Raw genomic sequence first — 229,560 nt, forward strand, 5'->3', positions numbered from 1 at the left:
CGTCAAGCTGGTCGGGCTCGACGGGCCTTCGATCGACCCGCAGACCTCCAAGGTGATGGACGCGCACAAGGCGGTGCTGAAGCATGACATGCGCGTGCTCGAAGGGCTGGTGCTCGATGACGTGCCCGAAGGCCGCTACGAACTGATCGCGCTGCCGCTGCCGATCGTCGGCGGCGATGCCTCGCCGGTGCGGGCGATCCTGAGAGAACTGACGTGATAGATCGCGCCCGCGAGCTCGACGCCGCCGATCCGCTGGCGAATTATCGCGAGCGCTTCATCCTGCCCGATGGCGTGGTCTATCTCGACGGCAATTCGCTCGGGTGCCTGCCTGCGGCGACCCCGCCCGCGATGGCGCGCGTTGTCGAGCAGGAATGGGGCGAGGGGCTTATCCGGTCCTGGAACGATGCCGACTGGTTCGAAATGGGTGCCCGCGTCGGCGGGAAAATTGCGCCGCTGATCGGCGCGCAGCCGCACGAGGTTATCGCCACCGACACGGTCAGCGTGAACCTGTTCAAGCTGATCTCCGCCGCGCTTCAGATGCGCCCTGGACGCAAGGTCATCCTCTCCGAACCGGGCAACTTTCCGACCGATATCTACATGATCGATGGGCTCGAGCGGCAGGGTCTCGCCACGCAGCGTCTCGCCCCGCGCGACCGGCTGCTCGACGCGCTCGACGAGGACGTCGCGCTGCTGATGCTCACCCACGCGCATTACAAGACCGGAGAATTGTTCGACATGGCGGCGCTGACCAGCGCCGCGCATGAAGCCGGTGCGCTGGTCCTGTGGGACCTGTCGCACAGCACCGGTGCGCTGCCTGTCGATCTCGACGCCGTGGGTGCCGATTTCGCCACCGGTTGCGGCTACAAATATCTGTGCGGCGGCCCCGGCGCGCCGGCCTTCGCCTTCGTCGCCGAGCGCCATCTCGCCGATCTCAGCCAACCGCTCACTGGCTGGTTCGGCCACGCCCGCCCGTTCGCCTTCGCCGACGCCTACGAACCGGCTCCCGGCATCGAGCAGCTGCAATGCGGTACCTCGCCGATCCTCGGCCTGACCGCGCTGGAGGTGGGGGTCGAACTGATCGCCGAGATCGGGGTCGCGCGGCTCCATGCGAAGTCGCAGGCGCTGTCGGAATTCTTCCTCGATTGCGTGGATGCGCATGGGCTCGAGCTCGACCTCGTCAGCCCGCCCGACAGCGCCCGGCGCGGCAGCCAGCTGTCGTTCCGCCACCGCGAAGCCTACGCCATCTGCCAGGCGCTGATCGCGCGCGGGGTGATCGGCGATTTCCGCGACCCCGACATCCTGCGGCTCGGCTTTGCGCCCGCTTACCTGCGGTTCGAGGACATGGCCGAGGCCGCGCGGCATCTGGCGGAAGTGCTGGAAGGCGAGGAGTGGCAGCGCGATGAGTTCAACCAGCGGGCGACGGTGACTTAGCGATGACCAGCTTGGATGCGATCAGGAATGCTTGCGAGGCCTTTCTCGCTCAAATTCAGGGTCAGAAGGAAGACCGGATGGAGCATCTGCGAGAACTGGCCAAGTCTTTCGACAAGCTCACCGCAACGTATTTCGAAGTTGATGATGTCGAGCCGGACTCGGAAGATTCGCTCGCTCCCCCGATCGACTACGTTGTCCTTTACAAGCGGGCAGCCAATGCATTCCCCGAGCTTGGTTGTTATCCCGCCATCGATGTCGGGGGCACCCTTGGCGAAGAGGAAGCTCTTGTCGCTGATGCAATTGACGATCTGGCCGATATCGCGAGGGACCTATCCGAGGTCCTGTGGCACATTGAGAAGTCGTCAGAGGCAGATGCGATCTGGGAGTTCCGGTTTGGATACCAAAGTCACTGGGGCGCACATCTGCATCGGCTTCGCCATTATCTGCATTCCAGCAGAATTGCTGCTTGGTAGCACCTCAAGCCTCCAGCTCGACATCCCAGTACAGCCAGTCGCGCCACGTTTCGTGCAGGTAGTTGGGCGGGAACAGCTTGCCGTGCTGCTGCAATTGCCAGCTGGTCGGGCGGATCGGCTTCATCTGCACCGGCATGTGCGCCTGTTTCGGCGTGCGCCCGCCCTTCTTCATGTTGCACGGGGCGCAGGCGGTGATGATGTTTTCCCACGTCGTCTTCCCGCCCAGCCGGCGCGGCAGGACGTGGTCGAAAGTGAGATGCTCGCCGTTGCCGCAATACTGGCACTGGAAGTGATCGCGCAGGAACACGTTGAAGCGGGTGAAAGCCGGAAACTCGCTTTGCCTTACGTATTGCCTGAGTGCGATCACGCTCGGGATCTTCATGTCGAGGCTCGGGGAATGCACCTCGCGCTCGTAGCTGGCGACGATGTCCACCCGGTCGAGAAACACCGCCTTGATCGCGGTCTGCCACGGCCACAGGCTGAGCGGGTAATAGGACAGCGGCGTATAGTCGGCGTTGAGCACCAGCGCCGGACAGGCCGAAAGGCTGCGCGTCGGGTCTTCCTCCGCGCTGCGGAATTGGGCAGCCTTTTCGATCAGTTCGGTCTTGAACACCGCGAGCGTTCCTCCCTGATTGACTGCAACATGGCGTGGCACAAATCAGAGTCAAACCCGTGACACGCTGGCTATCCACAGGGACAGCCTGTCGATTGCCTGTGGATAGCGTGTCGAGAATTGCTGTGCCATGGATAGTGTGTGCAGACCGTCACCCGCTTCGCCCCGAGCCCCAATGGCCACCTGCACATGGGCCATGCCTACGCCGCCATCGTCGCGCACGATCTGGCGAGGGCGGCGGACGGGCGATTTCTGCTGCGGATCGAGGATATCGACGGGCCGCGTTCGCGTCCGGAACTCGCGGATGAATTCCGCCGCGATCTCGAATGGCTCGGGCTCGAATGGCACGAGGTGCCCGCGCAATCGACCCGGCTCGAAAGCTACGCGGCGGCGGCGGATCGCCTGCTCGAGGCGGGTTTGCTCTATCGCTGCACCTGCACGCGCAAGCAGATCGCCGCGCTGGAGCCACGCGCGAGGCCCGATGGCATCGCCTATCCCGGCTCGTGCAAGGACAAGGTGCATTCTTCCGGCGAACCCGCGGCGTTGCGGCTCGATGTCGATGCAGCCGTGGCGCAGGTCGGCGAGATCGTCTGGACCGACGCCCGGGCGGGCAGCGTGATCGCCGATCCGCGCGACTTCGGTGACGTGGTGATCGTCCGCAAGGATCTGCCCGCAAGCTATCACCTCGCGGTCACGCTCGACGATGCGGCGGACGGGGTAACGCTGGTGACGCGCGGGGAGGATCTGTTCACCTCCACCCACGTCCACCGGGTGCTGCAGGAACTGCTCGAACTGCCGGTGCCGCATTGGCACCATCACGGCCTGCTGCTCGACAAGGGCGGGGAAAAGCTCGCCAAGCGGCGCGGCTCGCCCCCGCTTTCCGCCCGGCGCGAGGCCGGTGAAGACGGACTGATGCTTGCCGAGCAATTGCGGTTGCAGGATTTGCCGCTTGGAACTTAGGCGCCGCGCGTCCATTTAGTGCGTATGGAATATATTCTCGTCCCCGCGCTCGTCATTCTCTGCATCATGGTTGTGGTCTCGCTGGTGCGAGGGATCATCGCATTCCTCAGGACCACCAAGGTCGATCTCGAAACCGGCAAGGGCGAAACCGCGACCGACATGCAGTTGCTGCAAAACAAGGCGATGTTCGCGCGCATCAAGTATCAGGCGCTGGCGATCGTCGTGGTGGCGATCATCCTCGCCGTCTCGCGCTAGACGAGCCGCCGATCCCGGCGCATAGGCGCTGTCATGGTCAAGCTCACCAAGATCTACACCCGCACCGGCGACGACGGCACGACCGGACTGGTCGACGGTTCGCGCTGTCCCAAGCATTCCGCGCGGATCGCCGCGATCGGCGCGGTCGATGAAGCCAACAGCGCGATCGGGCTGGCAGTCTGCGCCATCGATGGGGCCATCGACGGGGAGGCGCATCGCGCGCTGCTGACCCGCATCCAGAACGACCTGTTCGATCTCGGGGCGGACCTCGCCACCCCCAGCGACGGCGGCGATTTCGCGCCGTCCGAGATGGTGCTGCGGATCGTGCCCGCCCAGCCGCAATGGATCGAGGCGCAGATCGACGCGCTCAACGAGCGGCTGGACCCGCTCACCAGCTTCGTCCTGCCGGGCGGCAGCGAGGCGGCGGCGCGCGTCCATGTGGCCCGCGCCACGACCCGTGCAGCCGAGCGCGCGATGACTGCACTGGCGGGCGAGACCCCGACCAATCCGGCGGCGCTCGCCTATATCAACCGGCTTTCCGACCTGCTGTTCGTGCTCGCCCGGGTGCTCAACGACAATGGCTCCGCCGACGTGAAGTGGATCCCGGGAGCGAATCGCTAGCCAATCCTGCGGCCCACGGCTAACAGGCCGCTTGCTGCACTTGCGAAGGGATTGCTGCCATGCGGAATATTGCTGTCATCGGGGCCGGGCAGATGGGCACCGGCATCGCCCAGACCGTGGCGCAACACGGAATGCAGGTGATGCTCTCCGATATCGACCTCGCCGCTGCCGAGGCGGGCAAGGCCAAGGTCGAAGCGGCGCTGGTCAAGCTCGCCGGCCGCGGCAAGATCGAGGCCGGCGAAGCCGAACAGCTGCTCGCCCGCATCACTCCGGTCGCCGACTACGCGCCGATGGAATCCGCCGATCTCATCATCGAAGCCGCGACCGAGCGCGAGGAGATCAAGAACGCGATCTTCGACGCCGCCGGAAAGGTCCTCGCGCCGACTGCGATCATGGCGTCGAACACCAGCTCGATCCCGATCACCCGCATGGCCAACCATTCGCCCGATCCGGCGCGGTTCATCGGGCTGCACTTTTTCAACCCGGTCCCGGTGATGGGCCTGATCGAAGTGATCCCCGGCCTTGCCACGGCGCAGGTCACCACCGACCGCGTGACAGCCTTCGCCAAGGGGCTGGGCAAGGAAGTGGTGCTGAGCCAGGACGAGCCCGGCTTCGTCGTCAACCGGATCCTGCTGCCGATGATCAACGAGGCGGTGTTCGTGCTCGGCCAGTCGACCGCCGGGATCGAGGATATCGACAAGGGTTGCCGGCTCGGTCTCAACCACCCGATGGGGCCGCTGCAGCTCGCCGATTTCGTCGGGCTCGATACCTGCCTCGACATCATCAACGTGCTCTACCGGACCACCCGCGACAGCAAGTATCGCCCCGCCCCGCTGCTGGTGAAGTATGTCGAGGCCGGCTGGCTCGGCCGCAAGACCGGGCGCGGGTTCTACGATTATTCGGGCGAGGCGCCCGTTCCGACGCGCTAAATCGGAACCTGGTGCAGGGTCATCCCGTTGGTTTTGCAAAGGAGCATTTGCATGACCGATACTAGGAACCCCGTCAGCCAGGAGCAGCGCCAGGCCGGGCTCGCCCCCGAAACCCACAATGACGAGCAGGACGATCACCGCGCGCAGGCGCAGGAGGTCGCCCAGCAGGCGCAGGACGGGTCGCATGGCAAACCCGGTGGAACCGAAAGCCGCAAGCCCGCGTCACCCGGCGTCGATGGCGTTGCCGGAAACGAGACGGACCTGATCGATCAGATGCGCGATATGGAAAAGTCCGGACGGATCGACAATGGCGCGTTCGAAGGCGAACCCAACCACGACGACGATACGAGCAAGTACAAGGACGGCTGACCGCACGCCCTGCAGCGCTTCGCAGGCAGGCCTACTTCACCTCGTCGACCGGACCGCCGCCCGGCGACAGGCCCTCGGGCACCGCCGGCTGGCTGGTCGCGCGCCCGACCTTGTCCGACCGGTCGCGCGCTTGCCGCGCTGCCGGTTCGCCCCGATCCTTGGACGCGGATCGTTCGTCCTGCGCCCCGGCATCGTCGTTCTTGCGGGAATCGTCCTCGTCGACGAGGTCCGAGCTTTGGGCCGGGTCGGGATCGAATCCCTCGGCATTATCGATCAGCTCTTCGTCGGATACCCAGTCGGCAATGTCCGGCTGCGGCGGGAGCGCCTGCGATTGCTGGGTGCGCTCGACGACGCGCACCGGCGTTGCCGCTCCTTCCGCCCCGTCGACATCGACGCCGCTGAGCGAATTGTCGGTACCCATCAGCACGGCCGCCCCGGCCAGCGTGATCCCGGCAAATGCGAGCGCAACTTTGCTGTTTTCGAACAAGATTCTCGACATGCGGGCGACGATAGCCCGATTTGGGTTAACGTTTGGTGGAATTGAGCCCGCGCTTGAGGTCGTAGAGCAGGTCGAGCGCCTCGCGCGGGGAAAGGGCGTCTAGATCGGTTTCGCGCAGCCGCTCGGCCAGCGTGTCTTCCGGTGTGGCTTCGGGCACGGGGGAGGCGGCGGCGAACAGCGGAAGATCGCCCAGTCCCGCTGCAATCCCGCCGGTTTCGGAGCGCGATTTCTCCAGCTTCGCGAGCACTTGCCGCGCGCGCTCGACGACCGGCGCCGGGACCCCGGCGAGCTTGGCCACGGCGAGACCATAGCTGCGATCGGCAGGCCCCTCGGCAAGCTCGTGCAGCAGCACCAGATCGCCTTTCCATTCGCGCGCGCGGACGTGGTGGAGCGAGAGCGCCTCGCAACTTTCGGCGAGCCGGGCGAGCTCGTGATAGTGGGTCGCGAACAGGCACAGGCAGGCGATGCGCGAATGCACCGCCTCGACCACAGCCCAGGCCAGCGCCAGCCCGTCATAGGTTGAGGTTCCGCGCCCAACCTCGTCGAGGATCACGAAGCTCCGTTCGGTCGCCTGCGTCAGGATCGCGGCGGTCTCGATCATCTCGACCATGAAGGTCGACCGGCCGCGAGCAAGGTTGTCGGATGCGCCGACGCGGCTGAACAGCCGATCGACCATGCCGATTTGCGCCGACCCGGCGGGAACGTAGCATCCCGCCTGCGCCATCAGGACGATCAGCGCATTCTGGCGCAGGAAGGTCGATTTGCCGCCCATATTGGGGCCGCCGATCAGCCACAGCCGGTCGCGGTCTGACAGGCTGCAATCATTCGCAACGAACCTCTCGCCGGTCTTCGACAAGGCCGCCTCGACGACCGGGTGACGCCCCGCCGCGATGGCGATGCCCGGTTCGTCCTCGATCTGCGGGCGACACCAGTCGCCTTCGCTGGCGCGCTCGGCATTGCCCGCCGCAACGTCGATCCGCGCCAGCGCGGCGGCGGTGGCGGCGATCCGTTCCCGTGCAGCCGTGACTTCCCCGACCAATTCCTCGAAATGCGCGTCCTCGGCGGCGAGCGCGCGTCCGCCCGCTTCGGAAATCCGCGAGGCCTCTTCGTGCAGCGCCAGCGAGTTGAAGCGCACCGCGCCTTTCATCGTCTGGCGATGGGTGAAGCCGCTATCGGCCTCCATGAACCTGTCGGCATGGCGGCTGGGCACCTCGATGAAATAGCCGAGCACGCCGTTATGCTTGATCTTGAGGCTCGCGACCCCGGTTTCCTCGCGATAGCGGGCCTCCATCCGCGCGATGGCGCGGCGGGCATTGCCGGAGATTTCGCGCAATTCGTCGAGCCCGGCATCGTAGCCTTCCGCGATGAACCCGCCATTGGCGCGTTCGGTCGGCGGCGAGGGGACGAGCGCGCGATCAAGCAGGTCGGTGAGCGCGCCGTGGCCGCTGAGCTGCGGAAGAAGCGTATCGAGTAAGACCGGGCGGTCGGCCTCGGCCCTGAGCCAGTCGTGCAGCCGCCGCGCTTCGTTCAGCCCGTCGCGAATCTGTCCGAGATCGCGCGGGCTGCCGCGTCCGGCAACGATCCGTCCGAGCGCCCGGCCAATATCGGGCAGAGCGCGCAGGACGTCGCGCAGCTGCGCCCGTTCGATCGGCCGGTCGCGCCAGAACTGCACCAGCGCCAGACGATCCTCGATCTGTGCGCGGTCGAGCAGCGGGGCGGAGAGGTCTTCAGCCAGTAGCCGCGATCCAGCTCCCGTGGCGCAGCGATCAAGCGTGGCAACCAGACTTCCCGCGCGTCCACCCTGCTGACTCTCGAGGATCTCGAGACTTGCCCGCGTGGCTTCGTCCATCGCCATGCCGGCCTTGGCCGCACGCAGGACCGGGGGCAGCAGCAGCGGCAGGGTGCCGCGCCCGACATAGTCGAGATACCCGATCAGCCCCCCCGCCGCCGCCAGCATCGCGCGCGAAAAGTCGCCGAAGCCGTCGAGCGTGGCGACCCGATGCACCCGCCTGAGCTGCGCCTCGCCTGCATCGCTGGTGAAATCGGAGCGGTTGTGAAATGTCGTATCGTCCGGCCCGAAGTCCCACTCTTCTGGCACCACCACTTCGGTCGCGCCCAGTCGGGCCAGCTCTGCGCCCAGCATCTCCGGTGCGCATTCCTCCAGCACCATCGCCCCGGTCGAAATGTCGCAGCTGGCAATCCCGATCGTCCCGCGCACGCCCGCCAGTGCCGCGAGCATGTTGGCCCGGCGCGGTTCGAGCAGCGCTTCCTCGGTCAGTGTGCCCGCCGTCACGAACCGAACGATATCGCGCTGCACCAGCGCCTTGGACGAGGGCTTGCCCTCGCGTTTCGCGCGCGCCTTCGCTTCCTCGGGCGTCTCGACCTGTTCGGCGATCGCCACCCGCTGACCGGCCTTTATCAGCCGTGCAAGGTAGCCTTCCGCCGAATGCACCGGAACCCCGCACATCGGTATCGGGTCGCCGCCGTGTTCGCCCCGGCTGGTCAGCGCGATGTCGAGAATGTCGGATGCCACCCTGGCGTCGTCGAAGAACAGCTCGAAGAAATCGCCCATCCGGTAGAACAGCAGCGACCCCTCGGCCTCGCGCTTGAGCGCGAGGTATTGTTCCATCATCGGGGTTACTTTGGCGGCCATCCGACTGGCCTAACCGGGGCCTCGCCGATTCGGAACGGTTCCGGCGGCGCTTTCCCCTATCGCTTGTGCCGCGACCGGGCTAAGCGCATCGCAATCCATCCGGCGAGACTTGTTCAGAGGGGCTTATGGCCGACGACCGCACACCGTCTTTCACCACGCGCGAGGCGCTGTTCTACCACGAGACGATCCGTCCGGGTAAGCTGGAGGTGGTCGCGACCAAGCCGATGACCTCGCAGCGCGATCTCAGCCTGGCCTATTCGCCGGGCGTCGCCGCGCCGGTCGAAGCGATTGCCGCCGATCCCTCGCTCGCCGCGCGCTACACCGCGCGCTCGAACATGGTGGCGGTGATTTCCAACGGCACCGCGATCCTCGGCCTCGGCAATCTCGGCGCGCTGGCATCCAAGCCGGTGATGGAGGGCAAGGCGGTGTTGTTCAAGCGCTTCGCCGATGTCGATTCGATCGATATCGAGCTCGATACCGAGGACCCCGAAGCGTTCATCAATGCCGTGGCGCTGATGGAGCCGAGCTTTGGCGGCATCAATCTTGAAGACATCAAGGCGCCCGAATGCTTCATCATCGAGCAGGCGCTTCGCGAGCGGATGAAAATCCCGGTGATGCACGATGACCAGCACGGCACCGCGATCATCGCCGCCGCCGGTCTCATCAATGCCTGCCACCTGACCGGCCGCGAGCTCAAGGATTGCAAGATGGTGGTGAACGGCGCGGGTGCCTCGGCGCTGGCCTGCACCGCGCTGATCAAGGCGATGGGGATCCGCCACGAAAACGTGATCGTGTGCGACCGTTCCGGCCCGATCTATCCGGGGCGCGACGATGTCGACCAGTGGAAGAGCGCGCACGCCGTGCCGACCGAGGCGCGCAGCCTCGAAGAGGCGCTGGTCGGCGCGGATATTTTCCTCGGCCTGTCGGCGGCCGGGGCGCTCAAGCCCGAATGGGTGAAGAAGATGGCCGACAAGCCGATCATCTTCGCCATGGCCAACCCGGTGCCGGAAATCATGCCCGATGAAGCCAAGGCGGTGCGCCCCGATGCGATTATCGCCACCGGGCGCAGCGATTTTCCCAACCAGGTCAACAACGTGCTCGGCTTCCCCTTCATCTTCCGCGGCGCGCTCGACGTGCAGGCGACCACGATCAACGAAGAGATGAAGATCGCCGCCGCACAGGCGATTGCCGCGCTGGCGCGCCAGAGCGTGCCGGAAGAAGTGGCCAGCGCTTATGGCCGCAACCACAAGTTCGGCACCGACTACATCATCCCCGCCCCGTTCGATCCGCGCCTGATCGAGGTCGTGTCCTCGGCGGTGGCGAAGGCGGCGATGGATTCGGGCGTGGCGCAGGCGCAGATCGAGGATTTCGACCAGTACCGCCACGCGCTCAAATCGCGGCTCAACCCCACCACATCGGTGCTGACCGGGGTTTACGAGGACGCGCGCAACAACCCGCGCCGGATGGTGTTCGCCGAGGCGGAGGAAGAGGTGGTGCTGCGCGCCGCGATCCAGTTCCGCGATTTCGGTTACGGCACCCCGATCCTGGTCGGGCGGACCAAGGCGGTGGTCGACAAGCTGCACCAGCTTTCGGTCAGCGACCCCGGCAGTTTCGAGATTCAGAACTCGGCCGACAGCGAGCACGTGCCCGCGATGGTCGATTATCTCTACAAGCGTTTGCAGCGGCGCGGCTATACCGAGCGCGACGTGCGCCGGATGGTCAATCAGGAGCGCAACGTCTTCGCCGCGCTGCTGGTCGCGCTGGGGCATGGGGACGGGATGATTTCGGGCCTGACGCGGACCTTCGCGCAGACCGCGAAGGAGATCAACCGCGTGCTCGATCCCAAGCCGGGCGCGCTGCCGTTCGGCATCCACATGATGATCGGCAAGAACCACACGACCTTCCTCGCCGACACCACGATCAACGAACGCCCGAGCGCCGAGGAACTCGCGCATATCGCCAGGGAAACCGCTGCGGTCGCGCGCCGCATGGGCCACGAACCGCGCGTCGCGTTCCTCAGCTATTCGACCTTCGGCAACCCGTCGGGCCAGTGGCTCGCGAATATCCGCGAGGCGGTGCACATCCTCGACCGCGAGGACCCAGGTTTCGAATACGAAGGCGAAATGGCGCCCGACGCGGCGCTCAATCCCAAGGTGATGGAGCTCTACCCCTTCAGCCGGTTGTCCGCGCCCGCCAACGTGCTGGTGATGCCCGGCCTGCAATCGGCCAACCTTTCGGCCAAGATCCTGCGCGAGCTCGGCGGAAACGCGACGATCGGTCCGATGCTGATCGGGATGGAGAAGCCGGTGCAGATCGTGCCGATGACGGCGATCGCGCCCGACGTGCTGACGCTGGCAGTGCTGGCGAGCGCGGGGGTGGTGGGTTAACCCACCAGCTCCTCAATCGGGACATAGTCGAGGTCGTACCCGAAATACCTCGGGCTGAAGACGGCCAAGCCTGCGTCGGTGCGCCATAGCGGGTCGGAGCGAAAGCCCAGCACCGCCACCGCCTGTCCGTTCTCGTAACCGGGGTTCACGATCCCGTCGGCGCTTTCGAGGTCGATGATGCTGATGAGATCGGGGCAGGTCGCCACCAACGCGCCGTCGCGGCGTGCGACGAGGTGCTCGTTCTTGACGTCGGTTGCGAAGCTCTGCCCCGCGAAGTCGCCGGTGCCTTTAAGCCTGACTGTGCCTTGCAGAAATCCGTCCTCGTCACGCCATTCGGTGCTCGCAACCGTGCCGGTGAACAGCAGGTAGCCGTCGCCAACGGCGCGGGCGGCTTCGATCGGGTCGCCGCCCGCCGCTTTCGCCTCGCGCACCGCTGCGCCGATATTGCGAGCAAGGGTCAGGCTGCCGGTCACCAGCGTGCCGTCCTGTTTCGCCTGCGCGCCGGTGATCGGGCTGTCCGCGACGCCGCAGGCACGGCTGACCACCGCGACGCTGCGCAAGATATCCTCGGCGCGAGTGGGGTCGCCGAGCGTTTCGATGATCATCTCGTCGCCGAACGGAGTGGCCGCGCCGATCGGGGTGAGCGGTAGCCCTGCGACCTTGACCGAGTGCTGGTTGATCTCCGGCACGGCTCGTCCAACCGTATCGGCATCGAGCGCGGGCACGCCCAGCCGCGCAGCGATCGACAGCCCTTCGGCGAGGCTGAGCGGTCCGATCTCGCCGAGGATCACGCCGGCGAATTTCTGATCGAGGTGCCGTTCGAGCGCCTCGAACGCGGCCTGCACCGGCTCCTCGACCTTGTTTGCGATCGCGTCGAGCCGCGCCTGCATCTCTGCGCTGGTCTCGGCGAGACTGGCGAGGCCATAGGGGCAGGCGACGCGGTCAGTATCGGCGAGCGCCGACACGGGCAGGGCGGTGACGATCAGTCCCGCGGCAAGGTCCTTTGCGACCAGTTCGCGGGCTGCTTCGAGGCTGCCCCCGCCGCCGGTGCCGAGATACGAACTCCCGACCAGCGCATCCTCCAGCGCTTCGGCGTCCAGTACGGTTGCGTCGGGATTGGCCGCCCGTTCGCCGCCAACCTCGCCCGGCGCGATCTCGCGGCACGCCGCCAGCGCGCCTGCCGCCACCACCAGTCCGCCCATGAATTGCCGCCGTGAAGTCATTCGCGTTTCCCCCGTCAAGGCAGGGATCGTGGCCGAGCGTATCGGCAATTGCAATTCTGCCGGCGCACAGCTGCTTGCAGCAACGCCCCTGCCGCGTGCGGCCTGGGCCGGAATCAATCGTCGAGCGCAATCTCGGTCGAAAACTTGATGCGCGAATAGACGACGTACGACGTGCACCGCCGGACGGCCGGATCGGCGAGAATGTTGTCCTCCAGCCAGACTTCGTAGTGGCTCATGTCCGGCGCGCGCACATGCAGGATCATGTCCACCTCGCCCGTCACGCGGTAACATTGCGAGACGGCGGGATCGTTCAGGAACCTCTTCTTCAGAGCGTCGTAGCGGCTCGAATGCTCTTCGTTCATCGACACCGAGACGATGATTTCGATCCCGGCATAGCGATGATTGAGCAAGGCGACCTCGCGGTCGATCACGCCTGCGGTGCGCAGGCGTTTGATCCGTCGGCGCACGCTCGATTCGGAGCTGCCGACGACTTCGGCAATCGCAGCCAAGGGCTGGCCCGCATCATTTTGCAGCACGGTGAGAATTCGCCGATCGAGCGAATCGAGCTGCATTTGGCGCTTATTGTTCATTTTGTGCGCTCATATGGCGTTTTGCGTTCAATGGAAGGGCATCTTTGCGCACCTGCGCAAAGCGGCCTTTGCTATCCAGCAGAAATGACAGAGAAAATTCGCATCCCCACCATCGCACTCGTCGGCATCATCGCCAGCCTGGGGACCGCCACGCCGACCCTGTCGCAGGAGTACGATCCGGTGGTTACCCCTGCACCCGGCGATCGTGATGTGACAGCCGAGATCGTGCGGCACGACAACGGTCGTCTGGCCAAGCGCGCGTTCCGGAAGGATGGCGAGGTCAACGGCCTGTTTCAGGAATGGAACGAGGACGGGACCCTCAAACTGATCGCCGAATGGAAGGACGGCAAGGGCGAGGGAGTGTGGATCTATTTCCACCCCAACGGCATCGTCAGCGAACGGTCCTACGTTACCCAAGACAGATGGCATGGGCCGAGCGAAGGCTGGCACGAGAACGGGCAAAAGGCGTTCGAGGGCATCTTCGAAATGGGGGTGAGGCAATCGCCCTTCCGCTACTGGGACGAACAGGGGCGCGCCTACGGCCCAGCGGCGCAGCTGCAGACCCGGAGCCGCTCGCCTCAGGCGATCCTCGACGGTTTCTTTCCCGATGGGTTCAACGCCTGGGACGTGACGTTCAGCATCGACCTGCAGACCATGTTCGTCGGCACCGGCGATGACGACGGCAAGAACCGCCGGATCCTGATGCGGCGGTGGCAGGGCGGGGAATGGTCCGCGCTCGAACCGGCCCCCTTTGCCGATCTCTCGGCTGCGGAAGGCACGCCGATCTCCAGCCATGACGGCGAATATGTGTATTTCAGCAGCGATCGCCATAAGGTCGCAGAGCCGGACAACCAGCGGCGCGATCTGTACCGGGTGTCGCGCCGTTCGGGATGGGGCGAGGTCGAGCGGATCACGGCAACGCCCGCCTACGGCGAAGTGGCGCTCACCACTGCCGAGGGGGGACTGGGCGTGATGTGGACCGATCGCAGGCTCGATGGCGAAGCGCGGATCGGACTGTATGAAGTCGCAATCGGCCCCGAGCCGGAAAGTTTCCGGATCGTTCGCAACATCAACGATCTCCACACCGGGGACAGCTCGGGCGAGGCCTATCCGGCATTGTCGCCCGATGGCAGTTATCTGCTGTTTTCGAATTACGATCTGGCCGGCGAGGGCAGCAGGGAAGATCTCTACATCGTCATGCGCGAGGGTGACGGCTGGGCGTCTCCAAAGCTGCTGGCCGCGCCGTTCTCTTCCTCGGATAACGACAGTGCCGTGCAGGTGCTGGCTGACGGGTCGCTGATTTTCAGCCAGTCGGGCGCCAGGGGAACGCGCTTCTATTCGGTTGCGATCGAGGCCCTGTTGCCTGCCGCGAAATAGAAATCACCGCCGCCGGAAGCGGAAGTACCACACTTCGTGGCCGAACACTTCGCGCGCCTTCGTTTCGTAGCGCGTTTCGCACCACCCGCTCGGGCGGTTCTGCCAGCTTGACGGCCCTTCGACGACCCATTCGAAGACGTCGGTGAAGCGCTGCATCACCATCAGCGCGTGGCGCAGATAGACCGGGTGATCGGTGCCGAACCGAAACTCGCCGCCGGGCTTCAGCTTGTCGGCGAACATCTGCACCGGGCCATCGTTCATCATCCGGCGCTTGGCGTGCTTGTTCTTGGGCCACGGATCGGGGTGAAGCAAATAGAGCATCGTCAGCGCGCCGTCGGGCACGCGCGCAAGCACTTCCAGCGCATCGCCATTGTGCAGCCGGATGTTGGCGAGCCGTTGCTCCTCAATATGGGTCAGCGCCTGCGCCACGCCGTTGAGGAACGGCTCGGCGCCGATGAAGCCGTGATTGGGCAGCAGGTCGGCGCGATAGGCGAGGTGTTCCCCGCCGCCGAAGCCGATTTCGAAATGCAGCGGGCAATCCTCGCCGAACAGTGCTTGCGCGGTCACCGGGCCCTCGGCGGGCACCGCGATCTGCGGCAGGAGGTTGTCGACCAGCGCCTGCTGCCGCGCGCGCAGCGGCTTGCCCACCGATCGGCCATAAAGCCGGCTGAGCGTCGTGGGATCGCCTTCCTTGAATGCAGTCATGGCCGGGCGGGTAATCGGGCAGCGCGCGGGTGTCCAGTTCAGGCTTCGACCAGCAACACATGCGCGCGCATCGGTGCGAGCAGCGAGCCGTCTTCCTGCCGCCACTGCGTCGTCGCGCTGTCCATCTTTTCGATCAGACGCTCGATCACGGCGTCGCTGGCCGGATCGTCGAAGTCCATGATCGGCTGGAGCGTGCCATCGGAGGCGGGGCGACCGAGAAAGGCGAGATCGAACAGCACGAATGTGCGCGGATCGGGCAGGTGAGAGAGCCTGCTTTCGGCTTCGAGCGCAATAACGCGGAAGCCTGCTTCCTCGGCCAGCCGGGCGATCGTGCGGCGGTCACCGAAGGCGAACGGGCCGAACGGGACGAGGTCGTCACCCAAATCCTTTGCGATGATCCGTTCGAATGCGCCAAACACCGCATTGCCGTCTTCGGCGCGGCACCACGTGGAGAACGCCGCGCGCGTCCCCGGCTTCAGAACGCGGCGGACTTCGCGCAGGGCGGCAGGCTTGTCGGGAAAGAATTGCAGCCCCTGCTGGCAGATTGCGGCGTCGAAATGGTGGTCGTCGAACGGCAGTTCGCTCGCGCTCGCAACCGAATAGCGCACTGTTTCTCCTGCAGCCGGATCGAGCGCTTCGGATTTGGCGATCATCGGCGCGGCGACGTCGATCGCTTCGATTGCCGCAACGCCGGGCAGGTCGGCGGCGAGGCGGCTTACCAGGCCGGTGCCGCAAGCGAGATCGAGCAGGCGACCTACAGGGCGAAGCGTGTCGAGCAAGGCGCGCGCCCACGGCGTGAAGGCGGGCTCGAGATAGGCATGGTAAAGGTCGGGCGGGGTCCGACCGGCGAGGAAATCTGGCACAAGCGGCATGGCGTGGCTCCTCCGGGCGAGGCGCGCAGCATCTCACCAAGCGAGCCCGTCGTCCAGTCGCGGAGCCTCGGTACCGGGCGACAACGAAAAACGCCCGAAGCGCGAGGCTCCGGGCGTTCTTTCACGGAAGACTGAATTCGTGAAGAATTACGCGGCTTCGGCCTCGTCCTGCGGATCGCGCAAGTCGCTCGGGGCGGTGCCTGTCCAGAGGGAGGGCGGGGGTTGAGCCGCGGGTCGCATTGCGGCTAGGCGGCGGCGCGATGGAACAGTTGCAGACATTTTTCGCCCAGCAGGTGCCGTGGGTACAATCGCTGATCGGCCTGGCGTTGCTCGCGATCGCGGCGCTGGCGATCAATTTCCTGCTCAAGCGCGTGATCCTGCGCGCCGCCGCGCCCTATCTCGATACGCAGACGCTGACCTCGGACAAGGCCGCCGCGTGGCTAGCCACGGTCATCCCGCTGGTGATCGTTTCGCGCGGCATTCACTATGTCCCGAACCTCTATCCGGAAGTGGCGATCGTTATCACCAATGTCGCGCGGGCGCTGATCGTGTTCTCGATCGCGATGGCGATCGCCAAGGGGCTGACCTATCTCAACGAGCTCTACGAGCGCCAGCCGCGGTCGAGGAACCGCCCGATCAAGGGCTTCGTCCAGGTGGTGAAGATCCTTGTCCTGTGCGGCGCGGCAATCGTCATGATCTCTGTCCTGATCGATGAATCCCCGCTGCTGCTGCTGTCGGGCCTCGGCGCGATCACGGCGGTGCTGTTGCTGGTGTTCAAGGACACGATCCTGTCGCTGGTCGCGAGCGTGCAGCTGACCACGCAGGACATGCTGCGGGTCGGCGACTGGATCGAGATGCCCGGCATGAGCGCCGATGGCGACGTGATCGACATCTCGCTGCACACGGTGAAGGTGCAGAATTTCGACAAGACCATCACCACGATCCCGACGCACCGGCTGGTGTCCGATTCCTACCGCAATTGGCGCGGGATGCGCGAGGCGGGCGGACGCCGGATCAAGCGCTCGATCCATATCGACCAGAATGCGATCCGGTTCCTGAGCGACGACGAGGTGGCCGATCTCGCGAAGTTCCGCATCCTCGAGCCGTATCTCGCTGCCAAGCGCGCCGGGATCGCCGATTGGAATGCCAGCGAACTCGAAGGGGAAACGAGCCCGGTGAACGCGCGGCGGCTGACCAACATCGGGACGTTTCGCGCCTACGTGATCGCCTATCTCCAGTGGCACAAGCGCATCGGCGATGGCTTCACGTTGCTGGTGCGCCAGCTCGCGCCAGGGGCGCAGGGGCTCCCGATCGAGATTTATTGTTTTGCCGACACCACGACCTGGAGCGAATACGAGGCGATCCAGGCCGATATCTTCGATCACCTGCTGGCGATCCTGCCGGAATTCGATCTCAGGCTGTTCCAGGAGCCGAGCGGTCGGGATCTCTCGCAAATCGGCGCGCACGTAGCGGCATCAGGCGAACAATGCCCAGATCGCCAGTGAGGTCGCGATCCCGACCCCCATGTTCATCGGCACCCCGATCTTGACGAAATCGACGAAGCGATAGTTCGCCGCGCCGTAGACCAGCGTGTTGGTCTGATAGCCGATCGGGGTGGCGAAGCTGGCGCTGGCACCGAACATGACCGCAACGATGAGCGGGCGCGGATCGATCCCGGCGCTCTCGGCCAGGCCGATCGCCAGCGGCGTCACGATGACGGCGATCGCGTTGTTGGTCACCGCTTCGGTCAGGATGCTGGTCAGGCTGTAGACCAGCAGGATCAGCACGAGCGGGGAGCTGGAGCCGAGCATCGGCGCGAGCGCGGACACGACCAGTTCGACGGTGCCCGCGTTTTCCAGCCCCTTGCCGAAAGCCAGCATCCCGAAAATCAGCACCAGCGTGTTCGCATCGAGGCTGGCCCAGGCATCGTGCGGTTCGATGCACCGGGTGAGCAGCACCGCGGCGACTCCGCATATGGCGACCGCTTCGATGGGAAACCCGAAGATGGCGGCCCCGGCAACGACTCCGGCGAGAGTGGCGATGGCCACCGGAGCCTTGTGCCGGCGGTAGGAGCGCGCCTTGGTCGCGCCGACATGGGTGAGCTGCATGTTGCCCTGCAGCGCCTGAGCCGCGTCGGACCCGGCGGCGATCAGCAGGCGATCACCGGCACGCACGCGCACTTGGGCAAGCGAAGGCCCGGCGAGATGGCGCGGGCGTGACAGGCCGAGCACGCGGACCCGCAGGCGCGACAGCAGCTGGATTTCCGCCAGCCGCTGGCCCACCACCGGATGCGTCGCGCAGACCACCGCCTCGACCATTCGCAGATCGCTCGGCCGTGCGTCGCGCGCCGTCGAGACGCCGCCGCCGACTCCCACCAGCCCGGTGCGGAAATCGGGGGCTTCGGCGAGCGAGGCGATCTCGTCGGGGCTGGCGCTGACGATCAGGTGATCCTCCGCCGCCAGCACGTGATCTCCCAGCTGCCTGCGCTGCATGACAGAACCGCGCTTCACCGCCAGGATGCGCACACCGGGACGCCGCCAGAGCCCCGTTTCCGAGAGCTTCCTGCCGACATTGCGGCTCCTCGCGGTCAGGATCAGGTGCGTGAGGTAGACGTCGCTTTCGCTCTGTTCGTCCTCGGCGCGCGGGCCGCGATCGGGCAGCAGGATCGGGCCGAGGACTGCCAGGATCGCCAGCCCGGCGAGCAGGGCAATCATGCCGACAGCGGTAATCTCGAAAATGCCGAACGGCGCCTGTCCCGCCTCCTGCGCGACCCCGTCTACCAGCAGGTTGGTCGAAGTCCCGATCAGGGTCAGCGTACCGCCGAGGATCGTCAGGTAGGACAGCGGGATCAGCAGCCGGGTTGCGGCGACGTTGAGGGCCCGGGCGAGCTTGCGCACGACCGGGATCATCACGATCACCACCGGCGTGTTGTTCATGAACGCGGACGCGGCCACGGTCCCCAGCCCGATTTCCGCCGTCGCCAGCCGCGGCGCGCGGGTGGTTCGCCGCACGATCCATCCCGTCACCTCCTCCAGCGCGCCGGTTCGCATCAGCGCGCCCGAAAGAATGAACATCGCGGCGATGGTTACGGGTGCGGAATTCGCGAACGTGCCGAGCAGGTCGCCGGGCGACAGGAAACCGAGCGGAAGCATGGCCGCACCGGCGACCACGGCCACCACCACCGGCGGATGGCGTTCGCGCACGAAGGCGACGAACACCGCTATCAGCAGCGCGAGGCCGATCGGGGCCGAGTATTCGTGGAGAATCGACATCGTGCGCAGCCGGCCTTCGACAAGGAGAGACCGGAGTTTGCAGAAGCCGCGGGCAACGCCAAGAAAAAACGCCCGGAGCGCGAGGCCCCGGGCGTTCTTTCACGGAAGACTGAATTCGTGAAGAATTACGCGGCTTCGGCCTCGTCCTGCGGATCGCGCAACACATAGCCGCGGCCCCAGACGGTTTCGATGTAATTTTCGCCGCCGCAGGCATGGCTGAGCTTCTTGCGCAGCTTGCAGATGAAGACGTCGATGATCTTGAGTTCCGGCTCGTCCATCCCGCCATACAGGTGGTTGAGGAACATTTCCTTGGTCAGCGTGGTGCCCTTGCGCAGCGAAAGCAGCTCGAGCATCGCGTATTCCTTGCCGGTGAGGTGGACGCGGGCATTGTCGACTTCGACGGTCTTGGCATCGAGGTTCACGGCAAGCTTGCCGGTGCGGATGATCGACTGGCTGTGGCCCTTCGAACGGCGCACCACGGCATGGATGCGGGCGACCAGCTCTTCGCGGTGGAACGGCTTGGTCACGTAATCGTCGGCCCCGAAGCCGAACGAGCGGATCTTGGAGTCCATTTCGGCGATGCCGGAAAGGATCAGGACCGGCGTCTGCACCTTGGCGACGCGCAGTTTCTTGAGCACGTCGTAGCCGTGCATGTCCGGCAGGTTCAGGTCGAGCAGGATGATGTCGTAATCATACAGCTTGCCCAGATCGAGGCCTTCCTCGCCGAGATCGGTCGAGTAGACATTGAACCCTTCGGTCGTGAGCATGAGCTCGATGGCTTTCGCCGTTGTCGGCTCATCCTCAATCAACAGCACTCGCATCGCTGGTCCCCTATTTGCCCCAGGCCTGTGCAGTAACGCCTCGCTAAGAGGTGTTGCGCGTCATTAACCACACAACATCTGAACGGAAAAGGTTAACGGGCCGTAAACGGCTTCGCGGAAATCTTTACGAGTCTTTTATGCCACAGGTGATGTCCCGTGTGACTGCAGAACCTCACAAGCGATTATCCCGCAGCTGCATCGCGATTCAGGATACCATTTCTGCCAGCAACCTTGCCTCGACCGGACATGGCCCCTCGTCTTTCGTGTCGGGCCAATCTTCCAATGCTCTTCGATTGCAGGTCGCTTGAAAGCCGCAGGGACGGCAGGTGCGGTCGTCCCGTTTATTCGTCCGCGGTTGCGATATGGCGGAAGCGAGCGAATTCTCGCCCGGCCAATCCGACAGGCGCAGTCGCTCGCCGAATTCAAATCCGATTCTGCCGTCGGGCTGCACGATGATCCGCGTTGGAACCGTGTGCGTCGCCGTCTCACCATTCCGAAAACGCTCTGCTGCGGCCCTTGCCCGATCCAGCGGGATTACCGGGATATTCTGCCCGGTTGTCGCCCGATGGCCGTCCAGCAAGAGCAGCGCCTCGACCGTCTCTTCCGGACTCAGGATCAGGTTTCCGACCGGGGCGGCGCTTTCAGACGCGAAGACGGGTATGATCCGCAGCCAGTCGACACCTATCCCGGCGACAAGGTCGTGAGCGGCTGCCAAGTGATCGCGGTTTTCGCGCGTTAGCACCAGAATCACGCCCACTTTGGCGCCGCGCGCAACGAGCTGCGCCAAGTTCTGGACCGTCGCCGCCTCGGTAGCCTTTCCGCCGGCTGTGGGCCGCGTGCCAGGAACGACGTCCATCGACACGCTGAATTCGAACCCCGACGACACGAAGATGTCGAGCGTTTCGTTCCAAGCGAAAAGGTTGGTCTGCACCGCGTTGCGTGCGCCGCCCGCTCCTATCGCTTCACCCAGCACGTCGCGCTGTAGGGCCAAAACGTTCAGAACGTAATCGGGTGGCAGCAAGGTCGGTTCGCCGCCATGCCAGATGATCCGGTCAAACTCGTCAGGGTTCGCATCCACGCGGAGGTCGCGGATCGCTTCGAACACTTCGCGCCAGACCGGCAGACCCATGCGCGCTGTGTCGGCCAGCCGGTCCCACTCATAACAATAGCGGCAGCGCAGATTGCAGAGAGTTGAAACCTTGACCTGCCAAACACGTTTCGAACGTGGGGGCATTCTCACGGTGCGAAATCGTCTCCCAGGTCGAATTTGTCTTCCTTGCACAGATAGTCGCTGCGTTCGAGCGGCCCGGCGGCTGAGGACGGCATCGGATCGAGGCGGAACAACCCTTGTCCATCGACAAAGCCGAGTCGGCCGCCTCCAAGCTTCAATATCGCGTGGCTGGGCCGGTTCTGAGCGGTAACAGCCTTTGTTTTCTGATCGAGGCCAAGTCGCCAACTTGGATCCGACTTGCGCGAGGCGACAATGCCGCCGCGCTCACTCTTGATCACATACCCCGTGGATTCCGCCGTCTTCGACACACCGACAATCTTGCCGCCCCTGGTATCGATATGGCCGAAGGGCTCGAGCCGGTGAGTGCCGTCCTCAATCGCTCTCTTGCGGTATGCTTGCACACTTGAGGTTGCCGTATCCTCGGCAACCACAACGTCACCGGAAACTGCGGTGCGATACTTTAATCCGCCGTGCCGGGTCTTCATATTCGATCCTCCGGACTCGCTGCATCGCAGGAACGTACAGGATGGAGCGGGCAAACACTACCCTAGCCAAATTCTCGGAATCCGCCGGTCCGCACTGGTCCGGCGGTGTGAGCGTCAAATCCCTGCGAGCTTCTTCGCGCGCCGCCTTTGCGCGCTCGATCCTATCCCGATCGCCTCGCGATATTTCGCGACCGTGCGGCGGGCGAGGTCGAAGCCTTCTTCCTTGAGCAGGTCGACGAGCTTCTGGTCGGACAGCACCTTCTTGGGGTCCTCGGCGTCGGTAAGCGCCTTGATGCGGGCCTTGATCGCCTCCGACGAAGCGCCTTCGCCATCGCTTGATCCGACGCCGCTGGAAAAGAAATACTTCAGTTCGAACGTACCCCGATCGCAGTGCAGGTACTTGTTGCTGGTCACCCGGCTGACGGTGCTTTCGTGCATCTCGATCTTTTCCGCGACCTCGCGCAGGGTCAGCGGCCGCAGTTCGGATACGCCGCGGCGGAAGAAGCCGTCCTGCTGCTTCACGATTTCGGCGGCGGTCTTGAGGATCGTTTTCTGTCGCTGGTCGAGCGCGCGGATCAGCCAGTGCGCATCGGCGAGCTTTTCCTTGAGCCAGCCTTGCGTTGCCTTGTCGGGGGAGCCGTCCGATAGCTCGACGAAATAGCTGCGATTGACCACCAGCCGCGGCAGGGACTCTTCGTTGAGCGTAATGTCCCACCCGCCTGCATCGCCAGCGCGCAGCAGCACGTCGGGGATGATCGCGCTGCTTTCGCCCCCTGCAAAGGCAAGTCCGGGCTTGGGATCGTAGCCGCGCAATTCGCGCAACATGTCGGCAAAGTCCTCGTCATCGACATGGCACATGCGCTTGAGCCGCGCGACCTCGCCCTGCGCCAGCAGATCGAGATTGCCGATCAGCGCCTGCATGCAGGGATCGTAGCGGTCCGCCTCGCGCGCCTGGATCGCGAGGCATTCGGCCAGGTCGCGCGCGCCGACGCCGGTGGGGTCGAGCATCTGCACCACCGTCAACGCGTCTTCGACGAGGTCCATGTCGACCCCCAGGTCGTGCGCGATCTCGCGCAGGTCGGTGCGCAGATACCCGGCCTCGTCGAGCAGGCCGACGATGTGGCGCGCGACGAACGCCTCCTGTGCGTTGACGGCGATCGCGCCGACCTGGGCGTCGAGATGTTCGGTCAGGGTGGTTTCGGCGGCGCGCGCGGCACCGGGATCGGGATAATCGTCCGCGCCCGTTCCGCCCACTGCCGCCGCGCCCCACTCGGCGCTTTCTCGGCCTGCCTGCCGTCCGTCGCCGGTGTCGCGGTCACCGTCGAGCGCGGACACGTCGATATCGAGCGGGGCGTCGCTTTCCCCCGCGCCCTGCGCCATCAGCTGGTCGGACGTCAGGTCTTCGCGCGGGCTATCGTCCGCGCCGCCGCTGTCGGGGGCGTCCTCGCTTCCGGTCGCGCCGGTATCGAGCAGCGGGTTCGCTTCGAGCGCTTCGCCGATGAACGTCTCGATTTCGAGGTTCGATGCCGCCAGCAGCTTGATCGCCTGCTGCAACTGCGGCGTCATCACCAAGCTTTGCGATTGGCGAAGGTCCAGTCTGGGTCCGAGCGCCATGAGCGATTCCTAGAGCGTGAAGCCCTCGCCCAGATAGAGGCGCTTGACGTTCTCGTCGGCGACGAGATCCTGCGGCGTGCCCGCGAACAGCACCTGCCCGCCATAGATGATGCAGGCGCGATCGACGATGTCGAGCGTTTCGCGGACATTGTGATCGGTGATCAGCACCCCGATCCCGCGTTCCTTCAGATCCTTCACCAGATCGCGAATGTCGCTGATCGACAGCGGATCGATCCCGGCAAACGGTTCGTCGAGCAGCATGATCGAAGGCTTGGCCGCGAGCGCGCGGGCGATTTCGCAGCGTCGCCGCTCGCCACCCGACAGCGCCATCGCCGGGCTTTCGCGCAGCCGTGTCAGCCCGAATTCGCCCAGCAGCCGCTCGAGCTCCGCCGCGCGGGTATCGGCATCGGGCTCGACCATTTCGAGCACGCAATTGATGTTCTGTTCGACGGTCATCCCGCGAAAGATGCTGGTTTCCTGCGGCAAATAGCCGAGGCCCAGGATCGCGCGGCGATACATCGGCAGCCTGGTCACGTCTTCGCCATCCATCAGGATGCGGCCCGAATCCGGGCGGACGAGGCCCATGATCGAATAGAAGCAGGTGGTCTTGCCCGCGCCGTTGGGGCCGAGCAGGCCCAGCACTTCGCCCTTGGCGACGCTGATCGAAATGTCGGTCAGAACCGCGCGCTTGTCGTAACTCTTGGCGATCGAAACGACTTCCAGCCCGCCCTGGGGCAGCGGCACGGCGGCATCGGCCCCGGCAGTTTCGGCGGCATTCTCGATGGCTTGGTGTTCGGTCATCGCCCCAGCTTTAGCAGCCCAGAATGAACAGGAAAGGGCGGGAATGCCCGATTTGGCAGGTTTTTTGCTTGTGCCGCTCGACGGAGCCGCCACCGTGCTCGACCAGCGGCCTGCGGAGGGCTCGCGAGACCCTGCCCCGATATGGTTAGAGCGCTTGCCACACCCCCGACTCTTTGAAATACTCGTGTGCGAGAGAAAAATCCGTTGGGGAGCGGTGCATGAACGACATATCACATCAGCACGAGGACGCCGAAAAGCGCGGACGCGACTGGCGCAAGTCGATGAGCGATCACGTCGCCCATGCCCTGCTGGTCTACACCGCGCTGCTGATTTTCGTCACCGTCAAGGCGCTCGAAGGCGGGTCGTCCTCGATCCTGCCCTATGTCGCGCTGGTCGTTCTGGTTGCCGGAATCATCCCGGCCTGCCGCTGGTTCGAAAAGCGCTGGACCGTGCTCGACGACGATCAGGCGGGCGACCCGTCCTACGCCGCCGCCTTCCGCCGCGACGCGATCGGATTGTGGCTGCTGGCGATCGGCCTGCCGTTCCTGCTGACCGCGATCTTCAAGGCGTTCTTCGCCTTCACATGAGGGACGGTTCCCCTTGCGCGGGAACAACTGGGACTTTCCACCGCTTGATCAAGGTGTTCCGCCCGTACCGGGCCTTGCAGCGGGAGTGTTCGTGAAATCCAGTCGACCGGTTCGGCGTCTGTGGGTGATGATCGCCTCGCTCGTGGCGGCGGTTTCGCTCGTGGCCCCCGCGTACGCCATCCTGCCCACCGATCCCGCGCCCGCTGCCGAGGAACCGGCACCGGTACAGGCTCCGATCGAACAGGCACCCGACGATGGCGACGATCCGCGCATTCAGGAGCGGCTCGAAGGGATATACGCCGAACTGCCCGCTTTCTCGGACGTGCGCGTCACGGTGCGCGAGGGGGTGGTCGCGCTGGAGGGCACGGTCGGCGATACCGAGGCGATTGCGCGGGCAGAGAACATCGCGGCGCGGGTTGCGGGCGTCGTCACGGTCGAAAACCGACTCGAACGCGACCTTTCGGTCGAAGGCAACCTGTCGGTGTTCGGGCAGCTCTCCGACATGTTCGACGGTTTCGTCAACGCGCTGCCGTTGTTTGCAGTTGCCGCGCTGACCGCACTGGCGTTCGGCGTGACCGGATACGTGATCGCCGGGCTGGGCTTCCTGTGGGACAGGATCGCGCCCAATGCCTTTCTCGCGGACCTGATCCGCAGTGCGATCCGCTTCGTGTTCGTGATCGGCGGGCTGGTGATCGCGCTCGATATGCTCGGCGCCGGGGCATTGCTGGGCGCGGTGCTCGGCGGCGCGGGTGTTGTCGGGATCGCGCTCGGTTTCGCGATGCGCGACACGATCGAGAACTATGTCGCCTCGCTGATGCTGAGCCTGCGCCAGCCGTTTCGGCCCAACGATCACGTGCTGATCGACGATCTCGAAGGGCGGGTGATCCGGCTGACCAGCCGCGCCACGATCCTGATGACGCTCGACGGCAACCACCTGCGCATTCCCAACGCGCAGGTCTTCAAGGCGGTGATCCTCAACTACACCCGCAATCCGCAGCGCCGGTTCGAATTCGAGCTGGGCGTGGACGCCGACGACGATCCGCGCGCGGCGATGAAGCTCGGTTACGAGACGCTCGCGGCGCTACCGTTCGTGCTGGACGATCCCGAGCCTGCCGCGCGGATCAGGAATGTTGGCGACTCCAACATCGTTATCCTGTTTCTCGCCTGGGTCGATCAGCGCGAAGCCGACTGGGAAAAATCGCGCAGCGCGGCGATCGCGGCGGTCAAGGATGCGCTGGAGGAGGCCGGGTTCGCGCTGCCCGAGCCGATCTACCGTCTGCGCTTCGACGGGAGGACCGATCCGCTGCCGATCGGGCGGATGGCGACAGCGACCGAGGCGCAGCAGAAGAAAGAGCGGCGTGCGCCAGCGCCCGCGCCAACCACGCACGAGGACGTTCGCCCGGAAAGCGAGATTGCCGACATGGTCGAGCAGGAACGCCGCAGCGATGGCGAGCAGGCCAAGGACCTGCTCGATACGAAGCGTCCGGTGGAATGATAGTGCTCGTCATTGCGAGCCGAAGGCGAAGCAATCCAGCGTCTGACGTCTCGACCGGGTGATCCGTTCGAACATGGATTGCCGCGTCGCCCTTGCGGGCTCCCCGCAATGACGAAGCTTATGCCTTCGCCCGCTCGATCGCCTCGATCACGATCTGCCGCGCTTCGGCGCGATCGCCCCATTTGCCGACCCGCACCCACTTCTCCTTCTCGAGATCCTTGTAATGGGTGAAGAAGTGCTCGATCTGCTGCAACACGATCGAGGGCAGGTCCTGCCGCTCGCCGACATCGGCGTAATACGGGAAAGTCGTATCGACCGGCACGCAAATCAGCTTTTCGTCCCCGCCATGCTCGTCCTCGAGGTTGAGCACTCCGATCGGGCGGGCATTGACGACGCAGCCCGCGATGAACGGCGAGCGCGCGATCACCAGCGCATCGAGCGGATCGCCATCGGGTGACAGCGTGTGCGGGACGAAGCCGTAATTCGCCGGATAGCGCATCGGCGTGTGCAGGATGCGGTCGACGAACAGCGCGCCGCTTTCCTTGTCGAATTCGTATTTGACCGGCTCGCCCCCGGTCGGAACCTCGATGATGACGTTGAGGTCGTCGGGCGGATTCTTGCCGGTGGGAATCTTGTCGATACGCATGGTCGGGCTTCCTGTCGTTCTTCTCGGCCCCTCTCCCAAGGACTTCGGGAAGCGCCGATAGCCCGCTCTCGATATTGCGGCAACCTGGACTCTCGCCTAATCGCGCCCCTGATGAGCAAGAACACGCCCAAAGCCATTCGCGGCACCCAGGACATTTTCGGCGCCGATGCCGAGGCGTTCGCTTTCGTGGTCGAAACCTTCGAGCGGGTGCGCAAGCTCTACCGCTTCCGCCGCGCCGAAATGCCGGTTTTCGAAAAGACCGAGGTGTTCAGCCGCGCGATCGGCGAGACGACCGACGTGGTCTCGAAGGAAATGTACTCGTTCGAGGATCGCGGCGGGGACTCGCTCACCTTGCGCCCCGAATTCACCGCCGGGATCGCGCGCGCCTATCTCACCAACGGCTGGCAGCAGCACGCGCCGCTCAAGCTGGCGACGCACGGCCCGCTGTTCCGCTACGAGCGCCCGCAAAAGGGGCGCTATCGCCAGTTTCACCAGATCGACGCCGAGATCATCGGCGCAGCGGAACCGCAGGCCGATGTCGAATTGCTGGCGATGGCAGACCAGTTGCTGAAGGAGCTGGGGATCGAGGGTGTGACCCTGCATCTCAACACACTCGGCGATGCCGACAGCCGCGAACAATGGCGCGCGGCTTTGGTAGAGTATTTCGGCAAGGTGCGCGGCGAACTGAGCGAGGATTCGCAGGAGCGGCTGAAGAAGAACCCGCTGCGGATTCTGGATTCGAAGGATCGCCGCGATCAGCAATTCCTCGCCGACGCCCCGAAGATCGACGACTTCCTGACCGACGAAGCGAAGGGCTTTTTCGAGACGGTGACGAGCGGCCTGGATGCGGCGGGCGTGACATGGAAGCGCGCCGAAAGCCTCGTGCGCGGCCTCGACTATTACCGCCACACCGCGTTCGAATTCATCCCCGACGAGGGCACGGCAGCGGCGGACGCCTTGGGCGCGCAGAGCACGGTGCTGGGCGGTGGGCGTTACGACGGCCTGATGGAATCGCTGGGCGGCGCGCCGACGCCGGCGGTCGGCTGGGCTGCGGGGATCGAGCGGCTGGCTATGTTGGTGGGGGAGAAGGCAGAACCCCGGCTCGAAGCGATCGTGCTCGTCGAGGATGATAGGGGATTGACCGCGGCGATTGAATTGCTTGGACAGCTGCGTGCCGGAGGCGTGGTCGCCGAAATAATGGCGTCGGGTTCACCAAAGAAGCGTTACGACAAGGCGGTTAAACAGCAGCCGCGAGCAATCCTTCGCGTAGGAGCGAGTGGCTATGACACATTTTCAGGCGATCTCAGTCCGGGACTGAAAGAGGTGCTCACACGACGCCTCTAGCATGTTCGTCGCCCCGTGCTTGACACGGGGCAGGGCTTCTCTTTTCGCCGCGCAAAAAAGAAAGCCATGGCCCGCATCGAGTGCGGGCCGACGAAAGGTGTTGGAGTCACCCCGGGAAGCGAAGCTGTGCAAAGCACACTTGTTCCGGGGTCGTGCTTCCCTTCCAGCATCCCGCTTGTCATGAAGGAGCCCGATCCCGGAACAAGTCCGGGATGACCTGTTGCATCGAGTGCGGGCCGACGAATTGCGCCAGGAGTTTCCTACACCGCGCAACTTTCGCTATGTCCGCCTCATGGACGCGAATAGGAGGTACGAAACGGGTTGGAAAAGTGTCAACTTCGCAATTCGCCCTCAATCCCGCTTCAATTCAAACGGATAAGCCTCGAAATCCAGCCTGACACTGTGTCAAGTGTGTCAACTTCCAACCGAAAGCCGCAATGCAAATCCCCGCCACCCGCCTCGACCAGATCGCCAACCGCTTCGCCGAGCTCGAAGCGCGCATGGCGTCGGGCACGCTTGAGGGCGAGGAATTCGTGCAGGCGAGCCGCGACTATGCCGAGCTCGAGCCGGTCGCGAAGATCGCCTCCGAAGTGAAGGCGATGCGCGAGGAGATCGCAGGGCTCGAAGAGATGCTCGCCGATCCCGAAATGAAGGCCATGGCGGAGGATGAGCTGGCGAGCATCCGCGAGGCCCTGCCCGAAAAGGAACGCCAGCTTGCCATCGCGCTGCTCCCGCGCGACGCCGCCGATGCCAAGCCCGCCATGCTCGAAATCCGCGCCGGGACCGGCGGCGACGAGGCCGCGCTGTTCGCGGGCGATCTCTACCGCATGTACGAGCGCTTCGCCGCAGAGCAGGGCTGGACGGTCGAGCCGGTCAGCATGAGCGCGTCCGAAGTCGGCGGCTTCAAGGAAGTGGTCGCCAACGTCACCGGCGCGGGCGTGTTCGCCAAACTCAAGTTCGAAAGCGGGGTCCACCGCGTGCAGCGCGTGCCCGTCACCGAAAGCGGCGGGCGCATCCACACCTCGGCGGCAACCGTGGCGGTGCTGCCCGAACCCGACGATGTGGACGTGAATATCGATCCCGGCGACCTCAAGATCGACACCTACCGCGCGTCTGGCGCAGGCGGTCAGCACGTCAACACCACCGACTCCGCAATCCGCATCACGCACGAGCCGAGCGGGATCGTCGTCACCTGTCAGGACGGGCGCAGCCAGCACAAGAACCGCGAAAAGGCGATGCAGGTGCTGCGCGCGCGTCTCTACGAACAACAGCGCGACGCGGCGCAAGGCGCCGAGGCCGAAGCGCGCAAGGCGATGGTCGGCAGTGGCGACCGTTCGGAACGCATCCGCACCTACAATTTCCCGCAGGGCCGCGTGACCGATCACCGCATCGGGCTGACGCTGCACAAGCTGGAGGAAGTGCTCGCCGGACCGGGGCTGGGCGAACTGGTTGACGCGCTGATCGCCGAGGACGAGGGCAAGCGGCTGGCGGCGCTGGCGGAGTGACTGTTACCGAAGCGATCCGCGCCGCGAGCGAGCGCCTGTCCGCCACCAGCGATACTGCGCGGCTCGATGCCGAACTGCTGATGGCGCATGCGCTCGGGGTGAGTCGTTCGGACATGCTGCTGCACGGCGCAAAGGAAGAGCTCGCCGCCCCCGACCGCTTCGAGCAATTGCTCGTCCGGCGGCTCGCGCATGAACCGATTGCCTACATCCTCGGGCAGCAGGAATTCTATGGCCGCTCCTTCCGGGTAACCCCGAGGTCCTGATTCCGCGCGCGGACAGCGAGACGCTGATCGACGCAGCGCTCGAAGCGAAGCCTTCCGGCGGGCGGGTCGTCGATCTCGGCACCGGATCGGGGGCCTTGTTCGTGACCGCCCTGCTCGAACTCCCCAGCGCGCACGGCATCGCCGTGGATGCGTCGCACGGCGCATTGCAGGTCGCGCAGGACAACGCGCAGCGGCACGGACTGGGCCGAATGCAAGCGCGGCACGCCCTGTGCGACTGGCGCGGCGACGGCTGGGGCGCCGGGCTTGGCACCTTCGACCTGGTCCTGTGCAACCCGCCCTATGTCGAGGAGGACGCAGAGCTCGATCCGGATGTCCGCAATTACGAACCGGCAACAGCGCTGTTCGCCGGAAAGGACGGGCTTGACGATTATCGCACCCTCATCCCGCAAATGCGCAAGCTCATGAACGATTCGGCCGTCGCGATCTTCGAAACCGGTGCCTCGCAGGCTGATTCCGTTCGGGAAATCGCTGAACAGGCCGGTTTCTCGGTCGAAATCCGCAACGATCTTGCAAATCGGCCACGTTGCGCGATCCTTCGGTGACGAAAATGCCGCAGGGGCTTGGCAAATCGCCAAGTCGTCGCTACCTCCGAATCACGCCTTCCGACCAGCGCAGCAAGCCGGTCGCAGGGACAAGCTCCGACTTTCCGCTGGAAACGACCGAATGGGTCACGGCCCCGGTCAGCATATCGCGGGATGCGCCCGCGAACTCCGGCGCAAGCGACGAGGGGTATATTGGCCGCAGGTGCGAAAGGCGATTTCGCCCGCCAGGTCGTTGATGAGGATGGAATTCCTTGAATAACAATCGCAACAATCGTCGCCGCGGTCGCGGCAATCGCAACCAGAGCGGCGGCGGCAACAACCAGAACCGGATCGATAGCCGGGCGCGCGGAAACGCGCCGCAGCTGCTGGACAAGTACAAGAAGCTCGCGCAGGACGCGCAGCACAACGGCGACCGCGTGCAGATGGAATACTATCTGCAGTTCGCCGATCATTATTTCCGCGTGATCGCCGACAACAAGGCGCGCCAGGACGAGGCCCGCGCCAAGCGATCCGATGATCGCGATCAGCCGGGCGACGACAGCGACGATGGAGACGATGGCGACCGGGGTCGCCGGGGCGGGCGCCGCCCGCGCCAGCGCCGTGACGAGGCCGCGCATGCCGAAGGCGAAGCGGGTGTCGAGGGTGATCCGATCGACGCCAAGGGCGGCGATGGTGCCGAGCCCAAGCGCCGCGCACGCAAGCCGAAGGCCGAGGGGCGCGAGGCCGCACCCCGCAAGCCGCGCAAGCCCCGCAACGGCCGCGCCAGCGACGACGATGGCGAGATCGATTCCTCGGTCCTCCCGCCTGCGATCGGGTCCGACGAATCGTCGGGTGACAAGGGCGGCGACAATCTCGAAGCGGTCGGCTGACCGAACGCTCCGGAGCGCATCGGACGGTTAGCCGGATGGGTTCGGTGCGCGCCCGGTTCGACACTATTTTTGCGACATTCGCAGCGCGGCCGGGTCTTGGTGCGGTGCTGCTCGGTGCGGTGGCGGCGTGCGGCTATCCGCCGCTCCACGCGTGGTGGATCGCACTTCCGGCGCTGGCGCTGTTCGTCGCGCAATTGCACCGCGCCCCGACCTGGCGCGCGGCGGCGTGGCAGGGCTGGCTGTTCGGCTGGGCGCATCTGACGCTGGCGAACAACTGGATCGCGACCGCGTTCACCCATCAGGCGAAAATGCCCGAGTTCCTGGGCTGGCTCGCGGTGCCGCTGCTGTGCGTATATCTCGCAGTCTATCCGGCGCTGGCGGCGCTGGCCGCGCATCTGCTGGTTCGCAGATCGGGACCGCTTGCATTTGGAGCGGTATTGGCCGGAGCGTGGATCGTCACCGAATGGCTGCGCAGCTGGGTGTTTACCGGATATCCGTGGCCGCCGCTTGGGCTGATGCTGCTGGGCGGATGGAGCCGTCCGGGTGCAGCAATCATCCTGCCTTGGATCGGTACCTATGCGCTTTCCGGTTCCGCGATCCTGATAGCCATTTCCATCATTGCGGTCGTCTCTTCCTCGCGATGGCGGGCGACGAGTGCATGGGTCTTGGCGGCGTTTACGGTCGCAATGGTGGTTCCCGGTCCGCGCGCCGACGAAACCCGCGTTGGCCTGCGCTACGCCCTGATCCAGCCGCTGCTCAAGCAATCCGAGATCAACGATCCCGCGAAATTCGAAGAGCAGTTCGCGCGGATTACCGACCTGACTCTGCCCGGTCGCGACGAATCCCGGCTGGTGCTGTGGCCCGAAAGCGCGATCCCTGACTATCTCGAGCCCGGCTATCCGCAGCGCTACTACACAACGATGACAGCCGCGGGCGACCCCGAATTCGCGCGGCGACGGATCGGCAGCGTGATCGGCACGGATGCAACGCTGCTGGCGGGAGTGGTCAATCTCGATATCGGGCCGCGCGAAGACGGCACGACCGGCGCGGTCAGTGCGCGCAATTCGGTGCTGGCGCTCGATGGCGAGGGCGCAATCACCGCGCATTATGCCAAGGCGCATCTGGTGCCTTACGGCGAATATCTGCCGATGCGCCCGCTGCTCGAGCCGATCGGGTTGTCGCGGCTCGTGGCCGGATCGATCGATTACGAACCCGGCCCCGGTCCGCGTACGCTCGACCTGAGCGAACACGGCAAGGCGGGCATCCAGATCTGCTACGAAATCGTCTTCTCCGGGCAAGTCGTGGACCGCGACAACCGGCCCGACTACATCTTCAACCCGTCCAACGATGGCTGGTTCGGATGGTGGGGACCGCCGCAGCATCTGGCACAGGCGCGCATGCGCGCGATCGAGGAGGGGTTGCCGGTGCTGCGTTCGACCACCACCGGGATCAGCGCGGTGATCGACGCCAATGGCGTGATCCGCGGACACATTGCCACTGGCGAGGCCGGGCGGCTCGACGGCTTCATCCCCGCACCCAAACCGCCCACGCTGTTCGCGCGTGTTGGCAACGCCCTGCCGCTCGCCTGGGCCGCTCTGTTGGTGATTGCCGGGCTAGGCCTGCCAAGACTGCTTGCGCTGCGCCGCGCCCGCAGCTAGGGCTGCGATCAAGACATAAAGGTTTCCTTATATCCCTTGGAAACCATTTCATCGCCATAGCCACCGAGGGGTCCCGATGCGCAGCGAATACCTGTTTACGTCCGAAAGCGTTTCCGAAGGCCATCCGGACAAGGTTTCCGACCAGATCTCCGACGCGATCGTCGACCTGATGCTGTCGAAGGATCCCGAATCCCGCGTCGCCTGCGAAACCATGACCACGACCCAGCGCGTGATCCTCTCCGGCGAAATCCGCTGTGCACCGATGTACGATGAGGGCAACGAAGATTGGGCCGTGAACGGCGGTTGGGCCCCCGGCGCGAAGGAAGAGATCGAGCAGGCGGTGCGCTCGACCGTGCGCGACATCGGATACGAGCAGGACGGCTTCCACTGGAAGACGCTGACCTTCGAAAACCATCTGCACGGCCAGTCGGCGCATATCGCACAGGGCGTCGATGCCGGCGCGGAAGGCTCGGACAAGGACGAGGGCGCGGGCGACCAGGGAATCATGTTCGGCTTCGCCTGCGACGAGACGCCCGACCTGATGCCCGCGACGCTCGATTACAGCCACAAGATTCTCGAAAAACTCGCCGAAGATCGCCATTCGGGCGCGGCCCCGTTCCTGGAGCCGGACGCCAAGAGCCAGGTCACGTTGCGTTACCGCGACGGCAAGCCGGTCGCCTGCACCGCCATCGTCGTCAGCACCCAGCATGCCGAGGGATACGACAAGGGCACGAAGGAAGCCGAGCTCCACAATTACGTGAAGGGCGTCGTCACCGACATCCTGCCCGATGGCTTCGTCACCAACGAGACCGCGTGGCACATCAACCCGACCGGCAGCTTCGTGATCGGCGGACCCGACGGCGATGCCGGTCTGACCGGCCGCAAGATCATCGTCGACACCTATGGCGGCGCGTCCCCGCACGGTGGCGGGGCGTTCAGCGGCAAGGACCCGACCAAGGTCGATCGCAGCGCGGCCTACATCACCCGCTACCTCGCCAAGAATGTCGTTGCCGCCGGCATCGCCAAGCGCTGCACGATCCAGATCGCCTATGCGATCGGCGTGTCCGAACCGCTGTCGCTGTATGTCGACACTCACGGTACCAGTACGGTCGACGATGCCGCGATCGAGGACGCCATCGGTTCGATCGACAAGCTCGGCGGCCTGACCCCGCGCGCGATCCGCACGCATCTCGGCCTCAACAAGCCGATCTATCGCAAGAGCGCAGCCTATGGCCATTTCGGCCGCACGGCAGATGGCGACTTCTTCCCGTGGGAACGCACGGATTTGGTCGAAGACTTGAAGGCAGCGCTGTCCTGACTTGCTAGGGGCGTCGCCGATGACGACGCCAGCACCTTCATCCGCAGGCCGGATCGCCGAGCTCGACGCGCTGCGCGGGCTTGCGGTGATCGGGATCGTGTGGATGAACGTGTATGTCTTCGCGCTGCCGGCACAGGCCTATTACAACCCGGTCGCATACGGCGGGGAATCCTCGCTCGATCGGCTGGTCTGGGCGGCGAGCTTCGTGTTCGTGGAGGACAAGTTCCGCACGCTGTTCGCGATGATGTTCGGTGCCGGGTGCATCATCCTGCTGGAAAAAGGCGGCGGCCGTCCGTGGCGCGCGCATTTCGCCCGGATGGCGGTGCTGTTCGCGATCGGCCTCGTCCACGCGACGCTGTTGGCGAGCAACGACATCCTGCGCGCCTACGCCATCGCTGGCTGCGCGCTGCCGTTCCTGGCGCAGCTCCCTGTGCGCGCGCTGGTCGCGGTCGCAGTCGGGCTGGTCGCAGTGCATGTCGGCGGGGGCATCGTGGTGTTCGGGAGCGGGTTTTACGACTGGGCACAGGGCCGCAGCTGGACCGAGATGGCGCTGCTGATCGAGCGGGATTTCGGCTCCGACGCACGCGCGATCGGATTTGCGCTGGAGCAGGGCCGCGAAAGCTTCGCCGAACGGGTCTCGCGGCGGCTCGACGGCATGCCCTCGCAGCTTGCGACCATCGTCGGTTCGGTCCCGATCAACCTGGCCGCGATGGCGCTCGGGATGGCGCTGTGGAAAGACCGGATGCTGGCGGGCGAGTGGCGGACCTTCCGGTTGCAGCGTCTCGCGGCGGTCTGCGCGGTGCTGTCGATCCCGCCGCTGCTGTGGCTCGCGCAGTGGACGGCGCAAGAGGGATTTCCCGGTCCGCTGGTCGGGCCGGTGGCGCTGGGTTTCTCGGCCCCGTTCGACACGGCGCTCGGGCTTGCCTACGCCGCACTGGCGATGGCGCTGTTCGACGCGCGCGGCGCGGTCACGCGCCGGTTGGCGGCGGTCGGGCGGCTGTCGCTGACCAACTACCTGATGACGAGCGCGATGCTCGGCGCGATTTTCGCAAGCTGGGGACTGGGGCTGTTCGCGCAGGTGAGCCGCGCCCAAGCCTTTGCACTCGGCTTCGTGCCGATCGCGACCATGCTGCTGTGGTCGCCGCTGTGGGTCGCGCGGCTGGGGCAGGGTCCGTTCGAGCGGTTGTGGCGCGGTTCGGCCAGGCTGCTGGGCTAGCCGTCTTCCCCCAGCAGCGGGGAGGGTCGGTCGAGCGCCAGCTCGGCGTCCGAAAACACGAACGGGCTGCGCACCCCCGGCATGCCGCCAAGCTCGACCCGGAGCCCACGCGCGAGCACTTGCGGATCGGCGAACACCTCGTCGAGCCGGTTGATCGGCCCGGCGGGAACGCCATGCCGGTGGCAGGCGTCGAGCAGGTCGGCCTTGCTCCAACAGGCGGTGGTCGCGGCGATATCCGCGTCGAGCGCGGCGGCGTTTTCGGTGCGTCCGCCATTGGTGGCAAAGCGCGGGTCCTGCGCGAGATCGTCGCGGTCCAGCATCGCGACCATTTTCGCGAACAACCGGTCGTTCGCCGGGGCAAGGATCACGTGCCCGTCGTTGGTCGGATACACGCCGTAGGGAGCGACCTGCGCGTGCGCGTTGCCCATGCGCGGCGGGTTCTCGCCGGTCGTGAACAGGTAGGTTGCCTGGTTGGCAAGCAGCGCGATCGAGCAATCGAGCAGGCTCATGTCGACCTGCTGGCCTGTGCCGGTGCGTTCGCGCTTGAGCAGCGCGGCCTGAATGCCGCTCGCGGCCCACACGCCGGTCGACAGGTCGGAGATCGAGACCCCCATCTTGACCGGCACGCCCTCGGGCTCTCCGGTGAGCGACATGAAGCCGCTCATCCCTGGATGACGAAATCGTATCCCGCTTCGTGCGCCCGCGGCCCGGTCTGTCCGAAGCCGGTGATCGAGCAATAGACGAGGCGCGGGGCGTCCGGCGCGAGCGAGGTGTAATCGAGTCCGAATTTCGCCAGCCCGCCGGTCTTGAAATTCTCGATCACCACGTCCGCGTCGAGACACAGTGCTCGGACCCGCGCGAGATCATCGGCATCGTGAAAGTCTGCGACGATCGCGCGTTTTCCGCGGTTGCAGGCGTGGTAATAGGCCGCCTCGCGGTGGACCGTGCCGTCGGCGGCGGTGCGCTCGACCCAGGGCGGCCCCCACAGGCGCGTTCCGTCGCCTTCCGGGCTTTCGACCTTGATCACATCCGCGCCAAGGTCGGCGAGGATCTGCCCGGCGAAAGGCCCGGCCAGCACCCGCGCGAGCTCGACGACTTTCAGTCCGGCAAGCGGCGCGTTGGGGTTGCGGGGCTTCTCGAGCCACATGGATCAGGCGGTTTCCAGTGCCACTTCATATTTCGCGGTGGTGCTGGCCGCGATCTCTTCTTCGGTCACGCCGGGAGCCAGCTCGATCAGCCGGAACGGGCTGTCATGATCGACCCGGTGGAACACGCCGAGATTGGTGATGATCATGTCGACCACATTGGTGCCGGTCAGCGGCAGGGTGCATGTCGGTATGAACTTGGGATCGCCCGCCTTGCTGGTGTGATCCATCACCACGATGATCTTCTTGACCCCGGCCACCAGATCCATCGCGCCGCCCATCCCCTTGATCATCTTGCCGGGGATCATCCAGTTGGCGATGTCGCCGTTTTCCGCGACTTCCATCGCGCCCAGCACGGTCAGGTCGATGTGCCCGCCGCGGATCATCGCGAAGCTCGTCGCGCTGTCGAAATAGGCCGAATGCGGCAGCTCGCTGATGGTCTGCTTGCCGGCGTTGATGAGGTCGGGGTCGACCTCGTCGTCATACGGAAACGGCCCGATACCGAGCATTCCGTTCTCGCTTTGCAGCGTCACCTGCATCCCTGCGGGAATGTGGTTGGCGACCAGCGTGGGGATGCCGATACCGAGATTGACGTAATAGCCGTCTTTCAGCTCGCGCGCGGCGCGGGCGGCCATCTGGTCGCGGCTCCAACCGGGTGCTTCCTGTGTCATCGGGTGATCTGCCTTTGTTCGGAGGGGGTTTCGGAAATGGGGTCGTTGGCAACGATAGCGGGCGGGATCAGGAACCAGCCTTGCCCGATCAGCAGCTCAAGCGCGAGCGCCGCTTCGGGATTGACGAGGTATTCGAACAGTTCGTCGAAATCCTCGCGCGTGTCTCCAGCGATAGCGATGATGCAGCTGGATTTCGCAAGGTCGGCGCGGCGGGTCTGTTTGCGGTCGCCGGGATAGCGCATCAGCAGCAGCTCGTCCCGGCTTTCGGGGTCGAGACCGGTCTGCTTCAGCGCCAGCCGGATATCGCCCGCCATTCCCGCCGAATGCCCGGAAATCCACACGATCCCGACATTGGCGCCGCGCAATTGATCCAGCCCCTGCGCCAGCACGCGCGACGCCCGGCCTTCCGAATCGAGTGCGAACAGGTCTCCCGCGGGATCGAGATCGATCAAGACTGTCGGAAGGTTGGCCCGGCACGGCGCGCGCGTCTCGCGCAGGCTCGACGGATCGGCGAGCACCGCCGATTGCGGCAATTCGCTTTGCAGCCCGAGCTGCGCCTGCTCCTGCGAATAGCGGATCAGTTCCGAATAGGCGTCGGCCTCGATCAGGGCGTCCGGAGTGACGGGTGAGGTCTGCACGATCACTTCGGGCACGGGAGCCGCCGCGATGCGCGAAAGCTCCGCCTGCGCCGCAGTGGCGACCTGCTGTCGCTGCACGGCGCGTTCCTGGTCGCCGGGTGTCCGGCCATCGGTGGCGGTACGCGCGACGGCCGCGCCCGCGACGACGGGAATCACCGCCGCCACGCAGCCCTGCAGCATGATCGGCGCGCACAGCAATGCAATGAGGTGGGGTGTGCGCACGAACCTATCTCTCCGGGCCGGTGCTTTCGCGGAGCAGAGATTGCGGCGCCTGCGTGCGTCGCGAGGCACGGGTCATGCGGCCTCCCGTTCGCGGGTGGTGCGGAATTCGATCTGCTTGTCGTAGGGCGCGCCAACGACCATGCGCTGCACGAACACGCCGGGCAGGTGGATCGAATCCGGGTCGAGTGCGCCCGCGGGCACGAGCTCCTCGATCTCGACGATGCAAATCTTGCCGCACGTGGCGGCGGGCTGGTTGAAGTTGCGCGCGGTCTTGCGGAACACGAGGTTGCCGGTCTCGTCGGCCTTCCATGCCTTGACGATCGACAGATCGGCGAAGATTCCGCGTTCGAGTATGTAGGTCTCGCCGTCGAAATCCTTGTGCTCTTTGCCTTCAGCAACCTGCGTGCCGACGCCGGTCTTGGTGTAGAAGCCGGGGATTCCCGCTCCGCCTGCGCGCATCCGCTCGGCCAGTGTGCCCTGCGGGCAGAATTCGACCTCGAGTTCGCCTGCGAGGAACTGGCGTTCGAACTCCTTGTTCTCGCCGACATAGGACGAGATCATCTTCTTCACCTGCCGGGTGCGGAGCAGCTTGCCGATCCCTTCGTTGTCGATCCCGGCATTGTTGCTGGCGAAGGTCAGGCCGGTGACGCCGCTGTCGCGGATCGCATCGAGCAGCCGTTCGGGGATACCGCACAGGCCAAAGCCTCCGGCAGCGATCAGCATGTCGTTGTGTAGCACACCATCGAGTGCGGCGGCGGCATTGGGGTAAAGCTTGTTCATCGGAATATCCTGATGGATTTGTCTTTGAGCCGTGCAGGCGCGGCCTGGCGACCGCCTGATTACTGACTTGCGAGCGGCCTGTCACCCGGTGCGACGAGAACGACCGGACCATGCCTTAATGCTGCGATGCAGTATGTTTGGGCAGCGCACAATGCTCATATATTGGGCTGATGCATCGAAAATGGGCAGGTATTTTGCACGAATTGCTACAAATGCGTCATATAACTCCATAGGTGTTGCGCAATTTGCATCTTGAAATGCGCCTTTCGCACTTGCACAATATTGCTGCGCTCCGCATAAACCTTCGTGCCTTACAGGCATCCTCTCCCAAACTTTCATAGCCCGGCCTTGTGCCGGGCTTTTTTCTGCCTTGTGGCCCACCGTGCGGACGGTGGTGCCAAGTGGTTTGCAATCGCCACATCGGCTCCTTAGCTAGCGTGGGTCGCAGTTCCGCGACCCCCAGCTCGAAGGACTCCATTTGATGGCCGATGCCGAAACTGCCACCCCAAGCAGAACCGCGCGATTGCAGGTTGCGCCGGCGCGGCAGGAGGAATCGGGACAGGGTATCGCGCGCATGCCGCGCTCGGCGTTCCAGCAACTCGGCATAACCGAAGGCGACATCGTCCAGATCACCGGCAAGCGCATGACCGCCGCGATCGCGATGGCTGCGTATCAGGAAGACGATACGCTCGATGTCGTGCGGCTCGACGGGCTCCAACGCGGCAATGCGGAAGCGGGTTCGGGTGAGCATGTCGAGATCTTGGCGGTCGAATCGCGCCCCGCGACACGGGTCGTGTTCGCCCCGCGCAGCGCGAAATGCGGCTGCAGGGTCCGACCCAGGCGCTCAAGCGCAACTTTTTCCGCAAGCCGCTGGTCGCGGGCGATCTCGTCGCCACCACCGGTCAGCAGCCGGTGCAGAACATGCCTTCCGATGTGCGCCAATTGCTGCGCGCGCCCGCTTATGCGCTGACGCAGATTCGCCTGTCGGTCCATTCGACCAGCCCCAAGGGCATCGTCCATATCGACGAGAATACCGAGGTCGAACTGCGCACCGAATTCGAAGAACCGCGCGATGCCCGCGCCGTCGTAAACTACGATGACGTCGGCGGGATGGAGGAGACCATCCAGCAACTGCGCGAGATGGTCGAGCTGCCGCTGCGGTATCCGGAGCTGTTCACCCGCCTCGGCGTTGATCCGCCCAAGGGCGTGCTGCTCCACGGCCCGCCCGGCACCGGCAAGACGCGGCTGGCGCAGGCGGTGGCCAACGAAAGCGATGCCGAATTCTTCACCATCAACGGCCCCGAAATTATGGGTTCGGGCTATGGCGAGAGCGAAAAGCGGCTGCGCGAGGTCTTCGAGGAAGCGACCCGCGCCGCGCCCGCGATCGTCTTCATCGACGAAATCGACTCGATCGCACCCAAGCGCACGCAGGTCCACGGCGAAGCGGAAAAGCGGCTGGTTGCGCAACTCCTGACACTGATGGACGGGCTGGAGGCGCGCAGCAACCTGGTGGTGATCGCCGCGACCAACCGGCCCGACGCGATCGATGAGGCGCTGCGCCGCCCCGGTCGGTTCGACCGCGAAATCGTGATCGGGGTGCCCGATCAGGGCGGCCGCCGCGAAATCCTCGCGATCCATACGCGCGGCATGCCGTTGGAAGAGGAAGTCAAGCTCGACGAGTTGGCGCGCATCACCCATGGCTTTGTCGGTGCGGACATCGCCGCGCTTGCCCGCGAAGCGGCGATCGACGCCGTGCGGAGGATCATGCCGCGGCTCGACCTCGATGAACGCACCATTCCGCAAGACGTGCTCGAGGACCTGTGCGTCACCCGCGACGATTTTCTCTCGGCACTCAAGCGCATCCAGCCGTCCGCAATGCGCGAAGTCATGGTGCAGATGCCCAATGTCTCGTGGGATGATATCGGCGGGGTCGGCGACGCGATCGACAAGCTGAGAGAGGGAATCGAGCTCCCGCTCAAGAATCCCGAAGCATTCCGGCGGCTGGGCATTCGCCCGGCCAAGGGCTTCCTGCTGTATGGACCGCCCGGCACCGGCAAGACCCTGCTGGCCAAGGCTGTCGCCAAGGAGGCAGAGGCGAATTTCATCTCGATGAAAAGCTCGGACCTGCTGTCCAAATGGTACGGCGAGAGCGAACAGCAGATCGCCCGCATGTTCCAGCGCGCCCGCGCGGTCGCGCCGTGCGTCGTGTTCATCGACGAGATCGACAGCCTCGTGCCCGCGCGCGGTTCGGGCCAGGGCGAGCCGCAGGTCACGGGCCGCGTGGTCAACACGATCCTGGCCGAGATGGACGGACTGGAAGAGCTGCAATCGGTGGTCGTGATCGGCGCGACCAACCGTCCGACGCTGGTCGATCCCGCACTTCTGCGTCCGGGCAGGTTCGATGAGCTGGTCTATGTCGGCACGCCCGACACCGCCGGCCGCGAACATATCCTCAAGATCCACACATCGGCCATGCCGCTGGCGGACGATGTCGACCTGGCGGCTGTCGCGAAGAAGACCGAACGCTTTACCGGCGCAGACCTCGAGGACGTGGTGCGCCGGGCGGGCCTCGGGGCGCTGCGCCGAGTCGGCGGAGAGGTGTCCGAGGTTGCGATGGAGGACTTCCAGGAGGCGCTCAAGGACAGCCGCGCGACGGTGACCACGAAGATGGAGGCCGAGTACAAGAAGATGCGCGGCGAGCTCAAGAAACGCGCGGCCGAGGTCAATCCGATCGGGTTCTTCTCACCCGACACGCTCGAGCCGGTTCGCGACAAGAAGCACGGACCGCCCGAGAAGGGGTGACGCCCTGATCTAGTGCGCCGCATCCCAGCTTGCGCCGGTGCCGATATCGACCGCCAGCGGCACATCGATGGTGACGGCGGGGAGTGCGGCTTCGGCCATCACCCGTTCGATCACCGGCGAGGCGGCGGCGACATCGCCTTCGGGCAGCTCGAACACCAGTTCGTCGTGCACCTGCAACAGCATCCGCACGTCGGAAAGTCCCGCATCGCGCAGCGCGGGCAGCATCCGCACCATCGCGCGCTTGATGATGTCCGCGCTGGTCCCCTGGATCGGCGCGTTGATCGCCGCGCGTTCGGAGCCCTGCCGCTCGGCCTGATTGGAGGATTTGATGCGCGGGAACCACGTCTTGCGACCGAACAACGTCTCCGAATAGCCGCGCTGCCGCACCGTCTCGAGCGTTTCGTGGATATAGCGCTGGATGCCGGGGAAACGCTGGAAATAGGTGTCGATCATGTCCTGCGCGTCGTCCGGCTCGACCTCCAGCCGACCCGCAAGCCCCCAGCGCGATATGCCGTATAGGATCGCGAAGTTGATCGTCTTGGCCTGCGCGCGGGTGTCGCGGGTGACTTCGCCGAACATCTCCTTCGCGGTGCGTGCGTGGATGTCCTCGCCGTTGGCGAACGCCTCCTTGAGCGTATCGACATCGGCCATGTGCGCGGCCAGCCGCAGCTCGATCTGCGAATAGTCGGCGGCGAGCAGGACGTTGCCCGGTTCGGCGACGAAGGCTTCGCGAATCTGCCGCCCGATCGCGGTGCGGATCGGAATGTTCTGCAGGTTGGGATCGGTTGAGGACAGGCGCCCGGTCTGCGCTCCGACCAGGCTGTAGCTGGTGTGGACGCGGCCCGTGTCGGGATTGATCTGCTGCTGAAGCGCGTCGGTATAGGTCGATTTGAGCTTTGACAGGTGCCGCCATTCGAGCACCTTGTCGGCAATCGGCTTGGCGGCTTCATCCTTCGCCAGGTTTTCGAGCACCGACTGGTCCGTCGAATATTGCCCGCTCTTGCCCTTCTTGCCGCCTTTGAAGCCCATCTTGTCGAACAGGATATCGCCCAGCTGCTTGGGCGAGCCGACCGCGAATTCCTGACCGGCGATTTCGTGGATCTCGCCTTCGAGCCGGCCGGTCTCGTTGGCGAATTCTTCCGACAGTTTCGCCAGCCGCGCACGATCGATCTTGATTCCCTCGCGCTCCATCTGCGCGACCACCGGGATCAGCGGACGGTCGACGCGTTCGTAGATGCGGGTGCCGCCTTCCTCGGCGAGGCGGGGTTTGAGGAAGCGGTAGAGTCGCCATGTGACGTCGGCGTCTTCAGCGGCATATTCGGTCGCGCGGGCGAGCGGGACTTCACCGAAAGGGATCGCCTTCTTGCCCGTCCCGCACACATCCTTGAACGCGAGCGGAGTGTGGCCGAGATGGCGTTCGGACAATTCGTCCATCCCGTGCCCGCCGCCCATGCCTTCGCCCCGACCGGCGTCGAGATCGAAGCTGATCACCATCGTGTCTTCGATCGGTGAGACCTGGATATCGTAACGCGCGAGCACGTTGAGATCGTATTTGCCGTTCTGGAAAATCTTGGTGACCGCATCGTCCTCTAACATCGGCTTGAGCGCCGCTATGGCGCCGTCGAGTGGCACCTGCTCGGGCTTTTCGTCGAACATGTCGGTCCCGCCATGCGCCAGCGGGATGTAGCATGCGTCGTTAGGGCCGAGCGCGAGGCTGACCCCGACCAGATCGGCCTGCATCGCATCGAGCGAGGAGGTTTCGGTATCGACCGCGACCAGCCGCGCGGTCGTGGCGCGGTCGACCCAGTGTTCCAGCCGCTCGAGTGTCTGGACCGTTTCGTAGGCGGTGCGATCGAGTGTCGGCATTTCCGGAAGCGGCTGGTGATTGCCCTCGGCAGTGCCCGCGTCGCCCGGCTTGTCCGCCTGATCGGGATGGAGGTTGTTGGCGCGCTCGGGGCTGCCGGCGCCCGCGCCCAACCGTTTGAGCAGAGAAGTGAAGCCGTGGGTTTCGAGGAATGCGGCGAGCGGTTCCGGCGGGACGCCGTCCAGCCTGAAATCTTCCAGCGGCTCGGGGAGGTCGCAATCCTCCTTGAGCGTGACCAGCACGCGCGACATTTCGGCATCCGCGCGCCCTTCGATCAGGCGTTCCTTGAGCTTCGATGTCTTCATCTCGGGCGCGTAGTCGAGCGCTGCGGTGAGCGAGCCGTGTTCCGAAATCAGCTTGCTCGCGGTCTTCGGACCGATCCCGTAAATTCCCGGAATATTGTCGACGCTGTCGCCCATCAGCGCGAGAACGTCGCCCACCAGTTCGGGCGCGACGCCGAATTTCTCCTCCACCTCCGGGATGTAGATGCGGGCGCTCTTCATCGTGTCGAGCATGTCGATGCGTGCGCCGTCTACTTCCCCGACAAGCTGCATCAGGTCCTTGTCCGAGGAGACGATGGTGACATTCCACCCCTGCCGCTGCGCCTCGCGGGCATAGGATGCGATCAGGTCGTCGGCCTCCAGCCCCGCTTCCTCGATGCAGGGCAGGCTGAAAGCGCGGGTCGCATCGCGGATCAGCGGAAATTGCGGTCGCAGATCTTCGGGCGGCTCGGGCCGGTTGGCCTTGTATTCGGGATAGATGTCGTTGCGAAAGCTCTTCGAATCCTTATCGAGAATTACCGCCAGATGGGTCGGATCCTCGGCATCGGTGAGGTCGGTCGCGAGCTTCCACAGCATCGTGGTGTAGCCATAGACCGCACCCACCGGCGTCCCCTCGGGATTGGTCAGCGGGGGGAGGCGATGATACGCGCGGAAGATATAGGACGACCCGTCGACCAGGTAGAGATGCTTTTGTTCGGACATGGCCGGGTGCTAGCAGCACCGCACGGCTCGCGTAAGCCGAAACGAGGCCGGATTCGCGATGGCGGCTGCTCCGCTGGGGACACTTTCTACGAACTTTCTACGGTGGAAAAAGGCAAGAAAAAGGCAAAAATATGGCCATTTCGCCTCATTTCGCTTGCATTGCCTTATTCTGGCCCTTATTTGGGGCGGCAGAGTCGGGGGTCAGAAACTCGGCTTCGGCGCCTCCCCGATCAGGGGACGCGCGTAACCCACTCGCTGTTTAAGGAATTGATATTATGCGTAAGATCGTTCTCGCCGCCGCCATCGCCACCTCGGCTCTGGGCCTCGCTGCTTGCGAACAGACCGCCGACGAAGCCGGCGAAACCGTCGACGCCATGGCTGCCGACGCCGAAGCCAATGCTGACGCTGCCGGCGCTGCCGTCGAAGGCGCTGCGGACGCCACCGGTGAAGCCGTCGAAGGCGCTGCTGACGCGACTGCCGAAGCTGCCGACAACGCTGCGACCGAAGCCGAAGCCGCGATGACCGGCCAGACCGAAGAGGCAGCCGCCAACGACTAAGTCGGGCGCTGCTGTCGCTCCTGCAAACCGGGAGCGACGGTCAACGAAAAGAGGGCGGTGCCGTGAGGCGCCGCCCTTTTTTCTTGTGGCAATTTAAATCGAAAAGGATCAGCCGCCGGTGCGCTGCCCGTTGGTCCACACTCGGCGATTGCGGGCCTTGGCGGCAAACCCATCGTAGAGCGCACGTGCGATTGCGGCGATCCGCTCCTCGCGCGCGCTGCGCGACCCCTGTCCGGTCACGTAGATCGCCACTGCGATCGCGCGGCCATCGGGGGATTCGATGATGCCGATATCGCTCGAAGTGTTGTTGAGCGAACCGGTCTTGTGGCTGACCCGGGCGGCGCTCGGCATGTTGGCCACGATCCGGCGCTTGCCGGTCACCGTGCGGCTCATCGCGCCGAGCAGGACGCGGCGGCTCTGGTCCGAAAGGAAGTCGCCGCGATAAAGGCCTTGCAGCAGCCGCACCATCGCTTTGGGCGTGGCGGAATCGCGCGGGTCGATCCAGCTTGCCGGATCGTACTCGCCATCATCGCGCACCAGCGTGGCGATGTCGCGGTCGATCGAAAAGTCGTTGATACCCTGCCGCCGCATCCACGCATTGACCTTGTCCGGACCGCCGACTGCCGCGAGCAGCGCATCGGTGGCCGGGTTGCTGGAGCGGGTAATCATGATCTCGATCAGGTCGATCGCCTGCATGTACTTGCCTTCGCGCACCGGTGCGGCGGCGGACGAATACTTGGCCGATCGGACCGGGATCAGCAGCGGAAATTCGCTGGTCAGCGAATAGCGGCCCTGTTCGACCATTTCGAGATAGGTCGCGGCCACCGCGATCTTGCTGGTCGAAGCCATCGGGAACAGCTGGTCACCCAGCACCATGATCATCTCGCCGCTCGACAGATCCATCGCAGCGACGCCGATCCGGCCCTGATTGCCATCGGCGAGCTCGGCGATGCGTTGCTCGAACCCGCTTTCGTAGACCGCTTCGTAGGTCTGCGGGTTGCGCAGCTCGGTTCCGAGTGCGCTGTCGAAGCTGGCTTCGAGGTCGTTCGTCTGCGCAACGGCAGGAGCGGCAGCGAGCGCAAGGCCGGAGAGAACAGCGAAACAGGTAGAAAACCGAAGAAGTGCCATCGACAAAAAATACTCCGTCAGGGTTACTGGCGACTTAACGGCACCATTGTACCGGTCGGCGATTCGCTGCGGCAAGCGCTCGATTCGGCGCGTGCGATGAACGGTGCGTCGCGCGCGACCGGATTCGCGAATCGTGGCCCGGTCCGCTGGCTCCGAGCAATCTTCTATCTCAAAACGACGAACGGCTGCGCGATCCTGTTGCAAACGTGCAAGGATGGTGCGGGGTTATGAAATCGGTCTTGACTGCGCGACCCGGCGCTGCACTTTGGCAGTCAATTCACCACAAACAGGACCCCCATGACCCCCACATCTTCCCCGCTGCGCGGTTCGCGCGCGCTCTTCACCGCCATGCTGCTCGGCAGTTCGACCTTCGCTTTCGCCCAGTCGGCGCCGCAGATCATCCAGCCCGGCGCGCCAGGACAGGACAGCCGCGTGCTGACCGCCGACGAAGCGACCCAGCTTGCCAGCGCCAAATACACCGATGCCGACGTCAGGTTCATGCAGCACATGATCGTGCACCACCAGCAGGCGCTCGACATGGCGCAGCTGGTCAAGGATCGCACCAACACCGAGGAAATCGTCGCCATCGCGGGCCGGATCGAAGCCAGCCAGGAGGACGAAATGGCCTTCATGCGCGAGTGGCTGAGCGCGCGCGGCGAACCGGTCGAAATGCCCGGAATGGCCGAACACGCGGTGCACCTGCACCACATGATGGCGGGCATGGCCTCGCCCGAACAGTTGGCGGCGCTGGCGGCGGCGCAGGGAACCGAATTCGACCGCCAGTTCCTGACCCTGATGATCGCCCATCACGAAGGCGCGGTCGACATGGTCGAGAAACTGCTGGAGCAGCCGGGCAGCGCGGCCGACCCGGTGCTGTTCCGCTTCGTCGGCGACGTCGAGAACGACCAGAAGGCCGAGATCGACAAGATGGACCTGGTGCTCGCCGGGCTGTCGCCCGATCCGCGCGCCACGCTTGCCGCGGGGTTCGACGGTGCTGGCGAGGCGATCCTCAACCTGCGCAAGGTGGTGAGCCTGTCCAAGCCCGCCGGGTTTTTCGATCCCGAAAACCCGGCCGACCTGCGTCCGGCGGTGCCGCCGCGTGAGGATGACGAGAGCGACGAGGAGACAAGCGAAACCGCCGCGGCGGCCGAAAATGCCTCAGCCGCCGTCACCGAGGCAGCAGACCCGGATGCCGAAGACCCGACCGAGCGCGACGGGAATGGCGAAAGCCTCACCCAATTTGCCGAGCGCACCCCGCTGCTCGACTTTGCGAACACCGACATGGCGTTCTTCAACGACATCATGATCGCGGGCAATTATCACGGCTTCAACATCTACAGGCTCGGCGCGGACGGTGTGCCCAGCCTGATGAGTTCGGTCGTATGCCCCGGTGGGCAGGGCGACGTATCGGTGGTCGGCGATCTGCTGGTGATGAGCGTCGAGCAGACGCGCGGCCGGATCGATTGCGGGTTGCAGGGTGTCGAGGCCGACGTCAGCACTGAACGCTTCCGTGGCCTTCGCATCTTCGACATCTCCGATCTGACCCGTCCGCGCCAGGTCGGCGGGGTGCAGACCTGCCGGGGGAGCCACACGCACTCGATCGTGAGCGCCGACGACGAGCGGATCATCGTCTACAATTCCGGCACCTCGCGCATCCGCGAACAGGAAGAGCTCGCCCGCTGCGTCGACAATCCGTCCGACACCCGCACCGCGCTGTTCAGCATCGATGTGATCGAAATTCCCGTCGCGGACCCGGCCAAGGCGCGGATCGTGAAAAGTCCGCGGGTCTTCGCCGATTACGAGACCGGCGAGATCGCGGGGCTTTGGACCGGCGGCGACAGCGGCGATGGAACGCAGCGCACCGCACCGACCGACCAGTGCCACGACATCACCGTGTTCCCGTCGAAGAACCTCGCCGCCGGCGCATGCTCGGGCAACGGCATCCTGTTCGACATCACCGACCCGCTCAATCCCAAACGGATCGACGCGGTGTTCGACAAGGGTTTCGCCTACTGGCACTCGGCCACGTTCAACAATGACGGAACCAAGGTGATCTTCACCGACGAGTGGGGCGGGGGCGGGCGACCGCGTTGCCGCGCGTCGGACCCGATGACCTGGGGCGCCAACGCGATCTACGACATCGTCGAGGGCAAGCTCGAATTCCAGGCGCATTACAAGATGCCCGGGCCGCAGAGCGACAAGGAGAATTGCGTCGCGCATAACGGCTCGATCATTCCGGTGCCGGGCCGCGACCTGTTCGTGCAGTCGTGGTACCAGGGCGGGATCAGCGTGATGGATTTCACCGACAGCGCGAACCCGAAAGAGATCGCCTATTTCGATCGCGGCGCGATCAGCGAAGACCAGCTGGTGGTCGGCGGCTACTGGTCGTCCTACTGGTACAACGGCCGGATCTACGCGACCGAGATCACGCGCGGGATCGACGTGTTCGCGCTGGAACCGAGCGATCACCTGACCCCCGCCGAGATCGCTGCGGCGGAGGCGGCTTCGTATGCGGATACGCGTTTCAATCCGCAGACGCAGACCCAGGTGACGTGGGACGCAGCGGCAATCGAAGCTGTCGAGGCGAGCCGCAAGGGCGGCTGAACCCGTCAGGCGACCGGCGGGACTGGCGACGTCCGGTCCCGTCGCCGGTGCTGCGCGCGCGCTGTGTGCGACAGGGCAGCATGCAGATCGCCCAGACCGAAATTGCGAACCCGCTCCAGCAGGTCCGCCCCGGCGGCGTCGTGCTTCGCGCGCGCATCGCTGGCGAAGGTCTGGCCCGGTGCTTTTGCATGGCGCTCCGCCACATCGGCCAGGCGCCGCGCCTCCTCCTGCGTCGGTTCGATGCCGCACTCCGGCAGGAAGGTATCGCAAACGGCAGCAGGTAGGTCCGCATAGTCGCACAGTTGTACGCCGTGCCGCTCGGCCGCATCGAGCCCGCGGCGCGCGATTTCGGTAATCACCATCGCTGCGAAATCGGTCGGATCGACCGAGGATGAATCGGGCAGACCGTAGGTTTCGAGCGGCAGCACCCCCTTGGCCGCATGCATGCCCGGTACGCGTCCCAGGGAAACCAGCACTTCGACCGGGTCGCGGAACAGGAACACCGCCCGGGCCAGCGGGAACAGCGCGATCACCCGGTCGAGCGAAAGGGTGTGCCAGGCATCGAGCTTGATCGCACGCAGGCGCGCGCGCTCGCCAACATCGGGGGCCAGCGCCGCTGCCATGCCGCGGACGATCCGGGCATCGACTTCGCCGGCCAGATAGAGGCGCAGCGCCTGATCGAACGGGGGCGGCTCGGACAGCACGGTGACCCTGTCGAGCGCCGCGAGCATCTGTGCGACCAGTGTCGATCCGCAGCGCGACATGTGGAAGACCAGCAGGTCCGGCTGGTCGGTTTCAGCGAACTTTGCCACGGCCTCGACCGGGGTCGCGCAGCGCAGCAGCCGGTTGAGCGGATGGGCCCGCGCACGCATCGCGTCGTCTTCGAAGAACGGGCTGGCGAGCGGCTGGAACAGGAAGTGCACCCACTCGACATGCCAGCCATCGTGCTCTTCAAACAGCCGCAGCGGGAGCCATCCGCGCGGCGGAGCGTCGATCGAGCGCCATTCCCGCGAGCCGGTGCCGGGCATCGTCCGACCGGACAGGACCTGCAGCCAGGCCGCTTCGGTCGCGCCGAGTTGCGCCAGTTCGCGCGCCAGCGATGCCGGGTCGGTGATCGCCACCAGACTGCGCATTAGCGCGGTATCGCCGATGATCCTTTCGATCGCTGTCGCGACCCCGCTTGCGCTCACCGCAGCCGGTCCGGGCAAACCGCCGTCGCATGACGGCGACCGGGCGAACCGATCATGACGCGGCGATGATCCTCTCGATTTCGTCGCTGGTCTGACCGGTCAGGGTCTTGTCCAGCTCGCCGACGAGCCGGCTCTTGAGTTCGGAGTGGTAGTGCTGGCGCATCTCGCCCAGCGTCTTCGGGTCGGCGATGACGAGCACGTCGTGGAGGTCGTTCGCGATCGCCTTGGCATTCAGCCATTCGGCCGCAGCGGCTGCATGGCCGAGTTCTTTCAGATCGGTCCGGCCGTGGCGCTGGCCGATATCGTCCTGGTGCTTCACGCCAGCGCTGAAGTTGGTGACGTCGAGCTGCGGGCTGTTTTCCTTGCGCAGCCTGGGCTCGAGCGGCGGGCCCTCGTTGCGGAACAGCAGAAAGGTTTTGCCATCGACCACGGCGACGTGGGAATTCTTCGGTAGTCTCATGGAACGTGTCTCCTCCTTCAGCCCAACGCGCGAAGGGGCGGATTGTTGCATTCCGGCCATAGAAAAAGCCCCGCCGGATCGCTCCGACGGGGCCTTTTGCATGCTTTCGCAATGTGGCGGACCTAGAAGCCCATGCCGCCGCCCATGCCGCCCATGTCGGGCATGGCCGGAGCGGACGACTTGTCTTCCGGAGCGTCGACAATCGCCGCTTCGGTGGTGATCAGCAGACCGGCAACCGAAGCCGCATCCTGCAGCGCGGTGCGCACGACCTTGGTCGGGTCGATCACGCCGGCCTTGGCGAGGTCTTCGTAGACGTCGGTCGCGGCGTTGAAGCCCATGCTTTCGTCCTTGCCGTCGATCAGCTTGCCCGCGACGACCGCGCCGTCGAAGCCCGCGTTCTCGGCGATCTGACGCACCGGAGCCTGCAGCGCGCGGCGCACGATGTCGATGCCGCGGGTCTGGTCGTCGTTGGCCCCTTCGAGCCCTTCAAGCGCCTTGGTGGCGTAGAGCAGAGCGGTACCGCCGCCCGGGACGATGCCTTCCTCGACCGCTGCGCGGGTCGCGTGCAGCGCATCGTCGACGCGGTCCTTGCGCTCCTTCACCTCGACTTCGGTTGCACCGCCGACCTTGATCACGGCGACGCCGCCAGCGAGCTTGGCGAGACGCTCCTGCAGCTTCTCGCGGTCGTAATCGCTGGTGGTGTTTTCCATCTGGGTGCGGATCTCACCGACGCGCGCCTTGATGTCGTCGGCCGAGCCGGCGCCATCGACGATGGTGGTGTTGTCCTTGTCGATGGTGACGCGCTTGGCTTCGCCGAGCATGCCGAGCGTGACGTTCTCGAGCTTGATGCCGAGATCTTCGCTGACCATTTCACCCTTGGTGAGGATCGCGATGTCCTGCAGCATCGCCTTGCGACGATCGCCGAAGCCAGGGGCCTTGACGGCCGCGACCTTGAGGCCGCCCCGCAGCTTGTTGACCACGAGGGTCGCGAGCGCTTCGCCTTCGATATCCTCGGCGATGATCAGCAGCGGACGACCGCTCTGCACAGCCGCTTCGAGGATCGGCAGCATCGACTGCAGGTTCGACAGCTTCTTTTCGTGGATCAGGATGTACGGGTTGTCGAGTTCGACCGTCATCTTGTCCGGGTTGGTGATGAAGTAGGGCGAGAGATAGCCACGGTCGAATTGCATGCCTTCGACCACGTCGAGCTCGAATTCGAGGCCCTTGGCTTCCTCGACGGTGATGACGCCTTCCTTGCCGACCTTTTCCATCGCCTCGGCGATCTTCTCGCCGACTTCCTTGTCGCCGTTGGCCGAGATGATGCCGACCTGGGCGATCTCTTCCGATCCGGCGACTTCCTTCGAACGGCCCTTGAGGTTCTCGACCACCTTATCGACCGCGAGGTCGATGCCGCGCTTGAGGTCCATCGGGTTCATGCCTGCGGCGACCGACTTCATGCCTTCGCGCACGATCGACTGGCCGAGTACGGTGGCGGTGGTGGTGCCGTCACCCGCGATGTCGTTGGTCTTCGATGCCACTTCCTTGAGCATCTGTGCGCCCATGTTCTCGAACTTGTCCTTGAGCTCGATTTCCTTGGCGACGGTGACGCCGTCCTTGGTGATGCGCGGTGCGCCGAAGCTCTTGTCGATGACGACGTTGCGGCCTTTCGGGCCGAGCGTCACCTTGACGGCGTTTGCGAGCGTGTCGACGCCCCTGAGGATGCCTTCACGCGCGTCGCGCGAGAATTTCACGTCCTTGGCAGCCATTGGATTTTCCTTTCAAATCTGTGTGATCCCCCGCGCCGAAAACCGGTTTGTGAGCGGGGGCCTTGTCCTGAATGAGAAGTCGTTCCCGCCTGCGCGGAAACGCGCGACCCGGTGATCAGGCGATCACTCCCATGATGTCGCTTTCCTTCATGATCAGCAGGTCTTCGCCGTCGATCTTGACTTCGGTGCCCGACCACTTGCCGAACAGCACGCGGTCGCCGGCCTTGACGTCGAGCGGGATGCGGTCGCCATCGTCGTCGCGCGTGCCTTCACCCACGGCGACGATCTCGCCTTCGCTGGGCTTTTCCTGAGCGCTGTCGGGAATGATGATGCCGCCAGCGGTTTTCTGGTCGGCTTCGATGCGACGGACCACGACGCGGTCGTGCAGAGGACGAAATGCCATATTGTATGACCTTTCTACTTTGGTTGATGTGTCTCTTGGCACTCTCCCCTCGAGAGTGCCAGCGAGGGGCATGTGGTTTCGGGAACCGGATGAGTCAAGCGACCGCCAGCTAAATTTTTTCAGGCCGGCGGAGATTGCGGCTTCGTTCAACAGGTCTATTGGAACCTCCGGGGTCGTTTCCCATTTGATGGGTAAGCCCTCGTCATAAAATTGCGCGGTACAGGAATTTTCCAAATGAAGATCGGCACTGATATTTCAGCCCTCAACATGACCGAAACGGCGCTGGTGTGGCTGCGCCTGAACTTCATGGACATCATCGGCGGTTTCGCGGTCCTCTTCATCGGGCTGTTCCTCGCCAGCGTGATTTCACGGGCCGTTTCGCGCGCGCTCAATTCGGGAGATCGCTTCGAACCGACCGTGGCGCGGTTTCTGTCGAACGTAGTGAAATATGCGCTGTGGGTGGTGGTGCTGGTCACCGTGCTCACCCAGTTCGGGGTCGAAACCACCAGTATCCTCGCGGCGCTGAGCGGCGTTGCGCTGGCGATCGGCCTGGCGCTGCAGGGAACGCTCAGCAATGTTGCGGCGGGCGTGATGATCCTGCTGCAAAAGCCGTTCAGGGTCGGCGAAGCGATCAATGTCGGCAACATCACCGCGACGGTCCAGAATATCGGCCTGTTCACCACCGAGCTCAAGCAGTTCGACGGGCTGTTCGTGATGATCCCCAACGCCGAATTGTGGAACAAGCCGATCGTCAATTTCCATCGCCATCCGACCCGCCGGTTCGAACTGGTGGTCGGCATCGCCTACAGCGACAGCATGGAGGAGGCGCGCACCCAATTGCTCGGCCTCGCGCACGCCGATGAGCGGGTGCTCAAGGATCCCGAGCCGGTTGCTTTCGTCAACACGCTGGGAGACAGCTCGGTCGGGATCGGCCTTCGGGTGTGGTGCAGCATCGACGATTACATCGGCCTGACCTGGGACCTGACCGAAGCGGCGAAAGCCAGGTTCGACGAGGTCGGGCTTACGATCCCGTTCCCGCAGCGCGAAGTGCTTACCCGACAGGCGGCGTAACGCGTGCGCCGACCGGGCGCAGCGTCAGGCCCAGCCGCTCGCGCGCCATCCAGCGGCGCGTCAGCAGCACGGCCGCCGAAGCGAGCCCGGTCGCCAGGCCGATCCATACGCCGGTCCCTTCGAGCCCGGTAAAGAAACCGAGGCCGATCGCGAGGCCAAAACCGGGCACCCAGTAGCTGAAGATCGCGATCCACATCGGCACGCGCGTATCCTGCAATCCGCGCAGCGCGCCCGCGGCAACCGCCTGCACCCCGTCGACCAGCTGGAACATCGCCGCAAGCACGAGGTATTGCAGCGCGAAGCCGACCAGCGCGGCATTCTGGGGGTCGCTCACATCGACATAGATGCGCAATAGCAATTCCGGCGCGAGCACCATCGCCGATGCGGTCATGGACATGAACCCCGCGCCGAGCGCGAGCGCGACCCAGCCCGCGCGCTGGATCCCCACCGGGTCGCGCGCACCGTAATAATAGCCGACCCTGATGGTGACCGCCTGCCCGACTCCGAACGGCACCTGAAACGCCAGCGCCGCGAGCTGCAGCGCGACGATGTGCCCGGCCAGTTCGGACGCACCGAACCGCCCCATCAGGAATGCCGCCGCGCCGAAGATTCCCGCCTCTGCCGTCACTGTCAGCGCGATCGGGGCGCCGATCCGCACGATCAGCCAGAAGCGCTGCCAGTCGGGCCGCCAGAAGCGGTAGAAGATGCGGAATCGCGCCAGTGCCGGATCGGCAAGGATCGCCGCGACATAGGCCGCGAGGGTGAACAGCGCGGTGATGATCGTCGCCACCGCAGCGCCGGTCAGGCCCAGCGCGGGCGCGCCGAGATTGCCGAAGATGAAAGCATAGTTGGCGAGCGCGTTTACCCCGATCCCGAGCCCGGTGATCGCGGTCGCGAAGATCGGTCGGCCGAGCGCGGACACATAGTTGCGCAGCACCGCCGCGAGCACCATCGGCACCATCGAGTAGACGATCACCAGATTGTACTCGTTCGCCAGCGCGATGATCGACGGCTGCTGTCCCGTCATCCGCATCACCGGGTCGAGCAGCAGGCACACGCCCATGCCCGCGATGCCGCTGATCACCGCGAGCCACAAGGCCATGCGGGTCGCACGGCGAACCGGCCGGAGCGAGGGCGATCGGGCACCGATCGCTTCGGCGATGAGCGGCGCGACCGCACCGGTCAGCCCGGTCAGTGCCCACAAGACCAACCCGAACAGCGAAACCGCCAGCGCCGATGCCGCGAGCGGTTCTTCGCCCAGCCGCGCGATGAACATCACGTCGATCGCGTAGGTCAGCATCTGCAGCAGGTTGGCGAGCGCCAGCGGCCAGGCGAGCCCGAGGGTCGCGCGGGTTTCCTCGCCCCAGCCCGGCGTATCGTGATCGTGCGTGTCGCGCATAAAGCCGGCCCGGATACGCGCGCGGCCGAGTCGGGCAAAGCGAAAACGCCGCGCACAATACAAAAGGGCGGCGCCATCGCTGGCACCGCCCTTCGTCTGATCGGTCGGAACCGATCGAAGCGTAAGCGAAAGGCTTACTTGAGTTCGACGGTCCCGCCGGCTGCTTCGATCTTGCCCTTGATCTCTTCGGCTTCGGCCTTGTTGACGCCTTCCTTGAGCGGCTTGGGCGCGCCTTCGACGAGACCCTTGGCTTCGGTGAGGCCCAGGCCGGTGATGGCGCGGACTTCCTTGATGACCTGGATCTTCTTGCCGCCGTCGCCGGTGAGGATGACGTCGAATTCGTCCTTCTCTTCAGCCGGTGCGCCGGCGTCGCCGCCGCCAGCCGGACCAGCAACTGCAACTGCAGCAGCAGCCGAAACGCCCCACTCTTCTTCGAGGGCCTTGGCCAGTTCGGCCGCCTCGAGGACGGTCAGCTTCGACAGTTCTTCAACAAGCTTGGCAATATCAGCCATGATGTATCACTCCAAAATGTTCGGGGCGGCCTTTCGAGGTCACACCCCAGATATGTTTCGTCTCTTCGCGAGAAACGTCTCTTACGCAGCTTCGCTGGCGCCATAGGCACCGAACACGCGGGCCAGCTTGGCAGCCGGGGCGTTGACGACCTGGGCAACCTTGGTTGCCGGGGCGTTGACGAGACCCACGATCTTGCCGCGCAGTTCGTCGAGGCTGGGCATCGAGGCAAGTGACCTCACGCCAGCTTCGTCGAGCACCTGCGTGCCCATCGATCCACCGACGATTTCCAGCTTGTCGTTCGACTTGGCGAAATCGACAGCGGCCTTGGCAGCCGCGACCGGGTCGGAAGACCAGGCCAGCGCGGTCGGGCCGTTGAGGAATTCCTCGAGCCCGACGTAATCGGTATCTTTCAGGGCGAGCTTGGCGAGACGGTTCTTCGCAACCTTGTAGGATGCACCAGCATCGCGCATCTTCGTGCGCAGATCGGTGGACTGATCCACCGTCAGGCCGAGGTTGCGGGTCACGACGACCACGCCAACCTCTTTGAAGACGTCGTTGAGCTGGGCAACCGCTTCGGCTTTTTGCGAACGATCCATGCCTTACTCCTTCACTATGGCCGCGTGACATATGCCGCACGACCGGCTCACATTTTGCCCTGCCGCTAACCGACAAGGCAAAGTCCAACGATGGGGAAGGAGGGTGAGCTACAACGGCTCGAATGCGACGCCCTTACATGGGGCCGCGAAAATCTCTTTTCCCCGCCTAGGCTGCAAATTAAGAGCGGCCAATTCCGCTCAGCAACTGTCTCGGACGGATGACTGATTTCCAATTGGGTTTCTCAGTCGAGCGCGCGCTTAGCGGATTTGCTGCAGGAGTCAACTTCGGCGTCATCTGCCCCGAGTATCCGGACCGGGGCCAATTCTCATTGACCCAGTCTCAACAACCCATGCCTCAAGGCGATTGTGACCGCTTCAATCTTGTTGTGCGCGCCCAGTTTTGCGTAGACCCGCCTCATGTAGGTGTCGACAGTGGCATTCGACAGTCCGACGATGGTGGCAATATCCGCGACCGACTTTGCGGATGCCGCCCATCGCAACACCTCAAGCTCTCTGGGCGAGAGATCCACTTGACGCATGAATCTGTCGCGAACGATGGTGCAAATCCGCACATGAGCGATTTGTCCAATTCCCATAAGGGTTTGCAGCAGTTGCTCGTCGCTCGCTTCGATGCGCCGCCCAATATCAAAAGTCGAATAGCTCTCTCGGCCGTTAGGTCCGAACAGGGGAACGGAAAAGCCATCGAGCATACCTAGCTCGCCCGCCAGCTTCACGAATTGCCTTTGCTTTTCGTTGAGTTCGGTATCGGCCAGAATTCTTCTCCACGTTCTCGGCCTTCCGGACTGCATGACTGCGTCTGGTATTGGATCATGTTTGCGAAACGCCGGGTCGTCGTACAACTTGATGAGCTCTTCGCTGAAGCCGTAGTAGAAGATCCGGGTCTCTGGGTGGACCTGGGAGTAGAACGCGGGAGACATGTGGTAACTTGCCCTTATGACACCGAGATTTTGCACCTCGCTAACCCAGCGCTCTCCGATCTCTTCAAGCACATTCAGGTTCTCGATATCCCTGATGAATGCAAACACCGTTCAACCCCCGATGCTCAGTCTACCGTCGAAATCCCTTGCCCTTCTGGCTGGCGATCCTTCCCACTACGTACATTTGCGTAAAGGATCTAAGGGGCAGAGTGTAGCGTAGTTCCGTGTCTGGAAATCGGCCAAATTTGACCTGATTTTATTGTGATCAAGAAGCAGACGCAATTGCGATCTGCCTAACAGGGATCGCAAATCAATGCACAGACTCACTTACGAAGATCTGTTGTTTCTTCGACAAGGAATCGATTCGCTACTCGCCGAGCATGGAGGCGACGATGACGCTCAGTCCGAAGGAGGCGAGGATGGTGAACCAATAGATAGATCGCCAACCTTTCCCAGCGTCCGGACTATAAAGTCGACGATTCGGCGTCGGAAGCTTCGCAGCAAGTTCTTCGATGAGAAACTGTTCTTTGATCCTTGCTGGGAAATGCTGCTCGATCTCGCGCTTGTTGAGGCGGAGGGTAGGCGTGTTGCGATTACATCACTCTGTATCGCTTCGGGGGTCCCTCAAGTCACAGCCCTGCGACACCTCAACATTCTTGCAGAGGCTGGGTTAGTTGAACGGCAGCCGGATCCTATCGACAAGCGCAGAGTGTTCGTTGCACTTACTCCGAATGCCTCGAAAGCATTGGCGCAGTACTTCCAGATGGCGAATCAACCCCTTCCTCTTGCCGCCTGATGTAGAAGTGGCGAGCCAACTGGGGCTTTAGTCCCTGCAGGCTCAGCCACTTCTCTCTATTGCTCTATTTCAGCGGTCAGACCGTTTCATAGCTTAACAAGTCCCCCGGCTGGCACTCGAGTTCGCGGCAGATCGCGGCGAGGGTGGAGAAGCGGATCGCCTTGGCCTTGCCGGTCTTGAGGATCGAAAGGTTGGCGAGGGTGAGGCCAACCCGCTCGGCGAGTTCGGTCAGCGTCATGCGGCGTTCGTGCAGCAGGTCATCGAGTTTGACCATGATCGTGGCTCCTTCGTCGTCGGCTGGCATCACACGGTCCCTTCGAGGTCTTCGCGCAGGGCGGTTCCGTGGCGAAATACGCGGGCGAGCACGAACAGGGTGAGGACAAGGACGATACCGCCCACATCGAATCCGGCATCGATCGTTCCGGGTTGCTCCCCCGCCAGCTTGGCTATGTAGAGGCCAAGGCCGGCGACCGGCAGGGCGATCAGATTCAGCGCCAGCATCAGCCACGCCATTCGTGTCAGGCGATCTGCGTTCTCTGGCACGAAGGGATCGCCTTCACCCACGCTCTGAACGATTCGAAGCATGTTCCTGAAGAACATGAAAGCCAGATAGAGCAGCCCGGCAACTCCGGTCAGCAACAGTGCGATGAGCCAGTATGCGTACCGGGGCAGCTCCGCAGCCTCGATATTGGCCCCCAGGTCCGCGCCGAAGATCAGAGTGGCAGGTATTCCCAGCACGACAAAGAAACCTGCGAATGCGAGGATGCCGAGCATGAAGTAGATGACTCCTTTTGCCGCAAGCAGCAGCGGGTCGTTGGGTGTGTCTTGCATTTTGGACGCTCCCTATGCGTTGGATCGGGATCAGGCGACGATCGGTGCGAAGGCATGCGCCGGGGGAACGGCGACGATCGCGCCGATCGAAGCGAAAGCGAGAAGCACGGCCGCGCAGGCCGCCAGCGAGTGGTTGAGAAATCTGGACATATCGAACTCCTATATACGCCTTATTGAAAAACAATAAGGACGGTCTAAGAGCGATTCGATTTATTGTCAATCAATAATATTGAAAAACGATATAGGCGTTATCGTTTGGCACTATTCCGCCGCGCCGTGCTCCAGCGCTTCGCACCAGCATTCCAGCACGTTCTGGCGGTACCAGCCGCCAATCCTGAACCGATCGCCGGGCTTTGTTTCGCAGGGTTCGCTTGCGATCGTGTTGATCCACCAGTGGTGGGCGTGATTGGCCGCAGGGGCATTTTCGTATCGAATGCCCTCGCCGAACGTGAATTCGATCCACTGCGCCATCCCGCTGACCCGCCCGCCGGTGCTCCGGATTTCCAGTTCGTTCATCCCGCTCATGGCGAGCGGCGATGTCATGTCGAAATCGAACGCGAACAGGGTCGCCGGGTCACTGGCAAGCTTCAGGTTCGGATCGCGCGACGGAACCGCTTCGAGGTTCTGGAAATGCGGGGAGAAGAGCGAAACGTCGAACCCCTCGATCGTATCGGGCGCACCGACCAGTGCCGGGAACTGCGCCAGCGCCACCTTGATGCTTGCCCGGTTGGGAAGGAATGTTGCGTCCGGCGTGGCCAGGCAACGCCGCGCGTGGGCCAGCGATCGCAGGACATCCTCGTACAGAAGGTCGGTCGAAAACAGTTCGGAGACGATCAGGTCGGCCCCGCCATCGAGGTCCGTCTCCCGGTCAAGCTTGGTGGAATGCCGATCGAACACGGTGATCCTGTCCGCCAGGCCATTGGCCGCGATCACCGATTTCGCGCGATCGGCCAGCATCCGGTTTGCCTCGCAGGCGATCACCCGCTTCGCGCCGGCCCGCGCGGCCATCATCGCAAGCAGCCCTGAACCCGTACCGATATCGAGGACGGTCTTGCCGGGGGCGTGGATCTGCAGGGCCCGGTGGTAAGCGGAGTTGCGGTCGGCATCGTGCAGCATCTCCAGATGGAAGCCCGGCACCTTGTGCTGCAATATCCGCGCGCCAAGAGCCCGCCAGAGCGGTGCGCCCTCGTTGTGAGCCAGGACCCGATCCACCAGCGCAATCGCCATGCCGCCTGCCTTGCTCGCGGCAAGCGCCTCGCCCATTTCCAGGAAATCGTTCGGATTGTTGAGCGGATCGCGCCGCTGCACTTTGGGGGACTTGCCATTGTTCACCCGTTCAACCGAATGACCGGACGATTGCAAGGTCTATCGCCCGCCGCGCTCGCCAGTCACGGCCTCCGAAAGGTCTTTCGATCGGGTGGGTCCAAGGTGATTGACTCGGGTGAAACGCATTCCTACATGGCTGTCACACGCCAGCTACGAGACAGGCCGATTCATGCGCGGGGATCGGTTCCAGAATAGAAGCGGCGCTCGCCATATTCGCGACGGATTGTGAAGCTGCACCCCGGCAGCCCGGAAGGGTTGCGTCGAGGCGTGCGGCTCTTTTGCGTCGTTTATGGCCCCGTTTCGCGCAACACAGGCGATCACTTTCGGCGAGCGGGACCACTTCCCGCGAGCTCACAATGAAGAGGCAACATCCCCTCATGGCAACCAAGGCGAAGGCTCCGAAGGCATCGGGCAACGTCCGCAGCCGCAAGGCACAGGGCACCGCGAAGAAGCGCATCCGCAAGATTTTCGGCGACATCCACGAAGTCGTGCAGATGCCGAACCTGATCGAGGTGCAGCGCGAGAGCTACGAACAGTTCCTGCGCTCGAACAAGGAGATCGATTACGTCTCCGGTCTCGAAAAGACCCTGCGCAGCGTCTTCCCGATCCGCGACTTCGCCGGCACCGCCGAGCTCGACTTCGTCCACTACGAGCTCGAAGAACCGAAATACGACACCACCGAGTGTCGCCAGCGCGGCATTACCTATGCCGCCCCGATGAAGGTCACGCTGCGCCTGATCGTGTTCGAAGTCGATCAGGAAACCGAAACCCGTTCGGTCCTCGATATCAAGGAGCAGGACGTCTACATGGGCGACATGCCGCTCATGACCGAGAACGGCACCTTCATCATCAACGGCACCGAGCGCGTGATCGTGTCGCAGATGCACCGTTCGCCGGGTGTGCTGTTCGACCATGACCGTGGCAAGACCCACTCTTCGGGCAAGCTGCTGTTCGCCGCGCGGGTGATCCCCTATCGCGGTTCGTGGCTCGATTTTGAATTCGACGCCAAGGACATCGTCAATGTCCGGATCGACCGCAAGCGCAAGCTGCCGGTCACCGCGCTGCTTTACGCGCTGGGCCTAGACAGCGAGGAAATCCTGCATTTCTTCTACGACACGGTCGTGTGGGAGCGCGCCAAGGACGGCTGGAAGATTCCGTTCACGCCCGAAGCATGGCGTGGCATGAAGCCGGCCTTCGCGCTGGTCGATGCCAAGACCGGCGAAGAGGTTTTCCCGGCAGGCCAGAAGATCAGCCCGCGCGCCGCCAACAAGGCCGCCAAGGACGGCCTGACCGATCTGCTGCTGCCGACCGAAGAGATCGTCAGCCGCTACGCCTCGCGCGACATGATCGACGAAAGCACCGGTCGCATCTACATCGAAGCCGGTGACGAGATCACGCTCGAGCATATCGAAACCTTCGACAATGCCGGGATCGACACTCTCGAACTGCTCGATATCGACGAGATCAACACCGGCCCGTGGATTCGCAACACGCTTAAGGTCGACAAGGCCGAGAACCGCGACGAGGGCCTCGAAGCCATCTACAAGGTGATGCGTCCGGGCGAACCGCCGACCAAGGAAACTGCCGAGGCGCTGTTCGAAGGCCTGTTCTTCGACGGCGAGCGTTACGACCTGTCGGCCGTCGGCCGCGTCAAGCTCAACATGCGGCTCGGCCTCGATGCCGAAGACACCGTGACCACCCTGCGCAAGGAAGACATTCTCGCCGTGGTCAAGGAGCTGGTCGGCCTCAAGGACGGCAAGGGCGAAGTCGACGACATCGACAACCTCGGCAATCGCCGTGTGCGATCGGTCGGCGAGCTGCTCGAAAACCAGTACCGTGTCGGCCTGCTGCGCATGGAGCGTGCAGTCAAAGAACGCATGTCTTCGGTTGACGTATCGACCGTCATGCCGAACGACCTGATCAATGCGAAACCGGCTGTGGCCGCGGTGCGTGAATTCTTCGGCTCTTCGCAGCTGTCGCAGTTCATGGACCAGACCAACCCGCTGTCGGAAGTCACCCACAAGCGCCGCGTTTCGGCGCTTGGTCCGGGCGGCCTTACCCGTGAGCGCGCGGGCTTCGAAGTCCGCGACGTCCACCCGACGCACTACGGTCGCATCTGCCCGATCGAAACGCCCGAAGGTCCGAATATCGGCCTGATCAACTCGCTGGCCTCGTTCAGCCGGGTCAACAAGTACGGCTTCATCGAAACCCCGTACCGCAAGGTCGAGGACAACAAGGTCACCGGCGACGTGATCTACCTGTCCGCGATGGAAGAGCAGAAGCACACCGTTGCGCAGGCATCGGCCGAGCTGAACGCCGACGGCACGTTCGTCGAAGAGCTGATCTCGGCGCGCCAGGCGGGTGACAACCTGATGGCGCCGAACGACCAGATCACACTGATGGACGTGTCGCCGAAACAGCTCGTTTCGGTCGCAGCCTCGCTGATCCCGTTCCTTGAGAACGATGACGCCAACCGCGCGCTGATGGGCTCGAACATGCAGCGCCAGGCGGTGCCGCTGGTCAAGGCCGAGGCACCGTGGGTCGGCACCGGCATGGAAGAGACCGTGGCGCGCGACAGCGGCGCGGCGATTGCGGCCAAGCGCGGCGGCATCGTCGACCAGGTCGACGCCACCCGCATCGTGATCCGTGCAATCGGCGATGTCGAACCCGGCCGTTCGGGCGTCGACATCTACACCCTTCAGAAGTTCCAGCGTTCGAACCAGAACACCTGCATCAACCAGCGCCCGCTGGTGAAGGTGGGCGATGTGATCGAAGCCGGTGACATTATTGCCGACGGTCCCTCGACCGATCTCGGCGAGCTGGCGCTGGGCAAGAACAGCCTCGTCGCGTTCATGCCGTGGAACGGCTACAACTACGAGGACTCGATCCTGATCTCCGAACGCATCGTGAAGGACGACGTGTTCACCTCGATCCACATCGAGGAATTCGAGGTCATGGCCCGCGACACCAAGCTCGGGCCGGAAGACATCACCCGCGACATTCCCAACGTCGGCGAGGAAGCCCTGCGCAACCTCGACGAAGCGGGGATCGTCTATATCGGCGCCGAAGTGCACCCGGGCGATATCCTGGTCGGCAAGATCACGCCGAAGGGCGAAAGCCCGATGACGCCGGAAGAAAAGCTGCTCCGCGCGATCTTCGGCGAGAAAGCCAGCGACGTGCGCGACACCTCGCTGCGTCTGCCGCCGGGCGTGGCCGGGACGATCGTCGAGGTCCGGGTGTTCAACCGCCACGGGATCGAGATCGACGACCGTACGCGGGCGATCCAGAACGAGGAAATCGAGCGCCTGCGCAAGGACGCGGCGGATGAACGCAACATCCTCAACCGGGCGACCTACAACCGCCTCAAGGACATGCTGATGGGCCAGACCGCCTCGGCTGCTCCGAAGGGGGTCAAGAAGGGTACCAAGATCGACGACGAGCTGCTCGAAGGCGTGGAGCGCCACGAGTGGTTCAAGTTCGCGGTCGCCGACGACAACCGTCAGGCGCAGATCGAAGCGATCAAGGCGCAGTATGACGAAGCCGTCGCCGGGATCGACGCCAAGTTCGAGGACCGCAAGGAAAAGCTCGAACGCGGCGACGAGCTCGCTCCGGGCGTGCTCAAGATGGTCAAGGTGTTCGTCGCGGTGAAGCGCAAGCTGCAGCCGGGCGACAAGATGGCCGGGCGTCACGGCAACAAGGGCGTGATTTCGCGGATTCTGCCGGTCGAGGACATGCCGTTCCTCGAAGACGGGACCCCGGTCGATATCGTGCTCAACCCGCTGGGCGTGCCTTCGCGCATGAATGTTGGCCAGATCTTCGAGACGCATCTCGGCTTTGCCGCGCGCGGGCTCGGGATGGAGATCGCCGACAAGCTCGAAGAGTGGAAGGCGGCCAACCCGGGCGCAGCCGAGGACTACAGCAAGACCAAGCCGCCGGCTGCCGTCGTGGAGCGCCTGAAAGACGTCTACGGCGAGCAGTATCACGAGGACATCGACAGCCGTTCGACCGGCGAGATCGTGGAGCTGGCGACGAATATCAGCGCGGGCGTGCCGATGGGCACGCCGGTGTTCGATGGCGCGCGCGAACCCGACGTCACCGACATGCTGATCAAGGCGGGGATCGATTCCTCGGGCCAGTCGGTGCTCTATGACGGGCGCACCGGCGAGGCGTTCGACCGCAAGGTGACCGTGGGCATCATCTACATGCTCAAGCTGCACCACCTGGTCGACGACAAGATCCACGCCCGTTCGATCGGTCCGTACTCGCTCGTCACCCAGCAGCCGCTAGGCGGCAAGGCGCAGTTCGGCGGTCAGCGCTTCGGCGAGATGGAGGTTTGGGCCCTGCAGGCCTACGGCGCAGCCTACACCCTGCAGGAGATGCTCACCGTCAAGTCGGACGACGTGGTCGGCCGGACCAAGGTCTACGAAGCGATCGTCAAGGGCGACGACACCTTCGAAGCGGGCATTCCGGAGAGCTTCAACGTGCTCGTCAAGGAAATGCGCTCGCTGGGCCTCAACGTCGAACTCAAGTCGCTCAGCGACGGCGAGGAAGACGAGGACGACCAGTGGCCGGAGGCAGCGGAGTAATCGCATGACGGAACGGTATCAGGGCATCGGCAAGGCCAGGAAGATCGCGATTGCGGCGGCAATCATCGGCTTTCCGTTTCTGGCACTCTTCGCTGCCGCTTCCCTGATCGACCCTTCCGTCGGCTGATCAACCGCTTCGTCGCAGAGATTTACCCCTAGAGGGAATGTGAAAATGAACGAACTGACCAAATTCACCAACCAGCTGGCCAAGCCGGAAACCTTCGACCAGATCCAGATCGGGATCGCCTCGCCAGAGCGCATCCGCAGCTGGTCGTTCGGCGAGATCAAGAAGCCGGAAACAATCAACTACCGCACGTTCAAGCCCGAGCGTGACGGCCTGTTCTGCGCGCGCATCTTCGGTCCGGTGAAGGACTACGAATGCCTGTGCGGCAAGTACAAGCGCATGAAATACAAGGGCGTCGTCTGCGAAAAGTGCGGCGTCGAAGTGACCGTCACCAAGGTGCGCCGCGAGCGCATGGGCCACATCGAACTGGCCGCGCCGGTCGCGCACATCTGGTTCCTGAAGTCGCTGCCCTCGCGCATCGGCCTGCTGCTCGACATTCAGTTGAAGCAGCTTGAGCGCATCCTCTATTTCGAGAGCTACGTGGTGATCGAGCCGGGCCTGACCCCGCTCGAGAAATTCCAGCTGCTGACCGAGGACGAGCTGCTCGAAGCGCAGGACGAGTATGGCGAAGACGCGTTCTCGGCCGATATCGGTGCCGAGGCGGTCAAGGTCATGCTGATGGACCTCGACCTCGAACAGGAAAAGGAAGACCTGCTCGAAGAGCTCGCGACCACCAAGTCCGCGCTCAAGCCGAAGAAGATCATCAAGCGCCTCAAGGTCGTCGAAAGCTTCATCGATTCGGGCAACCGCCCGGAATGGATGATCCTCGAAGTGATTCCGGTGATCCCGCCCGAACTGCGCCCGCTGGTGCCGCTCGACGGCGGGCGGTTCGCGACGTCCGATCTCAACGATCTCTATCGCCGCGTGATCAACCGCAACAATCGCCTGAAGCGCCTGATCGAGCTGCGCGCGCCGGACATCATCGTCCGCAACGAAAAGCGCATGCTGCAGGAAGCTGTCGACGCACTGTTCGACAACGGCCGTCGTGGCCGCGTCATCACCGGCGCGAACAAGCGTCCGCTCAAGTCGCTGTCCGACATGCTCAAGGGCAAGCAGGGCCGCTTCCGCCAGAACCTTCTGGGCAAGCGCGTCGACTATTCGGGCCGTTCGGTCATCGTGACCGGCCCCGAACTCAAGCTGCACCAGTGCGGCTTGCCCAAGAAGATGGCGCTCGAACTGTTCAAGCCGTTCATCTACGCCCGCCTCGATGCCAAGGGTCTGTCGATGACCCTCAAGCAGGCGAAAAAGTGGGTCGAGAAAGAGCGCAAGGAAGTCTGGGACATCCTCGACGAAGTGATCCGCGAGCACCCGGTTCTGCTGAACCGTGCGCCGACGCTGCACCGTCTCGGCATCCAGGCGTTCGAGCCGGTTCTGATCGAAGGTAAGGCGATCCAGCTGCACCCGCTGGTCTGTTCGGCCTTCAACGCCGACTTCGACGGCGACCAGATGGCGGTCCACGTGCCGCTGTCGCTGGAAGCGCAGCTCGAAGCGCGCGTGCTGATGATGTCGACCAACAACATCCTCTCGCCCGCCAACGGCAAGCCGATCATCGTGCCGTCGCAGGACATGGTCCTGGGCTCTACTACCTCTCGATGGAACGGCAGGAGAAGACGCCCGAATTCCTCGACAACGAGGACGGCACCAAGGTCGAGAGACTGCCGCGCTTTGCCGATATGGCCGAAGTGCACCAGGCGCTCGAAACCAAGGCCGTGACGCTCCACACCAAGATCATCGCCCGCGTCCCGCAGGCCGATGAAGACGGCAACGTGGTGATGACGCGGTTCGAGACCACTCCGGGGCGCATGCTGATCGGCGAATGCCTACCGAAGAGCCACAAGGTGCCGTTCGACATCGTCAACCGGCTGCTCACCAAGCGCGAAATCGGCGACGTGATCGATCAGGTCTATCGCCACACCGGCCAGAAGGACACGGTGCTGTTCGCCGACGCAATCATGGTGCTGGGCTTCCGCTACGCGTTCAAGGCCGGGATCAGCTTCGGCAAGGATGACATGATCATCCCCGACGCGAAGGAGAAGCTGGTCGAGGAGACCAAGGACCTGGTGGCCGGATACGAGCAGCAATACCAGGACGGGCTCATCACCCAGCAGGAAAAGTACAACAAGGTGATCGACGCCTGGAGCCGCTGCGGCGACCAGGTCGCCGACGCGATGATGGAAGAGATCAAGGCGCGCCCGATCGACAAGGACGGGCGCGAAGCCGAGATCAACTCGATCTACATGATGAGCCATTCGGGTGCGCGTGGTTCGCCCGCGCAGATGAAGCAGCTCGCCGGCATGCGCGGCCTGATGGCCAAGCCTTCGGGCGAGATCATCGAGACCCCGATCATCTCGAACTTCAAGGAAGGCCTGACCGTCCTTGAATACTTCAACTCGACCCACGGCGCTCGCAAGGGCCTGGCCGACACCGCGCTCAAGACGGCGAACTCGGGCTACCTGACCCGCCGCCTGGTCGACGTGTCGCAGGACTGCGTGATCGTCGAGGAAGACTGCAAGACCGAGAACGCGCTGGAAATGCGTGCGATCGTGCAGGGCGGCTCGGTGATCGCCTCGCTGGGCGAGCGAATCCTCGGCCGCACCGTCGCCGAGGATGTCATCAACGCCGCGACCGACGAAGTGATCGTCAAGGCGGGAACGCTGATCGACGAACCGATGGTGAAGGAAATCGAGGAAGCCGAAGTGCAATCGGCCAAGATCCGTTCGCCGCTGGTCTGCGAAGCCGAACAGGGCGTCTGCGGCACTTGCTATGGTCGCGATCTTGCACGCGGAACGCCCGTCAATATCGGCGAAGCGGTCGGCGTGATCGCGGCGCAGTCGATCGGCGAACCCGGAACCCAGCTGACGATGCGGACCTTCCACATCGGCGGCGCGGCGCAGCTCAACGAGACCTCGCATCTTGAATCGATTTCGGACGGCAAGATCGAATACCGCGACATGCCGACCATCACCGACAAGAAGGGCCGCATTCTCTCGCTCGCTCGCAACGGCGAGATTGCCGTGATCGATGCCGAAGGGCGCGAGCGCGAAATGCACAAGGTGCCTTACGGTACGGTGCTGATGTTCAAGGACGGCGCCAAGGTGAAGGAAGGCGACCGGCTGGCGGAGTGGGATCCGTTCAGTCTGCCGATCATCACCGAGCAATCGGGCGTAGTGAAGTATCAGGACCTGATCGAAGGGACCACGCTCGAAGAGCAGACCGACGATGCGACGGGTATCGCCCAGCGTGTCGTGACCGAAAACCGGGCAACCGGTCGCAAGAAGAAGGAAGAACTGCGTCCGCGCATGACCCTGCTCGGCGAAGGTCAGACCGACGACGGCGAAACCGAGGCGCAGCGTTACATGCTCGCTCCGGGCACGACCCTGTCGGTCGAGGATGGCCAGACGGTCGAAGCGGGCGACATCCTCGCCCGTGCCTCGCGCGAGGCCGCCAAGACCCGCGACATCACCGGCGGTCTGCCGCGTGTGGCCGAGCTGTTCGAGGCGCGTTTGCCGAAGGACAATTCGATCATCGCCAAGATTTCGGGCAAGATCGAATTCGTCCGCGAATACAAGGCCAAGCGCAAGATCGCGATCGTTCCCGAGGAAGGTGATCCGGTGGAATACCTGATCCCCAAGACCAAGGTGATCGACGTGCAGGAAGGCGACTTCGTGAAGAAGGGCGACACCCTGATTTCCGGTTCGCCCAACCCGCACGACATCCTCGAGGTGCTGGGCGTCGAGGCGCTGGCCGAATATCTCGTCAACGAGATCCAGGAAGTCTATCGCTTGCAGGGCGTGAAGATCAACGACAAGCACATCGAGGTGATTGTTCGCCAGATGCTGCAAAAGGTCGAGATCACCGATGGCGGCGACACCACTCTGCTGCCGGGCGAGCAGGTCGACTACGCCGAAATGCTCGAGATCAACGGTAAGCTCGGCAAGGGCAAGAAGCCGGCCGAAGGCACGCCGATCCTGCTCGGGATCACCAAGGCGTCGCTGCAGACCCGCAGCTTCATCTCGGCCGCCTCATTCCAGGAGACCACCCGCGTGCTGACGCAGGCGGCGGTCGAAGGGAAGCAGGACACGCTGATCGGTCTCAAGGAGAACGTGATCGTGGGCCGCCTGATCCCGGCGGGTACGGGTGCAGGCATGAACCGCATGCGCGTCACCGCGTCGAGCCGCGACGCGGCGCTCAAGGCAGCGTGGAAGAAGCAGCAGGAAGCGCTCGCCGCGGCCAACGCTGTTCCTGAACCTGAGCCGGAGCCGGAGCCGGAGCCGGAGCCTGAAGCCGACGCCGTTCCTTCCGAGGAAGCGATGAAGGCTGCGATGGGTGGCGGCGAGGCTCCGCCGGTGGAGTAAGCCGCCTTCGGTCCATCGGACGCCGACCGAACAGACCCCGCCGAAGCGCCATGCTTCGGCGGGGTTTTTCATGGCCGGTATCCGGCTTGCGGCGATGCGGGGTGATGATACTCTGTGGTTTCCTGAGGGAGGGAAGCCCATGAAAAGAGTTGCACTTACCATCGCGGCCGCATGCCTGCTGGTGCCGGCCCATCTGGCCGCCCAGGACGATGGAGTCGTGATCGTCACCGCCAGCCGGTCCGACCGCTCGAATTACGAATTCTACGATGACGACCAGTCGGCGATCGGCCTGACCCGCACTGCAGACTACTTCGTCAAGCCGCTGTTCGTGAATTCGGATTCGCGCGATGCTGGCGAACGCAGGCGCGAGCTTCTGGCGATGTTGCGCGCGACCATCGAACGGGCACCCGGAGCGGGGATCGCACTGGTTGCGGGCAGTTACTCGCTGCAACCGGTGACGCTGGAAAACTACGAGGAACTGCCGATCGGTTATGGCGGGCGTCCCGACACCAGCCGGGTGCAGATCTTTGCCCGCATCCCGGTTCGCGGCAGCAATCAGCGCGCGCGCGACGCCGACAAGCAGATCGAGGCCTTTGCCAAGTCGATTCCGGCGACCGGGCGCTCGTTCATCGAAACCGGCAGCACTTCGCTGGCGATCACCAATCCCGACCAGTACCGTCTCGAGGTGGTGAAGACGGTTGCCGAGGAAGCCAAGCGCTACGCGGCGCAGTTTGGCAGCGATTACGGAGTCGAGATTCAGGGTCTGGATTCGGAGCTCTACTGGCAGCAGGCGAGCGAGACCGAAGTGTTCCTGTATATCGACCACAGTTTCGTCATCAGGCCGAAATAGGTGCGCTGAGAAGGTAAATAGCTATTGCGAGGCGTTTGCAATAAACGTATGGGAGTCAGGTCTATTCCACGAAGGTCAGGATGCCCATGAGCCGTCACCATATCCCGACTGTCCGCGCACTCTCCACCATCGCCCGACTGGCCAGTCCGCCCCGCATCGAGGATACCGGACCCGTCGCCGCGCGCTTCATCTATTCGCTGCGCCTGATCGCCGTCCACGAACGGGCGGGACGCGATCCGGTGCCGGAACTGGCCTTGCGGCTCGGCAGCGTCGAGATTGCCGCACGAACGCTCGCGCTGTCGCAGACAATCACCGCCACGTGGCCGGAGAACATCCACGTTTCGCGGTTCTGCTGCGGGCTGCTCACCCATGACGAGGCGACCATCGGCGCGCTGATCGATGCGGTGTGCGCGCGGAGCCGAACCGGCTTCGAGCATGCGATCGAAGGCTTCGTCCGACCGGAACGGATGTATCGTCTCTGGGACGCTGGCATTGCCCTTGTCGAGGCAGAGCATCGCCGCGCGTAACGCTTGCCGCGCAGCCATGTGCTGGCTACCGGACTGCACATGACTGTCACCCGTTTCGCCCCGTCCCCGACGGGCCGCCTCCATGTCGGCAATATCCGCACCGCGCTGCACAACTGGATGCTGGCCCACAAGTCTGGCGGGACATTCATCCTGCGGATCGATGACACCGATGCGGAGCGCAGCCGCGAAGAATATGTCGAGGCGATCCGCGCCGATCTGGCGTGGCTGGGGATTGCTGCGGATCGCGAGGAGCGGCAATCGGCGCGGCTGGATCGCTACGAAGCGGCCTTCGAAAATCTTAGGGAAGCCGGGCGGATATATCCCGCTTACGAGACGCAGCAGGAGCTCGAACTCAAGCGCAAGATCCAGCTGGGTCGCGGTCTGCCGCCGATCTACGACCGTGCGGCCCTGGCGCTTTCCGAGGAACAACGTGCCGCCAAGGAGGCCGAGGGTATCCAGCCGCACTGGCGCTTCAGGCTCGATCAGGAGGAACCGATCGGCTGGGAAGACGGCGTCCGCGGCACGCAGAAATTCGACCCCGCACAGCTTTCCGATCCGGTAGTCCGGCGCGCCGACGGGTCGTGGCTGTACATGCTGCCGAGCACGGTCGATGATATCGACATGGGCGTCACGCAAGTGCTTCGCGGTGAGGATCACGTTTCGAACACTGCCGTTCAGATTCAGATGTTTACCGCACTCCATGCTGCACAATTCGCTGCAGCAAAACAGGTGCCCGATTTCGCCCATGAGGCCCTGCTGGTAGGCAAGGAGGGCAAACTGTCCAAGCGTCTCGGCTCGCTCGGCTGTGACGCGTTTCGTGAGCGCGGGATCGAACCCGAGGCGATCGTCGCGCTGCTGGCGCGGCTCGGCACGTCGTTGCCGGTCGAACCGATCGCCGACCGCGCGAAGCTGCTCGAGACATTCGACCTGTCGACCTTCGGCCGTGCCCCGGCAAAATTCGACGATGCCGAGCTGGACCGGGTCAACACCGCCATCGTCCACGCCATGCCGTTCGACGCGGTCAAGCATCGCCTGCCCGAAGGGATGGACGAAGCCGGCTGGCACGCGGTGCAGCCCAACGTGGCGACCGTGGGCGAAGTGGGCGAATGGTGGCGGCTGGTCACCGGTCCCATCGAACAGCTCGAATTCTCGGACGAGGACCGCGCCTATCTCGCCGAAGCCGCCGCAACGCTGGAGTGGGGCGAGGACCCGTGGCACGCGCTGACCGCGGCGCTCAAAGACATGACCGGGCGCAAGGGCAAGGCCCTGTTCCTGCCGCTGCGGCAGGCGCTTACGGGCATGGACCATGGCCCGGATATGGGCGAACTGCTGCCGCTTATCGGCGAGGAGGCGGCGCGGCGCAGGCTGGAGCGCGCGGCGGCGTCGTAACAGCGGGGTCCGGGCCGAGGAGCTTTTCGACCCGATGCCGTCCTTAACTTCAAGTCAAACACTTTTGGCTAACCCGGTAGACCACGCAGTCTGAGCAGCGGTCCGATCGGGAGAGAGACGACATGCCTTCGACGCAGAACGGAGAGGCTTCGACGGGCTTCAGCGCGCTCGTGCGCTATCGCACGCGTCGCAAGATGGAAATGGAAGTCCTCGACATCGGAGCGGGCGGATGCCTCGTCGATGCTCGCGGATGGTCCGTAAAACCTGGCGAGAAAGTATCGGTCAAATTGCCAAACCTCGCCTTTGTCGCGGCCAATGTCGTATGGATCGAGAACAGCCGCGCGGGGATCGCGTTCGAGGAGCCGCTCTACGGCCCGACGCTCGAGCATCTCACCAGCTGAATTCCGCCGGATGATTCCATTGGCGAAGTTGACACACCTGACACGGTGTCACCCGCCAACTCCCGTCTCAACCTTATGAAAAGCCGACAGTTTTCGTCGAATTGGTGAAGTTGACACTATTCCAACTCGAAACGCGCCTGTCCGAGGACGCGACAGTGAACCGACGATGCGAAAGAGCATCATCGAATTAACGTATCGGCGCTTTGTAGGAAAACGGTTCCGCTTGCGCGCTACCCGGCGTGCTTATCCAGTTCGGCTCCGGTCAGCGTTACGATGTGCAGCAGGTTGGTACTCCCCGGCGTTCCGAACGGCACGCCCGCCAGCACGACCTGCTTCGATCCCGCCGTGCCGAATCCGTGGCGCAGGGCCATGCGTTTGCCCTTGGCGATCATCTCTTCGAAACTGCCGATATCCTTGGTCGCGACCGCGTGCGCGCCCCAGAGCAACCCCATCCGCCGCGCGGTACGCATCGACGGCGTGAGCACCAGCATCGGCGTTGCCGGGCGTTCGCGCGCCACCCGCCGCGCGGTCGATCCGCTGGAAGTGAACACCGTGATCGCGCTGATCGGCACGGTGTCGGCGATGGTCATGCAGGCATGCGCGAGCGCATCCGATGTGGTCGCATCGGGCGGCGTATCGAGAAACCGGACGCGGTCGATATAGCCTTCGTCGCCTTCGACCTGGGTGGCGATCGAATGCATCATCGCAACCGATTCCTCGGGCCAGTCACCCGCCGCGCTCTCGGCCGAAAGCATCACCGCATCGGCGCCATCGTAGACCGCGTTGGCCACGTCGGAGACTTCGGCGCGGGTCGGGATCGGGCTTTCGATCATGCTTTCGAGCATCTGGGTCGCCACGATCACCGGCTTGCCGGCGGTGCGCGCGGCGTTGACGATCCGCTTTTGCAACGGCGGGACCTCTTGCGGCTCGAGCTCGACGCCGAGGTCGCCGCGCGCGACCATGATCGCATCGGCCAGTTCGATGATGTCGCCGAGGCGCTTGACGGCCTGCGGCTTCTCGATCTTGGCGCACAGCGCCGGACCCTGCGCGGCCCCTCGCGGCGCGCCCTTGGCGCGGTGCGCGCCGATCAGCTTGCGCGCCTCGGCCAGATCCTCGGGGCGCTGGACGAAGCTGAGCGCGATCCAGTCGGCACCATGCTCGACCGCGAAGGCGAGATCCCTGCGATCCTTGTCGGTCAGCGCCGGGATCGGCACTTCGGCATCGGGGACATTGACCCCCTTGCGGTCGGAGATCACCCCGCCGACCTCGGCCGAACAGAAGATGCGGTCGTTGTCGGCTTCCTTGACCACCAGCCTGATCTTGCCGTCGTTGATCAGCAGTCGCTGACCGCGCTCCATGATCCCGAACAGTTCGGCATGCGGCAGGAACACGCGGGTCTCGTCGCCGGGCGCTTCGTCGCGGTCGAGCGTGAAATGCCCGCCATGGCGGATTACCGCGCTGCCATCCTTGAATGTGCCGACGCGCAGCTTGGGACCCTGCAGATCGGCAAGGATCGCGATCGGGCGGGCAAACTCCTTTTCGAGCGCGCGGATCGCTCCGATCGCCTGTTCGTGATCGGCGTGGCTGCCGTGGCTCATGTTCAGCCGGAAGGCGTCGGCCCCGGCTCTGAACAGCTTGCGCAGCATTTCGGGAGAGCGACTGGCAGGGCCGATCGTCGCGAGAATCTTGACCTTGCGACCGCGCGGGTCGATCCTTGTCGCATCGTGTCTGGTCATCGATCCCAGTGATCCCTCCGTCCGGTTCACGCGAGCTATGGCACAGCCTTCCCGCAACTCAAGGAAATGTCGTTATGAATATGGATCAAGACCCGCTCGATACCCTCGACGATGCGCAGGCCGCCGCCGCGTTCCGGCGCCTGGTGCGGCACTTGCGCCACCGCCACGACGCGCAGAACATCGAACTGATGGGGCTTGCCGGGTTCTGCCGCAATTGCCTGGCCGACTGGATCCGCGACGCAGGGTACGAAGGCGACAAGGCGGCGGCGCGCGCGCTGATCCACGGCATGCCGATGGACGAATGGAAGGCGACAAGACAGCAGCCCGCGACCGAAGAACAGATCGCGGCAATGGAAGCGAGCCTGACGAAAAATCGGGCAGATTTGCGCTAAAGTTTTCCCGCCTTGTGGACAGCGCGCTTGCCCACGGGCCCTGCTCCGCTAATTCGCGCGTCAACCCAATCTCGAATCACCGGAGACACAATTCATGGCCGAAGCCACCGACGACCGCCTGCGCCTGCTGATCGAGCGCATCGAACGCCTCGAGGAAGAGAAGAAGGGCATCGCCGACGACATCCGCGACGTCTATGCAGAAGCCAAGGCGGTCGGATACGACGCCAAGATCATGCGCCAGATCGTGCGCCTGAGGAAGATGAAGCCCGACGACCGCAGCGAACAGGAGATCATCCTGGAAACCTACAAGGCCGCGCTCGGGATGGGGTGAGGCGTCGTTGACGGTTCTTCTTTCTGTATAGAGAGGTGATCACGGCGTCGGGAGAGAAACATCATGCCGAACGAATGGAAAGATGCGCGCGGGGTGATTGTCACCACCACCCCATCGATCGAGGGCAGGCCGATCCAGGAATATTGCGGCATCGTGGTCGGCGAAGTGATCGTCGGGGCGAACATCTTTCGCGATCTGTTCGCCAATATCCGCGACATCGTCGGCGGGCGGTCGGGCAGCTACGAACGCATCCTGCAAAAGGCGCGCGACGAGGCGATCGAGGAATTGCAGGCCGAAGCCGCTTCACGCGGGGCCAATGCGGTGGTCGGGATCGATCTCGATTACGAGGTGATCGGCGATACCGGCTCGATGCTGATGGTCAGCGCCAGCGGGACTGCGGTAAAGGTGTGACGCTTACGATCCGCCATGGCGATCCGGCGGCAGATTCCGCGGCCTGTGCGCGGATTTACGCGCCGCACGTCACGGAAAGCTGGGTCAGTTTCGAGCTTGAAGCGCCAGACGCGGATGAAATGGTCCGGAGGATGGCACGCTACGGCACCTCGCATGGCTGGCTCGTGGCGGAGCAGGATGGCGAGGTTGCCGGATACGCCTATGGCTCGCCCCACCGCGAGCGAGCGGCCTATGCAAACTCCTGCGACGTTGCAGTCTATGTCGCCAGAGAAGCTGCGCGACGCGGTATCGGGCGCGCGCTTTACTCCGAACTCCTCTCGATCCTTTCGCGCGACTTTCACGCTGCGTTTGCAGGCATCGCGCTGCCCAACGAACCAAGCGTGGGACTGCATCGCGCGATGGGCTTCGAGCCGGTCGGCGTCTATCGCGAAGTCGGCTGGAAGTTGGGTGGCTGGCGCGATGTTGCGTGGTTTCAAAAGCGCCTTGGCCAAGGGAGTGTCGGATGATTGCGGTACGCCGCCTCGGACCCGGCGATCTGGCCGGGTACCGGACGATGAACGCGGTGTTTTCCGAGGTTTTCGAGGAGCCGGAGAACTACGCCGACAGACCGCCGGGCGATTCCCATGCCAGGGCGTGGCTTGCCAACGCGAACAATATCGCGATCCTCGCCGAAGCCGGGGGCAAGACGGTGGGCGCGCTGGCGGGTTATGTCCTGCCCAAGTTCGAGCAGGAGCGCAGCGAGCTCTTCATCTACGATCTCGCCGTGCGCGAAAGCCACCGGCGACGGGGAGCGGCGACCGCGATGATCGAGGAGACGCGCAAGATCGCGCGCAACGTGGGCGCGTGGACCGTGTTCGTGCAGGCCGACACGACGCCCGAAGACGAACCCGCGCAGGCGCTCTATCGCAAGCTTGCCTCAAGCGAGATCACTGCGCTCCATTTCGATATCGCGCCTTAGGCAATTGTCGCGCGGCGCGCGCTTCGCTAGGGCTGCGCCCAACATTCCAAGCCAATTCGAAGAGTTCCCCCAAGGATAGACCATGGCAGGCCATTCCAAATTCAAGAACATCATGCACCGCAAGGGTGCGCAGGACAAAAAGCGTTCGAACCTGTTTTCCAAGCTCAGCCGCGAAATCACCGTCGCCGCGAAGATGGGCACGCCCGATCCCGACATGAACCCGCGCCTGCGGCTGGCGGTCAACACCGCCAAGGCGCAGTCGATGCCCAAGGACAACATCCAGCGCGCCATCGACAAGGCGACCGCGGGCGATGACGAGAACTACGAGGAAGTGCGCTACGAAGGCTACGGCCCCGGCGGCAGCGCGATCATTGTCGAGGCACTGACCGACAACCGCAACCGCACCGCCACCGCCGTGCGCACCGCGTTCAGCAAGAACGGCGGCAATCTCGGCACCGAAGGCTCGGTTGCGCATGGCTTCGAACGGCTCGGCTATATCGAATACGGCCCGGAGGCGGGCTCGGAGGACAAGGTGCTCGAAGCCGCCCTCGAAGCCGGGGCGGAGGATATTTCCTCGTCCGAAGACGGCCACGAAATCTGGACCGCCGCAGAAGATCTGCACGCGGTGGCCGAAGCGCTGGAAAAGGCGCTGGGTGAGGCCAAGGAAGTCAAGCTCGCGTGGAAGCCCAACCTCACCGTCGAGCTCGACGAAAAGAACGCCGGCACGCTGCTCAAGCTGATCGACACGCTCGACGACGATGACGACGTGCAGACCGTGTGGGGCAATTACGAGATCAGCGACGAGGTGATGGACAAGCTCGACGCGTGACCTGGCGCGAATGGCTTTTCGCGGTGGTGCTGGGCGCGGCGTTCCTGCTGGCGATCGCATGGAGGCTGGGATGGCGGATCGGGCTTGGATAAATTCCCCTCCCGCTCGCGGGAGGGTAAGATAGAGCATGCCAATAATCCTCGGCCTTGACCCTTCGCTCTCCTGCACCGGGTGGGGCGTGATCAGGGCCGAAGGCTCGCGCATCACCCACATCGCCAATGGCGAAGTGAAGACCTCGCCGCGCGCACCGATGGCGGAGCGGCTGGCCGATCTGCATCGCGTGATCGCGGGCGTGATCGCCCAGCACCGTCCCGAACGCGCGGCATGCGAGGAAGTGTTCGTCAACAAGAACCCGCAATCGACGCTCAAACTGTCGCAGGCGCGCGGCGCGGTGCTGGCCGCGTGCGGCGCTGTCGGGCTGCCGGTCGAGGAACACGCCGCCCGCGCGGTGAAGAAGGCGGTGGTCGGCACCGGCGCAGCGGACAAGAGCCAGGTGCAGGCCATGCTCCGAATCCTGCTGCCCGGGGTCGAACCTGCCGGGGCGGACGCCGCCGATGCCCTCGCCGTCGCCATCGCCGATGCCCATCTGGGCCGGGAGTTGCGACGGTAATCAGCGGGTTATCAGTGTTGCATGACATGCCACGAAATCGCGGTGCCGCTTGCATTTGTCGCAACAGCAGCTTCGTGCTAGTGTCTCCCACGGAACAGCTGCAACAAGCTTCAGCCCTTCATCGGTACGCACAACAGGCGGGAGACCAGCGATGAAGAGACTTGTACTGAGTGTAGCGTCGGCAACGATGATTATCGGAGCCGTTCCGGCACATGCCCAAAGCTTTACCTACGACATTACGTGGCAGCCGGTCGAATCGGTCGGCGGGATCGACGGTATGGACGGCCCCCAATACCAGGGCGGCAGCGTCAACGGCACCTGGACCACGACCTATGAAGACGGATCGAAGGATTCGGGAACGCTCAGGTGCGTCGGGATGGACCAGCCCGATGGCGGCGTTTTTGCGATCCATCTGACGTGCAATATCAAGGGCAGCGAAGGCACGGCCACATCGGTCTACGGTTGCAATTTCCTCGGGCCGCGCGGACCCGACACGCCGCTGGGCTGCGTCGGAGGTCTGCAAGGGCGCGAAGGGCCGTTCGCCGATCGGCGCGGCGGCCTGACGATGGAATGGTATTCCGACACGAAGTCGCGCGGTACCGGCCAGTGGTACAGCCCCGGTCAGCCATAGCGAAGCGACCTGCGGCCCTTGCCTGTGCAAGGAGCCGGTTCAGGAAAGCCGCGTGAAATGGGGGCTTGCGACAGGCAAGTCCCCATTTTCATGCGCCCGAGTTGGCGCAGCGCCGATTGACGCGGAACAACCCTAGTTGGCGCCCGGCGACTGGTTGTCGTTGTCGTCGAGGTCGGCAATGATCACCACAATCCCGGTGATCCACAGCCCCACCAGCAACAGTGCGATCACATCGCCGCTCGCGGCGATGCCTTCGCCATCGGCCGAGCGACCCAGCCCGGGCTGCACCTGCGCGCTGGTGTAGAACGCCGGACTGTCACCGGCGCGCGTGTTCGCTTGCGCTGCCACGGGCGTCATGACAAGGCTACCGGCCGCCAGCGCGACCATCAGATTTCGTGCTGCATTCAGCATAGGCGCTCCATTCACGGTGTCGCGTTACGCCAAAAAACTCTAGAAATCGCTAACCATTGCGATCTACCGGCCCTGATTTGCGATAAGGAGGCACGATGGCCATCCATCTCTACGGCATCCCCAACTGCGACACGGTGAAGAAAGCGCGCAAATGGCTCGAAGCGCGCGAGCTCGAATACGCGTTTCACGATTTCAAGAAAGAGCCTGTCGATCCGGCCAACCTGATGGAATGGATCGCGGCTAAGGGTGTCGACACGGTGCTCAACCGTCGGGGAACCACGTTTCGCAAGCTGTCCGATGCAGACAAGGCCGCTCTCGACGCCGACAAGTCCGGGGCCAAGGCGGTAACCTTGCTGCAACAGCACCCCTCCATGATCAAGCGCCCGGTCGTCGCCCATGCGGGCGGCATCCTGATCGGTTTCAAGGAAGACGAATGGTCCGCAGCCCTTTCCTCGCATTCCTGATCGGCGCATTCGTTGCCGTCACCCCGATCGCGGTCGCGGCGCAGGACGCGCCAATCGTGATCGCGCATCGCGGTGCGTCGGGCGAGCGGCCCGAGCACACGCTTGCCGCCTACGAGCTGGCGATCGATCAGGGGGCCGACTTCATCGAGCCCGATCTCGTCGCGACCAAGGACCTTGTGCTGGTCGCGCGGCACGAAAACGAGCTGTCGGACACCACCGATGTGGCATCGCGCGAGGAATTCGAGGATCGCCGCCGCGACAAGATCATCGACGGGCAACGGATCGCCGGCTGGTTCGCGGAGGATTTCACCCTCGCCGAGCTGCGGACGCTGCGCGCCCGGGAGCGCGTCCCCGCTACCCGCCCCGCCAATGCCCGGTTCGACGGGTTGTATCAGGTGCCGACCCTCGCCGAGATCGTGAAGCTGGTGCGCGCCAAGGAAGCGGCGACCGGGCGGCGGATCGGACTGTATCCCGAACTCAAGCATCCGACCTTCCTGCTGCAGGAAGAAGGGATCGACATGGTCGATCTGTTGCTTCGCGACCTGCGCGAGCTGGGAATCGGTGCGGGCGATCCGGTGTTCGTTCAGAGCTTCGAGGTCGGGGTGCTGCAGCGGCTCGACCAGCGCAGCGACTACCGGCTGGTGCAGCTGATCCGGGATGTGGGCGGACCTGCCGACGAACCGGGCATGCGCTACGAAGAGATGATCTCGCCCACCGGGCTCAAGGAAATCGCCACCTATGCCGACGGGATCGGGCCGTGGCTCGGACACGTTTTGGGCGAGGATTTGAGCCCGACCGATCTGGTCGCCAATGCCCGTGCGGCGGGGCTGACCGTGCACCCTTGGACCCTGCGCAAGGAGAACGGTTTCCTTCCGCCCGCGCTCCAGAATGGCGCCGTGCAGTCTGCGGATGGCCGCTATCGCGCGCTGTGGTCGGCGGCGATCGCGAGCGGGGCGGACGGGTTCTTTACCGACAATGTCGGCGAGCTGGTCGAGCTGCTGGGCGAGGGCAGGTAGCCCGTCCCGCCGATGGCAATTCCGCGCGATCATCCGATCATCGTGTTCGACGGCATGTGCGTGCTGTGTTCGGCCAACGCGCAATTCGTGCTGAAGAACGACCGGACGGGAAAGTTCCGGCTCGCCGCGATGCAGGACGAGGCGGGCGCGCAGATCCTGCGCGATGCTGGGCTCGATCCCGCCGATCCGCTGAGCTTCATTATCCTCGATGCGGAACAGAATGGTGGCAAAGTGCGGATGGACAGCGATGCGGTGCTGCATCTGTGGAGCGAGCTGGGCTGGCCGTGGCGGCTCGGTGCGGTGTTCAGGCTGGTGCCGCGTTTCGTGCGCGATTCGATCTACCGGCTGATTGCGCGCAATCGCTATCGCTGGTTCGGCAAGCGCGAGACCTGCTGGGTACCGGATCGCGAACAGGCGTCGCGCATCCTGTGAGACGGATCAGTCGGCACGCCGGGCCGAAAGAATGTAGTTCAGCGATTCGTCGTCCGACAGATGCAGTCCCTTGCCCGGTCGCCACGCGATGCCGCGCCGCTCGACCATTTCCAGACCGAGCTCCCCGAGCAGTTCCGCAAGCTCGTCCGGCGTGATGAAGTCGCTCCAGTGATGCGTGCCTTTGGGCACGTAACCCACTGCCTCGGCCGCGCCGACCAGCAGCAGCCGGGACGCCGCGGTGCGATTGGGCGTGGACATGACCAGCAGTCCGCCCGGCGCGAGCCTGGCGACCACATCCGACAGGAAGGCGCGCTTGTCGGCAACGTGTTCGATCACTTCGACGCAGGTTACCAGGTCGAAGGTCCCGATATCGAGCCCGCCGACCTCGCCCGTCATGTAGCGGATATCCAGCCCCATCGCTGCGGCATGGGTGCTCGCGACCGCGACATTTTCGGCCGCCGCATCGACCCCGGTGACCTCCGCGCCGAGCCGCGCCAGCGGTTCGCACAGCAGCCCCGCGCCGCAGCCGATATCGAGCGCGCTTCTACCGGCAAGCGGCTTCACGCCGTCGCGATCGGTGTTCCAATGGGCGTCCACCGCCGCACGGGCAAACTCGAGCCGCACCGGATTGACCTGGTGCAGGCTCGCCATCTGACCTTTGGGATTCCACCAGTCCCGCGCCAGCGCAGCGAAGTGCGCGGCCTCCTCGGGCCGGATGGTTACATTTGATACGTTTGCGTTTCCCATGCCGCCTCGTTAGCAGCGCGCGGGAACAGGAACCAGCGGGAGCGTTCGTCCCTTGGCACGAATAGTGATGAAATTCGGCGGGACCTCGATGGCGGGGACCGAGCGGATTCGCCGTGTCGCGAATATCGTGCGCAAGCAGGCGGCTGGCGGCAACGAGGTTGCGGTCGTCGTCAGCGCGATGGCGGGCGAGACCGATCGGCTGGTCAATTTCTGCCGCGAGGCGAACGCGCTCTACGATCCGGCGGAATACGACGTGGTGGTTTCAAGCGGCGAGCAGGTGACGAGCGGGTTGTTGGCGCTGACGCTGCAATCGCTGGGCTGCAAGGCGCGCAGCTGGCTCGGCTGGCAATTGCCGTTGAAGACCGCCGAAGCGCACGCCAAGGCCCGGATCGAGACGATCGATGCGCCCGGCATGGTCGCGAGCATGGAAGCGGGCGAGATCGCGGTCGTCCCCGGCTTTCAGGGAATTTCCGATGACGGGCGGATCACGACGCTGGGGCGCGGCGGCTCGGACACGTCGGCGGTCGCGGTCGCGGCGGCGGTGAAGGCCGATCGTTGCGATATCTACACCGATGTCGACGGGGTCTACACCACCGATCCGCGGATCGTCGCCAAGGCGCGCAAGCTGAAGGCGGTGACCTATGAAGAGATGCTCGAACTCGCGAGTGTCGGGGCAAAGGTGCTCCAGACCCGTTCGGTCGGGCTGGCGATGAAGGAAGGCGTCCGCATCCAGGTGCTGTCGAGCTTTGTCGGCGACGACGCGGTATCGGCGGACGATCTGCCCGGCACGCTGATCGTGTCGGACGAGGAAATGGACGAACTGGTGGAGAAGGGCCTGATGGAACGGCAACTCGTGACGGGAATCGCGCACGACAAGAACGAGGCGAAGATCATCCTCACCCGCGTCCCCGACAAGCCGGGCGCGGTTGCGCATATCTTCGAGCCGCTCGCCGATGCGCACATCAATGTCGACATGATCATCCAGAACGTCGGCCGCGACAAGGGCGAGACGGACGTGACCTTCACCGTGCCGCAGGCCGACCTTGCCCGCGCGCAGGCGCTGCTGGAGGACCGGCGCGGAGAGATCGGCTTCAACCGCATCATTACCGACAGCAAGATCGCCAAGATCAGCGTCGTCGGGGTCGGCATGAAGAGCCATGCCGGGGTGGCCAGCACGATGTTCCGGGCGCTGTCCGATCGCGGGATCAACATCCAGGCGATCTCGACGTCGGAGATAAAGGTCAGCGTGATGATCGACGAAGACGAGACCGAACTGGCCGTCCGCGTGCTGCACACGGCCTACGGGTTAGACGCCGTCGACGAACCCGCCTGACGGTTCGTCGCGGCTGATGCCTCGGTCCACCGGTATTAACTGCGGATGCTAACTTCTCCTTAACTCTCTGCGTCAACGTTTTGCTCTCCCAGCAGGAGACGCAGCTCATGTCGCTCAAAGCCCATCTCGATCCCGTTGCCCCCGGGGACGGAAAACGCCGCCAGCCGCGCCGGGCGCTGCAGCTCGAAACCAGCGGGGTGCTGCCCGGCGGGCTCGAAGCCAATGTGACGATCCACAACATCTCAGCCGCCGGTCTGTTGCTCGAAACCGACCTGCCGCTCGACCAGGGCGAAACCCTAGCGATCGAATTGCCGCAGGTCGGGCAGGTCGCGGCCACGGTGGTCTGGGTCAGCGAGCATCTTTATGGCTGCGCCTTCGACGTGGCGCTGGGGCAGGCGGCGCTCGCCGCGACACAACTGCGCGCCGATACGCCAGGGGGAGCGGGCTCGCCTGCGCCCGCGCGGCCGGCGCTCGCCGAGCCGCTCGGCATCAAGCTCAACCGGCTGCGCCGCGAACGCGGGATGACGCTTGCGCAGGTCGCTGCACAGCTCGATGTCAGCAAGCCGACCGTGTGGGCATGGGAGAAGGGCAAGGCCCGCCCGCTGCCCGACCGCATCGATGCGATCGCCGCCGCGCTCGGCGTTCCGGCTGCCGAACTGGGCGAAGCCGCGCCCGACCGGCACGCCGCTGCAGTGGTCGAGGAATGCCGGATCCGTATTGCGACTGCCTGCGGCACCGAACCCCAAAACGTTCGTATCATGATAGAGGTCTGAAGCAGTTCTCGGCCAAGTGTTACCCAGAGAACACATTGAAGATTTCCAAGTTATGGTAAACGTCCCTACGGGTTGATTCGTTTTTTAGTCGAGTGAACTTACGAAACTAACGTTTTTACTTGAAGTATGTCGTTTACAACGGGGAAATTGTAGACCAGCATTGCTTTGGTTAGTTGTCGTAGGTTCTTGACAGGATCCGGGCCAACAGGGGTAAAAAGTAAAGCCGGGGGCAAATCGGCATGAATATGGGTCTGAGTGCTGAAGAAGGCATGGTCCTGCACGGCCTGCTTGAAGAGGCGGCGGGAGATATCGTGATAAAGCTCGATCGACGGGGCTTTCTCATCCACGCATCGACGAATTTCGGCGAACTGGGTTACGATCTGTCGCTGCTGCTGCTGCTGCCGCATGTCAGCGACCTTGCCGAGGCGCATCACGCGTCGGCACTCCAGGAATACACCGACCGGGTACTGGGCGGGAAGGCGCAGGGAGGCTGGATCGAATTTCCGGTGCTGACTTGCGGATCGTCGCCAGACTGCCCGGCGCACGATTGCCGACGCTGGTACGCGCTGAGCCTGAGGCCGATCGCGGGCGAAGACGGAGCCGCCTGCGGGGCGATGGGCCTGCTGCGTTCGGTGCAGCGGCTGCGCGCGCTGGAGGGCGAACTGCATGCCTCGGTCCTGACCGACCCGTTGACCGGCCTGTCCAACCGCCATGCGTTTTGCAGCAGCCTTTCGCGGCATCTCGGAGCGGGTGGCGGCCAGATGGTCGCCGTGTTCGCAGTCGACCGGATGCGCGCGATGTTCATGCAGTATGGCCAGCGAGCCGCCGACGAGATCCAGTGGGGGTTCGCCAAGTTCCTCGAATCGATGATCTTTCCCGAACATGAGCTGGCGCAGCTGGATGGCGAACGCTTCGGCGTGGTCATTCCGGACATGACACCGCGTGCGGCCCGCAGCTGGGCGGACGATGTGCTGCGGACCTTCGCGACCCTGACCATCGGCGCGTCGTCCCGGTCGCCGCAAGTGTCCGCGAGTGCCGGGCTCGCCCGGCTCGAAAGCACGGTAGACTGGACCTTGCGCCAGGCCGAGCTCGGGCTGGTCATGGCGCGCGCCGGAGGCGGAATGCGGGTCGGCCAGTGCGGCCGGTTGCCGCCGGGATCGCCGGGTCGGGCTGACCACAGCCAGCAATCGCTTGGAGTCGCCAGCGCCGCCCGCTAGGCGGTGACTATGGCTCATATTGCTACAATCCTGCTGCTTGGTTCCGGCGAGCTCGGTCGCGAATTCGTCATTTCCGCCAAGCGCCTCGGCGCGCGCGTGATCGCCTGCGACGCCTATGATGATGCGCCCGCGATGCAGCTGGCGGATTCGCGCGAAGTGTTCCCGATGCTCGACGGCGAGGCGCTGCGCGGGGCGGTGGAAAAGCACCAGCCCGATCTTATCGTGCCGGAAATCGAAGCGATCCGCACCGAAGTGCTGGCCGAGCTGGAAGGCGAGGGTTTCAATGTCGTGCCCTCTGCCCGCGCCGCGCAGCTGACCATGAACCGCGATGCGATCCGCGATCTGGCGGCGGGCGAGCTGAGGCTGGTCACGTCGCGCTATCGCTACGCCGAATCCTTCGAAGACGTGCGCGCGGCGGCTGCGCATACGGGGCTGCCCTGCGTCATCAAGCCGGTGATGTCCTCGTCGGGCAAGGGCCAGAGCAAGGTCGATCGCGCGGACCAGCTCGAAGCCGCCTGGGACTACGCAGTGGCCAATATGCGCGGCGACCGGGCGCGGGTGATCGTCGAGCAGTTCGTCGATTTCGATTACGAGATAACCCTGCTGACGGTGCGCCACGCCGGCGGCATCACGTTCTGCCCGCCGATCGGCCATCGCCAGGAACGCGGCGACTACCAGGAGAGCTGGCAGCCTGCCGCGATGTCGACAGGAGCGCTCGCCGATGCGCAGGAAATGGCCGAAAAGGTCGTGATGGCATTGCAGGGCGACGGGCGCGGCTGGGGCCTGTTCGGGGTGGAATTCTTTGTGAAGGGCGAGGAGGTGATCTTCTCCGAACTGTCTCCGCGTCCGCACGATACCGGTATGGTCACGCTGGCGGGACAGATGCTGTCCGAGTTCGACCTCCATGCCCGCGCCATTCTCGGCCTGCCTCTGCCGCTGGTTCTCCTTGCCGCGCCCAGTGCCTCGGCCGTGATCCTCGCGGATCGCGACAGCGCCGATTTCGGTTTCGAAGGGATCGCGGAAGCGTTGGGTGTCGACCCCAGCGCGGACATCCGCATTTTCGGCAAGCCCACCACGCGGCCCTTTCGCCGCATGGGCGTCGCGCTCGCCTGCGGGAACGACACCGACGAAGCGCGCGCTTTGGCGAGGAAAGCCGCCGACAAGGTACGGATTGCCTATCGCGATGGAGCCGCCTAATCGCGCGGCCATGAGCGATCACCTCGAAGCCAAAGCCTGTGCCAGCTGCGGGCATGCCTGACCCGCTAATCCTGACGCTGGGCTGCGACGATCGGCCCGGGATAACCGCGCGGGTTACCTCGTTCCTGTTCGATCGTGGATGCAACATCCTCGAAGCGCAGCAATTCAACGACCGCTGGACCGAAGGCGCGACCGACCGGTTCTACATGCGGGTCGAGTTCGACCGAGACGGATCGTCGCTGGACCAATTGCGCGCGGACTTTGCCGGGTTCGCCGACGAATTCGGCATGCGCTGGAAGATCGTGCCGCGCGATGCGCCGCGCCGCGTGCTGATCATGGTCAGCAAGTTCGATCACTGCCTGGTCGACCTGCTGTACCGCTGGCGCACGCATGAGCTCAATATCGAGCCGGTGGCGATCGTTTCCAATCATCCGCGCGATGCGGCGATCGGGACCGATATCGGCGATATCCCGTTCCATCACCTGCCAGTCACGCGCGAGACCAAATCCGACCAGGAGGCGCAGGTGCGCCGCATAGCCGAGCAGACGCAGGCGGATCTGGTCGTGCTTGCGCGCTACATGCAGATATTCTCCGATGCACAGGCGGCGCATTTCGCCGGGCGCTGCATCAACATTCACCACAGCTTCCTGCCCGGCTTCAAGGGCGCGCGGCCGTATCACCAGGCGCATGAGCGCGGGGTCAAGATCATCGGCGCGACCGCGCACTTCGTCACCGCCGATCTCGACGAAGGCCCGATCATCCACCAGGATGTCGAGCGGATCAGTCACGCCGACAGCCCGCACGACCTCGTGCGCAAGGGCCGCGACATCGAACGCCGCGTGCTGGCCGAAGCGGTGCGGCTGTTCGTCGAGGAGCGGGTGCTGCTCAATGGCAGCCGGACGGTGGTATTTCGGGGCTAGTCGAGCCAGCCCTTGGCGCGCAGATCGGCGACCGCTTTGCGGCTGACCGGTACGCTCTCGCCGTTCACCAGAATCAGCCGCAGATCGCGGCCTTCGCGGCTGTTCTGGCTGACAGCCGATCGCGCCACCCACCAGCTGCGGTGAACCTGCTCGCCGGTGCCTTGCGGCATCGCTGCGACCGCTTCGGCGAGCGGCATCAGCACCATTTCCCGCCGATCCCTGGAGTGGACGTGGACGTAGTGATCCTCGACAGACAATGCGAGGACCGGCGGGAAGCCGGACGGCAGGCGCCCATGAAGCTCGGTGTCCGCAACGCCCACGGTTTCGGTCTCGTCGGCAGGTTCGTCTTCCACGGACCGTGCGTCGCTGCGGGCGTAGAGGATGAAGAACACCGCGAACATCGCGGCCGCGATCCCCAATGTCTGCGGCCAGATATGGGCAAAGCCTGGCCCGAACATGGCCTGCGGGCCGCCAAGCCACCACAGCACCGCCCACGCGATGATGACGGTCGCCAGAGGTATCGCGAGGACATAGCCCCAGACGCTGGCGATCCCGACCAGACGTGCCACCGCCTTGCCGACCTGCCCCACCAGCCCGAACAGCAGCCACGCCGCAAGCAACCCGCCGATCCAGTAGGCCATGCGTGCGCCAAGCTCCATTCCGGCGGGATTGAACAGGTTGGCGAGCGCGATGACGCAGCCGATCAGCGCCACGATACCGATCTCGGCGAGCAGAAATTCCCTGCGCGATCCGGAGTTTGCGCTCATGACCGGCCCGTCCGTGGGCGACCGCTCGCGCAGCCTGAGGACCATCCACGCATCGGCGCGACGTCCTGCGAAGTCGTGCTTTTCATTTCAGTGCTCGACACGAATTTCATCACGGCGACAGACTATCGCGATGATCGACCGGGAGACAAGCATGAGCGAACAGGTGCGTAAGTTTCGAGTGGCCCGGATGGCCGCGCTGCTGCTCGTCACGGCGGCGATCACGGTGCTGTTCATGGTGCTTTCGCAAATGACGGGCGGCTATGCCGCGCCGCAGACGCAGACTGCGGGTCAGCGGTTCACGCTGCCGATCGTAATCCATCTCGCGACGGCGCTGCCTGCGGTGCTGCTCGGCCCGGTGATCCTGATGCGGCGCAAGGGCGATGCGCCTCACCGTGCGCTGGGCCGGGTGTGGGTCGCCCTGATGCTGACCACCGCCATCGCTTCCGCCTTCATTCGCGCGCCCGGCGGCGGAATCGCGGGCACCGGCTTCAGCTTCATCCATATCTTCACCGTCTGGACGCTGGTGGTGGTGCCGCTCGGCCTGATCGCCGCGCGGCAGGGCAAGATCGAGGCGCATCGCGGCGCGATGAAGGGCCTCTATGCCGGACTGTGCATCGCCGGGGCGTTTACGCTGATTCCCGGTCGGCTGCTGGGCGATCTGGTGTTCGGCTAACGCCGCGCTACCCTGCCGTTGCCTTCCATCGCCTTGTCCTCGTTGGCGCGCTGGATCACGTAGGCCCGGATCGCTTCGATTTCCGCCTTGCTGAGGCTGTCGGCAAAGCTTGCCATGCCGTTGTCCTTGAGCAGCCCGTCATGCACCACCGCTGCCCAGGCGCGCGCATCGCCAAGCGATCCGGCGCGGCGCAGATCGGGCAGCACGGTCGAACCGACCGCCGCCGGCGCGTGGCAGACGGCGCAATAGCGGGCGTATTTCTGCGCGCCCAGCGCGATGGTTTCGGGCGATGCGCGGCTTGGCGGCGGATCGAGCGGCAGGCTGGCAAGCTCCAGTTCGGGCGGCAATTCGCCGCTCGCGCCAAGCTTGAACACCAGCAGCCGAGAGATGTTCTTCACCGGTGCCTTGCTGTTGAGCAGAGCGCCGTCGACGGTGATCGCATAGGCACCGCCCCATCCTGCCAGAACCGCGACATATTGTTCGCCATCGACGGTATACGTGATCGGCGGGGCGACGACGCCGGTTTGTGCGGCAAAGCTCCACAGCTGTTCGCCGGTCGCGGCGCTGTAGGCGTTGAATTCGCTGCCGGCCGTGCCCTGGAACACGAGACCCCCGCCGGTCGCCAGCAGCCCGCCATTCCACGGGCCGGGATGCTCCACGCTCCAGCGTGGTTCCTGCTTGACCGGATCCCAGGCGACCAGCATGCCCTTGAGCGTGCCCGCCACCTCGCGCCGGATGCCGAGATCGGGCGGCAAATCCCCTGCGCCGAGGTTGAACCCGACATTGAAGCCGCGCGCGCGGTCCGGCTTCCAGTCGGCTTCGGGCGCGTAGACCATTCCCGCTTCGAAGGCCGGGATATAGACCAGGTTTTCGCCCGGATGATACGCCATCGGATGCCAGTTGTGCCCGCCCAGCGCGCCCGGCGTAACCAGCGCGGGCTGGCCGGTCTTGTCGACCCGTGCCTCGGGGTTTTCTATCGGTCGCCCGGTTTCGGGGTCGATCCCGCTCGCCCAGTTGACGGAAACATAGGGCTTGGCGCTGATGAACTCGCCGGTCGCGCGGTCGATCACGTAGAAAAACCCGTTCTTGGGCGCCTGCATGATGACCTGCCGCTGGGCCCCGTCGATTTCCATGTCGGCGAGGATCATGTGCTGGGTGGCCGTGTAATCCCATGTTTCGCCCGGCGTGGTCTGGTAATGCCAGACATACTCGCCGGTATCGGGCCGGATCGCGACGATGCTGGAAAGGTAGAGGTTGTCTCCGTCGCCGGTCCCGTCCTCGCCGGGCGAGCGATAGGCGCGGTTCCACGGGGATCCGTTGCCGACCCCGATGTAGAGCAGGCCAAGGTCGGGATCGTAGGCCATCGAATCCCACACCGTGCCGCCCCCGCCGATCGCGTCGGACGCGGCGAGCACATCGGTATTCCAGGTCTCCGCCGCCGTTTTCAGATATTCGGGAGAGCTTTCATCCTCTGTCCCTTCGGGCACGGTGTAGAACCGCCACAATTCCTCGCCATCGCGCGCGTCGTAGGCCGCGACGTAGCCGCGCACACCAAATTCCGCGCCGCCATTGCCGATGATGATCTTCCCGTCGATCACCCGCGGCGCGCCGGTCACGGTGTAGCTTTGCGACTGGTCGACCGTCACCGTTTCCCACTGCACTTTCCCGGTATCGCGATCGAGCGCGACCAGCCGCCCGTCGAGCGTGCCGAGGAACAGGCTGTCGCCCCAGGTCGCCAGCCCGCGATTGACCACGTCGCAGCAGGCCTTGACCCCGGTTTCGCCCGGAACTTCGGGATCGTATTCCCACAGCTTCTCGCCGGTAGCAGCGTCGAACGCCTTCACCTTGCTCCATGCGGTGGTGAGGTAGAGCCGCCCGTCGATCACCAGCGGGGTCGCTTCCTGCCCGCGCGCGGTGTCCATATCCGCGAACCAGGCGAGGCCGAGCTGGCCGACATTGCCCGTGTCGATCTGGTCGAGCGGAGAATAGCGCTGCTCGGAATAGGTCCGCCCGTGGGTGATCCAGTTGGCGGTGTCGTCGCCCGCCGATACCAGCGTCGCCGAGGTGACGCGGCCGTCAGCCCCGCCCCCGAGAATGTCCTTGCATCCCGCCAGCGCCAGCACTGCGGCGCACGCGGCTGGGACAGCCCAACGCGTGATGTTCATGAAGCCTCTCCCTCTTGCGCCGCATGTTGCCGCGCAAGTGATTGCTTGTCCATTGTTCGGCAATGAGTCTATGCTCACAAACGGGAGCGACAATTGGGGAGAGCATCATGAGCGACAGCGAGAATCAGCAGGGCGGCAAGGCGCAGAGCCTGTCCCGCCGCCAGTTCGGGGCCATCACCGGTGCCGCCGCCGTGGCTGCGGGAACTCCGGGGATCGCGCAGGCGGCCGGGTTTACCGGCCCAGCCCGGTTCACCGAAAAGACTGTCAGCCTGGCCACCGGCAACGGGCCGGTCGGTGCATATTTCATCCACCCGGCGGATGGCGCGCACCCCGCGGTGCTGACCTGGCCGGGCGATACCGGGCTGGGCGAGGGCAGCCGCGCCACAGCGCGGCGGCTCGCGCACAAGGGCTATGCCGTGCTGGTGCTCGACCGCGAGAGCGGCGATGCCGAAGCGGTTCCCGGCGATGCCGAAGCGGCGCTGAAGTGGCTCGAATCGCAGCCGCAGATCGATGCGGAGCGCGGCATCGGTACGCCCGACTGGGCGGAACTTCGCGCGGAGCGCGGCCTCAACTGAAGCAACGGGCCGGTCACATGGCCCGTTAAGACCCGATCGAGGGCAATGGGAGTGCGGCGATGTGCGACGAAGCCAGGCTGGAAAGCTGGGCGCGCGAGGCGATCTCGCGGCGGCGGTTCGGCGCGCTGACCGGCGCTGCGGTAGTCGCGGCCTGCACGCCGACAGGCGAAGTGGCGAATGGCGAGCCGGGATCGGCGATCGAATTGTCGGAGACCGCCGTGACCTTCGCGACCGCCGACGGGACGATGGATGCGTTCTTCGTCCATCCGGCCGACGGCAAGCATCCCGGCGTTATCCTGTGGCCCGACATTGCCTCGATCCGCGAAAGCAAGCGCAACATGGCGCGGCGGCTGGCCGGCGAAGGCTACGCCGTGCTGGTGCTCAACCCCTATTATCGCGACGTGACCGGCGAACAATACGCCGACTTTGCGGCATTCGCGGCGGATGGAGGCTTTCAGAAAGTCCGCCCGTGGCGGGGCAAGCTCGATGCGGATTCGATCGGCCGCGATGCGAGTGCGGCGGCCGGATGGCTCGACCGGCAGGACGCGGTCGACACCGCGAAGGGTATCGGGACGCAGGGGTACTGCATGGGCGGACCGTTCACCGTGTGGAGCGCGGCGGCGGTGCCGGGCCGGATCAGAGCGGCGGCAAGCTTCCACGGCGGCGGACTGGTCCGCGAGGATGACGACAAGAGCCCGCACAGGCTGCTCGATGAAACCCAGGCCAGTTTCCTGATCGCAATCGCGCAGGACGACGACGCGGAGGCTCCACAGGACAAGCTGACTTTCGGCGAAGCGGCAGCGAGTGCGGGACGCCCGGCGACGATCCGGGTATACGAAGGGGACCACGGCTGGACCGTCCCCGACAGCCCGGCCTACGCCGAACCCGCTGCCGAAGCCGCGTATGCCGATCTGCTGGAGCTTTACCGCGGGGCGCTGTAGCCGCGGGCGCTAGCCGCCTTCCGACCAGGACTGGCTCTGATGGTCGCCCGGGTCGGCATTTCCGCGCGCTTTCGCCCGCTCGTTGCTGAGACCGAACCGCCCGAACCGGCGGTAGCGCTGCATCCACTTGTCGAGAAACAGACCCAGCGGACGCGGTTCGATCCCCAGGTCGGCAAAGGTGCGATGTTCGCCCGAGACCGTGCTGCCGGGCTTCAGCAGCGTCCATTGGTCGCGGCTCATCGGAGTGAGGGGGAGCGCGGCGAACAGGCCGGACACACCGTCGGGCATGGCGAGAAACCTGCGGGTGCGCCCCTGCGCTTCGGCGATCCGCCGGTTGATCTCCATCATGCTCAGCTGCTCGGGGCCGCCCAGCTCGTAAATGTGCCCGCCATGCGCGGCCGGGTCTTCCAGCGCGACCGCAATCGATTCGGCCACGTCATCGACATAGACCAGCTGCAGCTTCGCTTCCGGTCCGAACACCGGCAGCACCGGCAGGACCTCGATCATCTGGCCGAACATGTTGAGGAAATTGTCGTCCTTCCCGAACACGATCGAAGGCCGCAGGATCGTCGCCTCGGGGAAGGCGTCCAGCACCTTGGTTTCCCCCAGTGCCTTGCCGCGGGCATAGGCGGCGCTCGAACCCGCATCGGCACCGATCGCGCTGACATGGACGAATCCCCTGACGCCGCCCGCCTTGGCGATGCGCGCCATCGTGCCCGGCGCTTCGCCCATCAGCTGCTCGAGATCGCCCGCGAACGCGCCGACCAGATTCACGACGAAATCCGCTCCTTCGAGCGCAGCCGCCATGCTGTCCTCGCGCGTGATGTCGCAGCGCGCGAATTGCAGCTGCCCGAGATTGGCGAGCGGTTTGAGCACATGCGCCTTTTCCGGGTTGCGGCTGGCAATCCTGAGCCGCGCGCCGCGTTCGAGCAATGCCTGCGCGACGTAGTTTCCGATATACCCCCCTCCGCCGAAGACGGTGACGAGCTGGTCGGTAAGCGGCGATTTGATGGTCATGGTCCTGCTGATCCCGGATTCGGTCACACATGCTGGCTGCGCCATGCTTCAACGCGGCGCAATCGGCAAGCGTTCCGGCCCGATCGTGCGCCGCCGCTGCCCTGGCCTGCGAAACCGGCGTTGACAGGGTGGCACTGCAATCGCTAGTAGCCCGCGCCTACCCAGCGGCGGCATCCGACGACCGACCGCGCTCCGTGCCCAGATGGCGGAATTGGTAGACGCACCGTCTTCAGGTGGCGGCGGGGGCAACCCCGTGGAGGTTCGAGTCCTCTTCTGGGCACCATTTGTTCTCATCAGAACGTTCCAAAACATTGCAGAAATGGCGGAATTCTGCCATTCTTGACCTCTAGCGCAGAAAGCGAGGTCTTGTTTTGTTCCGCTTTGTTCCAACGTCTGTGGGGGCCTCGGCTGGGGGCTCCAGCTCAAAAGGCCCCAACTTCCAAAAAAGTGAGGCCCCCAAATGAGCCTCAATGTGCAGGAAATCAAAGGCTTCCGGGCTGCCGACAAGTCGTATAAGAAATACGACTCGCGGGGGCTGCTGCTTCTGGTGAAGCCCAACGGCTCCAAGCTCTGGTATTTCAAGTACCGCTTCGGCGGGAAGGAAAAGAAGCTGCCCATCGGCGCGTTCCCAGAGGTCAGCTTGTCGCAAGCGCGCCAGCTTCGCGACCGAGCGCGGCTCAAGGTTTCCGATGGCATTGATCCGATGTTGGAGCGCAAGCGCAAGAAGGCCAGGATCAAGCTAGGTGCGGCGAACACCTTCGAGGTCATCGCCAATAAGTACATCGACGAGAAGATGGTACCGGAAGGTCGGGCGGAGGCCACGCTGCGCAAGGCGCGCTGGTTCCTCGAACTGCTCAAGCCCGCAATCGGCAATATGCCAATCAACGATGTCGATCCGCAGCTGATGCTGGCGGCGCTCAAAAAGCTCGAGGCCAAAGGCAATCTCGAAACCGCAAAGAAATGCCGTTCGTTTGCAAGCCGGGTCTTCAGGTACGGCGCTGCTCTTGGTCAGTGCCAAACCGATCCAACCTCGATCCTGCAAGGCGCGCTGGTCACGCCCAAAGCACGGCATTACGCGGCGATCCTTGAACCCGAAAAGTTGGGCGGGCTACTGCGTGCTATCGATGATTTCGAATGTTACCCGGCGACGAAGTTCGCCCTGAAGATTGCACCACATGTCTTTGTGCGGCCCGGTGAGCTTCGCCATGGCGAGTGGAACGAGATCGATTGGGACAAGGCCACCTGGACAATTCCGGAAGGCAAGATGAAAGCGCGGAGGACCCATGTGGTGCCTCTATCACGCCAGGTGTTGGAACTGTTCCGAGAGCTAAAATCGATTACCGGCAGCAAGGGGTATATCTTCCCTGCGTTTCATACGGGCCAGCGCCCAATGAGCGAGAATACTATCAACGCTGCATTTCGGCGTATGGGGTTCACCAAAGACGAAGTGACAGCGCATGGCCTGCGCTCAACGGCCTCGACCATGCTCAACGAGAGCGGGCTCTGGCATCCCGACGCCATAGAGCGCGCTCTCGCCCACGGGGACAGCAACGCTATTCGCGGCGTCTACAATCGCGGGAACTACTGGGATGAACGCGTAAAGATGGCGCAATGGTGGAGCGACTATCTTGATGAGCTTCGACGAGGCGAAACGAGCCGCGGAACGTAAGGTTAAATGTAGGAAGCCTTGCGCCCTCAACTCGGTCGGTTGGCTGGTCGCCGCGCAGACCCAATAGCTGCCGATGCCCGCTCCATATTTCAGTGTAACCCGCATAGAACTAGTCGAGCGACAGGCAGTGCGCAGCCACCGAAGCAGATGACAACCGCAAAACCAGAAGTTATTCCTCCCTTCGACGTGATCAACAGGGGGAAATCTTGAGCAACGAGCTGGCAACCGTCGACCGCAAGAACTCCATTCCAGCGCATCACTTCAGAGTGCACTTGGACGTAACCAAGCCAGTGCCCGCCGAATACGCCGCACAACTGATCAGAATGATCGTTGAAGATCTTCGGGGTTGGGGCTTCGATAAAGTCGAATTGGTCTCCGCCGGTCGGGGCAGCTTTGAGGTCGAGCTTGCGACTGACCAAAAGGCTCGCGTTGACCTCGACAAAAGCCGTGTCGAACTTGCCATCGCGCGGCTCAAGCTCAAGATCACGATAGTCGGGGCAGGAACAGCCTTGCTCGGTGCGGGTGTACTTCTCGCCGAAAAAGTTCTCACAGGTGACGAGACCACGGGAGAAACTGTTCAACATATTCTCGACACATGCGACGGTCGCAGGTGCTCGATTACGGTAGGTGACGATGTGATCGTTATCGATCGCGATGAGATGACCGGCTACGCCTATTCGCTCGAGGAAGAGCCCGAACCGATTTCTCTCGAAAGTGCCGTCTCGACCGAGCAGTTAGAGGTGGACATCGGGGATCGAACTCAACGCCGCAAGCGCCCCGACGCTTGGCTGTTAAACACTGCGCGCCCCGAAGATCAGGACCAAACCACCGACGTCGTCCTGCCGGATGAATCCGACGAACCAAACCTTATCAGGCGCACTATCATAGGTTGGGTGAACAAATACGAGGGCGACCTCGAGATTGAAGGGCCCGAAGGCATCTTCATCGTCAAAGGGCTCGTGACCAGACTGGACATCCAAGAAGGCGACAGCCTCCGGCTGCACGGCTTGACCGATGGGCAGCAAATTTGGCCAGAAAGCATCACGCTGCTAGAATAACTGCGGGTCGAACATCACGCCGCCTCACTTTTCTGCTGGCGCCTACGAGGTGCCAGCTCCCAGACCTTCGGCATTTTGGCGATGTTCAACTTCTCGCGAAGCTACTCGGCCGCGTTTGGATCGCACTTTATCATCACCTGATCTTCGAGCGCGCCATCGAACACCGGCGGTCCCGCCCACCGCTCGGTCAATGCGGCACAGTCGACCCGATTGACCGTATCGTCGCCCAGTAGCTCGCCGAACCTGGTCAGCACATTGATTGGTCGGGATGCGCGGTCGAAATCGCCGTCACGTCGCGGACCTAGGCCGAGGCGCGACTTTTCGCGATTAAACGTCAAGCTCTTGATCACCGCATCCCAAAAGCCAAATGTCTGCGTTCGACACAGTACCAATCGAACCGCCGAAGGCCGGGCGCTAAGCGCCCGGTTCCTTCTTCTCGTCGTCCAGCGGCGTGCGCAGGACGATCCGGCCATTGATCGGCACCACCTCCAGTTGAAGCGAAAAGCCCTTGCGGTCGCGGTGGAACCACGCAGTTCCAATGCGGGTCCAGAAACCTTTGTCGCCCTTGTTGGCGACATGCCAGGCGAGGAAGTCCGGCGGATTGGTTTCCTGAGCGGGTGCGGTATTGCTGCGTGCCATGATGATTTCCTTTCGTGTCTGGTGGCTCGTTGCACCAAACAGGAAGGCCGCACGTCCTAGGGCAGGATTCATGTCCAACACGGGTGACCCCGGCGAAGGCCGGGGGAACCGGCGCGGGCCGGACATTGAAGGCTGACCGCGTGCGGCCAGTTGGGGTGCCCAAGAACGGAACCGCCTGATCGAAAGGCAACCAAATACATGGCTATCCGTCACACTTGCGCGCAGGATCACTCTCGCCCAAACCTTCGCCATGGCAATCGAGGGCAGTTCACGGAAACGCTGGAGCGAAGAAGAGACGGTGCTCGCGCTGTATCTCTACTTCCAGCTGCCGTTCGGAAAGCTGCACTCGGGCAATCCGGAAATCCAGGAGCTTGCCGCTGCGCTCGGGCGCACGAACAGCTCGGTCGCCATGAAGCTTTGCAATTTCGCCAGCCTTGATCCCAAAATCATCGACAGCGGGCGCAAGGGTCTGGATGGTGCGTCCAAGCTGGATCGCGCCACCTATGCGGAATTCGGGCAGGATTGGACCGGTCTCGTTTCGCGGGCGGAAGACTTGTGGACTGCGCAGGTCCGACAGTTCGAACTGCCACCCCCGGCATCGCGTCTAAATGAGAAGCGCAGTGAATTCCGGTTCGAGCCTTATCAAGGCGAGTCCACGACACAGGCCCTTGTGAATCAGCGCGTCGGCCAGGACTTCTTCCGCCGTGCGGTGCTCGCCAATTACGAAGAGACTTGCTGCATCACAGGCATCGCCGATCCGCGCCTGCTCACCGCAAGCCACATCAAGCCATGGGGCAAGGACAGCGACAACCGGCACAACCCAGCCAATGGCCTGCTGCTTTCAGCGACACTCGACCGCGCCTTTGATCGGGGGCTGATCACGATTGATCGCCAACGGCGCATACGCGTCTCGCGGCAATTGCGCGAAAGCCAGAGCCGCGAGACGCGCGACTATTTCCAGCAATTCGAGAACGCGACCTTGCGCTCAGCAATCCGGTTCGATCCTGAACCGGCGTTTCTCGATTGGCACAATGAACACTGCTTTGTGGATCAACGCGCCGCCTGAAGTGTCAGGCGGCGCGCGGACTGCCTCCCCTCAATGTTCGCTAGCAAGCATGATGGTGAGCACCCGCCGCGTAACGGCAGGATTGGCGGGGTCCTCGCTGCCGAACCGCAAATCGCGGTCATAGGCATCGATTTGCCAGAACACGGTTTCGGCAGGGCGCGCCGGTCGCGTCGTCGTCCAGCGACCATCGCTGTCCTGATAGATTGCCCCGAAATCGCGCTCGCCATAAGGATCATTGTCCGACGTGAAGGCGTCGAAGGTTTCAACCAGCTCACGCACTCGTGACTGATCTTCATCAGGCAAGGCCCGGAAGCCTTCGGTTGCAACGGCAACGCAGGCCAGGCCCATTGCCTGCCGCGCCCGGTCATTGAGCCCAGCAATCCGCTCGCTGCGGGAGATTGTGCAGGCGCTCATTGCACTGCCCTCCCGCCGCATTCGCAGAGTTCCACCAGCTCGCCGAAATCCTCACGCTCGCCCAATTCCTCTGCAAGGTGCCGCACCGTCCCGAACGGCAAACCGTTCTCATTGGCCAGCATCCGCAACCAGTCCTCGCGGCATTCGGCCCCGCAAGCCCGGTAGTTCAAGATCGGGTCACCCATTTTCTGCCCTCCTTCGGCTGAAAGCCGCATCCGACACGCGGCATGCGGCCTGCCTTCCGGCGAGGATGGGAGGGGGAGGGAAAACCGGAATCGATGCCCTGGCGCGGGCCAGCGGGCACAGCCCGCCACACGGGGGCTTCTACTTCCGGTTTCGGGAACGAGAGGGCAAAGCCTTTGGTGTTCCTGCCAGCGATCGCCTGGCGATCCACAAAGAATGGCACCCTTGCAACGGCGCGAAGCCGACGGAGGCCCTGCGCGCGCGATCAGTGCGCCAGCGGGCGTCCGGCAATGAGAGAGGCAAGAGTGCCTGCGGGTTAGCTCAAAGATGCCGCGCCCTCAGGAGCGCAGAATGCGCGGGACAGAGCGCGTCGACCAGGAATTCCCGCTCCGCTTCAAACTGCTCCTGATCGTCACCCGGATGGGCCGGGACTACAGGCCCGGTACGCGCCAGCGGATAGAGCAGGTTGCCCGGCAGGGCAGCCTACCAGACTTGCTCGAACTGCAAAGAAGAGGGATCCTTAAGCCTGAAGAGGAAATCCAGATGCCTGACTTTTCAGACAAGAACGTTTTCGAGATGTACGTCGCCAACGGCATGAGACCTGGCTTCTGGTTGCGCAGGACCACTTGGGGAAACACATGCGCGCGTGTCGTCGATGTCGGTGAGATCAAGGGCCCGGCACCCTATTTCGGCAACCCAAAGGTCTATGCGGACATCTATGATCTTCGAACTGGAAAGCTGAAAGAGGCCCGTGCCCGGATTTCTGCTGCCGGAACTTACAAGACCTGGCGCTTGATCGACGCACCAAGTTGGTGGACTGATACGGATTGAAGCAAATCGGCTGGCGCAACAATGGAACAGGAGCTAGTCTCACTAAATGCCGGGTGGGGCTTCAAATTTTGATTTTCTGGAGAAAAGGGAGCCGCTGCTTTTCAAGCTTGGGGCTCTGAGCGAAGGCTATTTCACAGAAGATCCAAATACCGCCCAAATCAAACTTCGTCAGTTTGCCGAACTTCTGGCTCAGCTTTCCGCTGCTCACTTCGGGATCGAAGTCTCTGCACAAGATGCCCAGGTCGATATCCTGCGGCGTTTGAAGCTGGAGTGCGGCATTCCGCGAGAAGTGTCTGACCTGTTCCATACGCTGCGTCTGAGCGGCAATCAGGCCGTGCACGAGATAAAGGGTGACCACGCATCTGCCCTGGCCGGGCTCAAGATCGCCCGGCAGCTTTCTATCTGGTTTGTGCGAACATTTTATGAGCCAGGCCTGAAGTTCGGACCGTTTGCACCGCCGCAGCCTCCCCGCGATAGCTCGGAAGATGTGCTGGTCGAGATCGAGGCACTCCGACGAGAGCTCGAAGCTTCCCAGACAGAAGCAGAACGGCTGCGGTCCGAAGCTGAGCGTGCGGAACGCGAAAGGCGAACCGCAGCACAGATTGCCGAAGACTCCAATCAAGAGCGTGCAGTTTGGGAGAAGCTAGCCGAAGAAGCTGATCTCGCCAGACAGGACCTGCAAAATCAGCTCGATTCTGTGGTCCGGTTTGCCAAATCGAACAACGCGCCCGATCCCGAAATCGTTGCTGCAAACGCGCAAGATGCCGCCGATCTTATCAACCTCGATGAGGCAGACACGCGGTTGCTGATCGACCAGCAGCTTCGCGATGCCGGTTGGGAAGCTGATAGCGCCGAGTTGCGGTATTCGAAGGGTGGCCGACCATTAAAGCGGCGCAACCGCGCTATTGCCGAATGGCCAACCATGACGGGACCTGCCGATTACGCGCTGTTCTGCGGAATGACGCTTGTCGGAACGATCGAAGCCAAGCGCAAGAATCGAAATGTCATGGCCGTTCTGAAGCAAGCCGAGCGCTACGCTTCAGACATTCATATGCAGGAATCCGAGTTCGCTGAGGGCGGCCCCTGGTTTGAATACAAAGCTCCGTTTGCTTTCTCGACCAATGGCCGACCATATCTGAAACAAGTGGAGGCACTTTCGGGGATATGGCGACGCGATCTGCGCGACCCCAACAATCCCGCCGAAGTGTTGGCCGGGTGGCCATCTCCGCAAGGTATCCTTGAACGGTTAGCCGTCGACAAAGCTGCCGCAGAGCGGGAACTGGCGGCGCAGCCCTTCGACTTCGGATTTGTTCTGCGCCATTACCAGAAGGCTGCCATTGAAGCCGTAGAGCGGGGTCTATCAGAAAACAGGCGAGCGATGCTTGTGGCCATGGCCACTGGCACTGGCAAAACCAAGCTGGCAATCGCAATGCTTTACCGGCTGATCTCTGCAAAGCGCTTTCGCCGCGTATGCTTCGTCGTGGATCGCAGTGCATTAGGACGACAAACCAAAGACGAGTTCACGACAACGAAAGTGGTCAGCGGCAAGGCCTTTGCGGACATTTTCGGGCTGAAAGGTCTTGAAGACGTAAAGCCGGACGAAGACACTCGCATCCACATTTGTACGATTCAGGGTCTGGTTCGCAGGGTGCTCTATGCAGAAAGCGCCGCTGACGAACCCCCAATCGACCAATACGACTTGATGGTCGTCGACGAATGTCATCGAGGCTATCTGCTCGATCGGGAAATGTCGGACAGCGATCTGAGCTTTCGCGACCAGAACGACTATGTCTCGAAGTATCGCCGCGTGCTGGAACATTTCGACGCCGTGAAAATCGGTCTGACTGCGACACCGGCTCTGCACACGACGGAAATTTTCGGACAGCCCGTTTTTACCTATTCCTATCGTGAAGCGGTGGTCGATGGTTTCCTCAATGACCATGAGCCCCCCATCCGGATTGCGACCAGGCTTTCTCAGGAAGGTATCCATTTCGCGCGGGAAGACACGGTCGATTTCATCCACCCGACTAGTGGCGAGGTTGAGACAGTCACCTTGCCTGACGAAGTCGATTTCGAGGTCGAGCAGTTCAACAAGAGCGTCGTGACCGTACCTTTCAACAAGGTCGTCGCCGAAGAGCTCGTGAAGTACATCGATCCGTCTGACCCAGACAAAACCCTGATCTTCGCGGTGTCCAAGGCGCATGCAGACATTCTCGTAAAGGAGCTGCGTGACGCTTTTCGAAACGCCTATGGTCCCATGAAGGATGAAACGGTCCAGCGCCTCACAGGCGACGTGGACAAGATCGATCGACTGATCCTCTCGTTTCGCAATGACCCACTCCCCAAGGTCGCGGTGACCGTCGATCTCCTCACTACCGGGATCGATATTCCGAAGATCACCAATCTGGTCTTCATGCGGCGCGTCAATAGCCGCATCCTTTACGAGCAAATGCTCGGGCGTGCGACGCGCCTCTGCCCCGAGATCGACAAGGAGAATTTCCGCATATTCGATGCGGTCGACCTTTATCCTCACCTGGCCGACCTGACCGATATGAAGCCGATCGCGGCTGATCCCAAATTCACATTGACGAAGCTCTTCGAAGAATTGGTTGGTAGAGGCGACGCCACTCACAAAGAACGTGTTCGTGAGCAAATCATCGTGCGGCTGCGTCGACGATTGAAAAAGCTCACGCCCGAAGCGCGGGCAAGTTTCGAGAAGGAAGCCGGAGAGACTCCCGAAAGCTGCCTGGACCGTTTCGTCAATGGGGAAGCGATTGATCTGGCAGCTTGGGCAGCCGATCGTCCCCACCTTGGCGCAATTCTCGATTGGACCAACGACGACGGAACGCCTCGCTATGTCCCGATTTCGGAACACGCCGATGAGGTCGTTAGCGTTACGCGCGGTTACGGCAGCGCCGAGAAGCCGGAGGATTTTCTTGATGCTTTCACGCGGTTCGTTCGCGAGAATGTGAACAAGATCGCGGCACTGAAGTTGGTCGTCCAGCGACCACAAGAGCTGACCCGCTCTGAGCTTCGCAATCTACGCCTCGAACTCGATGCGGCCGGGTTCACCGACACGAAAATTCGCCGGGCCTGGGCCGACGCAAAGAACGAAGAGATTGCGGCGTCGATTATCGGCTTCATCCGCCAAGCTGCCATCGGCGATCCGCTCGTGCCCTATGGCGAAAGGGTTCGACAAGCGGTGCAAACCATTCTCCAGCAACGCGATTGGACGGAGGTGCAGCGCAAGTGGATCAATCGGATCGGGTCACAACTCGAGCTTGAAATCGTCGTTGACCGCGCTGCCTTCGACGCCGAACCATTTGCCGCGCAGGGCGGCTGGTCACGGATCGACCGGGTCTTTAATGGCAAGCTCGAACAGGTCGTTCGCGACATCAATGAGCAAATTTGGAAAGAGGCCGGGTAATGAACGGACCAAGGGCACGGGAAACCGTTCAAAAGCTTTGGAATGCCAGCAAGAGCCTGCAAGGCGGCGGTGTCAGCTACTATGAGTATGTGACGGAGCTGACCTATCTTTTGCTCCTCAAAATGCTTTCCGAGGTGAAGCGTGACGGCAAGCTGCTGGAAAAGCGAATTCCCGCCGAGTATCGCTGGAGCGCGCTGAAAAAGAAGGAAGGCGAGCCGCGGCTTATCTACTACCGCGAGCTGCTGGTTGCCCTTGGCGATCGCTCGAAGGTGAAGTTCGAGCTGGTCAATCAGGTGTTCACCGATGCCAAGACATCTCTGACCAAAGCGACGGCACTGACCTCGCTGATTACGGCCATTGACGCAGTCAATTGGTACGAAGCGGAGGAAGACGGTCTCGGTGACCTTTACGAGGGCTTGCTTGAGCGCACGACCTCGGAACGCAAATCAAAAGCTGGCCAGTATTTCACGCCCAGGCCGCTGATTGAAACGATCATCAAGCTGGTCAAACCAAAGCCGGGCGAGACCATCCAGGATCCCGCTGCTGGCACGGGCGGATTCCTGATTGCCGCCCATCGCGAAATCTGCCGACAAACCGACAATCTCTTTGACCTCGACGAGAACGATTCCAAGTTCCAGCGGTATAGCGCACTGAAAGGTGCCGAGCTCATCACTGGCACCCACAGGCTCAACACAATGAACCTGCTCTTGCACGGGATAGAGCAGCCGATCGACCTGGCCGATGCGCTGACGAATGAAGGTGAAGACCTTGGCAAGGCGAACCTCATCCTGACGAACCCGCCGTTCAACAAGTTCCCTGAGCGGGTGACGCGGAGCGACTTTTCGATCACGGCGGGAGCGGCCAAGGGGCCGCTGCCGTTCATGGAGCACATCGTGCGCGCGCTTGAGGACGGTGGGCGTGCGGCAGTGGTCGTGCCAGACAACGTGCTGTTCGAAGACAATATGGGCCGTGAGCTGCGCACCTGGCTCATGAACCAGTGCAACCTGCATACGATCCTTCGGCTGCCTACCGGCATTTTCTATGCTCAAGGCGTGAAGACGAATGTCATGTTTTTCACAAAGATTTCCGAGACCGCAGAAAACGCGACAAAGGAAGTTTGGTTCTATGACCTGCGCGCACAGATGCCGAGCTTCGGCAAGACACGCACGTTAACAGCCGAAGATTTCGCTGACTTCGTCAAAGCCTTCGGCGATGATCCGCTGGGTGGGGCCAAGCGAAAAGACCAAGGCGAGACCGGGCGCTTCCGGAAGTTTACGCGCGAAGACATCACCAAGCGCAATGACAATCTCGACATCTCATGGCTGCGCGATGACGAAGAGGAGGTCGAGGAAGGTCTCACCGAGCCGGAAGACATCGCTGCGGCCATCTTGGGTCACCTTCGCGCGGCCCTCGCAGAAATCGAAGCGGTCGAAGAGGAATTGGCTGAGACCGATGAGGTCGAGGCGTGACAACCAATCGCGACACCTATTTTGGTGCACTTGGCCTCAGCCCGCCCGGCGCAAAATCCAAGGGGACGAGACGCACTGCGGCTGGCGAGAGCTCTGATCGTGAGCGGGATGCCCGGCTTGCTGCTCTCACACGCTCGCATGAGATACGGCAATTCGAGATTGAGCTCTATTGGAAGAGGGCAAACTACTTCTGGCTCCTGCAGGGTGCAGTATTCGCGGCTATCGGATTGATTTGGAGAGATGCGAGCGGCTTGATCCCGTCCCTCCTTCCCGTTGGACTCGCTGCTTTGGGCGCAGTTACGGCATTGGCGGGATGGTTATCCTCTCAGGGGTCGAAGTTCTGGCAGGAGAACTGGGAGCACCACATCGATATGCTCGAAGACGAGTTTGAGGGGCGCTTGCACAAGACAGCGTACGTCGGGAAGAAGGGCATTCGATGGTCTGTGTCTGGTGTGAACGATCGACTTGCTTTGTGTTTTTGGATCTTCTGGCTTTTTGTTTTGCTGGTAGCCACGAGTAAGACCAATCCAAACTGGACTCTCGATCCGCACAAGTTGACCCTGTGCCCAACGGGACAAGAGGTAGGCACCATAGCATGCTGGCTGTTTGCGATTGGCGGGTCGCTCTATATCCGCGACCGCACCTCCGACATGCATGGCAAGGATGTCGCATACCCTGAGGGCACAATCGAGCTGAAACAAGGTGATGTACGGCCCTATCTTTTCAGAAGGGAGCCGAAGATATGAGCTCCGAAGCCTTCGGTCGCACAATCCAGCTCTTCTTGGTGGATGGCACTCCCAACGGGCTGCGAAAGGCGACAATTCATGGTTGGACCGGCCTGACCTTCGTAGCCACTGGCACGACCTTTGCCGCGCTCATTTCACGGCCCGAGTTGGACCGCACCGGCATCTACATTCTCTCTGGGCCAGATGCCGAGGCGGTTGGGGGCACCCGCTCCTATATCGGTTCGGCCAACAGCGTTCGAGAGCGGATCAAGCAGAGTGCGCAGCAACGCACCTTCTGGGAAACTGCGATTGCCGTCACCACCAGCGACGACGATCTGTCCAAAGGCCATGTCGAATATCTCGAAGCCCGGCTGATTGAGCTGGCGCTCGCAGCCAATCGCGTCACGCTTGACAACGGTACTAGCCCTGCTGGCCAGCGCCGCCGCTTACCTGAAGCAGACCAGGCTAACATGGAGCAATTCCTCGCCAATCTCCGGATCATCCTGCCGGTGGTTGGGCTCGATCTGCTCAAGCCTCAGCCGCGCGCGGTTGCGCAGGCCAGCACCCCAGTCGAACAGCGCACTGCGCATGAGACCACTTTCGAAATCCGCCACAAGAGCGGCGTTAGTGCCCAGGCCGTAGAAGAGGATGGTGAATTCGTCGTGCTCGAAGGATCGCAGGCGCTCAAGGATCAGGGCTACGTGATGCAAAGCTATGCCAGCCTGAAGGAAAACCTGATCGCCACGGGCGTACTTGTTCCAGGGGTCAAAGGTATGCTGACCTTCGCCAAGCCCTACAGCTTCAGCAGCCCCTCCGCCGCCGCTGCCGTGGTGCTCGACCGCAACAGCAACGGACGAACAGAATGGAAGGTGAAGGGCGACAAGCGCAGCTACCATGATTGGCAACAGGCGCATGTCCACGGCGAAGGGATTGGGGCATGAGCGAGTTGCCGGAAGGGTGGGCGCAAATCACCGTAGGCGAAACTGGCCAGTGGGGAAGCGGCGGCACACCTTCTTCAAAGAACAAGTCGTTCTATGGCGGGTCGATCCCGTGGATTAGAAGTGGCGATCTGCCAGATGGGCCAATAGTTGCGCACGAAATCGGAATCACGGAAGAAGGCCTAGCAAACTCATCGGCAAAATGGGTTCCTGAAGGGGCCGTATTAATCGCAATGTATGGCGCGACAATCGGCAAGCTCGGAATCTCGACATACCCCGTCACTACCAACCAAGCTGTCGCATTTTGCGTGGTCAACGACGCTATTGAACCGCGCTTTCTTTTCCACGGCTTGGCTGCCAAGAAGCAAGACCTGATCGAAATGGGCCAAGGTGGCGCACAGCCCAATATCAGTCAGCGGCTGCTTAAGGCAGTTGATTTCCCTCTCCCGCCAATTCCCGAACAGCGGCGGATTGTGGCGAAAGTGGATGGCTTGGCCGCGTGTACCGCACGCGCACGCAAAGAGCTAGACCGCATTCCCACCCTCATTGCCCGCTACAAGCAACGCCTCTTGGCGCTGGCCTTCTCTGGAAAGATAATCGGCAAGCGCCCTTCGAAGGGTAAGGCGTTCGACAGCGGCTGTTGGGACGTCCCCGACGACTGGGATTGGACGCGTTTTGTCGATGTAGCTGAAATTGCTTCGAATTTGGTCAAGCCAGAGACAATCCTAGACCTACCGCATATTGCTCCAGACAATATCGAAGCTGGCACCGCCCGACTGTTGCCCTATCGAACGATCGCCGAAGACAAGCTCATCAGCGCAAAGAACCGCTTCTATCCAGGACAGGTTCTTTACTCCAAAATCCGACCGTATCTGAAGAAAGCCGTAATTGTTGACTTTGACGGTGCTTGTAGCGCAGACATGTACCCAATCAGCGTCCGGTCGGGACTTAATCCGAGATACTTGCTGTATTGGCTGATCAGTGACGACTTCGCGCAGTTCTCCGCCCGCCACGAAGGACGGACAGTGCTCCCAAAAATCAATCAAAAAGCGTTGAACGCGACGCCCTTTCCTCTGCCGCCCCTAGAGGATCAAACCGAAGTGGTGAGGCGCATCGAGTCCGCCTTTGGCTGGCTTGATCGTCTTGCGAATGAACATGCTGTGGCTGCAAAGCTCCTCCCGAAGTTGGACGGAGCCATTCTAGCGAAAGCGTTCAGGGGCGAATTAGTGCCCCAAGACCCGAGCGATGAACCAGCCAGCGCGCTGCTGGAGCGGGTCTCCGTTGAGCGGGCTGAGAGGGCAGCCAGCGCCCGCACCCGGAAATCAAATACAAAGAAGGACCGAGCTATGGTCGCGAAGCCAGTGTCTACCCGAGATCAGCTCCTGGATGACTGCAAGAATTGGCCAGCATCCGGTCTGACATACGAAGATGTCGCGAAGCGTGTGACCCGTCCCTACCATGAAATGCGCGAAGCTTTGTTTGAGCTTCTCTCAGAAGCAAAGCCGCAGATCGTCCAGGCTTTCGATCCTGATCGGGAAATGCTCGTGTTACAGCGAGCCGCTGCATGAGGCTGAAGCGCCTTAAAGTCTTGCACACGGTCGGCAGCGGCGGGTTGCTTGACGGGCTAGAGGTATGGCTTGAACGCCCATCGAGCGCGAATGAGCATTTGGCTCCATTGTGTCTTCTGGGGCCGAATGGTTCGGGTAAGTCTCAGTTTCTCCAGCTGGTCGCGGAGATATTCCAGGCGGCATGGCATCAATGCAGTCCCAGCGAAGAACGGAAATCGTCGAACAGCGAAGTTCTGTTCGAAGTCGATTATCAAATCCGTTCGTCGGAATCAGACGGACCGGTCGACGTCAAGTTGTCCCGCAAGAAGCAGGGAAAATCAGCAGGCCCTATTGTAATGGAGAGAGCCACCCCAGATGGGTGGGTGGCTGTGGATTCGGAGACAGCCGAGTTCGGGTCACTCTTACCGTCGCTTTTGATCGGCTACACCTCGGGCGACAACGAAACGCTAAGCATGCCCTTTCTTCTCAGCCGTGCTGGCTACGCAGATGGTGTAGCCAACGCCGCGTTGCAGGAAGCAGAGTTGCCGCCTGACAACCGAATGCTTCTAATCGACTACGGGACTAATCTTGAGGTTCTGTTTGCGAACTTGATGCTGAGCAGCGCCACTTCTCGCAAGGCCATACTTGAGCATGCCCCCTTCGCGATATCGCCTCTTGCCGATGTGTGGTCCGGCTTGCGCATTCTGCCGCACCCAGTGCTCCTCCGAAGGCGGCAAAACGCAGCGGACGGAAAGGCATCCAGCTAACAACCGAGCTCGAACAAACGCTGGATAGATTGAAGCGTTCAGCTACGTGCTGGTCAGTCGACGAAAAAACCGAAACCTATACCTTCGATTATCTCGTCAGTGATGCGACTCGGGAAGCCTTCTCCCATTTTTTCAAAGACACCTTGGGCCTTTACCGGGCACTACATAAGTTCGCCCTGCTGAATGACCTTGCGATCCCACGTCCAGCGCGTCTGCGCCTAGAAAGAGCAGTGCGTGAGAGGCGTTTCGCTTCCCGCTTGCCGGAACCGCAGCAAGAAGATCTGGTCTTCGGGTTCGAAGAGGTCCGCTTCCATTCGACGTCCAGATCCAAGTCAGCTGATGTCGTAGACTACGTCTCATTGTCGGATGGCGAACACCAGCAGGCCCTCGTCCTCGGCCTCTTTTCAATGATCCGCGAACACAATTCGCTCTTCATACTCGACGAGCCCGAATCCCACTTCAATCCTCAATGGCGTATCAAGTTCGCCCAACGACTCCTCGAATTGCCCGGTAAGCGCGGGGATCAGGAAGTGATCCTCACGTCGCATGCGCCATTTGTCCCGGCCGATCTGTCCCGTGAGCAGGTACTCATCTTCTCCCGCAAAGGGGCTGATCTCGAGGTCGCCAATCCGAACATGGAAACGTTTGGGGCGAATTTCGATCGCATTCTCGAGCACTGTTTCGGCGTTCAGCCACCAATCTCGCAGATGGCGCGTGACGAGATCGAGAACCTGCTCGAAAGCGATGACATCGCCACGCTAGAAGCGGCGCTGCCTCGATTGGGCGCGTCGGTTGAAAAGTCTTTCGTGGCTGACCGGCTTAGACAATTGAAAAAGGGGGCAGCAAAATAGTGCTGTTCTCGTACTCGCCCGACGGGTTCCAAGACAATTGGCTACACGAAACTCTGATTGTGATCCTCGAAGTCGATCTGGACAGGATGGCCAACGGAGAGCCTCGCCTTCCTTGGCCTGATTGCATTCCAGAGGAGAAACGCACTGTTCTGCGTCGGCGCTACGGAATCAGGAATAGGCGAGCGACGCTGCTAGACGCGCTGGACGCACTACAGCCGCAACAACGCGAGGCGGTTCGGGGCGCGATGGTCAGGCAGAACGCTCTGCCAGGCCTGTTTCACGACGGTCAGCCCTGTCTGTGCATCACCGACCTTCCAGCGACGGTGCGCGAGCCCATCAAAGACCTTTTTGCTTTCGCCTTTGATATTCTCGCCGATCTCGGCCTGCGAGATGAAAACTACAAACGCATCTACGACGCTCTGCGATACAAGGTTTGTGCTTTCTGCGGTGTCGAGGTCTTGGATGCGCCAGGGCAAAAGCGAGAAGCGTTGGACCACTTTCTTCCGATCGCAACATACCCATTCGCTGGCTCGAACTTTCGCAACCTCTCACCGATGGGAACCAAGTGCAACTCCCGTTACAAAGGCACACAGAACGTCCTCGTTGATCCCCAAACAGGAAATAGGCGCAGTTGTGCTGATCCATTCGATAGCCCGAACCTCAGTATCTCGCTCAATGACAGTCGCCCGTTCGAGGGCGACAAGGTGGGCCCGATCACATGTCCGGATTGGCGCATTCAGTGGAATGGCGGCGACGCAGATAATGTCGATACGTGGGAGACCGTCTTCAACATTGCCGCGAGATACCGTGCTTCAACGCTAAATCCCCATTTCCGAGATTGGGTCGATCACTTTTCCGACTGGGCTTCAAGGAAACCCGATTCCGCTGACAGTCCAGCGAGCCTTCGCAGCACGCTAAATGAGTTCGCAATGGCAGTGGTCCCTGAAGGACTTGCTGAAGCAGCGTTTCTGAAAAGAGCAACAATTCTGATGCTGGAGCAGCGGTGCGACGAAGGCGAAGAAGGCGAGCGGATTTTCGAATGGCTGAGCGGGCTGATCAGGGAGCGGCAAGCTTTGACGGCTTGATACTTCAACCGCTTTGATCACTCAGATAGTCAGCTGCCTTGGCCGCCGCGCTAGCGGCGGTGAAGATTGCCCGATTGTCGGCCTTGAGCACCTTCAGCCAGCTCGCGAGGTAGCTGGCGTGATCCGGGCGCGGGCTGGTGGAAAGGCCAAGATCGCCGCAAAGGAAGGCTGAACCAAGCTCGGCCACAAGTTCTTCCATGGCATAGGCATCGTCACCGAACCGTTTCCCAAACGTTCGCGCAAGGCGGTGATCAGCGCCAGACCAATGGACGAGCTCGTGCAGCAAGGTGGCGTACCAGTTCTGCGCCGCACTTCCGCTGGCGGTCGCGAAGCACCGCTCGCGGTCCGGCATGGTGATGGTGTCGGTCGAGGGCGTGTAGTGGGCGTTGTCGCCGTTGATGCGCACGGTGGCCCCCGTGGCAGAAACGAAAGCGTCCGCCTGCGGGATCGGGTCGAAGTCCTCGCCGTCTGGCACGTCGGGCATGGCGTAGCCTTCGACCTGGCTGGCGTTAAACACGTGCGAGGCCTGCGCGAAGATGCGGGTCGAGCTGTCCCTCTCCTCGGCTTGATCGTCATCGCGCTTGTCGAGTACCTTGTAGAACACAATGGGCGAAGCCTTCTCGCCCTTGCGGACCTGAGCGCCAAGTGACTGCCACTGGCGATAAGTCGCCCAGAAGCCATGTCCGAAGTCCTGCGCTTCGGCACTGGCCCAGAGGGCGAGGACGTTGACACCGCGATAGGCTTTCCCAGTCGCAGCATTCACGGGGCGCGAAAGCGGCGCGGTGCTGCGATGCCAAGGGAGCGAGAACTTGTTGGTGCCGCGTTCAAGGGCGGCGATGATCTGGTCGGTGATCGTAGCGTAGATGCTGGCGGTTGTGGTGCTGGCCATGGTGAAAATCCTTCGTCCATTCGTTGGGAACGCGGATGAAGGGACGGGCCGGATTGGCCGGGCGGGTCAGCGGCTACGCGGAACAGCCAACACGGGAGGGCTTCAGCCCGAATGAAGCGGGCAGGCTGTTGATCCGCCCGGCACGGCCTGTCGAAGAGGAGCAGTTCATTCCAACGGCAGGACGGAGGACTCCATGGCCTGCCACCGCCAAGGCTTTTGATCAGCCCAGACCGGCACCCATCGCCTTTGACTTGCTGACCTCTGGCGTGCTCGCAGCCATAGCCGTCTGCTTCTCGCCTGCGCGTTCGTAGATCGCGCGGACAAGCCGGTCCTTGTCGTCGGTGACAACCACAGCCTCGGCCTTGGCGCGTGACAGAGCGACATAGAGCATCTTCTGGTCGACCAGATTGGTGGAACGGCTATCGGCGTGGATCAGGACGCGCTCGGCGGTCTGGCCCTGGGCGGCGTGTACAGTCTGGACGTAGGCATGGCGTAAATGGGTGTCGCGAGGATCGGAGAGATTGAGCTTTTGCTCACGCCCATTGGCAAGCTTTAGCGTTACCTTTCCACGGTCCAAATCGATACGGGTGACGGTTCCGCCAAGGCCATTGACCCGCCCCGTTTCCCGGTCGTTGCGCGTGAACTGCATGCGGTCGCCGGTGCGGAGTTCCATCGACTTGGGCTCGAACACCTCTGATTTTCCTGACCCCCACTGGCGGGGATGCCAGTCAACTGACCTTCCATCGCGGCCTTCGAGGGCAATCCGCCCGCGTTGGGGATCGACGGCGGCAATCGCGAAGCTCTCGCCCTGGCGCACGCCCTTGGCGGCATAATCGCGGCTGAACCGGACAACATCGCCTATGGCATAGCTTGCCGCCTCGCGAGCTTCGGCACGCGTGAGACCTTTCGCCTCAAGCGCTTCAAACCGTAACGCGTCCGCCGAAAGCTCGCCGCGCTCGGCCAGCTTTGTGCGGATCATGCCGGTTAGCCTGTCGCGACCTTCACGCGATGGCTCGATGACCAGCGTTCGCGAGCGCTCTGCTGGCAACAGGGCCAGATAGTGCCGGGCCATCGCCCCAAGGCGCTCATCTGCCGTTGCGCCTTCGATCACCTTGCCACCGCCACGTTCCAGCGCGGCCAGCGCCTTCCCTGCATGACCCTCGATTGAGGCCATAATCGCTTCGCGGGTGTCGGCATTGGTCTGCCTGACCACCTCGGCAAGCTTTGCAGTTGCCATGCCTGCCTGCTGCAACTGGGCGAAGGCTGCGCCAGCATCGACTGAACCGATCTGCTTCACATCGCCGACCAGTACGAGCCTGGCTCCGGCCTTGTCGGCACGGATCATGAGCTTCGTCATGTCATGCGCCGACAGCATCGAGGCCTCATCGACAATCCAGACGGCCTCCTTGCCTGACTTCTTCGCTTCCGGTGCGAGCAAATGCCGTGCCACCGTATCGCCTCGCAAACCGAGCGCTTCGCCGAGAACCGTTGCTGCCGCTGCGGTCGGCGCAAGCGCGGTAACCGCAAGCCCGTGACGCTGTGCCTCGCGCGCGTAGGTGGCGAGAACTGTGGTGGTCTTGGCAGTCCCGGCATATCCTTGGACGGCAGCAATGCGATCCCGCGAGGTAAGTAGGCCTGCTGTCGCTCGCTTCTGGTCCTCTGTCCAGGCATAGCCGGATCGGGCCGACCGCCGTGCAGCTCGTTCGATGGTCCGCGCTGCCGCCACCGGAGTGGCGAGCGATTTCGCCATGCCGCGCCCGGCTTCCTCCTGGCGCAACATGGTTCGCTCGGTGTCGATGGCCTGCAGGGTGGTGAACCCTGCAAACTCCGCCCCGCGCCGGTCAAGGAAAGAGCGCGGGACAAGCTCGCCGCGATCTCCGGCCTCGGCGATCGCTGCACCGATAGCGCCGTGCCCGGTTTTGCCAAAAGCAAAGTCTCCGGCTTCGCGCGCAAGTGTGCTGGCCGAAAATACGGCCTCTCGTTCGGACAGCTTGGCAGCGGCCCATTTCACCGCCTGCCGTGCCAGCAATTCAGGACTGGCTGTGGCTTCGCTGCTCTTGGTCCGCTCTCTCGCTTCACTGATCAGCCTGTCTCGCGCCGCCTTGTCGAACCCGCTGGCATTGGCAGTCGCCCGCCATTCGGCGCGCATGGTGCGATGATCCGTACTGATCTTGGCTTCCCGCGTATCGAGCGCGGCAATCTGCTTTTCGGAGGCGCTTGCTTGCTCGCGGCTCGTTCCGCGCTCGGCAAGCCGGGCATCGATTGCTGCGGTGCGCTGGCTAAGCGCATCAATAGCCTTATCCGGAACGCCTGCGATCTCGAACAGCGAGTCCTTGGCCATCTCGATCCGGTAGCCCAGCGCGGCAACGCCATGCGCCAGTTCCTGCCGGTAGATCGCGCCGATCTCCTTCTGGAGCTGGTAGAAGGCGCGCGGCTCAAGGCTGCGCCAGTTGCCATCCTTGTCCTGCGTCGCGTTGAGGATAACGCCGTGGGTGTGCAACTGCGGGTCCTGTGCCCTGCTTGTGGCATGGCGAAAGGTGGCAATGGCGAGATTGCCGGTCTCCTCGCGCCGGACCTCGCCGCCCTGCCTGATCCGCGTTGCCGCCATGTGCCTTTCGACATGGGCAAGTGCAACTTTCACAGCCGCGCCATGCGCCTTGATCAGCCGCTTGTCTCCGGCAACCTCGGCCATGATCGATACCGACTTTGGCGCGGACAGGGTGATGTCCCAGCCTGGCCGGTGCTCGATCTTGCCATTGCGGGTGGTACCAAGCTGCTGCCTGGCAACGCGGCCTTCGAGCAATTCGGCAAACTGCTCGCGATCGACCTCGCCCGACAGGCCGAGCTTCTCCGCTGCCTCGCCAAACCATTCGGACGGAGCCATTCCGCCTTTGGCATAGTAATCATCGGCTTCGTAGTAGCTCGCGGCCTGACCGGCACTCGACAGCGCCGAGACCGAGGCGACCATCAGACGGGTCCCGGCTTCGCGTCGGGCTCTGCACCCTTCGCGATCTCGCTGACCCGGCTCCACAGCGTGCCTGCCGGATCGCCTGGAACGTAAGCGGGCTGACGCGGCTCGCCGCGCCGGGTGATATGATCAGCGGTGAGACCGATGCGCGCGACTGGCAGGCCATCGGGAAGCAGCAGATACCCCTGATGCGGGCTAAGGCGCAGTTCGCTTTCAAGCACGGCAGGACGGAATTGCCGCTGGGTCGCGATGGTCGTGCGCGGCACTTCGCTGCCAATCGACAGTGTGTCGGTGGCAACGCGCAATTCCACCTCGCACTGGCCGATGGTTTCGCTCGCCCACTTGCGCGTTTCCTGATCGACGGTTTGCAGGAACAGTTTGGTGTTGCAGCAGGCGAGCATGGCTTCGGCGATGTTCGCGCCATAGCGATTGCGCATCTGCCCGAGCGCCTGAAAAGTGAGCACGATCGCTGCGCCGAACTTGCGACCCTCTGGCAGCAGGCGGGCAAGGTTTTCGACGCGGGGCAGGTCGGCCAGCTCGTCGAGCACGAACCAGATGCGGCGGTCTGGCGAGGGCGACAGACCCAGCACCGCACTCGCCGCGCATTCGAGCCAGCATGCCATGAGTGGCTTGGACGCTTCGAAATAGTCTTCCTTGCGGGGGACGAAGATCCACGGCTTTGCACCCTCGCACTCATCCAGCTTCGCAATGGAATCGCGGAAATCGAAACGGTCCTCTCCCTCATCTTCGACCTTCAGGAACTGGATCAGGTTTGCCGCCTTGGCGAGCATGAACAGCACACTGCCAGTTGCGCGGTCGGCGTCATTGGCAAAGGTGCGGGCCGACGACGTATGCCCCAACCATTCCTTCAGCTGCTCCTTGTCCTTGACCTGCAAGGCTTCGAGCAAAGCTTCGAGACTGCAGTTCTTTTCCGCCCAGAGCGAACGGATCATGTTGGCGACAAGAATGCGGCTAGTTTCCAGCCAGACATCGTCATCCTGGCTGCTGGTTTCCGAGACTAGCTGGCGGGCTATCCGGTCCGCATCGGCGGGGTGCGATATCTCGTCGAAGGGCGTCCAGAAGGCGCAGCGCGCATCGAAGGGATTGAGGATGATATCCCCGCGCGCGGGGTTGTAATAGTGCGCGATGAACTCGCCCGATGTATCATAGACCAGCGCCGCTTCACCACGCCTCTCGATGCCATCAAGCATCTGGCGAAGTGCCGTGGTCTTGCCGCTGCCGGTGGTGCCGAGAAAGGCAAAGTGACGGGTCTCGATCCGGCGCGGAACGGGGACCGACCCGATGCGCAGGGCATTCGCGCCACAATACTGCGCAGTCTGCGAAGCTACGTCGTCTTCGCTTGCCAGTCGGGTCCCGCCAAGCACCCGGTCGGCCAGCGTATCCTTGCCTTGTGCAGACATGGTGCGTTGGATCAGCCAGACCGCGAGAACGCCAATGACGAGACCGAGGAACGCGCCTCCGCTCGATACCTTCACGGCTTTCCAGAGCGCGCCTTCAATGAATGGATCGCTGGCAAAGCCGGACGCGGAAACGGTCCAGTGTTTGCCCTCCATCGAGACGTTCATCATCATGTCCTTGCCCGCCATTTCACCAAGCATGGCGAGCAGTTTTGCACCGAGGCACTGGCCTGCAACCTTGAGCTCTGCGGGGAGCATCATGAACTGCGGCGCGATGATCGCCCCGGCTCCGGTTGAAACAAGGATCAGCTTCGAAAAGAAGCCGAAGCGCTGCTGCCATTGCGCCATGCGCACACGCCAGAGGGCATGTGCGCGGGTGACAAAATCTACTCCCATGGTCATGGCTCAATCTCCAGAGCAAGCGAGCGCTGCCGCTCGAATGCGGCGCGCGCTTCGGCTGCAATTGTCTCGTCGGATTTCTTCGTTCCCAGCGCTGTGTGGCGGGCGTAAGCGTAGGCCGCGCAGGCGGTGAACAGGGTGCGGTCAAGCACCCGTTCGACCTCCGCCAAGCGCTCCGATATTGCCCCGATCTCGCGCACCAGTTCGGCAAGATCGGTCTCCTTGTCGGTGCCGTGCAGGACCGAAAGAAAGCCCGCGTCGATCACTTTCAGGAGCATCGCATACTCCGACAATCCGCGCCGGTCGGCGATGCCGGACAACGACCGTGCCTGCGAAGGATTGAGGCGGATGGTGCGCTTGACATAGCTCGCCATCACCACCTCCAGCGCGCGCTCGAAGCGCGCTCCGGAAATGGCAGAATTGCGAGGGTCTGAACGCATTGCCTGAGCGAGCGCGCCATCCGCGCGCTCCAGAAACCGCAGAAATCCTTGAGGCACACGTGCGTGGGGTGTGTATGGAAGTTACGGGTCCGATACGCAGTATCGTGGCCCCTTATTTCTCCAGTCTTTCTCCGGTCAATTGGCATGGGCGTCTTGCTCCATGCTTGCTGTTGGAGGCGTCGCAGACAGGATCAGATTGCGGGCGACATCGTCGTCAAAATAGCGGTCGCGGGATTGGCGGTAAGGCAACTGGCGGTCCGCCATTTCGGGACTCGTGAACCAGCGAAGCAGGACCAAGTCGATGACGGATCGTACCTCATCAGCGAGGAGGTTGGTCTCTTCCGGCGTTAGGTCCAGCCACCCGAATTCGGTGCGAAGCTGGCTGCCAAGCGGGTAACCGGTTCCGTCCCGACCCCTGTAGATCGGGCCCTCGACTGTGAGCCAGTAATCGTGGCCCTCGAACCGCTCGAAGACCGGGCGCTCGTACCAGAGCCAGGGCCGTAGTGTGTGCCGTCTGGCGCGCCCATCGGCATTGTCTTCAACGAGCAGCTCGACGATTTTGGCGGTGCACTCTTCTTCATCGATGGGAGCGCGGGCGAGGATCCAGCCTTGCTTCAGCAGGGCCGTTTTGATCCGTGAACGGATGGGCATTTAAGAGTATCTTTCTGCGGGCCATTGCCCGCCTTAGCGGGGTCAATAGCGGCGCAGGGGAAGGGCCTCGATCCAGTCCTCGATGTCAGTGGAACGCCAGCGGATACGTCCGCCACCAATGTCTATCGGGTGTGGAAAGGCACCCCGGCGGATGCGTCGCCAGATTGTGGTCCGGCTGCGGATGCCGGTGAGGCGCATGACCTCATGGCAGGTGAGTAGTTCGATATTCGGCACGACAGACTCCTTTGCTTCAGGGTTCTGTCACCGTTGCCGCACTCCCCTGCGACGATGGGTTGGTTCTCAAATTGCCGTTGCGGACCGTGCGATCAGATGTTCAACTCAGCGCCACCCTTGGCTTAGGTGACGCTGGCCAAACTATGCGGATCGCAATGCTGTAGGAAAGAACAAAAAAAGATCAAACACTGTTCCTCATTGGCGGGTGGACGATGTTGGATCGCTATGGACAGTGCGGGACTGAAAGATTTTTTCCCGCTGATTTTCGCTCCGGGCCAATGCAGGACCGATTCTATGGTTCTGGTGCAGCGGAAGACCGGTTTTCGCGCGAATCGCAGCTTGATCCGATATGACAAGCAGACGCGCCTTCGCTTTGCACGTTGATGCGGACATGCAAAGAAAACGCGGAAATCTTTGCACGTTGCCCCGGTGCAAGCGCATTTATCCCGCGTTTATTGAAAATTGGAGAATTGTGGGATAAATCGCGGCGATGGCTGTGATCCAACCTTTCTCTGCCGAACAGGAACGCGCTCTCATCAACATGCGCCAGCGCTATGACGCGTGGATCGAGGCCGAGCGCGAACTCTATACGATGCCATACGACCTGAGGCGCAAGAAGGTCGGCGATTACGAGTACCTCTATGAGATATTCGATCGCAGTGGGAACGGGAAAAGTCTCGGTGCCTGGGACGATGATAAGCAATCCCAGCTTGAGGAATTTAAGGCTTCAAAGGCTGCTTTGAAGGAGCGTCGTGACGGAGCGCGGGATGCCCTTGGCGAGAGCAGCCGGATTGCCCGCGCGTTGCGCTTGCCGCTCCTTTCGGCGGACGCAGGCCCTATCCTTCGAGAGGCAGACAGGCGCTCGCTTCTCGGCAGCCATTTGCTTGTGGTTGGGACAAATGCGATGGCCGCCTACGCGCTAGAAGCTGCGGGCACTTTCCGCGACGTGCCGGACGAAACAGAGGACTTCGATCTCGCCTGGACGGCTGACGAACCGGAAGACGGAACGCAGCTTTGGGACATGCTAAAAGCGGTCGATCCGACATTCACGATTAATACCGAGCGGGAATTCCAAGCGCGCAACGCGAAGGCCTATGAAGTCGAATTGCTGGTCGCACCATCGCGTGTCGAAACGCTCGCCGGAAAGGATCGGCCACGACCCGTTCCGCTACCCGAACAGGAATGGCTCCTGCCGGGTCGACGGGTAGACCAGGTCGTCCCGTGCCGTGATGGCAGCCCGGCGCGCATCGTCGCACCTGACCCCCGCTGGTTCGCACTCCAAAAACTCTGGCTGGGTGCTCAGGCAAAGCGCAACCCACTTAAGCGGCGCAAGGACACGGTGCAGGGAGCGGCGCTACTCGAAGCGGTAGCCGAGGCGATGCCTCATTATTCATTGGGCCACGAGTTTGTAGAAAGCCTGCCCGATGAGCTGGTGCCCTATTGGGAAGAGTGGGCGAAGGCGCGCGGATAGCTCCTGCATCCAGTCACTCGGTTGGGGCTAAATGGCTGGTCTTTTCCGTAGATTTGCTGTAAAGACCGGGCATTGAAATCATTAGACTTTTTTGAGGGTGGGACCCAAATCCTCTGGTAAAAATGCAATCTGGGGGCACCGACGGGGGCCTCACTTAAGTAACCAAGGTCAAGTTTCTCGCAGTTTTGCGACATTCTGAGAGCGGTTCGAGTCCTCTTCTGGGCACCATCGATTTAACGTACTGAAATATAGTGAGAAAATGACAGTTTTTGGGGACTCGCATTGGTTCTCCAAGCTATTGTCTCGGCTCGTCTTGTCCGTTCTCTTTCAGTGCTTAATGAGCCCGAATGCTCGGATCTCGATTCGTCCCTGATTATCCCGGCCAGAAATTTTTGCGGGCCTTTTTTGTGGGGCTTTGGCGAAAACCACATTCAAAAGCCCGCAGGCGGAGCGCATGATGCCTCTTTGGCTATGAATATCAGGCAAGAGGTCTGGCATGCTCGCCTTCATCGCTGCAGCGGAAAGCATGGATGAGCTGTTTGTGCCTCCCAACTTCGGTCTCCATCAACTTGCAGGAGATCGAAAAGGCGCCTGGTCGATGACGGTAACGCGCAATTGGCGCCTAAGATTCAAATTTAATGAGGAAGGCGCGCTAACTGATACGGATATGGCGGATTATCATGGCGCTTAAGATCCACCCCTCACTTGCAGTCCATGTCGGCGACTGGCTGAAAAGCGAAATTGTGGAGCCTGCAGAGGTTAGCGTGACGGACTTGGCTGCGCACTTCGGTGTGTCCGACAGGCCTTGAGCACGCTGCGTAACGGCAATGCTAGTCTCTCTGCCGATATTGCAATTCGCTTCGAAAAAGCGTTCGGGGTCAAGGCCGATACCTTGCTGCGGATGCAGACGGCCTACCAACTGGCCGAGGCACGCGCGCATGACGACGACATAAAGGTCAGGAAGTTTGCAGAGGCGGCCTGATGGCAATCGGCCTTCGTAATTGCGTCACACGCAGGAAGCTAATGTGCTGACTTGTTTGCCGGGACACTTTCACATTCGGCGCAATTCGGTTCAAGTCAATCGCGCTGGCCAATTGAGTGGGAGATGACTTTGCGGGCCAATCGGAGTCTGAAAAGGCTACAATGGTTGAATGCTATTTGCTTGAATTTCGTCTGAAAAAGAGCGAGTGCTATTGGCCAAGGTTCACAGCCAGGCCCGCAATTTGACGGCATTGGTAGCGCCTAAACGCTTGAGCAGATAATCGCCGCTAGTGTCGCGTGACGCCAGGCGAGTAGCGGTTTGGCCGTGATTCTGACACTCTCTGCTTACACTCTTTTCCCACAGTTCGAGGCTTAGGCAGCACAACCAGCCTCATGCCGCATAAATGAGATTTGTGAGATTCTCGAAATGGAATTCCTTGCTCGTTGAGAATCTGATTTCCTGACGGGTCTCGTGCGAGGTGCAGCCGCCATCATGGCAGGTGTCGTACGTTATCGAGATGAGGTAATCTGTTGGTTTCAGACCGGCAACCTTCGCAGACATCTGAAGAGCCCCATCGTTTTGGCTCTGTCGGTTTGGCCCCGATTTCCTGAAGGAGAATAGGTTGGCCGCAACATTCACATTCTCAGAATGCACAACGGGCTCAAGGTCAACTGATCGGACCACGACGCTAGAAAAGTCATCCTCAACCGCGACCGCAAGAACCAGATTCTTGTGACGAGACCAAGAGCGTTCCTGATAGATCCCATATGATGTGACCTTCGGGGCCCCTCCTGAGGAGAAATACACCAATTTCACCCGGGCCTCAGATTCCGCAGGCACTAGGCTGTATTTATGTCGGAGCTCTAATGTCGGCCTAAGCAGAACCGCCAAGATCGCAATCACGCCCATCATTAGCGCTACGCGCCCAAATAGTCGCCAGCATATCTTGCCGTTATCTGCAGTCCATCTCATCCTATCGCAACATTCCTTGCGGAAGCCATAATCTCCCAGTCATATCATGAGTGGCTTCGCAAATGTCGTGGCAGGACGAATCGCAAATCACGGGCGCATTTGATCATCAGGCGTTCTGTTGGATCGTCGGGTTGGAAATGCAAGGTTGAGCTCTTGCTGGGCACCTTTTCCTTTTCCGATACTTTGTCGATATACCTGATGTTTAGGTCATGCAGGCGAGGCGTCCTCTCGTGGTCATCCATCGCAACCAAGCCTGAATCATTGTTGTTCACAATTATGATATCCAGACACTCGGAGCCGACTTCGAATGATATGACAAGAGTATGGGCTCGGGTTGCAAAGCTTGCTCGATAATGTCGTCCATTGAACGCAAGCGGCGCGAAACTGAAACCTAAGTCCGCTAGAAAAGGCTTGAAGCTGGTTTCAATGATCTGTTCGAACCGGTCAGCTCTCATGCGTGCGCGATCCAAGTGACAATCGGTTTGACTTCGTGCTTGTTTACAGCGCGCACTCCCAACGCCGCGAGCAGTCCGAATTGTGCTCCATGCGCGAGAAGGGTTGCCTGCGGGCTGACGGTCAGCGGACAATTCTTGCCAAGAGCTGGCTGAATCCGAGGAGCGATCATCACGCTAAATCCACCATGTCAAGTAACGACACGTCTTTCAAACGGCCCATTATGAGGCAAGAATCGCAGCCGAATGCGCCAATAATGATCAAATCGTCGCCATCGAGCTTTAGCGGTGCAAGGCCGTCAAATATCTCGCGCATGCTGGCGCTCGATTCAAAGATCAGAAATCCACTATCCTCATTCCATAACTGCCCTGACGCAAATTCCTCAATCAGGAGACGCTGTTGATCGTGCTTGGACTGGTTTTGCGCTTCGTAGCGCGAAAAAACCCAATAGGTGTCGGGAAACTTTTCCACCTCTGAGTCTGTCTTGCCTGTCCTTGTAGAGCGCAATTGCCAACAAAGAATGATGCAAAGAAGGACCAGAATTCCCAACCCAATTAGGTGATCGATCGTCAATTCATCTCGTTATCCCGCATCCACGGGACCTCCTTCTTCGCATCGGCGATTGCCTCGGCCAGGGTCAGGTACAACCCAGATTCCCCGCAAGGTTCCCATATCTCACCGACAATGAACTCATCACGGACAATCCTCTCCAGTTCGTAATGCACAAGGCCAGTTCGAGAAATGAAGATGATCCGGGATTCTCGATCAGGGCTATAGCGGGTTTCCAGCTCTCTTTCGCTCATATGGTGTGCCATTGTTGATGGACCCGATTTGCGCGTAAATAATGCCTGCAGCCCATCTCCGAGTTCTGAAAATAATGACAAATCGAAGTGATGGTTCGCACTCATCTGAATCTGTGGAAGCGATCGGCTGAGATCATCTTATCTGGCATTTTCAACGCCCTATTTCTCACGAGGCGGGAGGCCCAGCTCGGCACGGGCCGCATTCACCTTTTCGAGGTCCTCGACCGGTGTTGGTACGACTTCTCCGTCAACAAGTCGCTCAGTGACTCCGTAGGTTACGGGTTCACCGTGGGAAAAATTCATTTTGTCGACCATCGATGCATAGGCCATTGCTGGCATACGCCCTGCTAGCACTTCGGATTTGAATAGACAGTCAAGGCGGCGTTGCGTTTCGCGGCTGGGCGGATGTTGCAGGAACAGCAAGGCGTTGTCGTCGTCGGCGCCGATCCGCTCGCGCGATGGAAAGCCAAAGCGTTCGGTTATCCAAATTAGCAAGCCCCATGTCTGAGCATCATACGCGTTGGTTGCAAGCGCGTATTGCACGCGCAGTTCCTCAGTGTCTCGTTGCGAAACCTCTTCGTCATAGCGTCGCATCAGGGCAAACGCTTCTACAGGACCATCGGCGTCTGATAGTTCGTCACGGTACCGTGCAATATCTGCGGGATGAAAACTGCGTAGCTTGTACGCGGCACGAACATCGAAGTCGCCTTCTCGACGCTCTTTTAACATGGCGCGGATCCAAGCCGCCTCCCCAGCGCTGGGTTCATGGATCACCCGATCCGGCTCAATGCATTCCTGCGCAAATGCCACTTGTGGCACGATCGCCAAACTTCCAAAAGCTACCGTGGTATGTGAAAGAAATTTGATCATTGCACTCCCCATTATCATTTGCAGGCTTCAGATTGTCGAATGTTCGAGGGCGAGTTCTCGAACGCCCAAAAAACGCATTCCGGATCTTGGAGACAAGTTGCTCTAAAAATTGAAGCTTAGCGTACCCATTAATTGCACCTGTTTTGCGCTTGGGAGAGTTTGTCTGGTTTTGGGTGAGCAAACACACAAGTTAGACTCAAAGCTGCCGCAATCACCAATGTTTAATTAGTAAGTTCAGCAAGATCCTGGAACCTGATCGACATCGATCGGCCCGTCAGGAACAAACAACTCGCGTGGCAATCCCGAAAGGGTCATGAGCCGCTCGGTCGGCAGCTTCACGAAAAGATCCGTATCGCCCACCCGCAGGTCATCAACCGATCCATTCAACCCAGCCATCATCGTACCTCTCACCTCGGCTCCCATCGCCGCAAAGCCGATTGCAATTCCTTCTCCCATACTACCAGTCCAGCGGCCAACGAGAACGATGGGGAGCTCAGAGCGATACATGCCCGCGCGCGGCAACACCTGTTCGATCCATTGGCGCGATATACCTGTTTGGCGCTCTTCAACCGGTCGGTTATGGATCTGATAACCGCGCGGCTGAGTCACAAACCAACCCAAGATTCCTCTTGCAACCGTCGTGTTGCCGCCCGAGGGCGTATCGCGAAGATCGAGAATCAGGGTACTTTCATTCGAGAGGGCACGCATGGCCTGGTCGAAGGCGCTGATCGTGGCAAAATCGCCCAATCTGTTGTTGAATCGAACGACAGTGTATTCCTCATTGCTGCAAACATTGATCGGTGAGCCCGCTTCCAGTTTCTGATCGTACATCGAGTGAAGGACCAATTCGCGATCCTCTCCGGATAGGTCGCGGATCGTAATCCTTCGAGGACGGTCACGCCGCCCAGCGACCAGAACCCGGGCGGCATATTCTACCCGAGCAGGCGTTGTCGATAGACCGAGTTCCCCCCAGAATTCCGAAATCGCTCGATCGATCGGCTTTCTATCGACGGCGATAATGGTGTCCCCAGTGCTGATGCCGGCTGCCTCCGCAGGGCTGGCCTCGCGAACTGCATCGACCACATATCGGTCACCCTCCTTCACGATCCACAAATCTGCGTATGTCGGGACAACCGCCCAACTGTCGCTAAACGAGCTTCCGGTCATGGCATGGTGGTCCGCGAGCGACGCGATGCGCTTCTCGGCATATGCAAGAAGAGATCTTGTGTCGTGGACAGCGTCTCGCTCTTTACTCAGAACTTCCGATTGTGGGAGCCGCTCGTCGGGCAACTTGTCGAGATAGGCATAACCATTGGCAATCGTCGTATCGATGTCTCGCGCGGCCTCTGAGAACTCATTTTGAGGTGAAGTCGCTCCGAGGCATGCGGCGGCCACTAGAACAAGAAGAACCCTTTTCAATATTCATCCCCTGACGTTGACCAAGATTGAAGTGTGAAGAATCAGCTGCTTACATGCTCGGCTTTGTGCATGAATGCTGGCCGAAGCATATTGGTGCCCGCGCTACTCCAAGCAGCACCGGAGCCAAAACGAGCTCCTTGGAGAGAGGCTTTCTTCACCCTCCGCACCCTTCGGTGCGATTCACCAGCGACTACCAAAGCACTACCCGTTCTTCTGGAGACAAGTAGAGGCTCGAATCCTCGGAAATCTCAAAATGCCTGTACCAGGCCTCCATATTCCTCAGGACGCCGTTGACCCTGAATTCAGATGGCGGATGGGTTTCATGGTTTGCGATTTCCCTAAGGGCATCGTCGGTCGCGATTGTTCGGGTTTGTTGCGCTGTTGCCAGAAAAAAGCGCTGATAGCCGGTAAATCCATCAAGCACCGGCGGTCCATTCTGGTAATGGTCTTCCGCATACAGTTCATATGCGCGAAATGCGATCGACGTGCCTACGAGATCGCCGACAATCTCACCGATCATCTGATCTGCCTTGAGGCGGACCCCGGCAACTGGTTCGTATTTCTCAAATTGCTCAATCAGGGCATCGGTCTGCTGCTCATAAGCAGCCCGGGATCCGGGCGACCACCAATTTCTGAGCGCCCCGTTTCTGTCGAACTGCGACCCCTGGTCATCGAGGGCATGCCCAAATTCGTGTGCGATAGTCTCGCCTATGGCGCCGAAGTTAACGGCTGGGTCAGCGTTCGGATCAAAAAATGGGGGCAAGAGCGCACCGGCCGTTATGAAAATCTTGTTGTACTGCTGATGATAGCCCGCACCAATCCGGTGCGGGTACATGTTCCAATCCCCGAACCGGGAAATCGGCTTGCCAATCCGATCACGCTGCACTGCCCAGCGATAGTCACTCAAATTGGCATAGTTGCCAATCAGGTTATTGTGATCAGTGGCGAGATTGGACCAGTCTGTACCTTCTTTCGGTTCACCAATCTCCACAATGATCGCATCCAGTTTGGCGATCGCCTCTTCCCGGGTTGGAGCGTCCATCCATTCGGATTCACGCAGTCGCTCCCGAAACGCCTGGCGGACATAGGAAATGATTTCTTCGATCTTATCGCGATTGGCTTCTGGCAAATTCTCCTGAGCGTAAATCTTCCCGATATCTGCGCCCAAATGGCGCTGAACGAGCTGGACTGCACGATCCGTTCGCGGCAGGCGTTCTTCCACGCCAAAAAGGCTGCGCTGGAAGTAGTCGAACTCGGCCTCGGCATATGGCTCGGGCAGCATCGAGGCATGATTGTCGATCCAGTGGAACGCAAGATAGGACGCGAGCGCATCGACCGGCAACTGTTCAAAGAGTTCTGCACTCTCTTTGAGCGCGCCGACACCCAGGTTCACTTGCTCAAGATCTTCAAGACCTCGAGCGGCCAGAAAGTCGGACCACGGAAAACCTGGAGCGAGTGTCTCAAGGCTCCCAACAGGAACAAGATTGAAGCTCGCTCCGGCTTCGCGCAAGCGGGCAAAATCCCACATGATACCGGCGAATTTGGTCTCAAGCTGAAGTACGTCACGGGCCCGCTGTTCCGCCCGATCAACACCAGCCCGCTCCAGCGTGTCTGCAATGTATCGGACATAGCCCTCGCGATGCGCAGGGTAGGGTGCCAGTTCGCTTTCATAGTAGATTTGCCCCGGCAGACCGAGGCCGGTGGTCCGATACTGCGCTATCGTCAAGACATAGCCGCCCTGCATATCGATTGGCGGTTGAACAATGAGGTTGAAGATGGAGCTCGAACGTGGATTGGCCATCCAGGCTGCTATTTCCTCGTGGGTTTGCAGCTGCAGAATGGCTTGAACTTCGCGCTGCAATCCTGCCGCGCCTGAATTGTCGATCTGGTCCTTGTTCAGGTAGCTCAGGTAAAAATCCCCGATGCGGCGTTCAGCAGGCGTGCTTGCATTTTCTCCTGCGTTGGCCGCTCGTGTGATTAATGTGGTGACCTGGTTAATGATTTTGTCCTGCACGGCGTATGGTTCGCTGTAGAAGGAGTAGCCAGGCGGAAGCTCAGTTGAGTTCAGCCAGCCTTCGTTGACGTATTGATAAAAGTTGTCGCCGGGCGAAGTCGATGCGCTGAGCTGGTTTGTGGCCACGCCCCAAGCGCCAAATTCAGGATTTCGCAGCGCAGAAGCTTCAGAGTTTGCTACAGAAAAGAAACTCGAAAATGCGAGGCAAATGCAGGAGATGACAAGCACTCTCGATTTCCATGGGGCTGCCTCATTGGTCATTGTCCATCTCCGCTGCTTGAGCGAAAAAGGCTAACTAGCTCGACGACCCAAGTCTCCTCATTCTTGAAAAAGACTGCGCGATTCTGAAAACGAGCGGTGATTTCTAATCTTGCAAGACCTCTGCGAGGCATTTTTGGCGATATTCACTGGGCGGCACCCCTTCGGATATCCGAAACGCCCGGTTAAAGGAGGCCAGCGAGCCATAACCAACGTCCATCGCAATTTGCAGCACCTGTTTGCGAGCGCAATGCGGATTCGAGAGGTCTGCTTTTGCCGCAGCCAACCGATAGTGATTCAGAAAACTTGAGAAATTCCTGTAACCCAAGCCGCGATTGATCAATGCCCGTAACTGGTGCTCAGGAATATTCATTCTTTCCGCCAGCTGCGATATCGTGAGCCCCTGTTCGCGATATAAGTGCTCTTCATCCATGATCCCAAGAAGCCGGTCCCTTGCATGCTGGTCTCTAGGATCGAGTACTGTGGCGGGAATCTTGCCAGACTCAAATGCGTCGTGTCCAAAAGCCAGCATTCGCAAGTCGAGTTTCACAAACCAGATGAATCCCCAGATGGCCAAGGGCAGGCTTAATGCCACGCGGAACAGTGAGACTGCCTCAGGGTATTGTTGATGCAATTGCGACTGGACAAGAATTGCCGCACCCCCAGCAACCGCCAGCGCAAATGGGAACCAAAAGCGCGCTGCCCGACGGCGCGGCATTAGGTCATTCTTGATACCGGCCATGATGGACCAAAACAGATGCCCCATCAGGGCGATGGATGCCAGATCGAGCGCTGAGATCATGGTTTGCACAGGCAAGGCAAGCAGACCATGTAGTGCCAGCTGTACCAGCGCCATCCACGCCACATAGATGATGCCAAAGCTCGCTTTCGGCAGGTCAATCCGGAATTCGTCATCAAACAGCGCCAGAGCGAAAAGCCAAATCAGCACAAAGTTCGGCAATTCGATGATCCTGAAGCCAATCGCAATCGGCTCGGGAGGAGCCAGGGGCTCTGGCAGCGTAGCAAGCAAGAGGCCGAAAAGAGACACTGCAAGGCAACCGCCCAGAACAATTCTTATGTTCTTGGGAGAATGCCGAAATGCAATGATGGCAAATACCAGCAGGATAGCGACGGTCGAAAACCGCAAAAGTGCTTCAAAAAAAAGCATCTCAGAGCAATTGGCCTCTAAACACTGCGCACCCTGTCGGGCTTCCTAGTCTCCGCCAAAATACACAATGCCAGCCCCCTGCGGTAGCGCTTCAAGTCTCTCGATTGGGCTCAGGTTTAGGGGAAGCCTCTGTCCGTCAAAAAGCGCCTCCAATTCCTGCTCCGGATATTTCGCAATTTGTCGGAAGGTGGCGAAATGGTACGGCACCCCCTCCCCGGAAAGCGGAACGTTGGCCGGGGTCCTCGTTTCCAAGTGAAAATGCAAGTGGGGGCCATCTGAATTGCCCGAATTGCCCAGTCTTCCTATAATGTCGCCTCGCTTTACCGAATCCCCGACAGCAAGCCGAATTGAACCGGGTACGAGATGAGCGTAGACCGCATTGATACCGCCTATGTCGATCATCACGAAATTGCCGACCAGCGTATCCTGCGAAGGCTTCAATACCGCACCTTCTCCCTCAGGTATGTTCTCAGGCATATCGTTGCGCAACGCGACAACCTTACCATCGGCAACAGCAAGAAGTTCGGTGCCATAGCCGACGTAGCTCTGATTGCTGCCGTCTTCGCCTTGCCGAAAGGTGCCATCGTCTTCAACTCGCGCCCAATCGATTGCGTATCGTTGCGCATAACTGGGGCGACCTTCTGTGATGATCCTGGTGTCCCGGTGGCTGTCTGTTGAATAGAACCACGCTCCATTCCTGAAGGGAGGGCTCAAGACGAGATCGGTCATTGCTGGTACTTCCGTTCGTGCGGCTTCGATTGTCAGCTGCCGTGTCGAGCCGTCACGCAAGATCGCATTGAAGATCAGACGATGGAAGATCACCGATGGCAAGGCACTCTCCGCAATGTCAAAACGCAGGTTCGCAATTCCAAACCCATTCCCAGCCACCACGGTATTGCCGGTCGGCGGACGCATCCCATGGCGCAAGAAATGTTCGCCTAGGTAGTCCATGTCCCAGGTGGCGATGGGATCCGCCCGGAATCTCACATCAAAAGCTTCGATCCTGCGCAGTTCGAATGCGTTGGAGATGCCATTCGCGATCGTGATTTCGTACGACAGCTGAGCCCTGTCATTAACTCTGACCGGCACAGGCTTGGTCGGGATATGGGCTTCGATAACTTCCATCGGCATGGGTCCAATTGCCAGCCGGCCCTGAGGCGCCGTTTCCGAAGTCTCCAAGGCTGGCGGTTGCATTGCATGGCTAATGGGCGCCGAACAGAATATCGAAAAGGCGAATAGGGTCATGACGTTGCCAAATTGAGCCTTGAGCAGCTTTGGAATCAGGTTGCTGACAAAACGCAAGCAAGAAGGATCTTGGACGATCATGCCCCCCACTTTCTTTCTCCTTTTTCCGCTAACTTTGGCTTGAGCCATACCGCTATCCGGAGTGCAGCCAATAGGGCTGCAACGGCTGCACCCAGACTGATGAACAGTGCAATATCGGGAAGGAATTCAGCCAATGATGGCAAAGAGGATCCGAATGCAAGCGGCGCGCCATAGAGCAAGGCTGGCACCAGGACTGCGAGCAGGAATGCTGGTCCTAAGAGCGTTAGTGTGGTCGCCTTTAGCCGTCCGCCAAGCCACGCTCGCGCAAAGAGGATTAGCCAGGTTGCCAGCGCGAGCAGCAAGATAACCAGCCCCCAGAATATGGATTGATAGAGGGGCGGGGAACCAACTTCCCTAAGAGGTCGATCAAGCAATATGTCGACAATGCCAGCCTCGATACCGCGCGTATCGCCCGACAACAGGCCGATGCTGGAATTTGCCAGGATTGCAAAACCAATCCGCTTTTCGGGCACAAAGCCAATCAGGCTTGTCGCACCTGCGATCGATCCGTCATGATAAGCAAGCGTGGCGGCTCCGGAGTTATCGATAAACCAGCCCTTCGCATAGACGATGCCCGAGGTATCGCCTTGTGCAGCAAGCATATCTTCGCGCTGCGCGACCGAAAATATCTTGGGGTTGTCGCTGGTCAATTCGATCAGATATTTTCCCATGTCATCGCTGCTGGAAAAAGCCGCACCAGAAGCGACCAAGCCGCGGCCAAGGCGTCGATCATAATAGGTTGGCCAAGGACCCCAATATCTGAACCTTTCGGAAACGTCTTGAACCGGACTCTCAGGTGCAAGTACGAAACTGTCATTCATGTCGAGAGGCGCAAAGATCCCCTGCTTCGCTATCTCTTCAAACTGACTATCCCGAATTGTTTCAAGCACGAGCCCAAGAATGTCAAAATTGGCATTCGAATATTCAAATTTAGACCCGGGCGCTCGCTTCAGAGTAACTTCCCGCAATCGAGCTACGGAGATATGCAACGCATCGGGACGCCGGGCAGTGTCCTCTTGATGCAGATTTCCGACATATCCGGAAAAACCGCTCGTTTGATTGAGCAGATGCCGGATCGTGACTTTATCCGAAAGATCAACGTTCCGCGTTCGGAAATCGGGCAAGTAGTCTAGAACGCTATCGTCCAGCCGGATCAAGCCTTCGCTTGCTGCTTGCAGAATGAGTATAGCGGTCATCGTCTTGGACACCGACGCGAGCGGGAATACGGTAGACGTCGAAACAGGATCGCCTTTGCGATTCTTTACCCCGAACCCCCTGTTGTAAATTACCGCGCCATTTTCAACGATCACGACGGACATGCCCGGCAAAGCCGTGGACTCCATTCCGCTTTCGATCCAGCTTTCGATCCGCTGGATCTTTTCGCGCTCCAGGGGTTCATTTTGCGATGAAGCGATTGCATTGGATTGGGGAACCAGCATGAGCAATGCGGCCATTGATAGAAACAGCCCTATTCCACATGAACTGGAATTCAGGAGACTACTCCCCATCCGACAAGTGTAACCTCCGCGATGAAAACGTCGGCTACCAGTCAATTCGCCCTCCACTCGCCTGCAAACTATCCTCGGCCTATGGATTAATTGGCAGCGCTGAGCAACGCTAGCCCAAAGCCGGTCACAACCGCCCCGCCAGCGGTGAAGGCCCAGGTCCTGCAAACATCAGGACCGCACATCAGGCAATTTCAACCAGCCCAAACGCCGCGACGGAGGCGCGATGGCTCCTCCGTTGCTCCACGTCCGGGGCATGGCCGGCAGAACGCAGGGTGGAAAAATCTAGCAAGGCTGTGCAGTATTGGAGGCGCCGGCCAATACCGAACGATAGAAAGGCTTCGGCAACGAAGAATCCTGGTGAACTAAAGGCTCTTCATTGGCGGTTATCAGGCAGCGCCCAATTCCCATTCGCAATTTCTCCAATGTGCTTAGAAATCAAATCTACTTCCCAATCTAGAATAACCCTCTCAGCCTTGCTGTCCTTTGCTCTGTTTCCGCCGCTCCATTTGTTGTAGATTGCAACTCTTCCAGCCAGAGCTCGGGTTGACTGAAATTTGCCATCTAGTTCTAGGAAATACACTTCATTTTTGGCAAGTTCACCCTTGCGTAGATATATCCATGTCTTGTCTTCACGCATGTCAAACAAGACTTCGATTGCTCCACCCTTGAATTCGAAGGTATGTATCTCTTCAAGTCGATGAGGTCTGCGGATGTGCTCTCTTAGGGCAAGTGATTGGCAAGCTGCTCCAAGTGTCGCCACAGCATGTTGAAAAAGAGCCCGCCCACTTCGATCGTCGCATGGGTTGCTCATTTGCCAATCTCCGGGATGAGTATTGCTGGCTTCATCAGGACAGCTCAAATACCATGTCTAGCAGGACAAGTCGAAAGCCTCTCTCTGGCAGTCCGTTCTCCAACTATTTTTAAGTGTTTGCAGTCGGAGAGATGGTCTTGCCGTCTGTGGCAAAACCAGTGTTTGGAAGCGTCAGCGTACTCGCTCCGAACAGGCGGCCGTTTGACGTTTGGATGGTATCCCATGACAGTAGGAGAGCTCGATAACCAACGGAACAATTCTTTCTCCCTAGCAGAGACTCATTAGCACTGGCCTTCTTATGTCGCATATCAAGCTTGATCGTATCGTCTGTGCCACGCCTGATGGAAGAATCCTGTTTCCTGAATTGTCTGACACCATCTCTAATGAGGTGGTGGGTCTTGTGGGCCGCAATGGGTGCGGAAAATCGACCTTGCTGCGAACGATTGCGGGACAGCTCGCTCCGTATGCCGGATCAGCTTCCTCTGACGGGACCGTCTACCTTGTCAGCCAGACGAGCTACCCTGACCGCATGACTGTCGGGCAGCTATTGGGTGTTCAGAAAGCGTTGGAGGTTCTTGATCGGTTGGAATACGGATTATCGGGGCAGAACGATCTTGAAGCTGCCGACTGGACGCTGCCCGCACGGCTGGAGAAAGTCTTATCCGATTGCGGTCTTGTCGCCCTGGATATGGAGCGACCTGTCAATAGCTTGAGCGGCGGTGAGCGCAACCGAGCGAAGACCGCTGCGGTATTGCTCGCAAGGCCCGACATTCTGCTGCTCGATGAACCAACGAATGACCTTGATACAGATGGCCGCAAGCTGATCGCGAATGTGATCGGCGATTGGACCGGGCCAGTCTTGGTCGCAAGCCATGACCGTGACTTGCTCGAAAATGTTGACCGGATCATCGAGCTCTCCACCGCTGGTATCCTTTCGGTGGAAGGCGGTTGGAGCGCATTCATGGCCGCTCGAGAAACGCACCGAACGCTAGCCCGAAATGCTCTCGATCAGGCAAGATCGGATGCGAAAGCTGCGAGCAAAGCACGCCAGGGGAAGATCGAGCGTCTGGATCAGCGAAGCCGCCAGGGCCGACAATCGGCTGCGCGACGCGATGCCTCCAGGCTTGAAATCAATGCCAAAAGGGAGCGCGCGGAATCCACTTCCGCACGCAATCGTGCGGTTGGCGATCAACGCTTCTTGGGAGCGCAGAGCAATTTGAAGTTGGCTGAAGCGGCAGTCGAAAGAGTAACGCCGGTTGAGATCGCACTACCACAATGTGGGCTCTTGTCCTCGCATGTGGTGTTGGAGGCTGAAGCGCTTACCTGCGAATATGATGACCGGACTGTGTTTGAAGCACTCAGCCTGAAGATTGTGGGTGCGGAACGCATATTTCTCGGCGGTTGTAACGGAAGCGGGAAGAGCTCGTTGGCGCGGATATTAGCGGGACAAGCCTTGCCAAAGCAGGGCGCGGTGCACGCAGACTACAGTCGGGTTGCGGTGCTCGACCAACATTTAGATATGTTGTTGCCGACCAAAACCGCGTTTCAGGAAATGCAGCGACACAGCCCCGATTTGGACAGGAATGGCACCCACGCGGTATTGGCAAAGTTTGGATTTCGCGCGGACTGGGCATCCCGCAAGATTTCAGAAATGTCTGGTGGTGAGAAAGTTCGACTGGCGCTGGCATGCCTTTTTTCAGGCGAAAAGCCTCCTCATCTGCTGATCCTTGATGAGCCGACCAATCATCTCGATATCTACGCGATAGAGACGCTTGAGAAAGCGTTGCTAGATTATGATGGAGCGCTCTTGTGTATCACGCATGAGGATGCGTTCAGAAGAAATCTGAAGCTGTCGCGTTCAATCGAGCTCGCGGCGCGCTAGCAAGAAGGGCCTTTGCGTTTGCGGCCTTCGGCTCCTGGATGCTCTCGGCTCTGTTTATGACCATCAAGTAGCACCCCAACCATCATTAGCCCTTGGATTGGCGGCTGGTGTTTCACAGTTAGCAGCACCGATTACTCTTGGTTGATCATGTAAAGCGGTTCGACCGCGTCGCTCGGCTGGCAATCAGCAAACCATTTCATTGGGTAACGCTGAGGGCGACGCGTAACAAACTCTCCTGAGTGTGGCACGAACCAGACAGCATCAAAGCTCCCATCCGTCGTCAACGTCGCACGCCATTCCACTACCTGGTGCGTACCGCCGAATTCTTTCCTTTGGGGATGATCTGCGCCGGGGTCACCCAGAGCCACAAGATTGACCAGAAAATCACCGATCTGCGCCTCGACTTCTTCCCCGTCTCGCACGGTGATCCACTTAACGTCAGCAACATGTTCGACGGTCCGGAGTGATGGGTCAGCGCGACGGCGACCCCACGCAATGCGAACCTTGCAGCCACTGCGGGCAGCGTTGGCTATGGATTGGTTTGAATCCGCACCACAGACAGCACGGAGCCTTCAATGGGAAAATACCTTACGAAGCGCTCCGCGAATAACTATGATCGCGCCACGGCAATGGCTCGCCAGTCATTCAATTTTACAAAAAATTCAAATAACAAGGAAAAAGTTATGGACGATTACAAAAACCCAAAAGCTACCAAATCCAAGTCTCGTTTGCTGCTGATTGGCTTTCTGATGGTTATCTTTGCCGTCGGTGGGCTGAAAATCTTCGGTTGAGCGGGAGCTCGTCGTGCTTGGCTTTCGCCAATGCGGACTTACGTCGCAGTGATACCGGCACCAAAAGACCGGATCGAAATCTTCATTAAAGATCAGAATCGATGTTTCTGACTACGTCGATCTTCTCCACAGCCAGACAGCAATGGTATGATATTGACTACGGCAACGGCTTGGACTGGGCCGATGCCTGATTCTCCGCTTTAAAATCATATGGGGGGCAAATCCGACATTCAGCTTCCAGCCCAATTGCGGAAGCCTGTTCTTCGGCTTAGGCTCTGACGATGGGCAAGCGAGACTATGGCGGGATGACGGTGAATGAGCGGCTGTTTGCCTCTGGTCTCTTAGACGACTTTGATCGCGCCTTGTCCAATGGTGATAAAGCGGCGATTGAAGAGATTCTCGAAAAAGTCGATGTCGATCCCAATCTTGCAAAAAGCATTTTGAGCGATGGTTGTTAGCGGTTCTGCGCAGGGCAAAGACAGCGACCAGGCCGACTCTTCAGGCTGAGTTGTTATGGCACTCTGAAGCAACGACGAGCATGGTCGATTCCAAGCATCTATACTCAAGTTCCGTGCGCACAGATCCGGATGGCTGGAGCAAAGCGTGAACTTTCGGAGGAGTGCATTTGTTCTGGTGTCAGAACGCATCAGGGGAAATCCACGGCGTCGACAATCTGAATCAGTTGCAGCGCTGAGTTGGCGTTTCCATGAGTGAACCGATTGCCGGACGCGCAGATGCGCAGGGCAGGGTCATCTTCGCTGCTTTGGTATGGGGTGCCTCGGGCCGACAATCACCGATCATCTGCGACTTCATCTTCGTGATCCTTAACGCACTGCCCTGTCGCGAAGTACTGCGCCAATACGGTCGAGACAAAACGATCAACAACCGTTTCATTCAATGGAGCCGAATTGGGAGTGATTGACCCAATCTCGGTATCCTTGGTGGGTAAAGGTGGTCTGAACTCCCAGCTTTACGTGGACTGCGATGGCAAGGGGTGAGTCCACGGCCAAGGAAGTACACTCCCGCTTTGCAGTCTCTCCAAATGAACATGGGTAAATCAATTAGCGGAGTGATTCTCTGGCGATTAAATCGACATGCGATGCTGTTATGGTTTCACCTTCTTTCCAATATTCGTCCCTCTTGATCCGTCCTGGTTCAAAAATATAAGCGAAACCGGAATTGAAAGCTGTTGTTGACGAAGATTGGTTTTGAGTTTTTTCCGCTGTAAAATCATACTTGCCGTCATTTCCGACGGAGACAAGCGACATTTCACTTACAATGCCTGAAGCACAGAAGTGCGTTGCCCGAATTTTCCCGTTGTCCATATTAAAGACGGTCAACTCTTTCAAAAGACCCTCATCAGTCGCGAAGACCCATGTTTCTGTAACAATGCTGCCTCTTGACATCACTTCGTACTCTACGAAGGAACCTCTCTTTGACCCAGCGATATCATGCTTACCTTCCAGCGAAATTAGCAAATCAAACAATGTGTTATCGCGCAAATCCGTGATCGAATGTTGAGCAGGCTCGGATACATTTTCCTCTGAAGCGGCATCGATCTCACCGATATCTTGAGCTGGATCGGTCGCCATGAGTGATGAAGGAGGCAGAAGCATCCCAAGGAAAATCAGGCGATGAAAAATGAGCTTCTTCATTTCATATCCTTCGGTGAGCCAGAAGTGCAGGGCCGGAGCATAATGAAGTGTAATCTAAAAGTCTGCTCACTCCAAGAATGGCTCAGTATTGACGATCTTGAAGTCGTGCATTTGGTCCAAGTAGGCTTCAAAATAGGGCTTGTGTGATGCTCCTACAATCGACAGCACCCTACCGCCCGGCTTCGTTGCGGCCGCTTCAACAATAGATGCGACCATTCTCAGGTTTCGTGTCTGGAACCATGCTACATATTTGCGCCCATATCCTTCTGGCAGGGCATCGTTCATCGCCTTGCGGAAGTCGTAATCCATGGCAAAAGATTGTGCTTTGGGTGAGTTATAGAAACGGAAAGCCCGCAAGACTCCGCCTTCGCTTCGAATATCTACTTCGACTGTCTCCATCTCGCTTTGATCGGGCACTGGTTCCGATCGCCAGATTTCCTGCATTCGGTCCCAGAACCCATCATCGAAGTTTGCGAAAATCGCGTCTGAGCTGTGATTATCAATAGGGTAGATGCGAGCATGCCCCAGCCTTGCTGCCAAGCGGGCTCCGATTTGCGCGCTCTCGTTTGGGCGTTCAGATAGTTCTTTGAGGAAAGTTGCGGATCGTTCGCCGAGCCCATCTGGCGCTCGTTTCTCTGCTTCCGCAAGCTGGAACCACTGTACCAGCCCAGAATAAGGATCACCTGCGGCGAGAAATGCTGCTGCCAAATGGCGCCTCTGGCTCGCCGCCGGTTGTGCAGGCCATGCAGAGAGAATGTGACGAATTTCTGCTACCGCTTCGCTGTCAGTCAGGCCCGATTCCAGCTGATATTCTCGGGCATCGAAGCAATAGTCTTTGGCGACTCCAGGGTACTCGCTGGGATATTGCCTTAGAAGCCAGCACTCTCCACCAGATACCGCCTCAATGGTAACTATATCAGGGCTATATCGCTCGAGTCGTTGGAGCAACGGTTCCAATTCGCTAGTTGTCAGAGGGGTCTCCAGCGACGCTAAATGCGTCGATCCAAGGACCATAACTTCCGTGGGCGCGACCATCAGGGCCCTGTCCACCCCTCTAAGATCGACGACTTGTGCCCGAATCTGAAGTGGCATCGCTGCAAAGAGCAGTGTGACGAAAAGTATCGACTTCCTCGACTGGAACAGTGACGCCATACATTCTCCTGCCGCCTTCTAAGCCCTATAGGTGCTGTCTATCGTTCGCGAAGCGCGCGGTCCAAGCTATTCCAATTAGAGCAGCAGACGGATAGAGATAGCGACAATTGGTCTTGGCAAGATCATGGCGCTAGACTTTCCTTTTGATAGGCGAGGCAGGACCATCATCAGCCAGGTTCGCGATCTCTGACGTTTCGAGTATCCACGGCTCCCATTCCGTCTCAGGACGTGCTCCCAGGCTGGCATAGAAGCTCTTCGCCGCGCTGTTCGAGGGGATGACGGTCCAGCCGATGCGTCTGGCCTCGATTGCGAGCGCATGCCGAGCCACCTCGCGCATCAGCTTTGCCCCCACGCCTGCTCCGCGCGCTTCGGGAAGGACAAACAGTTCCTTGAGCACCAGCGTAGGACGCAGATCATAGGTCCATGGGATCACATAGGTCACCGCCATTCCGATGACCCGATTGGTCGCCGAAGCTACGGCAACAAACGCATCGAACGTGGGACGGTCAGTGTCGAAACCGGCCCGAAGAATCGCCACTTCATCGACCTCGAACGCATCGAGATATCCCTCGAACTCTGCGAGGCTGCGCATGAGCGCCAACAGTTCGTGCACGTCACTCCTCTTGGCACGGCGAACCAGCACAGCGTCAGTAGGGGCCATCGGGCAACCTGTCTTCGAGGTAGAACTTCCCGCGCCTCGCCGGGTCGGACATATGCCGAACCCAAGCGTCCCGCTCGTGGCTGATGACGATATGTTCCCAGACGCAGGCGTGAAAACGGCACCCGTCCTGCGACACGAAGCCATTCTGTGCATCGTCGCACGAAGCAAGGTGTCGCATGGCAATGTCACCATGGGCCCACCAGTGGAGGAGCAGCCAGTTGCTCATCTCGCCGGCGTGCAGGATCGCATAGCCGAGACGATGATCGTTGCCTTCTTGGGCGACCATCGCTGGCAGAACTTCGACTGCGTAGTCATGCGCAAGTTGAGCCAGCCCATCCGGCTCGCGGTCTACATCTTGGCGGACGATCACATAGGCTTTGAGACAGGTTGCCGAGGCCCTCCAAATGCCTGCGAACCGGAAACGGCGGATTTTGTAGGGCTTGATTTCAGTCACGCGGAAGGAACTTCAGGCAGGATCGCCAACAGATCGGTTGTTCCCGGATCAACCCCGAATTGCGACAGCAGCGTCGTCACCTGTCCGCGGTGGTGCGTTTGGTGATTGAACAGGTGCTGCAACACCGCGCCGCAGTTCTTCCTGAACCGCGTGCCATTGGAGATTGCATACTCAAGGGTGTCCTCGAGATGGGCCGGATCGACTTCGGAAACAAAGGCAAAAAGCAAACCGTCCAGATGGAGACGCGCATTCGCGAATTCTCCGAGGCCACGGTGCAGCACTTCATCATTCGCGGTCGGCGAGTGCATCTCTGCGACTGGGCTCAGGATGCGAAATCCAAACTGGCGTTCGAAGCGCTGGAGCCAGGTGATGTCCCAGACCATGAGGTGGTTCATCGTCCCCATGATTGATTTGAAGAACGCGCCGCGATCCTCCCATAGCTGGTCGCCGGAAAGCTTCGCCAGCGCGTCAAGCAAATTGCCGTTCATCCATGAATTGTATTGAGCAAGGCGAACGAAAGCGGAGGTCGGCTGCCCCTCTCCGCACCGGGCGATCCGGGGATCGAACATTGCAACAGCGGCGGCAAACTTGTCGCGGCAGTCGGGATTGCAAAAGCCAACCGTGCTCCCGCGATAGCTGGTCAGAGCGTCTGCAGAGACGGGATTGCCCGACCATGGGCAAACGTCATTGAGCGGTATGGCATTTGTGCTTTCGCTCATTCTCAATCGCCCTCATCCCAGATCCAGTCGGGGCATGAGGTGTCGAGGTCAACGCGGGATCGCGGCGTGCCATCGTCGCTGATCATCAGCATGTAGCCCTGCGGTCCGCCATAGGCGATCATCGGCAACGGTCGCGCGGGATCATGGCGGGACATATCGTGTCCGATATCCTCATTGGTCAGGTCAGGGGCGTAGAACATCACATGCGGCGGAAAGAAGCCGAGTTCTCCCGTCTGCCAATTGACCGGTCGGTTGTAGCGCGAAAGCATATAGGCCACGCCAGGTCGGCGCGGGGAAATGAACTGGCCACTATCGAACCTCTGCGACACATCCGCAGCCACCGCATCGACGGGCTCGCCTTGGGCAAGGCGGTTTCCGAAATGGACAATCTTCGGGATGATGGTTGTCGTCCCTTCAGCGTCAAAACAGGTCGGCTTCAAAACCCGCGGATGGTCACGGTTGACGATGCATGTGAACTTGTTGCTGCTCTCTCGCTCGAGCCTGAAACCGTCCCGTCCCAGCACGTAGACTCCGGCATCCTCGCGCAGCCATTCCGGGGCCGCGCTCAAGGCAAGCGAGACCTCGCAGGCCTCCGGCAAGAAAGGGAGCGCTGATCGGTCGGAGACGGAGCTGCTAGCCGACGCGAGGCTGACGATAAGAACGATTGCGGCCTTCATGCTATTGTCCTTTCTGTTCATTGATCCAGGCCTCCACTCGCCGCGCGAGCACCGCCATCGGCATCGGACCCTCACGCAGAACCAGATCATGAAATTCGCGAATGTCGAACTTGTCGCCGAGCTCGCTTTCGGCCCGCGCGCGCAGCCTCTGGAACTGGATCATCCCAAGCTTGTAGGAAGCAGCCTGACCGGGCCAGACAGCATAGCGATCGATCTCTCGCTGGATCGATTCACGGCTTTCACCGGTGACGCCGACCATGTAATCGATGGCCTCCTCGCGGCTCCAGCGTTTGTGATGAATTCCGGTGTCGACCACCAGCCGCGCGGCCCGGTAGTTTTCCATCCTGAGCCGTCCGAGGTCACCCAATCGGTCGCCCTCATACAGCCCCATCTCCTTGGCCAGTTCCTCGGCGTAAAGCGCCCAACCTTCGCCATAGTCACCGAACCACATCATGTTCTGGAGCAACGGCAGGCCTTCAATCGACAGTGCTGCCGATGCCTGGAAGTGATGGCCCGGCACAGCCTCGTGGAACACCAGCGAGCGGAGTGTGTAGGTCGGAATATCGGCCGCACTCTTCATGTTGATCCAGAAAATGCCCGGTCGCGAACCGTCGAGCGGCGGTGGGGTGTAGTATCCACCTGATGATGCATCCTGTTCGTGACTGGGTATCCTGCGCACCTCAACCTGCTGTTGGGGCACGCGCTTAAACCAGTTGGGCGAGAGCGCCATGACTCGATCGACATCGCGCTGCAGCTCGCCGATCAGAGTTGCTTTGGCCTCATCGGTATCTTCGATCAGGTAGGCGGGATCACGCGCAAGCTGCGTCATACGTTCGCCCACGGTGCCTTCTGTGTAGCCGACCTCGCGAAGTATCTCGTCCATCTGGCGCTGGATTCGAGCGACATCGGCTACGCCAATCTCGTGGATTTCATCAGGAGACAGCCCATTCGCGCCCCAGGCTTCGATGGCAACCCGATACATCGCCTCACCCCGTGGCAGGCGCCAAAGTCCGGCATCCGAACCGGCTTCGGGGACCAGCTGTGCGATCCGATCACCGAACCGGATGTAAGCCGGAAACACCTCCGTTCCAAGCAATTGTGCTGCTTGCGCTTCGTACCGCGCCCGTTCGACTTCGGTCAGGTCATCAATGGTCGCCAATCTGCTCGAAAAGCTGTTCATGAGTGGGCTTTCGAGTGCGCTGCCAGCGGCAAAACTGCGTGCAGATGCCGCTATCGCTTCGAGCGCAAAGTAGGGCGGGACCACGCCCTTTTGCGCATCCTCCTGGGCCGCATCCGCCAACTCATCCAGAACGCGATCGATCTCACTCAAACGCGCCAGCCAGTCTTGCGCATCCTTCCTGTTGTTCAGCGGATGTTGTGCGATCAACAGTCGAGGAAGATCAACCTGAGGGCCGAACAGCTGGTTGACCGCATAGGGTGCGCCTGCCGACAGCATCGAAGGCAGGCCGACGCCGAATTTGTTTTGCTGCGCCGCCAGTTCGTAAGCGTTGAGCATGACATCATAGGTAACGCGGTCGCTTGCCGTCAGGCTATCGCGATCAATTGTCCGCAGCTCAGCCAGCATAGCTTCGACGTCGCGGCCCAGCCGGTCGTTGTCTTTCGGCGAATAGCTGCTCAGCCGGGCAGCAAAGCCTTCTCCTGCAACTTCCTCATCGACGCCAAGTTGCGTCGCCCATTCAGGCGAGGCACCCAGTATGATCGCTACGTGGCGGTCCGCAAGGGAGCGAAGTCTTGTTACCGGGGCCTCATCGACGGCGGAACCGGACTCTTGCACCGTATCCTGCGCGAAGGCCTTGGGAACCTGGCCTCCAGCGATTGCGATGCCTGTAACGGCGGCAGCGGCCAGAATCCGTATGGGTCGGCTGTAAATGCTTTTCACGGCTGGAGTCCTTGCAAGTAATCTATGGTCGGCTCGTCCGGCACTCGTTCGTCCCGGTCGAATTCCATGATCGAGTTCAGTTCCCAGGTTTTCCCATTGTCTGACGAGAATGACTGCTCCCACCGGGCATGAGCAGGGGTGACATCCGTCCAGCGGAAGCGCACTTTGATAGGCCGTCCTCTAAGCATGTCGTCGCCAAGGAATTCTGCCACGCCATCGGCAAATCCTCCGATGACCGGCGGCTCCATCCGCTGGTCAGCTGTATCGAGCCAGTAGATCCGCCATCGATCGATGCGTGGATCAAACAGGCGTATGGGAGCGCCTTCGAACAGGCGATCATCCACAAGGCGTACGAAGCGCCCGATGTTGCCAAAGCCCGCAAAGGCAGGACGGACGATATCGACACCTATCGCTTCCTCCCATTGCGTAGAGCCTGCCAGCCGTTCGCGCAGTGTCCGGTGGCGCACCCGCCACTTGCCATGAAGGAAGTCGAAATCGCGCGCGCCAGATAAAGGCAGACAAGCGTTCACGCATAGACCTCGTCGATGTCCACCACCCACGGCTCTTGCCGGGATGCAGCCTCCCACGCCTTCCATGGTTCAAGCCCCGTGATCGTCTCGCTGTATGCGCGAACCGCGTGATGTTCCGACAGCTCGTAAATGGCGAGCCTGTTGACGATCGGCGCAAACATCCCGTCGGCTATCGTGAAATCCTTGCCGAACAGAAACGGGCCGCCGAAGCGGTCCAGACAACCGCTCCAGATCGACTCAATTCTGGCAACGTCCTTGCGAACATGACGATCTGTCGGGACCGCTTCTACTCGCCGCCGCATGTTCATTGGACAGGCAGCGCGAAGCGCCATGAAGCCCGCGTGCATCTCGTTGGCGATGCAACGCGCCTCTGCCCGGGCGCTCCGATCGGCGGGCCAAAGCCTTGCCTCCGGGAATTGTTCCGCAAGATATTCGAGAATGGCCAGCGTTTCCCACACCGTAAGACCATTGTGGGTGAGGACCGGAACCTTGCCGTGGGGCGCAAACTCGAAGAAGTCGGCGTACTCGTTCTCAACGTCGAAGGCCCGCAGGTCCTCTTCGAAATCGATGCCCTTCACTTTCATAGTCAGCCATACACGCAGCGACCACGAGGAGTAATTCTTGTTCCCGATATAGAGCTTCATCTTTCAGTCTGCCTCTCTCAGTTCAGCTGTTTGCGGTAGGCGTCTTTGGATACGATCAGACCGTCAGCGAACTCGAAGAGATCACAGCCTAGCGACATGCGTCCGTCGGAATGGTCGTAGCGCCATTTCCAAACCGCGCTTGATCCGAAGATGGTCAGGTCGCTGATGGTCGATTGAACGGTGTCGTCCGTGCGCAACATCGAGCAAACGAGTCCTTTGATCGCCTCGCGCCCGATTGCGCGCCCTCCCGGGTTAGGACCGATCGAGCTCAGATAACGCCCGTCCGCAGCGAAACAACGAGCCACGCCATCGGCATCTCCATCCGCCCAAGCCTCGCTCAGGCGAGCCATTACGGATCGTATCTGTTGTTCGTTCATCGTCTGCCTTCCGCGAAGAGACCATTGCCTATCGCGATTATTGGCATACTACTTGAGCCACTTTTTACGATTCGAAGTGGACCACTTAATGGAGAACCTTTCCGTCATCGCAGGTCTGTCGACAGGCGCTGCTTTGCCCAGAGAAGGAGGAATCGCGCAGGCGTTAACCCAACGGATTCGCGATGCGGTGGCACGCGGCGAACTCGTGGTGGGTGACAGGATACCCGCAAGCCGGGTCATTGCGGGCGAACTTGGGATCGCACGCGGAACGGTCATTACTGCAATCGATACACTGGTTGCAGAGGGCATTCTCGAGACGAAGGTCGGGGCCGGCGTGTTCGTCGCCGAGGCTGCTGTTGCACTCAACCGAGTAGAGATCGAATCCCATGCTGCAACGCCCCCAATTCACTTCTCGCCAGATGAGCCTGATGTCGACGAGTTGCGCAATTGCCGGTTCGATTTCCGGCCCTGTCGCCCGTCGCTTGAGGCTTTTCCGATGCAAGTCTGGAAGCGCTGCGTCGCACTGGCCGGAAGTCAGCAACCTTCGTCCGACTATGGTTCTCCTCTTGGCGACGAAGGGCTTCGGGCCGCGATTTGCGACTATTTGCGCCGATCGAGAGGCCTGATCGTCACTCCAGCGCAGATGATCATCACCAATGGTGCGGTGAATGCCATGCATCTTGCTGCCCGCTTGTATCTGGACACAGACGCAGAAGTCGTGGTCGAAAATCCCGGCTACCCCCTTGCGCGGCAGGTTTTCGCAAACGCTGGCGCACGAATAATACCGGTGGTGGTGGATGACGATGGACTTCGTGTCGATCTCCTACCCCAGCGGGCGGAGAAGGTCCGCATTGTCTGCGTGACACCCTCGCACCAGTTCCCGGTCGGGGGCAGGCTGTCGCTGTCGCGGCGCATGGATCTGATCGAATGGGCCAGGCGCAATGACGTTCTGATTGTCGAAGACGATTACGACGGCGAGTTTCGCTACGATGTTCCCCCGCTCAGCCCCCTGGCTGCATTGGGAGGAAGTCAGGTGCTGTATGTCGGCACATTTTCGAAAACGATGTTTCCAGGCTTGAGGATCGGGTTTGCGGTCGGAACAGAGCAATTAATCGAAGCCATGGGCCGGCTGCGCAGCTTCTCCGAATATGCACCGAACGCGATTATCCAGTCTGCGCTACTCCGCTTTGTCGACGGAAGCCACTACGAGCGGCATATCCTGCGCATGCGGCGGATCTATCGAGAAAAGCGAGGAGCCCTGGTCGCCAGCTTGGTGTCCGCAGGGCAAGGGTACACCATTTCAGGGATTGATTCCGGCCTGAACGCGCATGTCCAGCTGCCAGAAGGCATGTCAGCACACCAACTGTCTGTCGATCTTGCCAAGCGCGGTATACTTGTTCCGACGATCGATCGGTACGCCTTCGACCAAAAAGGATCCGATTCCGGATTGGTCGTTGGTTTCGCGGCTCCCTCGCTTCAGGACATTAATGCAATAGGCGGACTGTTGTCGAGCTTAGGCCACTAATGGGCCGATAGCCGTCGATCTGCTCTTGGTAGGCTTAATCAGCTGAACAGACGTTCCGCTAAGTCGCATTCGACAAAAAAGTCTGGTCCGGCGCGAGGCTTTATCGAATCTGAGACGCCTCAAATGCTCTTTCTCCCTAGCGCTCCATGCAACCCTCAGGCAGGCATTGGGCGCGAAGATATGGATGGACTTGAACACCTCATAATGAATTGGCGCTCAGCGCTGGTTGGACTCACCATAGCCTGCTCAATGACTGCGCTGATCTATCTGGCGCGGCGCGGCATTGAAAGCCGCGCAATCGGCTGGCTCGCGGTCTTTGTTATCGCTGCGAATGTCTCGGCGATCCCTCTCTTGATCGGTTTCGCGGGCGCTTATGATATTTGGCCGGGTCTGACATTTCTGCCCGCGCAGACAGCGCTTTTCTTTGGTCCGGCGATCGCACTTCACGCACGTGCACTTATGCTGGACAGTGCTGATCGGCGACTTTGGTGGCTGTTTGCACCCGGCATTACCTATTGGCTCTATCAGCTTTGGGCGTTCACCATGCTTGGCGATTATCGCCAAAAGTGGGCGTTTAATAACGCCGTGCACGAGCCCTATATTTTGCCCGTTGCGATCATCGGTTCGTGGATATTGGCGGCGGGGTGCCTGATTTATGTCTGGCGGCTGCGCACGCGCTATCTGCAATGGCTCAAAGACCATCATTCCGACGATGAACGCTTCAGCCCAGTCTGGCTCACGCATTTAGTGGTATTGGCTGCGATAGTCGGCGTGTTCTGGGTGATCGAAAGCGTATTATCGCGAATATTGGATGCGGACTATTTCGATGTCTTCCTTTGGGAGTTTATCGCCCTGTTCGCGATCTTCGTGATCGTGCTGGAGGCGTTAGCAGGGATCGACCATCCTTTCCCCAAGATGAAAAGCGAAGGTGAGAGCGAAGATCGGAAACCTAGCGAGCCTGCCGCGCGTGATTGGGTGCTAGAGGGAACGCGGCTCAAAGCTCAAGTGCTTGAGCATAAATGGCATTTGGAAGCGGGCTTGTCACTCCAAGTGCTCGCGCGCCGTTTCGGAATGAACCAGGCTTATGTTTCGCGGGCCATCAATCAGGGATTGGAACAGAATTTCAGTGGCTTCATCAATGGCCTCAGAATTGAGCACGCTAAGGTGCTGATTGAGGTAGGCGACAAGTCGATGATCGAAATTGCCCTGTCGACCGGGTTCGGCTCCAAAGCGAGTTTCAACCGTGCGTTCAAACTGCAAACGGGTATTAGTCCGAGTGAGTATCGGGCGACGCGGCAAGCAAAGTAAGGCGTCTCAATTCACAAAAATCTATAGAGATTTCTCTTATTGCAGCGCAGCTCATTGCAGCGTGGCTAGTCGGTGGCGGTGAAGGAGAACACCGATGAAACCAGCCTCTCTCATGCGCGGAATTATGACTGCAGTTGCGGCAGCGACCATACCTTCCGCTGCCCTGACCACTAGCCCACTGCTCGCTCAGGAAAATCCTGCCGACCAGTGGCTCACAACCACCCAAATCGAGGCCGACTTGTCACTCGCGCAGGAAGCCTATTCGCGGGTCCATCCCGGCTACACGCGCTATGCCAGCGATGCCGAAATGCGCGACGCGTGGGCTGCGATTGAGCAGCGCGCACGGGCACAAGGCGGAATGAAGCTTGGCGATTTCTATCTCGCGGTAGAGCTAGCCCTGACCACTATCCGGTGCGACCACACCAAAGCGGAACTGCCCCAAGCGATGCGCGATGCGCGCCAGGGCAAGCCGCTCTATTTGCCGTTCCTGTGGCAGCTCATTGAGGGGCGCGCGCTTATTGAATTGGCTGCGACTGACACTGGCCTCAACCGCGGCGACGAGGTTATCGCGATTGATGGACGCCCGCTTGAAGAGGTCGTCGCAAGCGTCGCACCTTATGTGCCGGTCGATGGATACACTGACTGGGCGCGGGTTTCTGGCATCGCTCAATCGCTCGAATTTATGGGCGGAGCGGTCGATCACTTCGGCATGCTGCTGCGTGACACTCCGGCAGTCGCAAATCTCACCATCCGCAATGCCGAGGGTGATGAGCGCACGGTTATGGCGCCGCGCATTTCCTTTGAGGACTGGACCGATCTGGGGCGCCAGCAAGGCACGCCGGCGAGCTTTAGCGATGCCGTTCATTTTGAGCGCGTTGGCGATGACACAGGCTATCTCGCCGTCGATAGCTTCGTAAACTACCGCAATCCCGTTGATCCGCATGACGTACTGTCTCCGATCTTTGAGACAATGCTCGCTGAGAAACGCAGTACTCTAATATTGGATCTTCGCAAGAATGGAGGCGGCTCCACGGACGCATCGCAGGCGCTGGCATCGTATCTGATCGAGGAGGCGATGCAGCTAAAGCTCTCAATGACGACCGCAACGCTCGACCTGACGGGTCTAAAAGAACATTTGACCACATGGGATACGCGCGCGCTTGATCCTGATCCGCGCGGCTTCATCGCTAATGATGATGGCACTTACACATTGCGCGATGGTATCGCCGATGACACCGCCGTGATCGTGCCTGCTGATGAAGCTTTTCGCGGGCGATTGCTGGTGCTGACCAGCAATAGCAATTCCTCCGGCAGCACAAATCTGTTGGCAATTTTGGGCGAGCAGGAGCGCACTACCCTGATAGGAGAACCAACCGGGGGAAGCGCTGAAGGGCCGACTGCGGGTTTATTGCTGACGCTAACTTTGCCGGAAAGCGGTATCCGCACACGCATCCCTGTGTTTCGTTACAGGAACAATGTGAGCAGCTTTGAGCCGGGCCTCGGCCTCTCGCCAGATATTGGCGTCAGCATGACGGTCGAGGATTTTCGCCGTGGAAATGATCCTGCGCTAGCCACAGCGAAAGCTCTGGTGAGCGAAGCTGCACCCAGCGATCAGCCGCGCAACGAAGCACCGCTTGCAAGCATCACCGATTTTTCCGCGATGCTCGGAGAGGAATGGTCTGGCGAGCTTGAGTATCTCAATTATGGCAGCACAGGGCGCTCAATCATACCGGTGCGGATGGTGGCACGCGATATGGGAAAAAGGTCGCTGCGCTATCGTGTCATCTATCCCGGCGAAACACATATGAACGCGCGGGATACACTACGCATTTCGCGAGATGGCAGGCAGATCAATGGCAACACGATCACGCAGCGCATCACGAACGCGGACGGCTCGCTGATCTTGGTGTCGGAAGGCAAAGGCCGCGATGACAACCGTGCGGCTGATGTTCGCATGACATATGAGATAGGTGCGAACCGGTTCAGCATTCGCAAGGACGTTCGGTTCGAAGGTTCTGAATTCATCAATCGGAACGTATATCGTCTCACTCGATAGCATCGCCAATTCTAAGCGAGGGGAGGCATCGGTCCGACGTTCGTCTGCAGATTCCAACGAACTCGGTCGATCACACACAGCTCAAGTTGCGAGTGTGCGAACTTGGTTTTCGTCGGCCGGAATGGCCGCAGAGAACGTCCGCTTTCAGGAATTAATATCTCGGATGGCTACGTCTCGGACTAGGGCGCCAATCGGACGTTTTTCACAGTCCATTATGGAAGCCTTAGAATCGACTCTTGAGTCCCAAAAAAGGCATCAAACCAATGCAGTAGCCGCCATTTGAGGGCTCAATTGCGGGCCCGCTGTGAGAGTCGCGGAAATTAAACAAACAAAATCAATTTTTTACGCCGTCAGTGCGATGCTTCTTCTGGGCACCAGAGCTTTACGCCATTGAAATATAACGCAAAAAATTGAGTTACGTGAGTCCCTCGTGAGGACTTCAAGTAATTGTCTCTGCTCGTCTTTCTCGTTCCAACTCGTTCTTTTCTCGGTTCAAATCGCCGAGTCTTGGATGATCCCAAGACCTCCCGACCAATGATTTCTGCGGACCTTTTGGCGGACCTCTGATTCCATAGACTCCAAAGGGCCTGCAAAGCTCGAAAGACATCATCTCTTGGATGCCTTCCATACGGCAGAGTCGCGGGTAGCCGGGGCTGACGAGAGCAAGCTGTCCGTCACCTGTCCCGATATTTCGTTTGTCTGAGGAAGTTTTCTGGAGCCGCCGGGTTTCGACTCGCGTCTTGCTGGCGATGTTTCAGCTTACCCGGCAGATCTTATCAGCGGCCAGAAAGGACTTTTCCGGCCCCGTAACGACTTGGACGACCACCACAACCAAGTCAGGAACGAAGCTATCTGCTGACCGGGCGTATTGGTCGTGAGCACTGGTCCCTCCTAGAGTTTAGGCTACCTCCAATCGTTGGGGGCTGAAGATTGGTAACGGATCCGAAAAATGGCGGCACGAGAACTGTGGTTGTCGCCGACGATCACGCGTTAATCCGGCAAGCCAGCACCGAGATCATTTCCCGAATCCCCAACACTACGGTCGTTGCCGAGGCTGAAGATGGCCTCGACGCAATCACGAAAGCGCGCACGTTTCAACCCGACTTGCTCGTGCTCGACGAAGCGATGCCGCTGGCCAAGGGTTTCGAAGTGCTCGCTGAAGTCCGTCGCTGGTGCCCTAATACGCGGATCGTGATGTTGACTGGCCTGACGTCGCACAATCTGCTGGCTGACTATCTGGACCAGGATGTCGACGGCCTCCTGCTCAAGAGCTGTAGCGCGGATGAAATTCGACGTTGCTTCGAAATCGTCCTTGCAGGCCACAAGTATGCGGCTGAGGAGGTGCGAAGAATACTCCGGGAAAATCTCGGCAGCCGCAGTCTGACGGCAAGGGAAGGTGAGGTTCTCTCGCTAGTGGCGACTGGAGCGTCCAACGTCGAAATAGCAGACCGCCTGGGGATCAGCGTCAAAACTGTAGAGAAGCACCGGGCCAGCCTGATGGCCAAGCTTGAGGTAAACTCGGTAGCCCAACTGCTCGCCGTCGCGTTGCGCGAGGGTTATCTCGATGCTCACAAGCAATTGTAGGAGGCCTGCTGCGGAATGGGGTGCTCCACCCATCGACGATGTGACGCCAGGAGAGCAACATACAGCGATGCGAGAGTCGGAGATATTTCCGCGACCGTACGCTGCGTTGCTGACCTCGCTTCGGCAAGCAGCGGCGCTCGCCTGTTTCGTGTTTGCGTCCGTGCTCGCCATTGCGAATGTGCCGCATGCAAGAACGGAGCCTCTGCCACTTATCCCTGAGGCGATCTTCTATGCCGACACAAAGCCTCACCTGACAGTCCTGCGTGACAGCACTGGCCGTAAAAGCGCCAGCGAGGTTGCGGCACTCGGCGGAGAATTCGAGCCAATCGATTCCGACTACGTCGATTTTGGCCTCACCGAAGACATGATCTGGTTGAAATTCTCGGCAAAGAACCTCGGCGACAAACCACAGATCTACCGTATCGACATGAAGCGGCAGTATTTCGAGGAGCTGCGCCTGTTCGAGATCGAGGCAGATGGAGAACTTTGGCTGTTGCTCGGCCATCGTCAGGAAGACGATTTCACCGATAGACCCATACCAAGTCGTTTCCTGCTCGCCGATGTTCGTTTCGAAGCAGGCGAATCTAAGACATTCCTGATCGGATACCGCAGCAGCACAACGACCTTCCTGCCTCTCGCGGTCGGGACAATCGATGGTGTCAACGCCGTCCACCAGGCCGAACTGACGACCGACCTGTTCCTCAACGGCATGCTCGCTGCAATGGTGGTCTACTCGCTATTGATGCTGCCGGTGATCGGCTGGAGGCTAGCGGCATCCTTCGCAGGATATATCGGTGCCGGCGCGTTTTACGTGCTCGTTGCCGATGGCTATCCCATGCAGAGCCTGTGGCCTGATCGGGCATGGATGAACGAGCCGATGAATCTCGTATCCATGCTGGCGATGACTGCGCTGGGCCTCAATTTCTGTCGGCAGCTGTTCCAGTTCAACGAATTCGCCATGCTTTTCGACCGAATTCTGGTGGTTTTGTTGGGGCTGACCATAGCCTGCGTCGTGCTCGCGTTTGCGCTTATCGAGTACGATTGGTTCACGATACCGGCATACCTGCTTCCTCCGATCGCCAATCTTGCCGTTTGCGCTGCGGGGATCGTTGCCTGGCGAAAACGGCGCATCGGCGCGCTGCCATTCCTGTTCGGCGCCCTGTTGGTGGCGAGTTCGCTCGCATATGCCACTGTTGCGCATCTCGTCCCGGGCCGTTTCGATCTGGATGCCACCCTCGACTATGGTCATGTCGCACTGCTGGGAGAATGCGTGGCATTCGCGCTGGCGATACTCTTACGTTTTTTGTCGATCCGGGCTCAGCGGGATCTGGCGCTGGCGCAGAAGCTCGAAGAGTCCGAGCAGCGGCTGAAGCTGAGTGAAGAGCTTGTCGACGCCCAGCGAAACTACGCAGAAGCCCGCTCTCACGCCGAGCGGGGCCAGCGCCGCCTTTCGGACATGTCGCACGATATCCGCCAGCCGCTGCTGATCCTGCGCGACGCGATCGCAAAGTTGAGCCGTCATGAAGGTGAAGACGAAAGCCATTTGCGTGCAGCGGTCGCCTACCTTGAAGATGTCACCACGGTTCAAGCCACCGCGTTGCCGGAAGCAGAGCGGGGTGGGAACCAGCGGCCCGAAAAGTTCGCGCTGCAAATCCTGTTCAACAATATTGCCCAGCTCTTCTCTGAGCGAGCGGCGGCTCGCGGCATTGAGCTGAAAATCAGGCCAACCGAGCTCGAAGTAACGAGCCACCCCGTCTCGCTGATGCGGATAATTGGCAACCTGACGGAAAACGCAATCGTGCACGGAAAGGGTGACAAGGTCCTGCTCGCCGCCAGGCGTCGCGGCAGCACGGTGCGCATTGAAGTGTGGGATCGCAGTGAAGGTCTCTCCAGCGACGAAGTCGAATCCGCCATGCAGAGGGGGGTGCAAGGTGAGAAGTCCCCGGGCTCGGGGCTTGGCCTCGATATCGTCGCGCGGCTATGCCGGGAACTGGGCCACAGGTTCGAACTCCGTTCGCGCAAAGGCCGCGGTTCTGTCGCAATCATTCACCTGATCGAAAGCTGATCGCCTCGAAAATGGGGTACAGCACCCATGTCCTGCCGCTCCCTTTTGTCGCAGACTCTTCGCAATGAATGAGCACCGCCACGGTGCAAGAGGAGGAGAGTTGGTATGGCCAGGGGACTGTCGGCGATGTGTATTGCTGCACTGGGTATCGCCGCGTTGAATGTTTCAACGCCGGCGATGGCCGATCGAGTGCAAAACATCGATTACGAAGGCGGCGGCCGGATCGTGCACTATCGCGATCGCACAAGCTTGCCGAAGGATCTGGCCCGCATCTGCCTCAAGAACCAGACCGGGCAACCCAAACGCGTATTTTGGCGCAGGATCAATTCGGACAACGCCATCAAGATGCTCGTGCAGAAGGGGCAGCAAAGCTGCGTCACCATGCCGAAAGATCAGCGCGTAACCTTCGATTTCCAGGATCGGTCGGTAAGCGTCAAAACGACCTCCATGAACATGCACGACAATGGTGGTACGGTAACCTTGTTTCACTGGGTAGCCGACGCACCACTGCCCACCAGCTGCGGCGGAATCGGCGAGAAGCCGTGTTCTCTGTGGGAACGTTTTCCGTCTTGTGAACCAGGACTCTACGAGGTCCTCTTCGTCAGCTGCGAAGCGAAAGAGCCCGCGCTCTCGGAGATCATAAAGGCCTCGCAGGACCATCAGAGAATGCTGACAAATTTGTCGAATTGTCTGAATACACCGCAGCGCCGCGGACAAATTCGAGCCGCTGTAGATTCGAGCAATCAGGCTTTGGCCAGCGAGGCAACTTCCGGTTGTGTAACTCAGTCGGTCTTGCATTCACTCAGTGTGCCCAGACCGGATGGACAAAGTTTCCGTTCGCTTTCAATCGGTGTGGGCACGGGGGGCCAGGCTATTGCCGGGGTGAGCGGTGAAGTCGGTCTGGTTTTCTCGCTAACGCCGGGCGGCACGATACACGATCAGGTGCGCTTCTATGCGAGCGGTGACTACAGCGTGGGTGTGGGGCTTGGTTTCGGAGCGGATATAATTCTGGGCCTGAGCCGGGACCCCTTGCAAGTCGGGATCAGCGAAAAATGGAGTCAGAATTACGCAGGTGTCGCCGGAATCGGCGGCGGTGTGGCCTACGTTTTCGACTACGGGCAATTCGGTGGACCGAATCCGGCGACTGTAACTCTGAACGACTTTAGCGGAATTGCAGTCTCTGCCGGGGTCGGGCTGGGAATCGATGTGGGTTCGATCCACCGCTCTCGCACGGAAATCTTCGGACCGCGCGTGGCTCAGCAAGGCGGCGGCCATTTGACTCACGTTGGCAGCGGGCACTGCCTGGATATCTGGGGAGTCACCGCAAGGATCGCTCGCTGTGCCTCGACCTCGACGAACAAATTTCAAGGTTGGACCATCGACAGAGGGTTTATCAAGGGCGCGAAGGGACGTTGCCTGGACGTTGCGCAAAACCGGGCCGGCGGCACGGTTACAATCGCGCCATGCCGCAGCACCTCCAGCAAACAGTTCCAGGAATGGAGGAAGGATGGCAATCAGATCCGGAACGTCGCCAGCGGAATGTGTCTTGAAACGACGGCGAACAGAATTGGTTCGAACGTCGTCATCAATACGTGCTCACCAGGCAAGGCAGCACAGCGATGGGAGTGACCCGCCTGTTCGCGATCCGTGAACACGACACACGCATACAAAATCCCAGCGGCTTGATGCTCCCCGAGTTCAGCTACTTCCAAGTGCGGGACCCGTTTACCGCGCGGATCACCGTGACGTTCCATATGCCGCCGCCGACCAAACCGCCCGTACCCGCTGATGGCGGGTTGGCCAATTCGAGCTGGTGCGAGGTACATCACGAAGCATGGGGCCGGGCTGCAGCGGCATCTCCACTCGAACTGTTTTCAGTGTATGCCGAAGGGTATCTGGCGGACCCGCGAGAATCTCACTCGATCGAGTTCAGGTTGTTTCCAGTCACCGGTCTTTTCCTGCAGCAGCCCGAGCGCAGCCATTCTGGATGCAGCCGTGCGTTCGATTTCCTCCATCTCGCGGATGTCGCCGTGCAGGTCGCCCGCTACTCCGAGCAGGTAGGTGGCCTCGCGTGCGCGATCCAGCCGATGCGCGTTCCATTCTGTCAGCTGCAACCCGAGAAAGATCCCGACCACCACGATCACGAACTCGACGACCACGGCAGTCCAGTTCTGCTCCCGCAGATGCCGCGCTATTCGCTGCCGGATCATTGCGCCGCAACCTGTCTTCGCTGGTGACCGAGATGCAGACCGATCGGCAGGCAGATCGCGATCAGACCCATCATGACCAGGCCGCTGAAGGGGTCTGCAATCACATAGCCCGCGACCAGCGCGACATTCACCAGCAAGATGAACGCGGGCAGCACCGGGTGGCCGCGCGCGCTGAACGGACGCCGCAGTTCAGGGAAGCGGTAGCGAAGCGCGAAATACGACAGCACGTAGACACAGGTGCCGAACAGCGTCAGCGCGCCCATCAGCCGGAACACGAACACGTAGCTGCCGGAAAAGATGAGCGGTATCGCGAGCAGAGTGCCCGCCGCCAGTGCGATCGTCGGAGTGCCGCCGCGATTGACCGTCAGCGCCGACTTGAGAAACAGCCCGTCCTCGGCCAGCCCGTAAAGGATGCGCGGTGTGCTCATGATACATCCGTTAAGGGTGCCCAGCGCCATGAGCGTTGCCAGCAGAGCGACAAACACGCCGCCCCGTTCCCCGATCGCAGCCTCAATCACCGCAGCCATGGGCAGGGTCGAGACCCGCAGTGCGTCGAAATCGAGCGCGCGGATCAGGGCCCAGTTCACCACCAGATAGATCAGCGTGACGATCACTGCCGCCTGAAACAGCGAGCGCGGGATGTTGCGGCCCGGCTCCTTGTCCTCGCCGGCGAAATAGATCGTCGTGTACCAACCGTCATAGACCGCGATAATGAACTGAAGGCCGACGAGCACGGTAAGGATCCCGATCGGTTCGGCATTGACGGAGACGACTTTTCCTACCTCCGAAGCGGCGTCGCCCGGAGGCATGGCCAGCGCCACGCCGACGACGGCCAGCAACAGCAGGACCTTGAGCACCGTGCTGGCAATCTGTATCCAGCGCCCTTCTTCGACGCCGACCCAGTTCAGGGCGGTTATGGTCAGCATGATCGCCAGGGCGGTGACCTTCACATTCGCCGCGATCCACGGCACGATCGTCCCGAGAAACTCGGCCGCTGCCAGAGAGATTGCGGCGTTGACCGCTACGAACGCGATCCAGAACGTCCATCCGACCAGCAGGCCCATCGAATCCCCGAGTCCCTCGCGCACCGGCACATAATGTCCGCCGGACCGCGGGATCATCGATGAAATCTCTGCGGCAACATTGCACATCAGAAACACGTAGATGCCGCCCGCCAGCCACAGCAGCATGACGATGGTCGGGTCCGGCACCAGATTGGCGATTTCGCCCGGCGCACGCATGATCCCGGTGCCCACGACGGTCCCGACGCAAACGGCGATGGCGAATGGCAGGCCAAGCCTTCTTTGCAGGCCGCCAGTTTGTGGCGTGGTGTTGGTCATCCCGGTTCCTTGTTCGAATGCTTTGGATCAGGCCGAAGCGAGCTGGTCGCGGCGGGCCTTGGCGCTCATGCGGTTACCGATTTGGCTGGCGGGATCGGCGCAGGCGCGGCCAGGTTCCTGTCCAGCGCGCGCGTGAGGGGATGGCGGATCAGAAACAGCAGCGCTGCCCCTGCAGCGGGGATCGCCGCCATCCCGAGGAAGAAGGCATCCGGCGTTACCTGCTCGTAGAACGAGCCGAGAAACCCCGCCGACAGGCCCGCGATGAACAACGTGACGTAAGTGAAGCCGATCGCCAGCGCGGTTATCGCTTGCGGCGCGCGGCGCGAAACGAAAGCCAGGGTGACAGGCCAGTACCAGAGGAAACCGATGCCGGTGCAGATATAGCCGAGCAACGGCCACGCGATGCTGGCCTTGCCGGTTTCTCCGGCCAGAAACGCTCCCGCCGCGAACAGGGTCATTCCCGAAGCCATCAGCATCATCCCGATGCCGATCTTGCCGAGATCGCCGGGCTCGCGATCGCGACGGGCCAAGGCACCCCACCACGCGATCAGCAGCGGCATGAACAGGATCCCGGCCATCGGATCGACCGAACCGAACCATGGAATCGGAATGGTCCCGAGCGGGGTCGCAAGGTCCACATGCTCCGCGATCCAGACAAACGCGACATTGACGCTCTGGAAATAGACGATGTGCCCGAGCGTCGCCGCAACCAGGACAGGAAGCATGAGGATCAGGGTGCGCCGCTCGGCAGCGGTGAGCGGGGCCCGCTTGCCGTGCCCTCGCGGAGCGGGACGACCGTCAGGCAGATGGCTGCGCCCGGCCATGTAGACCGCGATCGCGATCAGCATCAGCACGCCGACGAACGCAAACCCGACATGCCAGCCATAGGCCTGGGCCAGCGCGCCGGAGGCCAGCGGACCGCCGAATGCGCCGATATTGATGAAGAGCGAGAATATCGTGTAGCCACGCGATCGCCGGGCTTCGTCATCGCGGGGATAGAGCTGCCCGACCTGCGCTGCGATGTTGCCCTTGAGCGCGCCCGATCCGAAGATGAGGAGCGCAAGAGCGATCAGGAAAGTTTCCTCGAACGTCATAGCGAAATGGCCTGCGGTCATCAGCAGGATACCGGTCACCACCATGGGCCGGGTGCCGAAGAACCGGTCCGCCAGCCAGCCGCCGAGAATGGGCGTCAGGTAGACGAGGCCGCCGTAAAGCCCGAAGAGCTGGCTTGCGAGCGCCTGGTTCGACAGCGGGCCGAACACGCCTTCCAGCCCGCCCCGCAGGCCTGCCATGCCCCAGACGTTCTCTACGTGGCCGGGCAGCAAGAGCTCCTGCACCATGTAGAGCACGAGCAGCGCCACCATCCCGTAGTAGGAAAACCGCTCCCACATCTCGGTAAAGGCGAGATAGACCAGCCCGCGCGGATGGCCGAGGAAGGTGCGGTCACCCGTCATGCCGCCGATCTTTCCCTGGCAACGTCGATTGTGCGGTTGGCCCTTGGCGGCGTTCGTATCAGCATGAATAACCCCCTTCGCCGATTTCAGCGCAGCACGAAGAACGCGATGCTCAGACCGGTCATCACGATGATTGCGGCCAGGTTGAGCCACCGGGTCCAGCGCTCCGGTCGCGCGTCGGCAGGCATGGTCCGGCCTGTCACCGCTATATGATTGAGCACCGCGATCACCGGCGCGGCAACAAAGGCGAGGCTGGTTGCAAGGTCCATCAGCGTGGTGAAATCGTCCAGCAGCGTGAACAGAACCGTGATGTCGAGAGCCACGACCAGCGGCACCGCGAAACGGTAGAGCCGCGCAAAATCGGCCGGTTCGGTCCGGTCGGTAAGGTGCTGGACGGTCGAGGTGGCGATGCGGCTGCCGATATCGACGGCGGCGAGCGCGGTCGTCAGCATCACGCTGAGCGCTGCGATCGAGGCGAGCAGCGCTGCCCCGTCGCCCAGGACCGAGCGGTAAAGTCCGATCACCTGCGCGGCGAACGCGGGAGCATTGCTTGCCGGCGCGATCCCGCCGGAATGCATCACCCCGGCGCCCATGATGCAGAAGCAAACGGCCAGCAAAGCCGTCATCGTATAGCCCGCGGCGAAGGCGGTGCGCGCTTCGGCGAGGCGACTGCCGCCGCCATCGCCCATGTCCTGTTCGACCTTCGCGGTCCACAAGGATTGGGAAACCGACACCTCGAGCGGATTGGGCATGAACCCGGCGAGCGCGATCACGAACAGGATCGCGACCGGGTCGCCGATCCACGCCACATCGGCCAGCGTTCCCCATTGGACCTGTGGCAGCACCATGATGGTGGTTGCCAGGGTCGAGATGACGAGGAAGGCGAGCAGCACGCGGTTGACCTTGTCGAGCCAGTCGTACCCGCCCGTGAGCAACAGCGCTCCTACCGCGAGCAGCAGCACCGCGCCGACGATCGTCACCGGTACCTCGACGCCGGTCACGGCGATGAACACCCCCGCCGTCGCGGCGGTCACCGCGGCATGAATGATCGGTGTGATGGGAATGATCGCGAGGCCGAACAGCGCCACCGCCCAGCGCCCCAGGTGTCGGTAGCCCGCGAGGATCGAGCGCCGCGTCGCGTGGCCGTAATCCACGCCGAACCGGAAGGCCGGATACTTCAGCAGGTTCGCGAGCAGGATGACCGCCACCAGCGCCAGCCCGTAGACCGCTCCCGCGCGGGTCGACTGGACGAGATGCGAGGTCCCGATCGCCGATCCGGAGAACAGCAGAGCGGGACCGAATATCCGCGACCAGTTGGTGTGCGACCGGGCGCTTTGCGCGGGCGCGGCGGCAGTCATCCGGCGATCCGCTCCAGCCTGCCGCGGATCGGCGAAACGGGTGCGGTATCATCGATCCTGAACAGCTCTTCGGGTTTGACCCCCAGCTCCAGCTCGACCAGCCATTCCTCCGGGTCGAATTCGACGCCGACGGGATTGCGGTTGAGAACGCCGCTCCTGAAATAGTCGATGCATTCCTGGGCCGAGCCGAAGCAATCGACCGAGAATTCCATCTGGTTGCCATCGGGATCGGCATAATAGAGCGACGCGCTCATCCCATGATTGACGCACCAGTAGGGTTCGATCCCCTTGTCCTTGAGCTCGCGGTAGCTGGCCAGCAGCGTGGCGAGATCGGGCACGTCATAGGCGACGTGATCGACGCCGACCGGGTTGTGTTCCGCATCCGATGCCTCGGGCGCAATCACGTTCAGATCGGCAAAGGCGAAGCGATGATGTGCTTCGCCGTAAGTGACGAAGACCAGCGCATCATTGCGGTAGACGATCTCTCCGCCGAAGACGTGGGCATACCAATCGAGCATCTCCTGCAGCCGTTTGGTGCGGTAGACGACGTGGGCGAGTTCGGGCGTGGGGAAGGGCATGGCTTGGTCCGGTTCCAGAAGCTGGGGGAATGACCCCGGCGGGCGATCGGGTCGCAACATCACCCACCGGGGTCGGGCACAGGCCGGTCTAGCGCGGCCTGTATTCCTGAAGCAGCATGCTGCTCTTGACCGTGCGGTATTCGGCCCGGTTCCCGCTTTCCGCGATCTGCTGTGCGGAAGATTTCTTCGACCAGGCATCGAAAGCGGCATCGCGACGCTCCTGCTCGGCGGCATCCGGCAGGCTGGCGAACATCGTCATCAGATAGATGTTCGGTTCGCCATCGCGCGGGTTCACATTGGCGTAGATCTTGTAGCCGGTGATCCAGCCCTGCGACAGCGCGTAATCCTGGAAGCTCTTCCATTCGGTTGCCAGCCACTGCGCGTATTTGAACGCGCCGCCATCCTTGACGTAGATGCCGCCGACCTGGGCGTATTCGCCCGCCTCCAGCGGGAATTCCTGCGCCGTCGCCGGCGTCGCGATCGGCAGCGCAATCGCAATTGCGCCAGCGGCGATCATGGTTTTGAACCTGGTCATGGGTGTGTTCCTCCGTGTAGTCGCAACCGGACGCGCTGCCTTGCAGCCCGATCCGGTCCGTTGCAGCGCGACCCACAAAAGGGACCATGCAAGCCTCTCCGCAGCCCCGCGCGCAATCGCTCGCAAGGTCGTGAAAAATCGATGTTTGCTGTGTTTCCCTGTGATCCGAAAATGCATGGGATCGGGCGACCGGGCAACCCGCAGGAGCGTCAAAAAAGCGTCAATTCGCGCAAGGATCAGGCGCCTTCGCGACCGGATCCTAACAAATCGGGCCAACCGAACTGGTCCCACGCCTCGACCATTCCGATCCTTGCTGCGAAATCCATGAAGCCGGGATCCAGCCGGGTGCGATTGATCGGGTCGATATCGGTCCACAGGCTCATCAAGGCAAACATGTTGGCCGGATGGATGCGCTCCGAGAAGATTTTCATGACCAGCCTTGAATGGCCCATCCAGATCGCGGGGAGCGCGATCGACGTGTCGTACGGGTCGGGCATCGACAGATGGAGCCCGTCGAGCATCTGGCAGTATGCCGCGCGATCGGCCTCGCTGCCGCTGAACAGGCCGCGCGCCGCGAAGTCGAAATAGGCGTCGCGCGCGGCGTCATCCATCGGCGGGACACCGGGAGGGCGCATGATTACCGTGCCGAGATGGATGCGGCTGGCGAAATGACTGCTGACCGCCGCTTCGTAGTCGCCGGACGCGAATTGCGCGACTGCCAGCCAGATGCCGGGCATGCCCAACTCGACTGCGCGCTGCCCGGCTTCGCACGCCATCTCCAAATTGCCCAAGCTGAGATGGGCCGTGGACAGCATGATGTAGTTCCGGCCGTAGATCGGGTCGCGATCGACGGCTTCCTCGATATAGGCCAGCGCCTCCCGGGCCTTGCCCAGATAGAGCAGGCACGCGCCGAGGCGCGAAGCGACGTCGGCCTGGTTGGGATCGCGGGCATAGGCCTCGAACGACAGTTCGAGCGCGCGCGCGGGCTTGGGCAGCGTCCATTCGTGGACGCCCATGATCGAATAGGCGTGACCCTGACCCGGGTCGAGTGCGACCGCGCACGCTGCGCAGCGGGCGCCTTCGGCCGATTGTTCGACGCGCGTGAGGCTGGGTGTCGTGGCCGCCATCATGATGTGTGCGTCGCCGAGCGCGGTCCAGCATTCGGCGAAGTCGGGATCGATCTCGAGTGCACGCTCGAAGAACGCGATCCCTTTTTCGATCGCCCCCTCCACCGCCAGCCTGTGCACCATTTCGCGGCCCTGCAGATAGAGCGCATAGGCTTCGCGATCGGTAGTCATCCGCCGCAGCGGGGCAGGCGACGGCGTGATGCCCAGCACGCGGCACATTGCGGCGATGATATTGGCGCCGATCAGATTGCGCGAATGCAGGAATTGCTCGATCGATCCCGAGATCCGGTCAGACCACAATTCGGTTCCCGACGTGCCCTCGATCAGGGCAATACGGATTTCTATGGTGGTCGTCGTGCGCCGCACTTCGCCTTCGACGAGGTGAGAGACCCGCAGGATTTCGGCCATCTCGATCAGCGTCGCGCCGCGGCTCGCGACCGCGTTGACCGAGGTCCGGCCCGCCAGCGCGATGCCGTTGAGTCGCCCGAGCTGCGACGAGAGTTCGTCGGTCACCCCGTCGGAAAGGAAGAAGTCCCCCCCAATTTCGTCAACCTGCGTGAACGGCAGGACCGCGATCGCCAACTGCCCGAGTTCGGGAGGGAAGGTGCGAAACGCCGGAAAGCGGTCGCGCGCAGCATCCAGCAGGCGTTCGCCACCGGCACGATCCGCAGTGCGGATCGCGGTGTCGATGGCGGAGCGCAGACCCGCATCGATGTATTCGCGTCGGGCGGCGAGCCAATCGTCGAAGGCAGGGTTGAGCGAGACACCTTCGAGAAGCGCACGATTGCCTGCCGCGCGAAGCAGATCGCACGCTCTGGCGATCTCGCCCGATGCCAGCGCGTCCGAAAGCTCTTCGAGATCGCTCCTGAAGGCCGAATGATCGAGCGCAACCTCGGCTCGGCTCACTGCGAGGCCGGGCAGGCCATGGTCGCCGAGGCTACGTTTCAGTTCGAGCAGGCACTGGCGCAAGCTGGCTTTGGCTTGCGGGACGAAACGGTCCGGCCACAGCAGCTTGGCCAGCGCTTCGCGATCGATAGACAGGTCAGGCTGGAGACACAGGATCGCCAGGATCAGGTTGGCTCGGCGATTGTTGGGCAGCACGGCCTCGCCGGTCGATGTCTCGACCCGCAACTCGCCGAGAACGTTCAATCTCAGCAGCGCGACTTCGCCGACTTCGGTGCTGCCTGCCTGCACGTCCCCATTCCCCCGAAGGGCACGATACAGTCAGGCCGCGACTTTGCAATGCGGCGGGCGGGATATCCGGGCGCAGGAGCAGGCGCGCCCCGACGTGGATAGCTCGCGCGGTTCCTGCGGCTTGAGCGCCAGCGGCGATGCGGGCTTTTATCGGGCCAGACGGTAGAATGGGAAGGCATTCACCGCGACCCACCGCATCGCAGGGCAACCGGGCGTGGATATCCGGTATTTCCCCTATCGTGCCATTCGAATTCGGCTATGGCGGAGCCATGGCTATCGATCGGTGGAGCCGACGTTTTGACTGCGGATGAACAGCGCGCGCTGGTGATCAAGGCGAAAGGCGGGCTGGGCAACCGGATGCTGTCGGCGGTGACCGGGTGCGTGCTTGCCGAACTCAACCGGCGCACCCCGTATATCGACTGGCGCGACGGCATGTATGTGCCGCCAGGCGAAAATCTCTACCCGCTGCTGTTCGATGCGAGCTGGATGGGGGAGCTGACGGATTTCGACCAGGCGACCGACGTGGCTCCTGCCTGCTGGTCGGGGCACATGGCTGAACAGCCGGTCGATATCATCCGCCGCGATTTCCCCCGCGAGCACCGCAGTCCGCTGCTTTACCGCAGGCTGTCGATCGACCTTGCCGGACCCGATCCGGGCAATGCGGTGGCGGTGTTCTGGTCCTATCTGCCCAAGCTGAAGCGGCTCGAACGCCGGATTGCCGTGCATCCCGCCTATGCCGGACTTACGACCAAGGCGATCACAGAAAATCTGCTGGATCGGTATTTCAGGCCGGTCGATCAGGTTCGCGGCGCGGTCGATCGGGTGTTCGAAGGTCGGGCGGGTCCCCTCATTGGGGTGCATATCCGCTTCACCGACCGCAAAGCCCCATTGCCCAAGATCTTGCGCGAACTCGATCGGCTCGCCGCGCAGATGCCTGGCGCGACCGTGTTCCTTGCGACTGACAGTGCCGAAGCGCAGTCGGCAGTGATGGCGCGCTTCCCCGATGTCATCACGATCGACAAGGCGCTGGCCCAGGATTCGACCGCGTTGCATTTTGCGAGCGATGGATTTGCCGATCCGGTGGCCGAGGCGCGCAATGCACTGATCGACATGTTGGCGCTGGCGCGGTGCGACTGGCTGGTTCACAGCCGCCATTCGACATTTTCGGTCACTGCCGCGTTGCTCGGGCGAATACCGGAAAGTCATCAGATCGATGTAGACCGGCTCAACGCCAAGGTCGCGATCAAGCAGTTCATCCAGGCACGGGCCTGACCGGCAGCACGAAGGGGCACCATGTTATCCAACGCCAGAGCCTTGGCCAAGAATATCCTTCCGGCCCCGTGGCGAACATTCGCCAAGGGCGTGTGGGAAAAGATCAAGCTGTCGCAGGACAAGGCACGGTTCGAACGCAGCTGGCCAGGCACGCCCTATGTCGTGCTCGAGCGTGACGAGATCGCCGAATTGCGTGAGCGCGGCTTCAACGGTCAGATCGGGCAGGATTACTTCCTGAACTTGCTGTTCGAACAGGAAAGCGGGCGGTTCATCGATATCGGCGCCAATCAGCCCTTCGCCAACAGCAACACCTATTTCTTCGAGCGCAAGGGCTGGACCGGCTATGCCTTCGACCCGATGAAATCGGTGATCGGTCGCTGGCGCGAACGCCCCGGCACGACGTTCGTGAATGCCGGGATCAGCGACCGGTCGGAAACCCGCACTTTCGTGGAGATCCAGCCGAAAGTGGGTTGGGAACACCAGCTCTCGTCGTTCCGCGAGTTCGTCCGCGAAGAGGACATGCGCGACTTCGACTATCTCGAATACCCGGTCGAATGCGGACCGATTTCGCAGTTCGTCCCAGCCGGTGAGGCGTTCGAATTCGCATCGATCGATGTCGAAGGGGCCGAGGCGCTGATCCTGACAGGGTTCGATTTCGTCAACGCGCCGCCCAAGGCAATCATGCTTGAAAACATGCAGCAGATGGGCGGTAACGATGCGCATCGCCGCACGCTCGTCGCGCACGGTTATCGCATCGCGGCCCGGCTGAACGCCTCGGACGATCTGTTCGTCCACGAGAGCCACCCGATTCCCGAGTCATTCATGCAGGCGATAAAGCGCCACGATCGCGCCGCGAAGGCTGATGACGCGGCCTGATTGCGGGCGACCGGCGGGCTCAGCAGGCGGTTGAAAACAGGTCTGCGAATTGCTTGCCAGCTTCGGGATCGCGCCTGGTGAGTTGGCCTGTCGCGAGGTCGACTGCCCGGCAATCGAATCGCGCGCCGTCCGCAATCGCTGCTTCGGTCACGTCGACCATGGTGGCGGGCGGCATTACCCGCGCGGCGCGTCTCAGATAGTAATCGTGCCACCGCTCGCCCGCGGCAACGATCTCTGCGAAGGTGGCGCGCGCCGACTCGTCCGGCTCGGCAAACACCAGCGCGCCCAGCTCCTCCAGCAACGCCTCCTCGGTCCGGCTTGCGACCAGCAGCGCGGCATAGCGTCGCGCGGCCTCGGGCCTGTCGCCCGCCGCCAGCGCGAGCCGCAGCATCGCCTGTTGCGAAGGCGCATCGCGCCAGCCGCGCCGGGCCGCGACCTGCACCGTGACGGCACTTTCCTCGATCAGCCCGGCCTCGATCTGCGCTGCTGCGAGGAGCCGCAAATGTTCGGCGGGGATCGGCCGGCGCGCGACCAGTCGCTTCGCCTCGGCCAGGGCCCGGGCGGTGTCCTCGCCTGCGATCGCGCGCGCCGCGATACGCGCCTGGGCGAATCCGCGAAACGGTTCGGGGACCGCGTTGGCGAGGGATGGTGTCACGCGCGCCTGACGGTCGATCTGCGCTGCCCCTGTGATCAGGGCCAGCGCCAGCAGCGCGGCGAGCCAGATGATCCGCCCGATCATCGCTGCCCCTCGCGCTCCGGATCGTCGGCGATCCGCGCCAGCAAGAGCATCGCAAAGGCGGCGAGCGCGAGCAGCGACTGATTGCGCAGCGGATAATCGGTGATCGATTGCAATGCGATCGACAGCAGGATTGCCGCGCCGCCCCAGGCGGGCCAGCGCAGCTGCGAACGGCCCGCGCGCCAGGCGAGCCATCCAACCAGCAGCAGCCATATTGCGGCAAGTGCAAGTCCGCCGATCCCGGCTTCGATCGCCAGCTCGAGATAGTCGTTGTGTGCGCGTCCAGCGCGCCGTTCGGTCAGGAATTCGAGCGATTCGTCGACCTGATAAACCTCGTCGAATGCGCCCATTCCGGCACCGACCGGCCAGAACCGCTCGGCGGAATAGGCGGCGTCCTGCCAGATGTAGACGCGGGCATCGTCCCGCGCTTCGAACCGTTCGACCACACTGCCGACCCGACCGGGCGCGATCACGACCACCGAAGCCAGCGCGGCGAGCGACAGGGCTATCGCTCCGAACACCAGCAGCGATGACCGGTTGCCGTCGCTCGCAAGCGCGCGCGCTCCGCGCCAGGCCGAAATGCCGCGCAAGGCACCGAGCGCGATCGGGATCGCGGCTAGCACGAAAGCGGTGCGCGACCGGGTCAGGATTACCGCCAGCAGCAGCAGCGCGCAGATGCCGAGCCGAACCGGAAGACCCGCAGGATGCGGCCTCGCCAGCGGCAGAGGCAGCAGCGCGGCCAGTGTCAGGGCCGCCACCAGAAACAAGCCGGCCGAATTACGGTTGGCAAACGTTCCGTAAAGCAGGCCAGTCGGTCCGCGTTCCGGGTAGAAAACCACGGTGTTGCCTCCGCCGAGGACTTGCAGGATGCCGATCGCGAAGCTCACCAGCCCCAGCGCGACCACCACCCAGCCGATCGTCATCAGGTGGCGTCGCGGGATCGCCCAGCCGACTGCAAGGATCACAAGGGGCAACAGCAGCCCGGTCAGCGCGACGAGCGTACGCGCCGGATCGACGCTGGTGGAGCGCCAGCTGCCAGCCTCGACGATGGCGAGCGACTGCGCCACCAGATCGCGGCCCGGCAGCGCGCTCCACACGCTTTCAGGCACCGGCACGAGTTGCAGGATCGGGATAAGCAAAGTCAGCCCAACCAGAACGCGCAGGACGATCGGGCTGTTTCGCCAGAACCGGAAAAAGGCGTCGCGGTGAACAGCGAGGACGCCGAAAGCGCCAAGCTGGACAGCCAGATTGTTGAGGCCGTAGCGCACCCCACCTCCGCCAAGCGCGACCGCAAGGATCATCAGCAGCGCGACGAGCAGCAGCGGGTGCCTCCAGGCGGCGTCGCGCGCTGTCGGCGTGTTGGGAACCGCGCCCCGGAGTGTGGATTGCCTAGCCAATCAGACCGCCAATGAAAAAGCGCACGGAAACCTGTCCCGTGCGCTCACAATCCAGTTATCGACCGGAGGGTCAATGGCGGCGGCTCAGTTAGCCCCCGGCGACTGGTTGTTATCGTCGTCATTATCGTCATCCGCGATCAGGATGATGCCGATAATCGTCGCTGTCACAAACACGATGATAAAGATGCCGCTGGTGCCCACGATATCTTCCCCGTCGGCCGCACGGTCGACACCGGGCTGCGAAAACGCGGAGCTCGAATAGATGGCCGAACTGTCGCCGGCGCGGGTGTTGGCCTGCGCGGCGATCGGCGCCAGGGCCATGCTGGCCGCAGCGGCGGTCATGGCAAGACGAGACGCTATTTTCTTCATCTTTTTGGCCTTTCTTTCGGCTGTCTACGCAATAACCCCTACTGCAGTGCAGCAAGAATGACAACCGTGCCATAGCGCCAATCTCATAAGGATTGCTTATGACGGGGTGGTTTCGCGGCGAAACGCCCCGTCAGAAAGGCGGATTAGCCGCCCCTTGTTCCGAAAAATCCAGCCTGATCAGCGCCCTGCGCCGCCGACGAGGGGGGTAAATCGGTCGATATCCCCGCCCAGGACGACCCGATCGTTGTGTACGAGCCATGCATGGGCACCGAAATCACCGCTTGCGGTGCGTTCCGCTCCGACCTGGATGACGGACGCAATTCCCCTGGCAAGCAGCCAGTTCTGCCCCGCCAAGGCCTGTGGCAGGCAATCGCTGCGCCAGGGGAGATACCGCGCCAGCACGGCGATTACGAAACAGATGCGATCGACTTCGCTGGTTCCGGATGCGTCCGCCGACGCGCCCCGAGCTTGCGCTGCGCGGTTGAGTTCGGGGAGGTCGGTGGGCTGGAGCCGCACGGTTCGTAGCCTCGCGCGCAGCAGCTCCCACGTTCCGCGCATGACAAGATGAGGCCATCTGACGAGGTCGCGCCGCCGCCACCTCGGCGTGTCAGGCATGGGAGATGAGCTGGTTTTCGGCGAGTTCGGCAAGGAAGGTGCGCAGATCCGATTCCACGGTCGCGCGTTCGATGTCGTATTCCTCGACGATCGCGTTGCAGACCGCGGCCGGAGTGGCACCGGATTTCAGCCCCTCCCACAGGAGGGTCCCGATCTCGTCCAGCCCAAAGTAGATGCCGCTGGTCATGTGCAGGATCACGGTTTCTTCGCCGACCTTGTTGGCCACCGCATCGTCGTCGATCCGCCAGGTCTGGTCCAGAATATCAGTCACGCTTGGAATTCTCCGGTTTCCGCTGACCCTTGGGCATTGCCGGCGGACAGTGCAAGCTTGCGGATCGCTTCTACCGACAGCTCAGGCATAGCGCAGCATCAGCTTCGCCACATGGTCGAGCGCCGCCTGCAACGAAGCGAAGTGCGCCGGGTGCCGATCGATCAGCGCCTTGGCAATCGTTTCTAGATCGCGCCCTTCGCCAACCAGCGCAAGACAATCCCGATCGATCGCGATCGCGGCGGTGGCGGCGGGGACGTGGCGACTGGATATCGACGCCAGATGGTCGGGAACAAAGATCCGGCTCTTGAAGCTGGACTGCCGAAACGCGGCGATCTGCGCATCGTCCTGCGCCGCGGTTGCGACACTGTCCCACGACCAGATGTACTGATTGTCGACCAGCCTGGCCCTGATCCGCGCCTCGACACGATCGCCGGCTTTCAGGTCTATCGGGCGTTCGAACGGCAGGAATTTCTGTTCGTAGACGAGGTGCGGCTGGCCCGGAGCATTCGAATAGGTCAGCCCTTCGGCAATTTCGGCATCGAACCACAGCAACAGGCCGTGCACGGTCGAACCGAGTGCCGCGACGAGCTTCAACGTCTGGTCGAGGTTCGGATCGCAGATCGTCCGGTAATCGAGCGTCGCCAGTTCGGCGGCCTCGGAAACCAGCGCTTCCGGATCGAGAAACACCTTGTCGCTGTCATTGACTGCGAACCGGTGGCCTGCCGACAGGTCGATGCCGTAGTCGTTTTCCAGCCACGGCCGGTGACAGGTGCGGTATTCCTTCGGCGTGTGCACCAGTGCGATCCTCAGCGTATCGCGCATCGGCAGCAGCGAACCGTTGTCTGCAAGCAGTCGCTCGCGTGCATCGACGATGGTCGGGATATGCCCGCCGAACAGCGAAACATTGCCGCGCAGATCGGATACGATCACGTCGGCCTTGCGCTCGGGGGTGAAATTCGTGGAAATGTCCCGCACCACCTCGATCCGGTCGGCGCAGCCATTGTCGCGCGCCAGTTCACGCAGCAATTCTATGCTGCTGTCCGGCTCGATCGCGATCACCCTTCCGGCCCCATACTGGCAAGCGAGCAGGGCAAACACCCCGAACCCCGCGCCGATATCGATCACGGTGCATCCCGGCGAAATCGCCCGTTCGAGTGCCTGCGCGTAGATTCCCATGCGCGGCTCGCAATCGATCATCCCGCCGTAATCGACAATGCTGTAACCCGAAGCTCCGATCATCGTTCGCCTGCCTGCCTGTCCGCTGCACCGAGACCCGCCAAAATCGTCTCGTGCACCAGCGGCAGCTGGTCGAAGTCATAGGCGTAGGACAATTCGTAGCCGGGTACCGAGTTTGCAAGCTGCGAGATCTTGGCCAGCCGCTGCGCGGCGCATCGGGCATCCTCGGGATCGAGCGCAAAGCAATGCTCGATCAGGCCGAGACAGGTATGCCCCGGGCTCAACCGGTCGATTGCCGGCCGATCCTGTTCCTCGCCATCGACCAGAAAAATCACCGCTGCGATCGGAATTTCGGCGTGGTTCCCGCCAGCCAGCGCCGGGAGGCTGACGCGCTGCTTGGTCGAATAATGCGCCATCGGTGCCGATTCGACGTCGGTGCCGAGAACCGCGGTAATCGCTTCGGGGAAAAGTCGCAGGCTCGGATAGACCGACTTGCCGCAGAATTCGTCGCCGCGCTGCGTGATCGTGATCGCGTCGTCTCCGATCAGGCGATGGCCGACCCGGTCCAGGCTGGCGGCCAGCGTCGATTTGCCCGCGCCGGTTTCGCCCAGAAAGACCGCGAGCCGCCCTGCAATCTCGACGGCGCTGGCGTGGATAACGAGCTCGCCGCTCGCTTCGAGGATGCGCGGCGCGATCTGATCGAACAGCAGGTGTTCGAGCGCCGCCGACGAGGTATCGGCTGCCACGTCGCAAATCGTCACCGACTTGTCGGGAAGGTCGATGCGGAACGCGGCCACACCTTCGAATATCACCAGATGCGTCCCGTCGGCCTCGGTTCGGGTGATCGGCATGGCGATCCCCTGGGGCGATGTGGAAGGTTCGCTATCGCCCGTCTGGCCGTGATGATGCAATCGCCACGCGGAAAGGTCACCCGAGCCGAACGGGCTCGATCGGGCGCGAAACGCTGTCTCGGAAACTAGGGCGTTCGAAGCCTGCACCACCAAAGGAACTGCCGGCGTCAGGGCCGCCGATTCGGATTCATTTTCGCGCCAGTTTCCGTCTGAGCGCCGCTTCCGCCAGCCGTCAGTCTGGAAAAAGCTCCATAATCCAGAAGCTTGGGCGATGAATACGGCTTTCTGGCAATGTTGCTCATGGCGGTGCGGTTGTTCACGAAAGCTCCAGAAATCCGATGGGCGCTCGCATGGTTGCGGCGCTTGAGCCCTCCATTACCGCACCGCAGCTGTCGTCGCAATGAATAGCCGATGCGGCAAACCGATGCGGGAAATATCGCGCGCCGACCGAAAATCCGGCCAGCCGGGCTTCAGACCCGACGAAGCGTGCCGCCACGCGATCGAAACGCGCGTCGAATTGTCCGTGAGGCGTCAGATTGTCGGAAAGCCAGCCGTGACGCCGAGCTCGCCGATCAGGCGCGACGCATCAGTCCCATCATGCCGGGGCCGGATTCGGTCAGCGGGCCGCTGCCAGCGGCGGTAAGCTTTGAAAATCCACCGTAAATCGCCAGCTTGGGCGGGGAGTACGGCTTGTCGGTTTTCCGATCGGTCATATTCACTCCGTCGTCGTATCGCGGTCTGGCGAACGTTCTATCCAATTGAAGAGATAACGCAAAGTCAGCTTGTTCGCAATTGCGGAATCGAAAGTTCCGGTTTCCTGCGCCAAATCGCTGCCCTCGGCGTTGGAATATCGCTCCAACCGGGCGGTGTTAGCCGGGTATGGTTCAGAAAGTGTTTCGCGCATCAGCGCCGTGGTGAAATCCCACCCGAGATGTTCCTTTCCCGGGCGCCTCGCCACCGCATCGGGCAGCAATCCCGCCATGGCGCGGCGCAGCACGAACTTGGGCCATCCGTGGCGTTGCAGCTGGTCGGCGGGCAGCGCGAGGCAGAATTCCATCACCCGCCGATCGAGGAACGGGTCGCGCGGCTCGATCGCCTGCGCTGCGGCGACCCGGTCGTATCGCTCGCGGGCGACCGAGATGTAGGGATGCAGCATACGCCGAGTGCGGTCGCGCGCACCGTCCCCCTGCGGTGTCGTCGTATGGGCGGCGTTCTCGCGGGTGAGCGCATGGAGGCCGATCCGTTGCGCAAACTCGGGCGACAGCAGCGTTGCACTGTCGGCGCGTTCGGTGCGCAGGAAACGCGGCTTCAGCTGCCGCAGCGACTGGGGGACGAGCGCGCGCCGCACGCCGCGCAGGAATGTCGAACGGGGTTCGAAATATTCGCCCCAGAACTCGCGCCCGCCGGCCGCCTCGCGCCATGCTTTCCCCAACCTTCCGCGTCGCAGATGCCAGGCGATCATGTCGGGCGCATCCAGCGTCGTGTCCCCTCCGACCCCGTCGAGCACGACCTTGAGCCCGCTCCGCTGCGCGGCGAGGTAGATGGCCATTACCAGCGTCATGTTCGCATCGAACGGATCGTCGGCACCGCGAACCAGATTTTCGAGGTCGCTGCGAAAGGAATCGAGCTCGGCCAGTTCGATGCGGTGCGGGGCGATATGGTCGATCCCCATGGCAGCGGCGATCGTCCGGGTTTCCACGCAGGCGGGATCGCTGCCGACGGCCGAAAAGGTCGGTAGCGGGGCGCTTCCCGAGCGCTTGAGAATCTGCGCCGCCACCGCCGATACCGAGCCTGAATCCATCCCGCCCGACAACATCGAACCGACCGGTCCGGCAGAGCGCAGCCGGGTTTGCACCGCCGCATCGAACACGTCCTTGAACGCTTCGGCATAGGCGGCGTCCCCCCGCAGCCTGAGCGGTTCTGGCGGTTCGAGCGTGCTGTGGCGGCTGATGTGCAGGGCTTCGCCTCGCAGCACCAGCGCATGCGCCGGGGGCAGGCGGCTGACCTCGGCGTGGAATGTCGAGCTCATGTCGCGGGCCTCGAACCCTTCGAGGAAGTCGGCAATGCGCGCTTCGTTCAACCGCCCGGAGACGTGCGGATGCGCGAGGATGGCGCGATCCTCGGTCGCGAACGCGAACAGCCTACCGGGGGCGTAGTAGTAGAGAAACTGGCGCATGCCCACCATGTCGCGGGCGCAGAACAGCGACCGGTCGCGCGGATCCCAGATCGCGAATGCGAAATCGCCGCGCAGCCGCGCGGGACACGATCGGCCCCATCTCAGATAGGCGAGCAGGATCATCTCCCCATCGCCGATGGTGCGAGCGCCGGTAGCGAGGTTGAGCGACGCCAGCAGGTCGTCGCGATTGTCGAGCCGTGCGTCGGCGGTGATCGTGCAACCGCTGTCCGCATGCGTCAGCGGCAGGCGTTCGACCAGCGCCTCCGGCGTGGTCGCCAGCAGCGTGTGGCCGAACGCGCGCGGCCCGTCGAACCAGCTTGCGGTCCCATCGGGTCCCCGACGCTCGAGCGGGGCCAGCATCGCGCCGAGATCGCTCCGAGCGACCGGCCTGCCATCGAGCGCCCAGACCCCGCAAATCCCGCTCATCCGCGCGCCGCTTTCAAGCCGCCCCGCTTGCAGCGGGTTCGGCTGCTACGAACCCGTCGGGACCGGCATGGATCACCCGGTCTGCCAGCGCGAGGCTGGCCGGACGGTGTGTGATCAGGATCACCGTGCGGTTTTCGAGCCCGCGAATGCTCGCTTCGATAAAGGCGGCCTCGCCTTCGAGGTCGTACATGCTCGTCGCCTCGTCGAGGATGTAGATCGGAGGATCGCGGTACAGCGCGCGGGCGAGTGCGATGCGCTGGCGCTGACCGCCCGACAGGCGGATGCCATTGTCGCCGATCTCGGTGGCGAGGCCCTGCGGCAGCTTGGCGACGAAGTCCCAGGCCTGCGCCACCCGCGCGGCGCGCTCGATCGCCTCGGGATCGGGGTCACTTTCGCCGAAGGCGATGTTGGCCGCGATCGATCCGTCGAACAGCAGCGGGCGTTGCGGCACGTAGCCGAACTGGCGGCGCAGGTCCTGCACCTGCAGTTCGGAGATGTCGATCCCGTCGAGCGTGATCCGGCCGACCTCGGGATCGTAAAAACGCAGCAGCAGGCGGATGACGGTCGATTTGCCCACCCCGTTCGAACCCGTGAGCGCGACCACTTCGCCCGGCGCGATGGCAAGGTCGAGATGTTCGAGCACCGGATCGCGTTCGGGATAGCTGAAGCCGACATCCTCGAACGCGATCGCGCCGCGCGCGCGAGCGAGCCGGGTGGTGCCCGCATAGCCCGGTTCGGGAGGCGTTTCGAACACGGTTTCGAGCCGCGCCAGCGTCCCCTTGGCGACCTGGAACCGCCCATAGGTGTTGGCAAGGCCGCCGACCGGACGGGTGAGCAGCGCGGCATAGAGCAGAAAGGCGAAGAGCTCGCTCGGTTCGCGCGCACCACTTTCCAGCCCGGCGCTCCCGCCCAGCAGGATTGCAATCGCCGCGCAGGCCGCGACCAGCGCCACGATCGGCCCCACGAACGACACGATCCGCGCCTGCGCCACGCTCAGTCGCCGGGTCTCCTCGACCGCTTCGGCGAACCGGCTGCGATGATGCTGTTCGGTGGCGAACGCCTTGATCGCCGGGAGCATGGACATGTCGCTTTCGGCAATGGTGACAGTCTCCACATAGGCTTCGCGCAGGCGCTGCGACAGCACGCGCAAGCGACGCCCGATCAGCTTCATGACGATATAGAACACCGGCACCAGCACCGGGATCACCAGCGCCATGGTCGGATCGATCAGGAACAGCAGCACCACCGCCCCGGCTGCCGTCATCAGCATCGATGGCACCATCGCCAGCGTCGAGGTCAGGAACGAGCTGAGCGAATCGACTTCGTGCACCATCAGCGCCAGCAGGTCGCCGCTGCGGCTGCGATCGTGGAACCCGACCGGCATCGATTGCAGCCGATCGTAGGTTTCCCGCCGCAGCGCCGCGAGAATCTGCCCCGATGCCACCTCCGACAGGATGGTGACGAGGATGGTCACCGCGGTCATGGCGATCAGCGCGGCGATCAGCAGCATCACCGTCTGGTGGAGATCGATCGCCTCTTCGCCGATCACGCCGCCCAGGAACCGGCCCGCGAGCCACGGCAGAGCAAGCGCGGCGAGCGAACTGACCAGCGAAAGCGCACTGATCAGCGCCAGCCAGCCCTTGAACTGGCTCGCCCAGCCCAGCAGGAAACGCATTCCCATATCAGATCCTGCCCCGCACCAGATCGCCCAGCCCGCCGAGCAGACGCCGCGCCTGCAGCGCTGCGATCGGCCAGTCGCGCGCCTCGGGAAAACGCTCGCGAAGGATTTCCGGACCGGGCAGCAGCGTGCTGCGCATCACCCGGACCTTGTCGCGAAGGCTGGACGTCGCAGCGAGATCGAGTGTCAGGCGCCGGCGGGTCGAATCGGTCCCGAGATAGCGCGCCACGTGTCCCTCTCCGCCGGCTTCGCCGAGCGCGGGCTTGACCCGGTCGGGTATCGGTGTGCCCAGCGCCGCCTCGGCGAAAGCAAGGCCCGACAGCACGATATCGGAGCATCCGCCGATGGCGGCGCAGCGGACCAGCGTTTCCCAGTCGTCGGCCGCGAACGCCGCTGCCAGACGGTCGATATCCACTGCCCAGATCAGGCGGTCGCTTTCGTAGAGCTTGTCGTTGCCGACCATGTACCCGAACGCCCGGTGCGATGCGCGGTTGATGCAGGTCAGGATGAGGTTGTCGATATAGCCGGTCGCCCGGGCATGGGCGGACAGCCGCGGCAGATCGATCGCGCGATCGGCCGGGCGGGAAGCGTCGAGCGCGGCCGCAATCACCGGGCTGGCGCTGATCCGCCAGTGCAGGTCGACCACGTGATCGAAACCGAATTGCGTGTTGCGGCGCCAGCATTCCTGGAAGGGCCGCAGCTCCTCCCCCGGCTGAAAACCGCAGGCGGTGAAAACCTCTCTCACATCCGGACGGCGGGACTTCTCGATCAGGATGTCGCTGTCGCCGCGGCGGCGGATCGCGGGATCGGGATAGAGCGAATAGGCGAGCGCGGTGCCCTTCAGCACCAGTGCAGGCAATCCAGCTGCCTGCAGCGCCTCCAGCAACCCGGAAATCGCTCGCGCGTGGTCCATTTCCCAGAACCGCTGTAGCCGCGCCTCTTCCTTCGTTGCAGTCACCAGTTCGGCGGGCCAGTCTCTGAAATCGTGCATGGTCTCGACCAGCAGGAGCGCGAGGCCGTGAAAACTGATCCGCGATGCCGCTTCGTCCGCATCGAGCGCCAGAGCTCCGGGCCAGGCGGGCAGCGGGGCCGATTGCAGCGCGCAGCGGACGCACTGGCCGAGGTAGAGGTCGAAAGCATCGTTCTGCATTGCGGCGCTGGCTCGGGAAGGGGCCCTTCTTCTGCACGGATGCGTCGCAAATGCGGCATTTGCGGGAGTTTGGCCAGTGCCGGATGGCATGCGCCCACACCCGCAAGCGCGAACCGCGCCATTAGCCATTGACCCGCCAAACCCATGCTGCGATGCGCGGAACCGCTCGCAGGGACCACCCAACAGGACGGAAAGACAAAGTGGCGCAACCACGTAAAGGGATCATCCTTGCCGGAGGCTCGGGAACGCGGCTCTATCCGCTGACCAAGGGCGTTTCGAAGCAGTTGATGCCTATCTTCGACAAGCCGATGATCTACTATCCGCTGAGCACGCTGATGCTGGCGGGGATCAAGGATATCCTGATCATCACCACGCCGGAGGATGCCGGGCAATTTCAGCGCGTGCTGGGCGATGGCTCCGATTTCGGCGTATCGCTGAGCTATGCCGAACAGCCGAAGCCGGAAGGGCTGGCGCAGGCGTTTCATATCGGCGCGGATTTCGTGCGCGGCGGGCCGAGCGCACTGATCCTCGGCGACAACATCTTCTACGGGCATGGCCTGCCCGCGCTGCTCGACAATGCCGATGCGCGCGACAGCGGGGCGACCGTGTTCGCCTATCGCGTCAACGATCCGCAGGCATTCGGCGTGGTCGAATTCGATGGCGAGGGCCGGGCGATCTCGATCGAGGAAAAGCCAGCGCAGCCCAAGTCCAACTACGCGGTGACCGGGCTGTATTTCTACGACGAGACCGTCGTTGACCGCGCCGCCGACCTCAAACCGTCGGCGCGCGGCGAACTGGAGATCACCGACCTCAACCGGCTCTATCTCGACGAAGGATCGATGTCGGTCGAGATCATGGGGCGCGGTTTCGCGTGGCTCGACACCGGCACCCATGCCTCGCTGCTCGATGCCGCGACCTATGTCCGGATCACCGAGGAACGGCAGGGCCTGAAGATCGCCTGCCCCGAGGAAATCGCGTGGCGCAAGGGCTTCATCACCGACGACCAGCTGGTCGAAATCGCCCAGCCGCTGCGCAAGTCGGGCTATGGCGAATACCTGCTTGGGCTGCTCGAAAACCCGGTGATCGCGTGAAGATCGTCAAAACTGCCATTCCCGGCCTGCTGATCATCGAACCGCGCGTGTTCGGGGACGATCGCGGGTTCTTCTTGGAGACATGGAACGAGGCGGCGTTTCGCGAAGCGGGGCTGGACCTCACCTGGGTGCAGGACAATCACAGCCACTCGCAAAGGGGCGTGCTGCGCGGACTGCATTTTCAAAACCCCGGCGAACAGGGAAAGCTGGTGCGGGTGACGCGCGGCGCGGTGTTCGACGTTGCGGTCGACTTGCGCAAATCGTCTGAGACTTTCGGCAAATGGGTGGGCGTGGAACTGACCGCCGAGAACAAGCGGATGTTCTGGGTGCCCGAAGGCTTCGCCCACGGTTTCCTCACGCTCACCGACAACACCGATTTCATGTACAAGTGTACTGCGCCCTACTCGCCCCAGACCGAACATACGCTCGCGTGGGACGATCCGGCGGTCGGGGTCGAATGGCCCGATCTCGGTACCGCGCCAGCGCTTTCGGAGAAGGACAAGGTGGGCCTGTCGCTCGCTGACGTCCCTGCTTTCGCATGAAGGTCCTGATCACCGGAGCGAACGGGCAACTCGGCGGCGCGCTCCAGCGCACGGCTCCCGCCCATGCCGATCTCAACGCGATCGACGTGGACGATGTCGACTTCACCGAAGACGCGATGCTGCGCGCGCGGCTGGTGGTGGAATCGCCCGACGTGCTGATCAACGCCGCCGCCTACACCGCGGTCGACAAGGCCGAGAGCGACGAGCAAACTGCGCGTGCGATCAACGCCGACGCGGTCGCGATCATGGCCGAGGAGATGGAAGCGCAGGGCGGCAAGCTGGTGCATGTCTCGACCGATTTCGTGTTCGACGGTACCTCTTCGCGCGCCTATCGCCCCGACGATCCACGCAATCCGATCAGCGCCTATGGCCGCACCAAGGCGGCGGGCGAGGATCACCTGCGCGACACCGATCTGCTGGTCCGCACCGCCTGGGTCTACGAAGCGGGCGGGGCGAATTTCGTGCGCACCATGATCCGGCTGATGAACGAGCGCGATGAGCTGGGTGTGGTTTCGGACCAGATCGGCTCGCCGACTTGGGCGACGGGCCTTGCGAACACGATCTGGAGCCTGATCGACAAGAGCGCGAGCGGCACCTTCCACCACAGCGATGACGGCGCGATCAGCTGGTTCGATTTCGCGGTCGCGATTGCCGAGGAAGGGCATGAACTGGGGCTGATTGCCAAGGTGCCGAACATCAAGCCGATCACCACCGCCGACTATCCCACCCCGGCGAAGCGACCCGCTTTCTCGCTGCTCGATTGCAGCGCCACGCGCGAGCTATTAGGGGACCAGCCGGTCCCCTGGCGCACCAACCTGCGCCGTATGCTCGAACAGGAACAGGCTCTTGGCTAGCATTCTCGTCACCGGCGGCGCCGGCTTTATCGGCGGCAATTTCGTGCACTACTGGAATGCGCAGCATCCCGACGACGAGGTCGTGGTGCTCGATGCGCTGACCTATGCCGGGAACCGCTCGACATTGGCGGGTGCGAACCGGACGGAGCTGGTCGAAGGCGACATCCGCGATCAGGATCTTGTCGAGACACTGCTGCGCGAGCGCGGGATCACCACCATCTTGCACTTCGCCGCAGAGAGCCACGTCGACCGCTCGATCAGCGGCCCGGACGCCTTCATCGACACCAACATCCTCGGCACCAACGCGCTGCTCAAGGCGGCGCGCGCGGTGTGGCTCGATGGCGACGGCAAGGATCACCGGTTCCACCACATCTCGACCGACGAGGTGTTCGGCTCGCTCGGTCCGGACGATCCCGCCTTCAGCGAAGTGACACCCTACGCCCCGAACTCGCCCTATTCGGCATCGAAGGCCGCGTCGGACCACCTCGTGCGCGCCTATCACCACACCTACGGGCTCGAGGTGACGACCAGCAATTGCTCGAACAATTACGGGCCGTACCAGTATCCGGAAAAGCTGATCCCGCTGTTCCTCTTGAACGCTCTATCGGGCAAGCCGCTTCCGATCTACGGCGACGGGATGAACGTGCGCGACTGGCTGCATGTCGAGGACCATTGCCGCGGGATCGAGGCGTGTCTTGAGCGCGGCAAGCCGGGCGAGACCTACAATATCGGCGGCGGGGCGGAGCTGCCCAACATGACCGTGATCGATCGCGTCTGCGCCGAGGTCGACCGTGCTTTCGAGGAAGTAGACGGGCTCGCCGACCGCTATCCCGATGCGCCCGCAGCGCGCGGCGAGAAGAGCGAAACGCTCAAGACCTTCGTCACCGACCGCGCCGGACACGATCGCCGCTACGCCATCGACGAGACCAAGGCGCGGGGCGAGCTCGACTATGCGCCGCAGCGCGGTTTCGAGGAAGGGCTGCGCCAGACCCTGCGCTGGTATCTCGACCGCGAAGACTGGTGGCGACCGCTGCTTTCGGCATGAGGCTGGCGGAACTCTCGAGCGCGTTTGCGCGGCTTACCAACCGTGCCGGGTTGGAGGTGTCGCTACGCCGGGTCTTGCGATCCACGTCCAGACGCCGGGTGGTCTACTTCCTGCATATCGGCAAGGCGGCGGGCTCGCAGGTCAAGCAGATGATGGCGCAGGTCAATCGCGAGGCGGACGGCGTGCTGATGAAGGGTCTGTCACACGACGTGACGCTGGCCGACCTTCCCGAGCCCGCCGACTACTTCTTCTCGATCCGCGATCCGATCAGCCGGTTCCGCTCCGGCTTCTATTCGCGCAAGCGGCGCGGTCGACCCTTGAATGACATCGCCTGGACCCCGCACGAGGAAACCGCCTTCGCCAATTTCGAACACGCCGCCGATTTGGCCGAAGCCCTGTTCGCTCCGGGCGAGGAAGGGATGCGCGCCGCCGCTGCGATGAAGTCGATCCGTCACACCGCGCAGGACCAGATCGACTGGTTCGCGCTGGCGGGCGACATTTTCACCGTTCGTCCTCCGGTGTGGGTGCTGCGGCAGGAGCATCTCGAGGCGGACATGAAGGTGCTTCTCGATCGGCTCGGGGTCGACTTCACGCCGGAAGCTCGCCGCGACGCCAAGGGAGCGCATGCCAACGACTATGCAGGCATTCCGGATCTGACCGAAACCGGCATTGCCAACCTCAAACGCTGGTACGCGCAGGACGTCGCCTTCTACGAAGCGGTCGAAACCTGGATGTCCTCACAGCGCAGCGAGTAGACGCCGCAGCACCACCAGCGAGGCGGCATTGCGCAGAACCGCTCCTGCGGCGGCACCGATGGCCGCGCCGATCATGCCATAGCTCGGCAGCAGCCACAGGAGCAGTGCGAGGCTCACCGCAACAGTCGCGATTTCGATCGTCAGGACAGCGCGCTCGCGGTTCATCATCGTCAGGGCCGCCCCGGCGGGGCCGGCGGCAACATTGAAGAACTGCCCCAGCGCAAGGATGCGCAGCGCATCCGCCCCGCGCACGAAATCCGGGCCGAACAGCGACAGGATCCACTCGGCAGCCAGCAGGACGACAAGCAGCAGCGGCACGACGATGGCGATGCCGAGCAGGCTCGATGCCCGGACGGTTTTCCACGCCGCTGCCGGGTCCTGCCGGTCGAACGCGGTCGCAAGGCGCGGCCCGGCCATCAGCGAGAAGCTGCTGTTGACCAGCGTGAACAGCAGGCAGACTTGGAAACCGACGCGATAGATCCCCGCCTCTGCCGCGTCGCGGAAGGCAGTGAGCAGGAACAGCCCGAGCCAGTCGCCCAGCGCCGCGAGCACGTTGAAGGCCGCGATGAACAGGCCGGTGGCGAGCGCCGCCGTGCCGGGCTCGCGCTCGACCCCCGCCATTGCCGCGCGCACCACAGCCACGCTCACCAGCGCGACAAGCACCACCCCTGCAAGATACGCCACCGAAGGCGTCACCGGGACGAGCGCCGCACCCAACAGCCAAAGCGCCGCCAGCGCCAGAATCGCGATGGAGGTATAGCCCACCCCGTCGAGCGACTGCGAAACCAGCACGCTGCCCTTCGCCCGCAGCAACGAGCTTGAGGCCCGGATCAAAGGGAAGGCGACGATGGTCGGGGCCAGCCAGCGCAGGTGATCGGCGACGCCCGGCTCTCCCAGCAGCTGGACCGCAACCGGATCGGCAATCAGGAATACCGCAATCGCGAGGGGGATGCTGACCAGCAGTTGCCGGTTGCGCGCCTGAGCGAAGAAATCGAACGCCGCGCCGGCCTGCTCTTTCGCGAAGGCGGCGCTTGCGCTGCGGACAATCAGCCGGTCCAGACCCTGCGCCGCAACCAGCGCAGTGATCGTCGCGGTCGCCAGCGCCAGCTGGAACTGGCCAAAGGTCTGCGCGCCGAACAGCCGCGCGATTACCCACGTCATCGCGAACGCCGCAGCCGCCCCGGCGATCCGCAGCATCAGTCCCAGCAGCAATTCGAAGTGCAGGCCCCGGCGGGGGAGGCGGCCCGGCTGTTGCGCTGTTCCCTCCTCCATCTCGCGTCCTGTCCCACTGTCCACAAGGTTGAGCCCCTGTCGGGCGTATGCGAGCCTTCGACGGGTTGGCAAGGGCGGCCACTCCTGTAGGTGGAACGCTGCACAGTTATGAGGTCGGGGCCCTTCGCGATGGCATCAACGGATACGGGATCGGGGAAAGTCTTCTGCATCGGCTTCCAGAAGACCGGCACGTCGTCACTGCGCGATGCGCTGGCGCAGATCGGGTACCGGGTCTGCGGGGTGTTCGGGCGTGACGTCCCGCTCGACGAACTGCGCACAACCTATGTGCAGCGGGGGCTCGAAATCGCGAAAGAATACGACGCGGTCGAGGATATGCCCTGGCCGCTGATGTTCCGCGAGCTCGACGAGGCGTTTCCAGGGTCGAAATTCATCCTGACGATGCGCGAAACCGATCGCTGGTATCGCTCGATCGCCAACCATTTCGGCGACAACCCCTACCATATCCAGCAGCTGACCTATGGCGATGATGCGCCCGCGCCGGTGGGGCACGAGGCGCGGTATCGCGAGGTCTACGACGCGCACAACGCGGCCGTGCGTGCGTACTTCGCCGACCGCCCCGGCGACCTGCTCGAATTCTGGCTCGAGCGCCAGCATGGCTGGGCCGAGCTGGGCGAATTCCTCGGCCGGGACGACGTCCCGGTGGGTCGGTTCGTCCATACCAATTCGCAGACCCAGCGCGGCAAGCTTGTCAATCGGATCCGCGGGCGACTGATCCGGATGGGCGTGCCGCTGAAGTCGATGGACGGCTAGCTCAAGTCAACGCAACCGCCTCGGCGGCAAGCTGGCGGACCTGCTGGAGATTGCCCGGGAATGCGCTTTCCTCGATCACTGCGACGCGGCGAACGGTCGCGTTCATTGCGCCCGATCCGCGCCCGATCCGCAATTCGCTTCGCCCGCTGAAGTCGACCCCTTCGATCATCAGCACGACTTCGCCCGCGCCGTTCACCGCATCGTGAAGGTCGCCACGTGTGGTCGTGACCACGCCATCGACTTGCACAGCGGTTGCGAAATGCGAAGCGGTGTTGCCCGCCTGGTACTGGACGTAGGTGGTGTTGGCCTCGTCCGACAGGATCGCGCCCGGATCGGCTGGGTCGTTGACCATGATCGCCATCGCGACGGTAAAGAGCCCGCCGTTGATGGCCTGCGACACGAAGTCGTTGTTGCCGTCGAACGTCGCGCCGTTCGTTCCCAGCGCCGGCTTTCGGCTGCCAGTCGCCTGAAGGTGCTGGTTGCCGTTGGCTGAGCGATCCGGAGAGGTCCAGGGCGGCACGTCGCTGGCGAGGGTGTAATCGTGAATGCTGGACCTTCCGCCGGCTGCGTCAATCAGCGCGAGGAGATCGCCGAACGGATCGCCGCTGCCCGATGGGCCGCCGCTGTCGACGAAAACGGCCGCGTTGGCCGCGATCGCCCCCGGTGCGGCAATCGGGGGATAGCCGCCTTGGGCAATGTCGTGCGGCAGGATCGGGGCGAAGCCGCTGGCGAGCAGCCCCCCGACCGGAGTGAAGTCCCCGCCCGATGCATTGGCGAAGAGGCTCGACTCATTGCCGCCCAGCGCAATGCGGGTGGCGCCCGACGGCTTGATGGCCCCGTCGAACAGGTGCATCGCGTCGACCTTGAGGTTCGCGAGCACCTGTCCACCGGCCCAGACGAAGTCCTTCGCGACATTGTTCGCGATAAGACAGTAGGTGTCGGCGGTGTTGTTCTGTTCGTCGTTGCGTACCCGCCAACGCTGGTTCGCGGAATTGTGGACTATCACCAGGTGACTGAGGCCCGCGCCGGTGCCTCGTCCGAATTGGGAGGAATTGGCATCGGGATCGTAATATCCTTCAACGGTTTCACTGTTATGCAGCGCATTTCCGAAGATAAGGATGTCGCGGAGTATCGCGCCGGGCGGATTGGGCGAGAGGAATAGCGTCTGGGTCTGCATTTCCCATGCCCGGTTGAAAGCGATGATGACGTTTTCGTCGGCGTTGAACGGGGGCTGGTAGAAATCGCCGTGGCGATCGAACATCGCCACCAGCGTGAGCGGCGCGGTCTTGCAATCGGTCGCAGGCAGGCCCCGGCCTTTCTCGCCCGCGATCGAGCCGGCGCAGCATCGGATCGTGGCGAATTCGGGATCGGTAAGGCTGGCGGACCAGCCCGGCAGGCCGTCGAGCCAGGCGACAAGGTCCGCAAAAGTGTACCCGTCGCCGGTCGCACCGGTGTAGTAGCTTTCCTGGTTGCCGCATTCGAAGGTCGCGACATTCGTGCCCCATCTCGCGGTCCAGGTGGCAAGGCTGGCATCGGCGGTGCCGTCGCGTTCGAGCGTCGCAGTCGCCTCGGCGCCCGCATACTGGACGGCAACGCAGGGGTGATCGGTGTACCAGAAGCCGCCGCGATGGTTGTCGAGCGTGTTGTGGACGCAGCACTTGATGTCGCCGAACACATCGTAGGTCATGTTCGCGAGCGTGCAGCCGCGTACCAGCGTTGCTGTGCCGCAGGCACCCGAAACTTCCGAAATGTCGCATTCGGTGAACCACGCGCCGCCGCGGATGCGCCAGCCCAGTTGGTCGGGCGCGCCGCCGCGCAGGGTTTCGAACCGACCGCGCGGATCGCTAGTGGTGATGGTGATACCATCGCACCAGAAATTGGTGTCGAAGCTGTTGATCTCTACCAGGTGGCGGAAATCGAGCGTCAGATCGCGACCGATGAGGCGAATCGGCGATCGGCCCGGACTGATCTTGGCGGCGGCATCGGTGGTGTATTCGGTCAGTCCGATCGCGCATCCCGAAGTGGCGGCGACGATTTCGACCCAGCCTTTCTGGTCCCACGCATTGGGCGGATCGTCGCCCATGTCGTAGGTGCCCGGTTCGGTAAGGGCGATGCGATAATTCTGCCAGCCCTGTGACTTGCCGAACTGGATCGCTTCCCTGATCGTGGGATAGCGCGATCCGGCGATCGCACCGGCGGACGGTGCGACCGAGAGCAGGCCGTCGTGGCGGGCGGCTTGCGGAGCGAATACGTAGGGGCCGATGACGCGACTTTGCATCGTTGCATCGCGCGGCGTCGCTTCGACATAGAGATGCGCGTAGCCGCTGCGCTGGGGCGGTTTGCGCAGCCGTACCCACCATCCGTAATAGGTCTGCACTTCGCCGTTCGCGTCGATCAAGCTGTGCCAGCGCGGCTCCGCGAGAGTGACGCTGGTGCCTTCGAAATGGAATGTCACGCCAGCAAGGCCGAGCGCCTCGAACAGCGAGCCGCGATCGTTCGCCGCAGCCATGACTCCGACATCGAGCGTGTCGGTGAAGTGCTGCTTGGGCGGGGTGATGAGCCGCAGCGCGGGCTTGGCCGTGGTTCGTTCGGGATCGGCTGGCAGCGCCGCAAATCCACTGCCTTCCGATCCGTTCCACGCGGCGGAGGGAGCAATCGCCGGCGGAGCGGTCGCGGAAAGATCGCCCGCTCGTGGCACCGGGGAACTCTGCGAGACGAGACCAAGACCGAGCCAGCTCATCAGGCGAGGCCTACCAGATCGGCCGCGGTGGTTCCACTTGCGCGCACCGCACGCAGCCGGATGGCGAGAACGGTCCCTGCGGCGACATTGCGGAACGTCACGTCGCTGTCGGAATCGACGGGCCGGGCCACGATGTCGCCACCTGTCCCGATATAGATTGCCTTGATTGCGCTAGCGAGATCGGCTGCATCGTCGGGCACGATCGCCATTGCCGTCTTGGCCGGCGCGATCAGGCTGTCGGATGAATGTTCGAACGGATCGAATGGCATAGGTTTAACCTCTGAAAAAGTAAAGACAGGATCAAGTAACCAGATAGGTTATATGTAGGAAAGTGCTTTTGTGTTTGCGGTTCTGCCTTTCCGCTTGTTCGCAGACGCATTAGCGGTGTGGGGATCGCGTCTCGTCGACTGGACTTCCTGCCCGCCCGTAACCTAAGCGGGACATCGAGCCGGGCGGCTGCGATGGCCTGACCGGCACCCTTTGGGATGCGCGTGCGATGAGCGAAGCGGAACTGGCCAGAAAGAACAGCCCCGCGCGGTTTCAACGCTGGCTGCGCATGCTCGGATCGTTGATCGACCCGCGCGCCTGGGTGCACCTGATCAAGATCGTGAACTACTACAACTACGTTCACGTCGCCCCCCTGCGGCGGGTGACTTTCGCCGGGCAGCGCAATGTCAGCCCCGATGCGGTATTCCAGAATCCCGAGCGGATCACGATCGGTCATCGTGCGCGTATCGGATCGCGCTGCCATCTGTGGGCCGGCCCGCGCGATGGCCATATCCGGATTGGCGACGATGTGCTGTTCGGTCCCGACGTGCTGGTGACGGCAGCGAGCTACCGCTACGACATGGGACACCCCGTGACCGAACAGCCGATGGGGGAAAGCGACGTCGTGATCGGCAACGATGTGTGGCTGGCGACGCGCGCGGTGATCCTGCCCGGGACAACGATCGGCGACGGGTCGATCGTTGCAGCGGGCGCGGTGGTGAAGGGTGACTTCCCGCCGATGAGCATCATTGCCGGGATGCCTGCCAGGGCAGTGGCCGAACGCTCGATCGCAGCGAATGGAGATGGCTGAGGCATGGGCAGACTGACCGAACTTCGTCGCAAGGTGAAGAAGACCAACATCCTCATGCGAAACAGGATCTGGCGCGACGCCGCTTTCAAGGGCGTGGCCGCGGCGATCGAGCATCGCCACACCCTCCGGGATCTCGATTTCGGAACCTGTATCGATGTCGGAGCCAACCGCGGGCAGTTCTCGCTGCTGGTTCGTGGCCTGAAGCCGGATTGCCGCATCTACGCGTTCGAGCCGCTGGCCGAACCGGCCGCGCATTTCGAGGAGGTTCATAGGCCGGGCGAGACGGTGACGTTGTATCGCCACGCGCTCGGATCGCAGCGCGAGACCCGCGAAATCCAGGTCCATGCCAAGTCCGATTCCTCGTCTTTCCTTCCGCCCGAAGACGTCAGGCAATATGGCAAGATCGCGGAAATCGTCGCCTCCGAAGAGGTCCGGATCGAACGGCTCGACGACGTGCTGAAGCCCGCCGACCTCTCGCCCAGAACGCTGCTCAAGCTCGACGTGCAGGGTTTCGAGGCCGAGGTGCTTGCCGGTGCATCGGGGCTGCTCGACCGAGTCGAATGGATCTACACCGAAGTGGCCTTCGCCCCCCTCTATGCCGGCCAGCCGCTGTTCAACGACCTGCACGACATGCTGACCGCGCTCGGCTACGTCCCCAAGCGGATCGGCCACGTCAGCGGGACACCCGTCAATGTCCAGTCGACGGCCGATTTCCTGTACCAGAAATCAGGCGGGAGCACCGCCGCGTGAGACCGGCGATGCTTGATCGCCCGTGAATCGGGACTAGGGTTCACGCCGTGTCGACCTTACCGCTCAGCAATCCGGCAACGATCCGCTATCGCCCGCAGCCGCGATACGGCAAGCTGCCGCTCTACTTCGCAGTGCTGCTGGGCTATATCCTGCTGCTTCCGCCGCAATTGAATCAGACCGTCATGGGGGCGACGCTGCCGCCCTATCGGCTGTTTCTGATCCCGGCGACGCTGTTTGTGATCGCCAGCGCGATCAACGGGCGTTTCCGTTTCACCTGGCCGGATCTGCTGGTTCTGATCGCCGGAACCTGGATCGGCGTCGCGCTGTTCGTGACCACCGACCAGGCCGAGGCGCTGCCCGCTGCAGTGGCGCAGGTAACCGATACGGCGCTCGCCTATTTCTTCGCCCGGTCGGTGTTCCGGTCGCTACGCGACCTGCGGCTGTTCCTGTTGCTGCTGCTGCCGGGGCTGCTGGCCGTTGGAGCGATCATCGCGGTCGAATCGATCACCCACAACCATATTCTGCAACCCTTCATCAGCCAGTTCACCGGCCAGTCGGCCTATCTGCGAACCGATATCCGGCTTGGCTTCATGCGCGCGCGCGGCCCGTTTCCGCACCCGATCCTCGCTGGCGTTTTCCTGGCCAGCTTCCTGCCGCTGTTTTTGCTTTCGGGGCTGCGCAGCTGGCCGTTTGTGCTGGGTATCGCGGCGGCACTGACCAGCTTCTTCACTGTCAGTTCGGCCGCCCTGCTGGGGCTGTCTGTGGGAACGATGCTGACCGTCTACAACTGGCTGAGCGAGCGCTTCCTCAACCTGTCTTGGCGATTGCTCTTCATCCTGGGCGCGATCGTGGTCTTCCTGCTCGAATTCGGGACCCGTGGTGGTGCTTTCTCCACGATCATGCGGTTCGGTTCGCTCAATTCCTACAGCGGCTACAACCGGGTGCTGATCTGGCGGTTCGGCACCGAAAACGTCGCCGCCAATCCCTGGTTCGGCCTCGGCTACGGCGAGTGGGAGCGGCCCGAATGGATGAAGGGCTCGGTCGATAATTTCTGGTTGCTGCAGGCGATGCAATTCGGGGTCATCCCGCCGCTGCTGATCGCCATCGCCTGCCTTGTCACAGTCTATACGCTGGCGCGTCGAAGCAGCCATTCGCACCCGGTCGATGGGCGGTTCGAGCGCGGCGTGGCGATCGCGCTGGCAGTGTTCGCGTTCGGGATCGTCTCCGTCGCGATTTGGCTGTCGGCGCAGGCGTGGTTCTACATGCTGCTGGGGATCGCCGTCAGCCTCGCCTTTGCCGAGCGCAGCGCGGTGCGCCGACCGGGCGCGGTTCCGCTTAGACCGCCGCCCGATGCGTTTGCACGTGGTGACGACGGGGTCCGTGCACGCCCGCCCGCCGGGCAGGTCCAGCCCGACCCGCGCTAGGCCCGATCGCGGTCCAGCCGCGCCAGCAATCCGCGCTTCGGGTCGTAGCCGTGGATCCACAGGCCGGGGCGCAGCGCCACGTCGCGATAACCACCCGCCATTGCCCTTAATCGCGGCCGCCATCGGCCCAGCAGACGACCGGCGATCACCCGCTCCAGCGCTGCGAGCCATACGAGCCCGCGTCCCAAAGCTCCGGCGAGGGGTGACCAGTGGCGTCGCACGAATTCCGCCGTCCCCGCCGCGCGATACAGCATGCGCAGCGGCGACAGACCTTGGCCGTGGGCGATGGCGTGATGGCCGCGCGCCGCAGGGATGCGCCAGAACCGATACCCGAGACCGGTGAGCCGGTAGAACAGGTCGACCTCCTCGCAATAGAGAAAGTAGCGCTCGTCGAAGCCGCCGACCTGTTCCCACGCGGCACGGTCGAACATCACGAAACCGCCGACCAGCACTTCCACCGCCGCGTCCCGGTTCAGCCCGGCGGCCCGGCTGTTTCCGACAATCGAGCGTCCGAGCGCAGCGCTGGCGAATTCGAGCAGCGAAGGCATGGCGATCGCATTGCCGCTATCGGGCGTGCCGCCGGCATCGACCGTCACGCCGCCCCACGCTGCAGCCTGGGGATGGCGCGCCGTCGCTGCGATCAGTGCGTCGATGGCACCCGGTTCGAGCACCATGTCCGGGTTGAGCAGCAACAACCTGTCCGACCGGGCGTGATGCGCGAGCCAGTTGTTGCCGGCCGCGAAACCGACATTGCCCTTGCTCTCGACGATCCGGATGTCGGGATGGGCATTCCTTACCAGCGTCTCGGTGGCTCCATCGCCGTTGTCGACCAGCAACACTTCGTAATCGTGCCGCGTGCAGGCCGGCGGGATCGAGTCGAGGCAGGCGCCGATCAGATCGACGGAATTGTAGGCGACGATCAGGATGGAGACCGCGCATTGGGCGCTGATATCCGCTTTGGCGGTCGCTGCGGCGGACGAGACGGGACCGGTCATCCTGCTCAGACCTCGCGCGCGGCGAGATCGCGTTCCCACACGATGTTGCGGCTGCGAAGTTTGGCGAACCGCGCGCGGATGCGAGCGATCGCCTTGATGCCGAGATAGATTGCGACGTCGACCGGCGAAGCGCCGTTGCCGAGCGCATCGCGCAGGTCCCCGGCCTGGTTCGAGCCCGCAAAGTGCGGGCTGGGGTGGAGCCGCAGCACCTCCTCGTTGCCCAGCCGGCGACGGGTCTCGACCCGGATCTGGTCGATCGCGCGGCGCGGCGGCGATACGGTGAAGCAGACCGGATTGCCTTCGCGATCCTCGGCGACATTTCGGCGCTCGCTGTCAGTGAAGCGCGAATGCACCCAGATGTCGTCGCCGGTGATCGGCGGAAATTCGCCGATCGCCTCGAAACCCGCCTGCGACAGCCCGAAACAGCCCGATCCGACCATTGCATTGCGGACATAGGGCTGGGTCAGCCACACCCGGTAATATGCCCTGACCAGCGCATTCGAACGCGACAGGTCCATCCGCAGCGCGGGCGATGCCGCCATCACCCCCGGCTCGCGCAGCACCTCCGCCAGCGCGGCGAGCGAGTGATAGCTGCAGCGCACATCGGCATCGAGGAAGATGCGCGGGAAATGGCTCGCCTCCTTGTGCGCCGCGTTCATCGCCTTGGTCTTGGACCCTTCGGCCAGGTCGAGCACCAGCGCCTCGGGGGCCGTCTCGCGGGCGATGGAAACCGTGCGGTCGGTGCAGCCATTGGCGGCGACGATGATCTGCGCGCGGCCGGTTTCGGGCGCATCCTCGAGCAGCGCTTCGAGACAGCGCGCGATGACCGCCTCTTCGTTATTCGCGGGAATGACGATCGTGAACGGAGCCGGATCGGTCACACGCCCGCTCCGCCCCGATCAGTCGTCCTGCCCGTATTGGTAATAGCCATACTGGTAATCGTAGCTTTGCCCGGCTTCGAGCGCGCGATACTTCGTCAGGATAACCCCGAGAATGTTGCCGCCCGCCCCGCGCACGCGTTTGATCGCGGCCTTGGCCTGCCCGAAATGCACCTTGTTGGCTTCGAGCACGAAGATCGTGCCATCGACCAGCCGCGACAGCAGCGGCGCATCGGCCAGGCCCATGACCGGGCAGCTGTCGAAAATGATCAGCGAATATTCGTGGCGGCTCTTCTCGATGAACTCGCGCATCTGCTGCGAGGCGAGCAGCTCGGTCGGGTTGGGGCTGATCGAACCGATTGGCAGGATCTCGAGGTTTTCGTGCAGGCCCTTGACCACTGTCGACTGGAGATCGGTGTGGCCCAGCACCACCTCGACCAGTCCCGCCTGCGGGTCCTCGATATCGAGCAGCCGCGCGACCGAAGGGCGCCGCAGGTCGGCGTCGATCAACAATGTCTTGCGCCCGAGGCTAGCAAACAGTTCGGCGAGGATCACCGCGGTGGTCGACTTGCCTTCCGAAGCCTGACTGCTGGTCAGCTGGATCACGTTCTGGTTGCGCGGCAGGGTGAAATCGATCGCCGATCGGATCGAGGCATAGGCCTCCATCAACGCGCTGAACCGGTTCGTCTCTTCCTTTTCGAGATCGCGCGATTCGACAAACGGCGTATGGCCGAGCAGCGGCAGGCCGATCTTGTCCTCGACCTCGTCGAGCGAACGGATCCGGTCGTCGAAGGATTCGCGCAGCACCGCGAGGCCACCGGCGAGCGCAACGCCGAATACCAGCGAAACCATCAGGTTGCGCAGCAGGTTGGGCGAATAGGGCGAGGCGGGCACGGTCGCCGAATCGAGCTTGCTCAAGGTTCCGCTCTGGACATTGGCGGCGGTGCTGATCGTGTTGTAGCGATCGAGCAGCGCCTTGAGCTGGTCGCGCAGGGCCTGCGCCTCGCGCTCGAGCACGCTGTACTGCACCTGACGGTCCTGCTCGACCATGGTTTCGCCGGTGAGCGAATTGAGCTCGCGTTCGAGCGCCTGTTCCTGGTTGCGCGCGACGGTATATTCGTTGCGGACGGTCGCCTTGATGTCGGCGCTGCTCTGCTGGATCTGGCGATCGAGCGTCGCGATCTGTGCCTTGACGTTGACGATCTGCGGGAATTCGTCGTTGTAGCGCTGGCGCAGCTCGATCAGTTCGGTCTGCAGCCCGGTACGCTGGTTCACGAGCCCCTGCAGCACGGCATTGCTCTGAACTTCGGGAAGCTGTGCGGCCGGCAGGTTCTGGATCGCACGCCACCGCTGCTCGGCATCGATGCGTTTGGCACGGGCATCGGACACGCGCTGGTTGATGTTCGTCAGGTTCGCCCCGGTCAGCGTTACCGTGCCGCCTTCTTCGCTCCCCACGCCCTGCTGCACGATGATCCCGCTGCTGCGGGCATAGGCGTTGGAGGCCTCTTCGGCTTCCTGCAGCCGCGAGCGGATCAGCTGGATCTGCTCCTGCAGATATTCCTGCGCGTATTCGTTGGCGGCGATATCGCTGCGCGTGTCCGATGCGACGAACGCGTCGGCATAGGCATTCGCCATCTCCGCCGCCAGCACCGGGTCGTCGGAGCGGTAGCCGATGGTGATGATCCACTGGTCGGGCGTCAACTCAGCGGTTACCGAACCCTGCAGGATCGAGGCGGCGCTGCGCTCCTTGCTGCGGAGCCAGTCCTCGTCGCTCATGTTGGGCGGGCGGGCGGTGTCGATGTCTTCGCCCAGCAGGTCGTATCGCTCGCCGAGATTGAGCTCGGCCGCGACCGCGCTGGCAAGATTGCGACTGCGGATGACGGCGGTCTGGGTCGACATCAGGTCATAGACCTGGTTGCTGGCGATCCCCTGATCGATGTCCTGACCCTCGACGATGAAGGAGCCGTAGGGATCGACCCGCACGGTCGCAGTCGCCTGGTACATCGGCGTGGCCATGAGCGTGAAGACGAGGCCGGCGATCAGCGATGCGGCGACGATCGCAGCCACCAGCCAGCGCTGGCGGAACAGCACGCCGCGCACCGCAGCGACATTGATCAGCTGCGCGCGCGGCTGATACTGGACGATCTGGTTCTCGGGCAGATACGGGTCCAACCAGGTCCCGCGCCCCTCGGGATCGGGGGTCTGGATGATCGAACGGTCGTTCATCGCCCTATCAGTTGTTGTCGATCGCCACGGTCGCGAACACGCCCAGCGCCGGGATGGCCTGCAGCGCATCCTGCCAGAAGATCGAAAGCCCGTCGGTGCCGACCACCACGCGGTCGCCCGGTTCGAGCACCGGATCGAGCATCGTGCCCTGGCTCACCGCCCCATAGTCGAACTTGGCGATGTAGATCCCGTCGGGACGCGTGCGGAACACCGCCACCTGGCTGCGCTTCGCTTCGCGCTTGGTCCCCTGCGCCAGCGCGATGGCCGAAGAGAGGCGGGCGCCGGGTTCGAACTGATAGACGCCCGGCGTATCGACTGCGCCCTCGACCGTGACGAGATGCGACGCGTATTCGGCGATGTTGATCGCGACCATCGGCGACTTGAGCCCGGCTGCCGACAGCCTGCGGGTCACGTCGGCTTCGAACTGCTGCGCGGTCATACCGGCTGCCGGGATCGAGCCCAGCAGCGGCAGCGAGACGTTGCCTTCGACGCCGATCTGGACGGCTTCCAGCGAAAAGTCCGGCTCGCGGAAGACGTTGACGGAAATCTTGTCGGACGGGCGCAGCAGGTAGGTGCGCGACGCCTGGTGGGTGTAGCCGGCCTGTCCGAGACTGGACACCGGCTGGATCGCGGCCGCTCCGATCACGGGTTCCGGCGTGGAGGCGCAGCCCCCCAGCGCAAGAGCTGCGAGTCCGTATAAACTCAGATGGATACCTGCCTTGGCGCGCATCGTGTCGTTCCCTCTGTCGATTACGGGAAAAGCCTTAGACGCGGGGTTGCCGCAGTGCAACAGAGCCTGCCCACAAAACCGGGAAGCTTCGCCGATGCGAGGCGCTGATGCGGCAGCGGGCAGGCAGGATGCGATTGCGGCGGACCATGCCGATGCTATGGATTGGCGGATCTCCAATCGAAGCGCCGCAGATACGCCATGCACGAACCCGCCCCATCCATTTTCAGCCTGATCGCGGCCGGAATCTACGCACTGGTCGTGCTATCCGCCGCGGCGGCCTCGCTGACGGCGCTCGCGAAACGCCAGCCGGCGCGCTTTTGGCGGGGATGGGCAGCGATCGCGCTGCTGTTTGCCGGGCTGATCGCGATGCGGGTGCTCGATCTCGAAGCGATCTGGCGCGACGACATGCGCGAATGGTTGCGTGCGACCCACGCGTACCAGAGCCGTCGCGCGATACAGGGTCCGATCGCCGCAGCCATCCTGATCGTCGCGGCCGCAGCCGCTCTGTTGGGCGGGGCAAAGGTGCTCCAGTCGGCCAGCGGCAGGCGCAGTTTCGCGCTGCGGCTGGGGCAGGCGGCGAGCCTGGCCTTGATGTGTCTGATCGCGCTGCGGCTGGTGTCGTTCAGCGCGCTCGACTCCCTTTTGTTCGGACCGCTCAAGCTGAACTGGATTGCCGATCTGGGGGCGACGCTGTTCGTCGGTTTCGCCGCGCTGTTCTACGTCTACGCTGTGCGGCAGGCTACGCAGGCCGACAGTCGGGGCGTCAGCCGGAATGATGCCCGGCGATGATCGCTGCGATCCGGCGGCTGGCGGTGCCGTCGCCATAGGGATTGTGCGCCTTCGCCATGCGATCGTAGTCGGCGGGATCGTCTAGCAGTCGGGATACCTCGCCGACGATGCGATCGGTGTTCGCGCCGACCAGCAGCGCGGTGCCCGCTTCGATGCTCTCGGGTCGCTCGGTCGTATCGCGCATCACCAGCACCGGCTTGCCGAGGCTCGGCGCTTCCTCCTGGATTCCCCCGGAATCGGTGAGGACGATATCCGAGGCCTCCATCATCGCGACGAAGTTGAGGTAATCGAGCGGCTCGATCAGCGCGACATTGGCAATGTCGGAGAGGGCGGGGCGCATCACTTCGGCGACGTTGGGGTTGGGATGCATCGGGTAGATGAGCGCGGTGTCTTCGCGTGCTGCGAGCTGCTGCAAGGCGGCGGCGATCTGCTGCATCCCCTCGCCGAAATTCTCGCGGCGGTGGGCGGTGACGGCGATGATGCGCTTGCCTTCGAAGCGCTGCCTGAGCGGCGTTATCGCCGGGGCGAGCGAAGGATCTGACGCGATCTGTTCGCGCGCGGCCAGCAGCGCGTCGATCACGGTGTTGCCGGTGACGTGGATTGCGCTGTCGGGGACGTTCTCGGCGCGCAGTGCGGCGGCGGCGTTCTCGGTCGGGGCGAAGTGCAGGTCCGCGACCGCGCCGGTAACCTTGCGGTTCACCTCTTCGGGCCAGGGAGCATAGATATCGCCGGACCGCAGCCCCGCTTCGACATGGCCCACAGGAATGCGGCGGAAGTAGCAGGCGAGCGTCGCCATCATCGTGGTCAGTGTGTCGCCGTGGACGAGCACGCGGTCGGGATTCTCGGCATCGAGCGCCTCGCCGAACCGCGTGACGATCCGCGCCGACAGCGCGTCGAGGCTTTGCCCCGGCTGCATCAGGTCGAGGTCGATATCCGGCACGATGTAAGCCATTTGCAGGACCTGGTCGAGCATCTCGCGATGCTGCGCGGTGACCGCGACGCGGACGTCGAAACAATCCGCTTCGCGCAGCGCCTGCACCACCGGGAACATCTTGATCGCTTCGGGCCGGGTCCCGAATGTGACCAGTATGCGGGGCTTGCTCACCGCTTCATCATGCCGCGCGTGTCGTACACCATCTTGCCCGCGAAATCGGCGGGGGTGAGGTGTTTGAACGCGGTGTGATCGACCAGCACGACGATCACTTCGGCGCTGGCGAGCGCCTCGTCAAGGCTGGCCAAGTGCGCGCCGGTCCCGGCGAAACCGCTCGGCAATTCATCGGCATAGGGTTCGACCAGCATGATCCGCTGGCCGCGCGTCCTGGCGAGGCTCAGCGCGATTTCCATCGCCGGGCTTTCGCGGAAATCGTCGATATCGGGCTTGAAGGCGAGGCCCAGCAGCGCGACCTTGCCGGGCATCGCATCGACCAGCCCGCGGATGCGGCGTTCGGAGTACACCGCCTTGAAATCGTTGACTTCGCGCGCGGTGCGGATCAGCCGCGCGACCTTGGGTGCGCTGGAGACGAGGAACCACGGATCGACCGCGATGCAATGCCCGCCGACGCCGGGGCCCGGCTGGAGGATGTTGACCCGCGGATGGCGGTTGGCGAGCGCGATCACGTCCCACACGTCAACGCCGAGATCGTCGGCTATGACGCTGAGTTCGTTGGCGAAAGCGATGTTGACGTCGCGGAAGCTGTTCTCGGTCAGCTTGACGGTCTCGGCGACGCGGGCGTTGGTGGTGAGACAATCGCCTTCGACGAAGCTCGAATAGAGCGCCTTGGCCCGCTCCGCGCAGTCGGGCGTGATGCCGCCGATCACGCGGTCGTTCTGCACCAGCTCGCGTACGATCTTGCCGGGCAAAACCCTTTCGGGACAATAGGCTACGGCAATGTCGCCCGCTTCCTGCGAGCCGAACACCGGCAGTTTGAGGTCGGGGCGCAGCTCGGCGATGACCTGCGCGACACGCTCGGTGGTGCCGACCGGCGAGGTGCTTTCGACGATGATGCAGGCACCGGGCAGGACCTTTGACGCGATCGCGCGTGCGGCGGCCTCTACATAGCTGATATCGGGCGTGTTTTTGTCCGTGAGCGGGGTGGGCACTGCGATCATGTAGAAATGCGCGGTCGGCACTTCGGTCGAGGCGGTCAAACGCCCGGTTTCGCAGGCTTCGCTCACCAGCCGGTCGAGGTCGCGTTCCTCGATATGCACGCCGCCGGCATTGACGGTTTCGACAACCTTTTCAGAGACATCGACGCCGCACACGTTCCAGCCATAGCTCGCCAGAACCGCCGCCGTCGGCAGGCCGATATAGCCGAGGCCGATCACCGCGACCTGATGGTCGGGCGCGGGCTGGGTTGCAGCGTCCGGCCCGAAAGCCGTGGCGGTGTCGAAAGGTGCGTTCATGGGTCCAAAATTCCCGGATTTTCGGGGGATCATGGCCATGAAGGGCTTAAAATCGCGTTATGGTTGCGGCGATTTTCACCATTGCAAAGCGCTTTGCGTAACGCGGCACAGGAGGGGGCCTAAAGCTTCAGAGCCTGCTTGTAGGCGGCCAGAAGTGGGTCGATCTGGTGCTGCCAGTTCAGTTCCTCGACCACCCGCTTGCGGCCAAAGGCACCCATTGCGGCGCGCCGATCCGGATCGTCGACCAGTTCGATGATCTTGTCGGCCATGTCGACCGGATCGTTGGGCTTGGCATAAAGCGATGCCTCTTGCGCCGAAAACCGGCCCTCGGTGACATCGAATTGTACCATCGGCTTCGAAAGCGACATGTATTCCATGATCTTGTTCATGGTCGACTTGTCGTTCATCGCGTTGACCCGGTCGGGGTTCACGCCGAGGTCCATGGTCGAGAGCACTTCGAACAATTCCTGATCCGGAGCGCGGCCGGTGAAGGTGATGAAGTCGGCAAGGCCCTTCGAAGCGGTCAGCGCCTTGAGGTCTGCGAGCGCCGGCCCGCCGCCGACCAGCACGAACTGGATATCCTCGCGCTGCTTGTCGCGGACGATGTGCTCGACGGCGTCGATCAGCAGGTCGATCCCCTCCTGCTCGCCCATCACCCCGACATAGCCGACCATGTGGTCGCGCCCGTTTTTCCAGCGGGACACCGGCGGCACCAGTTTAAGCCGCGACAGATCCGGGCCGGAGCGCACGACATGCACCTTGTCGGGCGCCATCCCGCCGCGTTCGACGGCGATTGCCTTGTAGCTTTCATTGGTGGCGATCGACACGTCGGCAAAGGCGAAGGTCAGTTTCTCGAACGCCCGCATCAGCTGCCAGAAGAAGCCGCGCTTGTTGAACTTCGCTTCGTAGAGCTCGGGATTGATGTCGTGGTGATCGAAGATGTACTTGACGCCCAGCGCCTTGAACGGCGCGGCGACGAGGAAGATCAGGTCGGGCGGGTTGCAGCCCTGGATCACGTCGATGCGGCGCTTGAAATGGATCTTCCACGCCAGCACCGTTTCCCAGAACAGCGCCGCGCCGTATTCGAGCAGGAAACCGAGCGCGCCCTTGGCTTCGAGCGGCAGCGGGTGACGATGGATTTCGACACCCTCGATCACTTCGAAGCGCTGTTCGAACCCCTTGCCGGTCGGGCAGATGATCGAGACATGCGCGCCCGCCGCCTTGAGCGTCCGCGCCTCCTGCCACACCCGCCGGTCGAACGGCAGCGGCAGGTTTTCGACGACGATCAGGACGTGCTTGCCCTTGAGCGGCTCGCCCTCGATGACTGTCGGAATGCCCTCTTCGGCGGCGATCGCATCGCTCACGGAATCGCGCTCACGTCGACAACCTTGTCCGCAGCGACCGACAGCGTGTCGATCAGCCGGTTGGTCGCGATCACGCGGGCATGCGCGCCGCTTTCCGCCGCTGCCTTGTCGACCAGCAGCCCGTCGATCTTCGGCAACCATGCATAGGCATAGCCGAGGTTCTGCCCGACGAGGTTGTCCGGCTCGATCTGCGGATCGTAGATGTCGAGATCGTAGCCCGCTTCGAGCAGCTTCCTTGCCATGTCGACCGCCGGGCTTTCGCGCAGATCGTCGGTCTCGAGCTTGAAGGCGAGGCCGACCAGCAGCACTTTCGCGCCCGGCTCCAGCCCCTGCACCGCGTGCTGGAACTGGTGGTGCTTGTGCGCCTCATTCGAGCGGATCAGCGAGTCCACCAGATGCGTCGCCGAGCCGGTATCGGCGGCAATGTATTGCAGCGCACGCACATCCTTGGGCAGGCACGACCCGCCGAACGCGCCGCCGGGCCGGGTGTAATAGGCCGAGATGTTGAGCTTGGTGTCGCTCTTGAAGATCGCGTGCACGTCGCGCGCCGAGATATCGAGGTTCTGGCACACCCGCCCGATCTCGTTGGCGAAGGCGACCTTCACCGCGTGCCAGCTGTTGTCGACGAACTTGGTGATCTCTGCCTCGCGCAGGCCGACTTCGAACACTGGTGCGTCGATCCCGTCGTGCAGCGCGTGCATGTTGGCAGAGGGCTTTCCGCCGAGCGTCCCGATCACGATCTTGGGCGGGTTGAAGTAGTCCTCGATCGCGGAGGCTTCGCGCAGGAATTCCGGGTTGTAGACCAGCTCGACCGCGACCGATGCCTTCGCTCCAAGCGCGTTCTCGATGATCGGCCAGATGATGTTCTCGCAGCTGCCCGGCCGCATGGTCGAACGGTAGGCAAGCGTGAGCGGCTTTTCGCGATCCGGCTTCAGCGCCTCGGCGATGTTGCGCGTGACCTGCGCGATGTAGCTCATATCGTGCGCGCCATCGACGCCGCTGGGCGTGCCGACGCAGACGATCGCGAGATCGGCATCGTCGAGCTGGTCGGTCAGCTCGGTCGCAGCGGCGATCCGCCCCTCGGCCCGCGCAGTAGAAATCAGTTCATCGAGACCCGGTTCATAGACCGGCGCACGCCCGGCATTGAGCGCATCGACCTTGGCCTGGCTCACATCGACGCCGACGACCGTATGGCCCTGGCTGGCGATGCATCCGGCGGCGGTCGAGCCGACATAGCCGAGGCCGAAAATGGCGATTTTCAATGGGCAGGCTCCTGCGCGAAGGTGCGTTGCGGGGAATACGGGGAAACGCCTAGCGGGGGGCATCGGGTGGTGCAACGCACAACGCCTGCCAATTGCACAGGCCCGGTTCTCAGGTCTTGCCAGCCTGCACCTCGCGCGCCACAGGAAAGGACAAAGGGAGAGAGCCACATGAGCCAACCGAGCGGGCCGCTGGCCGGCCTCAAGGTGATCGAATTTGCCGGGATCGGGCCGGGCCCGCATGTCGCGATGCTGCTTGCGGATCTGGGCGCCGAGGTGGTGCGGATCGAGCGGCCGGGCAGCGCGGTCAGCAACCAGGTGGTCGAGCGCGCGCGGCACCGCGCCGAGGTCGATATCAAGAGCGACGAGGGCAAGGCGTTCTGCCTCGACGCGGCGCGCAAGGCCGATGTGCTGATCGAGGGTTTCCGCCCCGGCGTGATGGAGCGGCTGGGGCTGGGGCCGGACGAACTGCTCGCCGCCAATCCGCGCCTCGTCTACGCCCGGATGACCGGCTGGGGGCAGGACGGGCCGCTCGCCCACGCCGCCGGGCACGACATCAATTACATCGCGGTGACCGGCGCGCTCTCGGCGGTCGGCAAGGCCGGCGAACCCGCAGTGCCGCCGCAAAACCTCGTCGGCGATTTCGGCGGCGGGTCGATGTATTGCGCGTTCGGCATCATGGCCGCGCTCTACGAACGCGAGCGCTCGGGCAAGGGACAGGTGGTCGATGCCGCGATCGTCGATGGCGCGACCAGCCTGATGAGTTTCTTCTTCGGCGTCCGAACGCGCCCGTTCCTCACCACCGAGCGCGGCAAGGGGATGCTGGGCGGCGCGGCGCATTTCTATCGCTGCTTCACTTGCGCGGACGGCAAGGAAGTGTCGGTCGGGGCGATCGAGCCGCAATTCTACGCCGAGCTGCTCGCCAAGGCGGGCGCGCCTGCGGAGCTCGCCGAGGGGCAGATGAACCCGGCCAACTGGGATGATTACGCCGACACACTGGCAGCCCTGTTCAAGACCAAGACGCAAGCGGAGTGGACCGAGCTGCTCGAAGGGTCCGACGCCTGCTTCGCGCCGGTGCTGACCCTCGACGAGGCGCGCGACCATTCGCACATGAAAGCGCGCGGCGCGTTCGTCGAGCATGACGGCGAGTGGCACACTGCGCCTGCGCCGCGTTTCAGCCGGACGCCCGGCTCGGTGCGGTCGAGCGATGACGATGGCGCGGCGGTGGTCGCGGGATGGAGCAACTGATGGCGGGCAGGTTCTTCGACGAATGGCAGGTGGGCGACCGGATCGAACACGAGATCCGCCGCACCGTGACCGAGACCGACAACCTCCTGTTCTCGACCATGACGCACAACCCGCAGCCGCTGCATCTCGATGTCGAGGCGGCCAAGGCCAGCGGTTTCGGTCAGATTCTGGTCAATTCGACTTTCACGTTCAGCCTGCTGGTCGGCCTGTCGGTCGGCGACACGACGCTGGGCACGCTGGTTGCCAATCTCGGCTTCGACAAGGTGGTGACGCCCAAGCCGGTATTCATCGGCGACACGCTGCGGGCGCAAAGCGAGGTCAAGGAACTGCGCGCAAGCAAATCGCGGCCCGAGGCCGGGATCGTCACCTTCACCCACGAACTTCTCAACCAGCGCGACGAGGTGGTGTGCCGCTGCGAACGCTCGGCGCTGCTCCAGCGCAAATCGCAATGACGGAGAAGCGAGCTTTCTCCCGCCGAGCTGGCCTGGCGTGATGGACCGGGACAAGTCGAGCGATCCCCATTCGGTCGGCGAAGTCGTCGAAAGCCTTGCCGAGCTGGCCGAGGAAGATTCCAAGGTAACGATCGGCGACGTGCTCGACAGGTTCGGAGACCACAGCTTCGCGCCGGTCATGCTGGTTTTCGCTCTCGTCGAGCTGACCCCGGCCGGCGGAATCCCCGGAGTTCCCACTTTCCTTGCCAGCTGCATCGCGCTGGTCGCGGTGCAGCTGCTGTTCGGGCGGGATCACCTCTGGGTGCCCGGGTGGATCGCGCGGCGCGGGGCGCCCAGTGTCAAGCTCAGGAAGGCGGCGCACACGCTTGAAAACGTCGCGCGCCAGGTCGACAGGGTCGCGCAGAGTCGGCTCGAATCCTTCGCCTCCGGGATCGGGCTGCGGATCGCGGCCGCCCTCATCATCGCATTGTGCCTCACCATCCCGCCGTTCGAGGTGGTGCCGTTCGCCAGCACCGGGCCGATGCTTGCCATCGACATCATCTGCCTCGCCATCATGGTCCGCGACGGTCTGGCGATGCTGGTGGTCTGGACCCTTGCGACTGTAGCGCTCGCCGCGCTCGGCTATTTCATCCTTTTTTCCGATGCGATGAGCGGGGCGTCGTTACCCTTCTAGGACGCGTCTTGACGAACGCGCGCGTCGCGGCGCACAGTCACCGGCGGAGAGAGTAACGAGGGGAGAGGCGCATGACGCGCGTATGGAGCAGGCTCGCGCTGGCGGGCGCGGCGGCGCTGATGGTTGCAGGTTGCGAATCGGCGCCGGTCGACGATGCCAAGAGCGGAGACGGCGAAGGCACGATCGAACTCGCCGAATTTCCCGACCGGCCCTATTGGGGCGACACGCATCTCCACACCGACAATTCGGTCGACGCATTCGGCTTCGGCGTGCGGCTCGGCCCGGAAGAGGCGCTGCGGTTCGCGCGCGGCGAGGAAGTGACCGCGACCACCGGGGCGCAGGCGAAGCTCGCCCGCCCGCTCGATTTCCTCGTCATCGCCGACCATTCGGACGGACTCGGCGCGACCCGGCGGCTGTATGACGCGCCGCGCCTCCGCGTGGTTGCGCAGGGGGACGATACGCTGCTGCGCTGGTACGACATGATGCACGAAAGCCCCGAGCAATCGCAGCTCGCGATCGCCGAGCTTATAACCGCCGCTGCGAATGACGAATTGCCAGCGGCGCTCGCCGACCCCGAGCGGCAGAAAGAGGCGACGACCGAGATCTGGGGCGCGCAGCTCGACCTGCTCGATCGCTACAACGAGCCGGGCACCTTTACGGCGTTCGCCGGGTTCGAATGGACGTTGATGCCGGATGGCAACAATCTCCATCGCGTGGTGATGTTCCGCGACGGCAGCGCCCGCACCCGGCAGGTGCTGCCATTCCCCGGATTGAGCACCACCGCCGAACAGCTGTGGGACTACATGGTCGCTTACGAGGAGAGCACCGGCGGAAAGGTGCTGGCGATCCCGCACAATTCGAACCTGTCGAACGGGCTGATGTTCGAGCTGACCATGCCCGACGGCTCGCCGATGACCGCCGAATACGCGGCCAAGCGCGCGGCGGCCGAGCCGGTGGTCGAGGTCACCCAGATCAAGGGCGACAGCGAGACCCACCCGTTCCTTTCGCCCAATGACGAGATGGCAGGGTTCGGCGTGAAGGGGTGGGAGCTGGGTAACCTGCCGCTGACCGCGAAGACCGATGATTCGATGCTGGCCGGCAACTATATCCGCGAAGCACTGAAGCGCGGGCTCAGCCTCGAGCAGCAGCTCGGCGTCAATCCCTACGCCTTTGGAATGATCGGATCGACCGACAGCCACACCGCGCTCGCGACCGGGGATGAGGATAATTTCTGGGGCAAGCACACCGGCAACGAACAGGCCAACACCGAGCGCGCGAACCAGGCGCAGAATCTCGGCACGCGCGAGGGCCGGTTCGGCTGGCACTATCTCGCAGGCGGCTATGCGGCGGCATGGGCGCGCGGCAACACGCGCGCGGAAATCTTCGACGCGTTCCAGCGCCGCGAAGTCTACGCCACCACCGGCCCGCGCATGAGCGTGCGGGTGTTCGGCGGGTTCGATTTCGAGGAAGCCGACTGGGACAATGACTGGGTGCGCAAGGGCTACACCAGCGGCGTGCCGATGGGCGGCGAGCTGACCGACAGCGGCGAAGCCCCGCGTTTCATGATCAGCGCGCTCAAGGACCCGGACGGCGCCAATCTCGACCGGGTGCAGGTCGTGAAGGGCTGGATCGACGCGTCGGGCGAATTGCAGGAGCAGGTCTATGATGTTGCATGGAGCGATCCCGAAGAGCGTTTGATGACGGGCGACGGTTTGTTCCCGGTTGGCGATACGGTGAACCGCGAGGATGCGACCTACACGAACGACATAGGCGCGGCGGAACTGCGCACGGTGTGGACCGATCCGGACTATGAGGAAGGCCAGCGGGCATTCTATTACGTGCGCGTGATCGAGATCCCGACCCCGCGCTGGACGCTGTTCGACGCGGCCCGGTTCGGCATCACGCTGTCAGAAGACGCGATGGCCAACGCGGTGGCGCAGGAGCGCGCCTATACCTCGCCGATCTGGCTCAAGCCCCGCGCCTGAGGCTTCCCGCATGACGCTGCCGGGCTGGACCCGCGAGCCGCTGGTCCATTTCCTTGTCGGCGGAGCGCTGCTGTTCGTGCTGTTCGCATGGACCGGCGGCAACGCGGTCGATCCGTCGAGCCGGCTGATCGCGGTCGATCGCGCGCAGCAGGCACAGCTGGCGCTGCAATTCGAACGCACCATGAGCCGCCCGCCGACCGATGCCGAGATCGACGCGGCAATCGCGCAATTCGTCCGCGACGAAGTGCTGTATCGCGAAGCGCTGCGGCTCGGGCTCGATCGGGGCGACGCTGTGGTGCGGCGGCGGCTGGTGGCCAAGATGGACATGACCGCCAGCGCGGCGGCGGAAACCGCCGTGCCCGAAGAGCCGACCTTGCGGGCGTATTTCAAGGAAAACCGGGCGCGCTATTCCGGGGCAACATCGGTGAGCTTCGACCAGCTCTATTTCAAGTCAGAAGCAGCCGCCCGCCGGGCACTCGCGACCGGCGTGGTGGCGGGCGATCCGATCAGCCTGCCGGCGCGGATGGAAGCCGCGGCCCCGGGCGAGATCGAAGCCCGCTTCGGCGAAACCTTCACCCGCGCACTCGCCGGGATCGCAGCGAATGGGGAATGGGCGGGGCCGATCCGCTCCGGCTTCGGCTGGCATATCGCCCGGGTCTCGGCGCGCGAAGGCGTCGAACCCGACTTCGAAACGCTCGCCCCGCGCATCGCCAACGACTGGCGCAGCGCCCAGATCGCGGAACGCAAGAGGCGCGCCTACCAGGTGCTGCGCGAGGGCTACCGGGTCGAGATCGACCGGTGATCCGCTGGCTGGTTGTCCTGCTTGCCGCGCTGATTGCGCCGCCGCTTGCCGCCGACGAATTGCGCCCGGCGGTGGTCGAACTGAGCGAGCGTGCGCCGGGGGAGTGGACGCTCGAATGGAAACTGCCGATTGCGGCGATGCCGGGCGGCGCGGCGGCAGGGCTGGCGCGGCCGGTGATCCCCGCCAATTGCACCATGGCGGGCGAGCCGGTGCAGCGCGCCGCACCGCTCGAACTGCTCGGCAGCGCGCGCCTGGCCTGCGACGGCGCAATCACCGGGCAGGGCTTCGGCCTCACCGAACTGCTCGGCAATTCGGACGCGATCGCCCGGATGGTCCCGCTCGAGGGCGCGGTGCAGACCTTTCGCCTCACCGCCGACGCGCCGACCGCCACCATCGCCGCCGCGCCTGATCGCTGGCAGGTCGCGCGCGATTACTTCGTGATCGGAACCGAGCACATCCTGTGGGGGTGGGATCACCTGCTGTTCGTGATCGCGCTGGTGCTGCTGGTGCGGCGCGGCTGGCCGGTGGTGAAGGCCGCAACTGCCTTCACGCTGGCGCATTCGATCACGCTGGTGGGGACGACGCTGGGCTACACCGGCCTATCGAGCCGCCCGGTCGAGGCGCTGATCGCACTGTCGATCGTGTTTCTCGCGGTCGAGCTCGCGCACAGGCTGCGCGATCCCGAGCGGGTGACATGGACCCGGCGCTGGCCGTGGCTGGTCGCTTTCGCATTCGGGCTGGTGCACGGCTTCGGGTTTGCCGGGGCGCTCGCCGAAATCGGACTGCCGCAAGGGGAGGTCGCGGCCGCGCTGGTGGCTTTCAATGTCGGCGTCGAAGCCGGACAATTGCTGGTGATCGCCGGCGTGCTGGCGGTGATGAGCGTGATCGGACGCGTTGCGGCCCCGTTCGAAACACCGGCTGTCCGGGCCGCCACCTACGTGATCGGGTTGACCGGCAGTTTCTGGTTGTTCGAGCGGGTGCTCCTGTAGATTCTCCCCTTCCTCAAGGGGGAGGAGACTTGCCGCCATCCGCTACACCTTCACGCTCACCGCCCAGCGCCTGCCACAGCAGGATCCGCGCCCGGGTGGCCCGGCCCAGCGCCGCCGCTGCGCGCTCTCCGCTGGCATCGGCGGCGCGCCGCGCCTCGAGCACGGTGAGGAAATCCGCCAGTCCCGCGCGATAGCGGGTGTTGGCAAGCGACGCGGCGCGTGCCAGCTCGTCGCGTTCCTGCACCGCCAGCTGCGCTTCGGCATCGCTGGCCGCGATCAGGCCATAGGCGGTTTCGGCATCGCCCAGCGCCTGGAACACCGCGCCGCGATAGGCGGCGAAGGCGGCTTTCTTGTTGGCGGCGGCGCCATTGATCTCGGCTTCGATCCGCCCGAAATCGAGCAGCGGACCGGCCACCCCGGCGGCGAGCGTGCCGACCAGCGAGTCCTCGTCGAACAGGTCACCCGGATTGAAAGCCAGCAAACCCAGCACCCCCGACAGGGTGAGGCGCGGGAAGCGCGCGCGAGCCGTTGCAGCGAGATCCTGATCTGTGGCGGCGAGATCGGCAGCGGCGGCCAGCACGTCCGGTCGGTTGGCGAGCAATTCGGACGGCAGCGACGCCGGAGCGGGTGCCGGTTCAAGCGTTGGCGCACCCTGCGCCAGCGCCGCGTTGACGCTCTGTCCGTCCATCCCGGTCAGCGTCACGAGCCGCCCGATGATCCGCGCGCGCTCGCTCTGCAATGCGGCGAGACGCGAGCGCGAGGCGCTGGCCTGCGATTCGGCGCGGACGCGGTCGAAGCCGGGGGAGAGACCCGCATCCTCGCGCGACTTCGCCAGCCTGGCGAGTTGCTGCGCGGCCTCGACATCCTGCTGGAGCGCGTCGGTGCGCGCGGCGAGGGTGCGCCAGTCTGTCACGTTGCCTGCGATCTCGGATACCAGCGCGATCCGCACTGCATTGGCCGAAGCGTCGGCGGCGTCGATCCGGGCGAGCGCGGCGCGTTCCTGCGAGCGCAGCCGTCCGAACAGGTCGGCATCCCAGCTGGCGACGAGGTTGGCGCCGTAGGAGATCTGTTCGGTGTCGATGAAGCCGCCCGCGCCGTCGCCGAACTGGTTGGGATTGATGCGGTTGCCGGTGACGTTTGCGTCGGCATCGAGGCGCGGCAGGCGTTCGGCCCCGGCGCGGCGGGCACCGGCGCGCGCGGCCTCGACCCGCGCCAGCGCCTCGGCAAGGCTCGGCGCGTTTTCGAGTGCGCGATCCGCCAGAGTGCTGAAGGCCGGGTCGCCGCTCGGCAACAAGGCGGCCAGCGAGGCGCTGGTCCGGCTGTCGGGGGCGTAGAGAAAATTGTTCGGCAGTTCCGGCACCGGCGTTGCCACTTCGGGCGGCGGTCCGGCGACGCAGGCACCGAGGGCCAGTGCGAGGGCAAGCGGGAGCAGGGGGCGCATCGTGCTACTCCCCTTCGCTCGTTGCCGATTTCGCCGGGATGAAGGCGTCGACCTGCTGCCCGACCTTGAACACATCGGTTTCGGGCAGGGCGTAGATCACCTGCAGCACCCGGACATCGACCCGCTCGGCGGCGCTGTTGGTCAGCTGGCGCTTGGGCACGACCAGCGGCTCGGCGCGCACGAAGCTGGCCTTGACCTGCATTTCGGCGGCGCCGCGCGGGGAAACGATGGCCGGTTCGCCCAGCTTCACCCGCACCGCTTCGTTCTCGTCGATATCGACGCGGACGTGCAGCGGGTTGGTCTCACCCATCTGGATAAAGGCTTCGGCATTGCCGCCGCCTTGGGTGGCGACGAATTCGCCGGGGCGGATGTTGACCGCGAGGATCTCACCCGCGATCGGCGCGCGGACCACGAGACGTTCGATCTCGGTCCGCGCGCGCCCTGAAGCGGCCTGTGCCGAGGCGAGCCGCGCCTGCGCGACTGTGAGCCGGCTCGATGCGGCATTCGCCTCGCCCTCGGCACGGATGACTTCGGAACGGCTGACCGCGGCCGGATCGTCGATCTCGCGGTAGAGCGCGAGCTGCTGCATCGCGGTGGCGCGCGCGGTGCGGGCCTCGGTGATCGACGCGCGCGCTTCGGCGATGGCGGCATTGGCTTCGGCGAGCCGGGCGCGGGCGTCGCGCGCATCGACCAGGAACAGCGGCTGGCCTTTCTCGACCCGGTCGCCGGGCTGGACCCTGACGTCGGTGACGAGGCCCGACAGCGCCGCGCCGATATCGATCACCTCGCTCGCCGGTTCGACCAGACCGACGCCCGCCACACGCGGCGAACTGGCGAGCGCGCCCGTCGGCTTGGGCGGCTGCTGCTCGGGCTCGGCAGTCGAGCGGTCGGGCAGGCCGCCGAAGATCATGTAGACGGCGAAGGCCAGCCCGATCACCGCCAGCACGGGCAGGATCTGGCGGGAGAAGCTGATGTTTTTCGGGAGGAGGGCCATGTCAGGTGTCCATCGGGAGAGGTGCGGTTGGTGCCTAGTGATCGTCCGGCATTTCGGTGCCGTCGTGGGTCACGCGGCCGTCCTCGAGCACGAGGATACGGTCGGCGAGATCGAAGATGCGGTTGTCGTGGGTGACGATGATGCAGGCGCGGTCGGGCGCGACCGCGACGTCGCGCAGCAGGTCCATCACCCGGCGGCCCGACTTGGCGTCGAGCGCGGCGGTGGGCTCGTCGCAGACGACGAGGCGCGGTTCGTGCACCAGCGCGCGGGCGATCGCGACGCGCTGCTGCTGCCCGCCCGAAAGCTGGTTGGGCAGCTTGTCGGCCTGATCGCCGATATTGAGCTTTTCGAGCAGTTCCTTCGCCTTGGCGCGCGCTGTGTCGACCGGCATGCCCTTGGCGATCAGCGGCACGGCGGCGTTCGCGGCGGCGTCGATCGAAGGGATCAGATTGTACTGCTGGAAGATGAAGCCGATATTCTCGAGCCGGAAATTGACCAGCTCGCTGTCCGACAGGCTGTAAATGTCGGTGCCGAACACCCGCACGTGGCCCTCGGTCGGCCACAGAATGCCGCACATGATCGAGATCAGCGTGGTCTTGCCCGATCCGGATTCGCCGACGACATAGGTCATCTCGCCCGACTTGATGTCGGTGTCGATACCGTGGAGGACGCGGATCGTCGTCTGACCGGCTTCGAAATCGCGCACGATATTGCGCGCGCAGATCGCCGCTTCCGGATCGCAGCCGCCGATTTCGCTCGTGTCCATGGTCCTCGTCTCGCTCACCGGAACACCGCCGCCGGTTCGGTGCTCAGCACCTTGCGCAGCGCGATCCAGCCGGTGATCGCGAGGATGATGATTACCGCGACCATGCTGATCAGCGGGATCTGCCATGGGACGTAGAAGCCCTTGAAGAACGGATTGTTGCCGAAGCCGAAGATGAAGGCGACGGTGCCGATCACGCCGAGCGCATAGCCGACGATCCCGACCAGCCCGGCCTGCGCGGCGACCATCCCGACGATCTTGGAATTGGTCACCCCGATCGCTTTCAATGCGCCGAACTGCTTGATGTTGTCGCGAATGAACAGGCTGAAGGTCAGCCCGACGATCGCGACGCCGACCACGAAGCCGAGCACCACGGTGATCCCGAAATTGGTCGGGATGCCGGTGTTCTCGATGATGAAGTTCACTCCCGCCTCGGCGAATTCCTCGCGCGTTTCGGCCTTGAGCCCGGTCTGCTCCTCGATCCGGTTGGCGACTTCCTGCGCATTCTCGCCTTCGCTAACCCCGGCGAGCACGAAGGTCAGCCGGTTGCGGGTGCCGGGCACGTAGTTCAGCGCCTGGCTGTACTTGGTATAAAGCACGACCTGGCTGGTGAAGCTCGGGATCGCGTCGGCGATGCCGCGGATAACGGCGCGCTGATCGTTGAGCTCGAGCCGCTGCCCGATCGGCTCGTCGCCATTGTCGAACAGGTTGATCGCGCCGCCATCGTCGATCAGCACCGAATCGGGCTGCGACAGCAGCTCTTTCGACCCTTCGACCATGCGTTCGGGCAGGCCGATCAGCGTCGCATCGTCGACGCCGACGATGGTCACTCCTTCGAGATCGCCGGTCCGGGTCCGCACCGAGGCGTTGGCGCGCAGGTGCGGCACCGCCCATTCGACGCCGGGCACCGAGCGCACTTCGTCGAGCGCGGTCGAAGGCATGGCGAAGAACACATCCGTGGTGCGGCTGACCGGGTCCATCACCCAGATTTCCGCCTCGGGCGCGTTGTAAACCCCGCTCGCGCCGCGTTCGATCAGGTTGACGAAGATCGTCAGCTGCTGGGTGATGAGCAGCGTCGAAAACGCGATGCCGAACAGCAGTCCGTAGAATTTCTGACTGTCACCGGTCAGCATTCGGATGGCGATCCAGAGCACTTCGGGAACCTTTGCCGGAGGGTGGGGGTTGCTTTGGCGGAGCGGCGGAGCGATATTGAACGGTATCGTTTAATTGAACGGAGCCGTTCACTTTGTCAACCCGCCGCGATGTTGCAACCGAAAAAAAGCTGGGCCGCCCTTCCGATATGGCCAAGCGCATGGCGATCGTTCGATCCGCCGCGCGCAGCTTCTTCGATGTCGGGTTCGCCGCCAGTTCGATCGAATCGATCGCTGCGGACGCGGGCGTTTCCAAGGTCACGATCTACAATCACTTCGGCGACAAGCGCGGGTTGTTCGCCGCCGCGGTCGAGCACGAATGCGAGAAGATGCGCGGCTATTTCTCGCTCGACGCGATGCCCGCCGGGTCGATCCGCGAACGGCTGACGGTGATCGGAGAGGCGATGTATGCGTTTCTCTCGCGGCCCGAAATGATCCAGTTCGAACGCCGGATCGCCGCCGAAACCGAGCACGAACCGGCAATCGGGCAGGCATTCCTGAAGGCCGGCCCATGGCGAATGAAGCAGGCGTTCAGCGCGTTTCTCGCCCACGCCGCCGCCCAGGGGATCTGCGGGTCGAGGATCCGGGCCTGGCCGCAGAGCAATTCGTTTCGATGTGCAAGGGGATGGGCGATCTGGAACGCCGGTTCGGCGCGCAGGTGCCGAAAAAGGACAGCGCACGGCGCATTGCCGGCGCGGTCGACGTTTTCCTCGCCGCCTATGGCGCGCCCGATTGATCGGATTTGCAGGCCACACTGAACGAAAATTGGCACCAGACCCGCCAACCCGCGTTATCTTGCCATTCACCCCCGCCGACCTACATTGGCGGGTGAGAAAGGAACTTTCCGCATGAGCGACCACGACGATCCGCAGCAGCAGCCCCCCGAGGGCCAGAACCCGTGGGTCAAGCAATTGATGATCTGGGGCGGCATCTTTCTGGCGCTGCTGCTGGTGGTGTCGATGTTCGGCAATGCCGGGCAGTCGCAAGGCACGCAGATCCAGTATTCCGAGTTCCGCGAACAGGTCGCCGCCGGCGAGGTCAAGGACGTGCAGCTGGGCGAAGACCTGATCACCGGCACGCTCAAGAACGGCAAGACCTTCTCCACCATCCCGGTTCCGACCGATTCCGAAATCACCAAGCTGCTGCAGGAAAACGATGTCGAGTTTTCGGGCAAGCAGCGCGAGGAACCCAACGTTCTCCTCTACATCCTGATCCAGTCGCTGCCGTTCATCCTGATCCTGGGGATCGCGTTCTTCGCGCTCAGGCAGGTGCAGAAAGGCGGCGGGGGCGGCGCAATGGGCTTTGGCAAGTCCAAGGCCAAGATGCTGACCGAACGCCAGGGCCGCGTCACGTTCGAGGACGTGGCGGGGATCGACGAAGCGCGCGAGGAGCTGGAAGAAATCGTCGAGTTCCTGAAGGACCCGCAACGCTTCTCCAAGCTCGGCGGCCAGATTCCCAAGGGCGCGCTGCTGGTCGGCTCGCCCGGTACCGGCAAGACGCTGCTCGCCCGCGCCATCGCGGGCGAAGCGGGCGTGCCGTTCTTCACCATCTCCGGCTCGGACTTCGTCGAGATGTTCGTCGGCGTCGGCGCATCGCGCGTCCGCGACATGTTCGAACAGGCCAAGAAGAACGCGCCGTGCATCGTCTTCATCGACGAGATCGACGCGGTCGGCCGTTCGCGCGGCCACGGTCTGGGCAATTCGAACGACGAGCGCGAGCAGACGCTGAACCAGCTGCTGGTCGAGATGGACGGCTTTGAGGCCAACGAAGGCATCATCATCATCGCCGCGACCAACCGTCCCGACGTGCTCGACCCCGCATTGCTGCGCCCGGGCCGGTTCGACCGCCAGGTGGTAGTGCCGATCCCCGATATCGACGGGCGCGAGAAGATCCTCGGCGTGCACATGAAAAAGGTCCCGCTCGCCCCCGACGTCAACCCGCGCACGATCGCGCGCGGCACGCCGGGCTTCTCGGGCGCGGACCTTGCCAACCTCGTCAATGAGGCGGCGCTGCTCGCCGCGCGTCGCAACAAGCGGCTCGTCGCGATGCAGGAATTCGAGGATGCCAAGGACAAGGTCATGATGGGTGCCGAGCGCCGCAGCATGGTGATGACCGATGACGAGAAGAAGATGACCGCCTATCACGAGGCCGGTCACGCGCTCGTCAGCATCAACGAGCCGGCTTCGGACCCGATCCACAAGGCGACGATCATCCCGCGCGGCCGTGCGCTGGGCATGGTGATGCGTCTGCCCGAACGCGACAATTACTCGTATCACCGCGACAAGATGCACGCGAACCTCGCGGTGGCGATGGGCGGCCGCGTCGCCGAGGAGATCATCTTCGGGCACGACAAGGTCTCGTCCGGGGCATCGGGCGACATCCAGTACGCCACCGATCTCGCGCGCAACATGGTCACCAAATGGGGCATGAGCGACAAGCTCGGCCCGCTGCAATACGAGGCCAGCCAGGAAGGCTATCTCGGCATGGGCCAGACCGCGCGGACGATGGCGGGTGCGGAAACCAACAAGCTGATCGATGCCGAGATCAAGGAGCTGGTCGAAACCGGGCTCAAGCGCGCGACCGAAGTGCTGACCAAGCAGGAGGACAAGCTCCACCTGCTCGCGCAGGCGCTGCTCGAATACGAGACGCTGACCGGCGACGAGATCACCCAGCTGCTCGACACCGGCAAGATCGACCGGCCCGACGAACCCAGGGGACCAGCCATCGTGCAGCCCGCGCACGGCTCCGCCATTCCCAAGGCGGGCAAGCGGTTCGGCGGTGCCAGCAAGGGCGGCGATGCTGCCCCCGAGGGTGCCTGACGAGGGCTTCAATCAATCTGGGAGCGGGAGCATCCCCATAGCGTCCAAGCTGCATCGCGCCGGCGATATCAGCAGAAGTACGACCAAGAACCCTGGGATTAGGACTTTCGGAGGCAAAATGGGGCCTTGCAAATCGCCAAAATGCGCGCCGAATGATCTGGTGTCCTTGGTTCCGTCGTTGTTTCTGATGCAATGCTTAGCCGCCAAGAACATGCTCCCGTAGAAATAGAAGCCGCTGATGATGATTGGTATCCTCAGGATCGTCCCCAAGAACGAGTAGCCACCGATCCGGTAAATCGAGATGATGCTGGAAAAGCCGATTGCACAAGCAAGCGATACCGCCCACCAGATCACCGCGTTTCGGATGGCTTTCTTTCCCTGTTCATCCATTAATCTTGGAACCCGTGCCTGATCGTCGCTTGTAGGCACGGGCCGATTAATTTTCCTCTGAGCAAGTGTCGGGCATCATAAGTCCCGACCTTCCTGACAGGCCACGTCGACCGATCGTGGTGCCAGAGGATCGCGGCACCTTCTCTCGTTCGCCTTCAGAACGCGCCGAGCAGCAGCAGCGTCGGCACGAACAGGATCAGGATGATGAGGATGCACACCATCAGGAAGACGAAGCGCCAGATCGTCGAGAAGCGCGAGAGACCGTAGGTGTATTTGAGATGCTTGTAGACGTGCAGCGGCGCGACGATCGCGAAGATCGTGAAGGCCGATCCTGCGCCGAGCGGGCTTACCCCGACGAGCGATATCGCGATGAACAGCAGTGACATGAAGCTCAGCGAATAGGTCACGAATATCGCGTGATCGTAAGCCTTGAACCGCCGCTTCCATGCGAATGTCAGCCACACGAACGGGATCGAAAGCGGGATCAGCAGCCAGCCGAATTTGTAGCCATTCGCCTGCATTTTGTAGAGCATCAGGCTCGGATTGCTCTGCCACTTGCCGACAAAGGAATCGATAGGTGCGATTCCAGTCGGCTGGAAAGTCAGTGTGCCATGGCTTGAGTCGATGAATGGCACCGCAGCTTGCGCCTGATCTTCGAACCGCCTGAGGTCCGACAGGCCCTTTTCAGCCGCTGCGATTTCTGCGGCGAGATCGGCACGCTCCGAAGATCCTTCCGGCATTGTTGCGAGCCGCTCCTTCGCCTCGGCAATCCGGCTCTCGCCTTCCGTTTCGAAGGTATCCAGAAAGTCGGACTCGCCCGAAGCCAGGAGCCGGGTGAGGTTCCGTCCGCGCCCCTTCAGCAGTTCGAAATCGCGCTCGAGGGCGGTGCGTTCAGCTTCGAGCGCGAGCCGCCGGGCGTCATCGAGGTCGGACTGCGTCAGCTCCTCGTCGATCCGGGCGATCTTGTCGATGACCTGTTGGGTCTCTTTCTCGACCATGTCGGTCACCAGCGCGCGCGCATTGCCCTCCAGATCTGTCGGGGTGCTGATCCCGACGATCTGGAACACCGCGAACATCGCGAACACGCTGAACAGGAACATCGCCATCGGGCTGACGAACTTGGCCCGTTCGCCCTCGACATAGCGGCGGGTGAGCTGGCCCGGCCTGAAGACCAGCAGCGGCAGGGTTTCCCAGAACTTGCCGTCGAGATGCAGCACGCCGTGGATCAAATCGTGCAGGATCGCCGAGATCGTGCGGTGGACATGGCGTTTCTGCCCGCATTCGCCGCAATAGCTCGCCGTGACCGTGGCGCCGCAATTCAGGCAGGTCTGCGGCTCGCCAGTCTCGGCCGAGCCCTCGCCGTGCCGCGGTTCGACCGCGCGACCGGCCAGCGCGCCTTCGATCGCCCCGCCTATGCCTTCGCTCACGTCGCTCATTCGCCCAGTCCCGCCCGCTGCTGCGTTGGACTATAAGAGCAAGTCCGTCGGATGCGAAAGGCCCCCGATCGGGGCACGAAAAAGGCCGCCAAAGCGGCGGCCTCTTTGCGTGTGTCAGAGCCACGATCGGGCTGTCGCCCGCCGATCAGCCGTCGTAATCGGCACCGATCGAAGTCGAGCGGGTCGGAGCGCTCGCGGTGATCCGCAGCGCTTCGGCCGACTGGCTGAGCGAACCGATCTCATCGGCATCGTCCTCGTCATCGGGCAGGATCTTCTGCAGACCGGTGACCAGCGATTCCTTCAGTTCCTTGGGCCGGATCGTCTGTTCGGCGATCTCGCGCAGGGCGACGACCGGGTTCTTGTCGCGATCGCGGTCGATCGTCAGTTCGGCGCCGCCGGAGATTTCGCGCGCGCGCTGGGCGGCGAGCAATACGAGGTCGAACCGGTTGGGAACCTTGTCGACGCAATCTTCAACGGTAACGCGTGCCATCGTGGGCCTCTTGCATGTGGATTTTCAGAAAGAGCGCCGCACCTAGGCACGAGGGGGGTAAGAGTCAAGAAATTGCAGTCGGCACGCACTTGCCGCTACAGCGTCCGACATGATCGACGATCCCCTCAATCCGGAGCTCGAAACCGGCGATGCCGAGCGCTGGGAAAGCGACCCGAACGAGACCTTCGAGGGATACCGCGATGCCGACCCGTTCGAGGTCGAAACGCAGGATCACCGGTTCGTGTTCTACCCGGCGGGGATCGATCGGCTTGCCGCGCTGGAAAGCCATATCCAGGACGCGACCGAAACCCTGCACGTCTTCTTCTACCTGTTTCAGCCCGACGAGGCGGGCGAACTGGTGCGCGATGCGCTGGTCGCGGCGGCGGAGCGCGGAGTCGCGGTGCACCTTGTGGTCGACGATTTCGGCAGCGACGCACCGCAGTCCTTCTTCGATCCGCTGGTCGAGGCAGGGGCGAAGTTCGACCTGTTTTCGCCGCGCTGGAACGTGCGCTACCTGATCCGCAACCATCAGAAATTCGTGGTCGCCGACCGCAAGCGATTGATGACCGGCGGCTTCAACGTCTCCGACCACTACTTCAAGCCGCCCGAGGAAAACGGCTGGTGCGATCTCGGCGCGCTGATCGAGGGTCCGGTGGTCGCCCGGTTCGAGGAATGGTTCGGCCAGCTCGATCAATGGCTGTCGAGCGGCGGATCGCAGTTTCGCGCAATGCGGGCGATGGTGCGCGACTGGGATCCCGGTGACGGGCCGGTGCAACTGGTGCTGGGCGGGCCGACCAAGATGACCAGCGCCTGGGCGCTGCGGGTCAAGGAGGATCTCGCGCAGGGCGAGCGGCTGGATATGGTGATGGCGTATTTCTCGCCGCCGCGCAGCGTCCAGCAATTGATCGAACGGCTCAGCCGCAAAGGCGCGGCGCGGCTGATCATGGCGGGCAAGACCGATAACGGTGCCACCATCGGCGCCTCGCGGGCGCTCTATCGCCGGCTGCTGCGCGCGGGAGCGAAAATCGCGGAGTTCCAGCCGAGCAAGCTGCACATGAAGCTGCTGGTGATCGACGACGTGACCTATTTCGGCAGCGCCAACATGGACATGCGATCGGTGCGGCTGAACCTCGAACTGATGCTGCGGGTCGAGGATGCCGGGCTCGCCGCCCGGATGCGCGAGCTCGTCGATCATCTCGAAGACTACAGCACGCCGATCACCGACAGCTGGTTTCGCCAGCGCGCAAGCTGGTTCAACCGCGCGCGCTGGCGGCTCAGTTACTGGCTGGTCGCGGTGTTCGATTATTCGGTAGCGCGCAGGCTCAATCTCGGCCAGTAGCCGCGCACCGCCGCGCCCTATTCGTATCCGTAATCCGAATAGTCGCGCTTGTTGGGCGAGGTGAACTTGGTGATCTCGCTCTGGAAGTGCAGCGGCACGTTGCCGGTGGAGCCGTGGCGCTGCTTGGCGATGATCAGCGATGCCTTGTTCTTCACTTCGAGATAGCGCTCTTCCCAGATGCGGTATTTCTCCACCGCATCGGCGCTGCTGGTCTCGGTCGGCATGTCGGGCCGGCTCGCCTCGTGATAATAGTCTGCGCGGTAGATGAACCACACCATGTCGGCGTCCTGCTCGATCGAGCCGGATTCGCGCAGGTCGGACAGCATCGGGCGCTTGTCGTCGCGCTGTTCGACCGCGCGGCTGAGCTGCGACAGCGCGATCACCGGGACCGACAGTTCCTTCGCCAGCGTCTTGAGACCGCGGCTGATCTCGGAAATCTCGTTCACGCGGTTGTCGTTGGCGCGGCCCGAACCCTGCAGCAGCTGGAGGTAGTCGACCACGATCAGCCCGATATCGTGCCGCCGCTTGAGCCGCCGCGCGCGGGTGCGCAGCGCGGCGATCGTGAGCGCGGGGGTATCGTCGATATACAGCGGCAGCTCGGCGAGCCGCTGGCTGGCGAACGACAGCTTCTGGAAATCCTCGCGGCTCATCTTGCCGGTGCGCAGCGTCTCGGAGCTGATTTCGGCCTGTTCGGCGAGGATACGCGTCGCCAGCTGATCGGCGCTCATTTCGAGGCTGAAGAACGCGGTCGGCGCGCCGTAGTTGAACTCGCCGCCGTCGCGCTGCCATTCGAGATGCGCCTCGGCGCAGTTGAAGGCGATGTTGGTCGCGAGCGAGGTCTTGCCCATGCCGGGACGCCCGGCGAGGATCACGAGGTCGGAATTGTGCAGGCCCGCGGTCTTCTGGTCGATCACCGATAGCCCGGTGGTCTTGCCCGACAGGCCGCCGCCCGAATTCATCGCCGCTTCGGCCATCTTGATCGCGGTCAGTGCGGCGTCGCGGAAAGTCGAGGCCTCGTTGCCGGTCGCCGCGCCTTCGGCGACCTTGAACAGATCGGCCTCGGCCTGGCTGATCCGTTCCATCGGATCGGTTTCCTGCGACGTGTCGAGCGCCCCTTCGACGAGGCCGCGCCCGACGCTCACCAGTTCGCGCAGCAGCGCGAGATCGTAGATCTGCTGCGCCAGTTCGCGCGGGGCGAGCAGTCCGGCACCGTTGGCGGTCAGCTGCGCGAGATATTTCGGCCCGCCCAGTTCCTTGAGCGCCTCGTCGGCTTCGAAATAGGGGCGCAGCGTCACTGGCGATGCGGTCGCGTTGCGCTCGATCAGGGTGAGCACGCGTTCGTAGATGCGCCCGTGCAGCGGCTCGAAGAAATGATCGGGCCGGATCGGGGTCTGCAATTCCTCGATCACGCGGTTGTCGATCAGCACCGCGCCGAGAAACGCAGCCTCTGCTTCGAGGTTCGACGGGAGCTTGCGCGCGCCGCCGGTGTCGTCCGCGACGAGCTGCAGTTTTTCGGGTTCGGCCATCGGCCCCTGATGACGTCTCGACCCGGATTCGCGCAAGCCCAAATCCTGCCAATATATTTTTGGCGGACCGTCTTGGGTTGTGGATAGCGGGGATGGATCATCGAAGTGCTTGAAGTCCGCCCCTTCGATCTGCGAAGGGACGCGGGCCATGGCCATATCGCCAACCGATTCCGCGAGCACCTATCGCATCGCCCACATCGCTCTCGACGAAGAGACGATCCTGTGGCGCAACGCCGATGTCGAGCAGGAGCGCCGCGTCGCGATCTACGACCTGATCGAGGAGAACACGTTCAAGCCGGTGCGCAGTGCCGAGCGCGGGGCGAAGGGTCCCTATCGGTTGCAGCTGGCGGTGCGCGACGGGCGGCTGGCGATGGATATCAGCAGCTCCGAGGAGGAACTGCTCGAAACCCTGCTGATCGGGCTCGCCCGGTTCCGCCGCCCGATCCGCGAATATTTCGCGATCTGCGACAGCTATTACCAGGCGATCCGCAAGGCGACTCCGGCCGAGATCGAGACGATCGACATGGCGCGGCGCGGCATTCACAACAATGCGGCGGAGCTGTTGCTCGAACGGCTCGACGGCAAGGTCGAAACCGATTTCGCCACCGCGCGCCGCCTGTTCACGCTGATCTGCGTGCTGCATATCAAGGGTTGAGCGGCGCGTGGCTCGCACCCGATCCCGCCGCCGCACGGGTGGCACGTTGCGGCGCTGGATGCTGCGGGGCGTCGCCTTGCTGGCGCTGGCCGCGATCGTCTTCGCCGCCTGGTTCTGGTGGGACATGCGCACCTGGCGTCCGTCCGAATCGCTCTATCCCGAGCAGGGTGCGGTGGTGCGCAGCGATACCGGGGCGCTGAATTTCGTGACATTGAAAGCGATCGGGGCGCAGTTCGCCTATCTCGAGCTTGCGCCCGAACCGGGCGCGATCGACGAAGGGTTCGCCGAGCGGTACCGGCGCGCGCGGGCGGCGCAATTGCAGGTCGGCGTGATCTATCCGTTCGATCCCTGCCAGCGCGCCGATCCGCAGTCGCAGCTGTTCACCCGCATGGTGCCGCGCGATGCCGGCCTGTTGCCGCCGGCGATTGCGCTGACCGCAACCGGCGATCAGTGCGCCGAGCCGGTCAGCGAAGCGGCGGTCGAGAACGAGGTGCTGACGCTGGTTAACCAGATCGAGATGCATGCCGGCAAGCCAGCGATCCTCAAGCTCGGCAAGGCATTCGAGCAGCGCCACGGCACCGCGACCAGCCTGCAGCGCGACCTGTGGCTGATGCGCGACCGCGCGCGGCCCGATTACGCGCCGCGTCCGTGGCTGCTATGGAGCGCGAACAGCCAGATGGTGAGCGAAGCGGCGGAGGAGCCGGTGGAATGGGTCGTGGTGCAAAGATGACGATCGAAAGCGAGACCGAAGACCGGTTGATCGCGGCGGCGCGAAGCGCGGCGCGCGATGCCTATGCCCCCTATTCCGATTACCGGGTCGGTGCGGCGCTGCTGTTCGATGACGGCAGCATCGTCACCGGCAGCAATGTCGAAAATGCCAGTTACGGCCTTGCCCTGTGCGCCGAGACGGTCGCGGTGGCGCGCGCCTTCGGCGAAGGACGGCGCGGCGGCTTGCGGGCGGTCGCGGTGGTCGGTCCGATGGACAAAGGCGACGGGTTGCCGATCACCCCCTGCGGCCGCTGCCGCCAGGTGCTCAACGAGCTGGCACAGCTCGGCGGCACCGATCCGCTGGTGCTGTGCGTCGGCAATGACGAAGTGCGGCGCGTGGCGCTATCCGAGCTGTTGCCGCACGCCTTCGGCCCGGCGCATCTCGGTTAGGCTTCCTCGCTCTCCAGCCACTCGACCAGCGCCGCAAGGCAATCGCGCGCCAGCAGCTTGCAGCGTTCGGGCGACCAGCCCTGCTCGGGCTCGGGAAAGTCGGCGAGGTCCTTGTACGGCATCTCCAGCGTCATTGCGCAGCATCCGAAGCGCTGGGCGACCTGGTTCGTGCTGATCGACAAATTGGCCTTGCCCGGCGCCGACTTCGGATAGCCGAGCCTGGTCTGGAAATCGGGTGTGCGACGGTCGAGAATGCGCTGGTAGCGGTAGAAGCGCTCGCCCTGCGCGTCGGTCCAGCCCGGTATTCCTTCGAAGCCCGCGAGGAACACCGCAGGGATCGCTTCGTCGCCGTGCACGTCCATCGCGAAGTCGACTCCGGTTTCGTCCATCCGGTTGCGGATCGCGAGCACCTCGGGGGATTTTTCCGCGCTGGGGCTGATCCATTCGCGGTTGAGATTGGTCCCCACCGCGTTGGTGCGCAGGTGGCCGCGGCGCGAGCCGTCGGGGTTGCAATTGGGCACGATGTGCAACCGGCAGTGCTTGCGCAGCGCCCGCGCAACCGGGTCGACGGGATCGGTGAGGCATTCGAGCGCGCCCTCCATCCACCATTCGGCTTGCGTCTCGCCGGGATGCTGGCGGGCGTAGAGCCACACCTGCGTTTCGCCTTCGCCCATTTCCAGCATGTCGAGCGGCTGCCCGTCGAGCGTGGTCGCGAGCCGCACCAGCTCGACCCCTTCGCAGGCCGCCGCTTCGGCGACGAGATCGTGATGCCGCTCCATCGAATAGGGTGCGAAATAGGCAAACCATGCGACGTTCGATGCCGGCGTGTAGCGGATCGTGAGCGTGCCTTCGTCCGCATCCTTGTCGAACGCGCTGGCAGCGCGCGCCCAGTATTCGCGGTCTTCGGAAACGCAGGCATCGTAGCCAGGCCATCCGCCGGGATAGGCGCTGTGGTTGAGGCCGGTCAGCCTCAGCGTCAGGTCCTGCCCCGCCGCACCGGTCACCCGGAAGTGAAACCACTGCGCGAATTCGCTGTTGTGGTCCTTTCGGATGGCGAGGCGGGCATTGCCTCCGTCGATGGCGAGCACGTCAATATTGCCGCTGTCGAAAGCGGCATCGATGGCGATCTGGGTCATTCGGATCCTTGGGTTTCCACGTTCAGTTCGTCGACCTCGACGGTCACGGTCTCGCCATTGCCGCCGGGGAAGTCCTTGAACAAGGCCGCAGCCAGCGTGCGGGCGCTGACATCCACATCCGAATAGGGCGATTTGATGCTGGTCGGGATCTGCGCGCGCCCTTCCCACAATGCCTCGCCCGCTGCATCGGAAATGCGCACCTCCAGCTCGGTCACGACATTGGGTCCGCTGCGCCCGCCGCCCAGATTGATCCCGATGCCGAGGCCGACCCCGCTGCCGTAGGAGCCGGTGCTGGCCCCGCTGCCGACCGTAACCGGGCTGCGCGGATTGTCGCCCGCGATCTGGGTGCGGCGCGTGCGGATGATCGCCTGCTGTCCGCCTTCCGGCGAGGCCGCGAGGATGTAGCCGAGCCGCAACAATTCGCTGCCCACCGCTTCGCGAAAGGCGGCGCGGGCGTTTGCGTTCTCGACCTCTTCGGCAATCACGAGCGCGATCGCCCCCTGGCCGAGCGCTGCGGGCCGCTCCGAAACGAACCGCGTGACTTCGACCGGGCCGGTGTAGGTCCCGGCGCAGGCGGACAGCGCCAGTGCCGCGCATGCGGCAGCCACGGTGCGGACTGTGGGGGAATGGGGGTGCATGGCGTATTCCTCTCTTGCGCCCGCTATAGGCCAGCCATGGCGCTGTGCAAAACGGCTGTTCGGCAGACGCTTGCTTCACGCTTTGTCAGGCGAATCCTGATACAGGCGCGCGGATGAGCGATCCCTCGCACCCTCCCGTGCTGGTGACTGGCGGCGCCGGTTACATCGGCAGCCACGCCGTGCTCGCGCTGCGCGATGCCGGGTGGCCGGTCGCGGTGATCGACAACCTCACCACCGGCTTTCGCTTCGCGGTGCCCGACGGCGTGCCGCTCTACGAAGGCGATATCGCGGATGGCGCGCTGCTTGCGCGCATCTTCGCCGAGCAGAATACGCGCGCGATCATGCATTTCGCCGGTTCGATCGTGGTGCCCGAAAGCGTCGAAAACCCGCTCAAATACTACCACAACAACACCGCCAAGAGCCGCGCCTTGATCGAGGCGGCGGTGCAGGCGCGCATCCCGCATTTCATCTTTTCGTCGACCGCGGCCACCTACGGCGTGCCCGAAGTATCGCCCGTTGCCGAAGACACGCCGCAGCGTCCGATCAACCCCTATGGCTGGTCGAAACTGATGACCGAACAGATGCTCGCCGATACCGCGGCGGCGCATCCGCTCAATTATTGCGCGCTGCGATACTTCAACGTCGCCGGGGCCGATCCGCGCGCGCGCTCGGGCCAGTCGACGGCGGGAGCGACGCACCTGATCAAGGTCGCGGTCGAAGCGGCGCTGGGCAAGCGCGACCATGTCAGCGTGTTCGGCACCGATTACGACACGCCCGACGGGACGGGGGTGCGCGACTACATCCATGTCAGCGACCTCGCCGCCGCGCACGTGCTCGCGCTTGAGGCGCTGATCGCCGAACCCGCAGTCTCGCTGACGATGAATTGCGGGTATGGCCGCGGCTTCTCGGTGCTCGACGTGCTCGACGCAGTCGACCGGGTCACCAACGTGCGGATCGAGCGGCGGTTCGAGGCGCGGCGCGCGGGCGATCCGGCGGCGCTCATTTCCGACCCTACGCGCATCCGATCAACCCTGCCGTGGCAGCCGCAATTTGCCGATCTCGACACGATCATCGGCCATGCGCTTCAGTGGGAGCGCAGCCTTTCCGAAATGCGCGGGAATGGTTGACTATTTCCGATTGGCACCTTAACTGCGCGCCACGAATTTCGAGCGCCGGGCCGAGTCTCGGCGCCTTTTATTTTGAGAGATACGACGATGAAAATCCGCAACAGCCTCAAGTCGCTGAAGAACCGCCACCGCGATTGCCGCGTGATTCGCCGTCGCGGTCGCACCTATGTCATCAACAAGACCAACCGTCGCTTCAAGGCTCGCCAGGGCTGAGCGACGCGTTGACTGCGCCCGACGGTCCGGGCGCTAGCGGCGGCCCGCCTCCTTCCGGAGCGCGGGCCGCAGTTGTTTCGGGAGCGATGAATTGCGCAAGGCGGTGGTCTTCGATGTCGGACGCGTGCTGTTCCAGTGGCAGCTGCGTGCCCTGTTCGAAAAACTGATCGACGATCCCGCCGAGCTCGACTGGTTTTTGGCCCATGTCGTGACCGAGGAATGGCATTACCAGCACGACCTCGGGCGCCCGCTGGCGGATATGGTACCCGAACGGATCGCCCGGTTTCCCCGCTACGAGCACCATCTGCGCGCCTATGTCGATCGCTTCAACGAAACCATCCCCGGCCCGGTCGCGGGAACCCATGCCCTGGTCGAGCGGCTCGCCGAGCGCGCGGTCCCGCTGTTCTGCCTGACCAATTTCGGAGACGAGTTCTGGGCCGGGTTCCGCCCGACCGAGCCGATCTTCGACCTGTTCGAGAACATCGTGGTTTCGGGCACCGAACAGGTCGCGAAGCCCGATCCGCGGATCTACGAGATCGTCGAACAGCGCAGCGGCCGAACGGGCGAGGCGCTGTTCTTCACCGACGACAATCCCGCCAATATCGAGGCCGCGCGCGCACGCGGCTGGGACGCGCACCTGTTTACCGATGCCGCGGCGCTGGAACGGCAATTGACCGTATCCGGCTTTCTCTGACCTGGCGGAATCTGGTTCTTCGCACAAAAAATTCCCCGGTCGCAGCCTGGGGATGACTGCGCCGGGGATTGGAGACGACCGCTCGCGTGGAGAGAGGCGAGCGGTTCGGGGGTCGGTTGGAGCCTATTCGCCGTTGCACTTGGCCAGCTTGTCGGCCGCCAGTTCTTCGCCCTTGGCGGTGAAGCTGGTGACTTCGCCGAATTCGCGCGCGAGCCCGCGGCAAATGCGCATCGGGCGCGAAGTGCCCTTGTTGGCGACGCAGGTCGTGCCTTCGCAGGCCCAGGCCACGCCCCCCGCAACCGCGCGGCTTTCATCGGCCGGTTGGGCGAGGGTGGCGGTATAATAGGGGCCTTCACTGGCGGCGACGGGGCCGGAGCCGGTCGCCACGCCGAACGTGAGGCCGGTATAGACCAGCGCCAGCACGAAAACGGTGAAGCGGCCGGTGCGGGGGAGGGAGAGAGTCATCGCATGGTCCTTTCAGATGGGGTCTTGATTGGGTTCGACGTGTGCCCACTCGGTTTCTTTTCGAAACCAGTTGCGAATCACTACCTATGCGATTAGGTTTCGAGTTGCAACTAGAAACTGAAATTTTTTTGGCCCTCGCGAGAAATCCGGCTAAATAGGTTGCAGGGAAAGGACTGATATGGGCGAGATAAGAGAACCACTGCGCGAGCTGATCGAGTGCGGTTTGCCGCAAGCACTTGAAGTGATGGGAGAACGCTGGTCGTTCATGATCCTGCGCGCGAGCTTCAACGGGCTCAAGCATTTCGAGGAATTCCTCAGCGAGCTCGGAATCGCGCGCAATATCCTTTCCAACCGCCTTGCGAAACTTGTCGAACACGGCATTCTCAAGCGCGAGCCGTGCGAGGACGATCGGCGCAAGATCGAATATCGCCTGACCGACAAGGGCTTCGACCTGCTGCCCGCGATGCTCGCACTACGCCAGTGGGGGCAAAAGCACGGTGCCGAAATGGTGACCGAAGATCCGGTCCTGGTCGACCAGCGCGATCGCCTTCCGATCGGGCCGGTCTCGATCCTTGCGCATGACGGGCGCATCCTCAATCACCAGGATCTGTGGCTGGTGAAGCGCACCGATCTCGGCAAGCGCACCGATGGATCCTTTGCCACCGCCGGCACCGCACTGAGGCACGGCGATGTGGTCGATCTCGAATCGGCAAAACGCGCGGCGGCGGGCTGACACCGGGTACTTCGTCTGTATAGGTAGGCGCTTGCGCGCGTCGGCCGATCGGGTCGGCGCAATCCAGCCAGTCAGCGGGGCCCTGCCACCTCATGAATGTGACCGCCGAAGCGGACCTGCACCAGCTGCTGCGCCGCACCTTCGGCTTTACCGGGTTTCGCGGTTCGCAAGAGGCGGTGATCGATCGCATCATGCGGGGCGAACATGCGCTCGCGCTGATGCCGACCGGGGCGGGCAAGTCGCTGTGCTACCAGCTGCCCGCGCTCGCCCGTCGGGGAACGGCGATCGTGGTGTCGCCGCTGATCGCGCTGATGCACGACCAGATCCGCGCGGCGAACGCAGTCGGCATCCGGGCCGCCTCGATGACGTCTGCCGATTCCGACAACGCCGGTACTGCCGCGCGGCTGCGCGCAGGCGATCTCGACCTGCTCTACGTGGCACCCGAACGCGCCACCACTCCCGCTTTCCAGTCGCTGCTCGCGCATGCCGAGATCGCGCTGATCGCCATCGACGAAGCGCATTGCGTGTCCGAGTGGGGGCACGATTTCCGCCCTGATTATCGCGGGCTGAGGCCGATGCTCGACCGGTTCGACCACGTGCCGCGCCTCGCGCTGACCGCAACCGCCGATCGCACCACGCGCAATGACATTCTCGTCCAGCTCGGTATTCCGGGCGAGGGCCTGATCGTCGCCGGGTTCGACCGGCCCAACATCCGCTATGCCATCGGCCCGCGCCAGAATACCGGCAGGCAGATCGCCGATTTTGTCGCGCGCACCCCCGGGGCGGGGATCGTCTATGCGCAGAGCCGCAAGGCGACCGAACAGCTGGCACACAAACTCGCCGGTACCGGCCGCCCGGTCGGCGCGTATCATGCCGGGTTGCCACCCGAAGAGCGCGCACGCGTGCAGGAGGCGTTCGTCCGGTCCGAAGACATGGTGATCGTCGCCACGATCGCGTTCGGGATGGGCATCGACAAGCCCGACGTCCGGTTCGTGGTCCATGCCGGTCTGCCGAAATCGATCGAGGCCTATTACCAGGAAACCGGGCGCGCCGGACGCGACGGCGACCCGGCCGAAGCTCAGCTGTACTGGGGGGCGAGCGATTTTTCGAAGGCCCGCCAGTGGCTGGGCGAAATCGAGGAACACCGCCTCGCCAGCGAACGCGCCCGGCTCAACGCGCTCGCCGCGCTGGTCGAGGCACCGACCTGTCGCCGTGCGATCCTGCTCCGGCATTTCGGCGAAGAGCCGCCGGAACAGTGCGGCAATTGCGACAATTGCGAAACCCCGCCCAAGGTGGTCGATGTGACCGAGGTGTCGCAGAAGCTGCTCAGCGCGGTCTACCGCACCGGGCAGAGCTTCGGCATCGGGCACGTCGAGAAGGTGCTGCTCGGCCGCGATGACGAGCGCGTGACCCAGCGCGGGCACGATCGGCTGTCGGTGTTCGGCATCCTGCGCGAAGCCGAAGCCCCGCTGCTGCGCCCGGCGATGCGGACGCTGATGGCGCACGAGATGCTGGTCACCACCGATCACGGCGGACTGGCGCTCGGAGCCGGGGCGCGCGCGGTGCTCAAGGGCGAACGATCCGTCACGATCGCCGAACCCCCGCCGAAGGCCCGCCGCCAGCGCGGCGGCGCGCGCGGTTCGGAACCCAACCCGGTCGGCGACCCGCTGTTCGAGGCGCTGCGCGAAAGGCGCAAGACTCTGGCGCAGGAACACAACGTCCCCGCTTACGTCATCTTTCACGACAGCGTGTTGCGCGCGATGGCGAGCGAACGGCCGACCTCGCTGGCGGCGATGGGCGGGCTGTCGGGGGTCGGCGCGAAAAAGCTCGAAACCTATGGCGAGGCGTTCTGCGAGGTGGTGCGTGCGGCTACACGCGCCTGAAATTCAAGACCGCGTTGAGCACGAACACGACGAGCCCGGCGACCACCGACACCAGGATCCGCACGATCAGGTAATGCGCCGGCAGCAGCGGCAGCAGCAGCGCCATCAGGCCCATGGTCAGCCCCAGGCCGACCAGCCCGTTGGTCAGGAAATAGACGAAGCCGCTGGCGAGCGGGCGGTCGGTCCCGCGGAAGATCCAGCTCCGGCCGAAGCTGTAATGCAGCGTGTTCGCGACCAGGAAGCCGATGCCCGAGGCAATCACCTCGTCCATCCCGAAGCGTTCGACCAGGACCCACAGCACGCCGAGGCCCACCAGGAACACGCCGGTGCTGACCACGGTGTTGCGCACCAGCATCGCTCCGACCCGGGGCCGGAACAGCCGGGCGATCAGGTGCGGCGCCGCCGCGTTGCGCGTCACGTGTGCGCGAGCCTGGCCCTCATGCTGTAGCGATCGGGATCGGTTTCGCCCTCATCGGCCCACTGCTCCCGGCGGCGGACGAACGGGTTGAGGAACAGCGCCGGCAGTTTCACGAACAGCAGTTCGGAATGGATGAAGTGGTCCACCATGCGCTCCCACCAGCTCGCATCGCGCCCCGAATGCCGGCGCAGCCAGCCCTCGTAGGGGCCCAGTGGCTCGGCTCGTCGCGCTCGATCACCTCGAAAATCCGGACCAGCGCCGGGTCCGATCTCACGAACCGGTTGCGCAGCAGGATTTCGACCTGCTTGTGGCCGCGCTGCTCGGTCAGCGAGATCACCCGGCACAGCCGTTCGAACAGCCGATCGTCATCGATTATCGCCTGCGTATCGAGCTTGTCGATCGGCGTCGCGAACATGATCTCGATGAACCGGTCGATATGCCCGAAGGTGCGATCGACGAACAGCGGACGGGTTCCCCTGAGCTCGAACCAGCGTTTGAACATCACGTAGTGCTTGCGCTCGTCGGCGCGGTGCTGCTCGACCGCCGCGATGAATTCCTTGTCGTCGGGCGACCGCGCGACGACCGCTTCGAGCACCCGGTCGAGCGCGGTGTAGCCGCGATGCTCGTTATAGATGTAGATCGACCCGAGCAGATCGAGATACTTGTTCCGGAACCAGGTTAACATGCAATTCTCCGCCGATGCGGAACAGCAATAGCATCGTCGGAGCGATTCGTGCGATCTATCGTCGCCCCACCGTCTGCCGATAGCTCAGCGCTTCGGCCACATGCACGCGCCCCACTTGTTCTTCCCCGGCAAGGTCGGCGATCGTGCGGGCGACCCTGAGCATTCTTGTGTAGCTGCGCGCGGACAGCCGCAGCTTCTCCGCCGCCTGCATCAGCAGCGCCTTGCCCGCTTCGTCCGGTGCGGCGTGGCGTTCGAGCCGCTCGCCCTCGAGCTCGGCGTTCGAGCGGACCCCGCGCTCCCGGCACAGAGCCCGCGCCGCCGCAACCCGCCGCGCCACCGCCGCGCTGTCTTCGGCGGGCGGGGGCAGCGAGAGGTCCATCGCCGACACCGCGCCGACCTCGACATGCAGGTCGATCCGGTCGAGCAGCGGGCCGGACAGCCGCGCCTGGTATTCGCTCGCGCAGCGCGGCCCGCGCGCGCAGACATGGCCCGGTTCGCCCGCATGGCCGCAGCGGCACGGGTTCATCGCCGCGATCAGCTGCACCCGTGCGGGGAAGGTGACATGCGCATTGGCGCGCGCGACGTCGACCTGACCGGTCTCGAGCGGCTGGCGCAGCGAATCGAGCACCGGGCGCTGGAATTCGGGCAGCTCGTCGAGGAACAGCACGCCGAGATGCGCGAGGGAGACTTCGCCGGGGCGGACCTTGAGCCCGCCGCCGGTCAGCGCCGCCATGCTCGCCGAATGGTGCGGCGCGCGAAACGGACGCGCGCGGCTGATCTGGCCCGAATCGATCATCCCTGCGACCGATTGCACCATCGACACTTCGAGCGCTTCGGACGGGGTCAGTTCGGGCAGGATACCGGGCAGGCAGCTTGCGAGCAGGCTCTTGCCCGATCCCGGCGGGCCGACCATCAGCAGATTGTGCCCGCCTGCCGCGGCGATCTCGAGCGCGCGCTTCGCGGTTTCCTGCCCCTTCACCTGCTTGAGATCGGCCGAAGGCGGCGGCTCGACCACGTCGCCGCGCACCGGATCGGGCAGGACTTGCGAGCCCTTGAGGTGGCCGAGCAGACCGGTGAGATCGCGCGGGGCGAGCACCGGGACGCCGCTCGCCCACTTGGCCTCGCTGCCCTGTTCGGCGGGGCAGATCAGGCCGAGGTCTGCCTCGCTCGCGTGCAGCGCGGCGATCAGCACGCCGGGCGAAGCGACCACGCGGCCATCCAATGACAATTCGCCGACCGCGATCCAGTCGGTCAGCTGCTCGGCATCGGTCACCCCCATCGCCGCCAGCAACGCGAGCGCGATCGGCAGGTCGTAATGCGAACCGTCCTTGGGCAGGTCGGCGGGGGAGAGGTTGATGGTGATCCGCTTGGGCGGCAGCGCGAGGCCCATGGCGGACAGCGCCGCCTGCACGCGTTCTCTGCTTTCGCTCACCGCCTTGTCGGGCAGGCCGACGATCGAGAAGCGCGGCAGGCCCGGGGCGACCTGGCATTGCACTTCGACGCTGCGCGCTTCCAGCCCGAGGTAGGCGACCGTCCTCACCAGTGCGACCATTCAGGCCGCCCCCGTGCCGGAATCGCGCGAAACCCGCGCAGCGGTAACCACCTTGCCGACCCGTCCGGCCATGTCGCGCCCCTCTTTCCGCTGCGCCTAAATACCGCGCATTGCAGGGCATTTTGGCGGGTTAGGCAAGCATTGTCGAGCGATCAGGCGCGCCATCGCAATAACTTCGCAAGCATAAAACTTCGCAATTCCTAAAAGCCGGCAATGGCATGTCGAACGGCATGAAGTTCCTTGCCACCCTGTTCGCTGCGATCCAGCTGGCTTTGCTGCCGGGCGCGCTTGCTGCGCAGGATTATGCCGGTGCACGCACAGTGGTGACGGAACGATGGGTCGAGGAATGGGACCCGGCGACGCAGCGCTGGGTGCGCGTGGCCGACGATCCGGCCGGTTTCGCCGCGACCCAGGATCTGCCGGTCGTGACCGCGGCTTCCATCGAGACCATGGCAGTCGACGCGGTGCCCAACGCCGCGCGCTATTCTCTGCCCGAGCGCGGTCCGCGATTGGAGACGGGCCTGGCGCAATACGGGCCATTTCTGGTGCTCGACCGCCACCGCGCCGCCCTGCTGGGTTCGACCGACCGGATGAGCCCGGCATGGTTCGACGCGATGCTGCGCGATTTCCCCGGGCTCGAAGTGCTCGAAATGGTCGAGGCTCCGGGCACCAGCAACGATATCGCCAACCTCGCGGTCGGTCGCCGCATTCGCGCGGCGGGCCTGCGCACGCACGTGCCCGATGGCGGCTCTGTGCGTTCGGGTGCCGTCGAGTTGTTTCTGGCAGGGACCAGCCGGTCGATGGACGACGGCGCGGAATTCGCGGTGCATTCGTGGCTCGACAATTATGGCCGCCAGCCCGGCGATTTCGCTGCCGACCATCCGGCCAACCGGCTGTATCTCGACTATTACGTCGAAATGGGCATGAGCGAGCGCCGGGCGCGCGAATTCTACGCGATGACCAATTCGGTTCCGCATGCCGGCGCGCTGTGGCTGGGAGCCGCAGACATGCGCCGATGGGTCGCCCCGGCGGTGCGCGGGGTTCCTGCCCGTCGCGCGCTGGCTGCGCGTGCTGCGCCGGTGTCGGCGTTCGCCGGGTTCGATCAGCCGCTGACGCTGCCTGCCATCGACACGCGGACAGCAATTGCGCTGCTCGACGTAACGCTGCCGCGCACGGGTCCGAATATCGAGTATGGCGATATCGGCATGCATGCGATCGCCCGTCTGGACGTCGCATTGCTTGACTCGCACGCGGCTTTCCCATAATCGCGCGCCCCTGATGCGGTCGCTGGATGGCGGCCCTTTTTGTTGGCGCTGTCTCCTGTGTTAGATCAGCGGCGCCGGACCAGGTATTCGAGGACGATATGAAGCGGACTTTCCAGCCCAGCAATCTCGTGCGCAAGCGCCGCCACGGGTTTTTCGCACGCAAGGCCACCGTCGGTGGTCGCAAGGTGCTGCGCGCCCGCCGCGCGCGCGGTCGCAAAAAACTCACCGCGTAATTTCTTGCGCAGCGCATCCGCGCTGCGATCTCCTCGCGTTTTTGTTTTCGCCCTCAAGCGCCGGGCGCGGGCCATCCGGCCCGCTTGGCTTTCGCGGCATAAGCCGCGGCGCGCGGTCGCGCTTGCGGGCTCCTTTCAGGAGCCCGTTCGTGTTCTAGGTAGATGGCTTGGTGGCGGAGCCCGGCTGCGCAGCAGCCGCAAGCGCGACCGCGCGCCCGCAGGCCCGATAGGGCCGAGGAAATCGCAGCGCGGATGCGCTGCGGAAAACAAAGACTCGGAAAACAATGACTCTGCGCCCGGCCCCACGTTCGCTAGTGTCGTGAAGTGAAACTCTCCACCCTCACCAGGCGCGCGGACTTCCTTGCCGCCAACAAGGGGCTGCGCAATGCGCGTGCCGGCTTCGTGCTGCTCACCCGGCCCAATGACGGGCAGGGCATCCGCTGCGGGATCACCGTCACCAAAAAGATCGGCAATGCCGTGGTGCGCAACCGCATGAAGCGGCGGTTTCGCGAGCTGCTGCGCGCGGCGCTGCCGGAGAAAGGCCTGCCCGATCACGATCACGTGCTGATCGGTCGCGCCGGCGGTGTGGAACGCGATTTTCACACCATGGCCGAAGACCTGGACAAGGCGCTCGACCGGGCGCGCGCGGGCAAGGGCGATTCCGCGCGGGGACGCCGCCCCCGGCGCGGCGACCGCCAGCGCGGCGACCGCCGGTGAAGCACCTCCTCATCTTCATTGCACGGGCCTGGCAGTGGGGCCCATCGCGGATTCTGCCGCCGACCTGCCGCTATGCCCCGTCGTGCAGCGAATACGCGATCGAGGCCTTGCGCAAATATGGTGCGCTCAAGGGTGGATGGCTGGCGACAAAGCGGCTAATGCGCTGCCACCCGTGGGGCGGGCACGGTCATGATCCGGTGCCCTAGGGGTGCAAATGCGAACCGTCGTAGACATATAACACACCTCGTTCGAATTCACATCAGGGCATAATCTTGGACAACCAGCGCAATCTGTTGCTCGCCGTGGCGCTTTCGGGCCTGCTCATCCTGGGCTGGGACCTGATCATGCGCACGGTCTATCCCGAAGCGTCGATCACCGCGCCGACCGAGCAGGTCGATCCCGCCGCGCGCACCAGCGCTGCGGGCGCGCCCGGCACCAGCACCGTCGCCGCCGATCTCGCGGGCGATGCCGCGCCCGCCGGTCCGGTCGATCTTTCCGCAGCGCTGGCCGATCCCAACCGCGTCGTCATCGACACGCCCAGCGTGGCCGGGTCGATCAACCTCGTCGGCGCCCGGATCGACGATCTCGTGCTCAAGCATTACCGCCAGACGGTCGAGAAGGATTCGGGCCCGGTCCGGCTGTTCGCGCCAGAGCGCACCGAAGGGCAATACTTCGCCGAATTCGGTTTCATCGCCGACGGCGAGCGGATGTCGCCCACGGCGCAATGGCAGGCCGATGGCGCGCGGCTGACGCCGCAATCGCCCGTCACGCTGACCCGCACGGACGAGAACGGCGTGAGCTATGCGATCCGGTTCGCGATCGACGACGACTACATGATCACCGCATCCCAGACCGCCGACAACGGCAGCGGGAATGCGACGATCATCCAGCCGTTCGCGTTCATCAAGCGCACCAGCCAGAACGCG

At 62.8% G+C, this 229,560-nt stretch carries 217 protein-coding genes, 1 tRNA gene and 4 pseudogenes (2 of these 222 only partly in view); 114 read left to right on the plus strand and 108 right to left on the minus strand.

Translation table 11 applies throughout. The annotated features are described in order from the left end of the window. The 3 genes in view from kynB to KDC96_RS14340 are tightly spaced (at most 2 nt apart) and all read left to right on the plus strand, a layout consistent with a single transcriptional unit that may run on beyond the window. Positions 1–217, plus strand: partial view of an arylformamidase gene (gene kynB, locus KDC96_RS14330; RefSeq protein ID WP_212449054.1) — the 3' portion only. Its footprint begins 410 nt before the window's first position; the window shows 217 of its 627 coding nt (coding positions 411–627); its start codon lies off the left edge, out of view; the stop codon is at positions 215–217. Beyond that, positions 214–1,431, plus strand: coding sequence for a kynureninase (kynU, locus tag KDC96_RS14335; RefSeq protein WP_212449055.1), 1,218 nt, complete (start codon positions 214–216; stop codon positions 1,429–1,431). Before kynB ends, kynU begins: the two co-directional genes overlap by 4 nt. A gap of 2 nt (positions 1,432–1,433) precedes the next feature. Then, complete coding sequence (locus tag KDC96_RS14340) at positions 1,434–1,904, plus strand: DUF5063 domain-containing protein (protein ID WP_212449056.1); 471 nt, start codon at positions 1,434–1,436, stop codon at positions 1,902–1,904. 4 nt (positions 1,905–1,908) lie between these two features. On the opposite strand, the gene KDC96_RS14345 is transcribed toward KDC96_RS14340, so the two are convergent. Further along, positions 1,909–2,517, minus strand: a complete 609-nt coding sequence (locus KDC96_RS14345; RefSeq protein WP_212449057.1) for an HNH endonuclease — start codon at positions 2,515–2,517, stop codon at positions 1,909–1,911. Between the two features lie 141 nt (positions 2,518–2,658). Here KDC96_RS14345 and gluQRS point away from each other — a divergent pair, with 141 nt between their 5' ends. From gluQRS to KDC96_RS14370, 5 genes are read left to right on the plus strand one after another with little or no spacing between them, the layout of a single operon-like run. After that, positions 2,659–3,477 carry a tRNA glutamyl-Q(34) synthetase GluQRS gene (gene gluQRS / locus KDC96_RS14350; protein WP_212449058.1) on the plus strand — a complete coding sequence of 273 codons (819 nt, stop codon included), beginning with the start codon at positions 2,659–2,661 and terminating at the stop codon, positions 3,475–3,477. A gap of 24 nt (positions 3,478–3,501) precedes the next feature. Continuing rightward, positions 3,502–3,732 (plus strand): HIG1 domain-containing protein, encoded by a 231-nt coding sequence (locus tag KDC96_RS14355; protein ID WP_212449059.1) that lies wholly within the window; start codon positions 3,502–3,504, stop codon positions 3,730–3,732. 33 nt (positions 3,733–3,765) lie between these two features. Then, a complete protein-coding gene (locus KDC96_RS14360; protein ID WP_212449060.1) occupies positions 3,766–4,353 on the plus strand; it encodes a cob(I)yrinic acid a,c-diamide adenosyltransferase in 588 nt (195 codons plus the stop codon). Between the two features lie 59 nt (positions 4,354–4,412). Then, a complete protein-coding gene (locus tag KDC96_RS14365; protein ID WP_212449061.1) occupies positions 4,413–5,282 on the plus strand; it encodes a 3-hydroxyacyl-CoA dehydrogenase NAD-binding domain-containing protein in 870 nt (289 codons plus the stop codon). Between the two features lie 51 nt (positions 5,283–5,333). Beyond that, positions 5,334–5,651, plus strand: coding sequence for a hypothetical protein (locus KDC96_RS14370; RefSeq protein ID WP_212449062.1), 318 nt, complete (start codon positions 5,334–5,336; stop codon positions 5,649–5,651). 31 nt (positions 5,652–5,682) lie between these two features. Here KDC96_RS14370 and KDC96_RS14375 read toward each other — a convergent pair whose 3' ends face one another. Beyond that, on the minus strand, positions 5,683–6,150 hold the full coding sequence (locus tag KDC96_RS14375; protein ID WP_212449063.1) for a hypothetical protein: 468 nt from the start codon (positions 6,148–6,150) through the stop codon (positions 5,683–5,685). 25 nt (positions 6,151–6,175) lie between these two features. Continuing rightward, positions 6,176–8,803, minus strand: a complete 2,628-nt coding sequence (gene mutS, locus KDC96_RS14380) for a DNA mismatch repair protein MutS (RefSeq protein ID WP_212449064.1) — start codon at positions 8,801–8,803, stop codon at positions 6,176–6,178. A 125-nt stretch (positions 8,804–8,928) separates the two neighbouring features. On the opposite strand from mutS, the gene KDC96_RS14385 reads away from it, so the two are divergent. Further along, on the plus strand, positions 8,929–11,190 hold the full coding sequence (locus KDC96_RS14385) for an NADP-dependent malic enzyme (protein WP_212449065.1): 2,262 nt from the start codon (positions 8,929–8,931) through the stop codon (positions 11,188–11,190). On the opposite strand, the gene KDC96_RS14390 is transcribed toward KDC96_RS14385, so the two are convergent. Both KDC96_RS14390 and KDC96_RS14395 read right to left on the minus strand, forming a co-directional pair. Beyond that, complete coding sequence (locus KDC96_RS14390) at positions 11,187–12,413, minus strand: DUF917 domain-containing protein (RefSeq protein ID WP_212449066.1); 1,227 nt, start codon at positions 12,411–12,413, stop codon at positions 11,187–11,189. The two genes, KDC96_RS14385 and KDC96_RS14390, sit on opposite strands and share 4 nt — an antisense overlap. 113 nt (positions 12,414–12,526) lie before the next feature. Then, positions 12,527–13,003: an Lrp/AsnC family transcriptional regulator gene (locus KDC96_RS14395; RefSeq protein WP_212449067.1), complete on the minus strand. Its 477-nt coding sequence runs from the start codon at positions 13,001–13,003 to the stop codon at positions 12,527–12,529. 84 nt (positions 13,004–13,087) lie between these two features. Here KDC96_RS14395 and KDC96_RS14400 point away from each other — a divergent pair, with 84 nt between their 5' ends. After that, a complete protein-coding gene (locus KDC96_RS14400; RefSeq protein WP_212449068.1) occupies positions 13,088–14,380 on the plus strand; it encodes a PD40 domain-containing protein in 1,293 nt (430 codons plus the stop codon). 3 nt (positions 14,381–14,383) lie between these two features. Here the strand turns inward: KDC96_RS14400 and KDC96_RS14405 are convergent, their stop codons facing one another. Together KDC96_RS14405 and KDC96_RS14410 are read right to left on the minus strand one after the other, a co-directional pair. After that, positions 14,384–15,085 (minus strand): tRNA (guanosine(46)-N(7))-methyltransferase TrmB, encoded by a 702-nt coding sequence (locus KDC96_RS14405; RefSeq protein ID WP_212449069.1) that lies wholly within the window; start codon positions 15,083–15,085, stop codon positions 14,384–14,386. Positions 15,086–15,123: 38 nt separating this feature from the next. After that, entirely contained in the window at positions 15,124–15,957 is an 834-nt protein-coding gene (locus KDC96_RS14410; RefSeq protein WP_212449070.1) for a class I SAM-dependent methyltransferase, read from the minus strand. 260 nt (positions 15,958–16,217) lie between these two features. On the opposite strand from KDC96_RS14410, the gene KDC96_RS14415 reads away from it, so the two are divergent. Then, a complete protein-coding gene (locus KDC96_RS14415) occupies positions 16,218–17,462 on the plus strand; it encodes a mechanosensitive ion channel family protein (protein WP_212449071.1) in 1,245 nt (414 codons plus the stop codon). On the opposite strand, the gene KDC96_RS14420 is transcribed toward KDC96_RS14415, so the two are convergent. The 6 genes from KDC96_RS14420 to lptB all read right to left on the minus strand — a co-directional run bounded on the left by KDC96_RS14420 (position 17,433) and on the right by lptB (position 24,181). After that, positions 17,433–19,229, minus strand: a complete 1,797-nt coding sequence (locus KDC96_RS14420; RefSeq protein WP_212449072.1) for an SLC13 family permease — start codon at positions 19,227–19,229, stop codon at positions 17,433–17,435. The two genes, KDC96_RS14415 and KDC96_RS14420, sit on opposite strands and share 30 nt — an antisense overlap. Before the next feature lie 125 nt (positions 19,230–19,354). Next, complete coding sequence (gene ctrA, locus KDC96_RS14425) at positions 19,355–20,050, minus strand: response regulator transcription factor CtrA (RefSeq protein ID WP_212449073.1); 696 nt, start codon at positions 20,048–20,050, stop codon at positions 19,355–19,357. 205 nt (positions 20,051–20,255) lie between these two features. After that, positions 20,256–21,284 carry a radical SAM protein gene (locus KDC96_RS14430; protein ID WP_212449074.1) on the minus strand — a complete coding sequence of 343 codons (1,029 nt, stop codon included), beginning with the start codon at positions 21,282–21,284 and terminating at the stop codon, positions 20,256–20,258. Between the two features lie 2 nt (positions 21,285–21,286). Beyond that, a complete protein-coding gene (locus tag KDC96_RS14435) occupies positions 21,287–21,766 on the minus strand; it encodes a hypothetical protein (protein WP_212449075.1) in 480 nt (159 codons plus the stop codon). Between the two features lie 114 nt (positions 21,767–21,880). Next, on the minus strand, positions 21,881–23,380 hold the full coding sequence (gene rpoN, locus KDC96_RS14440; protein WP_212449076.1) for an RNA polymerase factor sigma-54: 1,500 nt from the start codon (positions 23,378–23,380) through the stop codon (positions 21,881–21,883). Between the two features lie 9 nt (positions 23,381–23,389). Further along, positions 23,390–24,181 carry an LPS export ABC transporter ATP-binding protein gene (lptB, locus tag KDC96_RS14445; protein WP_212449077.1) on the minus strand — a complete coding sequence of 264 codons (792 nt, stop codon included), beginning with the start codon at positions 24,179–24,181 and terminating at the stop codon, positions 23,390–23,392. 218 nt (positions 24,182–24,399) lie between these two features. Here lptB and KDC96_RS14450 point away from each other — a divergent pair, with 218 nt between their 5' ends. After that, positions 24,400–24,768, plus strand: a complete 369-nt coding sequence (locus KDC96_RS14450; protein ID WP_212449078.1) for a hypothetical protein — start codon at positions 24,400–24,402, stop codon at positions 24,766–24,768. A gap of 127 nt (positions 24,769–24,895) precedes the next feature. Beyond that, the gene (locus KDC96_RS14455; protein ID WP_212452755.1) at positions 24,896–26,263 is read left to right on the plus strand and encodes a mechanosensitive ion channel family protein; all 1,368 of its coding nucleotides are present in this window, start codon (positions 24,896–24,898) and stop codon (positions 26,261–26,263) included. A 118-nt stretch (positions 26,264–26,381) separates the two neighbouring features. On the opposite strand, the gene ppa is transcribed toward KDC96_RS14455, so the two are convergent. Continuing rightward, positions 26,382–26,909: an inorganic diphosphatase gene (ppa, locus tag KDC96_RS14460; RefSeq protein WP_212449079.1), complete on the minus strand. Its 528-nt coding sequence runs from the start codon at positions 26,907–26,909 to the stop codon at positions 26,382–26,384. A 111-nt stretch (positions 26,910–27,020) separates the two neighbouring features. Between ppa and hisS the strand changes: the two genes are divergently transcribed. The 8 genes from hisS (at position 27,021) to KDC96_RS14495 (ending at position 35,645) form a co-directional block, all read left to right on the plus strand. After that, positions 27,021–28,253, plus strand: coding sequence for a histidine--tRNA ligase (gene hisS / locus KDC96_RS14465; RefSeq protein ID WP_212449080.1), 1,233 nt, complete (start codon positions 27,021–27,023; stop codon positions 28,251–28,253). A gap of 437 nt (positions 28,254–28,690) precedes the next feature. Next, entirely contained in the window at positions 28,691–29,758 is a 1,068-nt protein-coding gene (prfA, locus tag KDC96_RS14470) for a peptide chain release factor 1 (protein ID WP_212449081.1), read from the plus strand. Further along, positions 29,755–30,021, plus strand: a complete 267-nt coding sequence (locus tag KDC96_RS16730) for a hypothetical protein (protein ID WP_371815497.1) — start codon at positions 29,755–29,757, stop codon at positions 30,019–30,021. Before prfA ends, KDC96_RS16730 begins: the two co-directional genes overlap by 4 nt. A gap of 26 nt (positions 30,022–30,047) precedes the next feature. Beyond that, the gene (locus KDC96_RS16735) at positions 30,048–30,584 is read left to right on the plus strand and encodes a peptide chain release factor N(5)-glutamine methyltransferase (RefSeq protein WP_371815564.1); all 537 of its coding nucleotides are present in this window, start codon (positions 30,048–30,050) and stop codon (positions 30,582–30,584) included. Between the two features lie 251 nt (positions 30,585–30,835). Next, positions 30,836–31,453, plus strand: a complete 618-nt coding sequence (locus KDC96_RS14480; RefSeq protein ID WP_212449082.1) for a DUF4167 domain-containing protein — start codon at positions 30,836–30,838, stop codon at positions 31,451–31,453. Positions 31,454–31,488: 35 nt separating this feature from the next. Continuing rightward, a complete protein-coding gene (lnt, locus tag KDC96_RS14485) occupies positions 31,489–33,111 on the plus strand; it encodes an apolipoprotein N-acyltransferase (protein WP_212449083.1) in 1,623 nt (540 codons plus the stop codon). A gap of 76 nt (positions 33,112–33,187) precedes the next feature. Beyond that, entirely contained in the window at positions 33,188–34,429 is a 1,242-nt protein-coding gene (gene metK / locus KDC96_RS14490; RefSeq protein ID WP_212449084.1) for a methionine adenosyltransferase, read from the plus strand. Positions 34,430–34,448: 19 nt separating this feature from the next. After that, complete coding sequence (locus KDC96_RS14495) at positions 34,449–35,645, plus strand: DUF418 domain-containing protein (protein WP_212449085.1); 1,197 nt, start codon at positions 34,449–34,451, stop codon at positions 35,643–35,645. Here KDC96_RS14495 and KDC96_RS14500 read toward each other — a convergent pair. The 4 genes and pseudogenes from KDC96_RS14500 to KDC96_RS14515 form a co-directional block, all read right to left on the minus strand. After that, a pseudogene (locus KDC96_RS14500) lies at positions 35,642–36,792 on the minus strand (CaiB/BaiF CoA transferase family protein). The gene KDC96_RS14495 and the pseudogene KDC96_RS14500 sit on opposite strands and share 4 nt — an antisense overlap. Before the next feature lie 3 nt (positions 36,793–36,795). Further along, positions 36,796–37,461, minus strand: coding sequence for a CoA transferase subunit B (locus tag KDC96_RS14505; protein ID WP_212449086.1), 666 nt, complete (start codon positions 37,459–37,461; stop codon positions 36,796–36,798). Further along, the gene (locus tag KDC96_RS14510; protein ID WP_212449087.1) at positions 37,458–38,321 is read right to left on the minus strand and encodes a hypothetical protein; all 864 of its coding nucleotides are present in this window, start codon (positions 38,319–38,321) and stop codon (positions 37,458–37,460) included. The genes KDC96_RS14505 and KDC96_RS14510 overlap by 4 nt, the downstream gene beginning before the upstream one ends. Before the next feature lie 72 nt (positions 38,322–38,393). Further along, the gene (locus KDC96_RS14515; RefSeq protein WP_212449088.1) at positions 38,394–39,101 is read right to left on the minus strand and encodes a CoA transferase subunit A; all 708 of its coding nucleotides are present in this window, start codon (positions 39,099–39,101) and stop codon (positions 38,394–38,396) included. Positions 39,102–39,582: 481 nt separating this feature from the next. Between KDC96_RS14515 and KDC96_RS14520 the strand changes: the two are divergent. Continuing rightward, positions 39,583–41,903, plus strand: a pseudogene (locus KDC96_RS14520) (CDC48 family AAA ATPase). Positions 41,904–41,912: 9 nt separating this feature from the next. Here the strand turns inward: KDC96_RS14520 and polA are convergent. Then, on the minus strand, positions 41,913–44,750 hold the full coding sequence (polA, locus tag KDC96_RS14525; RefSeq protein WP_212449089.1) for a DNA polymerase I: 2,838 nt from the start codon (positions 44,748–44,750) through the stop codon (positions 41,913–41,915). A 275-nt stretch (positions 44,751–45,025) separates the two neighbouring features. On the opposite strand from polA, the gene KDC96_RS14530 reads away from it, so the two are divergent. Continuing rightward, a complete protein-coding gene (locus KDC96_RS14530) occupies positions 45,026–45,307 on the plus strand; it encodes a hypothetical protein (RefSeq protein WP_212449090.1) in 282 nt (93 codons plus the stop codon). A gap of 108 nt (positions 45,308–45,415) precedes the next feature. On the opposite strand, the gene KDC96_RS14535 is transcribed toward KDC96_RS14530, so the two are convergent. Then, on the minus strand, positions 45,416–46,435 hold the full coding sequence (locus KDC96_RS14535) for a serine hydrolase (protein ID WP_212449091.1): 1,020 nt from the start codon (positions 46,433–46,435) through the stop codon (positions 45,416–45,418). A 297-nt stretch (positions 46,436–46,732) separates the two neighbouring features. Between KDC96_RS14535 and KDC96_RS14540 the strand changes: the two genes are divergently transcribed. Then, entirely contained in the window at positions 46,733–49,039 is a 2,307-nt protein-coding gene (locus KDC96_RS14540) for a DUF305 domain-containing protein (protein ID WP_212449092.1), read from the plus strand. 5 nt (positions 49,040–49,044) lie between these two features. Here KDC96_RS14540 and KDC96_RS14545 read toward each other — a convergent pair whose 3' ends face one another. From KDC96_RS14545 to groES, 4 genes are all read right to left on the minus strand, one after another. Further along, positions 49,045–50,229, minus strand: a complete 1,185-nt coding sequence (locus tag KDC96_RS14545) for a hypothetical protein (protein ID WP_212449093.1) — start codon at positions 50,227–50,229, stop codon at positions 49,045–49,047. Between the two features lie 52 nt (positions 50,230–50,281). Then, positions 50,282–50,689, minus strand: a complete 408-nt coding sequence (locus KDC96_RS14550) for a host attachment protein (RefSeq protein ID WP_212449094.1) — start codon at positions 50,687–50,689, stop codon at positions 50,282–50,284. Positions 50,690–50,811: 122 nt separating this feature from the next. Then, on the minus strand, positions 50,812–52,455 hold the full coding sequence (gene groL, locus KDC96_RS14555; RefSeq protein WP_212449095.1) for a chaperonin GroEL: 1,644 nt from the start codon (positions 52,453–52,455) through the stop codon (positions 50,812–50,814). A gap of 115 nt (positions 52,456–52,570) precedes the next feature. Next, positions 52,571–52,858 (minus strand): co-chaperone GroES, encoded by a 288-nt coding sequence (gene groES / locus KDC96_RS14560; protein ID WP_212449096.1) that lies wholly within the window; start codon positions 52,856–52,858, stop codon positions 52,571–52,573. A 234-nt stretch (positions 52,859–53,092) separates the two neighbouring features. Between groES and KDC96_RS14565 the strand changes: the two genes are divergently transcribed. Then, on the plus strand, positions 53,093–53,929 hold the full coding sequence (locus tag KDC96_RS14565) for a mechanosensitive ion channel family protein (RefSeq protein ID WP_212449097.1): 837 nt from the start codon (positions 53,093–53,095) through the stop codon (positions 53,927–53,929). Here KDC96_RS14565 and KDC96_RS14570 read toward each other — a convergent pair. From KDC96_RS14570 to KDC96_RS14585, 4 genes are all read right to left on the minus strand, one after another. Next, positions 53,910–55,328, minus strand: a complete 1,419-nt coding sequence (locus KDC96_RS14570; protein ID WP_212449098.1) for an MATE family efflux transporter — start codon at positions 55,326–55,328, stop codon at positions 53,910–53,912. The two genes, KDC96_RS14565 and KDC96_RS14570, sit on opposite strands and share 20 nt — an antisense overlap. A 134-nt stretch (positions 55,329–55,462) precedes the next feature. Then, positions 55,463–55,840: a 50S ribosomal protein L7/L12 gene (gene rplL, locus KDC96_RS14575; protein WP_212449099.1), complete on the minus strand. Its 378-nt coding sequence runs from the start codon at positions 55,838–55,840 to the stop codon at positions 55,463–55,465. A gap of 81 nt (positions 55,841–55,921) precedes the next feature. Then, positions 55,922–56,437: a 50S ribosomal protein L10 gene (gene rplJ, locus KDC96_RS14580; RefSeq protein ID WP_212449100.1), complete on the minus strand. Its 516-nt coding sequence runs from the start codon at positions 56,435–56,437 to the stop codon at positions 55,922–55,924. 326 nt (positions 56,438–56,763) lie between these two features. Continuing rightward, positions 56,764–57,483: a LuxR family transcriptional regulator gene (locus KDC96_RS14585; RefSeq protein ID WP_212449101.1), complete on the minus strand. Its 720-nt coding sequence runs from the start codon at positions 57,481–57,483 to the stop codon at positions 56,764–56,766. A 205-nt stretch (positions 57,484–57,688) separates the two neighbouring features. Between KDC96_RS14585 and KDC96_RS14590 the strand changes: the two genes are divergently transcribed. Beyond that, complete coding sequence (locus tag KDC96_RS14590; RefSeq protein WP_212449102.1) at positions 57,689–58,171, plus strand: MarR family winged helix-turn-helix transcriptional regulator; 483 nt, start codon at positions 57,689–57,691, stop codon at positions 58,169–58,171. Between the two features lie 76 nt (positions 58,172–58,247). Here the strand turns inward: KDC96_RS14590 and KDC96_RS14595 are convergent, their stop codons facing one another. The 3 genes from KDC96_RS14595 to KDC96_RS14605 all read right to left on the minus strand — a co-directional run bounded on the left by KDC96_RS14595 (position 58,248) and on the right by KDC96_RS14605 (position 60,334). Beyond that, positions 58,248–58,475, minus strand: coding sequence for a helix-turn-helix transcriptional regulator (locus KDC96_RS14595; RefSeq protein WP_212449103.1), 228 nt, complete (start codon positions 58,473–58,475; stop codon positions 58,248–58,250). Further along, complete coding sequence (locus tag KDC96_RS14600; protein ID WP_212449104.1) at positions 58,475–59,002, minus strand: DUF2975 domain-containing protein; 528 nt, start codon at positions 59,000–59,002, stop codon at positions 58,475–58,477. Before KDC96_RS14600 ends, KDC96_RS14595 begins: the two co-directional genes overlap by 1 nt. A gap of 261 nt (positions 59,003–59,263) precedes the next feature. Next, the gene (locus KDC96_RS14605; protein WP_212449105.1) at positions 59,264–60,334 is read right to left on the minus strand and encodes a 50S ribosomal protein L11 methyltransferase; all 1,071 of its coding nucleotides are present in this window, start codon (positions 60,332–60,334) and stop codon (positions 59,264–59,266) included. Between the two features lie 371 nt (positions 60,335–60,705). Here KDC96_RS14605 and rpoB point away from each other — a divergent pair, with 371 nt between their 5' ends. The 7 genes and pseudogenes from rpoB (at position 60,706) to KDC96_RS14635 (ending at position 72,560) form a co-directional block, all read left to right on the plus strand. After that, on the plus strand, positions 60,706–64,914 hold the full coding sequence (gene rpoB, locus KDC96_RS14610; RefSeq protein WP_212449106.1) for a DNA-directed RNA polymerase subunit beta: 4,209 nt from the start codon (positions 60,706–60,708) through the stop codon (positions 64,912–64,914). Between the two features lie 4 nt (positions 64,915–64,918). After that, the gene (locus KDC96_RS16600; RefSeq protein ID WP_256439015.1) at positions 64,919–65,041 is read left to right on the plus strand and encodes a hypothetical protein; all 123 of its coding nucleotides are present in this window, start codon (positions 64,919–64,921) and stop codon (positions 65,039–65,041) included. A 45-nt stretch (positions 65,042–65,086) separates the two neighbouring features. Next, positions 65,087–69,393: pseudogene (gene rpoC, locus KDC96_RS14615) on the plus strand (DNA-directed RNA polymerase subunit beta'). Positions 69,394–69,532: 139 nt separating this feature from the next. Then, positions 69,533–70,243 (plus strand): hypothetical protein, encoded by a 711-nt coding sequence (locus tag KDC96_RS14620; protein ID WP_212449107.1) that lies wholly within the window; start codon positions 69,533–69,535, stop codon positions 70,241–70,243. Positions 70,244–70,329: 86 nt separating this feature from the next. Beyond that, on the plus strand, positions 70,330–70,770 hold the full coding sequence (locus tag KDC96_RS14625) for a DNA-directed RNA polymerase subunit beta' (RefSeq protein WP_212449108.1): 441 nt from the start codon (positions 70,330–70,332) through the stop codon (positions 70,768–70,770). Positions 70,771–70,809: 39 nt separating this feature from the next. Then, a complete protein-coding gene (gltX, locus tag KDC96_RS14630; protein ID WP_212449109.1) occupies positions 70,810–72,159 on the plus strand; it encodes a glutamate--tRNA ligase in 1,350 nt (449 codons plus the stop codon). A 122-nt stretch (positions 72,160–72,281) separates the two neighbouring features. Further along, positions 72,282–72,560, plus strand: coding sequence for a PilZ domain-containing protein (locus tag KDC96_RS14635; protein ID WP_212449110.1), 279 nt, complete (start codon positions 72,282–72,284; stop codon positions 72,558–72,560). 230 nt (positions 72,561–72,790) lie between these two features. Here KDC96_RS14635 and pyk read toward each other — a convergent pair whose 3' ends face one another. Then, a complete protein-coding gene (pyk, locus tag KDC96_RS14640; RefSeq protein ID WP_212449111.1) occupies positions 72,791–74,296 on the minus strand; it encodes a pyruvate kinase in 1,506 nt (501 codons plus the stop codon). 74 nt (positions 74,297–74,370) lie between these two features. On the opposite strand from pyk, the gene KDC96_RS14645 reads away from it, so the two are divergent. The 8 genes from KDC96_RS14645 to KDC96_RS14680 all read left to right on the plus strand — a co-directional run bounded on the left by KDC96_RS14645 (position 74,371) and on the right by KDC96_RS14680 (position 78,458). After that, positions 74,371–74,688: a DUF1244 domain-containing protein gene (locus KDC96_RS14645; protein ID WP_212449112.1), complete on the plus strand. Its 318-nt coding sequence runs from the start codon at positions 74,371–74,373 to the stop codon at positions 74,686–74,688. A 94-nt stretch (positions 74,689–74,782) separates the two neighbouring features. Then, positions 74,783–75,019 carry a DUF2312 domain-containing protein gene (locus KDC96_RS14650; protein ID WP_142787856.1) on the plus strand — a complete coding sequence of 79 codons (237 nt, stop codon included), beginning with the start codon at positions 74,783–74,785 and terminating at the stop codon, positions 75,017–75,019. Between the two features lie 63 nt (positions 75,020–75,082). Next, positions 75,083–75,430, plus strand: a complete 348-nt coding sequence (locus tag KDC96_RS14655) for a heavy metal-binding domain-containing protein (protein WP_212449113.1) — start codon at positions 75,083–75,085, stop codon at positions 75,428–75,430. Then, positions 75,427–75,936: a GNAT family N-acetyltransferase gene (locus KDC96_RS14660; RefSeq protein ID WP_212449114.1), complete on the plus strand. Its 510-nt coding sequence runs from the start codon at positions 75,427–75,429 to the stop codon at positions 75,934–75,936. The genes KDC96_RS14655 and KDC96_RS14660 overlap by 4 nt, the downstream gene beginning before the upstream one ends. Beyond that, positions 75,933–76,388, plus strand: a complete 456-nt coding sequence (locus KDC96_RS14665) for a GNAT family N-acetyltransferase (protein WP_212449115.1) — start codon at positions 75,933–75,935, stop codon at positions 76,386–76,388. Before KDC96_RS14660 ends, KDC96_RS14665 begins: the two co-directional genes overlap by 4 nt. An 82-nt stretch (positions 76,389–76,470) precedes the next feature. Then, on the plus strand, positions 76,471–77,217 hold the full coding sequence (locus KDC96_RS14670) for a YebC/PmpR family DNA-binding transcriptional regulator (protein WP_212449116.1): 747 nt from the start codon (positions 76,471–76,473) through the stop codon (positions 77,215–77,217). A 127-nt stretch (positions 77,218–77,344) separates the two neighbouring features. Continuing rightward, entirely contained in the window at positions 77,345–77,827 is a 483-nt protein-coding gene (gene ruvC / locus KDC96_RS14675) for a crossover junction endodeoxyribonuclease RuvC (protein ID WP_212449117.1), read from the plus strand. 151 nt (positions 77,828–77,978) lie between these two features. After that, positions 77,979–78,458, plus strand: coding sequence for a hypothetical protein (locus tag KDC96_RS14680; protein WP_212449118.1), 480 nt, complete (start codon positions 77,979–77,981; stop codon positions 78,456–78,458). A 132-nt stretch (positions 78,459–78,590) separates the two neighbouring features. On the opposite strand, the gene KDC96_RS14685 is transcribed toward KDC96_RS14680, so the two are convergent. Further along, a complete protein-coding gene (locus KDC96_RS14685) occupies positions 78,591–78,869 on the minus strand; it encodes a hypothetical protein (RefSeq protein ID WP_212449119.1) in 279 nt (92 codons plus the stop codon). Between the two features lie 95 nt (positions 78,870–78,964). Between KDC96_RS14685 and KDC96_RS14690 the strand changes: the two genes are divergently transcribed. From KDC96_RS14690 to KDC96_RS14700, 3 genes are read left to right on the plus strand one after another with little or no spacing between them, the layout of a single operon-like run. Then, complete coding sequence (locus tag KDC96_RS14690; RefSeq protein WP_212449120.1) at positions 78,965–79,333, plus strand: arsenate reductase; 369 nt, start codon at positions 78,965–78,967, stop codon at positions 79,331–79,333. Then, positions 79,303–80,349 carry a glycerophosphodiester phosphodiesterase family protein gene (locus tag KDC96_RS14695; RefSeq protein WP_212449121.1) on the plus strand — a complete coding sequence of 349 codons (1,047 nt, stop codon included), beginning with the start codon at positions 79,303–79,305 and terminating at the stop codon, positions 80,347–80,349. Before KDC96_RS14690 ends, KDC96_RS14695 begins: the two co-directional genes overlap by 31 nt. Before the next feature lie 12 nt (positions 80,350–80,361). Further along, the gene (locus KDC96_RS14700; RefSeq protein WP_212449122.1) at positions 80,362–80,781 is read left to right on the plus strand and encodes a thiol-disulfide oxidoreductase DCC family protein; all 420 of its coding nucleotides are present in this window, start codon (positions 80,362–80,364) and stop codon (positions 80,779–80,781) included. Positions 80,782–80,787: 6 nt separating this feature from the next. On the opposite strand, the gene ubiG is transcribed toward KDC96_RS14700, so the two are convergent. Then, positions 80,788–81,528, minus strand: coding sequence for a bifunctional 2-polyprenyl-6-hydroxyphenol methylase/3-demethylubiquinol 3-O-methyltransferase UbiG (ubiG, locus tag KDC96_RS14705; protein WP_212449123.1), 741 nt, complete (start codon positions 81,526–81,528; stop codon positions 80,788–80,790). Positions 81,529–81,595: 67 nt separating this feature from the next. Here ubiG and KDC96_RS14710 point away from each other — a divergent pair, with 67 nt between their 5' ends. The 5 genes from KDC96_RS14710 to purU all read left to right on the plus strand — a co-directional run bounded on the left by KDC96_RS14710 (position 81,596) and on the right by purU (position 86,968). Beyond that, positions 81,596–82,861, plus strand: a complete 1,266-nt coding sequence (locus KDC96_RS14710; protein WP_212449124.1) for an aspartate kinase — start codon at positions 81,596–81,598, stop codon at positions 82,859–82,861. A 107-nt stretch (positions 82,862–82,968) separates the two neighbouring features. After that, complete coding sequence (locus KDC96_RS14715; RefSeq protein WP_212449125.1) at positions 82,969–83,634, plus strand: helix-turn-helix domain-containing protein; 666 nt, start codon at positions 82,969–82,971, stop codon at positions 83,632–83,634. Between the two features lie 239 nt (positions 83,635–83,873). Beyond that, on the plus strand, positions 83,874–84,851 hold the full coding sequence (locus KDC96_RS14720) for a sensor domain-containing diguanylate cyclase (protein WP_212449126.1): 978 nt from the start codon (positions 83,874–83,876) through the stop codon (positions 84,849–84,851). A 9-nt stretch (positions 84,852–84,860) separates the two neighbouring features. Beyond that, positions 84,861–86,048: a formate-dependent phosphoribosylglycinamide formyltransferase gene (gene purT / locus KDC96_RS14725; protein WP_212449127.1), complete on the plus strand. Its 1,188-nt coding sequence runs from the start codon at positions 84,861–84,863 to the stop codon at positions 86,046–86,048. Positions 86,049–86,101: 53 nt separating this feature from the next. Then, positions 86,102–86,968, plus strand: a complete 867-nt coding sequence (gene purU, locus KDC96_RS14730) for a formyltetrahydrofolate deformylase (RefSeq protein ID WP_212449128.1) — start codon at positions 86,102–86,104, stop codon at positions 86,966–86,968. On the opposite strand, the gene KDC96_RS14735 is transcribed toward purU, so the two are convergent. Further along, positions 86,965–87,735, minus strand: coding sequence for a LytTR family DNA-binding domain-containing protein (locus KDC96_RS14735; RefSeq protein ID WP_212449129.1), 771 nt, complete (start codon positions 87,733–87,735; stop codon positions 86,965–86,967). The two genes, purU and KDC96_RS14735, sit on opposite strands and share 4 nt — an antisense overlap. Positions 87,736–87,886: 151 nt before the next feature. On the opposite strand from KDC96_RS14735, the gene KDC96_RS14740 reads away from it, so the two are divergent. Continuing rightward, complete coding sequence (locus KDC96_RS14740) at positions 87,887–88,408, plus strand: DUF2306 domain-containing protein (RefSeq protein ID WP_212449130.1); 522 nt, start codon at positions 87,887–87,889, stop codon at positions 88,406–88,408. On the opposite strand, the gene KDC96_RS14745 is transcribed toward KDC96_RS14740, so the two are convergent. Next, complete coding sequence (locus KDC96_RS14745; protein ID WP_212449131.1) at positions 88,405–90,573, minus strand: PQQ-dependent dehydrogenase, methanol/ethanol family; 2,169 nt, start codon at positions 90,571–90,573, stop codon at positions 88,405–88,407. The two genes, KDC96_RS14740 and KDC96_RS14745, sit on opposite strands and share 4 nt — an antisense overlap. A gap of 107 nt (positions 90,574–90,680) precedes the next feature. Here KDC96_RS14745 and KDC96_RS14750 point away from each other — a divergent pair, with 107 nt between their 5' ends. Together KDC96_RS14750 and KDC96_RS14755 are read left to right on the plus strand one after the other, a co-directional pair. After that, positions 90,681–91,148 (plus strand): dienelactone hydrolase family protein, encoded by a 468-nt coding sequence (locus KDC96_RS14750; RefSeq protein WP_212449132.1) that lies wholly within the window; start codon positions 90,681–90,683, stop codon positions 91,146–91,148. Between the two features lie 59 nt (positions 91,149–91,207). After that, positions 91,208–92,089, plus strand: a complete 882-nt coding sequence (locus KDC96_RS14755; RefSeq protein WP_212449133.1) for a dienelactone hydrolase family protein — start codon at positions 91,208–91,210, stop codon at positions 92,087–92,089. Between the two features lie 9 nt (positions 92,090–92,098). Here the strand turns inward: KDC96_RS14755 and KDC96_RS14760 are convergent, their stop codons facing one another. Then, complete coding sequence (locus tag KDC96_RS14760) at positions 92,099–93,106, minus strand: complex I NDUFA9 subunit family protein (protein ID WP_212449134.1); 1,008 nt, start codon at positions 93,104–93,106, stop codon at positions 92,099–92,101. A gap of 196 nt (positions 93,107–93,302) precedes the next feature. Here KDC96_RS14760 and KDC96_RS14765 point away from each other — a divergent pair. The 3 genes from KDC96_RS14765 (at position 93,303) to KDC96_RS14775 (ending at position 95,833) form a co-directional block, all read left to right on the plus strand. Then, positions 93,303–93,389, plus strand: a tRNA-Leu gene (locus KDC96_RS14765). 177 nt (positions 93,390–93,566) lie between these two features. Beyond that, entirely contained in the window at positions 93,567–94,775 is a 1,209-nt protein-coding gene (locus KDC96_RS14770; RefSeq protein WP_212449135.1) for an integrase arm-type DNA-binding domain-containing protein, read from the plus strand. Positions 94,776–94,981: 206 nt separating this feature from the next. Then, positions 94,982–95,833 carry a hypothetical protein gene (locus tag KDC96_RS14775; RefSeq protein ID WP_212449136.1) on the plus strand — a complete coding sequence of 284 codons (852 nt, stop codon included), beginning with the start codon at positions 94,982–94,984 and terminating at the stop codon, positions 95,831–95,833. Between the two features lie 101 nt (positions 95,834–95,934). On the opposite strand, the gene KDC96_RS14780 is transcribed toward KDC96_RS14775, so the two are convergent. After that, positions 95,935–96,087, minus strand: coding sequence for a hypothetical protein (locus KDC96_RS14780; RefSeq protein ID WP_212449137.1), 153 nt, complete (start codon positions 96,085–96,087; stop codon positions 95,935–95,937). Between the two features lie 160 nt (positions 96,088–96,247). Beyond that, complete coding sequence (locus tag KDC96_RS14785) at positions 96,248–96,472, minus strand: hypothetical protein (RefSeq protein WP_212449138.1); 225 nt, start codon at positions 96,470–96,472, stop codon at positions 96,248–96,250. Between the two features lie 250 nt (positions 96,473–96,722). Here KDC96_RS14785 and KDC96_RS14790 point away from each other — a divergent pair, with 250 nt between their 5' ends. Next, entirely contained in the window at positions 96,723–97,538 is an 816-nt protein-coding gene (locus KDC96_RS14790; protein WP_212449139.1) for an HNH endonuclease, read from the plus strand. A gap of 30 nt (positions 97,539–97,568) precedes the next feature. Here the strand turns inward: KDC96_RS14790 and KDC96_RS14795 are convergent, their stop codons facing one another. Then, a complete protein-coding gene (locus tag KDC96_RS14795) occupies positions 97,569–97,973 on the minus strand; it encodes a DUF3768 domain-containing protein (protein ID WP_249171817.1) in 405 nt (134 codons plus the stop codon). Continuing rightward, positions 97,949–98,137 carry a hypothetical protein gene (locus tag KDC96_RS14800; protein WP_212449140.1) on the minus strand — a complete coding sequence of 63 codons (189 nt, stop codon included), beginning with the start codon at positions 98,135–98,137 and terminating at the stop codon, positions 97,949–97,951. Before KDC96_RS14800 ends, KDC96_RS14795 begins: the two co-directional genes overlap by 25 nt. 349 nt (positions 98,138–98,486) lie before the next feature. On the opposite strand from KDC96_RS14800, the gene KDC96_RS14805 reads away from it, so the two are divergent. The 9 genes from KDC96_RS14805 to KDC96_RS14845 are packed head-to-tail and all read left to right on the plus strand — an operon-like array spanning position 98,487 to position 109,775. Beyond that, positions 98,487–98,966, plus strand: coding sequence for a hypothetical protein (locus tag KDC96_RS14805; protein ID WP_212449141.1), 480 nt, complete (start codon positions 98,487–98,489; stop codon positions 98,964–98,966). 46 nt (positions 98,967–99,012) lie between these two features. Continuing rightward, positions 99,013–102,393: a type I restriction-modification system endonuclease gene (hsdR, locus tag KDC96_RS14810; protein WP_212449142.1), complete on the plus strand. Its 3,381-nt coding sequence runs from the start codon at positions 99,013–99,015 to the stop codon at positions 102,391–102,393. Next, complete coding sequence (locus KDC96_RS14815; RefSeq protein ID WP_212449143.1) at positions 102,393–103,862, plus strand: class I SAM-dependent DNA methyltransferase; 1,470 nt, start codon at positions 102,393–102,395, stop codon at positions 103,860–103,862. The genes hsdR and KDC96_RS14815 overlap by 1 nt, the downstream gene beginning before the upstream one ends. After that, a complete protein-coding gene (locus tag KDC96_RS14820; protein WP_212449144.1) occupies positions 103,859–104,608 on the plus strand; it encodes a hypothetical protein in 750 nt (249 codons plus the stop codon). Before KDC96_RS14815 ends, KDC96_RS14820 begins: the two co-directional genes overlap by 4 nt. Next, entirely contained in the window at positions 104,605–105,528 is a 924-nt protein-coding gene (locus KDC96_RS14825) for a GIY-YIG nuclease family protein (protein WP_212449145.1), read from the plus strand. Before KDC96_RS14820 ends, KDC96_RS14825 begins: the two co-directional genes overlap by 4 nt. Beyond that, positions 105,525–107,093: a restriction endonuclease subunit S gene (locus KDC96_RS14830; protein WP_212449146.1), complete on the plus strand. Its 1,569-nt coding sequence runs from the start codon at positions 105,525–105,527 to the stop codon at positions 107,091–107,093. Before KDC96_RS14825 ends, KDC96_RS14830 begins: the two co-directional genes overlap by 4 nt. Next, positions 107,090–107,839, plus strand: a complete 750-nt coding sequence (locus KDC96_RS14835) for a hypothetical protein (RefSeq protein ID WP_212449147.1) — start codon at positions 107,090–107,092, stop codon at positions 107,837–107,839. Before KDC96_RS14830 ends, KDC96_RS14835 begins: the two co-directional genes overlap by 4 nt. Positions 107,840–107,868: 29 nt before the next feature. Next, positions 107,869–108,690 carry an AAA family ATPase gene (locus tag KDC96_RS14840; RefSeq protein WP_212449148.1) on the plus strand — a complete coding sequence of 274 codons (822 nt, stop codon included), beginning with the start codon at positions 107,869–107,871 and terminating at the stop codon, positions 108,688–108,690. A gap of 59 nt (positions 108,691–108,749) precedes the next feature. Beyond that, positions 108,750–109,775 carry a hypothetical protein gene (locus tag KDC96_RS14845; RefSeq protein ID WP_212449149.1) on the plus strand — a complete coding sequence of 342 codons (1,026 nt, stop codon included), beginning with the start codon at positions 108,750–108,752 and terminating at the stop codon, positions 109,773–109,775. A gap of 4 nt (positions 109,776–109,779) precedes the next feature. Here KDC96_RS14845 and KDC96_RS14850 read toward each other — a convergent pair whose 3' ends face one another. The 6 genes from KDC96_RS14850 to KDC96_RS14875 form a co-directional block, all read right to left on the minus strand. Continuing rightward, positions 109,780–110,664, minus strand: coding sequence for an ArdC family protein (locus tag KDC96_RS14850; protein WP_212449150.1), 885 nt, complete (start codon positions 110,662–110,664; stop codon positions 109,780–109,782). Between the two features lie 220 nt (positions 110,665–110,884). Further along, positions 110,885–113,632, minus strand: a complete 2,748-nt coding sequence (mobF, locus tag KDC96_RS14855) for a MobF family relaxase (RefSeq protein WP_212449151.1) — start codon at positions 113,630–113,632, stop codon at positions 110,885–110,887. Next, complete coding sequence (locus KDC96_RS14860) at positions 113,632–115,452, minus strand: type IV secretion system DNA-binding domain-containing protein (RefSeq protein ID WP_212449152.1); 1,821 nt, start codon at positions 115,450–115,452, stop codon at positions 113,632–113,634. Before KDC96_RS14860 ends, mobF begins: the two co-directional genes overlap by 1 nt. Further along, a complete protein-coding gene (locus tag KDC96_RS14865) occupies positions 115,449–115,889 on the minus strand; it encodes a hypothetical protein (protein ID WP_249171818.1) in 441 nt (146 codons plus the stop codon). Before KDC96_RS14865 ends, KDC96_RS14860 begins: the two co-directional genes overlap by 4 nt. Positions 115,890–116,024: 135 nt before the next feature. After that, complete coding sequence (locus KDC96_RS14870; RefSeq protein ID WP_212449153.1) at positions 116,025–116,540, minus strand: hypothetical protein; 516 nt, start codon at positions 116,538–116,540, stop codon at positions 116,025–116,027. A 42-nt stretch (positions 116,541–116,582) separates the two neighbouring features. Continuing rightward, on the minus strand, positions 116,583–116,774 hold the full coding sequence (locus KDC96_RS14875; protein ID WP_212449154.1) for an AlpA family transcriptional regulator: 192 nt from the start codon (positions 116,772–116,774) through the stop codon (positions 116,583–116,585). 490 nt (positions 116,775–117,264) lie between these two features. On the opposite strand from KDC96_RS14875, the gene KDC96_RS14880 reads away from it, so the two are divergent. The 3 genes from KDC96_RS14880 (at position 117,265) to KDC96_RS16505 (ending at position 119,227) form a co-directional block, all read left to right on the plus strand. Continuing rightward, positions 117,265–118,245 (plus strand): GSU2403 family nucleotidyltransferase fold protein, encoded by a 981-nt coding sequence (locus tag KDC96_RS14880; protein WP_212449155.1) that lies wholly within the window; start codon positions 117,265–117,267, stop codon positions 118,243–118,245. Between the two features lie 496 nt (positions 118,246–118,741). Next, positions 118,742–118,936, plus strand: a complete 195-nt coding sequence (locus tag KDC96_RS14885; RefSeq protein ID WP_212449156.1) for a type II toxin-antitoxin system RelE/ParE family toxin — start codon at positions 118,742–118,744, stop codon at positions 118,934–118,936. Positions 118,937–119,050: 114 nt separating this feature from the next. Continuing rightward, on the plus strand, positions 119,051–119,227 hold the full coding sequence (locus KDC96_RS16505) for a plasmid maintenance system antidote protein (protein ID WP_249171819.1): 177 nt from the start codon (positions 119,051–119,053) through the stop codon (positions 119,225–119,227). 1,596 nt (positions 119,228–120,823) lie between these two features. Here KDC96_RS16505 and KDC96_RS14895 read toward each other — a convergent pair. From KDC96_RS14895 to KDC96_RS14935, 9 genes are all read right to left on the minus strand, one after another. Further along, positions 120,824–121,123: a hypothetical protein gene (locus KDC96_RS14895; RefSeq protein WP_212449157.1), complete on the minus strand. Its 300-nt coding sequence runs from the start codon at positions 121,121–121,123 to the stop codon at positions 120,824–120,826. A 98-nt stretch (positions 121,124–121,221) separates the two neighbouring features. Beyond that, positions 121,222–121,560 (minus strand): hypothetical protein, encoded by a 339-nt coding sequence (locus tag KDC96_RS14900; RefSeq protein ID WP_212449158.1) that lies wholly within the window; start codon positions 121,558–121,560, stop codon positions 121,222–121,224. Between the two features lie 54 nt (positions 121,561–121,614). Further along, positions 121,615–122,325 carry a DUF6624 domain-containing protein gene (locus KDC96_RS14905; RefSeq protein ID WP_212449160.1) on the minus strand — a complete coding sequence of 237 codons (711 nt, stop codon included), beginning with the start codon at positions 122,323–122,325 and terminating at the stop codon, positions 121,615–121,617. Positions 122,326–122,559: 234 nt separating this feature from the next. Next, entirely contained in the window at positions 122,560–123,744 is a 1,185-nt protein-coding gene (locus KDC96_RS14910) for a S41 family peptidase (protein ID WP_212449162.1), read from the minus strand. A gap of 190 nt (positions 123,745–123,934) precedes the next feature. Beyond that, the gene (locus tag KDC96_RS14915) at positions 123,935–126,019 is read right to left on the minus strand and encodes a M13 family metallopeptidase (RefSeq protein ID WP_212449163.1); all 2,085 of its coding nucleotides are present in this window, start codon (positions 126,017–126,019) and stop codon (positions 123,935–123,937) included. A gap of 103 nt (positions 126,020–126,122) precedes the next feature. After that, on the minus strand, positions 126,123–127,184 hold the full coding sequence (locus KDC96_RS14920; protein WP_212449165.1) for a helix-turn-helix transcriptional regulator: 1,062 nt from the start codon (positions 127,182–127,184) through the stop codon (positions 126,123–126,125). A 45-nt stretch (positions 127,185–127,229) separates the two neighbouring features. Continuing rightward, complete coding sequence (locus tag KDC96_RS14925; protein ID WP_212449167.1) at positions 127,230–128,510, minus strand: M23 family metallopeptidase; 1,281 nt, start codon at positions 128,508–128,510, stop codon at positions 127,230–127,232. After that, positions 128,507–129,964, minus strand: coding sequence for a serine hydrolase (locus tag KDC96_RS14930; protein WP_212449169.1), 1,458 nt, complete (start codon positions 129,962–129,964; stop codon positions 128,507–128,509). The genes KDC96_RS14925 and KDC96_RS14930 overlap by 4 nt, the downstream gene beginning before the upstream one ends. A 427-nt stretch (positions 129,965–130,391) precedes the next feature. Continuing rightward, entirely contained in the window at positions 130,392–130,829 is a 438-nt protein-coding gene (locus KDC96_RS14935; protein WP_212449171.1) for a hypothetical protein, read from the minus strand. Between the two features lie 298 nt (positions 130,830–131,127). Here KDC96_RS14935 and KDC96_RS14940 point away from each other — a divergent pair, with 298 nt between their 5' ends. From KDC96_RS14940 to KDC96_RS14960, 5 genes are all read left to right on the plus strand, one after another. Further along, entirely contained in the window at positions 131,128–132,711 is a 1,584-nt protein-coding gene (locus KDC96_RS14940; RefSeq protein ID WP_212449173.1) for an ABC-F family ATP-binding cassette domain-containing protein, read from the plus strand. Positions 132,712–132,950: 239 nt separating this feature from the next. After that, positions 132,951–133,178, plus strand: a complete 228-nt coding sequence (locus KDC96_RS14945; protein WP_212449174.1) for a hypothetical protein — start codon at positions 132,951–132,953, stop codon at positions 133,176–133,178. 108 nt (positions 133,179–133,286) lie between these two features. Then, positions 133,287–133,502, plus strand: coding sequence for a hypothetical protein (locus KDC96_RS14950; RefSeq protein ID WP_212449176.1), 216 nt, complete (start codon positions 133,287–133,289; stop codon positions 133,500–133,502). Positions 133,503–133,783: 281 nt separating this feature from the next. Beyond that, on the plus strand, positions 133,784–133,960 hold the full coding sequence (locus KDC96_RS14955; RefSeq protein ID WP_212449178.1) for a hypothetical protein: 177 nt from the start codon (positions 133,784–133,786) through the stop codon (positions 133,958–133,960). A 248-nt stretch (positions 133,961–134,208) separates the two neighbouring features. Beyond that, entirely contained in the window at positions 134,209–134,424 is a 216-nt protein-coding gene (locus KDC96_RS14960) for a hypothetical protein (RefSeq protein ID WP_212449180.1), read from the plus strand. Positions 134,425–134,563: 139 nt separating this feature from the next. On the opposite strand, the gene KDC96_RS14965 is transcribed toward KDC96_RS14960, so the two are convergent. The 10 genes from KDC96_RS14965 to KDC96_RS15010 all read right to left on the minus strand — a co-directional run bounded on the left by KDC96_RS14965 (position 134,564) and on the right by KDC96_RS15010 (position 142,271). Then, entirely contained in the window at positions 134,564–135,157 is a 594-nt protein-coding gene (locus KDC96_RS14965; protein WP_212449182.1) for a hypothetical protein, read from the minus strand. A 66-nt stretch (positions 135,158–135,223) separates the two neighbouring features. Then, on the minus strand, positions 135,224–136,309 hold the full coding sequence (locus tag KDC96_RS14970) for a DUF5694 domain-containing protein (RefSeq protein WP_212449184.1): 1,086 nt from the start codon (positions 136,307–136,309) through the stop codon (positions 135,224–135,226). A gap of 130 nt (positions 136,310–136,439) precedes the next feature. Beyond that, on the minus strand, positions 136,440–136,922 hold the full coding sequence (locus tag KDC96_RS14975) for an N-acetyltransferase (protein WP_212449185.1): 483 nt from the start codon (positions 136,920–136,922) through the stop codon (positions 136,440–136,442). 34 nt (positions 136,923–136,956) lie between these two features. Then, positions 136,957–137,424: a hypothetical protein gene (locus tag KDC96_RS14980; RefSeq protein WP_212449187.1), complete on the minus strand. Its 468-nt coding sequence runs from the start codon at positions 137,422–137,424 to the stop codon at positions 136,957–136,959. Beyond that, positions 137,421–138,143 carry a DinB family protein gene (locus KDC96_RS14985; protein WP_212449189.1) on the minus strand — a complete coding sequence of 241 codons (723 nt, stop codon included), beginning with the start codon at positions 138,141–138,143 and terminating at the stop codon, positions 137,421–137,423. Before KDC96_RS14985 ends, KDC96_RS14980 begins: the two co-directional genes overlap by 4 nt. Before the next feature lie 2 nt (positions 138,144–138,145). Beyond that, a complete protein-coding gene (locus tag KDC96_RS14990) occupies positions 138,146–138,820 on the minus strand; it encodes a hypothetical protein (protein ID WP_212449191.1) in 675 nt (224 codons plus the stop codon). Position 138,821: 1 nt separating this feature from the next. Continuing rightward, positions 138,822–140,720, minus strand: a complete 1,899-nt coding sequence (locus KDC96_RS14995) for a DUF885 family protein (protein WP_212449193.1) — start codon at positions 140,718–140,720, stop codon at positions 138,822–138,824. Continuing rightward, a complete protein-coding gene (locus tag KDC96_RS15000; protein ID WP_212449195.1) occupies positions 140,717–141,250 on the minus strand; it encodes a DUF1579 domain-containing protein in 534 nt (177 codons plus the stop codon). The genes KDC96_RS14995 and KDC96_RS15000 overlap by 4 nt, the downstream gene beginning before the upstream one ends. After that, positions 141,247–141,894: a glutathione S-transferase family protein gene (locus KDC96_RS15005; RefSeq protein WP_212449197.1), complete on the minus strand. Its 648-nt coding sequence runs from the start codon at positions 141,892–141,894 to the stop codon at positions 141,247–141,249. The genes KDC96_RS15000 and KDC96_RS15005 overlap by 4 nt, the downstream gene beginning before the upstream one ends. 17 nt (positions 141,895–141,911) lie before the next feature. Beyond that, positions 141,912–142,271, minus strand: coding sequence for a nuclear transport factor 2 family protein (locus tag KDC96_RS15010; protein WP_212449199.1), 360 nt, complete (start codon positions 142,269–142,271; stop codon positions 141,912–141,914). Positions 142,272–142,359: 88 nt separating this feature from the next. Here KDC96_RS15010 and KDC96_RS15015 point away from each other — a divergent pair, with 88 nt between their 5' ends. The 7 genes from KDC96_RS15015 to KDC96_RS15045 all read left to right on the plus strand — a co-directional run bounded on the left by KDC96_RS15015 (position 142,360) and on the right by KDC96_RS15045 (position 153,046). After that, positions 142,360–143,796, plus strand: coding sequence for a PLP-dependent aminotransferase family protein (locus KDC96_RS15015; RefSeq protein ID WP_212449201.1), 1,437 nt, complete (start codon positions 142,360–142,362; stop codon positions 143,794–143,796). Between the two features lie 249 nt (positions 143,797–144,045). Beyond that, positions 144,046–145,104 (plus strand): AraC family transcriptional regulator, encoded by a 1,059-nt coding sequence (locus KDC96_RS15020; RefSeq protein WP_212449203.1) that lies wholly within the window; start codon positions 144,046–144,048, stop codon positions 145,102–145,104. Between the two features lie 94 nt (positions 145,105–145,198). Beyond that, complete coding sequence (locus tag KDC96_RS15025) at positions 145,199–147,160, plus strand: S41 family peptidase (protein WP_212449205.1); 1,962 nt, start codon at positions 145,199–145,201, stop codon at positions 147,158–147,160. A gap of 966 nt (positions 147,161–148,126) precedes the next feature. Continuing rightward, a complete protein-coding gene (locus KDC96_RS15030; RefSeq protein WP_212449207.1) occupies positions 148,127–148,744 on the plus strand; it encodes a response regulator transcription factor in 618 nt (205 codons plus the stop codon). Positions 148,745–148,850: 106 nt separating this feature from the next. Then, the gene (locus tag KDC96_RS15035) at positions 148,851–150,809 is read left to right on the plus strand and encodes a sensor histidine kinase (protein ID WP_212449209.1); all 1,959 of its coding nucleotides are present in this window, start codon (positions 148,851–148,853) and stop codon (positions 150,807–150,809) included. A gap of 105 nt (positions 150,810–150,914) precedes the next feature. Continuing rightward, positions 150,915–152,438 carry an RICIN domain-containing protein gene (locus tag KDC96_RS15040; RefSeq protein WP_212449211.1) on the plus strand — a complete coding sequence of 508 codons (1,524 nt, stop codon included), beginning with the start codon at positions 150,915–150,917 and terminating at the stop codon, positions 152,436–152,438. After that, complete coding sequence (locus KDC96_RS15045) at positions 152,435–153,046, plus strand: hypothetical protein (protein ID WP_212449212.1); 612 nt, start codon at positions 152,435–152,437, stop codon at positions 153,044–153,046. The genes KDC96_RS15040 and KDC96_RS15045 overlap by 4 nt, the downstream gene beginning before the upstream one ends. On the opposite strand, the gene KDC96_RS15050 is transcribed toward KDC96_RS15045, so the two are convergent. The 6 genes from KDC96_RS15050 to KDC96_RS15075 form a co-directional block, all read right to left on the minus strand. Continuing rightward, on the minus strand, positions 153,016–154,359 hold the full coding sequence (locus tag KDC96_RS15050; protein WP_212449213.1) for an APC family permease: 1,344 nt from the start codon (positions 154,357–154,359) through the stop codon (positions 153,016–153,018). The genes KDC96_RS15045 and KDC96_RS15050 overlap by 31 nt on opposite strands. A 65-nt stretch (positions 154,360–154,424) precedes the next feature. Beyond that, on the minus strand, positions 154,425–155,813 hold the full coding sequence (locus KDC96_RS15055; protein ID WP_212449214.1) for a peptide MFS transporter: 1,389 nt from the start codon (positions 155,811–155,813) through the stop codon (positions 154,425–154,427). An 86-nt stretch (positions 155,814–155,899) separates the two neighbouring features. Further along, positions 155,900–157,171: an NRAMP family divalent metal transporter gene (locus KDC96_RS15060; RefSeq protein ID WP_212449215.1), complete on the minus strand. Its 1,272-nt coding sequence runs from the start codon at positions 157,169–157,171 to the stop codon at positions 155,900–155,902. Continuing rightward, positions 157,168–157,749 carry a VOC family protein gene (locus KDC96_RS15065; RefSeq protein WP_212449216.1) on the minus strand — a complete coding sequence of 194 codons (582 nt, stop codon included), beginning with the start codon at positions 157,747–157,749 and terminating at the stop codon, positions 157,168–157,170. The genes KDC96_RS15060 and KDC96_RS15065 overlap by 4 nt, the downstream gene beginning before the upstream one ends. 88 nt (positions 157,750–157,837) lie before the next feature. Further along, positions 157,838–158,284, minus strand: coding sequence for a hypothetical protein (locus KDC96_RS15070; protein ID WP_212449217.1), 447 nt, complete (start codon positions 158,282–158,284; stop codon positions 157,838–157,840). Between the two features lie 236 nt (positions 158,285–158,520). Beyond that, positions 158,521–160,605: a hypothetical protein gene (locus tag KDC96_RS15075; RefSeq protein ID WP_212449218.1), complete on the minus strand. Its 2,085-nt coding sequence runs from the start codon at positions 160,603–160,605 to the stop codon at positions 158,521–158,523. A gap of 258 nt (positions 160,606–160,863) precedes the next feature. On the opposite strand from KDC96_RS15075, the gene KDC96_RS15080 reads away from it, so the two are divergent. Beyond that, positions 160,864–161,877 (plus strand): nodulation protein NodZ, encoded by a 1,014-nt coding sequence (locus tag KDC96_RS15080; RefSeq protein ID WP_212449219.1) that lies wholly within the window; start codon positions 160,864–160,866, stop codon positions 161,875–161,877. Between the two features lie 42 nt (positions 161,878–161,919). Beyond that, positions 161,920–162,753, plus strand: coding sequence for an FkbM family methyltransferase (locus KDC96_RS15085; RefSeq protein WP_212449220.1), 834 nt, complete (start codon positions 161,920–161,922; stop codon positions 162,751–162,753). A gap of 19 nt (positions 162,754–162,772) precedes the next feature. On the opposite strand, the gene KDC96_RS15090 is transcribed toward KDC96_RS15085, so the two are convergent. The 11 genes from KDC96_RS15090 to KDC96_RS15140 all read right to left on the minus strand — a co-directional run bounded on the left by KDC96_RS15090 (position 162,773) and on the right by KDC96_RS15140 (position 173,598). Further along, positions 162,773–163,492 (minus strand): hypothetical protein, encoded by a 720-nt coding sequence (locus KDC96_RS15090; protein ID WP_212449221.1) that lies wholly within the window; start codon positions 163,490–163,492, stop codon positions 162,773–162,775. After that, complete coding sequence (locus tag KDC96_RS15095) at positions 163,489–164,886, minus strand: O-antigen ligase (protein ID WP_212449222.1); 1,398 nt, start codon at positions 164,884–164,886, stop codon at positions 163,489–163,491. The genes KDC96_RS15090 and KDC96_RS15095 overlap by 4 nt, the downstream gene beginning before the upstream one ends. An 84-nt stretch (positions 164,887–164,970) precedes the next feature. Then, entirely contained in the window at positions 164,971–165,228 is a 258-nt protein-coding gene (locus tag KDC96_RS15100; protein WP_212449223.1) for a hypothetical protein, read from the minus strand. A 204-nt stretch (positions 165,229–165,432) separates the two neighbouring features. Continuing rightward, positions 165,433–165,870, minus strand: a complete 438-nt coding sequence (locus KDC96_RS15105) for a lasso peptide biosynthesis B2 protein (RefSeq protein WP_371815499.1) — start codon at positions 165,868–165,870, stop codon at positions 165,433–165,435. Continuing rightward, the gene (locus tag KDC96_RS15110; protein ID WP_212449227.1) at positions 165,863–166,141 is read right to left on the minus strand and encodes a PqqD family protein; all 279 of its coding nucleotides are present in this window, start codon (positions 166,139–166,141) and stop codon (positions 165,863–165,865) included. Before KDC96_RS15110 ends, KDC96_RS15105 begins: the two co-directional genes overlap by 8 nt. A gap of 81 nt (positions 166,142–166,222) precedes the next feature. Further along, complete coding sequence (locus KDC96_RS15115) at positions 166,223–167,380, minus strand: 50S ribosomal protein L11 methyltransferase (protein WP_212449229.1); 1,158 nt, start codon at positions 167,378–167,380, stop codon at positions 166,223–166,225. Continuing rightward, positions 167,377–168,168: a hypothetical protein gene (locus tag KDC96_RS15120; RefSeq protein ID WP_212449231.1), complete on the minus strand. Its 792-nt coding sequence runs from the start codon at positions 168,166–168,168 to the stop codon at positions 167,377–167,379. The genes KDC96_RS15115 and KDC96_RS15120 overlap by 4 nt, the downstream gene beginning before the upstream one ends. Before the next feature lie 572 nt (positions 168,169–168,740). Beyond that, positions 168,741–168,881: a lasso RiPP family leader peptide-containing protein gene (locus KDC96_RS15125; protein WP_212449233.1), complete on the minus strand. Its 141-nt coding sequence runs from the start codon at positions 168,879–168,881 to the stop codon at positions 168,741–168,743. Positions 168,882–168,883: 2 nt separating this feature from the next. Beyond that, positions 168,884–170,770 (minus strand): asparagine synthase-related protein, encoded by a 1,887-nt coding sequence (locus KDC96_RS15130; protein WP_212449235.1) that lies wholly within the window; start codon positions 170,768–170,770, stop codon positions 168,884–168,886. A gap of 13 nt (positions 170,771–170,783) precedes the next feature. Then, the gene (locus tag KDC96_RS15135) at positions 170,784–172,445 is read right to left on the minus strand and encodes an ABC transporter ATP-binding protein (RefSeq protein ID WP_249171820.1); all 1,662 of its coding nucleotides are present in this window, start codon (positions 172,443–172,445) and stop codon (positions 170,784–170,786) included. 7 nt (positions 172,446–172,452) lie between these two features. Beyond that, a complete protein-coding gene (locus KDC96_RS15140; protein WP_212449239.1) occupies positions 172,453–173,598 on the minus strand; it encodes a nucleotidyltransferase family protein in 1,146 nt (381 codons plus the stop codon). A 200-nt stretch (positions 173,599–173,798) separates the two neighbouring features. Here KDC96_RS15140 and rfbA point away from each other — a divergent pair, with 200 nt between their 5' ends. From rfbA to KDC96_RS15165, 5 genes are read left to right on the plus strand one after another with little or no spacing between them, the layout of a single operon-like run. Beyond that, entirely contained in the window at positions 173,799–174,689 is an 891-nt protein-coding gene (gene rfbA, locus KDC96_RS15145; protein WP_249171821.1) for a glucose-1-phosphate thymidylyltransferase RfbA, read from the plus strand. After that, positions 174,686–175,231: a dTDP-4-dehydrorhamnose 3,5-epimerase gene (gene rfbC, locus KDC96_RS15150; protein ID WP_212449241.1), complete on the plus strand. Its 546-nt coding sequence runs from the start codon at positions 174,686–174,688 to the stop codon at positions 175,229–175,231. The genes rfbA and rfbC overlap by 4 nt, the downstream gene beginning before the upstream one ends. After that, complete coding sequence (gene rfbD, locus KDC96_RS15155; protein ID WP_212449242.1) at positions 175,228–176,085, plus strand: dTDP-4-dehydrorhamnose reductase; 858 nt, start codon at positions 175,228–175,230, stop codon at positions 176,083–176,085. Before rfbC ends, rfbD begins: the two co-directional genes overlap by 4 nt. Next, positions 176,078–177,130: a dTDP-glucose 4,6-dehydratase gene (rfbB, locus tag KDC96_RS15160; protein WP_212449243.1), complete on the plus strand. Its 1,053-nt coding sequence runs from the start codon at positions 176,078–176,080 to the stop codon at positions 177,128–177,130. Before rfbD ends, rfbB begins: the two co-directional genes overlap by 8 nt. Then, positions 177,106–177,885 carry a sulfotransferase family 2 domain-containing protein gene (locus KDC96_RS15165; protein WP_212449245.1) on the plus strand — a complete coding sequence of 260 codons (780 nt, stop codon included), beginning with the start codon at positions 177,106–177,108 and terminating at the stop codon, positions 177,883–177,885. Before rfbB ends, KDC96_RS15165 begins: the two co-directional genes overlap by 25 nt. Here KDC96_RS15165 and KDC96_RS15170 read toward each other — a convergent pair. Further along, positions 177,868–179,157 carry a lipopolysaccharide biosynthesis protein gene (locus tag KDC96_RS15170; protein WP_212449247.1) on the minus strand — a complete coding sequence of 430 codons (1,290 nt, stop codon included), beginning with the start codon at positions 179,155–179,157 and terminating at the stop codon, positions 177,868–177,870. The two genes, KDC96_RS15165 and KDC96_RS15170, sit on opposite strands and share 18 nt — an antisense overlap. A gap of 129 nt (positions 179,158–179,286) precedes the next feature. Between KDC96_RS15170 and KDC96_RS15175 the strand changes: the two genes are divergently transcribed. Then, positions 179,287–179,928, plus strand: coding sequence for a sulfotransferase family protein (locus KDC96_RS15175; protein ID WP_212449249.1), 642 nt, complete (start codon positions 179,287–179,289; stop codon positions 179,926–179,928). Between the two features lies 1 nt (position 179,929). Here KDC96_RS15175 and KDC96_RS15180 read toward each other — a convergent pair whose 3' ends face one another. Together KDC96_RS15180 and KDC96_RS15185 are read right to left on the minus strand one after the other, a co-directional pair. Continuing rightward, a complete protein-coding gene (locus tag KDC96_RS15180) occupies positions 179,930–182,668 on the minus strand; it encodes a hypothetical protein (RefSeq protein ID WP_212449251.1) in 2,739 nt (912 codons plus the stop codon). Further along, on the minus strand, positions 182,668–182,937 hold the full coding sequence (locus tag KDC96_RS15185) for a hypothetical protein (RefSeq protein WP_212449253.1): 270 nt from the start codon (positions 182,935–182,937) through the stop codon (positions 182,668–182,670). The genes KDC96_RS15180 and KDC96_RS15185 overlap by 1 nt, the downstream gene beginning before the upstream one ends. Before the next feature lie 227 nt (positions 182,938–183,164). On the opposite strand from KDC96_RS15185, the gene KDC96_RS15190 reads away from it, so the two are divergent. From KDC96_RS15190 to KDC96_RS15200, 3 genes are read left to right on the plus strand one after another with little or no spacing between them, the layout of a single operon-like run. After that, positions 183,165–183,746 (plus strand): acyltransferase, encoded by a 582-nt coding sequence (locus KDC96_RS15190; protein ID WP_212449255.1) that lies wholly within the window; start codon positions 183,165–183,167, stop codon positions 183,744–183,746. Positions 183,747–183,749: 3 nt separating this feature from the next. Then, a complete protein-coding gene (locus KDC96_RS15195) occupies positions 183,750–184,496 on the plus strand; it encodes an FkbM family methyltransferase (RefSeq protein WP_212449257.1) in 747 nt (248 codons plus the stop codon). Positions 184,497–184,543: 47 nt separating this feature from the next. Further along, complete coding sequence (locus tag KDC96_RS15200) at positions 184,544–185,920, plus strand: O-antigen ligase (protein ID WP_212449259.1); 1,377 nt, start codon at positions 184,544–184,546, stop codon at positions 185,918–185,920. On the opposite strand, the gene KDC96_RS15205 is transcribed toward KDC96_RS15200, so the two are convergent. The 4 genes from KDC96_RS15205 to KDC96_RS15220 are packed head-to-tail and all read right to left on the minus strand — an operon-like array spanning position 185,917 to position 190,749. Then, complete coding sequence (locus KDC96_RS15205) at positions 185,917–186,915, minus strand: glycosyltransferase family 2 protein (protein ID WP_212449261.1); 999 nt, start codon at positions 186,913–186,915, stop codon at positions 185,917–185,919. The genes KDC96_RS15200 and KDC96_RS15205 overlap by 4 nt on opposite strands. Positions 186,916–186,920: 5 nt before the next feature. Continuing rightward, positions 186,921–187,796 (minus strand): glycosyltransferase family 2 protein, encoded by an 876-nt coding sequence (locus KDC96_RS15210; protein WP_212449263.1) that lies wholly within the window; start codon positions 187,794–187,796, stop codon positions 186,921–186,923. A gap of 18 nt (positions 187,797–187,814) precedes the next feature. Continuing rightward, positions 187,815–190,019, minus strand: a complete 2,205-nt coding sequence (locus tag KDC96_RS15215) for a polysaccharide biosynthesis tyrosine autokinase (RefSeq protein ID WP_212449265.1) — start codon at positions 190,017–190,019, stop codon at positions 187,815–187,817. A gap of 7 nt (positions 190,020–190,026) precedes the next feature. Beyond that, entirely contained in the window at positions 190,027–190,749 is a 723-nt protein-coding gene (locus KDC96_RS15220; RefSeq protein WP_212449267.1) for a polysaccharide biosynthesis/export family protein, read from the minus strand. Positions 190,750–190,947: 198 nt separating this feature from the next. Here KDC96_RS15220 and KDC96_RS15225 point away from each other — a divergent pair, with 198 nt between their 5' ends. Further along, positions 190,948–191,538: a hypothetical protein gene (locus KDC96_RS15225; RefSeq protein WP_212449269.1), complete on the plus strand. Its 591-nt coding sequence runs from the start codon at positions 190,948–190,950 to the stop codon at positions 191,536–191,538. Here the strand turns inward: KDC96_RS15225 and wecB are convergent. From wecB to KDC96_RS15245, 4 genes are all read right to left on the minus strand, one after another. Next, entirely contained in the window at positions 191,513–192,589 is a 1,077-nt protein-coding gene (wecB, locus tag KDC96_RS15230; protein ID WP_249172026.1) for a non-hydrolyzing UDP-N-acetylglucosamine 2-epimerase, read from the minus strand. The two genes, KDC96_RS15225 and wecB, sit on opposite strands and share 26 nt — an antisense overlap. A 50-nt stretch (positions 192,590–192,639) precedes the next feature. Further along, a complete protein-coding gene (gene wecC, locus KDC96_RS15235; protein ID WP_212449272.1) occupies positions 192,640–193,941 on the minus strand; it encodes a UDP-N-acetyl-D-mannosamine dehydrogenase in 1,302 nt (433 codons plus the stop codon). A 119-nt stretch (positions 193,942–194,060) separates the two neighbouring features. Next, positions 194,061–195,305 carry a glycosyltransferase family 4 protein gene (locus KDC96_RS15240; protein ID WP_212449273.1) on the minus strand — a complete coding sequence of 415 codons (1,245 nt, stop codon included), beginning with the start codon at positions 195,303–195,305 and terminating at the stop codon, positions 194,061–194,063. Next, positions 195,302–196,567, minus strand: a complete 1,266-nt coding sequence (locus tag KDC96_RS15245) for a nucleotide sugar dehydrogenase (RefSeq protein WP_212449274.1) — start codon at positions 196,565–196,567, stop codon at positions 195,302–195,304. Before KDC96_RS15245 ends, KDC96_RS15240 begins: the two co-directional genes overlap by 4 nt. A 168-nt stretch (positions 196,568–196,735) precedes the next feature. Between KDC96_RS15245 and KDC96_RS15250 the strand changes: the two genes are divergently transcribed. The 6 genes from KDC96_RS15250 to KDC96_RS15275 all read left to right on the plus strand — a co-directional run bounded on the left by KDC96_RS15250 (position 196,736) and on the right by KDC96_RS15275 (position 202,713). Further along, positions 196,736–197,812 carry a CaiB/BaiF CoA-transferase family protein gene (locus KDC96_RS15250; protein ID WP_212449275.1) on the plus strand — a complete coding sequence of 359 codons (1,077 nt, stop codon included), beginning with the start codon at positions 196,736–196,738 and terminating at the stop codon, positions 197,810–197,812. Continuing rightward, the gene (locus KDC96_RS15255) at positions 197,812–198,264 is read left to right on the plus strand and encodes a MaoC family dehydratase (protein WP_212449276.1); all 453 of its coding nucleotides are present in this window, start codon (positions 197,812–197,814) and stop codon (positions 198,262–198,264) included. Before KDC96_RS15250 ends, KDC96_RS15255 begins: the two co-directional genes overlap by 1 nt. Before the next feature lie 40 nt (positions 198,265–198,304). Continuing rightward, positions 198,305–198,937 (plus strand): exopolysaccharide biosynthesis protein, encoded by a 633-nt coding sequence (locus KDC96_RS15260; RefSeq protein ID WP_212452763.1) that lies wholly within the window; start codon positions 198,305–198,307, stop codon positions 198,935–198,937. A gap of 71 nt (positions 198,938–199,008) precedes the next feature. Beyond that, entirely contained in the window at positions 199,009–200,922 is a 1,914-nt protein-coding gene (locus KDC96_RS15265) for a DUF3604 domain-containing protein (RefSeq protein ID WP_212449279.1), read from the plus strand. 10 nt (positions 200,923–200,932) lie between these two features. Next, entirely contained in the window at positions 200,933–201,724 is a 792-nt protein-coding gene (locus tag KDC96_RS15270; RefSeq protein ID WP_212449281.1) for a peptidyl-prolyl cis-trans isomerase, read from the plus strand. Further along, complete coding sequence (locus tag KDC96_RS15275; RefSeq protein ID WP_212449283.1) at positions 201,721–202,713, plus strand: HupE/UreJ family protein; 993 nt, start codon at positions 201,721–201,723, stop codon at positions 202,711–202,713. The genes KDC96_RS15270 and KDC96_RS15275 overlap by 4 nt, the downstream gene beginning before the upstream one ends. A gap of 13 nt (positions 202,714–202,726) precedes the next feature. On the opposite strand, the gene KDC96_RS15280 is transcribed toward KDC96_RS15275, so the two are convergent. The 4 genes from KDC96_RS15280 to KDC96_RS15295 are packed head-to-tail and all read right to left on the minus strand — an operon-like array spanning position 202,727 to position 207,065. After that, on the minus strand, positions 202,727–204,154 hold the full coding sequence (locus KDC96_RS15280) for an efflux transporter outer membrane subunit (protein WP_212449285.1): 1,428 nt from the start codon (positions 204,152–204,154) through the stop codon (positions 202,727–202,729). Between the two features lie 4 nt (positions 204,155–204,158). Next, complete coding sequence (locus KDC96_RS15285; protein ID WP_212449287.1) at positions 204,159–205,148, minus strand: efflux RND transporter periplasmic adaptor subunit; 990 nt, start codon at positions 205,146–205,148, stop codon at positions 204,159–204,161. A gap of 34 nt (positions 205,149–205,182) precedes the next feature. Beyond that, a complete protein-coding gene (locus KDC96_RS15290) occupies positions 205,183–205,914 on the minus strand; it encodes an ABC transporter ATP-binding protein (RefSeq protein ID WP_212449290.1) in 732 nt (243 codons plus the stop codon). 14 nt (positions 205,915–205,928) lie between these two features. Continuing rightward, positions 205,929–207,065, minus strand: coding sequence for an ABC transporter permease (locus KDC96_RS15295; protein WP_212449292.1), 1,137 nt, complete (start codon positions 207,063–207,065; stop codon positions 205,929–205,931). Positions 207,066–207,223: 158 nt separating this feature from the next. Between KDC96_RS15295 and KDC96_RS15300 the strand changes: the two are divergent. After that, a pseudogene (locus KDC96_RS15300) lies at positions 207,224–207,798 on the plus strand (TetR/AcrR family transcriptional regulator). Between the two features lie 112 nt (positions 207,799–207,910). Then, positions 207,911–209,881, plus strand: coding sequence for an ATP-dependent zinc metalloprotease FtsH (gene ftsH, locus KDC96_RS15305; RefSeq protein WP_249171822.1), 1,971 nt, complete (start codon positions 207,911–207,913; stop codon positions 209,879–209,881). 545 nt (positions 209,882–210,426) lie between these two features. On the opposite strand, the gene KDC96_RS16510 is transcribed toward ftsH, so the two are convergent. Together KDC96_RS16510 and rpoZ are read right to left on the minus strand one after the other, a co-directional pair. Then, positions 210,427–211,707, minus strand: a complete 1,281-nt coding sequence (locus KDC96_RS16510; protein ID WP_249171823.1) for a DUF3667 domain-containing protein — start codon at positions 211,705–211,707, stop codon at positions 210,427–210,429. Between the two features lie 145 nt (positions 211,708–211,852). After that, positions 211,853–212,197: a DNA-directed RNA polymerase subunit omega gene (rpoZ, locus tag KDC96_RS15315; RefSeq protein ID WP_212449294.1), complete on the minus strand. Its 345-nt coding sequence runs from the start codon at positions 212,195–212,197 to the stop codon at positions 211,853–211,855. Positions 212,198–212,306: 109 nt separating this feature from the next. Here rpoZ and KDC96_RS15320 point away from each other — a divergent pair, with 109 nt between their 5' ends. After that, positions 212,307–213,536, plus strand: a complete 1,230-nt coding sequence (locus tag KDC96_RS15320) for a phosphatidylserine/phosphatidylglycerophosphate/cardiolipin synthase family protein (RefSeq protein WP_212449296.1) — start codon at positions 212,307–212,309, stop codon at positions 213,534–213,536. 17 nt (positions 213,537–213,553) lie between these two features. Here the strand turns inward: KDC96_RS15320 and KDC96_RS15325 are convergent, their stop codons facing one another. After that, complete coding sequence (locus KDC96_RS15325; protein WP_212449298.1) at positions 213,554–215,062, minus strand: replicative DNA helicase; 1,509 nt, start codon at positions 215,060–215,062, stop codon at positions 213,554–213,556. 148 nt (positions 215,063–215,210) lie between these two features. Between KDC96_RS15325 and KDC96_RS15330 the strand changes: the two genes are divergently transcribed. The 3 genes from KDC96_RS15330 to KDC96_RS15340 are packed head-to-tail and all read left to right on the plus strand — an operon-like array spanning position 215,211 to position 216,875. After that, positions 215,211–215,717 (plus strand): UPF0262 family protein, encoded by a 507-nt coding sequence (locus tag KDC96_RS15330; protein ID WP_212449300.1) that lies wholly within the window; start codon positions 215,211–215,213, stop codon positions 215,715–215,717. A 7-nt stretch (positions 215,718–215,724) separates the two neighbouring features. Further along, positions 215,725–216,447, plus strand: a complete 723-nt coding sequence (locus KDC96_RS15335; protein ID WP_249171824.1) for a glycoside hydrolase family 25 protein — start codon at positions 215,725–215,727, stop codon at positions 216,445–216,447. Continuing rightward, positions 216,426–216,875, plus strand: coding sequence for a cytidine deaminase (locus tag KDC96_RS15340; protein WP_371815501.1), 450 nt, complete (start codon positions 216,426–216,428; stop codon positions 216,873–216,875). The genes KDC96_RS15335 and KDC96_RS15340 overlap by 22 nt, the downstream gene beginning before the upstream one ends. Here the strand turns inward: KDC96_RS15340 and KDC96_RS15345 are convergent. Beyond that, positions 216,872–218,011 carry a M14-type cytosolic carboxypeptidase gene (locus tag KDC96_RS15345; protein ID WP_212449302.1) on the minus strand — a complete coding sequence of 380 codons (1,140 nt, stop codon included), beginning with the start codon at positions 218,009–218,011 and terminating at the stop codon, positions 216,872–216,874. The two genes, KDC96_RS15340 and KDC96_RS15345, sit on opposite strands and share 4 nt — an antisense overlap. Then, the gene (locus tag KDC96_RS15350; RefSeq protein WP_212449304.1) at positions 218,008–218,649 is read right to left on the minus strand and encodes a hypothetical protein; all 642 of its coding nucleotides are present in this window, start codon (positions 218,647–218,649) and stop codon (positions 218,008–218,010) included. Before KDC96_RS15350 ends, KDC96_RS15345 begins: the two co-directional genes overlap by 4 nt. A 113-nt stretch (positions 218,650–218,762) precedes the next feature. Between KDC96_RS15350 and galE the strand changes: the two genes are divergently transcribed. The 3 genes from galE to KDC96_RS15365 all read left to right on the plus strand — a co-directional run bounded on the left by galE (position 218,763) and on the right by KDC96_RS15365 (position 220,683). Continuing rightward, positions 218,763–219,776, plus strand: coding sequence for a UDP-glucose 4-epimerase GalE (gene galE / locus KDC96_RS15355; protein WP_212449306.1), 1,014 nt, complete (start codon positions 218,763–218,765; stop codon positions 219,774–219,776). 87 nt (positions 219,777–219,863) lie between these two features. After that, a complete protein-coding gene (gene ykgO, locus KDC96_RS15360; protein WP_007165381.1) occupies positions 219,864–219,989 on the plus strand; it encodes a type B 50S ribosomal protein L36 in 126 nt (41 codons plus the stop codon). Between the two features lie 91 nt (positions 219,990–220,080). Beyond that, a complete protein-coding gene (locus KDC96_RS15365; RefSeq protein WP_212449308.1) occupies positions 220,081–220,683 on the plus strand; it encodes an HAD-IA family hydrolase in 603 nt (200 codons plus the stop codon). A 123-nt stretch (positions 220,684–220,806) separates the two neighbouring features. On the opposite strand, the gene KDC96_RS15370 is transcribed toward KDC96_RS15365, so the two are convergent. Beyond that, positions 220,807–221,148 carry a hypothetical protein gene (locus KDC96_RS15370; RefSeq protein WP_212449310.1) on the minus strand — a complete coding sequence of 114 codons (342 nt, stop codon included), beginning with the start codon at positions 221,146–221,148 and terminating at the stop codon, positions 220,807–220,809. Between the two features lie 178 nt (positions 221,149–221,326). Here KDC96_RS15370 and KDC96_RS15375 point away from each other — a divergent pair, with 178 nt between their 5' ends. Both KDC96_RS15375 and recQ read left to right on the plus strand, forming a co-directional pair. Continuing rightward, positions 221,327–221,881 carry a helix-turn-helix domain-containing protein gene (locus KDC96_RS15375; RefSeq protein ID WP_212449312.1) on the plus strand — a complete coding sequence of 185 codons (555 nt, stop codon included), beginning with the start codon at positions 221,327–221,329 and terminating at the stop codon, positions 221,879–221,881. A 92-nt stretch (positions 221,882–221,973) separates the two neighbouring features. Next, positions 221,974–223,764, plus strand: a complete 1,791-nt coding sequence (recQ, locus tag KDC96_RS15380; protein ID WP_212449314.1) for a DNA helicase RecQ — start codon at positions 221,974–221,976, stop codon at positions 223,762–223,764. Here recQ and KDC96_RS15385 read toward each other — a convergent pair. Genes KDC96_RS15385 through KDC96_RS15395 form a run of 4 tightly spaced genes read right to left on the minus strand, consistent with a single transcriptional unit; the run spans position 223,751 to position 226,419 of the window. After that, positions 223,751–224,182, minus strand: coding sequence for a GtrA family protein (locus KDC96_RS15385; protein ID WP_212449316.1), 432 nt, complete (start codon positions 224,180–224,182; stop codon positions 223,751–223,753). The genes recQ and KDC96_RS15385 overlap by 14 nt on opposite strands. Beyond that, entirely contained in the window at positions 224,179–224,331 is a 153-nt protein-coding gene (locus tag KDC96_RS16515) for a hypothetical protein (RefSeq protein WP_249171825.1), read from the minus strand. Before KDC96_RS16515 ends, KDC96_RS15385 begins: the two co-directional genes overlap by 4 nt. Continuing rightward, entirely contained in the window at positions 224,292–224,867 is a 576-nt protein-coding gene (locus KDC96_RS15390) for a ferritin-like domain-containing protein (RefSeq protein ID WP_249171826.1), read from the minus strand. Before KDC96_RS15390 ends, KDC96_RS16515 begins: the two co-directional genes overlap by 40 nt. A 55-nt stretch (positions 224,868–224,922) precedes the next feature. Beyond that, positions 224,923–226,419 (minus strand): YifB family Mg chelatase-like AAA ATPase, encoded by a 1,497-nt coding sequence (locus KDC96_RS15395; protein WP_212449318.1) that lies wholly within the window; start codon positions 226,417–226,419, stop codon positions 224,923–224,925. A 230-nt stretch (positions 226,420–226,649) separates the two neighbouring features. On the opposite strand from KDC96_RS15395, the gene KDC96_RS15400 reads away from it, so the two are divergent. From KDC96_RS15400 to yidC, 5 genes are all read left to right on the plus strand, one after another. Further along, positions 226,650–227,684 (plus strand): alpha/beta hydrolase, encoded by a 1,035-nt coding sequence (locus KDC96_RS15400; protein WP_212449320.1) that lies wholly within the window; start codon positions 226,650–226,652, stop codon positions 227,682–227,684. Positions 227,685–227,782: 98 nt separating this feature from the next. Beyond that, entirely contained in the window at positions 227,783–227,917 is a 135-nt protein-coding gene (rpmH, locus tag KDC96_RS15405) for a 50S ribosomal protein L34 (RefSeq protein ID WP_212452778.1), read from the plus strand. A 324-nt stretch (positions 227,918–228,241) separates the two neighbouring features. After that, on the plus strand, positions 228,242–228,634 hold the full coding sequence (gene rnpA / locus KDC96_RS15410; protein ID WP_212449322.1) for a ribonuclease P protein component: 393 nt from the start codon (positions 228,242–228,244) through the stop codon (positions 228,632–228,634). After that, on the plus strand, positions 228,631–228,840 hold the full coding sequence (gene yidD / locus KDC96_RS15415) for a membrane protein insertion efficiency factor YidD (protein WP_212449323.1): 210 nt from the start codon (positions 228,631–228,633) through the stop codon (positions 228,838–228,840). Before rnpA ends, yidD begins: the two co-directional genes overlap by 4 nt. 66 nt (positions 228,841–228,906) lie before the next feature. Continuing rightward, positions 228,907–229,560 carry the 5' portion of a membrane protein insertase YidC gene (gene yidC, locus KDC96_RS15420; RefSeq protein WP_212449325.1) on the plus strand. It continues 1,137 nt past the right edge of the window, so the window shows 654 of its 1,791 coding nt (coding positions 1–654); it begins with the start codon at positions 228,907–228,909; its stop codon lies beyond the right edge, outside the window.

The organism is Erythrobacter sp. JK5 (assembly GCF_018205975.1).
GTDB lineage: Bacteria > Pseudomonadota > Alphaproteobacteria > Sphingomonadales > Sphingomonadaceae > Erythrobacter.

Coding starts and splice junctions, on each gene's coding strand:
- KDC96_RS14735 (WP_212449129.1), bottom strand. CDS start 87,735: ATGAGCGCAAACTCCGGATCGCGCAGGGAATTTCTGCTCGCCGAGATC.
- lptB (WP_212449077.1), bottom strand. CDS start 24,181: ATGACCGAACACCAAGCCATCGAGAATGCCGCCGAAACTGCCGGGGCC.
- KDC96_RS14550 (WP_212449094.1), bottom strand. CDS start 50,689: ATGAGACTACCGAAGAATTCCCACGTCGCCGTGGTCGATGGCAAAACC.
- KDC96_RS14410 (WP_212449070.1), bottom strand. CDS start 15,957: ATGCCGCTTGTGCCAGATTTCCTCGCCGGTCGGACCCCGCCCGACCTT.
- KDC96_RS14695 (WP_212449121.1), top strand. CDS start 79,303: ATGGTCCGCAGCCCTTTCCTCGCATTCCTGATCGGCGCATTCGTTGCC.
- KDC96_RS14950 (WP_212449176.1), top strand. CDS start 133,287: ATGGGAAAATACCTTACGAAGCGCTCCGCGAATAACTATGATCGCGCC.
- KDC96_RS14685 (WP_212449119.1), bottom strand. CDS start 78,869: ATGCTGAATGCAGCACGAAATCTGATGGTCGCGCTGGCGGCCGGTAGC.
- KDC96_RS14600 (WP_212449104.1), bottom strand. CDS start 59,002: ATGCAAGACACACCCAACGACCCGCTGCTGCTTGCGGCAAAAGGAGTC.
- KDC96_RS14515 (WP_212449088.1), bottom strand. CDS start 39,101: ATGAACAAGCTTTACCCCAATGCCGCCGCCGCACTCGATGGTGTGCTA.
- KDC96_RS15170 (WP_212449247.1), bottom strand. CDS start 179,157: ATGGAGGAGGGAACAGCGCAACAGCCGGGCCGCCTCCCCCGCCGGGGC.
- KDC96_RS15020 (WP_212449203.1), top strand. CDS start 144,046: ATGACTGCGCTGATCTATCTGGCGCGGCGCGGCATTGAAAGCCGCGCA.
- KDC96_RS14720 (WP_212449126.1), top strand. CDS start 83,874: ATGAATATGGGTCTGAGTGCTGAAGAAGGCATGGTCCTGCACGGCCTG.
- rpoB (WP_212449106.1), top strand. CDS start 60,706: ATGGCAACCAAGGCGAAGGCTCCGAAGGCATCGGGCAACGTCCGCAGC.
- KDC96_RS14830 (WP_212449146.1), top strand. CDS start 105,525: ATGAGCGAGTTGCCGGAAGGGTGGGCGCAAATCACCGTAGGCGAAACT.
- KDC96_RS14965 (WP_212449182.1), bottom strand. CDS start 135,157: ATGAAGAAGCTCATTTTTCATCGCCTGATTTTCCTTGGGATGCTTCTG.
- KDC96_RS15345 (WP_212449302.1), bottom strand. CDS start 218,011: ATGACCCAGATCGCCATCGATGCCGCTTTCGACAGCGGCAATATTGAC.
- KDC96_RS16600 (WP_256439015.1), top strand. CDS start 64,919: ATGACGGAACGGTATCAGGGCATCGGCAAGGCCAGGAAGATCGCGATT.
- KDC96_RS14880 (WP_212449155.1), top strand. CDS start 117,265: ATGGCTGTGATCCAACCTTTCTCTGCCGAACAGGAACGCGCTCTCATC.
- KDC96_RS15205 (WP_212449261.1), bottom strand. CDS start 186,915: ATGACCGGTCCCGTCTCGTCCGCCGCAGCGACCGCCAAAGCGGATATC.
- KDC96_RS14655 (WP_212449113.1), top strand. CDS start 75,083: ATGCCGAACGAATGGAAAGATGCGCGCGGGGTGATTGTCACCACCACC.
- KDC96_RS15010 (WP_212449199.1), bottom strand. CDS start 142,271: ATGAACGAACAACAGATACGATCCGTAATGGCTCGCCTGAGCGAGGCT.
- KDC96_RS14505 (WP_212449086.1), bottom strand. CDS start 37,461: ATGACACAGGAAGCACCCGGTTGGAGCCGCGACCAGATGGCCGCCCGC.
- mobF (WP_212449151.1), bottom strand. CDS start 113,632: ATGGTCGCCTCGGTCTCGGCGCTGTCGAGTGCCGGTCAGGCCGCGAGC.
- KDC96_RS14700 (WP_212449122.1), top strand. CDS start 80,362: ATGGCAATTCCGCGCGATCATCCGATCATCGTGTTCGACGGCATGTGC.
- KDC96_RS15015 (WP_212449201.1), top strand. CDS start 142,360: ATGGAGAACCTTTCCGTCATCGCAGGTCTGTCGACAGGCGCTGCTTTG.
- KDC96_RS15080 (WP_212449219.1), top strand. CDS start 160,864: ATGGCGGAGCCATGGCTATCGATCGGTGGAGCCGACGTTTTGACTGCG.
- KDC96_RS14535 (WP_212449091.1), bottom strand. CDS start 46,435: ATGGCACTTCTTCGGTTTTCTACCTGTTTCGCTGTTCTCTCCGGCCTT.
- KDC96_RS14745 (WP_212449131.1), bottom strand. CDS start 90,573: ATGAACATCACGCGTTGGGCTGTCCCAGCCGCGTGCGCCGCAGTGCTG.
- KDC96_RS15270 (WP_212449281.1), top strand. CDS start 200,933: ATGACGCTGCCGGGCTGGACCCGCGAGCCGCTGGTCCATTTCCTTGTC.
- KDC96_RS14900 (WP_212449158.1), bottom strand. CDS start 121,560: ATGAGTGCGAACCATCACTTCGATTTGTCATTATTTTCAGAACTCGGA.
- rplL (WP_212449099.1), bottom strand. CDS start 55,840: ATGGCTGATATTGCCAAGCTTGTTGAAGAACTGTCGAAGCTGACCGTC.
- KDC96_RS15005 (WP_212449197.1), bottom strand. CDS start 141,894: ATGAAGCTCTATATCGGGAACAAGAATTACTCCTCGTGGTCGCTGCGT.
- KDC96_RS14390 (WP_212449066.1), bottom strand. CDS start 12,413: ATGACTTCACGGCGGCAATTCATGGGCGGACTGGTGGTGGCGGCAGGC.
- rpoN (WP_212449076.1), bottom strand. CDS start 23,380: ATGGCGCTCGGACCCAGACTGGACCTTCGCCAATCGCAAAGCTTGGTG.
- KDC96_RS14635 (WP_212449110.1), top strand. CDS start 72,282: ATGCCTTCGACGCAGAACGGAGAGGCTTCGACGGGCTTCAGCGCGCTC.
- KDC96_RS15280 (WP_212449285.1), bottom strand. CDS start 204,154: ATGCGCCCCCTGCTCCCGCTTGCCCTCGCACTGGCCCTCGGTGCCTGC.
- KDC96_RS14835 (WP_212449147.1), top strand. CDS start 107,090: ATGAGGCTGAAGCGCCTTAAAGTCTTGCACACGGTCGGCAGCGGCGGG.
- ubiG (WP_212449123.1), bottom strand. CDS start 81,528: ATGGGAAACGCAAACGTATCAAATGTAACCATCCGGCCCGAGGAGGCC.
- KDC96_RS15060 (WP_212449215.1), bottom strand. CDS start 157,171: ATGACTGCCGCCGCGCCCGCGCAAAGCGCCCGGTCGCACACCAACTGG.
- KDC96_RS15395 (WP_212449318.1), bottom strand. CDS start 226,419: ATGGTCGCACTGGTGAGGACGGTCGCCTACCTCGGGCTGGAAGCGCGC.
- KDC96_RS14355 (WP_212449059.1), top strand. CDS start 3,502: ATGGAATATATTCTCGTCCCCGCGCTCGTCATTCTCTGCATCATGGTT.
- KDC96_RS15265 (WP_212449279.1), top strand. CDS start 199,009: ATGACGCGCGTATGGAGCAGGCTCGCGCTGGCGGGCGCGGCGGCGCTG.
- KDC96_RS15220 (WP_212449267.1), bottom strand. CDS start 190,749: ATGCGCGCCAAGGCAGGTATCCATCTGAGTTTATACGGACTCGCAGCT.
- KDC96_RS15055 (WP_212449214.1), bottom strand. CDS start 155,813: ATGACGGGTGACCGCACCTTCCTCGGCCATCCGCGCGGGCTGGTCTAT.
- KDC96_RS14870 (WP_212449153.1), bottom strand. CDS start 116,540: ATGCCCATCCGTTCACGGATCAAAACGGCCCTGCTGAAGCAAGGCTGG.
- KDC96_RS14590 (WP_212449102.1), top strand. CDS start 57,689: ATGCACAGACTCACTTACGAAGATCTGTTGTTTCTTCGACAAGGAATC.
- wecC (WP_212449272.1), bottom strand. CDS start 193,941: ATGAACGCACCTTTCGACACCGCCACGGCTTTCGGGCCGGACGCTGCA.
- KDC96_RS14435 (WP_212449075.1), bottom strand. CDS start 21,766: ATGAAGACCCGGCACGGCGGATTAAAGTATCGCACCGCAGTTTCCGGT.
- KDC96_RS14790 (WP_212449139.1), top strand. CDS start 96,723: ATGGCAATCGAGGGCAGTTCACGGAAACGCTGGAGCGAAGAAGAGACG.
- KDC96_RS14370 (WP_212449062.1), top strand. CDS start 5,334: ATGACCGATACTAGGAACCCCGTCAGCCAGGAGCAGCGCCAGGCCGGG.
- KDC96_RS14850 (WP_212449150.1), bottom strand. CDS start 110,664: ATGGCCAGCACCACAACCGCCAGCATCTACGCTACGATCACCGACCAG.
- KDC96_RS14715 (WP_212449125.1), top strand. CDS start 82,969: ATGTCGCTCAAAGCCCATCTCGATCCCGTTGCCCCCGGGGACGGAAAA.
- galE (WP_212449306.1), top strand. CDS start 218,763: ATGAGCGATCCCTCGCACCCTCCCGTGCTGGTGACTGGCGGCGCCGGT.
- KDC96_RS14595 (WP_212449103.1), bottom strand. CDS start 58,475: ATGCCAGCCGACGACGAAGGAGCCACGATCATGGTCAAACTCGATGAC.
- purT (WP_212449127.1), top strand. CDS start 84,861: ATGGCTCATATTGCTACAATCCTGCTGCTTGGTTCCGGCGAGCTCGGT.
- KDC96_RS15390 (WP_249171826.1), bottom strand. CDS start 224,867: ATGTTAACCTGGTTCCGGAACAAGTATCTCGATCTGCTCGGGTCGATC.
- KDC96_RS14670 (WP_212449116.1), top strand. CDS start 76,471: ATGGCAGGCCATTCCAAATTCAAGAACATCATGCACCGCAAGGGTGCG.
- KDC96_RS15325 (WP_212449298.1), bottom strand. CDS start 215,062: ATGGCCGAACCCGAAAAACTGCAGCTCGTCGCGGACGACACCGGCGGC.
- KDC96_RS15100 (WP_212449223.1), bottom strand. CDS start 165,228: ATGACCGCCGCTGCGGCCAGCATGGCCCTGGCGCCGATCGCCGCGCAG.
- KDC96_RS15330 (WP_212449300.1), top strand. CDS start 215,211: ATGGCCATATCGCCAACCGATTCCGCGAGCACCTATCGCATCGCCCAC.
- mutS (WP_212449064.1), bottom strand. CDS start 8,803: ATGGCCGCCAAAGTAACCCCGATGATGGAACAATACCTCGCGCTCAAG.
- KDC96_RS14815 (WP_212449143.1), top strand. CDS start 102,393: ATGAACGGACCAAGGGCACGGGAAACCGTTCAAAAGCTTTGGAATGCC.
- KDC96_RS15185 (WP_212449253.1), bottom strand. CDS start 182,937: ATGCCATTCGATCCGTTCGAACATTCATCCGACAGCCTGATCGCGCCG.
- KDC96_RS15290 (WP_212449290.1), bottom strand. CDS start 205,914: ATGGACACGAGCGAAATCGGCGGCTGCGATCCGGAAGCGGCGATCTGC.
- rfbD (WP_212449242.1), top strand. CDS start 175,228: ATGAAGGTCCTGATCACCGGAGCGAACGGGCAACTCGGCGGCGCGCTC.
- KDC96_RS14385 (WP_212449065.1), top strand. CDS start 8,929: ATGGCCGACGACCGCACACCGTCTTTCACCACGCGCGAGGCGCTGTTC.
- KDC96_RS14430 (WP_212449074.1), bottom strand. CDS start 21,284: ATGCCCCCACGTTCGAAACGTGTTTGGCAGGTCAAGGTTTCAACTCTC.
- KDC96_RS14905 (WP_212449160.1), bottom strand. CDS start 122,325: ATGATCAAATTTCTTTCACATACCACGGTAGCTTTTGGAAGTTTGGCG.
- KDC96_RS14825 (WP_212449145.1), top strand. CDS start 104,605: ATGAGCTCCGAAGCCTTCGGTCGCACAATCCAGCTCTTCTTGGTGGAT.
- KDC96_RS14755 (WP_212449133.1), top strand. CDS start 91,208: ATGTGCGACGAAGCCAGGCTGGAAAGCTGGGCGCGCGAGGCGATCTCG.
- KDC96_RS15135 (WP_249171820.1), bottom strand. CDS start 172,445: ATGCGTTTCCTGCTGGGCTGGGCGAGCCAGTTCAAGGGCTGGCTGGCG.
- KDC96_RS14750 (WP_212449132.1), top strand. CDS start 90,681: ATGAGCGACAGCGAGAATCAGCAGGGCGGCAAGGCGCAGAGCCTGTCC.
- KDC96_RS14740 (WP_212449130.1), top strand. CDS start 87,887: ATGAGCGAACAGGTGCGTAAGTTTCGAGTGGCCCGGATGGCCGCGCTG.
- ppa (WP_212449079.1), bottom strand. CDS start 26,909: ATGCGTATCGACAAGATTCCCACCGGCAAGAATCCGCCCGACGACCTC.
- KDC96_RS15215 (WP_212449265.1), bottom strand. CDS start 190,019: ATGAACGACCGTTCGATCATCCAGACCCCCGATCCCGAGGGGCGCGGG.
- KDC96_RS14710 (WP_212449124.1), top strand. CDS start 81,596: ATGAAATTCGGCGGGACCTCGATGGCGGGGACCGAGCGGATTCGCCGT.
- KDC96_RS15105 (WP_371815499.1), bottom strand. CDS start 165,870: ATGCCTGACACGCCGAGGTGGCGGCGGCGCGACCTCGTCAGATGGCCT.
- KDC96_RS15025 (WP_212449205.1), top strand. CDS start 145,199: ATGAAACCAGCCTCTCTCATGCGCGGAATTATGACTGCAGTTGCGGCA.
- KDC96_RS14930 (WP_212449169.1), bottom strand. CDS start 129,964: ATGGCCGCATTGCTCATGCTGGTTCCCCAATCCAATGCAATCGCTTCA.
- KDC96_RS15115 (WP_212449229.1), bottom strand. CDS start 167,380: ATGATCGGAGCTTCGGGTTACAGCATTGTCGATTACGGCGGGATGATC.
- pyk (WP_212449111.1), bottom strand. CDS start 74,296: ATGACCAGACACGATGCGACAAGGATCGACCCGCGCGGTCGCAAGGTC.
- KDC96_RS14340 (WP_212449056.1), top strand. CDS start 1,434: ATGACCAGCTTGGATGCGATCAGGAATGCTTGCGAGGCCTTTCTCGCT.
- KDC96_RS15350 (WP_212449304.1), bottom strand. CDS start 218,649: ATGCACCCCCATTCCCCCACAGTCCGCACCGTGGCTGCCGCATGCGCG.
- KDC96_RS15090 (WP_212449221.1), bottom strand. CDS start 163,492: ATGATCGGGCGGATCATCTGGCTCGCCGCGCTGCTGGCGCTGGCCCTG.
- KDC96_RS15285 (WP_212449287.1), bottom strand. CDS start 205,148: ATGGCCCTCCTCCCGAAAAACATCAGCTTCTCCCGCCAGATCCTGCCC.
- KDC96_RS15120 (WP_212449231.1), bottom strand. CDS start 168,168: ATGCCGATCACCCGAACCGAGGCCGACGGGACGCATCTGGTGATATTC.
- ftsH (WP_249171822.1), top strand. CDS start 207,911: ATGAGCGACCACGACGATCCGCAGCAGCAGCCCCCCGAGGGCCAGAAC.
- KDC96_RS14795 (WP_249171817.1), bottom strand. CDS start 97,973: ATGCGGCGGGAGGGCAGTGCAATGAGCGCCTGCACAATCTCCCGCAGC.
- KDC96_RS14645 (WP_212449112.1), top strand. CDS start 74,371: ATGAATATGGATCAAGACCCGCTCGATACCCTCGACGATGCGCAGGCC.
- KDC96_RS14860 (WP_212449152.1), bottom strand. CDS start 115,452: ATGACCATGGGAGTAGATTTTGTCACCCGCGCACATGCCCTCTGGCGT.
- KDC96_RS14885 (WP_212449156.1), top strand. CDS start 118,742: ATGCTCGCCTTCATCGCTGCAGCGGAAAGCATGGATGAGCTGTTTGTG.
- groL (WP_212449095.1), bottom strand. CDS start 52,455: ATGGCTGCCAAGGACGTGAAATTCTCGCGCGACGCGCGTGAAGGCATC.
- KDC96_RS15225 (WP_212449269.1), top strand. CDS start 190,948: ATGCACGAACCCGCCCCATCCATTTTCAGCCTGATCGCGGCCGGAATC.
- KDC96_RS14990 (WP_212449191.1), bottom strand. CDS start 138,820: ATGAAGGCCGCAATCGTTCTTATCGTCAGCCTCGCGTCGGCTAGCAGC.
- KDC96_RS14420 (WP_212449072.1), bottom strand. CDS start 19,229: ATGTCGATTCTCCACGAATACTCGGCCCCGATCGGCCTCGCGCTGCTG.
- metK (WP_212449084.1), top strand. CDS start 33,188: ATGCGCAGCGAATACCTGTTTACGTCCGAAAGCGTTTCCGAAGGCCAT.
- KDC96_RS14455 (WP_212452755.1), top strand. CDS start 24,896: ATGATCGCCTCGCTCGTGGCGGCGGTTTCGCTCGTGGCCCCCGCGTAC.
- prfA (WP_212449081.1), top strand. CDS start 28,691: ATGCAAATCCCCGCCACCCGCCTCGACCAGATCGCCAACCGCTTCGCC.
- hisS (WP_212449080.1), top strand. CDS start 27,021: ATGAGCAAGAACACGCCCAAAGCCATTCGCGGCACCCAGGACATTTTC.
- KDC96_RS14785 (WP_212449138.1), bottom strand. CDS start 96,472: ATGGCACGCAGCAATACCGCACCCGCTCAGGAAACCAATCCGCCGGAC.
- KDC96_RS15175 (WP_212449249.1), top strand. CDS start 179,287: ATGGCATCAACGGATACGGGATCGGGGAAAGTCTTCTGCATCGGCTTC.
- ctrA (WP_212449073.1), bottom strand. CDS start 20,050: ATGCGAGTGCTGTTGATTGAGGATGAGCCGACAACGGCGAAAGCCATC.
- KDC96_RS14970 (WP_212449184.1), bottom strand. CDS start 136,309: ATGGCGTCACTGTTCCAGTCGAGGAAGTCGATACTTTTCGTCACACTG.
- KDC96_RS15400 (WP_212449320.1), top strand. CDS start 226,650: ATGAAGTTCCTTGCCACCCTGTTCGCTGCGATCCAGCTGGCTTTGCTG.
- KDC96_RS14400 (WP_212449068.1), top strand. CDS start 13,088: ATGACAGAGAAAATTCGCATCCCCACCATCGCACTCGTCGGCATCATC.
- rpmH (WP_212452778.1), top strand. CDS start 227,783: ATGAAGCGGACTTTCCAGCCCAGCAATCTCGTGCGCAAGCGCCGCCAC.
- recQ (WP_212449314.1), top strand. CDS start 221,974: ATGAATGTGACCGCCGAAGCGGACCTGCACCAGCTGCTGCGCCGCACC.
- KDC96_RS14540 (WP_212449092.1), top strand. CDS start 46,733: ATGACCCCCACATCTTCCCCGCTGCGCGGTTCGCGCGCGCTCTTCACC.
- KDC96_RS14800 (WP_212449140.1), bottom strand. CDS start 98,137: ATGGGTGACCCGATCTTGAACTACCGGGCTTGCGGGGCCGAATGCCGC.
- KDC96_RS14530 (WP_212449090.1), top strand. CDS start 45,026: ATGCGTAAGATCGTTCTCGCCGCCGCCATCGCCACCTCGGCTCTGGGC.
- KDC96_RS14365 (WP_212449061.1), top strand. CDS start 4,413: ATGCGGAATATTGCTGTCATCGGGGCCGGGCAGATGGGCACCGGCATC.
- KDC96_RS14955 (WP_212449178.1), top strand. CDS start 133,784: ATGGGCAAGCGAGACTATGGCGGGATGACGGTGAATGAGCGGCTGTTT.
- KDC96_RS14650 (WP_142787856.1), top strand. CDS start 74,783: ATGGCCGAAGCCACCGACGACCGCCTGCGCCTGCTGATCGAGCGCATC.
- KDC96_RS15255 (WP_212449276.1), top strand. CDS start 197,812: ATGGCGGGCAGGTTCTTCGACGAATGGCAGGTGGGCGACCGGATCGAA.
- KDC96_RS14405 (WP_212449069.1), bottom strand. CDS start 15,085: ATGACTGCATTCAAGGAAGGCGATCCCACGACGCTCAGCCGGCTTTAT.
- KDC96_RS14920 (WP_212449165.1), bottom strand. CDS start 127,184: ATGCTTTTTTTTGAAGCACTTTTGCGGTTTTCGACCGTCGCTATCCTG.
- KDC96_RS15260 (WP_212452763.1), top strand. CDS start 198,305: ATGGACCGGGACAAGTCGAGCGATCCCCATTCGGTCGGCGAAGTCGTC.
- KDC96_RS15180 (WP_212449251.1), bottom strand. CDS start 182,668: ATGAGCTGGCTCGGTCTTGGTCTCGTCTCGCAGAGTTCCCCGGTGCCA.
- KDC96_RS14570 (WP_212449098.1), bottom strand. CDS start 55,328: ATGCGCGACACGCACGATCACGATACGCCGGGCTGGGGCGAGGAAACC.
- KDC96_RS14620 (WP_212449107.1), top strand. CDS start 69,533: ATGAAAAGAGTTGCACTTACCATCGCGGCCGCATGCCTGCTGGTGCCG.
- rplJ (WP_212449100.1), bottom strand. CDS start 56,437: ATGGATCGTTCGCAAAAAGCCGAAGCGGTTGCCCAGCTCAACGACGTC.
- KDC96_RS15140 (WP_212449239.1), bottom strand. CDS start 173,598: ATGCAGAACGATGCTTTCGACCTCTACCTCGGCCAGTGCGTCCGCTGC.
- KDC96_RS14865 (WP_249171818.1), bottom strand. CDS start 115,889: ATGCGTTCAGACCCTCGCAATTCTGCCATTTCCGGAGCGCGCTTCGAG.
- KDC96_RS14925 (WP_212449167.1), bottom strand. CDS start 128,510: ATGATCGTCCAAGATCCTTCTTGCTTGCGTTTTGTCAGCAACCTGATT.
- KDC96_RS14935 (WP_212449171.1), bottom strand. CDS start 130,829: ATGAGCAACCCATGCGACGATCGAAGTGGGCGGGCTCTTTTTCAACAT.
- KDC96_RS14915 (WP_212449163.1), bottom strand. CDS start 126,019: ATGACCAATGAGGCAGCCCCATGGAAATCGAGAGTGCTTGTCATCTCC.
- KDC96_RS14360 (WP_212449060.1), top strand. CDS start 3,766: ATGGTCAAGCTCACCAAGATCTACACCCGCACCGGCGACGACGGCACG.
- lnt (WP_212449083.1), top strand. CDS start 31,489: ATGGGTTCGGTGCGCGCCCGGTTCGACACTATTTTTGCGACATTCGCA.
- KDC96_RS14940 (WP_212449173.1), top strand. CDS start 131,128: ATGTCGCATATCAAGCTTGATCGTATCGTCTGTGCCACGCCTGATGGA.
- KDC96_RS14665 (WP_212449115.1), top strand. CDS start 75,933: ATGATTGCGGTACGCCGCCTCGGACCCGGCGATCTGGCCGGGTACCGG.
- KDC96_RS14565 (WP_212449097.1), top strand. CDS start 53,093: ATGAAGATCGGCACTGATATTTCAGCCCTCAACATGACCGAAACGGCG.
- KDC96_RS16510 (WP_249171823.1), bottom strand. CDS start 211,707: ATGAGCGACGTGAGCGAAGGCATAGGCGGGGCGATCGAAGGCGCGCTG.
- KDC96_RS15130 (WP_212449235.1), bottom strand. CDS start 170,770: ATGAGCGGGATTTGCGGGGTCTGGGCGCTCGATGGCAGGCCGGTCGCT.
- KDC96_RS15250 (WP_212449275.1), top strand. CDS start 196,736: ATGAGCCAACCGAGCGGGCCGCTGGCCGGCCTCAAGGTGATCGAATTT.
- KDC96_RS14450 (WP_212449078.1), top strand. CDS start 24,400: ATGAACGACATATCACATCAGCACGAGGACGCCGAAAAGCGCGGACGC.
- KDC96_RS14375 (WP_212449063.1), bottom strand. CDS start 6,150: ATGTCGAGAATCTTGTTCGAAAACAGCAAAGTTGCGCTCGCATTTGCC.
- KDC96_RS14625 (WP_212449108.1), top strand. CDS start 70,330: ATGAGCCGTCACCATATCCCGACTGTCCGCGCACTCTCCACCATCGCC.
- KDC96_RS14495 (WP_212449085.1), top strand. CDS start 34,449: ATGACGACGCCAGCACCTTCATCCGCAGGCCGGATCGCCGAGCTCGAC.
- gltX (WP_212449109.1), top strand. CDS start 70,810: ATGACTGTCACCCGTTTCGCCCCGTCCCCGACGGGCCGCCTCCATGTC.
- KDC96_RS15340 (WP_371815501.1), top strand. CDS start 216,426: ATGGGTCGTGGTGCAAAGATGACGATCGAAAGCGAGACCGAAGACCGG.
- rpoZ (WP_212449294.1), bottom strand. CDS start 212,197: ATGGCACGCGTTACCGTTGAAGATTGCGTCGACAAGGTTCCCAACCGG.
- KDC96_RS15195 (WP_212449257.1), top strand. CDS start 183,750: ATGGGCAGACTGACCGAACTTCGTCGCAAGGTGAAGAAGACCAACATC.
- KDC96_RS15070 (WP_212449217.1), bottom strand. CDS start 158,284: ATGACCAGGTTCAAAACCATGATCGCCGCTGGCGCAATTGCGATTGCG.
- ykgO (WP_007165381.1), top strand. CDS start 219,864: ATGAAAATCCGCAACAGCCTCAAGTCGCTGAAGAACCGCCACCGCGAT.
- ruvC (WP_212449117.1), top strand. CDS start 77,345: ATGCCAATAATCCTCGGCCTTGACCCTTCGCTCTCCTGCACCGGGTGG.
- KDC96_RS15040 (WP_212449211.1), top strand. CDS start 150,915: ATGGCCAGGGGACTGTCGGCGATGTGTATTGCTGCACTGGGTATCGCC.
- KDC96_RS14960 (WP_212449180.1), top strand. CDS start 134,209: ATGAGTGAACCGATTGCCGGACGCGCAGATGCGCAGGGCAGGGTCATC.
- KDC96_RS14680 (WP_212449118.1), top strand. CDS start 77,979: ATGAAGAGACTTGTACTGAGTGTAGCGTCGGCAACGATGATTATCGGA.
- hsdR (WP_212449142.1), top strand. CDS start 99,013: ATGCCGGGTGGGGCTTCAAATTTTGATTTTCTGGAGAAAAGGGAGCCG.
- groES (WP_212449096.1), bottom strand. CDS start 52,858: ATGGCATTTCGTCCTCTGCACGACCGCGTCGTGGTCCGTCGCATCGAA.
- KDC96_RS14770 (WP_212449135.1), top strand. CDS start 93,567: ATGAGCCTCAATGTGCAGGAAATCAAAGGCTTCCGGGCTGCCGACAAG.
- KDC96_RS14395 (WP_212449067.1), bottom strand. CDS start 13,003: ATGAACAATAAGCGCCAAATGCAGCTCGATTCGCTCGATCGGCGAATT.
- KDC96_RS15065 (WP_212449216.1), bottom strand. CDS start 157,749: ATGCCCTTCCCCACGCCCGAACTCGCCCACGTCGTCTACCGCACCAAA.
- KDC96_RS14415 (WP_212449071.1), top strand. CDS start 16,218: ATGGAACAGTTGCAGACATTTTTCGCCCAGCAGGTGCCGTGGGTACAA.
- KDC96_RS15125 (WP_212449233.1), bottom strand. CDS start 168,881: ATGACCGATCGGAAAACCGACAAGCCGTACTCCCCGCCCAAGCTGGCG.
- KDC96_RS14985 (WP_212449189.1), bottom strand. CDS start 138,143: ATGAGCGAAAGCACAAATGCCATACCGCTCAATGACGTTTGCCCATGG.
- KDC96_RS15050 (WP_212449213.1), bottom strand. CDS start 154,359: ATGACCAACACCACGCCACAAACTGGCGGCCTGCAAAGAAGGCTTGGC.
- KDC96_RS15375 (WP_212449312.1), top strand. CDS start 221,327: ATGGGCGAGATAAGAGAACCACTGCGCGAGCTGATCGAGTGCGGTTTG.
- KDC96_RS14760 (WP_212449134.1), bottom strand. CDS start 93,106: ATGACCATCAAATCGCCGCTTACCGACCAGCTCGTCACCGTCTTCGGC.
- KDC96_RS14690 (WP_212449120.1), top strand. CDS start 78,965: ATGGCCATCCATCTCTACGGCATCCCCAACTGCGACACGGTGAAGAAA.
- KDC96_RS14805 (WP_212449141.1), top strand. CDS start 98,487: ATGCGCGGGACAGAGCGCGTCGACCAGGAATTCCCGCTCCGCTTCAAA.
- KDC96_RS16515 (WP_249171825.1), bottom strand. CDS start 224,331: ATGGTGGACCACTTCATCCATTCCGAACTGCTGTTCGTGAAACTGCCG.
- KDC96_RS15320 (WP_212449296.1), top strand. CDS start 212,307: ATGATCGACGATCCCCTCAATCCGGAGCTCGAAACCGGCGATGCCGAG.
- purU (WP_212449128.1), top strand. CDS start 86,102: ATGCCTGACCCGCTAATCCTGACGCTGGGCTGCGACGATCGGCCCGGG.
- KDC96_RS15370 (WP_212449310.1), bottom strand. CDS start 221,148: ATGACTCTCTCCCTCCCCCGCACCGGCCGCTTCACCGTTTTCGTGCTG.
- KDC96_RS15190 (WP_212449255.1), top strand. CDS start 183,165: ATGAGCGAAGCGGAACTGGCCAGAAAGAACAGCCCCGCGCGGTTTCAA.
- wecB (WP_249172026.1), bottom strand. CDS start 192,589: ATGTTCCCGGTGGTGCAGGCGCTGCGCGAAGCGGATTGTTTCGACGTC.
- polA (WP_212449089.1), bottom strand. CDS start 44,750: ATGTCCGAACAAAAGCATCTCTACCTGGTCGACGGGTCGTCCTATATC.